This is a genomic window from Devosia crocina, from assembly GCF_900116545.1.
GTDB lineage: Bacteria > Pseudomonadota > Alphaproteobacteria > Rhizobiales > Devosiaceae > Devosia > Devosia crocina.
This window is the reverse complement of the sequence record NZ_FPCK01000001.1, coordinates 1,755,196-1,963,998: the sequence shown is the minus strand read 5'-3', so window position 1 is coordinate 1,963,998 and position 208,803 is coordinate 1,755,196. Positions and strand designations below refer to the sequence as shown.

The window sequence follows — 208,803 nt, the reverse complement described above, 5'->3', positions numbered from 1 at the left end:
AAGGGGCCGTGGCGCTGGGCCTGCTGATCCTCATGCAGTATCTGGTGACGTTCGCCTCAGTTCGTTGGCCTGGTTTCGCCCAGGCTGTTCGGTCTAAGCCGACGCTCTTGGCGCATGACGGGGCATTTTGCTACGAAGCCATGAAGCGCGAGCGCGTTACGCGTGATGAAGCCTTGAGCGCCGTACGATCCGCAGGCGGTCAAGATATCGAGCGCGTCAAGTATTTAGTTCTCGAGAGCGACGGTACCATGATCGCTGCGCTGTTTCCTGATCCCCTAGATCCAGCTTAGCGCAGCCAGCGGGAGCCAACGAGCGTGACCATGTACTAGGACCATAGGCGGAGATTTTCCTCCTCAACAGCCGTCTAAGCGCCCTCATCTCCGTCTGCCCCATCTTAATGATTGCTTATGCTTCATTGTTGGGCAAGTGCAATCTCCGCAATACAATCCGAAAGATCGCTGTCAAATATCGACCTAGGGGTAAACATTCACGGGCTTCGCTCCACATATCGCAGGAATTGAGTGCCATCGTAACCAACATAGGCTAAAGTGATTGAGCTGATGTGGACCGGCACAGAGTGATCCGGTCGGTTGGGGAGCCCCACACCCGCCGTACGTGAATGTGAACACCCACCAATGTGGGGCAGCATTACGGGACGAAGATCATGCATCCAGTTGCGGTTAAGCTCTCCTCGTTCGTTAGTCTGAGTAACGAAGAAGTCAGCGCCCTATCTGAGGCCATGGCGAACACTTTCGTGGTCCCAAGCAGGACCTCGCTTGTTTCCCAGGGCGACAGGCCCCAAGAACTCTATTTTCTGCTTGATGGCATGATGCTGCGGCACAAGGAACAAGCAGATGGAACGAGGCAGATCCTGTCGATTCTCATGCCTGGGGATTCTTGCGATATCGGGGTAACGCTGCTGGATAGGCGTGATCATTCCATCACTTCAGCCGCACCGTGCAAGGTAGCCCGCGTTTCGGACGCGTCGATCGAGGTGCTGTCATCCAATTACCCTAAAATTCGCGCTGCCTTGCGATGGGCCACGCTTTCGGACGAGTCGATAACGCGTGAGTGGCTTGTCAATGTCGGGCAGCGTGAAGCGGTTGAGAGAACGGCACATCTTTTCTGCGAACTTTTTCATCGCAATCTCGCGATTGGGAAAGTCGAAGGTCAAACCATTGCGCTGCCGTTGACGCAGAGTGAACTTGCAGATGTGCTCGGCATCAGCGCAGTACACATGAACCGGGTGCTGCAGGAAATGCGTGCTCTCAACCTGCTGCGCCTGTCGGATGGCCTTCTGACTATACCCTCGCTCCGCAAGCTGGAGGAAACGGCTGGCTTTGATCCCGATTATCTTCACCTCGATGCGCGCTTCGAAAACGCAAGGGGCACTGTGCTTCTTCGAGAAGGAGAGGCGGCCATAGACGGCCGCATCGCCGCTGCGCTGGTGGGTTCCGTACAGCAACAGCTACGACAGCCAAAAAACCCAGCCGAAGAAGACGGCCCTCTTAAGGGTCAAACTGTTCTGATCGTCGAGGACGATTTTTACGCCGCGACGGAAACTGTAGCTACTCTTAGTTCAGCCGGTGCCGCAATCATGGGGCCTTACGCCAACGAAGCTGATGCTTTCGACCGCATCTTGCATCAACTGCCGGACGTTGCGGTGCTGGACATCGGGCTCAGCGGTGAACCGGCCTTCGAACTAGCCAGGGTACTGAAGGAGGCAGGCGTACCGTTCCTTTTCGCCACCGCCTATGAGCGATCGCACCTGCCCACCGATCTATCCAGAACGCCCCACGTCCTCAAGCCGTTTGCGGGGAACGAACTAATTGAGCAGGTGCGTACCATTGCCTGACCGTCGCATGTCCACAATCGGGTATCTTTGCGGAGCTTCGCCGCATCGTCTTACCTTTACTGATCTTTGTTAGTGCGCGATCGATTTGATGCTCCTAGGCTCTTTCTTAGAGGAGAGTCACGATGATCAGCGAAAACAAGCATCTACACACGGTGATAACTACAGCAATGAATGCGGCGATTGCATTCGAACCGCACGCCAGGCACCCGCGTGTTCCAGTTAATCGGGTCACCAGCAACGTAATGCTTTCGGCTCACCTGGGCAGCGAGGACCGATCTAGCATATTAGGCGAAGTCTGCACTGCTGCCCTGCAATGCGGCTATGTCGTTGAATTTGAAGTCGAAGACGAGGCAAGGCCCAGACATGTGAGAGAACAAACGCCGGAAAGAGCCTCAACGCTCTGATCCAGACCTGAATGCGCGCTGTTTGGTCCAGGTGATTTTCTCGGTAGAGCGACAGGAGTCTATGTCGTTGGAAGAGCGGTACCGCAGTGCGGATGACGTAATTGCCACAGACCGGCTGAGCGAAAGACCTAGCCGCCCGCCGGATTATGCTGCCGAGAACCGGGTCCTGCAGGCGCTGGCAGCAGAATTGGCGGAGCGTCCGGAGAACCTGCTCCAGAAGCTCGCGGAAACACTTGTCCAACTCGGCGTGGCTGATTCCGCTGGCATCAGCATTGAAGAAACGGCCGGGGTCCGCCAATTTCGCTGGGTTGCTCTGGCTGGCGTCTGGAGCCAATTCCGATGGGGTACCATACCCTTCGACGCCAGCCCCTGTGGCATAGCGGTCGAGCGCGACAAACTCATCTTGATAGAAAGCCCTGAGCGCTTCTTCCCCGGCGCGAATGCGGAACCGCTGATCCATGAAGGCCTGCTTCTGCCGTTCCATGCGAGAGGCAGGCCGGTCGGTACCATTTGGATCAATGCCCACAACCCCACGCGCAAGTTTGACCGGGAGGATGCTCGACTGCTCGAGGGCCTCGCCCGCTTTGCCTCGGCGGGATACCAGATGTCGCTCGCCCTTCGGGCTGCAGAGGCTGGAAGGTCGGAAAGCGACGCACGTCTTCGCGCGAGCGAGAAGCAGCAGGCGTTTCTGCTCGAGCTGTCCGACTCCCTACGCGGGCTTGCAGATCCTATCGCTATCGAGGAGCAGGCAACAAGGCTTCTGGCCCGGCAACTCGATGTCAGCCGCGCTGTTTACGCTACCTTCGTCGTTGAAGGCGGCCGGGAATACGTCGTTATCGAACGCGAGCATCGCGCGCCCGGCACGCCAAGCCTTGTGGGGCGCCACCTAGCCGAAGCGACGAGTGATGACAACGAGTCGCTACGCGCCGGGAGGGCGACAGTCATTCCCGATATCGAAACAGAGCCGATGAGCGAGGCAAGGCGTGCGGGATGGCAAGCGCTCGGCGCCCGGGCGCGCATGGGTGTCCCGCTGGTTAAAGAGGGTCGCCTGGCGGTGGTGCTTGGCGTGCAAGATTCTGCTCCGAGAGCCTGGACGCCGCAGGACGTCGAACTGGTTCGAGAGGTCGGCGAACGTACATGGGCGGCGATTGAGCGCGCCCGAGCAGAGGGGGCGCTGCGGACGAGCGAGGAGAAGTATCGCACTCTATTTGAGACGATGGGTCAGGGGTTTATCGAACTGAAGGTGATCCACGATCAGAAAGGCGAGCCAGTCGACCTTCAATACATCGAGCTGAATCCGGCTTTCGAGCGGCAGTTTGGGGTTCCGGTTGGCTTAGCAAGAGGAAAGCGAGCGAGCGAGTTCTTCCCAGGCTTTGACCCCAGCTGGGCACAGGCATTCGATCGCGTTGCACAAACAGGCCAGCCGGAGCGCATTGAGCAAATCCTTGTGAACGACCGCTGGTTCGAGGTGTTTGCTCACCCTACAGCGGGGGGCCATGTGGTGGCTCTCTATGACGACGTTACGCAGCGAAAACGAGCTGAAAAGGTGCTGCGTGAGAGCGAGGAGAGACAAGCCTTCCTTCTCGAGCTGAGCGACACGCTGCGGCCACTCTCTAGCGCGCATGAGATTCGTCGAGCGGCAATGGATGTTGTTGGACAGCAACTCGGCGTGGACTGCGTGGTCTATGGTGATATTTCGCCTGACACCCGGACGGGGATCGCACCTTATGCGTACACTCGCGACGATCTCCCGCCGATCGCGGGGGCATATGACATGGACTCGTTCGGCCCGGCCGCTGCAGCCATGCGCGAGGGGACTACGTACATCCTCCGGGACGTTGAGAACGACCCGGCCTACCCTGTAGAGAAGAGAGCCCCGTATCGGGCCCTGGGGGTGCGGGCGATTGTCGCGGTGCCGCTGATCAAAAAAGGACGGTGGGTCAGCACGATCATTGCCTACCAGCGCGAGCCGCGCCGGTGGACATCCCAAGAGGTCGACTTGCTGCAGGAGACGTTAGAGCGAACCTGGGATGCGGTTGAGCGCGCCCGTACCGAGGACGCGTTACGTGAAAGCGAGGAACGCTTCCGACAGTTCGCCGACGCATCGTCCGGGGCGCTGTGGATTCGCGATGCGACGACCCTAAAGATGGAGTATGTCAGTCCTGCCATAGCCGACATCTATGGGGTCAAACCTGAGACCTTCCTGGACGGGGTAGAGGTCTGGGCTTCCTCGATCGTGCCCGAAGATCGCGATGTCGCTCTCGAGCATCTTGACCGGGCACGACAGGGTGAAGCAGTGGTGCATGAATTTCGCATCCAACGGGCCAGCGACCAGGCCTTCAGGTGGATCAGAAACACGGACTTCCCCCTTTACGACGCAAGCGAACAGATCGAGCGCATCGGCGGCATCGCCGAAGATGTGACCGAGACCAAAATCGCTATCGAGCATCAGGGCGTTCTGCTGCACGAATTACAACATCGTGTCCGCAATCTCATGGGTATAATCCGCTCGATCGGCAACCGCAGCGCGAATGGCGCAAATTCGGTCGAGGACTACAGGGTCGCTCTCGAAGGTCGAATGCTGGCGCTGGCACGCGTCCAGGCGCTACTGACCCGGGAAGCCAATGCCGGGGGTTGGCTGCGCGACATCATTGAGAGTGAGGTCAAGGTTCAAGCGAATCATCAGCATCAGTTCGAATTAGTGGGGCCCGACATCATGCTCGCACCCAAGGCTGTCGAAGTGCTGACGCTGGCGCTTCACGAACTCTCAACCAATGCGCTCAAGTATGGCGCCTTCTCCGTGCCGGAAGGACGGCTGGTGGTAAGCTGGTCGCCTTTCGAGAAACGAGGTACCCAGTGGCTCGGCCTTGATTGGGTTGAAACTGGTGCGCCGCAACGGGCGCCCTCTACACGCCGCGGCTTCGGCAGCGAGTTGATCGAAGCGCGCATCCCTTATGAACTTGGTGGCACGAGCAAGGTCAGCATTGAGCCTTCCGGCGCTCGCTGCCGAATGGAGTTTCCGCTCAAGGACGCAGAAAGCATTCTGGAGACAGACAGCCCTGTTCCGACGTCTACCTTTGGAGGAACCATCGACATGACCGGAGCGCCAGACCTGAGCGGAAGAACAATCCTCGTCGTCGAGGACGATTATTACCTGGCATCGGATACCGCCGCCGCCCTGCGCGGCGCAGGCGCCACTGTGTTGGGGCCATACTCGAGCGAGGAGTCGGCACTCGCCATGCTGGATGAAGCAACGCCCAGCCACGCAGTGCTCGACCTTAATTTGGGAGGTGGGGGACCGCGGTTTGAGGTTGCTAAGTCACTTAGGCACAGGGGAGTCCCCTTCGTCTTTCTCACTGGCTACGATCCAGAGGTGATCCCTACCGATCTCGTTGATGTCACACGGCTCCAGAAACCGGTGCCATTCAAATCAATTGTTGAAGCGGTGAGTCAGCTATGAGCTGCCAGTAACCTAGAGCGGACAGTCCCCTTTTCACCCGGACGCCGCCGGTCTCCAGACAACGGCGATCTGACGCCGAAGAGGCCGTCAGCGGCATGCGCCAGGTCATCGACAGCGCGACACTGGAGATGAGCGGTGTCCACTGGGGCTATGACGGCAAAGTCGTGTCTTGGTGACCTGAGAGGGAATTGATTCGCCGGTCTGCTGGCACAGGGTTGACTGTGGGTGGGGCAACTAAGATAGGCTGCAAGCATCCGTTCTTGAGACTTCGCAGCCGAAAGCTGCCTGTCCGCAAGCCACCCCTAATCTGCCTGATCTGCCCACAGCAATCTGCGCACATCCTATTGGAGCGTGCACAGACCTAGACGGTTTTCCGAACGCCTTAACCCATAACGGCTCAAGGCTGCTCGCCCACGTGCAGAGTTCCCAACAGGCTGTTCGGTCTCACCAGCGACACTAACGAGAGATGGAGCAGGTAGATGGCTCACCAAATCGTGGAGTTCACGTCCACGCAATAATACCAAAATCGCCGTTCTGGTCCAAACCATTAGAAAGGGTCCGAAGTACCCGCAAAACTGAGATAAACCCAATCGATTTGGGCGGCAAAAGTGCCTTCTGGTCAAAACCAATCGCAATTCAACACAGGAGGAGTGGCGATCCCGACAGACATTGACCTTTTTAGTCAAATCAGTGGGTTAGGCATCGAGTGAGACCATTTCGGCTTGTTGAAATCATTAGCTTTTCGGAATGGGGTGTCTCACTTCACGTTTTTATTTTGCGTTGCGCTTCTCGGCTAATCGCTACCCATTCACCCGCGATTCGCATTGCAATCATGCCGCTGACCGATTGATATCCGCCGTGGAAAGTCAGGGTCGATACCCCTATACCCACGGCAGCAGCCGCAGCGCGAAGCTTTTTGACGTGCTCCATTTGTGCGGTCTCTACGTGGATCTTGTGAGCATAATCGTTACGGATGTGCGCCATCCATTTGCTGGCTTGGGCCAGTTTCTCAGGAATCAGTCCAAGAGAGACGCACATATCAACGCGCGGTGCAAAGCTGCCGAGTGCGCCGTTCTTGAGCGGGTTCAGGAGTGTATCGGTAGCAGGGCAAGGCGCTAGAAACAGTCTGAGAGTGTGCTCGATTGCGGTTTCGATCATTGCCATTGAGAGCATAATCGTTGCTCTAGGGCTTGCGGTCTTTTGCTCACTCATCACAGTTTCTATGCTGGCGCCGAAAGCGCGGAACAGCGCATGCAGTTCCTCAGATGTGTCAGCATTTTCTGTCATGAACGCCGAACCTTCATTTCGGTTAGCGTGATCAGCTTGGCCCCATCGGTCGCCAGCTTTTTGCGAGAGGCGGCGCGGGTGTAGTGGTCGGCTTGGGCCGATGTGGTCCATCCGAAGATGGCTTGAAGCTGCTGCGAAGTCGCGCCAGATTCGGCGGCAATCACGGCTCCGGCCTTGCGCAGGCCGTGAGCGCTGCAATGGCGCAGGCCTGCCTGGTCGCACCAGTCGCGCATCGCGTTTCCCAAACCGTTTGCGGTATAGGGGCGATCGTGTTCCGTCTGCAGAATCGTTAGCTGCGTTTTCGGTAGATTGTCGATCGCGTCGGCTAAAGGGCCGAGCAGGGGAATGTCGACGGTGACGCCGCTCGAGCCTTTGGTCTTGTTCGGTGTCAAGCGGATGCGCCGCTCGCCCTCAGCCTCGTAGACATGGCGGCGGTTGAAGATCGCAGCATCGCCCTTGCGGAAGCCGGTGAAGAGGAAGATGCGCAGCGCGAGGTCGGCTTTTGTGCCGGGTGCATGCCGCTCCTGATATTTTCTGATCTCGTCAATCGTCCAAGTGTGGAAGCCTTCGCTCTTCACTTTGAGCTTGGGGCACTTGTCGGCCGGATTGTTTGTCGCGATGCCGGCGCCGATGGCCCAATTATACATGGCGCTGATCGTCTTAACGCGGCGGTTGGCGGCGTTGGGGAGTGCCGACTTCTCGTCGCGCAGCTGGGCGACGTGCTTGAGCTGCATGCCAGCATAGGTCAGATCGCCATTGCGCGTTCCATTGGCCGAGAGGGTCGCGCTGTCGCAGATCTCGGTGAGAACGCCCTCGATGGTGTTGCCGTAGGCTTCGCTCCAGCTATCCCGGTTGCGGCGCAGGAACTCCAGCGCCAGCCACTTGAGCGAGCCGGGCTTGGCTTTGATGCTTGGCTTTATCGCGGGCTTGGGCGCATCGCCCGAAAACGGAATGCCCAGCTCGGCGCAGCGGACTTCCTCGCGGAAGGCCTCGGTGTTGGGGGCAGAGTGGATGCGGATCTTCTTCTGGCCCTTGCGCCGGAAGTAGTAACGGTCGTTGCCGCGATGATCAGGGTCATAGACCAGACCTTTGATATTGAATTCGAGCTTCACGGAGGGGCCCACGGTCAGTTCCAATCGCTGACCGCGGACCCTGCCTGATTAGCCGCCATGAGGGAAGCGCCTTCGTGCGGCAACTCGTCAAAGGCGCGGTCGATTTCGTGAATGTCCCAGATCTTGCGCGTCTCGGCCATGCGTGGGCGCGGCATGGCGCCAGCCTCGACCAGCTTGTCGAAGGTGCTGGCGCTGATGCCGATATAGGCTGCAGCCTGCTCCCGGTTAAGCCCACGTGGCGCCAAGCGCTGATCTCGGGCGCGAAGCGGTTCGCTCATGATCAAGGCCGTTTATTGATGGCAAAGCCAACAGCGGCGCCGGCAATGCAGATGAAGGCGAAGATCAGAGACGGGTCCATCACGCCACCTTGCCGAATGGGCGCAGGGCGCCTTCGAGGGCGAGGCGGAATTGCTCCTCGATCTTGATGGCTGGCGTGAATTTCAGCCGTGTTTTGAGCGGCTGGGCGTTGGGGTGCCAGGCGGGCGGCTTGCCTGCCACCATGTCGCGCAGTTCGGTGGCGGCGGCGATCTGGGCCGCTTTGTCGACAGCCAGAGCGATTGCGTCCGTTGGCGGCGCGAGGCCGAAGGCGGGCAAGATCGCGGTATAGAGGATGCGCTTTTCAAGGGCGGTGAAATCAGCGCCCTTGTCGACAGCCCAAAGTTTAACAGCAGTGCGCAGCTCGCCGGTATAGGCGGCGGGGGCGTTGTGCAGCAGGCAATAGGGGCGGGCCTCGATCAAGGTGCAGGCCTGCGCCGTTGCCAGGCTATGCTGGGCAATGGTGTAGCTGACCGGCTCGATATTGCCGTTCCAGCGATTGAGCCGGACCAGGTGGTGCACGATATCGCTAAGCCGGACCATTTCGGGGCGCGGATCTTCAAGGTCAAACAGGACGCCTGACGGCATGGGTTGAGTGAACGCGGTCATGATGCTGCACCTGGGCGGCTTAGCTGAAAGTGTGTGGCGTAGGGGCGGCGCAAAGGCATCAACAGGCCGATGCCGCCCTCAAATGCGAAATGAACTCGCTGTTGCGGGCGCTCGGGGTCATGGCGCCCCGGCCAGAAGCCATAGGCAAGTTTGGGAAACGGCAGCGCGCGGATCTGCTGGAGGTAGCGTGCGGCCATGATCGTCTCGTTGATCTCGATCGATGTGACGTGGAGAAGCGGTATCTTGCCGGTGCCCTCGCAGATATCGCAGGTCGACTTTGTAACACCCCCATAATCGTCGTCTTCATCGATTCCTGTGCCGCCGCACCGGGTGCAGTCACACTCGCCGATAGGCGGCGTAAACAGGGGAAGTTCTCCCGCGTCCTCGGTGCTGTGGTCGTCGAAGATGCTCAAGACACTTTGCGGAACATCCGGCGTGACATCGCTGCCCGCAGCGCGGGGTACACGGACAGCAATGTGGCCGTTGGAGGCCAACGACCAGTCGCCCACGTGTATCGGGCGGAGCAAGTAATCTCGTCCGAAGCAGGCCTGATCATTGTTGGCGCAGAATTGCTGGAGATCGATGGCCATCAGAAGAACCCCAAAACGACAATGGCGATGATGGGCGGGACAAAGAGCAGCGTCACCGCAAAGAGGATTTCAGAGACCGGCATGGCAGATGGCCTCCATTGCAGGCACGAAGCGATAGTGCGTAACGATGCCGAGGAAGCCATCGGTGCGGGTTTCGAGGGTGAAGCCGGCCGGAGCCGGCGGCGGGTCGGCAAAGGGGCCGCAATAGCTCCAGCCGTCCACGAGGATCAGGGCGCGGATCAGGTCGAGGATGGGCATCACTCGCCCTCCTTCCATGCCGACGATAGAACACGCGCATCATCAGTGTGGATGAAGAGGCCCGTACCAGCGAGCATCTCCTGATTGTTGGCGCTGTTCAGTGCGCCGGCAATAGCGTCAGAAAGGTCTGATGCGCCGACCTCTTGCAGCGTGTCTTGCGGACCTGGACCATCGATCTTTTGTTCGTCGTGCCCGCATTCTTCCCAGGCGTATTCCCACTCCTCATCAGTCATGGCGCGGACGGGAAGCTCCAGCACGACGAGCAGCGTTCTTGTTTTCTCTTTGGCCATCACGCGCGCTCCACCAATTTGGCCTTAGGCGCTTCGATGTCGAAGAAGCCGGCGATATCGGTGAGAGCTTCGCGACCTTCAGCGAGCTTGACGCGGTTGGTCAGGGAGTCGATGCAGCTGCACTCTGCGAGGTCGAGGACGCGCGCGATGCGGGCGACGAGTTCGACAACCATGGTCTCATTGGTCGGAGCGGCCATTACTGCAGCCCTCCGGCGGCGCGTTGGGCGAACTGGGTGGCGGCGATGGCTTTGGCGCGGGGCAGGCAGAAGTCGATGTTTCGCGTGGAGTGGCCGCGGCCCTGCAGGTCGGAGACCAGGAGGATGTCAGGCGGCATGTTGGCGAGGATCGCCTCGGCCATTTCGGCGGTGATTTCCTCGATGCTCTTTTGCCGGGCGGTGTTTACATCGCGGGTGGATGCGTTCCGCTGCCGGCGCCCGGCGATCTGGACAGCCTCGGCCTGGTGAGCATCGATCTCCTCATCGGAGAAACCGGCGCGGTAGAGATCGGGGCGAACGGTGACGCGGCCTTCCTGGTCATTGCTGACAAAGACATCGGCCAGGCTTTCAGCAATGGAGCGGGGCGGCTCGGCCGAGAGCAGGGATAGGGTTGCGAGCGCATCGGCGCGGCTGAGTGGGGTAGCAGGCATTGTGCCCTCCAGTAGTAAAACTAGAAGGCAATATTCCCCAATATGGGTAACAAATCAACCCCAAACTGGGGAAGCTACCAGGCGCAAGTGGCGCGCAGTTCTTCCACGGCCGCCTCAACGCCCGAGATATCGAACTCAAGCACGATTGGATTCTCGTTGAATGGTGTGGCTCGGACTATCATCTTCTGCCCGCCAAAAAGCGACTTGATGAAAGGGATAGATGCTCCTCCACTCCACAATCCCAAGTGCTGATTGCTGGTCGATGCAACCCAAGTTCGCTCAGTCGCAGGTTGCCTATCAATGCGGTAGGTAATGCGTCCGTAGTCGCCAGAGTCGGCTACAAAGGCGCCGCCGAAATAGATTACCGCGGCAGTGGTATTTTCCTGACAACGCAAGATCAGGCTGGCGCGATCGTGGTCTCGATATCGTCCCGAGACGGGCTCCGAAGACTTAACCGTGAGTTGCACTTCCTTACTGTCGTCTATGGGTGAAGTGCTGGTCCGGTGCGACCATGCGTTGTTTACTGACGGCTCCGATACCTTTGCGGGCATATAGATGCTGTCGTAACAAGCGAGGCGGGTAAGGGGCTCACGTTCGAGTGTGCAAGCGCGAGCGGTGTCAATCGGCTGGGCGCTCGTTGGCGCTGTCATCGCTACTGCTGAGGCGATATAGACGCATCTAAGCAAGTGCCGCTTTGAATGTACGGCGCAGCTGCGCGGCCCGAATAGTGACATAGATCTCCCCAATCCATTCAATTTCTACGTTCTCGATCAGTCGGGCATTCCACGATGCAAGATTGTAGCCCCGTGCTCCGGCCCGCTGGAGTGTTTTGAGGTATCGGTTGCCAGAGCGTGTCCGCACTGCAACTTCCTCCCCAAGGAAGCTGCTTGTCGCTCGGCGCTGCTCACGCCAGACGACGATCACGTCGCCTTCGTCGTATCGCGGCAACATGGAATCCCCTTTGACACGAAAGGCCACCATGTCATCGGGCAAATAGAACGGCACCTCGATCTGCTCTAGGCCCCCCTCTGGCACCTGCTCATAATCTGGCGAGATTTCCGCGCCCGCTCCGATCTCACCCATGAGCGGTACAATCCTGTGCTCCGTCTGGTCTTCGATGATCTCCGCCGGCGGCACAGCGAAGGCGCTGCTTGCCTGATCGATATACTGCTCGGTCAGTCGCCGCTCGCCGCGCTCTAGCTTGATGAATTGGCTTCGTGAAACGCCCATGTGGTCGGCGGCTTGCTGGTGTGTCCAGCCGCGGGCCTCGCGGAGTTGCTTTAGTCGGTTTGCCATGTGGGGAACCTTCCACAACTCAGTCGAGACAAGTTTCCCCAATGTGGGGTTGCCAATGTTACCCAGATTGGGTAACTGTTCTGGTATGAAGCTAATTTCGTACCTTAAGAGCGAAGCTCTCGATCTCGACGATTTCGCCACGCAAGTGGGCGGGGTCACCGCGTCTGGCGTCCGGAAATGGCTTCGCGATGAGCGCGTGCCCAGGCCGGATCAGATGAGGCGCATCTTCGAAGTGACCGGTGGTCAAGTTACACCCAACGATTTTGTGCTGCGTCCTGACGAGGTGTCGGCATGAAGCGCTTTGCCAATCATTCGGCGCGGCGCGCCCTGACCGATTCATTGCGGCACCAGCTGCAGGATGGCGAGAGCGCCCGCCTGTTGCTGCTCGACCGGCCCGGCGTGAGCCCCAAGACCCTCCGCCAGCTGCGCACCACGATCCGCGTGACGCCGCGCCAGAACCAGCAGGTGAAGCCATGACTTCACGCATCATCATCACGCCCGGACGCGAGGGCATCGGAACCGGAAAAGTCGGGACGTCCCCCCCGATCGTGGCAGCTGCCCTTGCTTGCCGCGCCGGTTTCGGTGCCTTCACGCCCCGGCGTTTCGGTGAGGGCGTCGGGGCCTCCCAACTGGCCGGGCATGCTGATCGCATCCTCTCCCGCGATCACTGCCCGGTCCCTTTTTGCCGGATCGCTCTGGCCCAGGCCAACCGCTCTTGCGGCGCGCGCTTGCCTGTATGCCGCGATCGCCTCGCGCAGGGCCGTGCTCGGCTCGTAGTTGGGAAATCTCGTCATCGCTTTGCCCCCAGCAGCCGAGCCCTGGCTTTGGCCAAGGCCGGCCGATGGGCCAGTTCTCGCGCTCTGCGCGAAATGTGTCACCACGTAAGTGCCGAGGGCTTTACGCATGGATAGCCGACGCCTGCGCGCCGATGTGTATCTGGCGCTGAAAACCGAATTTCGCGAACTGCGCAAGGAAGTGGGCAGCCAGGAGCGGGCGGCCGAGCTGACGCGCGTCGATCAGCAGACCATCTCCCTTTACGAAAACCGCAACCGGCCCGAATTCGCCCCGCTCGACGTGGTGGCGGACCTGCTCGATGTAACCGGCTCGACGGCCTTGTTGCAGCAGCTAGCCGATGTTGTCGGCGCCGTCGTGATCAAGCTGCCCGAAGGGGTGGGCCCGGCCTGCGTGATCGAAAGCTCGGGCAAGATGGCCGTGCAGCTGGGGAAGGTGATGGTCGCAATCGGGCAGGCTCTCGCCGACGGACAGATCTCGGAAGAAGAGAGCGAGCGGATCGTCGGCAAGTTGCAGGGCGTGATCGTGAGTGCGCATGCGCTGTCCGAGCAGATCAAGGCGGAGGCGGCGAAATGAGCAACTGGGCGAAGCCGGGGGCGAAGTGTGTTTGTATCGCGAGCAATGGCAGCTGGCGCCCATCAGGGCATGACACGCAGCCAGGTCTCGATTTCCCGGCCTATGGCGATGTGCTGGTGATCAGCGACACCTTTGTCCGCTGTGGCAATCTTTACCTCGAGTTTCCCGGCATTCTCGACGCGGGCTTCAATGTCGAATGCTTCAAGCCCGTCATTGAGCAGGCCGACGATCTCGCCCTCTTCGCGCATCATCTCAACTTTGTCGGTGAGCCAGCATGAGCCAGCTCGCCCTCTATGAAAGCGCCAAGGAAGCGCTGGCCGCAGCGGTGCGGGTCGACGAAGTGGTCGATATCCGCAACATGGCCGAGCAGGCCAAGGCCTATGCCAAGATCGCCCGGGACCGGCGCCTCCAGGCCGACGCGCAGGAGCTGGGTGCGCGGGCAGAGCGCAAGCTTGGCATTTTGCTGCGCAAGGCAAAAGCCAATGGCGAAATGAGCCTTGGCGGGCGCCCGGCGCAGAACTCCAATCTGGATGACGAAACCGGTGCCGCAGAGGAACCGGTTTTCGACAATACCACCTTCACGCTGGCCGAAATCGGGATCAGCAAGAAGCTGTCGAGCCGGGCGCAGCACCTGGCGGAGCTGGCAGACGACGATTTCGAGCGAGTGATCAGCGACAAGCGGGAAAAGACGCTTGCGGCCGATGCGCCGATCGTCAGCCCGCCAAAGAAGAAGCCGGTCAAGGCCGACAAGCCTGCGCCTGTGCAGCCGCTGGAACCGCGCCGCTGGCATCAGTTTGCCTTTTCGGTGCTGACGCTCAGCATGGCCAGCGATCGGGTGAGCAGCGAGGCGGTGCTCAAGCTCGCCGAGTTCTGCGGCATTGCCGCGCTCGATGGCGACACGGTGGATTTTACGCCCGAGGCCATCAAGGCCATGGGCTCGCTGGCTGACGTGGCGCTGCGCGCGCTCGACGGCGAAACGGAATTGCCGGGAACGGCGAACGATTGCCCGCAGCCTCTGGATACCGACCAGCGGCTGAGCGCTGCGGGGCCAAAGGATGCCGCTGGGAGGCAGTCGGTCGATACCCTCAGAGCCGAACGTGGACGCCCAGGTGATGGCGTGACAGCCGGACAGACGGCACCTGATTTCCTTGAGCGCGCCCGGTTGCGTGAGGCCTATGAGGGCGAGATTGCGCTCCTCCTGCCGCACAAGGGCAAGCTGACCAAGCAGACGGCCGAGGCCGCAATGCGCGCCGGCTATGCCGCCGAAGTGCCGCTCGCCATCATGTGCCAGGATCTCGGCCATCCCTATGGCACCGTTGCGACCTGGGCCAACCGGCTGGGTTTGACCAGCAGGAACCGCATGCTCGCCCATCAGTATCGGGCAGGAGGCGAGGCATGAGACGCGCGCCGCAATATCATTCGCCCTCGATCCATCCCCGCGCCCAGCTCGAGCCTTCGGGCGATCATCGGCTGCTGGTCGAGAACCAAGGCGGGCTGGTGCTGGCTGATTATGACCTCGCCCAGGTCGAGCAGCTGGAAGAGGCCATCGAACAGTTCAAGCGGCTCGTCGTCGTGACCGATGGTGGCCGGGATTTTCACAATCGCAGGATCGTGTCCATCGAGGTGGGTAGATGAACGCGCATGGGAAATTCGCCTCGGCAAAAGCTGTTCGAGCGGCTTCACCGCAGTTCGGGCTCGACGATCGCATTACGGTCGTGCTTTTCGCCGGCATGGGTGGTGCCTGCGACGGGTATGAGGCTGCTGGCTTCCACGTCAACGTCGCGATCAATCACGACAAGTTTGCCGTCGCCGTACATGAATCGCGCCATCCGCACACGCGGCATATGCGCTGCGACGTGTTCGAGGCGGCGCCCCGCGATGTCACTCAAGGGCGCGGCGTTCGTGCCCTCCATGCCTCTCCGGACTGCACGCATTTCTCGGTGGCCAAGGGGAGCAAGCCTGTCAGCAAGCGGCGCCGGTCGCTGGCGTGGGTCATCTGCCGCTGGCTCGGCCAAGCCGATGTCGAAGTGGTGACGCTGGAGAACGTTCGGGAAATCCAGACTTGGGGACCGTTGATCGCGAAGCGCGACCCGGTGACAGGGCGGGTGCTGCGGCTGGACGGCTCAGTCGCCGCCAAGGGCGAGCGGGTTCCCGTTCAAGAGCAATGGCTGATTCCGGACCCAAAATTCAAAGGCCGTATCTGGAAGGCTTTCTGCAAGCACATCCACGCCTTGGGCTATGACTTCGAATTTCGCGTGGTTAATTTCGCCGATTGGGGCGTGGCGACGATCCGGACTCGCCTCCTCGGCGTGATGAAGCGCAAAGGCGAGCCTATCCATTGGCCAGAGCGCACGCATGCGCCACGAAAAGATGCCAAGCGGCTGGGGCTCAAGCCCTGGGTCGGTGCGCATACCATTATCGACTATTCGCTGCCTGTGCGGTCGATCTTCGGACGCAAGAAGGATCTGGCACCGGCCTCGCATCGGCGGATAGCGCGCGGGGTGGTCCGGCACGTCATCGAGGCCAAGCGTCCTTTCATCATGCCGATCACGCATGCCGGAGAGCGCGCGAACCACGATATTCGCGACCCGCTGCGGACGCTGACAACGGCGCACCGGGGCGAACTGTCGCTGGTGGCTGCGACCATGGTGCAATCGGGCTATGGTGAGCGCGAAGGCCAGGCTCCGCGCATTCTGGATATGGCGGAGCCTGCTGGAACGCAGGTAGGTGGCAGCAAGGCGCAACTCGTCGCGACATTTCTGGCGCAGCACAATACCGATGTTCGGCGCGAGGGCGGGGTGAACCCCGGGCGTGATGCCAAAGAGCCTGCGGGCACCTTCACGGTTCAGCCCCAAATCGGGCTCGTTTCGGTGTGTCTCGATCGACAGTTCGGCAATAGCCTTCCTGCGGACGTTGGTGAACCGCTGCCCGCCGCAACCTGTGGCGGCAGTGGCAAAACGGCGCTTGTGGCTGCGGCACTCGGAGACATGCATGGCACGAGCGTTGCCGGGCGGCCGATGGGCGAGCCACTCGCCGCCATCTCGGCCGGAGGTAATCATGCGCACCTCATCCTTGCGTTCCTGCAGCGCTATTACGGGCAGGGTGGACAGGATCAGGACATGGCCGACCCGCTTACTGCGCTGACCGCCAAGGCACGTCATGGGCTCGTGACGGTGAATGTAAATGGCCAAGAGATGATCATCACCGATATCGGCACGCGAATGCTCGAGCCGGAGGAAGGTGCCGCGGCCCATGGGTTCGCGAAAGGCGCGCTGCCCGACGAAGTCACCATTGACGGCAAAGTCAGGAAGCTGACCAAGACGCACAAGTATCACCTGGTCGGCAACTCGGTGCCGCCCTATCCGATCGAACTGCTCGCGCGCCTAAATGTGACCCCGGCCATGGCTTTGGTGGCGGCGGAATGACGAATATCGCTCGCACCTTTGCCGAAATGCGACCGCTCGGCGGCTATCGCGTCATTCTGGCTGATCCGCCGTGGCTATTCGGTGTCCGCTCCGCCAAGGGCGAGGCCAAGGCGCCGCAGGCGCACTATGATTGCATGCCGACAGACGAGATCTGCGCGCTTCCTGTCGATGTGCTGGCGGCTGATGATTGCGCGCTCTTCATGTGGGTCACCTGGCCGCTGATGCCGGACTGGATGCGGGTCATCGAAGCCTGGGGTTTTAGCTTTTCGGGGCTTGCCTGGGAGTGGATCAAGTTCAATCCCGCGACCGGCAAATATGCCTTTGGCCCCGGCTATGGCACGCGGAAGAACCTTGAGCCCTGTCTGCTCTGCACGCGCGGCGAGCCTTCGCTGCGCCAGGAGGTGCCGGCCGATCTTTTCGCCGGGGTGACGGCGGCGGGAACGCGCAGCGTGCGTGACTTCATCGAATGCGCTCCGTTCGAAGCGATCCGCGCTCCGCGGCGTGAGCATAGCCGCAAGCCAGACGAACAATATTCCCGGATCGAGACGCTGTTCGACGGGCCCTATGTCGAGCTGTTTGCCCGGCAGAAGCGCCCCGGCTGGGCGAGCTGGGGGAACCAGACCGAGAAATTCGAAGCGGAGGAAGTGGCATGAGCCTGCCGCGCGAACTCGAAGCGCTCAAACTCGACGCGCTTGCTGTCACCTGCTGGAGTTGGGCCAACTTCAAGGGTTGGAAGCTCGGGCCGGGTGCCGACAAAGCTGGGCCATGCCCCAATTGCGGCGGCACAGATCGTTTCGCCATCCACACGACGAAAAACACCTTCAACTGTCGGCGCTGCGGTATTTCCGGGCATGGCGTGATCGACCTCGTCATGGCGACCGAGAACGTCAAATTCGTGCGGGCCTGCGAGCTGATCACCGGCCGCACTGTCGCTGACCCTATCTCGGCCGAGGAAGCGGCGCGTATTCACCAAGAGGCCGAGCGGCGGGAACGCGAGCGCGCGGCCGAGGAAGAAAAGCGTCGGCTGCGGGCCATCAATGAAGGCAAGTCGGTTTGGAATCGGTCGAGCTTGCCGATGCCGGCAGGCCGTGGCGGTGTCGCCGATTATCTGGCACTGCGCGGAATCGCGGTAAAGCTCGATAAGGTCTTGCTGCGCGAGGTTCCCGCGCTGCCCTATGTCACCGAAGTAACCGGTGCAGATGGGCGCAAGACTTATCCGACGCTGCACACCGGCCCAGCCATGGTGGCGGCCGTGGTGTTGCCCGATGGCTCATTCGGCGCCGTGCACCAGACATGGATCGACCTTGGCCAGCCCAATGGCAAGGTCGTGCTCTTTCACCCCAGCAAGACCGAGGCGGACGGCTCGCCGCAGACGATGCCGGCTAAGAAGGTGCGCGGCAGCAAGAAGGGCGGGGCGATCAAGCTTTACACGCCCAAATCGGTGCGCCGGATTGTCATGGGCGAGGGGATCGAAACGACGCTCACCATGCTGCGGCACAATTTCGAGCCGGGCACGGCCTATTGGGCGGGCGTCGACCTCGGCAACATGGCCGGCAAGGCCTATCGCGATTTCGATAACAAGCGCCAGGAAGACGAGCCCGACCTCGACGATTGGGACTGCTTCGTGCCGCCCGATTGGTGCGAAGAGCTGGTCTTTCTCTGCGACAGCGACGAGGCCGAAACCAAGACGGTCGAGAAGCTGACCCGCGGGCTCAAACGCGCCCTGGCGGCACGTCTTGCCAAGCGCACCCTCGACCCCTCCCTTCCCTCTCTCGACGTCAATTTCGTCAACCCTCTGGGTGACGGAAAGGACTTGAACGACCTCGTGCGGGTGAGCCTGTGACCGATACGCCCGACGACGACAACCCTGTCAAGAAAGCAGCCCAGAAGCGCACAAAGGTGACGCTCACTGTTGTCGATGGTGGCAAGGGTGCGACTGACAAGCCAAAGCGTGGCGGGCGCAAGACGAAGGCAGAGGCTGAGCCGCTGGCAGCGGACCCGAACGATCCCGGCCACGATGGCGAGGATTTGCCCGACCTCGATGCCGATTTCGGTAATAATGACAATGCCAGCGAGAACGAGCGGATTATCATCCGTTTTTGCAAGGGGCTCGACCAGAACGACCGCGACAATGGCCGGCGCCTGGTGGCGTGGTTCGGCGACAGCCTGCTCTATGTAACTGGCCTCGGCTGGCTCGTGTGGCGCGGCTCGCACTGGCTGCGGGACGAAGCCGATCTCGAGGTGCGGCTTCTGGCCCAGTTCATCGTCGACAAGATCAAGCTCGAAGCCATCGAGCTCGAAGCAACGGACGCCGAAAAGAAGTGGATTGAGCGGGCCGACGCGGCCATGCGCAAGAAGGGCACGCTGACCTCGGCAGATGAAAACGCGATCAAGCGTGGTGTCGAGATTCGCACGGCGTTGAGCAAGCGCCGCTCGTCGCGGCGGGCTTTTGCCATCAGCTCGGGCAATGCCAGTAAGACCAAGGCGATGATCGAACAGGCACAATCGCTCAAGGCCATGCCGATCGAGCGGCTCGATGCCGATGACATGCTGTTCAACATTGCCAATGGCACGCTGCGCTTCTGGCGCGAGCTCGACCCGGACCAACCGGAAGGCGGCGCGCGCAAGATCGGTCGCTTCGAATTCCGGCCGCATGATCGCGATGACCTCATCACCAAAATGGCCGATGTCGAATATCATGCCGAGGCCGAGTGCGAGTTCTTTCGCGACGGTTTCCTTGGCAAGGTGCAGCCGGAGGCTCGGTGGCGAACCTTCATCCAGGTGTCGACGGCCGTGGCGCTGCTGTTCGGTGGCAATGATGAGCAGAAGCTCTTTTATCACTATGGTACCGGCGCCAATGGCAAGTCAGCCTTCTTCGAGCTGATCGGGCGTCTGGCCGGCTCCTATCGGCAGATTGCCTCGCCCGAAACCATCACGGGCGACGGGCAGCGTGCCGGCCAGCAGGCCAACCCCGATATTGCGCGCCTTCACAATGCGCGCCTCGTGACCATCGAAGAGCTACCGAAGAACACGCCGCTCAAGGAAGAGCTGATCAAGGCGTTGACGGGCGGCACGAAGATCCTCGCCCGCTTCCTCAACAAAGACTTCTTCGAGTTCATGCCGAAGTTCACGCCCATGCTCTCGGGCAATAACAAGCCGGCAATTTCGGGCACGGATGAAGGTATCTGGCGACGGTTCCTGTTCGTCATCTGGGGCGTGAAAATCCCCGAGGGCGAGCGTATGGCCCCGACCTTGCTGGCGGCCAAGCTCGATGCCGAGCGATCAGGTGTGCTCAACTGGCTGATCGAGGGCGCGCTGCTCTACCTCACCCATGGCCTCGACCATTTCACGCCGCCAGAGGCCAAGGCATTTGCCCAGGACTATCGCGAGGAACGCGACAATGTCGGCGTTTTTGCCGAGGCCTGCATCGAACGGGTCGAGGGTAAGAAGGTTCGCGCCGGCGCATTGTTCGAAGCCTATGAAGCCTGGTGCAAGGCCAATGGCCTGCGCGCCGCCAGCCAGCGCAGCTTCGGGGATCGGCTTAATGACCTCGGCTACAAGAAGGAACGCGGCGCCTATTACGTCTATCTCGACGTGCAACTGAAAGCCGAGCCTCCCCAGACCAGCGATGCCGGCGGTCCGCCGCCGCGCGACCCAGACGATCCGGGTTTCTAGCTCGCCAAAAGCGTGCGCGCGCAGAGGGTTGCGGCCCCGCGGCGCACGCCCCGCACCCCCTCATCAGAGAAGAAAAACGGAAGTCTCAACCCTCTCGCCGCTTGCGCGGCGCGACAGAGGGTTGAGAGGTTTTCGAGAGGGTGAAATGCAACCCTCTGCGTCTGAAATCAACAGCAAAATCAGTCACTTGCGAGAAATCTGAGAGGGTCAAGAGGGTTGTCTCTCGTGTATCCTATGGAAGGGGTGAGGGGTGCGGGTTTTGGGTGATGCGGCGAGCGGCGAAATCGGCCTCATGAGCGTGCGGCGATCCTCTCAACCCTCACACCCTCTTTATCTCCCTCTATTTGCTTCGCAATTTCCGAAAGAGGTTTGAGAAGAAACCTCTTAGACCCTCTAAGAGTGAGGAATAGGACCATGGCCCAGACGATTGATGTGGAAGAGCTGGTTGTCTGGGCCTTTCGGGATCAGAAAATCGAGGCTGTGGCCCGTGGCATGATGCCGAGCATGCCAACGTGGTCCTCTGACAGCTCCATGGCCGAGGTTCTGGCACTGGGAACGCGGGTTGATACGTCCTCGGCTGGCTCGCGGTTCGTCGCCATCCACTGCAAGGAAGATGCGGCCGTGGTGTTCGATGCGGTGATGCGGCTGCCTGCCGAGGCCAAGATGCTGGTGGTCAAGCATGCGCGCTCGGCCACGCGGCCAGAATGGCACGAGGAAGGGCCGGGCGAGTGGGTGCAGCCGCTCGACAAGAAGGGCAGGCCGAAGAAGCTCTGGCGCGACCCGGCAACGCAGCGCGGCTATCTGGGCCTCGCGCCGAAGGAACTGGTGGGCACCCATCCTCTGATCGTCGAAGAGGCGCGGCGGGCCTATTGCGTCTGGTGGCTGGGGCTGTGTGATCTCGTCGAGATGCTCAACGTGCCGTTCGTGTTGAGCGACTTCGTGGTGCGCCGGCCCAATGATGCAACGCCGCCCTGGTTCGATCCCGAGGCGAAGGGCAGGGCCGAGCGGGTGATCTTGGGTATTGTCGGATAGGGTATTGACGTGTGGGTAAAGTTTGACATAGCTTCACCACAACAAAACAGGTCTGAAGCTAGGCGCACCGGGAAACCGAGGCGCCTTTCGTGTTTCTGGGGTGTGGCGCATGGCGAAGGTTCCGGCGCTCAAGCCTGCCGTTGCCAAGATGGCACCTCGTATCGCCTCGATGCGCGAGACGCGCGACACGGCTCAGTCGTTCAACATCAATGAGGTTCGCCGGTGGTATCGGTCGGCTCGCTGGGCGCAGCTGCGGCAGGATGTGCTTGTCCGCGATCTCTGCCGCTGCCAGCGCACGGGCGTGTTGCTGGCTGGAAAGGCACCTGCGCCGAATAGCGCGGTCGTCCACCACAAGGTGCCGCACAAGGGCGATGAGCAACTGTTCTGGGACATCAACAACCTCGAAGCCGTTTCGAAGGCATGGCACGACAGCGAGGCGCAGAGGGAAGAGCGGCGCGGCGGCTGACCCGGCGGGCACACCAGGGGGGGCGTCCAAAAGTCTGGAAGGCCTCGCTTTCCCGCACCCGCGTCCCCCTCATGTAGAGGTTTTTTTTCGATGAGTGAGGATTTTGACCTCTTCGGTTTGCCGGTTCCAGAGGGGCGGGGCAAGCGGGGGCGGCCGGCGCATTTGGTGACTAAAGAAAATATCAGCAAGGTCAACATGTTGCTGGCGTTCGGGCGGACCAATGAGGAGATTGCGCTCGCTCTGGGCATTTCGGAGCCGACTTTGCGCAAGAATTATTTTCACCTGCTGTCCCGGCGTCTGGGGGCGAGGCTGCAGGCTGAGGCATGGTTGCTCGGCAAGTTGGCGAGCGAGGTTGATGCAGGGAATGTCGCGGCCATGAAAGAAGTCGGGCGGCGTCTAGAGAAGCATGATCTTGCTGCCTCACACCCCCGGGCGCCGAAAGCCGAGAAGCTGGGCAAGAAGGAGCAGGCGTTGCGCGATGCACATACGCCAGACGCCGATACGCCGCTCGGCCGGTTGATGGCGCGCCGTCAGGGGTCGATTAACTGACATGTGGGATCTGAGTTGCCTGGACTGGCGCGAGCGGATGGCTGAGGGCCGCTCCCTGGTTCCCGACCTGCCGCTCAACGAAGCCGAAGCCCGTATGGGCCTTGATATCTTCAACGAGCTACAGTTGCCCGACGTGCCGGGGAAGCCGAAGCTCGAAAATGCGGCAGGGCAGTGGTTCAAAGACCTGGTGGCCGCCGTATTCGGGTCCTGGAACCCGGCGACGAATGAACGCTATATCCGCGATATCTTCGCGCTCGCACCGAAAGGGTCATCAAAGACCAGTTACTCGGCCGGACTAATGCTGACGGCGATGGCGATGAACCAGCGGCCACGGGCGGAGGCGCTGTTTATCGGGCCAACGCAGGCGGTGTCAGATCGCGCCTATGAGCAGACGGTCGGGATGATCGAGGAATCGAAGGATCTGATGAAGCGGTTCCGGCCACGGGATCACATCAAGACCATCGAGGACCTGTCGAACGGTTCGGAGATGAAGGTCAAAACTTTCGATCTCAATATCCTGACGGGGTCAATCCTGATCTTCGCGCTGCTCGACGAACTGCATCTGCTCGGGCGAAACGTGCACACAACGAAGGTGCTGAGGCAGATCCGTGGTGGTCTCGACAAAACGCCGGAAGGTGTTCTGCTCATCACCACGACGCAAAGCGATGATGCGCCGGCTGGAGCTTTCAAGGAAGAGCTCAAAATGGCGCGGCAGATCCGCGACGGCAAATTTCGTGGCAAGGTCATTCGCCCGACATTGCCGCTGCTCTACGAGTTTCCAGAGGCGATTGCCAAAGATCAGGCGCAGTGGTCAGACCCGGAAAACTGGCCGATGGTCATGCCGAATTTAGGCCGGTCGGTTCATCTGGGTACACTGGTGCCAGACTGGGAAACGGAGAAGCTCAAAGGCGAACACGCGGTTCGGATCTGGGCCAGCCAGCATCTCAATATTGAGATAGGCGTCGGGCTCAAACATGAAGCCTGGGCTGGGGTGCAGTATTGGGAGAAGGCTGCAGATCCGAGGTTGGCGCAGCTCAGTCGGCGAGATGCACTTGCCGCCCTGGTCGAACGAAGCGAGTGTGTCGTCGTCGGCCTCGACGGCGGCGGGCTGGATGACCTCTTCGGCCTCACTGCACTTGGGCGTGAGCCAGCTGAATTGGAAGTCGAGATCGTCGCTAACGGCGAAAGACGCCTCGCTTACATGAAGCGCTGGGGAGCCTGGAGCCGCGCCTGGTGCGATCGTGGCGTGCTCGAGCTGCGACAGAGCATTGCGCCGCGTCTGCTTGAATACTCGAAGGCCGGAGAGCTGACGATCGTCGATGACGCTCTGTCCGATATCGGCGAGATCGTCGACCTGATCGACCAGATCAATCAGGTGGGCAAGCTTGGCGGCGTATCTGTCGATCCAGCTGGGCTCGGTGAGTTGGTCGATGCGCTGGCCGAGATTGGCGTCACCGTCGAAAATGGACTTCTGGTCGGCGCTCCTCAAGGCATCGGCATGATGAATGCCATCAAGACCAGTGAACGCCGACTGAAGAACGGAATGCTGGTGCATGCCGGAGGCGAGATGATGAACTGGTGTGTCGGCAATCTCAAGATTGAGCCAACGGCAACGGCCATTCGGGCGACAAAGCAATCGGCCGGTGACGCGAAGATCGACCCGGCAATGTCTCTGTTCAATGCTGTGACGCTGATGAGCCGCAATCCCGTTGCTCAAAGCTCGGGCCTAGACGACTACATCAATCGTCTCACGGGGGCGGCATGAACTGGTTGCAGAAGACAATTGCTCCCTTCTTGGGGATCGAAAGCAAGGCTGCTGCGCCGGTCGAGCGCATAGAGCCATTGTCGGTCGTTAATACGCAGAACTGGGCCTACGAGCGGACGTGGTCAGGCGAGCGGATGGCAACGCCAGACGTTCTCGCCATTGCTGCGGCCTGGGCGTGCGTTAACCTGATCGCTGGCACGATCGGCACGCTGCCGCTGATGGTGTACCGGACCAAGGCAGACGGAAGCCGGGATCTCGCCCGCGATCACCGTCTCTGGCGCGTGCTGCATGACAGCCCGAACGCCGATCAGACGGCGGTCGACTTCCTCGAGTTCATCTCGGCCAACCTAGAGTTGCAGGGCAACGGGATTGCCCGGAAGAACCGCAACACACAACGAGAGATCGTCGGTCTGACTCCGGCTCGCGCCGACATCGTAGCCGTCAAGCGCAAGGCTAATGGCGAGCTGCGATACAGCTGGAGCGAGAACGGCGTCTCCTATGACCTGCCGCAGGATGAGGTGCTCCATATCCGAGGATTCGGCGGCGGCCCAGAAGGTGGTCTTTCGACCTTAACCTATGGTCGCCACGCCTTCGGTCTGGCCCAAGCGCAGGATCGAACCGCGGGGGGCATGTTTGCCAACGGCTTGCGTCCCAGCGTGGTGCTGTCGTTCAAGGAGTTTCTTACGAAGGAACAATATGAGCAGGTGGAGGCTCGACTGCAGCAGAAGTTTCTCGGCGCCATGAACGCAGGTCGCCCGTTCATCGCCGAAGGCGGTCAAGAGGTCAAAACCCTTTCGCTGACACCCGAAGATGCGCAGATGCTCGAATCTCGTGCCTTTTCCGTTAATCAGGTCTGCATGATGTTTGGTGTTCCTCCGCACATGATTGGGCACACCGAGAAAGCGACCAGCTGGGGCACTGGGCTTGAGCAGCAGACGCTTGGATTTCAGAAGTTCACGCTGCGCCGCCGCCTCGGTCGCATTGAAAAGGCCATGCAGAAGCAGTTGCTGACGCCTCAGGATCGTGTCGAGGGCATCACCATTGAGTTCAGCCTCGAGGGGCTTCTCCGCGGCGATAGCAAGGCCCGCGCTGAGTTCTACGCCCGCATGACGCAGATGGGCGCCATGACCATCAACGAAGTTCGGCAGCTCGAAAATTTGCCGCCAATCGACGGCGGCGATGTGCCGCGCATGCAGATGCAGAACGTGCCAATCACAGAGGCCGGTAAAGAGGAGAATTCCGATGTTCCTGCGCAAGGATAGCGGGCTGCAGTTCGCCCAAGCCGCGCCAGTGCTCGAAATCAAGGCGCTGAAGGACAGCGGCGAGTTTGAGGGCTATGGCAGCACGTTTGGTGGCGAGCCTGACAGCTATGGGGACATCATCGCCGCTGGGGCCTATGCCGATAGCCTCGCAGAGCACGCAGCGAACGGCACGATGCCCAAGATGTTCTGGCAGCATGATCCTTCTCAGCCGATCGGCAAGTGGCTCGATGCCAAAGAAGACAGCACCGGCCTCTTCCTGCGCGGGAAGCTCAACATGGGCGTTCAGCGGGCTCGCGAGGCATACGAGCTGCTCAAGGAAGGCGATATCGACGGTCTTTCGATCGGCTATCGCATTCGGGAGTACAAGGTCGACGCCGACACGGGCGTTTGGACCCTAGAGAAGCTCGATCTCAAGGAAGTTTCGGTGGTCTCGATCGGCGCGAACAGCAGCGCGACGGTATCGAGCGTCAAGGCCATGAAGGCCGCTACCGAGTTGACGGACAAGCTCAAGGCCGGGGACCGGCTTTCCGAGCGGGAATTCGAGACGTGGCTCAAGGGATTGGGCTTCTCGAATTCGCAGGCGGAGCGTGCCGCGCGCGTCCACCTGAAGGGGCAGGGGGATCCTGCCGAAGCGGACCAGTCGCTTGCATTCTTGCAGGCTCTCCGGGGCTGATCCCCACAATTCGAGGAAAACATCATGAAGACCTCTACCGTGGCCATTATGGCCGGCGGCCGCTTTACTGCGCCCGCAATGAACTATTTCGGTGCTCCACAGATCGCGTTCGAAGCCCCCAACGACCAGGGCATTAAGGCGCTCGCGCAGGAGATTAAGGACGAACACAAGAAGGCGGTCGATGCCGTTAAGGCTATCGCTGAGGACGCACTCGGCAAGGCCAAGTCCGGCGAAGATTTGACCAAGTCTTTGAAGGAGCAGGCCGACGAGGCGCTGCTCAAGATGAACGGACTGGCCGAGCAGGTTGCCGACATCGAACAGAAGATTGCCCGGGTTAACGGCGGCGACGGCGATGACGAGAAGTCTTACGGTTCGCAGTTCGTTGAAACTGACGAATTCAAGGCACTCTCATCCGCTCCCCGCGCCGGCGCGGCGGCCAATCTGCATATCAAGGCTGACATCACGACGGCCACCACCGACACGGCTGGCGCCGTCGGTGCCGGGATCACCCCGAACAGGGTTCCGGGCGTCCTTGGGCTGCCGCGGATGCGTCTGACCGTTCGCGCGCTGCTCTCTCCGGGTCGCACCGATGGCCCGCTGATCCAGTACCTGCAGGAAACCGGCTTCAACAACAATGCCGCCATGGTGGCTGAAGGCGCCCTGAAGCCGCAGTCCGACATTAAGCTGACGGACAAGGACGTGTCGACCAAGGTCATCGCGCACTGGTTCCGTGCGTCCAAGCAGATCCTCTCGGACTTCTCGCAGGTCCGGTCGATGATCGACGAGCGCCTGCTTTACGGCCTTGCCCTCAAGGAAGAGCAGCAGCTCCTGAACGGCGACGGCACTGGCGAAAACCTTCACGGCATCATGCCCCAGGCAACGGAATTCGAAATCCCTGAGGGTTTCGTTTCTCCTACGCCGCTGACCGCTATCGATATCCTGCGCATTGCCATGCTGCAGGCCGCCTTGGCTGAATTCCCGGCCACCGGCCACGTGCTCAACCCAATCGACTGGGCGGGTATCGAGACGCTGAAGGATGGCGACGGTCGCTACATCATCGGCAATCCGCAGGGCACGGCGCAACCGACCCTTTGGGGCCTGCCGGTGGTCGACACTCAGGCAATGGCCGTTGGTCAGTTCCTGACTGGCGCGTTCCGTCTGGGTGCTCAGATCTTTGACCAGTGGGATAGCCGCATCGAAGTCGGCTTCCAGAACGATGACTTCGTTCGCAACAAGGTGACGATCCTGGCCGAAGAGCGTCTCGCGCTCGCGGTATACCGTCCGGAAGCCTTCATCACCGGCGACATCAACCCACCCACCACACCCTAAGGCCGGTCAGCTGATCAAGGAGGAGGGCTGAAGTTTCAGCCCTCCTCTCTATGAGCCGAAGGAGAAGAACCATGAAGTTCGATGTTCTGCGCCAGCATTACGGAGACAAACAGTACTGGCCCGGCGATGTCCGTGACGCCTCAGAAGCCGACGTGAAGCACCTGCTCGAAAGCGGCGTCCTGAAGCGCCAGAAGGCTGAGCCAAAAACACAGAACAAGGTCGAGCCGCCCATCGAGACGAAGCGCATGACGAAGAAGGCAGATTGAACATGGCCGATATCGTTATCAAGGAACTTGGTCCGCTCTGGACCATCGATGAGGTCAAGGCGGCCATTCACGTCGACCATGATGACGATGATGCCGTGATCCAGTCCTACATGGACGCCGCCGAAAAGGCTCTGTTGCGGTTCTGCAACTTGTCTCTGGTGCCGTTTGGCCAGGAGGCGGTGTTCAAGGTCGCAGGCTTCCTTGTCGTCGGCGCCTTCTACGACGATCGAAGCGCCGAGACAGAGGACGGCATTCCTGCTGCCGCTCGTCGCCTTGTTTATCCCTATCGCTGGCTGCCACTCTAAGGAGCACCGACATGACCGAACGCACCGTTCCCCGCCTGAAGTTCAAGAAGGACTTCGATTTCAAACCGTCCAGCCAATCCACCGTCGGCTATAAGGCCGGATGGGAAGGCCCGGTGACGCAGGCTTGTGCGGATGCTGCTGTCAAAGCTGGCGTTGCCGAGCTGGTGACCGGTTCGACGAAGAAGGCCGATGCCTGACAATCGGCGCGCAGGGGCGCTGCGCGAGCGCGTCCATTGCCAGTTCGCTCCGCCGCTTGATGATGGCTGGGGAAATCCGTTGCCAGGCGTCGGTGACTTCGCCACCCAGTTCACCATCAGCGCTGCCATGACACCCCGCACCGGCGGCGAGGGCGTCGATGCTGCCCGACTGGGTGGCTCTCAGCCGTTTGTGGTCACCGTGCGCAACACTTCCCAGACGCGGCAGATCACAACAGCCTGGCGGCTCTTGGATGCCCGCAATGACAAGCGGGTGTTTGCCATCACCTCTCCTCCGGCTGATCCGGATGGAAAGAACCAGTGGCTGGAGTTTCTGGCGGTGGAGGGCAGGCAGTAAGTGGCGACAAAGATCATCGGTCTCGACCGGCTGAAGAAGAAGCTGCGTCGCCTTCCTGGGGCGGTCGAGGCTGAGATCCGCAAGGCTATGGAGCAGACAGCAAACGAAGTGGTTGCGATGGCAAAATCGCTTGTTCCTGTCTCTCCGGGGGGCGGAACGCTGCGCGACAGCATCGGATGGACCTATGGCGATGCGCCTGTCGGCGCGATGACATTGGGCAAGGTTAAGTCCGGCCGCGCTTCCGGCGATCTTGTCATCACTGTTTATGCTGGTGGAGGCGATGCGTTTTACGCACGGTTCGTGGAGTTCGGTACTGCTCCTCATCTGAACAAGGGTAGGTTCGCCGGCTCTGAGCATCCTGGCACAGCCGCTCAACCATTCTTTTACCCGAGCTGGCGGGCAAATCGCCGCAAGGGAAGGGGCCGCGTCAGCCGGGCCATCACCAAAGCCGCCAAGCGGGTAGCAGCCGGGAACTGACATGGAACCGACCTATGAACTGCAGCTTGCGGCGCTGAACAAGCTCCGCGAGACACCGGCGCTTGTTGCGATTGTCGAGAACAAGATCTTCGACCGGGTGCCGGAGCGGAATGCTGGTGGCGTGCTCGTGCCGGACGTGAGCAGCCCATATATTAGCTTTGGCCCGGTCATCGTCGACACGGAGGATGCCGACTGTATCGACGGTCTCAGCATCACCTTTCAGATCGATGTTTGGTCTTGGGGCTCCGGCGAGGCTTACGGCAGCGTGCAGACGCGGAAGATCGTCGGCGAAGTCCGCAAGGCCTTGCACCGCGCCAACCTGCCCATGAGCAGCAATGCGCTCGTCTCTATCGAGGCGGGCATTACCCGGATCCTTCGCGAAAGCGACGGCGTCACCAACCATGGCGTGATCCAGTTCACTGCCCTGGTCGAAACTCACTGAAACAGGAGGGCCGCATGGCCAAACCAGTCACCACCAAAGGCGGCCTGCTGCGCATTCTGCTAGGCAATAGCGCCGACCCCATCGTCTACACCGCCCCCTGCGGGCTTACCTCGAAATCGCTGACGATCAGCAAGAACCTCGAAGAGGTCAACATTCCCGACTGCGATGACCCGACTGCTATCGACTGGCTGGGGCGGGACGCAACCAGCCTCTCCATGGCGGTATCGGGCGAGGGCGTATTGGCCCAGGCGGCGGTCGAGGCTTGGCTCGATGCCGTCGAGAACCCTAATAGCGTTCCCGTCAAGCTCGAGCTTGAGTTTCCGACGACGACTTGGAGCTGGACTGGCTTCATGCATGTCGAAAGCGCCGAGCTGGGCGCCCCGAGCAATACCGGCCGCGTGACCGGCAATTTCTCGCTCCAGTCTGACGGCGAGATGGTCCGCACGTCGGCGGCCACCTGATGAGCCGATCGGGAAAGACGCCGCCGCTTGATTGGGCGGATGGCACGTATGAGTTCGCCCTGGCCTGGGGCGAGCTCGCAGAGCTGCAGGATATCTGCAATGCGGGACCGTTTGTGGTCGTGGCGCGCCTGGCATCGAACCAGTGGCGTATCGAGGATGTCTCGGGAGTGATCCGCCTGGGGCTGATTGGTGGCGGCGCTGAACCGGCAAAGGCGCTCAAGCTGGTGCAGACCTATGTCGAGGCGCGGCCGCAAGACCTGGTGCTCAATGCATCCTTTGCGCGCGGCATTCTCGAAACCGCGATCATGGGGGCGCCTGATGAGCCCCCGGGGGAGCCAGAGGCGGCGCGGGAGACGGTGAGCGACTAGACGATCTGCCGAATGGCAGGTTTCGCATGTCGCGCATCTATGCTGCCGGCGCCGCAATGGGCTGGACAGTGGCCGAAGTCAAACGCACCAGCATGTGGGAATTCTGGGCGGCGTGGCACGGCTATGTGAACGCCAATTCGCCGAAAGAGGGCAATAAGCTCTCCGAAAGCGAGAAGGACTATATCTGGGAGCGGCTGCAGGAGGTGGATGGGTCAGGAGGTGATCTCGTCACCCAAACCTACCTCTGGGATGGCGCCTTCATTCCCCAAGGTAAGGTTAGCTTTCGTCTCTAGCTTCGATGGCGTCCCTTACCTCGATCAAAATGCGAGCTACCGCGAGCAGGCCTGCCAACAAGAAAGCTCCTACGACAAACACGGCCGCGGTTGTTTCAGTCATCGCGGACTTGCCCGAAACGGTGAAGAAAACGGCAGCGGCCGTCATCGCGAGAACGCCAAGAATACCGGCGGCGAAGGGCTTGTAGAAGGTCGCGAGCGGCAGTGCGATCACCAGAACAACCGCAACCAAAGCTAGAATTCCTGTCCCTGACATGGCTTTCGCTCCATAGGTAAACATGGCCACCGATATCGAACGATTGATCGTGTCGCTAGAGGCGAGCACGACGAAATACGAGCGCGCTTTGGCGAAAGCCAATGGGGAAACCGACAAGCGCGTGCGATCCATTCAGCGTCAGTTCAACAGCCTGAGTGCCTCGGCTAAGAGCATGGAAAGCCGCATGGTCGGCTCATTTGGTGTCGTTGGCCGTGCATTTGGCGTGTTGGGCATCGCGCTCACCACTACGTCCATCATTCAGATGACATCGGCCTGGACGGACCTAAATTCCCGCGTGAACAACGCCGCCGGCAGCTTAGAGCGAGGGGCCGCAGTGTTGGGTCGCCTCTCAGATATGGCGAGGCGGACTTACTCCAGCCTCGAGCAAACGGCCGAAGGCTATCTTCAGAACCAACAGGCACTGTCGGCTCTGGGGTATAGCACCCAACAGCAACTCGATCTTGTCGAAACGTTGAACAACTCGCTCGTGATATCCGCCGTGCGTGGCGACCGTGCACGGAGTGTCATGGATGCTTGGTCAAAAGCCATGGCAGGCGGCAAGTTGTCTGGTGATGACCTCAATACCATCATCCAGTCGGGCGGCCGTCTGTCGAAAGCTCTGGCTGACAGCATGGGCGTTTCGGTGAATGAGCTGCGGCGCCTCGGTTCAGAGGGCAAGATCACCACCGACGTGATGTTTGGTGTCACGAGCCAGCTCGAGCAATTGCGCATTGAAGCTGACAATATGCCGGCTACTGTGAGCGACGGTTTTGTGCTGCTACGAGATGCAGTCTTCAATTTCATCGGTCAGGCAGACGCCGCAGTTGGCTCCAGCAATAGGCTTGCCGAGGCGATTATCCGCATCGCTGATGCAATCAACAACCTGCCAGAAAGCAAGGGCTGGGATCGATTCTGGGGCTTTATGGGCGATAGCCTGGCGCAGTTCGTCGAAGAGGGCGAACGAGAGATCGGCTTCATTTCCAACGTCATCGATGCGCTCTCTCAGAAAGATCCCGCCGAAGTTTTCGTAAAGCTTAATGCAGCGTTAGGCGGCAACGTGCGAACGGCCCAAGATTTCGAGCTGGCGCTTGCCGATGCTGAGCAGGCAGTTGCTAATCTCGCAGCTAACACTGCCGGACGCTTTGGAACTGCTGTCGCCGAGACCGAGAATGGGGTGGTCACGCTCGGAGAGGCTGTGCAGGATCTGTTTCAGCAGGCGCTTGAAGGCAAGGGCTCTGCCGAGGCGGCAGAAGAGGCGATACGAGCGCTCGGATCGGTGGGAGATCCCGAGTTCGCTGATCTTCAGGCGGTCATTTCATCGGTCATCGGCAACCTCTATGCGATGCGCGATGCTGCAACTGCAGCGCGGGCCGCTGTCGCCAATGCCACAACCGATCTTGGCGCGATGCCCAGCTGGCGTCAGTTCAACAAAGATCTCGGGCCCGATCTGTCTACCGACGGGCGGCCCGGTGGGCCGATCAGGCCGCCAACGCAAGGTGGCGGCGGCTCACGTGGAGGCGGAGGTGGCAGGTCGTCAGCGGATCGTTACGGTGATGAGCTGTCGCGTTGGCGCGATCGTACGGCTGAACTCGAAAAGATGACGGCGGTCCAGCGCGCCTTGAACCCGCTCGTCAATGACTATGGGTATGCCCTTGAGAAGGCCAAGGCCCAGCTAGAGCTTGAGAACGCTGCCACCAAGGCCGGGATCGCCCTCAGTCCGGAGCGCCGCGCGGAGATTGAAGGCCTGGCGGAAGCCTATGCAGTGGCAACGGCCGAAGCGGCCAAGCTAGCCGAGGCGCAGGGCGCCAATGTCAAGCAGATGGAGGCCCTGCGCGATGCCGCGCAGAACGCCTTGCAGACGATGATCGACGGTTTCCTCGAAGGAAAGAGTGCCGGAGAGATCTTCGCCAACGTCCTTTCCGATATCGGCAAAGAGCTGATTTCGATGGGTATGAACAATATCTTCGGCAGTGGAAGCGGCGGTTTCGGCATCTTTGGCCAGTTGTTCGGTAAGGGCTTCTCCAAGGGCGGCTATACCGGTGCCGGCGGCGTTCGTCAGCCTGCCGGCGTCGTGCACAAGGGGGAAGTTGTCTGGTCGCAACGGGACATCGCGCGGGCGGGCGGGGTGGGTGTTGTCGAGGCCATGCGGCGTGGCGCGCGCGGTTATGCTGATGGTGGTATCGTCTCGATGCCGCCCATGCCCGCAATGCCGTCAAGCAGCCGGGGCGATAGCGGCCCCAGCTTCACCTTTGCGCCGACGATCGATGCGCGGGGCGCCGATGTCGCTGCGGTTGCGCGGCTTGAGCGGGTGGTTGCAAAGCAGCAGGCGGAGTTTACTGGGCGGGTTAAGGAGATCGTGAGAACACGCGGCCACAAATGGTGACCGCGCTTCAAAAAGCATCAATTGGCAACGGTGCGGAAAATGGGCTCCTTGTCCGCAGCCGCCGTGAAGGTTTCGGGCGTTTCTCGAGCAAGCCGTTGGATCATCTCGTAAGCGAGTTTAGTCGACATGGCCTTTGCAGTTGCGAAGGAGGTGGTTTCATCTGCCTCGAAAGCCAAATTGATCTGGATGCCTGGACCTGCGCCTTTTCCATCGGCGGAAGACAGAGTGACGTAGACGGTTGTGGACACCAGTTTCTCGCCATCTGCCTCGATGGTTTCGAATAGCCCAAGGGCCACTGAGTGCAGCGAGCGATCATTGTAGCGCATCGTTTAAGTCTCCTGATTCTGAGATCGAAAGTCTTCCACATTGCCCCTCGTTGAACCACTCGATTTGCTCGCCGGCTTCCCAGGCTGGTCGACTGACTTCTCCCTATTTGCCCGGCAAGAGCAGTCCCGCCATGCGTCGGGCCGTACCCGGGTGAAGGATTTCGGATCGCCGCTTTGGCAGGCATCGTGGACTTCGCGGCCACTGAGCGCCAATCTGCTCGACCAGTGGCGGACGCGGATTGAGCAGGCCATGATCAGTCAGATGACGTTCACGGCCTGGCAGTCGAGCCGTTGCCGGCCGATGCGCCATCCTGGCAAGGCGGCTTTGCCCAACGGCTCGCTGACTACGATCGGCGCCGATAACAAGTCGGTGCGGGTTTCCGGCCTTGCCGGGATGCAGCTCTCGATCGGCGATATGATCCGCATCGGCTCCGGGCTCTATCGGCTGCAAGAGTTGGCGAGCGGTAGCCCGACAGCGCTGTTCGAGATCATGCCGCACCTGTGGCCCGGTACGGCAGCGGGGCAGGCTGTTTCCATCTCCAAGCCATGGTGCCTGATGACCATCGATCCGGGGTCGCTCTCCGCGTCGGCAGACGCACGCACCGGTCGGGGCAGCGTTTCGTTTTCCGCGACTGAGGCGAGATGATATCATGGCGCAGGCGACAAGTGATCCGGCCTGTATAATGCGTGCCCCATATCCGGGAAACCTTGCCGCATTTCTTCGCCGTCGAACAAGAGCCACACACTGTCCTCGTATTGGGCTCCTGTTATTCCTTCGTACCAAACCAGTATGCCGACAGAGAACCAGCTATATTTATATTCTTTGTCGGCGGTGATGCCCTGTATCTCAAACGACTGTGTGTTGTTTTGACCGATAGTGGAACGAAGTTGCTGCCATGATGTGCCTTTGTTTGTCCAGCCGGCATCGCTTGGCCCATAAACTGAATAGCTAAACGAAGTGACTTTGGCAGGGCTTATGCCAGCATTTCGGAAGCGAGCCTTGACCTTCACGTGCGGAGGGACGGAGTGTGTTCCGTCGTCGAAATGAAAGCTTGCGCCGTCATAAACGATGTAGGGCCGGAGTTGCCGTTCACCAATCTCTCGGCTCACCGCGACGGCATCCAGCGCGGCGGATGATGCATCTCTACTTGTTTTTAGCGTCTCATTGACGAGCCTGACTGCTATCGCGCTGATCAGCGTTGCGACACCTGTCAACACCACAGTAAGCCAATCGGTCATGGAGTCGGTTTGAACATTTTGGGTTCCGCCACCGTCCCTTTCCTCGTTTTGCTGTATTCCGGCTGCGTCGTTCTGGGATGGTGGATAGGAGGGCGCATGTCGGGAGCTGATCTCGAACGCCGCAAGCAGCAGAATAGCGGTCAGCAGAAGCGCAAGCGCGATTAGCGCGGGCTTGTCGTCACGGTGCATGGGCCCCTCCACGTTTTCATAAAATCATTCGCGCTGCGAAGAGTCACCCCGAACAAAGACGGATAGGCCAGCCGCTTGCGAGCGGACGGCTCAGCAAGCAGGTCAAATGAAATCCTATTCTCCGAACACCGTCGCGGCCTTGGCTGCGCGGCGATTGCTGCCGCGTGACTTTCTGACGTTGACGGCCCGCGATCGGGCGACAGGTGCGCCTGTCACGGTTGGGTTCTGGTCCGATCTCGCCAATATCTCGGCGCCGGTCATCAATCCCGAAACACGTGGCAGCGAAACGCGCGCGTTCTATGGCGCGGGTTCGCTGATCCAGATCGGCGACATTCCCGCCATTGTCGGTGTGAGCGTCGAGACTGTCGCGGTCACCATGTCGCAACTGCACGATCAAGTGGAAGCGGCAGTCCGGCTCTATGACTGCAAACAGGCTCGGGTGGAGATCCATACCGGCTTGCTGGACCCAGAGACGCGGCAGCTCGTCGATGCGGCCGAGCCAGTGTTCGTTGGCTTCGTCGATCGGGTCGAGATCCGCACGCCGACAGAGAACGAGGCGGGCGGGGCGGTTCTGACCTGCACCAGCGGCACTCAGGAGCTGTTGCGGTTCAACCCGGCGACCCGGAGCCATGAGGATCAGCAGGTGCGCGCGCCCGGCGATAGTTTTTTTAGGGATGCCGCCGTGTGCGGTGACTGGGATCACTATTGGGGCGCCGTGGGCGACAACACTGCCGGGGCGTCGAAGCGCGGCACTGTCAATGACAATGAAGGGCGCGGCGGCCGTGGCTGATATTCGGCTGGCGACGATCGCTGACCGTGTGCCCATGGTCATGCTGCTGCGCGATGCCCATGCCGCTGGCGGATTGCCCTTCGCCTTCAGCGCTGCACACGCCATGGCGCTCGTCGATCGGCACTTAGCCGAACCCTCGCTGCTCGCGCTCGTCTGTGATGGGGCAGGGGTCTTGCTCGCCAGTGCCCAGGAACATCCCTTTGCCGCGGTGCGCTATGCCATGGAAACGGTGTGGTGGATTGCGCCAGAGGCGCGAGGCAGGTTCGCGGTCCAGATGCTTGCCGCCTATGAGTCCTGGGCCACAGAGCAAGGCTGCGCCTTCGCCGGCATGGCTGCGCTCGCCAGCTTCCCGCGGGCCGGGATCATCTACCGCCGCGCGGGCTTCCGCGAAGCTGAAACCCATTTTCTGAAGCCGCTGGGCTGAGGGCTCCTAACCATGACCGTTTTCACCGCTATCGGCGCCGCGATCTTCGGCGCCGGTACGTTTCTGGCTGGTCTTACGGCGGCAGGGCTGCAAATCGCGGCCGGTCTCGCCGTCAGCCTCATCGCCAAGGCAATTCAGGGCCAGCCCGAGCCACCGAAGTTCGGTGTGCAAGGCAAGCTGCAGGCTGGCGACAACGTGCCCCGCTCGATCAATTTCGGGTTCAACTGCACGGCCGGTTCGCTGGTCTGGCACGGCACCTTCGGCCAGGGCGGCACGATGTCGGCCCGCGTCATCGCCATTGGCGATTTGCCCATTAGGGAACTGCTCTACCCGATCGTGGAAGGCATCGATTGCACGCTGCTCAAGAGCGAGGCTCATGGCGAATATGGCTGGCCGGTCGAGCAGTATCGAAAGGATGGCCGGGACCATCTCTGGGTCAGGTTCTATGACGGTACGCAGACGACTGCCGATCCGCATCTGGTTGCCGCCTTCAGTGGCAATGCGGAGCGCCCCTATGGAGCGGATCGCGTAGGGCGGGGCATTCCCTATGTCATCGTCTATGCCCGGGCGCCGGAGCGCAATGACGAGGGCGACAAGCCGCTCTTCCAAGGTGTGCCAAACCTCAAGTTCGTGTCTATCGGAACCCGGCTCTACAATCCGGCCGAAGACAGCAGCGTCGGCGGCAACGGGCCGCACCGGTGGAACGAGCCGGCGACCTGGGGCGGCAATGGCGATTTCAGTCCGGTCGTGCAGCTCTATAATCTCTTGCGGGGCGTTCGCGACAGCGTCTCGGGGCAGTGGCTCTACGGCATGCAGAACGTCTCGGCGGCGCGCCTGCCGGTGCAGAACTGGATCGCGGCCATCGGTGCGGCCCAGGCGTCCATTCCCGGCATTGCCGGGCCGGAGCCGACCTATCGTTCGGGTGGCGAGATGCAGGTCGGCGCGCAGGTGGCGACGGCTGTCGAAGCGCTGCTGACCGCGGCCAATGCGCGGCTCGTCGAGAATGGCGGGGTCTATACCGTCTTTGTCGGCCCGCCCGGTGAGCCGGTCATGGCCTTCACCGATGGCGACGTGCTGTCGAGCGAAGAGCAGAGCTTTACGCCCTTCTTTGCGCTTGCCGATACGATCAACGGGCTTGACGCGACCTACCCCAATCCGGGCGAGGGGTGGAACGCCAAGAAGGCGCCCCCCATTCTGCGACCCGATCTCGAGGCGCGGGACGGCAATCGCAGGCTGATGACTTCCGTGTCGTTCGACATGGTGCCTTATCCCGGCCAGGTGCAGCGCCTGATGAACTGGGCCTTTGCCGAAGCGCTGCGCGCACGCCGCCACACTCTGGTGATGGGGCCGGAGTTTCGGCGTGTCGAGCCGGGCGACGTACTCGCCTGGACCTCTTCGCGCAATGGCTATATCGGCAAGCTCTTCCGTGTCGATGGGGCGGTTTATAAGTCCAACCTCGATGTGATCCTCGACCTCACCGAAGTCGACCCTTCTGATTACGATTGGGGCGCTGGCGACTATCGTCCGGTGATCGACGGCCCGCTGGTCGTTGTCGGCCCGCTGCCCATGCTGATGACGGGCTGGGAGGTGTTTCCGGCCGTGCTCTATGACGATCAGGGTCGGCCCCGCCGACCGGCAATCGAGGTGCGCTATGCGCGGAACCTGCCCGATGTGCGGGCGGTGCGGGTGCAGGTCTTTCTGGCCGGCGGCGTTCTGCCAATCTTTGATGGCGAGGCCCCCTATGGCGCTCCGTTTTCGGCCATCCTCAACGGACAGTTCCTGCCGAATACCTCTTATGAGGTACGTGGTATATTCGTTCGCATGGGTGAGGGTAGTGGCCAGTGGTCTGATCTGCTGCCGGTCACAACGCCCGATATCCGGCTCTCCGATTTCGATCTCTATGGCGAAGTGATCGGTTTCGATCAGCTCAAGCCCGATATCCTTGAGTATCATGACTGGGTCGATGAGGGCGTCGAGTTCGCGCTGACCTCGGCGCGCGACCTGCTCGACAAGGTGCGGCAGATCGAACGCCTGACGACTGGCCTCGACTTGAGCAGCTATGATCGCATCCAGACGACCAAGCAGGAGATCAGGCTTGGCGATGGTCGCGTCACGGCGGCGTTCCAGAGTGCCATCACGGTTGCGACTGGCCCTGACAGCGCGCTTGCCCAGCAGATCGTCAGCGTGTCGACGGAGTTGGCCGGAAAGGCGAGTTCATCTGCCGTCGATGCCCTGATATCGACGGTGAGCCAGCAAGGCGACACGATCAATGCGCAGGGGCAGCGCGTGTCATCGGTCGAAGCCGCATTGCCGGGAAAGGCAAACCAATCGGCGCTTAATGCGCTGACCTCGACTGTCACGCAGCAGGGGAGCACGCTGACCGCGCAGGGTCAGGCCATCACGTCGGTCCAGTCGAGCCTTGGCAGCAAGGCCGATGCCTCTGCGGTACAGGCCCTCACCACGCGCGTTTCAAACGCCGAAGGCACGATATCGAGCCAGGCCGACCTGGTCACGGATCTGGCGAGCACCGTCAATGGCGCGACGGCCAATGCTCGCATGCGCGTGGGGGTCTATAACGGGCCACTTGGGATCAATTCGCGCCTCGCATTCGAGGCGCGGGTCAACACCACATCAAGCGCCGTCTGGCGCGTGGCGGGCTTTTACCTTGATGTGAATGCCAGCCTTGCCCGTGCCGTGCTGGCGGTTGACCAGTTTGCCGTGACGCCGAGCATTGGCAGCACTGCTGCGTTCGCGCCCTTCATCGTCCAGGGCGGTGCCGTCTATATGAACCGGGCGCTGATCCGCGATCTGACGGCGGAGAATATCACAGCTGACAAGCTCGATGCGCGGCAAGTCATCATCAACGGGACAGCGGTCACCGAAATTCTCGGTCAGAGCGCCGTCACGCGCGGCTCCATCGGCTTGCAGGATGGCCAGCATATCCCGGGCTCAAACTATCAGCTCACGGTCTCTGCCTGGGCGGAAAACCGCAGCACCGACAATGACCGTTACAATGCCGTGTGGATGAACATGGACATTGTGAACACTGCCGGCTCAAGCGCCGATATCGAGGTCAAGATTTTCGGCAGCTTCGGGGTTGTCGCGGAGCGTCGGTGGCTGGTGCCGCCCGGGACAAACAACACTTCCTTCCTCGCCATTGATCGCCGGCCGAACGCCACCGTCGAGTATCGGGTCGAGGTGGTTATCTTCCGCGGTCAAAGCCAGGTGATCCTCGAAAAGCGCCGTATCCTCATCATGGCAATGCAGAAGTAGGTCCCATGTTTTTCACCATCTATGAGCCCAGTATGGGGCCGAAAACCGGTCCCATCGTTGCAGCTTATGAGAGCGAGGAAGGCCATGATGTTGAGGCTGTCTTGAAGCCGGGTCAGGTCGTGCTCCGCGGCGTCCAGTCCGACCCGAGCCTTCATTCCGTCCGCTATGGCAAAGTCACCGACCGTCCGAAGGTGGCAGAGGATCGATACGAGGTGCCGGCCGATGGTAATTCTGAAGTGAGCTTCGATCTGCCGCAAGGAACAGAGATCTGGCACGAGGGCGAGCAGTTGACCGGGGAGGGGCCTTTCGTGTTCCGCGTGGCAGTTCCGGGCACTTATGGCTTCGCGATCCTGCCGCCCTTTCCCTATCGGCAGCAATTCGTGGAGATCGTCGCCCATGCTGTTTGAACGAGCCGTCACGCCCGACCACGTCAAAGCCGAGTGCGAGCGACGGATCACCGAGCGCTACCCGCTGGGCAAGCAGAACACCATCACCCTGCGGGGCGGTCCGGAGCGCGACGACATGCTCGCCTTCATCGAGGCGATGATTGCAGCTTCGCACCGACTGGAGGCGCAGGTGCCGATCCCCGCCGACTACCGACACGACGAACACTGGTCCTGATGCCCGCTTCGAGCGGGCTTTTTCTTGCCTGAGGCATCCATGACACTTCCTACCGAAATCAAAGGCGGCACGGCGACCATTGCGCAGGGCGAGCGCGCCGTAACTGGCCAGAACACGCGGTTTACCCTTTCGCGGCCAGGCGACGTGTTCTGGACGCCCTATGGCAATATGCGCATCGCTTCGGTGCAAAGCGATACGGCGCTGACCCTGGCCTATGATTGGGTGCAACAGGGGCAGGCAGGCGGTCCATACGAGATCCGTATCGTCACCGATGGGCTGCAGGCCGGTGTGCGCGAACTGCTCGAGCTGCTGGCGGCCGGCAACTATGCCACGCCCGATGCCAAGGGCACGCTGGCGCAACGCGCGGCCTTTGATGGTGAACCGCAGGGCTTTATCTTTTGGCAGATCGATGTCGATCCGTTCCTGATCTATGTGAAGCTCTCGGCAGCATTGGGCGACTGGACGGAAGGGGTTTCACTCCAGGGCGCTACGGGCGGGCCGGGACAGCCTGGACCTTCCGGTCGCAATGTCGAGCTCAGATCTTCGGGCACGCATGTGCAATGGCGTCTTGTCGGTGATCCGATCTGGTCTGACCTTGTGGCGCTGGAATTGCTGCGGGGTGCAGACGGGCGTGAGGTGCAGTTCCAGACCAGCGAGACACATATCCAATGGCGGTATGCTGGGGCCAGTGAATGGAGCGACCTTATCGCGCTCTCATTGCTTAAAGGGGAACAGGGCGATCAAGGCGACCCCGGCAATCCGGGGGCTGATGGCCGCGAAATCGAATTGTCCGCTTCTGAAAGCCACGTGCAGTGGCGCTATGTGGGCGAAACTGACTGGAAAGAAGTCGTTCCACTCATCGCCCTGAAGGGTGACGTTGGTGACAAGGGTGATGATGCCTATGCGGTTGCGGTTGCTGAAGGCTTCGTTGGCAGTCGGGCGGAATGGCTGGCGTCTCTGAAGGGCGAACAGGGCGACAGCTTCAATGTCGATGCCACTGGCACCTTTGCGGAGCGCGCTGCTTATGATGGCGAGGCGGAAGGGTTTGCTTATCTTTCCACGGACACGGGCGAACTCTTCATCCGGCAGGGCAGTGGCTGGTCTGATGGCATTCCCTTCGGCAAAGGAGCGGACGGTGCTCCTGGTCAGGACGGAAGCCCCGGTGCAGACGGCGAGGATGGCGATGATGGCGAACCCGGTGCTGACGGCGCCGATGGTCGCGAGGTCGAGCTTCAGAAATCTCCGACGCATGTGCAGTGGCGCTATGCGGGAGAGGATGGGTGGACCGATCTGATCGCGCTGGTCGATCTCAAGGGCGAGCCAGGCTCGCCCGGTAGGGATGGGACGGATGGCGATCCAGGAGCGCCCGGTTCACCAGGAAATCCGGGTGCTGACGGTCGCGAAATCGAGCTTCAGGTCTCTCAAACGCATGTCCAGTGGCGCTTGGCGGGCGGTGCATGGGCAAACCTGATTGCCCTCGCCGAGCTGCAGGGGCCGCCGGGCGCGACGACGATCGGCGGCATCGATGGCTTGCAAGAGGCGCTAGATGGCAAAGCCACGGCGGCTCAAGGCGCAAAGGCCGACACAGCAGTTCAGCCGGCAGCTCTCGGTGCTGCCGCTGCCATGAACGAGGCGACTGCGGCGCAGTTGCTGGCTCGTACCGCGGACGTTCTGGTTGCTCCCGATACGATTGGCGCGGCCAAAGCCTGGGTCACACTGGCCTATGCCGCGACCCGGTCGCTGGTCTGGACGGATGCATGGGCTCGGGTCTGCATCCTGAGCGGGAATATGGCGGTATCGAACCCCACGAATATCGAGGCCGGTGACACTATCATGCTGCTGCTAAAGGGCGGCACGACGACTGAGCGCACGGTGAGTTGGGGCACCTACTTCAGAGGCAATCTGCCGACCGAGACGGTGACGAGCGCTCGTTGGCTTCTGGTGACGCTTACAGCTCTTTCGACCACCGAAATCGCGACCAGCTATGTGGTGATCGAATGATTTTGCCGGGTTTTCCAAAACCGCTGATTGGCAGAAAAGGTTACTCCGGACCGGAATTTGTTGGCGCTTTCATAACCAACGTTGCATCTGGAAGCCCGACACTGCAAATCCCTCAAGGATATTCTGAAGGCGATCTACTGATTGCAATTGTCCTTTCGGGAGGTTCCAACTTTGGCGCGCCCACGCCTGAAGGTTGGGAAATGAAACTTTTTGGTGTTTCCGGTTCATCGTTGTTTTCGCGAATTGCAACCAATAATGAACCGCCGTCATACCTTTTCACATCCACCGGAACCTCCCGAAAAACAGGCATCATGCTTGCATATAGAGGCGCAAGTATGATTGACGTTGTGGGTGAAGATACGGTGAGCACTCCCGCATTGTCGGTTGCGAAAAGCATAAACTTGACCGAACCGGGGGCAATCATCGGGTTTTGGGCGTGGGCTAGTACGGGGCAACCTGTCGCCTTGCCGCCTGAAATGACATTGCGAACGTCTTGGGCGGGCGGCTTGGGGCCACGTGCTGCTGTTTTGGACGAACCGAGAGCGCAGGCAGGCCCGACAGGTGATCGAACTTTCCAGTGGGCAACAACGGGCGGAAACAAAACAGCAAGATTGATTTCAATCAGGTGAACACATGAATGCGCTTTATTTCGAAGAAACACCGAACCAGTTCGTCCGATATGCTGGTCAAAATATCGACGGGCAGCAACATCCCGGCTGGCAAAATTACGCCCGGCTTTGGATGGTGGAAGAACTGGCAGCGATCCGTCTGTTCATCCCTGAACCTGCCGATCCTATCCCTGAAGGCAAGATCAGCACCGGCCAGTCCGTGCAACGGATCGATGGAGAGGTGAAGTTCGTCCACACGCTGGTCAACAAGCCCCAGCCGACATTGGCAGAGCGGCGGGAGGAACTGATGCCTCGTCTCGGCCAGCGCTGGGATGCTGCGGAGAAGGGTGGCACTTCCGCCATGGGCTGGAATGTCCGCACCGACGCGGAAGGGCAGGCGAAGATCACCGGCGGCGTCGTCGCCTTCACCAACGATCCGACGCTGGGCACTGTGCCCTATGAGATCCAGCCCGGCGTCTGGGTCGACCTCGACGAACCAACCATGTGCGCTTTGGGCGTGATCGTGACCCAGCACGTCAAGGCTTGCGCCTCTCGCGCCCGGGCCATCAGCGAGGCCATCCAGTCGGCAAACAGCCATGCCGCAATGGATGATGCAGAGGCAGCGATCGGGGAGGGGTGGCCGGGGTGATCAGGCTTCCGGCTTGGTTTTAGCCCGCGCCTCAAGCTCGGCTTCTTTCGCTGCAAACCAGAGGCTCACAAGACGAAATACCCTGTTGTTGCCCGCCGTCTGGCTGATCACCAACAGATTGAGAACGATGAATGCCACGATGGCCGCGGCAATCATCCAATCGAGTTGCCCAACTGCAGAACGCGGAGCCATCACCCAGCCTACGAAGGCGACGAGAAAAATCACAAGGGCGGCAACATTGGCCAGCAAGGCGGTCCATCTAAGCAAGGGGCAGAACTCCGAACGTCGACCGCCCTTACCGGCCCGGAACCGGGCAGGCAAGCCATCTATTCGGTTTCCAAGCGTGCGCCTCAGTCATAAAAGAAAAGGTTTCCGACGCGATTGCCAACGATGTCGAGTTGTTCGTATCCGGTGATCTCGATCAGAAGATCGGTCGTCAGATTGAGGGAGGCGCTTCCAGGCCCATTGGCGCCAAGACCGGTCCCGTCATCAACGAATATGAAGGTGCGCTCACCAATCTTTTCGTCCACGTACGAGAACACTGCAACGCCGTTGCCGGGTAGTGGTTTGCCATCACCGGCCTTCCACTGATTGAGCAAGACTGCTCGCCACATCGCGTCATCGCCCGTCATCAAGCCATAAGAAGAGTAAAATACCTCTTCCGGGTGCACGAAGGTGGCGTCGTTCATTGTGTTAATCCGAATGCCGTGCTCATGCGCATTGAAGTTCGGGATCTCGACGAGGTTGTACTTGCCGCCCAAGAAGAGCTGCCAGTTTCCGAGATCAAAAGTGTACTTGGCTGGCGGCGGGGGCACGTCGGGGAAGACAACGACGTCATCATCATTCGGAGGCATGCCGAACATGTCCTCGATTTGCTTCTCCAGGTCGAGAGGGTCGTACGGCTTGTCGTCGATGGTCTTCAGCCATTCGCGAGCGGCAACCAAGGCATCGCCGTCATACATTCCTGAGCCGGCCGGCATTTCGGCTGTGAAGGCGGCGGCAGCGTTGGTCTTGTTCTCAACGATCACGCGGTCTGCCGGGCCAGCGCCCATGAGCACTTCGTAGGCAAGCATGCCAGCATCGATCTGCCCGCGATCGAGCACGCCTTCCCAGTAGGCCAGTCCCTCGGCATCAGGCTCACGGCCAAAGAGATTGCGATACACAGAGGTGATGATCTCGGCATTGGTGCTGCCGGCATAGAGCGCCTTGAACTCGGGCGAGTCGACAAAGGAGCTAGCCACTGCTCCCAGGGAAACGCCGGCTTCGATGCGGGCTGCCCAGTATTCAACGCCTTCGGCATCGGCTGGTCGGTTGAAAAAGGCGATGTAGATTTTCTGAACGTTGAGCGCTGCTGACACGCGGATTACCCCCAAGCTGTCCCGTAAGACTATGTGCGATCCATAACAGTGGTCTGGATGACGCCGGGTTAATCTGAACCGTCAGTCTCGAGGCATCAACTTAGCAATGCTTCTACCTTTTCATCACCGATAGGAGGCCTGACATGGCCAAGACCAAAGAACTCGACATGAGCCGCTTTTCCAACTTCGGCATTCACGAACTGTCCGAGCAGGACGGCAAGGTGAAGATCCAGGTGGGCATCACGATCACGCTCTCACCGGCCGCTGCCGCAACCGTGTCCTTTCAGGACGAATATGACGACGAAGAAGCCCGCGGCGCGCTGCGGCAGCGCCTGGCACGGCGGGCCTTGCAGATCCTTGCCGCTGATGTAGCGGCGCTCTAGGTGGGGCTGCTGCTCTACTGGTTCGGGCCGAAGCGGCGTTAATCTGTGTATGCTGCCGCCGCTGCTTCAAGATTAGCGGGGTGGATCTTCACTAGCTCGGCTAGATTGTTCAGAACATGAGCAATTGAGAAGAGTTTGGCGATGCTGTCGAACGCAACGTCTGTAGTCAGAATGAGGTTTTTGTCCTCCAGTCTTCCTTGAGCGCGCCACGTTGCGATGATGGCGCCGCCGTGATCATCGCCATGTCCGAAGATGTGCCCGTGAGCGATCATGTTGCGCTCTTTGGCAACTTTGTTGAGCAAGTCATTTAGCGCACTGTGACCCGCGTCTTGTTGCTCTCGCGATAGCTGGGTCTCTCGCAGCAGTGCCCTCGCAGTATGCACCTTCTGCGCTAGATCCATGTTCGCCACGACGATGCGCTGTTGTGGCCACGTGATGCGCATGAGTTGGCCAAGCAGTTCGTTCAGTGACATTTCCATTGCTGCGAACATCGACATGTAGAAGCCTACCAAAGCGAACGCTTGATAGGGCTGCTCTATTACGCCAATGGCGTCCAGTTCAGCCCGCAGTTCCGAGTGTTCGTCCATCTCTTCATCCCCGACGCATGACGATGCCAGAACGGCTCTTAGAGCCGTCGGGCGCAACGTTTCGCTAATTCTTATCACAGGAGGCCGATATGGCCGATGCTAAGTTCGCCCGGTGTCATGCCGTCACCGCGAAATGGGAAGGAGGCTGGTCGAACCATGCTGCTGACCCTGGCGGCAAGACGATGTACGGCATCACCGAGGCCGTCTATCACGCCTGGCTCCGCAGCAAGGGGCAGGGCGCCAAGCCAGTCCGCAACATCAGCCGGGCCGAAGCGGAAGAGATCTACTTCGACCAGTACTGGAAGCCGGCGGGCGGCCCTACGCTGGCCGTGGGCGTCGATCTCGCGACCTATGACGCCGCGGTCAACTCCGGCGTCTCGCGCGGCCGCAAATGGCTGATGGCCGGGCTCGACCCGAAAGACGACCACGCCCAGACCGTGAAGAATATCTGCCGACAGCGCCTTGGCTTTGTGCAGTCGCTCAACACATGGAAGGTGTTCGGCAAAGGCTGGGGCAATCGCATTGCCGATATTCAGGCCAAGGGCGTTGCCTGGGCGCTAGCCGCGACGAGCGATCCGCACGTGGTCAAGCAGCAGCTCGAGGACGAGGCCGACAAGTCCAAGGCTACGGCTGGGAAACAGACTGGCGCGGCCGGCGCTGCTGGCGCTGGCGGGGCAGGGGCGGTTGGCACCGATCAGGTTTTCGCCAATGGCTGGATCGTTGTCGGTCTGGTGATCATCGCCGTTGCTGTCGTCTTCGTCCTCGCCTCGCGCGCCAAGGTCAACCAGCAGCAGGCCGAGGCCTACAGGCGCGAAGCCGCAGCGCTCTGACCGCTCCGATCATCACTGTTCGTCATCCGCCGCCAAAGGGCGGCTTTTTTGTGCCCGGAGGCACCATGTCCCAGCAACTGATCAACGTCCTTATCGAGCACCTTCTGGTGCCATTTGTCATCGCGCCTTTCGCCCTCTGGATCGCTGCCCGGTATCAGCAGTGGACCGGGCGGCAGATCGAGGCGAAGCACCGCGAAGCGCTCCAATCGGCGCTTGAGAATGGTGTGCGTTTCGCCATCCAGGAAGTCTTGCGCCAGCGGCCCCAAGCGACTGCTGCGGATATCACCACCACCTATCGCGAAGTCATCACGGAAACTGCTGGTCAGTACGTGCGGGATTCCGTGCCCGAGGCGCTGCGCCATTTTGGCCTCGACCGCATGTCTGATCGGCTCCGCGACCTGGTTGTGCCCAAACTGCCGCTTCCGATCGGCACGGTTCTGCCGAACGGTGACACGCTCATCGGCCGCGCGCCGCAAGGAAGCTGACGCATGTTTATCCGCGTCGTCACCGGCATCCAAAAGCACTTCGACGAGCGCGTCGTTGAATGGGCTATGGCAGCGACAGGTATGTATTGGGGCTGGACCTTGGCCCAGCCTGGTAAGGCTTGGACAAATGAGGCCGCTTGGGCGGGGATGCTTAGGATCACCACAGAAGACACTTGGGGCGTCCTCTGCATGCTTGCTGGCGGCTTCTGGCTCGTGGCCTTGACTGTCAATGGCACGTTCTCTGAAACCGCCTATTCGCGGTATTCGCCTCTGGTTCGGGGGCTTGCTGCCCTCGGCGCCGTCTTCGTTTGGTGGCAAGTCGTGATGTCGGTTTCGGCGGTGCAAACCTCCGGCTCCGGCATTTACCCATTGCCGCTCTTCCTAAGTATTTGGTGCGTCAGGAACGCCTGGCGGGACATCGGCGAAGAAAGGCGATCCGCACGTGCCAGTGATCGAAGGGCTTGACCCCAATCTACAGGCTATCGGCACGTTCCTCTTCATGACGGCCGTCGCAATCTTCACAGCCTATCATTATGTGTTCGGCAAGAAGCCAAAGCCTGAAACCAAGGAGTTCGCTGTTGCCGGTCAGCTCGCCGACATGGGGCCGGTCAAAGAGCTAATCGAGCAGGCTGGGTTGCAGATACAGCAGCAGATTCGCACGAACCTGCACCTCGAGGCCACGGCCAAGGAAATCAGCAGGCTGGCTGACATCCTCGAGCAGCAGATTGAGGAGGCGCGCCGGGAAAAGGAGATTGCCGAAGAGGTGCAGCGGCAACTGAAGGATCGGGGGTGAGGCGATCACATTCGGAAAACCCCGATTGACTCTCTGGGCCTGTTTGTTCTTTGTCTGTTCTCATTGCTTCGCGTAGGAGAACAGGCCCATGAGCATCGCAATCAAGGTATCGCCGGCAGTCCAGGTGCGCCGTCTCAAGGCCACGCACGCCTATCTGTCCGAAAAGGACATTGCCACTCTGACCGGCATCGATCTCAACAAGGTCAAGGCGGCTCTCGCTTCGGAAGCTGCGGGCAAGCGCATCAAGAAATGAGCATGACGCCCAGCCGGCGCCGGTTGGACGCCGTGCGCCTCAAGCACCTGGCCGAAGATGGCTGGGTGCTCATCTACCGGTGCAACTATTGCCGAAACGAGACCGCGTTCCTCGCCAGCGATGTGGTCGATATCTGGGGGCCGGAGATGAAGGCTTTTGAGCCGCCGCAGCGGTGCGGACGCTGCCGGGTCAGCGGCTATATGCGCGTGCAGCACTATTTCCCAACCAGCATCGACGTAGGCAAGCTGCGGTTGCGCCGTCCGGCAGGCAAGCGATCGGTGCAGGTTTGGAAGTGGGAGATGTATGGTGGGCCGGGCGCGCGGTAGAACGTGCGCCGAACAAAAGTGTCTCACTTTCGATGGGGTTGAAGAAAGTGAGACAAAAACCCTGAAAAAGAACAGCAAAATCAGCGGCGCAAAGAGAGGGTGGCGATCCCGACAGGATTCGAACCTGTGACCAACAGCTTAGAAGGCTGCTGCTCTATCCAGCTGAGCTACGGGACCGTCAGCGCTTTCCTAATTCCATTCCGCGCAAAATGGAATGGCCTGCGCTCAGGAAGTCGCGATCCCCCGTACCGGTACCGATACCGGCTCCGGCTGCGCTATTCTCGCGGTGCTTTCCCGCACCACCAGTTCCGAGCGCAGAACGATTCGCAGCGGCGTGGGCAGCGCATCGGGCTCTTCGATGGTGTCGATCAGAGTTTCCGCGGCCATGCGCCCCAGGGCTTCGCGCGGCTGGCGCATGGTTGTCAGGGGCGGCACGTAATGTGGCGCAAAGCCGAGATCGTCGAACCCCACCACCGAGATATCCCGCGGACAAATAACGCCGTGCTGGCGAAGGCCTGACAGAAACCCGATTGCCGATTCGTCATTGGCCGCGAACACGGCCGTGGGCCGGGCGCCCATCGAAACGAACCGCGCAGCGGCAGCAAACCCGCTCTCCGTGTCGAAATTGCCGCGCAATTGCCATTCAGTGGGCGCCGGCAAACCATGCTTGTCGAGTGCGCGCAAAAAACCTGCCTGACGATCCCGCGCGATCACATTGTGCTCGGGGCCGAGCAGATGTCCGATCTGGCGGTGACCGGAATTGATCAGGTGCTCGGTGGCCCGTTCGGCAGCATCAATATTGTCGGTCACGACGGTATGAAACCCGGACTGGCGGATATCTTCGCAAGCGATCACGATGGGGATGTCCCCCGCCTGCGCCGAGAGCGTGCGCAAGGTGTGGGTATCAAGCGATCCATCAAGCAGCAGAAGCCCGTCTGCCCGGTTTGAAAGAAGAAAATTCTCCAGCCGCCGCACTGTTTCGTGGCCGAAGTAAAGGTTGAGAACGAGCACGCCGTAATCGCGCGACGCCGCCTCACGCTCGATCGCGTCAAGAATTGTGGAAAAGAACGAATTGCGGATGTCAGGTAGCGCCACGAGAATGGTCCGCGCGGTGCGCTGACGCAGCGATCGGCCAGCCTGATTGAGTGTGTAACCCGTTACACGCACGGCTTCCGACACCCGTGCGCGCGTTGCCTCGCTCACCTTCTCCGGAACAGAAAGAGCCCGGCTGACTGTGGCGGTGGAAACATTTGCGTGTCGCGCAACGTCTTGTATCGTCGGCGTTTTCTTTGTCATGATCACGTCTGGCAGCGCCCCCTCTCGCTGTCAGGATTTCGATCTGTCTAAAACGATCTTGACAGGTCTGCAAGGCTCGTATGAAACTCCTGAAATCGATTGCAATTGGTGTTTAAGCCTCTTTGCAATCGATTACACGCGGCCGGCCGGGGTCCCTATGAGGAGGGCACCCAGCGGCTGGCGGCATGATTGGGACGAAGGTCCCTCGTGTTCGTTGGGAGGACATATCTATGAAGAAATTCACGGTGGTTGCCGCAATGGCAACCGCACTGCTCGGCTCGACCTCTGCCTTTGCAGCCGAGCTGGAAGTGACGCACTGGTGGACATCGGCTGGTGAAGCTGCTGCCATCGCCGAATTCGCCAAGGTCTTCGAAGAAGAAACCGGCAATACCTGGGTCGATAGCGCGCTCGCCGGCTCGGGCACTGGCGCCAACCCGGTGATCATCAGCCGCATCATCGGCGGCAATCCGATGGGTGCCACCCAGATGAACACCGGCCGCGACGCCGAGGAGCTCATCCAGGCCGGTCTCATGCGCGACCTGACCGACATCGTCGCCGACCTGGACATCGACAGTTTCTATGTCGACCAGTCGCTGCTCGAGCCGTGCCGCTACGAAGGCGGTCTCTACTGTCTGCCGATCAATATCCACTCTTGGGACTGGCTGTGGCTCTCCACCGCCGCCTATGAAAAGATCGGTCAGCCGGTTCCCACCAATTGGAATGAGTACGTTGCCTCCTGGCCGGCTCTTCAGGAAGCGGACATCCTGCCCTTCGCCCTGGGCTCCGGTTGGCCGATCAACGGCATTCCGGGCGTGCTCATGGCCGGCATCGGTGGCACCGATCTCGTCCTCCAGGTCAATCGCGACAAGAGCGGCGATGCCGTTCGCGGTCCCGAATTCCGCAAGGTTGCGGAAGCCATGGACCAGCTGCGCAGCGTCGTTTCGCCCGAAACCATGGTTCCCTCGTTCGGCGATGCTGGCAACCAGCTCCTGACCGGTGAAGCCGCAGGCAATATTCACGGCGACTGGCTCCAGGGCGACTTGCAGATCGCAGGCGGCGTGCCTGGCGAGGACTACGAATGTCTTCCCGCACTCGGTCTTGGCACCCAGCTGACCGGCGGCGGCGACAGCTTCTACTTCCCGGTTCTTCCCGAAGGGACCGATCCTGCCGTGATCGAAGCTCAGGAGCAGCTCGCTCGCATCCTGATCTCGCCTGATGCCCAGCTCAAGTTCAACCTGGTCAAGGGATCCATGCCGATCCGCACCGACATCGATCTGTCGGGTGCCAATGCCTGCATGACCAAGGCTCTGGGCCTGCTGGAAAATGGCCTTCTGCCCTCGGGTGACTTCTCGCTCTCGAGCGACACGCAGAAGCAGCTTGAAGACCTCAACCTCGAGTTCATCGCCGACGACAACATCACCGTCGATGACTATGTCGAGCGCTACGCCTCGATCATCGAGCAGGCTGACTAAGTCTGCCGTCACGCGCCGCCTTCTGGCGCAGTAGCGTAATATGTGGCCGGCCTTGGTTGCCAAGGTCGGCCACTTCCACATGGAGAGGCATAATGGCGGATGTCGCCACGCAGCCGGGGCAGGGGGCCGAGACGTCGACACGTCCCGGTTTTGTCCAGAGGCTGTTCCTGCACAACATAACGGCCAAGGTGGCCGCACTGCCCATGATTGCGACCGTGCTCGTGATCTTTGTCGGCTGCACCGCCTGGACGATTTATTACTCGTTCACCAATTCGCGCCTTCTGCCGCGCAACGATTTCGTCGGCTTCGACCAGTATGTTCGCCTCTTCGGCACGAACAGGTGGAACATTTCCATCACCAATCTGCTGATGTACGGCTCGATGTCGCTGGTCCTGACCCTGACGCTGGGCTTTCTGCTGGCGGTGCTGATGGATCAAAAGATCCGCTTCGAAAGCGCCTTCCGCACCATCATGCTCTATCCTTTCGCCCTTTCGTTCATCGTGACGGGCCTTGTCTGGCAGTGGATCATGAACCCCACGCTCGGCCTTCAGGGCACGATGCGGAACCTGGGCTGGACCGGTTTCACCTTCGACTGGATCTCCAATCCGCGCATGGTTCTTTTCGCGCTGCTGATCGCGGGCCTTTGGCAGGGCGTCGGCTTCTGCATGGTGCTGATGCTTGCGGGTCTGCGCGGCGTGGACGAGGAAATCTGGAAGGCCGCGCGCGTTGACGGCATTCCCACCTGGCGTACCTATATCTCGGTTGTTCTGCCCATGATGCGTGGCGTGCTCGTCACCTCGGTGGTCATCATCGGTTCGGGCATCGTCCGGCTTTACGATCTTGTCGTGGCGCTCACCAATGGCGGCCCCGGCATTTCCTCCGAAGTCCCTGCCAAATACGTCTATGACTACATGTTCGGCGGCGGCAATATCGGCCAGGGTCTGGCGGCATCCACCATGATGCTCGTGACCGTGATGATCATCATGGTTCCGTGGGCCTATCTTGAATTCGGCGGAAAGGGGCGACGCTGATGAGCCAGACCGCAACCATGACGGGCACCGCGCCCGCATCCAGCAAATCGCTTGAAGACGGTCCGCGCGGCGAACGACCGAAACCCTTCTTCACGCCCAAGAAGATCATCATCTATACGACGCTGGTCTTCTTCTCGCTCTACTTCCTGTTTCCGCTCTATGTGATGCTGGTAACCTCGTTCAAGACGATGCCGGAAATCCGTTTCGGCAACATCTTCGCGCTGCCCAACCAGATCAATTTCGATGCCTGGCACCGCGCCTGGACATCGGCCTGTACGGGTCTGACCTGCAATGGTCTGTCGCCCGGGTTCTGGAACTCGGTCAAGATCACCATCCCCTCCACCATCGTGTCGATCTTCATCGCTGCGGTGAATGGCTACGCGCTTGTCAACTGGCGCTTCCGGGGCTCGGAGATCTTCTTCTCGATCCTGATCTTCGGCTCGTTCATCCCATATCAGGTCATGCTCTATCCGCTCGTGATGATCACGCGCGAATTGGGAATCTTTGGCACCCTGCCGGGGATCATCGTCATCCACACCATCTTCGGCATGCCGATCCTGACGCTTCTGTTCCGCAATTACTTCGCGTCTCTGCCACAGGAATTGTTCAAGGCCGCGCGCGTCGACGGGGCAGGCTTCTGGCGCATTTTCTTCGAGATCATGCTCCCCATGTCGCTGCCGATCTTCGTCGTGGCACTGATCCTGCAGATCACCGGCATATGGAACGACTTCCTGTTCGGCGTTGTCTTCGCCGGCACTCAGAACCTGCCGATGACCGTGCAGCTCAACAACATCGTCAACTCCGCCCAGGGTACACCGGAATACAATGTCAACATGGCAGCCACCGTGCTGACCGGCCTTGTTCCGCTCATCATCTACTTCGTATCCGGCAAGCTGTTCGTCCGCGGTGTCGCCGCCGGCGCCGTGAAGGGATAATTCCAGATGCAACACAGCGTTTCCATTCGCGACCTCTCGCTCAATTTCGGTAGCGTCAAGGTGCTCGAGCACCTCAACCTCGATATCGCGCAGGGCGAGTTCATCGTGCTGCTCGGGCCCTCGGGCTGCGGCAAGTCCACCTTGCTCAACTGCATTGCGGGCCTGCTCGACGTATCCGACGGGCAGATCTTCATTTCCGGCAAGAACGTCACTTGGGAAGAGCCCAAGGACCGCGGCATCGGCATGGTGTTCCAGTCCTACGCGCTTTATCCGCAGATGTCGGTGGAGCGGAACCTCTCCTTTGGTCTCCGGGTCGCCGGCATGCCGAAGGACGAGATCAATCGCCGCGTCGCTCGTGCTGCCGAGATCCTGCAGATTCAGCCCTTGCTCAATCGCAAGCCTGCCAATCTGTCGGGTGGCCAGCGCCAGCGCGTCGCCATCGGCCGGGCCCTCGTGCGCGATGTCGATGTCTTCCTTTTCGACGAGCCTTTGTCCAACCTCGACGCAAAGCTGCGTTCGGACCTGCGCGTCGAGATCAAGCGCCTCCATCAGCGTCTCAAGAACACCATGATCTACGTCACCCACGATCAGATCGAGGCTCTGACTTTGGCCGATCGCATCGCCATCATGAAAAGTGGCGTTATCCAGCAGCTTGCCGATCCGCACACCATCTACAACAAGCCGGTCAATCTCTACGTCGCCGGCTTCATCGGCTCGCCTTCGATGAACTTTCTCAACGGCACGATAGACGGCACGACGTTCACCGCCGACGATGGCACAGTCATGCCCATCAATGCCTATGAGTTCAGCAGCCCCGTAACCGGCTCGCGCAAGGCCGTTCTTGGCGTGCGCCCCGAACACATTCTTCTGGGTGAAGCTGCCCAGGCGATGCCGTTCAAGACCGAAGCCGAGATCGAGATCGTCGAGCCGATGGGGTCCGAAACGCTCGCCTGGACCAAGGTTGCAGGCGTCCCCGTCACCTTCCGCTGCTCGAGCGATATTCCGCTGGCAGCCGGAGACAAGGTCACGGTCGGCTTCGACATCGCCCGCGGCTCGCTCTTCGACGCCCAAACGGAAAACCGCCTTTAGGGCCGGACAACAGGGCGACACCCGCGCTGGGTGTCGCAACGCCCGGGCACGCCAGGGCTGACCTTACTTCTGCGGCAATCGATTTGTCCTGACGCCGAGCCACGGTCTTTGCATGGTCTTAGTGTCCGTTCACGCGATGCCCACAACTTCAGAGGCTGATATGGACTATTCCTTCCAGATGTATAGCGCGCGCAACGAGGCGTCGCTGGATGAAACCCTCAAGACCCTAGCAAGTCTTGGCTACAAGCAGGTCGAAGGCTGGGGCGGTCAGTTCGCCGATCCCGCCGCGCTCGCCCAGAGCCTCAAGAGCGCCGGCCTGATCATGCCCACGGCCCATATGGGCTATGCCCAGCTCGAAGACACCGATGCTGCGCTCAAGATCGTTGATCAAGTCGGCATCGAGACTGTTTACTGCCCCGCACCCCCCTCTGAAGAATTCCGCACCGGTTCCGGCGACTGGGCTGGTTTTGCTCAGGGCCTCGCCAGGATCGCAGCGGCCTTCAAGGCCGCTGGTAAGGGCTTTGGCTATCACAATCACCATTGGGAATTTTCTAAGGACGCCGATGGCAAGACGCCCATGGAGCTGATCCTCGATGCGTCTCCGGACATGCAGTGGGAAATGGACCTGGCCTGGGTGGTCAAGGCCGATGAAGATCCGGTCGCCTGGATGGACAAGCTCGGCAGCCGCATCACCTCCGTTCACGTCAAGGATATCGCGGCCGCAGGCGAAAATGCCGATGAAGACGGCTGGGCCGACGTTGGCCACGGTACGCTCGATTGGAAGAAGCTGATCGCCGACGCTCAGTCCAAGACCAAGGCGCGCTATTTCGTGCTCGAGCATGACAAGCCCAGCGACGCGATCCGCTTCGCCCGCCGGTCGATGGATACGCTCAAGAGCTTCGGAGCCTGAGACAGATGACCAAGACATTCGGCGTCGGCATCATGGGTGCCGGCAATATATCAGCGGCCTATCTTGGCCTGGCTCCGCTCTTCAAGGGCCTTGAAGTGCGCGCCGTTGCGGACATCGTTCCCGAGGCGGCCAAACGCCGCGCCGAAGAGTTCAACGTCGCAGCGCAAACGCCCGACGAACTCCTCAAGAACAGCGAGATCGACGTGATCGTCAATCTCACGGTTCCGGCAGCGCATTATCGCGTTTCCATGGATATCGTCTCGGCGGGCAAGCACTCCTATTCGGAAAAGCCCTTCGTGCTTTCCGTCGACGAGGGCCTCTCACTCAAGAAGGCGGCCGACGAACGTGGTCTCAAGGTCGGTTCGGCTCCAGACACCTTCCTTGGCGGCGCGCACCAGCAGGCCCGCGAGATCATCGATTCGGGCAAGCTGGGCAAGATCATGAGCGGCACGACCCACGTGATGAGCCGCGGCATGGAGCACTGGCATCCCAATCCGGACTTCTTTTTCCAGCCCGGTGGCGGCCCAATCCTTGATCTCGGCCCCTATTACATCACCGATCTCGTGCACCTGCTCGGTCCGGTCAAAAAACTCTCCGCCTTCACCAACATGGCGCGCGAAGAACGCATCGTAACGGCCGAAGGCCCTAATCAGGGCAGCAAGATCAAGGTCGGAACCCCGACCACGATCCATGGGATCCTCGAATTCCACAACGGCGCCATCGTTACCATCGGCGCCAGTTGGGACGTTGCCGCTCACGGCCACCACAATATCGAGCTCTATGGCACCGATGGCTCGATCTTTGTGCCCGATCCCAACTTCTTCGGTGGCGATCTCGTCACCGCTGCGCTCGATGGCACGCGCACGCCGGTCACCCCGTGGGATCATCCGTTCGGCAAGCCGAACCAGGGCCTCGACCAGGACAAGCCCCGCGCCAACTATCGTTGCGCTGGTCTTGCCGACATGATGCTCTCGCATGAAGCCGGCCAGGCCGCCCGCTGCGGGCTCGACGTCGCTCTACACGTGGTGGAGGTAATGACCGGTCTGCTCGAAGCCGGCGAAACCGGCCAGGTCCTTACCCTGCGCACCACCTGCGAGCGCCCCCGTGCCCTCGGTGTCGAAGAAGCCAAGGCCCTGCTCAAGGCGTGATGGACGTACTTCATTGACAGGCGATGCGCGTCAGTCAAGATTACTGCCAGCCTTTAAGTAGACCTCATGGTGAGGCGCGCAGCGGAGCGTAGCCTCGAACCACGAGGGCGTGGCACAGAACATCAAAGGGCGGCGAGCGATCGCCGCCTTGTTTCATCAAAGGCCCGGTCAACGGGACATCAGAGGAGAACTCCATGGCCACCACCATCAAGGGCCCAGCCATCTTTCTCGCCCAGTTTGCGGGCGACGCAGCCCCGTTCGATACGCTCGACAACATCTGCAAATGGGCCGCCGATCTCGGCTATAAGGGCGTGCAGATCCCAACCTGGGTCTCGAGCTTCATCGATCTCGAAAAGGCGGCGACGTCCAAGACATACGCCGATGAGATCAAGGGCACGGTCGATAGCCATGGCCTCGAGATCACCGAGCTTTCGACGCACCTTCAGGGCCAGCTCGTTGCCGTCCACCCCGCCTATGACGCAGCGTTCGACGGCTTCGCCCCGGCCTCGGTTCACGGCAATCCCAAGGCGCGTCAGGAATGGGCTGTCCAGACCTTGCTGAACGCTGCAAAGGCCTCGAAGAACCTTGGCCTCAATGCGCACGCGACCTTCTCGGGCTCGCTCGCCTGGCCCTATATCTACCCCTGGCCACAGCGCCCCGCTGGCCTTGTCGAAGAGGCCTTCGACGAGCTCGCCCGCCGCTGGACCCCGATCCTCAACGCCTTCGATGAAGCCGGCGTCGATGTCTGCTACGAGATCCACCCCGGCGAAGATCTGCACGACGGCATTTCCTACGAGATGTTCCTTGACCGCGTGAAGAACCACCCGCGCGCCAACCTGCTCTACGATCCGAGCCACTTCGTCCTGCAGCAGCTCGACTATCTCGACTACATCGACATCTACAAGGATCGCATCAAGGCCTTCCACGTCAAGGATGCCGAGTTTAACCCCACCGGCCGTCAGGGCGTTTACGGCGGCTTCCAGTCCTGGGTAAACCGGGCAGGGCGGTTCCGCTCCATCGGCGATGGTCAGGTCGATTTCCCCTCCATCTTTGCCAAGATGGCGGCGAACGACTTCCAGGGCTGGGCCGTTCTGGAATGGGAATGCGCGCTCAAGCATCCCGAAGACGGTGCCCGCGAAGGCGCCGAGTTGATCCAGAGCTACATCATCCGGGTCACCGAAAAGGCCTTCGATGATTTCGCCTCGGGCGGCACCGACCAGGCTGCAAATCGCAAGATGCTGGGCCTCGGCTGAGCTGATAGCAGGTCATTGCCCAAAAGGGGGCAGTGACTCTTCATGTGCTAACCAAATGCTAACAAAAGGGACCCGAAACAATGGCTGAAAACGGCGCAAAGCGCATCCGTTTGGGCATGGTCGGCGGCGGCACCGGAGCCTTTATCGGCTACGTGCATCGCATCGCCGCTCGCCTCGATGGCGACTATGATCTGGTTGCCGGCGCACTCTCCTCCCGGCCCGAAGTAGCCAAGGAATCCGGCAAAAATCTCGGCCTGGCCGAAGACCGGATCTACACCTCCTACGAAGAAATGGCCAAGGCCGAAGCCGCCCGCCCGGATGGCATCGAAGCCGTTTCCATCGTCACGCCCAACCACATGCACTTCGGACCCACCAAGGCCTTCCTCGAAGCCGGCATTCACGTCATCTGCGACAAGCCGATTACCTCCACCCTGGAGGATGCACGTAAGTTGCTGGAAATTCAGCCGAAAAACGGCGCGAAGTTCCTGCTGACGCACAACTATACCGGCTATCCGCTGATCCGCCAGGCCCGCGAACTCGTCGCCTCGGGCGCTCTCGGCACGCTCCGCGTCGTTCAGGCCGAATACGCCCAGGATTGGCTTACCGAAGCGGTTGAGCAATCCGGAACGGCCAAGGGTGCCGAATGGCGCACCGATCCCGCCCGTTCCGGCGCCGGCGGCGCCATCGGCGATATCGGCACGCACGCCTATAACCTCCTGCGCTTCGTCACCGGCCTTAAAACCGAAGCCGTCTCCGCGGACCTGACCGCTTTTGTCCCCGGCCGCCAGCTTGATGATAATGTGCACATCATGTTGCGCTTCCAGGGCGGCGCAAAAGGCATGCTGTGGGCCAGTCAGGTAGCCGTGGGCAAGGAGAATGGCCTCCAACTGCGCATTTATGGCGACAAAGGTGGCCTGGAATGGAGCCAGGAGAATCCGAACTACATGTGGTTCACCGAATTCGGCAAGCCGCGGCAGCTGCTGACCCGCGGCGGCTCGATCTCGGTGCCACCCGCTGCTTCCATGAATGTCCGCATTCCCTCAGGTCACCCCGAAGGCTATCTCGAAGCCTTTGCAACGCTTTACAGTCAGTTTGCCTCGGTCATCCGCGGAGAGGGCGGGGATGCCGAAGGGCTCCTCCCCACCATTGCGGACGGGATCGAAGGCATGCAGTTCATCACCGCTTCTGTCCAATCGAGCAAGAATGACAGCAAGTGGACTCGCTTCAGCGACGTCTGAAAACAATGGTCGCCCGGTGCGCCGGGCGACCCGCTTACTGGACGCGTTCGCTTGAATACCCGGCCTCTTCGAGCATGGTCACGACGCTATACTCACCCACAAGGTGCCCCGCGCCAACGACCAGAACAGCCGACTCGTTGTTGTCGAGCATGACCTCGATCTGTTCGACCCAGTTCCGGTTTCGCTGCACGATCAGCCGATCCATGAAGCCCTCGCCGTAAGCTCCCATCTCGGCAATGAACAGATCCGCCAATTCCTCCGGCGTGCCGTCGAGCCAGGCCGTTTTCATCTCGTCGATCATCTCCACAATCGTGTCCAGCTCACGCAGCGTCGCTTCGAGCATCACCACCTGATCTTGGTCTGTTCCCCCGGCAATCGCATCGATCTGCTGCTCGGCTGTTTCGAGAAAGCCTTGACGATCCACGTCGATTTCCTTGGCCAGTTCCATTTCCACACCGGCATTGGGATCGTAGCCCGCCCGGACCAGTGCTGAAACCGATATGGTGCTGGCAGCAAGCCAGGGTTGCATGGCGAGGAGCGTAGGAACAGGTACGGCAAACTCGGCCGCCGCGCTTCGGACCTTGCCCATGAGCTTGCTGTCGATTCGCTGGTTCAGCAGCCGTCCGTCCATCGCAAAGCCGCGCTGCATGGTCAGCGCAACGATTTCAGCCTGCGCCTGCGGACCCAGATCGGTTTCGAAGTAAACCTTATCCGCAGCGGCAAGGAGATCGTCCAGCACCTCGGTGCGCCAATCGGTGCCTGCGGGGAGAAGGTGAATCGAACCGAAAAGCCAGATGGAACTATCTTCGTCGGTGACTTTCCAGATGGCCGGAGCGGCGAGAACCGGCTGAGCCAGAAGCAGGGCGAAAACGGTTGTGGTGATCTTTCTGCGGATTCCCATGCGGCGCTCCTTGGTTTTCAGGTGCTCACGATCCTAAAGCGCCCGCATGGCAATTTCGAGAAAAACAAAGCGCCGCAATCTCTTGCAGCGCTTGGCAGATTCATCCGTGGAGTGACGCGTTCAATGCGTCCAGGGTGTCTTCCGGTCGGCCCGGAAATTGTCGGGATAGCTCACGCGCTTGGGCGTAGGCTCATGCGCCGGCTGCACCGTATATTCGATGCCATTGCGCTGCGCATAGGCTTCCGCTTCTTCCAGTGTGGGGAAGGAAAGTTTGACCTGCTGGCGCGTGTCGGTGCTGCTGGTATAGCCCATCAGCGGCTCGATGCGGCGGGCATTGGCCGGCTCGTGCACCAGAACCCACTGCTTTGACTTGCCCCGGCCAGACTGCATGGCGTTACGGGCAGGGCGGTAGATGCGGGCGGTCATGCAGGGTCCTCAACACGATGCGCAAATGGTCGGAGTACAAAGATTCGAACTTTGGACCCCCGGTTCCCAAAACCGGTGCTCTACCAGGCTGAGCTACACTCCGACGTTGCGCCTCTCCGTTAGCCTGTTCCGCGGCAAAGGGCAAGACCGCCAATGCGTCGATCCTGCTATTGACGTTGAAAGATCCTCCGACCACAAAGGCAGCATGAGTGACCTGACCAAACGCTGGCCATTTGGGCTCAATCGTCGAAACTGGCCAGATTATCTGGCCTTTTTCATCTTTGCGCTCTTCGTTCTGCTGTTTTTTGATGTCTACGCGTCGCGCAGCGCCACCGCCTGGGCTGTCGAGTGGCGCCAGCCATTCCAGTTCGTCACCCATTTTGGCCTCTCTGAATGGGTGCTTGTGCCCAGCGGGCTTGTCTTTCTCGTCAGCTTTCTTATGTTTCGATTCTGGGGAAAGACCTCGCATTGGCGGCGCGCGATTTTTGAACTGTCGCTGCTTTCCGGCTTCATTTTCGCGGCGGTCGCCGGAACAGGCCTGATCACGGCCTTTGCCAAGCGCATCCTGGGCCGGGGACGCCCGACGGTCTATGACGATTTCGGCGCGTTTGATTTCCAGTACATCTTCAATGACTGGACCTTTCAGAGCTTCCCATCGGGACATTCGACAACCGCGATGGCGACCGCGATCGTCGTCGGCTTTCTCGCTCCACGCTTCTTCCGCCTGTTCTTGATCATCGCACTGGTGACGGGCGTATCGCGCGTCGTCACGGGCGATCATTATCCCACCGACGTTCTTGCCGGCTTTGCCGTGGGCGCGCTGGGCACCTATGCCATTCGCAATCTCTTTGCCCGCCGGCGCTGGCTGTTCAGGCCAACGCCAGGGGGAAAGATCAGGTTTACCGGGGTCCCGGCCCTGCGGCGCCTGCTTCAGCGCGCTCTGGCATAGCGCTCGAGCGCTGCAGCCAGATCGGCCTTGATATCCTCCATGCCTTCAAATCCCACATGGACGCGGAAAAGATTGCCGCGCTCCTGCCGGGGCACGGCCGTCCGCGCTTTCGTGATGTTGACGGGCAGGCAAAGGCTCTCGTAGCCACCCCATGAATAGCCCATGGAGAAGATCTGCATGTGGTCCACAAAGGCGGCCACCGCATCTCTAGAAGCAGGCTTGAGCACGAAACCGAAAAGGCTTCCCGATCCGGTGAAATCCCGCTTCCACAGCGCATGATCGGGATGGCTCGGCAGTGCAGGGTGCAACACCTCCACCACTTCGCCTTGCCCACTCAGCCATTCGGCAAGCTCGAGCGCGCGCTTCTGGTGCTCGGCCATCCGAATGGCGAGCGTCTTCAATCCCCGCGCCACAAGATAAGCGTCGTCGCCTGAGGTGAAGAACCCCAGCAGCGTTCGGACCCGCTCGACGTTCTCCCACGCCGCCTCTGTTGTGGAGATCGTGCCGGCAAAAGCATCGGAGTGCCCCACGAACATCTTGGTTCCGGCATGGACGACAATGTCTGCGCCCAGGGCAAGCGGCTTGTGATAAAGGGGGCTCGCCCAGCTATTGTCCACGATCAGCCTTGCGCCATGCGCATGGGCCGCCTGTGCCAAAGCAGGGATGTCCTGGACTTCAAAGGTCAACGACCCCGGGCTTTCTGCGAGCACTGCCCGCGTATTGGGCAGCATCAAGTCCGCAATGCCCGCGCCGATTCGTGGATCGTAGTAGCGCGCCGAAATGCCCATCTGGCTCAAATAGCCATCGGCGAACTTGCGTCCCGGCTCATAGGCACTGTCGCTGATCAGGATGTCGTCGCCCGCTTTGAGACAGGCAAGCATGGCAATGGTGATCGCAGCCAACCCCGAGGGCACAAGCTTGGTTTTGTAGGCGCCTTCAAGCAGCGTCACCACCTCCTCGACCCCTTCGGTGGTTGGGTTGCCTGCGCGGCCATACAGAAATCGCTGCGACTGAGCCTCGAGATCGGCGAGCTTTTTGAACAGCACGGTCGAGCCGCGATAGACCGGTGTGTTGACAAAACCGAACTGGCTGTCGGGGTCGCGCCCTTCATGGGTCAGGATGGTCTCGACTGATATGCCGAGCTTGGATGAAGTACTCATTTGTGCACGATGCTCAAAATCAGGTCAGATTTACTATTTGGCTAAACAAGAGACAGAAGCGCTGTCCCAATCCACCTTCGACGCTTGACGTTTTCATCTTTAGGCGCTTGCATGCTTAACAGCATCGTAACCGCCATACAAAGGGCGGCGATGCGCCGGAGCGGCCCGACATGGAGAATAGGGCCTGGCTTCGGCACATGAGGGTCAGGAAACAAAAGGCAAAAAAATGCAAAAACAACTCGTAACGCTTGCAGCATCAGCGGTACTGAGTCTCTCGGCGGTTTCGGCACAGGCCGCAATCCTCGATGACGTGAAGGCAAAGGGGTATCTTCAGTGTGGTGTGACGGGGGGTGTGCCCGGGTTTTCTGCACCTGATTCGAACAATGTCTGGGCCGGGCTTGAGGTCGATTTTTGCCGCGCCATGGCCGCAGCCATCTTCAACGACGCCGATGCGGTGCGCTTCACCTCGCTGACAAGCCAGGAACGCTTCACAGCTTTGTCCGCAGGCGAAGTGGACGTCCTTTCGCGCACCACCACATGGACCATGAGCCGTGACACACAGCTGGGCATCAGCTTTGTTGGCACCATGTTCTATGATGGTCAGGGCTTCATGGTGCGCGTGGAAGACGGCATCGAGTCCGCCCTCGATCTGAGCGGCGCCGCCATTTGCATCGAATCCGGCACCACCACGGAGCTGAATGCAGCTGACTACTTCGCTGCCAATGGCATGGATTTCAACACCGTCGTGTTCGTCGACCAGGACGAAGTGGTCAAGGCCTATGAAGATGGCCGCTGCGACGTCTACACCACCGACTCTTCGGCCCTCGCTGCCGAGCGGTCCAAATTCGCCAATCCGGATGATCACGAGATCCTGCCCGAAATCATCTCCAAGGAGCCGCTTGGCCCGGTGGTGCGCGCTGGCGACACCCAGTGGTTCAACCTGGCACGCTGGACCTATTTCGCTCTGCTCGAAGCCGAAGAACTCGGCGTTAGCTCCGCCAATGTCGATGAGATGCTTGGCTCCGACAATCCGGCCATCAAGCGCCTCCTAGGCGTTGAAGGCGATTTTGGCACTCCCCTCGGTGTAACCAAGGATTGGGCCTACCAGATCGTCAAGACTGTCGGAAACTATGCTGAGATCTACAACAAGCATGTCGGTCCGGACACCCCGATTGGTCTTGAGCGCGGTCTTAACGCCCTCTGGAGAGACGGCGGCATCCAGTACTCCGCCCCGATCCGCTAACTGAACGAATAGACCCGGCGCCCCTCTGTGGGCGCCGAACTTTTTGTTCTGTCACTTCTGGTGCGCCTCGGCACACCGGCAGGTATGTTGCGGCCAAGGGACAGTCTTCATGACCACACAGGAAATGGGGCACCACTCTGCCCCAAGAATGAGTTTCTTAAACGATCCGGTGATCCGCGGGATCATCTACCAGGTAGTGGTCGCCGCCATCCTGGTCGGCTTTATCGCCTGGATCATCGGCAACACCGCCGCTAACCTTGCGGCCCAAAACAAGTCGACCGGCTTTGACTTTCTCTGGAGAACGGCCGGCTTCGACATCAGCTTCTCGCTGCTGCCATGGTCGCGCGGCTCCTATTATTGGGAAGCGTTTCTGGTCGGGCTGATCAACACACTGCTTGTCGCTGTGATCGGCATCGTCTTCGCAACGATCCTTGGCTTCACCATCGGCATCGCGCGTCTGAGCACCAACTTCATCATCTCCAGCCTCGCCACCGTCTATATCGAAGTGATCCGCAACATCCCTTTGTTGCTGCAGCTCTTTTTCTGGTATTTCGCCGTGCTCAAGGCGATGCCGGCGGTGCGAAACTCGATCGAGCTACCGTTCGAATCCTACATCAACCAGCGCGGCATCTTCGTGCCCAAACCGCTGCCGGACGAACAGTTCGGCTTTGTGTGGGTCGGTCTGCTGCTGGCGCTCGTGGCGATCTATTTCTTGCGCCGCTGGGCCAAGACACGCCTCGAAGCCACCGGTCAACGCTTTCCCGTCTTCCTGACATCGCTGGTTCTGCTTGTCGGCGTCACGGCTCTGGTCTGGTTCGTCTCCGGCGCCAGCGTCGCTTTCGATCCGCCGGTTCTTGAACGCTTCAATTTCCGTGGTGGGCTCGCCTTGCCGCCGGAGTTCGTAGCGCTGGCCTTCGGCCTGACCATTTATACGGCGGCCTTCATCGCCGAGACGGTGCGCGCCGGTGTGCTCGCGGTCAGCCATGGGCAAACCGAGGCTGCCCAGTCTCTGGGGCTTAAGGAGGGTGATCGTCTCCGCCTCGTCATCGTGCCTCAGGCCATGCGGGTCATCGTCCCACCGCTCACGAGCCAATATCTAAACCTGACCAAGAACTCGTCCCTGGGTGCCGCCATCGGCTATCCCGAACTGGTCAATGTGTTTGCTGGGACCTCACTGAACCAAACAGGTCGCGCGATCGAATGCATTGCCATCACCATGATGGTGTATCTCAGCTTTTCCCTGCTCACCTCGGCGATCATGAATTGGTACAATGCCCGGGTCCGGCTGGTTGAACGGTAGGAGCGCGCCATGACAGATATTGGTTTCGTCCGTTCCGAAATAGTTTCCGCCCGGCCCGCACCAAACCGCAGTAGCGGTGCGATTGCCTGGGTCAGAAAGAACCTGTTCTCGACGCCCCTCGACACGGCGCTGACGATCCTGGGCGTGGTGTTTCTCGCCTGGATCATCCCGCCGCTTTACGGCTTCTTTTTCGGCAATGCCGTCCCGCCGGGGGGCACCGTTGAGCAGTGCCGGCTTGAAAATGCCGGCGCCTGCTGGGCCTATATCGCTGCCGAGATGGAGTTCTTTATCTACGGCTTTTATCCGGCTCAGGAGTTCTGGCGGCCCAATCTCGTATTTGCGCTGGGCGCCTTGTTGCTTGCTCCGCTTCTGATCCCCAAGGTGCCATACAAGCGAACGAACGCTGTGCTGCTGTTCGTCGTCTATCCGGTGGTCAGCTACATCCTGCTCGCCGGCGGCCTGTTTGGCCTGCGCGTCGTGCCCACCGAACAATGGGGCGGGCTGCTCGTCACCCTGATCATCTCGGTGGTCGGTATCACCCTTTCATTTCCGATCGGCGTGGTGCTGGCACTCGGCCGTCAGTCGCAACTGCCGATCATCAAGACGGTCTGCGTCATGTTCATCGAGCTGATCCGGGCGGTGCCGCTGATCACCATCCTGTTCATGGCTTCGGTCATGCTGCCGCTCTTCATGCCGCAGGGCACGACCGTAGACAAATTCCTTCGCGCACTGGTCGGGGTAACTCTGTTCACATCCGCCTATGTGGCGGAGGTTGTGCGCGGTGGTCTACAGGCCATTCCACGAGGGCAGTACGAGGCGGCAGCCGCGCTCGGGCTCGGTTACTGGAAACGGATGGGGTTCATCATCCTCCCCCAGGCGCTCAAACACGTCATCCCGGGTATCGTGAACAACTTCATTGCTTTGTTCAAAGACACCTCGCTCGTTTACATCGTCGGCATGCGTGACCTGCTTGAAGCAGTAAAAACCAAGAACGACTCCGCCATCGAGTGGCAGTCGGCCAACACGGCGACCACCGGCTACATCTTCGCAGCAATGGTCTTCTGGGTCTTCTGCTTCGGCATGTCCCGCTACTCCATCTTCATGGAGCACCGTCTCAACACTGGCTACAAGAGGTAGCTCCATGTCTCAGGTTTCCGAAACCACCGTCGATCGCGATATCGACACTAGTCACATGCAGGTCAGCAAGACCGAGGTGGCCATCGACGTCGTCAACATGCACAAGTGGTATGGCGACTTCCACGTCCTGCGCGACATCAACCTGCGGGTGATGAAAGGCGAGCGCATCGTCATCGCCGGGCCCTCGGGTTCCGGCAAGTCGACGCTCATTCGCTGCATCAACCGGCTCGAAGAGCACCAGGAAGGCCAGATCATCGTCAACGGCACGGAACTGACTGCCGATCTCAAGCGCATCGACGAGGTGCGCCGGGAGGTGGGCATGGTGTTCCAGCACTTCAACCTTTTCCCCCATCTGACCATCCTCCAAAACCTGACTCTCGCTCCCATTTGGGTGCGCGGCATCCCGAAGGCTGAAGCCGAAGCGACCGCCATGCACTATCTTGAGCGCGTCAAGATCCCGGAACAGGCCAACAAGTTCCCCGGCCAGCTCTCGGGCGGCCAGCAGCAGCGTGTCGCCATCGCCCGTTCGCTTTGCATGCAGCCCGAGATCATGCTGTTCGACGAGCCGACTTCTGCACTGGATCCGGAGATGGTCAAGGAAGTGCTCGAAGTCATGATCAGCCTTGCCGAAGACGGCATGACCATGATCTGCGTCACCCACGAAATGGGCTTTGCCCGTCAGGTGGCGAACCGGGTGATCTTCATGGATCAGGGACAGATCATCGAGGAAAACGAGCCCGAAGCCTTCTTCTCCAATCCACAGCACGAACGCACAAAGCTCTTCCTCAGCCAGATCCTGCATTAGCCGATTAGCGCTGATATCCACGGGTCGAGCCAATCTGCGGCTTGACCCGTGGCCTTGGCCTGCCAAAATGCGGCTTCATCGAAGCAGGGCCGGCCAGTTGATCTCACGCATGAAGCCATTTTTGCTTGTTCTGGCGCTGGTCCTTCTTGGCCTTGTGGCGCCAGCCCAGGCACAAACACTTGATGCGATCCGTGCGCGGGGCTTTTTGGTCTGCGGATCGAGCAATCCGCTGGCCGGTTTCGCCCAGCAGGATGTGGAAGGCCGATGGCAGGGATTCGATGTCGATCTCTGCCGGGCGCTCGCCGCCGCCATTTTCGGCAATCCGGACCTGATCGAGTTTCGTTCCTTCCGTGGCGAAGCGCGCTTCGCTCCGCTTCAGACCGGGGCAGTCGATGTGCTGATGCGCAACGGCGCCTGGACCGCGGGCCGCGATCTGCGTTACGGCGCGCGCTATGTGACACCCAGCTTTTTCGATGGACAGGGCTTTCTCGTGCCCCAGTCGCTCAGCGTCGTCTCGGCCTATGAGTTGAACGATGTTCGCGTCTGCGTGGTGGATGGGGCCGGCGCCTTGCAGGCGCTCGACGAGTTCTTTTTTTCCAACCAGACCAGCTATACCGATGTCGTTTATGAGGATGTGGCGGACCTTCTTGTCGCCTATCGTGCCAATATGTGCGACGTCGTCTCCGCGTCCGGCCGCCAGCTCCAGGCAATGCGGCGGGAACTCGCCGACCCATCCCAGCACCGCATCCTGCCCGAGCGCATTTCCAAGGAAGCGATCGGTCCGGTCGTGCCGGGCGGCGACGATCAATGGTTCGAAATTGTGCGCTGGACCATCTTTGCGCTCATCGCAGCCGAGGAAGTCGGGGTAACGGGTCTCAATATTGATTCTCTCTCAGCCGCACGCTCTCCCGATGTGAGGCGTCTCCTCGGCATTGACGGGGATGTAGGCGCCTCGCTTGGTCTGCGGGCCAGCTTCATGACCGATGCCATCCGCGCCATCGGCAATTATGGCGAGCTTTTCGACCGCCATTTCGGCCCCCAGACAGGCGCCGCCATGGTACGGGGGCAAAACGCTCTCTGGGGCAATGGCGGGCTGCTATACGCACCTCCCATTCGCTGAGCTAGAGCACAGGCGACATGAGGCGTGCAGCCTGAGTCAGGAAGTAGAGCGTCACCGGCCGGGTCGAGACTTCGGCCACGCTGACCTGACGGCAGGCTTTGAAATCTTCCTCGAGCATCTCCTCCACCGCCTTGATCGCCTTCTCGTCGGTAAACCAGAGGGTGATCTCGAAATTGATGGCAAAGGAGCGATTGTCAAAATTGACGCTGCCGACCGTTGCGATCTCATTGTCCATCAGCACCACTTTCTGGTGCAGGAACCCGTCGGTATAGCGGTAAATCGAGATGTCGTGTTCGACCATGGCATCGGCATGCGCCATGCTGGCGAGCCAGACAATCAGGTGATCGGGATTGTCGGGCAGCATGATGCGCACATCGACACCACGCAGACGCGCGGCAAAAAGCGCAGTACGGATATCGGTGTCCGGCACGAAATAGGGGCTGACGATCCACAGGCGTTCTCGCGCCCGGCCGATAAGATCGACATAGGCGATCGCACATTCCTCGAGCTGGTCGGCGGGGCCGCTGCCCATCACCAGCACGGATTGGTCTCCAGGCGTTTCCAGCTCCGCAGGCGGGGTCGAGGGAAGACGTTCCCCGGTTGCCCATTCCCAGTCTTCCCTGAACAACAGGGCGCAGCCGAGCGCAGCAGGCCCCGACACACGCACATGCGTGTCGCGCCAATGACCGAACTTGGGGTTCTCGCCCAGATATTCGACACCCACATTGTGGCCACCGACCCAGGCATGCTTGCCATCCACCACTACGATCTTGCGGTGGTTGCGATAGTTGATCCGGGTTGGACCGTAAAAGCGCAGAAACTTGTGCTGCTGGTTGAAGCCAGCCACCTTGATCCCGGCATCTCGCATTTGGGTGCGGAAACGCTTGGGCATGCCGGTGCTGCCAATGTCATCATAGAGCAGGCGCACTTCCACGCCGGCCTTGGCCTTGGCGATCAAGCGCTCTGCCAGTTGCTGGCCCAACGCGTCATCCCGCACGATGTAGAATTGAACGAGAAGGTACTCTTCAGCCGCGTCGATCCCAGCGAAAATCGATTCGAACGTCGCATGTCCATCGATCAGCAGCTCGACCTCATTGCCTTTGAGAAACGGCAATTCCGAAACCTGCACCTGTACCGGCCATTTGGCGTCGGTTTCCCGATCGATCAGCGCCAGATCCTTGGCCCGGAGCGGACGATCCGCGCGGCCGTTTTTGATCCTGTCGGTGGCGTAGTCGTCGAAAAACTTCCACCCGAAGATCAGATAAAGGAAGACCGTGGGAAACGGCAGCAGCGCCAAGGACAATAGCCAGGCGATGGAGCCTTGCGAGGTGCGAGAGTTGAAAATCTCACGGACGGCACAAACAAAGGCCAAAAGGTAGATGGCTGCCATGATCGCCGCCACGATGTGCAAATCGGCGACTATGGCTCGTAAGATATCGTCTATGCCAAACACGCATTGTTCTCCTGATCGCCCACAATCTATCAGTCGGACACGGTTCGACAATCCGCGTTGACATGAACCGGCAAGACGCTAGCATCGCCTTGGGCTTGTGCAGCCTGCCGCTCGCATCCTCCGGGAAGGGTGAATGCACGACGCGAAAAATGGTTTGACCCACGGAGCGGGCAAATCGTCAGCAATGCGATCACTGATCTGTTGCGCCCGCCAGAGAGGATCAGACCATGCATACGTTCATGGACGCAAAACTCATGGCCAAACTGCTGCGGCAGGCACTGGCAGAGCGCGGCATCGATGTGTCGCATGCAGGATGTCTCGAGCTTGTCGCCCGGCAGTTCGGGTTGGCCAATTGGAACATCTTAAGCGCCAGGATCGAGGCGAATGCCCAGCCAGACAGTGTTCCTCGACACTGGACGCGGGCCGGCCGCTCGCTTGAAAAATACCGTACAGGCGTGGACCAGGCACAGTCAGCCGCATGGATCCAAAGCCAACCCCAAACGAACCAGCAGACGACAGAGTCCGACTTCTGCACCCTGATGCAAAGCTTCGGCGCCGCTTCGTATCGTGGCAAAAAGTTACGTTTGTCCGCCGAGCTGAAGTCGGTCGATGTAGCGGGCGGCCTGACAATCTGGCTTCGCGTCGACGGCCCGGCAGGATCGATCCGTTTTGAGAATCTGGAGAGTTTCAGTCAGGACGGTCCGATTTCATCCAACACGGATTGGGTCGGCAGAGAGATCGTTCTTGAAGTCCCCGAGGAGGCACTATCCGTTCACTACGGATTCTATCTCAAGGGACGAGGTAAGGGGCTGGCTCGCGCCATGGTGCTAGAGGAAGTCCCGTCGACGACACCCCTCAGCGCCGGCAAGGGGCGTCGACTCGATGGTCCTACCAATCTCCGTTTCGATCTCTGAAAGCAGATTTGGCGCGAGCCCCTTGACCAATCCTGCCAAGGGGCTCCCATCCGTCAGGCGGGCTCCGCCTCGATGATTCCGGAGATATCGATCTGGTGCTGGTTCGCCAGCCAGTTCGGCACCGGCAGGTTCTTCTCGCGCAGGAACTCCGGGTTGAAAATCTTGCTGGCATAGCGATTGCCGTAGTCGCACAGTACGGTCACGATGGTCTTGCCCGGCCCCAGATCGCGCGCCATTCGCACCGCCCCCGCGATGTTGATGGCGCTCGAGCCACCGAGGCAAAGGCCCTCGTGCTCCAGAAGATCAAAGATATAGGGCAGGGCCTCGGCGTCCGAGATCTGGTAAGGCAAGTCAACCCTGAGATCCTCAAGATTGGCCGTGATGCGGCCCTGGCCGATTCCCTCGGTGATCGAATTGCCCGACGATTTCAGTGCGCCATTGGCGTAATATTCGTAAAGCGCAGCGCCTTCCGGATCGGCTAGGCCGATCTTGACGTCGGGATTGCGTGCGCGCAGCGCTTCGGCGACGCCCGCCAGCGTTCCACCAGAGCCGACGGCGCAGATAAACCCATCGATGCGGCCATTGGTCTGCTGCCAGATTTCGGGACCCGTGGTCTCGATATGGGCGCGCTTGTTGGACACATTGTCAAACTGATTGGCCCAGACCGCACCCTCCGGCAACTCGCGATTGAGCTTTTCGGCGAGGCGCCCTGAAAGCTTGATGTAGTTGTTTGAATTTTTGTAAGGCTTGGCCGGCACTTCGATGAGCTGAGCGCCATAAAGGCGAAGCGCATCTTTCTTTTCCTGGCTCTGTGTCTCAGGGATCACGATCACCGACTTGAACCCGAGTGAATTGGCGACCAGGGTCAAGCCGATGCCTGTGTTTCCGGCCGTCCCTTCGACGATCGTGCCCCCCGGCTTGAGCGCGCCCGACTTGACGAGGTCGTGGATAATGAACAGCGCAGCGCGGTCCTTGACCGACTGGCCCGGATTGAGGAATTCCGCCTTACCCCAGATTTCGCAGCCCGTGAGTGCCGACACCCGGTTGAGGCGGATGAGCGGGGTGTTGCCGATGGCGGAAATAAGGTCTTCGTGCTTGGCCATGATCTTTTCGAGCTGTTGTTTGCTGGAAGGTAAGGTCCGCTTCTGTCACGAACAAGGTTGAAACGTCGGCTGCGGCACGACTTTTCGTCAGCAGGCATGTCACTGCAAGCTCCGCCCAAAAGACGGGCCGAACGCAGCTGGATTTTCTAGAGACTGCCTTGCCGTTCAAGCGCTCGTTCGCGCGACTGTTTGAGATCTGCGATGGGCAGCGGATAATCCTTGCCGAGCTCAATGCCTGCCTTCTTCAGCACGTCCTTGGGCGCATTGGCAGGGTCCTGGATGTGCTTGTCCGGCAGTTTCGCCAATTCTGGGACCCAGCGCCGGACATAGTCGCCGCCCTTGTCGAAGCGCGTCCCCTGGGTCACAGGGTTGAAGATACGGAAGTACGGGGCGGCGTCGAGCCCGCTGCCGGCGACCCACTGCCAGTTCGCCGGGTTGTTGGCGACGTCGCCGTCGCACAGGCAATCCCAGAACCATCGCTCCCCGATGCGCCAGTCGATCAGCAGGTTCTTGACCAGAAACGAGGCAGTCAACATCCGCACCCGATTCTGCATGAACCCGGTAGCCCATAACTCGCGCATACCGGCATCGACCATGGGGATTCCGGTGCGGCCCTCCTGCCAGGCAACAAGGCCCTGTTGGTCATGCTCCCATTTCATTCCCGCATACTTTTCCTGCATCGGGACGTTCGCGATGTCCTCGCGATGGTAAAGCTGATGGTAGTTGAAATCGCGCCAGGAGATTTCAGAGAGGAATTTCTCGCCCGCCTCATGCGATCCACGCTCGGCATGCATATGGGCCAATGTGGCGTGCCAGACCTGGCGAGGCGAGATTTCGCCATGCCGGAGATGCGGCGATAGCCGCGACGTTGCCTCTTCAGCCGGGAAGTCGCGCCCTTGCGGATAATCATCGAGAAGAGAATCGAGAAAAGTCTCGAGCGCTTTGTGCGCGCCGGCCTCTCCGATTACCCATATCCCGTCGAACTTCTTGGCCCAGAAAGGTCGCTGGTAGTCGCCATCCACCTTTTTGGATTTGATCGGCGATGCGAGCTTGTCCGGCGCAGGCAGCGGCTGGTCGATATGCATTTGGCGCAGGTTTTTGCGGAAGGGCGTAAAGACCGAATAGGGCTTCCCCTGGCCGGTCGCGACGGTCCAGGGCTCGGCAAGCACATTGCCCATGTGTGACGCCACGGCAAAACCACGCTGCTGCAGGTCGTCCTTGATGGCGCTGTCGAGGGCGCGTTCGCCCGGTGCGTAGCGGCGGTTCCAATGGATCGCTTGCACACCTTCTTCCGAGATCATCTGGTCGATCACGGTGCCAGCCTTTCCCTCGCGAACAACAAGGGGGATGCCGATTGCGCCAAGCGCTTCCGAGAGGTGTTCGAGGCTCTGGTTCAGCCACCAGCGCGCCGCGGCACCGGGCTGACGCACGTCTTCGTCGGTTTCGTGGATAAAGAGCGCCACGACTCGCATGCCCGAATCGCAGGCAGCGGCCAAGGCGGGATTATCGGCCAGGCGCAGGTCGTTGCGCAGCCAAACGAGGCAGGTGGGTCGGTCCAAGGCGTAGCTCCGTGCTTTGTGTTACTACGCCTTAGAGGGGACTGTGGTTCAGTCCAGAACTTCTTCCATGACCTCGGCGAGTTGCTCGAGCGCCGAACTCCAGGCTTCCATCGAAAAGATCCGCGTCTGGGGATCGGTATGAGGCAAGCCGCGCTCGACCAGCGTGATCTCGGTATTGTCGTCGTCGAGGGCGCGGAAGCTAATATCGAGAACGAAGATCAGCTCTTCGTCGCTCTCCGCGTCGCGGTGCACCCACGACATGACCAGCTTTTCGTCCTCGACATAGTCGAGAATCTCGCCCGTTACTTCGTGGTCGGCCTCTTCGTCCTCTTCGGCATAGGTGACATAGCGATATTCGCCGCCCTTGACGGGCTCGAACTCGGCTTCGTCCACCTGCCATTGCTCGATCAGAGCAGGGTCCGTCCAGGCAGAAAAGACGTCACTCACATTGGCGCCGATCTTGCGAGTGAGCGTGATCTGGCTCTCGTTGTCGATGTCTGTTTCCGAGCTCATGCGCGCTTCTCCTTCAGTTCGGGATGGAGTTCTGCCGTGCGGGGCAGGAAAATGGTCAAAATACCCAGAACCGGCAAGAACGCGCAGATCTGGAACACTTCGATGATGCCGATCTCGTCAGCAAGGGCGCCCATGCCCGCGGCTCCCAGAGCGCCAATGCCGAACGCGAAGCCGAAGACGAAGCCGGCGATCATGCCAACTTTGCCCGGAACCAGCTCCTGAGCATAGACAACCATCGCCGAAAACGCGGAAGACAGGATCAGCCCGGTCAGGATGCTCATGGCTGCTGTGCCGTAGAGATCGAGATAGGGCATGGCCAGGGTAAAAGGCAGGGAGCCTAGGATCGAAACCCAGATCACCGCAAGCCGCCCATAGCGGTCGCCGATCGGGCCGCCGATAAACGTGCCTGCCGCCACAGCTCCAAGAAACAGGAAGAGGTAGATCTGGGCCTCTTCCGCCGATAGGGCGAATTTTTCCATGAGAAAGAAGGCGTAGTAGCTTTTGAGGCCCTCGATATAGATGAACTTGCTGAGCAGAAGGGCGCCGATCACCACAAATGCGAGAATCAGCCGATTGCGGGAAAGAGCCGGCTTGCGAATGGCGACAGCGGGGCGTGATGCCGCCTGACGCTGATGCTCGACGAACCAGCGTCCGACATGGGTCAGCACCAGAATACCCAGGAGTCCCAGCACCAGGAACCACATTGTCGTCGACTGTCCCAGCGGCAGGAGAATAAGCGCCGCTGCGAGCGGCCCGAGTGCCGTACCGAGATTGCCGCCAACCTGAAACAGCGATTGCGCAAAGCCGAGTCGTCCGCCCGATGCCATGCGCGAAACGCGAGACGCCTCGGGGTGAAAAAGCGCCGAACCGGTGCCCATGACGACGGCAGCCAGGAACAGCCAGAAGAAACTGTTGGCGAGCGCCAGACCGAGTATGCCGACGGTCACGATGATCAGCGACAGCGCAAGGCTGTAAGGGTGCGGCTTGAGATCTCCGCGCAGGCCGAAGATCGGCTGCAGGAAACAGGCAGTGATCTGCTGGCCCAGGGTCAGCAGGCCGATCTGGAGATAGCTGAGACCATAGGTGTCCTTGAGCAACGGATAAAGCGCTGGCAGGAGGAATTGCAGCAGGTCGTTGAGAAGATGCGCGCCGCTGACGGCAAGAATGATGCTCAAGGCTGTTTGCTGGCCGGCCGATGGCGCGGCAGTGCGGGTCTCTGTGCTCATGTCGGACAATCCAGAAAGGAAGCCTCTCCCTACGCCTCTGCCGGCAGGGCGGCAACCGTCTCAATCGCTGGATGCGCAAAAAATGTGCAGCGTGAGAGCGTAATGGGTGAACGCGAGACCATCTCCAAACAACTTCGGCGCCGAACGAGAAACGTTCAGCGCAACTCAAGCGGAGAATGTCAGGGGGAAATCCGAATGGCTCCGCGAGTAGGACTCGAACCTACGACCCAGCGATTAACAGTCGCTTGCTCTACCAACTGAGCTATCGCGGAACACTTCGGTGTTGCCTTCGCGTTGAAGGCGAGGTCCGTGTACCCAAACTGATTTGGTTTGCCAAGCCCCTCGGTGAAATGCCTGTGAATAAATCTGTCACAAGGTCCAAAGCGCAAGGCATTCACGCAGATACGGCGCGACGGTGTAGCGCCAGCAGTTCGGCAAGGGTGTTGGCGCCGGCGAATGGATTGGCCGCAGATTCGTCCTTCCAATCGATCCTTTCGGCCCCAGCGAGGGTCAAGGCTGCCCTCGGCCCAGCAGATTGTGGCAGGGCAGCCAATGCATCATCCAAACTGGCCAGCCTCCAGGCGCAGTGCGTCGGATAGAAATCGTCGCCCCATGCCGCAAAGGCTGCGCCGCAGATTTCAGCCGCGCCGGCGAGTCTCGATACATAATTGCTCGGCAGAAACGGTGTGTCGGCCGCAGCAGAAACGAGGATGTCATCGGGCGCGGCGGCCGTGATCAGAAAATCCTTTGCCGCAGCCAGCCCCCCCAGGGGGCCCGCGGCAAAGGCTTGCCTGTCGGGCACAGCGACTGCTGGCGGGGGCAGGGGGCAATCGGTGCGCTGGCCTGTGGCAACCACGATCATCGGCTCTACCCCGGCAAGGCCGCGTGCAACGCGATCAATCATTCGTTCGCCACTCACCCGCAATTCGCCCTTGCGCACGCCACCAAGGCGAGACGCCTCCCCGCCCGCAAGAATCATCCCGAAGATCCGGCTCATGATTTCGGCGGACGCAGAAGGAACAGGAGGGCGATGCCGCCAACCAGACCCCAAAAGGGCGCGCCGACTCCGGCAATGGTTATTCCCGATGCCGTTGCCACAAAGGTCAGGATGGCGGGAAGGCGAGTGTCTTCCTCGGCAAGCGCGGCCGACAAAGCCGAAGCGAGACTGGAGAGAAGCGCAAGACCCGCGACCGCCTGGATCAGGATCGGCGGCGAAGCGGCAATGAACGCTGCAGCCAGGCTCGCCGCGAGCCCGAGAAGAAGGTAAGTCGCACCGGCCGCAATGGGCGCAGGCCAGCGTTTGCCCGGGTCGGGATGAGCCTCCGGCCCTGCGCAGATAGCCGCCGTGATGGCCGCAAGGTTGGTCGTTTGCCCGCCGAAGAAGGCGGTTACGGCGCTGCTGATCCCTGTCGTGATAAAGAGCGGCGGGGCGGAAAGGGCATAGCCATTGGCCCTCATCACGGCGATGCCAGGCAGATTTTGCGATGCCATGGTGACGATATAAAGGGGCAAGCCGATCCGCACCACCGCGTCCCAGGTGAATACCGGCACGACGGGAACAAGAATGGGCCAAGTGCCATCGAGCGCTCCTTGTGGCAGGTGTGTCGTGAATGCAAGCACGAGCCCGGTTGCGACCACTGCGATCGGCACGGCATAGCGCCTCGCGAATCGCAGACCCAGCATCCAGGCGAGCAGAATCGGCGCAACAAGCATGGGCACTTCGGCAAGTGCGCTAACGGGGGCAAGGCAAAGCGTGAGCAACATGCCGGCCAGCATGGCATTGGCGATGGCAGCTGGAATGGCGGCAATGACGCGTGCCAAGGGCCGGAAGAGACCAGTCAGGACGATCAGCGCGGCGCAGACCAGAAACGCGCCCGCGACAGCCGGAAAACCGCCAACCGGCTCTCCCACCGTGAGCAGAAAAGCCACACCAGGCGTCGTCCAGGCAAAGCTGACCGGCTTTCTCGAGCGCCAGGACACAGCGACGTTGAGAACAGCCAGCGCCAGACAGACGGAAAAGAGGCCGGAACCCGCCTGTTGAGGGGAGGCGCCGGCGGCAGTCAATGCCGCGAGCACCAAGGTAAACGTGCTTGCATAGCCGACAACGGCAGCGAGCGCTCCCGCCATAATGGGCTGAACAAGATCCCGGCGGCCGGTTTTTGTTTCCGCACTGACCTCCATGCCTGCCTCTCTGCTATTGTGTTGCAGCGTCAGCTTTATTGTAGCGCATCAGTATTCGTAAGCCATCGACAGGTAATATCTCCTTAAAGTTTCACGAGGAGAAAATTAACCATAATCGCAAATTGTCGGCGCAGTTTCTCCTGCCGTCGAGTGTGCGTCGTGTCGCCCTGCCGTTTGCTGTTTGGTTTGCTGGTTCTGGGCGTCATCATGGGTGGTTGCGCCAAACCCGTTGATCCCTCTGCGCGCCTCAGTGCAACGCCGGCAGTCGACCAGGTCCGCACCGCATCCATCGCTGCGAAACCCGCCGTTCTGGTCACCCAGCCCATGCCCTCCGAAATTTTTGCTCCCCGCGATATCGCCGGGCGTACGCTATCAGTTGGAACGACCGCAGACATCGTGCTCAAGCGGGGCGAAGTGGTGCTGACATTCGACGATGGACCGCGCCCGGGCAAGACCACCGCCATTCTCGACACCCTGGCCGAGTATGGGGTCAAGGCTACATTTCTGATGCTCGGTTCGGCGGCCGAGGCCAATCCGCGGCTCGCTCAATCCGTTGCCAGAGCCGGCCATACGGTTGGCAGTCACACCTATGGACATGTGGATCTTGCGGATCTCACCCGGCAGGAAGCAATCGCCGAAATCGCACGAGGCGAAGACGCGGTATCCGCGGCGCTTGCCGGTGGTGGGCAGGTGCTGTCGCCTTTCTTTCGCTTTCCCTATTTGTCGCAGACCGGATTTCTGCGTACCGGCCTTTTGCAGAGCGGCGCCGTGATTCTGGACGTCGACATCGACAGCAAGGATTACTATCGCGAAACACCGCAGCAGGTGGTCGACCGCACGCTGGCGCGGCTCGACATGCGCGGCAGCGGCGTCATCCTGTTCCACGATATCCACCAGCGCACGGTCGACATGCTGCCGGCGTTTCTCGATGCACTGGCCAAACGCGGATATAGCGTGGTGCGGCTCGTGCCGCGGGACAATTCCGTGTTCGGCCGTGATCTAATCACCGCTGGGATGCGGGATACACCGTCAGCCCTCTGAGAGCTCAGTCGTCCTCATCTTCCTCGACATCGGTGAGATAGACCGAGAATTCGATATCGACACCATGGTGGGCGATTGCCGCTGCAGCATGGGCCGGCAGTCGCGCCGACATGGCCTCGCCCTCAGCGGGATAATCGAAAGCAATGTCGAGTACGGCGCGGCCCAGCCGTCGATCGCCCAGCATTGCCGCAATGGTCGGGCCAGATCGATCGGCCAGTTCGAGGATCGCCCGAACCGCGTTGCCGACAGGCACTTCGACCTGGCCATAAAAGCTGCCATCGGCGTCTTCGGGCTCGTAACGCACCAGCAACTGCTTGAGCGCGGTCTCGGCCTCGTTCTGCGGCACAGTTAGCCCCGAAAGGCGCAAAGCGATGGCAAAGGGCGAGAAGCTGCTCATGATGCCCGCCCTGCCGTGGCCGCAAACAGCGCAATGGCTGCGGCATTGGACACGTTGAGCGATTTGATCGGCCCCGGCATGTCGAGCCGGACCATTTCGTCGCATAGCTCGCGGGTGCGCAGGCGCAGGCCCTTGCCTTCCGCACCCAGCACGACGGCCATGGGCTTGTCCTCTGTGCGCGGGCGCAATGGGGCAGGGGCCTCGGAATCAAAGCCAAGAACCGTCAGGCCACGCTCCTTCAGAGTTTCAATTGCATCGCCCAGATTACGCACCTCGATCATCGGCACGAGGTCGAGCGCTCCCGAGGCCGACTTTGCCATGACGCCGGTTTCGCGCGGAGAATGTCGCGCTGTGGTGATTACCGCATCGGCGCCAAAGGCACAGGCAGTGCGCAAGATCGCGCCCACATTGTGCGGATCGGTCAGTTGATCGAGCACCACGACGAGCCGGAGATTGGCAATGTCCTTGAGGCCAAAGCGGCCCACCGGATCGACCTCGAGGGCAAGGCCCTGGTGCACCGCTTCGCCACCGAGGATGCGATCGAGCTCCTTGGGCGTGGTTTCGGTGACGCTAACCTTGCCGATATCGCCCAACTCCTTGAGCCGGTTCAGCGCGTTTGGCGTTGCCAGAAGCGTTTTCTTTATGCGCTGCGGATTGTCGAGCGCCGCACGCACGGTATGCAGGCCATAAAGATAGACCGGCCCCTTATCGGGATCGTATTTCGGCTTGGGGGGGAACTTGTTTCGGCTCATGACGGGTGCCTATTGGCTTTTAGCGGCCTCGGCAAGCGGAGCTTGGAGCGGGTAGCGGGAATCGAACCCGCGTATTCAGCTTGGAAGGCTGCTGCTCTACCATTGAGCTATACCCGCATGTGACCCGAAGGCCGGCAATGGCTTATCGCGAAGATCGGCTCTCATGCAAGAGGCAGGCGAACCGCTCCGGAAATTTTTCCACCACCGCACGATTTCTTTTCCACACCCCGCGGGAAGGAGTTGACACTCTTGCGGCAGGACACCATAAACCGCCCACGAAACGCAGCGCGGTTCGCTTCTCACCCGAGAATGTGGAGGGGTGGGAGAGTGGTTAAATCCATCAGACTGTAAATCTGACGCCTTAGGCTACACTGGTTCGAATCCAGTCCCCTCCACCACCGGCCCCAGCAAGGGCCCTTTCCCCCTCAGTGATACAAATGCCGCCGCATGCGCAGGGCCGCTCGGCGCAGCATCGCGTTCCATGCGGGAACTTTGATCCTGCCACCTCCGTTCAGCTTCGGTTCAGGGCTGAAGGGGCATCGTGATTCCGGCATCGAACGAGGCGATCTGCGCTGAAGATCTCAGCTCCAGGCTCTTCTCGTGCCGGCGTTTCCATAGGCTGCCTTCAGCGCGCCCTATTCGTCCCTTGTCCTTGAGCTCTCGCAAAGGAGCGTCCAATTGGCCCGCATCACCGCCTCATCCTCTTTCAACAATGTCGACCCAAGTTCGCATTACGGCTATATCAGCCGAGCGACCGACAATCAGTATGTGGTCTACGATAATACCGGCACCGGCGCCTATGGTGGGTATGGGCTCGGTTATGACGGCGTGCTCAACGTTACGCGTGGGACTTTCACGAGCTACAGTGACTATCGCGCGAATGGTTCTCTCGCTGGCACGGTTGACGGGTTTGCGATTTCGGCATCCCAGGCCCAGTTCTACGCAAGCCGTAATGATATGGCTGGATTCTACCGTGATATCATGCGCGGAAACGACACGATCTACGGCTCGCCCTATGACGATCGTCTCGCCGGATACGATGGCAACGACATCATCTATGGCGGTGGCGGGAACGACTATATCGATGGTGGCGCCGGTAACGACATCATCTATGTCGGCCGCGGCACGGCTTATGTCACCGGTGGTCCCGGCTTTGACTATGTCGTCCTTCCTGGGGCGGGTGGCTCCTACGGAAAATCGGCGGTTCCTGAAGGCTGGCAATTTTCGAGTTCGTTCAACGGCGTCACCGCGCGTTTGAACAGCGTTGAACGCGTGCAGTTCGACGATGGCGTGCTCGCCTTCGACACTGCAGGAAATGCAGGGCAGATGTACCGGCTCTACCAGGCGACTTACGGTCGTGAACCTGATCCGGAAGGACTGGGTTACTGGATCGAACGTATGGATGCCGGTGTTTCCCTGACGGCCATTGCCGACAGCTTTGTGTATGGTGCTCCCGAGTTTGCGCAGCGATACGGCAATCCCTATACGGTCAGCAACGCCACCTATGTTGACCTGCTCTACATCAATACGCTCGGCCGCGGCTACGATATTAATGGCTTTAACTACTGGGTCAACAAGCTCAATACGAACCAGACAAATCGCTCGGATCTTCTGGCGTTCTTCTCTGAGAGCGACGAGAACAAGGCTCAGGTCGCAGGTGAGATCTATGACGGTATCTGGTACACCTGATCTCTAAGCACATATTTTCTTCACCCGCCGCCGATAGCGGCGGGTGTTGTTTTCTGAAGTGGCCAGCGTCACCTTTTGTGTGTGATGTCGCATGCACCCACTTGCACAAGGTGCTCTTTGCCATTAGACAGACCTCGCCTGAAGGGGTTTAGCTCAGTTGGTAGAGCATCGGTCTCCAAAACCGAGGGTCGTGGGTTCGAGTCCCCCAGCCCCTGCCAGGCGATTTTCCGACATCATCCGTTTTGCCTGACACCAGCGTTTGGATCGCTGGATAGCCTAGTCAGTTCCAGCCGTCACCGAGAGGGAGCGACTATCGAGGATGTGTCGTAGATCCAGGCGTCGCTGCTGCCACATCTGATGATCGTGTGCGGTTGAGCGAATTGGGCGAGATGCTCAGGCGCCAACTTATCCGTCAGCACAAAGTTCGGCTGGAAGGAACCGCCATCAATGCGCTCTCCTCGCCATCGATTGCTGAAGTTTGTATTTCCGCCATGGCCGACCTGAGCAAGGTGAACGACGTCATCAGTCAAAAAAATGAGAGGCTTGGCAAAATCGTGATCGGCATAGCCGTCCGTTAGACTATGCGCCTCAAGGCACGTGATCAGTTCGTTGTAAGGTCGTACTCTGAACGTCTCAAAAAGGCTTGGCGCCAGCGGCACTGCAAGGATAGCGATCAGCGCTGGAGCCCATCTCGAAAGTCGCTCGAGACGGGGGGCAGTAGTTGGACGAGCGATAACTCGCACCAGCAGCACGGGCACCAAGTAGACAAGCGCTATGACGTAGCGAAGTTTAGAAGCATGGTCGATGACGCCGAACACCACTGGGAGTGAGATGACAGAGAGGGTCGCCAGCCCAAGGATCATATCTTGCGCCACATGGGGTGCTATTCTCCCGCTCATCTTCAAACTGACACATGAGACGACAAGAAGTGCAACGGACAGCGGGAGGGCAGTTGCGTACAGTACCATGGTTAAGTCGAGAAGTGTCACTCCCTCTACCACGGCCTCTCCTATGAACCTGGCGGCGGTCAGGCTATCTACAGTGAAGAGTTCCGACGCATGACTTGGAAAGGGCTTAATCCGTTCCAGAATGAAAACTGCACCATGGATGGCGGCGATGCATAGAGGCGCCAGCAAGGGAGCCACTTTTCTGCTGAGGGTCGCCACTATGATGGCCGTCGCAAGAAGTGGAGCGGTGAACCAGGGGAAATACAGCGGATCGGAATAAATCGCAGCCCCGCCGATGATCGAGATGGCCACGGCGTAGCGCCCAGGTCTGCGCCCGCCGAAGATACCTCTTGCAAGAATGATGCTGGCCATAACGCACAGTGTAGCACCCGTATGAATGTAGACGGATGCTCCGTACTCCAACAGCCACACTATCACGCGGCTAGCCGTCGTCCTTAAAGCAATCAGCATGAGCGCGTAGACAGCTATTGCTTGGGGAAGCGTCAAGGCCAGGTATTGGTTGATCAGCATGCCGCCGGTCAAAGCAAGGCCCGTCGTCAACAAAATCGAGCTGACTAACGCGGCTGCGTGACTGTCGAGCGGTAACAGGGCCGTTAACGCGAAAAGCCAATCAGGGAAGGCGTAAAGCGCTGCAGAATTGCTCCATTGGAAGAGATTTCCACCGTGGGCCAGATCACGGACGATCAGGTGCGGATGAATGAAATCAGCATCGAAAAGCCTTGTCGGGAAGGGGCCCCACTGCGCTAGCAAGGCGAAGTAGACTGCGCCACAGAGCAACGCCATAAACACCGCAGCTGGCCATGATCTTAGAGAGTGCAAATAATTGCCTCGAGAGAGTTGGGACTGGGTCGGACATGGGTCGGCAGTTGCTGACTAGCTGTGCGATCATCATATTTCGGGAGCTAAAGGCAAGCGCCATTCTGGATCGAATTGCCAAGCGGCGCTCTTAAGGGAAGCGCTTGGCTCGAGACTGCTGAGCGTGCTGATCTTGGCAACGATCGAAGAAACTTACTCCGCCGCGGCGGGTAGGCGCTGTTCGTGCCGAGCTTTGAGTTTGTTCAGCTGGCGGGCGGCATGGGCGAGCAGAGCGTGGCGGATGGCTTCGGAATGGGCCTGCCCGATGTCTGACCTGACCTTGAGGTCCAATGTGTAGTCGGTGCGGGTGCCCAGGAAATCCTCGCCGATGCGCACGCGGACGACGCCGGTAATCCGGCCCTTTATGGCCTTGTGCGGACCGAAATGCATGAGCTGGCACGACTTGATGTCAAACGACATTGAAAAGCCCCCCGCGGCCGTGCCTCCGTTTGGCCGCAATTCGATCCAAATCCAATGCGAGCCGGCGCGCAAGCGCTATCCACAAGTTTTTGCAACTATGATTTACGGATGTTGCACAAATGCGCGTGCTCCGCGGCGTCGCTAGCGCAATTGTCGGTTGCAATTGCCCATCAGATTGAATAGATACCCGCAATCCGGCCGTGCGGGAGTCCTGCGCGGCCTTTGGTTTTGCACCAAGACAACCGGAGTCGACTATGGCCCGTACCAACCCGATCACCTTCCTGCAGCAGGTTCGCTCGGAAGTTTCCAAGGTTACCTGGCCGGGCCGGAACGAGGTTGTCATCTCGACCATCATGGTGCTGGTCCTGGTGATCTTCGCGAGCTTGTTTTTTCTGCTCGCCGATCAGGTCATCTCGTGGCTGGTGTCATTGATGCTTTCGATCCGCTAAGCGGATCCGGCGACTAACGGGGAGCGGCGAGGCGGCATGGCCAAGCGCTGGTACATTGTTCAGGCGTACTCGAACTTCGAGCGCAAGGTAGCGGACGCGATCAAGGAAAAGGTCGCCCAAACCAAGCTCGAACATCTGTTCGACGACGTCATCGTGCCGACCGAGAAGGTCGTGGAAGTCCGTCGCGGCCGCAAGGTCGATACGGAACGCAAGTTCTTCCCCGGCTATGTGCTGGTGAAGATGGATCTGACCGATCAGACATTCCATCTGATCAAGAATACGCCGAAGGTGACCGGCTTCCTGGGTGCTGATAACAAGCCCATGCCGATCTCCGAGAAGGAAGCTATGTCGATTCTGCAGCAGGTGCAGGAAGGCGTCGAGCATCCCAAGCCGTCCATCAGCTTCGAGGTTGGTGAAAGCGTTCGCGTTTCCGATGGTCCCTTCGCCAGCTTCAGCGGCGTCGTGGAAGAGGTTGACGAAGAGCGCTCCCGCCTCAAGGTGGAAGTTTCGATTTTCGGGCGCCCCACTCCGGTGGAGCTCGAATATGGTCAGGTCGAAAAGGTCTGATACTCTAGAATTCCGGCGCTAGCCGGTATTCAGGCTGCGCAAGCGGCCTAAATCCGTGGAAGGGGATGGCGCTTTGCCGGCGTCAGGAAACCGCACCACGGCTCACATGCCTTCGGGCAAGCCAGAGGATAGAACATGGCAAAGAAAATCACCGGCTACGTCAAGCTGCAGGTTCCTGCAGGCTCGGCTACTCCGTCGCCCCCGATCGGCCCGGCTCTGGGTCAGCGTGGCCTAAACATCATGGAATTCTGCAAGGCCTTCAATGCGGCCACGCAGGAAATGGAAAAGGGTTCGCCCATTCCAGTCGTGATCACCGCTTATGCCGACAAGAGCTTCACCTTCGAGATGAAGCAGCCGCCGGTCACCTACTTCATCAAGAAGGCTGTCAATCTCAAGTCCGGCTCCAAGCTTCCGGGCAAGGAATCGGCTGGCACCATCACCGTGGCTCAGCTGCGTGAGATTGCCGAAAAGAAGATGAAGGATCTCAACGCTGACGACGTCGACGCTGCTGTGTCGATGATCGCAGGTTCCGCCCGTTCCATGGGCATTCAGGTCGAGGGCTGATCGATATGGCAAAGATTGCAAAGAAGGTCGCCAAGGCCCGCGAAGGTCTTGATCGCACCAAGCTCTATGGTCTTGAAGAAGCACTGAAGCTGGTCAAGTCCAAGGCTTCTGCGAAGTTCGATGAAACCATCGAGATCGCGATGAACCTGGGCGTCGATCCCCGTCACGCCGACCAGATGGTCCGTGGTGTGGTCAGCCTGCCCAACGGCACCGGCAAGACCGTTCGCGTCGCCGTGTTCGCTCGTGGCGCCAAGGCTGACGAGGCCAAGGCTGCCGGTGCAGATATCGTCGGTGCCGAAGACCTGCTCGAAACCATCCAGGGCGGCAAGATCGACTTCGATCGTTGCATCGCGACCCCGGACATGATGCCGCTCGTCGGCCGTCTCGGTAAGATCCTCGGGCCGCGCAACCTGATGCCGAACCCCAAGGTCGGCACCGTGACCATGGACGTCAAGGGCGCTGTCGGCGCTGCCAAGGGCGGCGCTGTCGAGTATCGCGTTGAAAAGGCCGGCATCATCCACGCTGGCGTTGGCAAGGTCTCGTTCTCGGAAGAAGCGCTTCTGCAGAACATCAAGGCTTTCACCGATGCTGTCGTGAAGTCCAAGCCAGCAGGCGCCAAGGGCACCTATGTCAAGAAGGTTGCCGTCTCTTCAACCATGGGCCCTGGCGTCCATGTCGAGCCGGGTACGGCTCTCTAAGAACTGGCACCCAGCCGCCGTCATTGCCCGGCTTGTCCGGGCAATCCATCTCTGCGGATGCATGGTCCACCCGGACAAGCCGGGTGGTGACGGAGAACGAGGAATGGTATCGCCTTTCCTCGATGAAAATTCCGGGCGGTTTCGGCCGCCCGGTGTCGCCTCTCGATAAGAGGGGCAAAAGTCCTGTCCGAGACTGCCGGTCGGCTGCAAGGCCATTAATTCCCGTCCGGGAGCCAGCAATAGACGGGGTGAGACACCGAAATCTCGGTTTCGGTTCGAACCTAGACCAGCGCCCTCGGGATGCTTGGTCGGCAGGCACCTAACCGTTGCTCTCCGAACCCAAGGGGGAGGGGGCAGCAATTGGCAATGGTCCCTGCATGCCCTCGGGCATACCGGGCCTAGTCTAGTGGAGACTAGCATGGAAAAAGCGGAAAAGCGCGAAGTCGTCGCCTCGCTCCAGGAAGCCCTCGCCGGCGCTGGATCGATCGTCGTCGCGCAGAACGTTGGTCTTTCCGTTGCTGCGTTCACTGATCTGCGCGTGCAGGTCAAGAAGGCAGGCGGCAAGGTCAAAGTCGCCAAGAACCGCCTTGCCAAGCTCGCTCTTAAGGAAACCGATGTCGCGGACATCTCGGGCCTGTTCTCTGGTCCGACCGTGATTGCCTATGCGGATGATCCCATCGTTGCGCCCAAGATCGCAGCGGCTTTCGCCGACAAGAATCAGAAGTTTGTGATTCTCGGCGGTGCAATGGGTGCCACCGCGCTTGACGTCGAAGGCGTCAAGACCCTGGCAACTCTGCCCTCGCTCGACGAACTGCGCGCCAAGCTCGCAGGTCTGGTCAAGCAGCCGGCAACCAACATCGCTTCCATTCTCGTGCAGCCGGGTGCGGGCATTGCTCGCGTCCTCAAGGCTCACGCCGAAAAGAGCGAAGCGGCATAAGCCGTTCCGACCAAACAAACCTGTTCGAACTGAAACACAATCTGAAAAGAGTATAAAATGGCTGATCTCGCCAAGCTCGTTGATGACCTCTCTGCCCTGACCGTTCTGGAAGCTTCCGAACTGTCCAAGATGCTGGAAGAAAAGTGGGGCGTTTCTGCCGCCGCTCCGGTTGCTGTTGCTGCTGCTGGTGGCGCTGCCCCGGCTGCTGCTGCTGAAGAAAAGACTGAATTCGACGTGATCCTCGCCTCCTTCGGCGACAACAAGATCAACGTCATCAAGGAAGTCCGTGCCATCACCGGTCTCGGCCTCGGCGAAGCCAAGGCTCTCGTTGAAGGCGCTCCGAAGGCCATCAAGGAAGGCGCTTCCAAGGCTGAAGCTGAAGACATGAAGAAGAAGCTGGAAGACGCTGGCGCCAAGGTCGAACTCAAGTAAGTTCGCTTTAGCACTTGAATTATGCGGGATGGCGCTATATGTGCCATCTCGCTTTCTCGTTTTTACGAGACGATCCGCCGGGCCGATTGGATGGGTTCTGGCGCCAATTTGCGGAAATATATGACGATTTTGGATGTCGCGGGCACGTCGAAGCCTTTGATGACCTCGCTTTGGGTTTGCTCCCAAACGGGGCTTTAGCTGTTTTTCACGGATCTGTGATCCTGCCCTTGGGTCCGGGGTGGGGTTGGATGCGACATCGCTTGGACCGCTAGAAGTGCCTAAAGGGCAAATATCCCGAGCGCCGACGGCTGATAGTCGGGTCTTTGGATATCTGCCTCCGAGATACGCAAAAATGGAGCGCCCGGTCTGGCTGGAACGGTGCGCGACAACCAGAAACAGGAGCTTTCATGGCTACCACGTTCAACGGCCGCCGCAAGGTACGCAAATCCTTCGGTTCCATCCGCGAAGTCACGGATATGCCCAACCTGATCGAAGTCCAAAAGGCTTCCTACGATCAGTTCCTCATGGTCGACGAGCCTAAGGGCGGTCGGGCCGATGAAGGGCTGCAGTCCGTTTTCCGTTCGGTTTTCCCGATCACCGACTTCTCGAACACCGCTTCGCTCGAATTCGTGCGCTACGAATTCGAACAGCCCAAGTATGACATCGACGAGTGCCGTGCGCGCGACATCACTTTCGCTGCCCCGCTCAAGGTCACGCTGCGGCTGATCGTGTTCGAAGTGGACGAGGAAACCGGCGCTCGTTCGGTCAAGGACATCAAGGAGCAGGACGTCTATATGGGCGACATGCCCTTCATGACGTCGAACGGCACCTTCATCGTCAACGGCACCGAACGCGTCATCGTTTCCCAGATGCACCGTTCGCCTGGCGTGTTCTTTGATCACGACAAGGGCAAGACCCACTCTTCGGGTAAGCTCCTGTTCGCTGGGCGCATCATCCCCTATCGTGGTTCCTGGCTCGATATTGAATTCGACGCCAAGGACATCGTCTATGCGCGCATCGACCGTCGCCGCAAGATTCCGGTCACCTCGCTGCTCAAGGCGCTTGGCATGGATGCCGAGGAAATCCTCGACACTTATTACAACACGCTGAATTACGAAAAGACCGATAGCGGCTGGCGCGTGCCCTACGATGCGGAAAAGTGGAAGGGTGCAAAGCCGAGCCACGATCTCATCGATGCCAAGACTGGTGACGTCGTCCATGAAGGTGGCAAGAAGCTTTCGGCCCGCCAGGCCAAGAAGCTGGCTGAAAACGGTCTGACCCACCTTTTGGCAACCGATGCAGATCTTTTCGGCGCCTACATTGCCGAGGACATCGTCAACCTCAAGACCGGCGAGATCTATGCCGAAGCCGGCGACGAGCTCGACGAAAAGCTGCTGACCAAGCTGGTCGAACTCGGCTTTGACGAGCTGCCGATCCTCGACATCGATCACATCACCATCGGGCCCTATATCCGTAACACGCTTGCCGTGGACAAGAACGAGAGCCGTGAAGACGCGCTCTTCGACATCTATCGCGTAATGCGTCCGGGTGAACCCCCGACCGTCGACACCGCCGAAGCCATGTTCCAGTCGCTGTTCTTCGACAGCGAGCGCTATGACCTCAGCGCCGTTGGCCGCGTCAAGATGAACATGCGTCTCGAGCTCGATGCGCCAGACACCATGCGGACCCTCCGCAAGGAAGACATCGTCGAAGTCGTCCGCACCCTGGTCGACCTTCGCGACGGCCGTGGCGAGATCGACGACATCGACAATCTTGGCAACCGCCGCGTTCGCTCCGTCGGCGAACTCATGGAAAACTCCTACCGTCTTGGCCTGCTCCGCATGGAACGCGCCATCAAGGAGCGCATGAGCTCGGTCGAAATCGACACGGTCATGCCGCAGGATCTGATCAACGCCAAGCCGGCTGCTGCCGCTGTGCGCGAGTTCTTCGGCTCGTCCCAGCTGTCGCAGTTCATGGACCAGACCAATCCGCTCTCCGAAATCACCCACAAGCGCCGTCTCTCGGCTCTTGGACCGGGCGGTCTCACCCGTGAGCGTGCTGGCTTTGAAGTTCGCGACGTGCATCCGACGCACTACGGCCGTATCTGCCCGATCGAAACGCCGGAAGGCCCGAATATCGGTCTGATCAACTCGCTCTCGACCTTTGCCCGCGTCAACAAGTACGGTTTCATTGAAACCCCGTACCGCAAGATCGTCGATGGCAGGGTGACCGATGAAGTAGTTTATCTGTCGGCCATGGAAGAAGCCAAGCACTACGTGGCTCAGGCTAACGTCAAGGTGAATGCGGACGGTACGCTGTCCGATGACCTGGTCGTTGCCCGTCACGCAGGTGATAACGGCCTGACGCCCAAGGAAAATGTCGACTTGATGGACGTTTCCCCCAAGCAGATGGTGTCGGTCGCCGCTTCGCTGATCCCGTTCCTTGAAAACGACGACGCCAACCGTGCTCTCATGGGCTCGAACATGCAGCGTCAGGCTGTGCCGCTGCTGCGCGCCGAGGCTCCTTTCGTGGGCACCGGCATGGAGCCGATCGTGGCCCGTGACTCGGGCGCTGCCATCGTTGCAAAGCGCAAGGGCGTTGTCGACCAGGTGGACGCGATGCGTATCGTTATTCGGGCAACCGAAGAAACCGATGCATCCAAGTCCGGCGTCGACATTTACAACCTGATGAAGTTCCAGCGATCGAACCAGTCGACCTGTATCAATCAGCGACCGCTGGTTGTCGTGGGCGACCATATCAACGCCGGCGACATCATCGCTGACGGCCCCTCGACCGAACTGGGCGATCTCGCTCTCGGCCGCAACGTGCTCGTCGCCTTCATGCCCTGGAACGGCTACAACTTCGAAGACTCCATCCTTCTGAGCGAGAAGATCGCGATGCAGGACGTCTTCACCTCGATCCACATCGAGGAATATGAAGTCATGGCCCGCGACACCAAGCTTGGTCCGGAAGAAATCACGCGCGACATTCCGAACGTTTCGGAAGAAGCGCTGAAGAACCTCGACGAAGCCGGCATCGTGCACATCGGTGCCGAAGTGCAGCCGGGCGACATCCTCGTTGGCAAGATCACCCCCAAGGGTGAATCGCCGATGACGCCGGAAGAAAAGCTCCTCCGCGCCATCTTCGGTGAAAAGGCTTCCGACGTTCGCGATACCTCGCTCCGCGTTCCGCCGGGCGATGCCGGTACTGTTGTTGAAGTGCGCGTGTTCAATCGCCACGGCATCGACAAGGACGAGCGCGCCATGGCCATCGAGCGCGAGGAAATCGAACGCCTCGCCAAGGACCGTGACGACGAACAGTCGATCCTCGACCGCAACGTCTATGCCCGTCTCAAGGAAATGCTGTTCGGCAAGGCCGCGACCGCAGGTCCGAAGGGTTACGTCGTCGGCACCAAGCTCAATGATTCCATCTTCGAGGCGCAGCCGCGTTCGAAGTGGTGGCAGTTTGCGATCGAAGACGACAAGGTCATGACCGAGATGGAAGCTCTTCATGCTCAGTATGAAGAGAGCCGTCGTCTGCTCGAGCAGCGTTTCATCGATAAGGTCGACAAGCTCCAGCGCGGTGATGAACTTCCGCCGGGCGTGATGAAGATGGTCAAGGTCTTTATCGCGACCAAGCGCAAGATCCAGCCGGGCGACAAGATGGCCGGCCGTCACGGCAACAAGGGTGTGGTTTCCCGCATCGTGCCTGTCGAGGACATGCCGTATCTTGAAGACGGCACTTCCGTTGACATCGTGCTGAACCCGCTCGGCGTGCCTTCGCGCATGAACGTTGGCCAGATTCTTGAAACCCACCTGGGTTGGGCCTGTGCCGGCATGGGCAAGAAGATCGACCAGATGGTCCGTGCCTATCAGCGCAATGGTGACTTGAAGCCGCTACGGTCCGAAGTCCAGGAGCTCTTTGCTGGCGACACCGCCATCACCGATCTCGACGACGATGGCATGATCCGTCTTGGCGAGCACCTGTCCAAGGGTGTTCCGATCGCGACCCCGGTGTTCGATGGCGCCAAGGAAGCCGACATTGTGGTTCTGCTCGAAAAGGCAGGCCTCAAGGCTTCGGGTCAGTCGACCGTCTTCGATGGCCGTAGCGGTGAGCAGTTCGATCGTCAGGTGACGGTTGGCTACATCTATATGCTCAAGCTCGACCACCTCGTGGACAACAAGATCCACGCGCGTTCGATCGGTCCTTACTCGCTCGTTACCCAGCAGCCGCTGGGCGGCAAGGCGCAGTTCGGCGGTCAGCGTTTCGGCGAGATGGAAGTGTGGGCCCTCGAAGCGTATGGCGCTGCTTATACGCTGCAGGAAATGCTCACCATCAAGTCGGACGACGTTGCTGGTCGTACCAAGGTCTACGAAGCGATCGTCCGTGGCGACGACACCTTCGAAGCGGGCATCCCGGAAAGCTTCAACGTCCTGGTCAAGGAAATCCGTTCGCTCGGTCTCAATGTCGAACTCGACATGCGCGAACAGGACGAACAGGGCCGGGCCGAAGAGCTCGCACCTCCTCAGGAAGCGGCGGAATAATCCGGCACTTCCAACCCCATTCACCTTCCTTGCCGACCGTCAGCCTGGCTGCGGTCCGGCAGGGATAGAGGAGAGAACTGATGAATCATCATTCCCACGTCATGGACCCGTTCAACCCGTCCGTCCCGGTGCAGACCTTCGATCAGATGAAGATCTCCATCGCGTCGCCGGAAAAGATCCTTTCCTGGTCCTATGGCGAAATCAAAAAGCCCGAGACCATCAACTACCGTACGTTCAAGCCTGAGCGTGACGGCCTCTTCTGCGCGCGTATCTTTGGCCCCGTGAAGGACTATGAATGTCTTTGCGGCAAGTACAAGCGCATGAAGTTCAAGGGCGTCATCTGCGAAAAGTGCGGCGTTGAAGTTACCCTCAGCCGCGTTCGCCGCGAGCGCATGGGCCATATCGAATTGGCCGCGCCCGTCGCCCACATCTGGTTCCTCAAGTCCCTGCCGTCGCGTATCGCGCTTCTGCTCGATATGACGCTCAAGGATATCGAGCGCATCCTCTATTTCGAGAACTATGTGGTTCTCGATCCCGGTCTGACCCCGTTCACTCAGAACGAGCTTCTGACTGAAGAGCAGTACCTCGACGCCCAGGACGAATACGGTGCCGACAGCTTCACCGCCAAGATCGGCGCTGAAGCCATTCGCGATATCCTCCTGAATCTCGATCTCGAAAAGATCGCGGCTGACCTGCGCGTCGAAATCGCCGAAGCGACCACCGAACTCAAGCCCAAGAAGCTCGCCAAGCGCCTCAAGATCGTCGAGCAGTTCATCGTTTCGGGCAACAAGCCCGAATGGATGATCATGACCGTCATTCCGGTCATCCCGCCTGAACTCCGCCCGCTCGTCCCGCTGGACGGCGGCCGCTTCGCCACGTCCGATCTCAACGACCTCTATCGTCGTGTGATCAACCGCAACAACCGCTTGAAGCGCCTGATCGAGCTCCGTGCCCCGGACATCATCATCCGCAACGAAAAGCGCATGCTGCAGGAAGCTGTGGACGCGCTGTTCGACAACGGCCGCCGTGGCCGGACCATCACGGGTGCCAACAAGCGACCGCTCAAGTCGCTGTCCGATATGCTCAAGGGCAAGCAGGGCCGCTTCCGCCAGAACCTGCTCGGCAAGCGCGTCGACTATTCCGGCCGTTCGGTCATCACCGTGGGTCCTTACCTGAAGCTCCATCAGTGCGGTCTTCCCAAGAAGATGGCCCTCGAGCTCTTCAAGCCGTTCATCTACTCGCGTCTTGAAGCCAAGGGCCTCTCCTCGACCGTCAAGCAGGCCAAGAAGCTTGTTGAAAAGGAAAAGCCAGAAGTCTGGGATATCCTTGACGAAGTGATCCGCGAGCACCCGGTTCTCCTGAACCGCGCGCCGACGCTTCACCGTCTTGGCATTCAGGCATTCGAGCCGATCCTGATCGAAGGCAAGGCCATCCGTCTGCACCCGCTCGTCTGCTCGGCCTTCAACGCCGACTTCGACGGCGACCAGATGGCCGTGCACGTCCCGCTCTCGCTGGAAGCCCAGCTCGAAGCGCGCGTGCTGATGATGTCGACCAACAACATCCTGCATCCCGCGAACGGTCAGCCAATCATCGTGCCGAGCCAGGACATCGTTCTCGGTCTTTATTATCTCTCGCTGATGAATGATGGCGAGCCGGGTGAAGGCATGGCGTTCGCGTCCTATGCCGAGCTCGAGCACGCGCTCGACACCAAGGTCGTCACGCTCCACACCAAGATCAAGGCACGCGTGCCGGCTTGGGACGAGAATGGCAAGCAGACCACCGAGATCGTGGAAACGACCCCGGGCCGCATGCTGATCGGTCAGATCCTGCCGACCAACCCGGCTGTGCCGTTCGCAACGGCCAACCAGCTGATGACCAAGAAGATGATCTCCAAGATGATCGACACCGTTTATCGCGGTTGCGGTCAGAAGGAGACGGTCATTTTCTGTGACCGCGTCATGCAGCTCGGCTTCAAGAATGCTTGCGATGCTGGCATTTCGTTCGGCAAGGACGACATGGTCATCCCGCAGAGCAAGTACACCATCGTCGAAGAGACCCGTAAGCTGGTCGAGGAATTCGAACAGCAGTACAATGACGGCCTGATTACCCAGGGCGAAAAGTACAACAAGGTCGTCGACGCCTGGGCCAAGTGCGGTGACAAGGTTGCCGAGGAGATGATGAAGGGCATTGCTGCCGTTCAGATCGACGCGGAATCCAAGCGCCAGAAGCCGATCAACTCGGTCTACATGATGAGCCACTCCGGTGCGCGTGGTTCACCGGCCCAGATGAAGCAGCTCGCCGGCATGCGTGGCCTCATGGCCCGTCCCGACGGCTCGATCATCGAAACGCCGATCACCGCAAACTTCAAGGAAGGTCTCAACGTTCTCGAGTACTTCAACTCGACGCACGGTGCCCGTAAGGGTCTGGCCGATACCGCGCTCAAGACGGCGAACTCTGGTTACTTGACCCGTCGTCTCGTCGACGTGGCGCAGGACGCGATCATCGTTTCCGAGGACTGCGGCACCGAACGCGGCCTCACCATGGAGCCGATCGTTGATGCCGGCCAGATCGTGGCTTCGCTCGGTCAGCGCATCCTCGGCCGCACCACGGCTGACGATGTGTTCCACCCGCTGACGGGTGATCTCATCGCTCCCAAGGGCACGCTGCTCGAGGAAAAGCATGTCGACGTGATCGAAGAGGCTCGTATTCAGTCGGTCCGCATCCGCTCCCCGCTGGTCTGTGACCTGCGTCAGGGCTGCTGCGCCGCCTGCTATGGCCGCGACCTTGCTCGTGGTACTCCGGTCAATATCGGTGAAGCTGTCGGCGTCATCGCCGCCCAGTCCATTGGTGAACCCGGCACTCAGCTCACCATGCGTACGTTCCACATCGGTGGTACGGCCCAGGTGGTCGACTCGTCGTTCCTTGAATCCGGCGCCGAAGGCAAGATCGAGATCCGCAACGCCAACCTCGCAAACGTCGAGGGCGGCAAGCAGGTCGTCATGGCTCGTAACGTGGCGCTCGCCATTGTCGACAACGAAGGCAAGGAACGCGCCACCCACAAGGTGACCTACGGCTCCAAGCTTCTCGTCAAGGAAGGCGATACCGTTCGTCGTGGTCAGCGTCTGGCCGAATGGGATCCGTACACCCGTCCGATCCTGGCCGAAGTGGAAGGCGAGGTTCTGTTCGAGGATCTGGTCGATGGTGCTTCCGTTGCGGAAAACACCGACGAAGCTACCGGCTTCACCAAGCGCGTGGTTATCGACTGGCGCGGCAATCAGCGCGGTGAAGGCCTCAAGCCCGCACTCGCCATTGCCCGCGGCGGCTCGGTTGCCAAGGTGGATCGTGGCGGCGACGCCAGGTACCTGCTCTCCGTCGACGCCGTTATCGCGGTCGAGCCGGGTGAAAAGGTTGCCCCGGGTGACGTTCTCGCACGTATTCCGCTTGAAAGCGCCAAGACCAAGGACATCACCGGCGGTCTGCCGCGTGTGGCCGAACTGTTCGAAGCCCGCCGTCCGAAGGATCACGCTATCATCGCCGAGATCGATGGCACCATCCGCTTCGGCCGCGACTACAAGAACAAGCGTCGCGTCATCATCGAGCCGACCGAAGCTGGTGCAGATCCGGTTGAATACCTGATCCCGAAGGGTAAGCCGTTCCACCTCCAGGAAGGCGACACCATCGAAAAGGGCGAATACATCCTAGACGGCAACCCCGCTCCGCATGACATCCTTGCCATCAAGGGCGTCGAGGAATTGGCGCGCTACCTCGTCAACGAGATCCAGGAAGTTTACCGCCTGCAGGGCGTGTTGATTAACGACAAGCACATCGAAGTGATCGTTCGCCAGATGCTGCAGAAGGTCGAGATCGTTGAACCGGGTGACTCTGGCCTGCTCAAGGACGAGCAGCTCGACAAGCTCGACTTCGATGAACTCAACGACGCGCTCGTGGCCGAAGGCAAGAAGCCGGCAACCGCAAACCCGGTCCTGCTCGGCATCACCAAGGCGTCGCTGCAGACCCGCTCCTTCGTGTCGGCGGCCTCCTTCCAGGAAACCACCCGCGTGCTCACCGAAGCTGCCGTCTCCGGCAAGGCCGACCTTCTCGAAGGCCTCAAGGAAAACGTCATCGTCGGCCGCCTTATCCCGGCCGGTACCGGTGCTGGCCAGTCCAAGGCCAAGCAGATCGCTGCCAAGCGCGACGACCTCATCCTCGAGGAACGCCGCCGTCAGGCCGAAACCGTCCAGATCGCAGCACCTGCTGCCGAGTAAGGTCGGAAATCCAATCAAGGAAAAGGGGCCCGCATGGGCCCCTTTTTATTTGCTCCGGCTTTTGGTGCGTTTCACCCCAACGGTATGCCATCCGCTCCTTTTGGTAACACCGTTGAGCCGCCGGCAGATCCCTAACCCTTTGGAGAGGGGCAGGCCGTGAGGAGACCCTGGGAGCCACAGTGCCCATGGCGTACCCTGACCGTCCCGATCCCTCAAAACAGCTCGTTATTATCTTCCGGCTGGGGCAGGGTCTTGCCGTCAGGCCGATCGAGCGCATCGATCCGTCTGACCTCTTCACCGGACAAAACGAAATTCCAGACATCGAAGTTGTCCTTGGCGCGTTCGGGCTTGCTGCTCTTGGGCAGCACGATCAGGTTCTGCTGCAGGTGCCAGCGGATGATCACCTGCGCTGGCGACTTCCCGTGCGTTTCGGCGATCCTTCCGATGACCTCGTTGTCGAGCAGCTTGCTGTCCTTGCCCCCAAGAGGGCTATAGCACTCGATCTGAATATCGTGGCTGCGATGCCACTCGCGGATGTCGCGCTGCTGATAGGCGGGATGCAGTTCCAGCTGATTGACCGCAGGCGTCACTCCGGTCTCATCGATGATGCGCTGGATATGCTGGGGCAGGAAATTGGAAACCCCGATCGAGCGCACCTTGCCGGCCTTTTGCGCTTCCACAAAGGCCCGCCAGGTATCGGCATAGCGATCGTGCTGGGGCGCTGGCCAGTGGATCAGAAAGAGATCGAGATAATCGAGCTGCAGCCGGGCCAGCGATTCATCGAGCGAACGCAAGGCGCTATCATAGCCTTGGTGTCCGTTGCGCAGCTTGGAGGTGATGAACAGCTCTTCGCGGCCCACCGACGCTTCCGCGATGGCCCGGCCGACGCCGGCCTCGTTGTCATAACCCTGCGCGGTGTCGATATGCCGGTAGCCTGCATCGATCGCGGCGCCGACCACCTTGGGGGCATCGTCCTCTTCAAGCCTCCAAACGCCAAAGCCGAGCTGCGGAATGGACTTGCCGTCGTTAAGGGGCAGGGTAGGGTTCTCTTGCATACGGAATTCTCCTTTGTCCGACCTGCCTAACGGCTGGGTCGGAGAGAAGCTCCCTTGCGCGCCACCGGTTAAGCCCCTGGGGACCTCGCCAGCCCAAGGAAAGTGGTGAGCTCACGCGCTGCAGCGCCGCCGGCCCTATTTGCTCCGATGGTAGAGGCGGAGGGGCCGTATCCCACCAGATGCACCCGAGCATCCCGGGCGACCTGTGTGGCGAGCCGCCCAATCATGGTGATGCCGCCGCTGTCTTCGCGCAGCTGTAAGGGCGCCAGATGGTCGAGCGCGCTGCGAAATCCCGTACACCAGAGGATCACGTCGACCTCAAGCTCGGTGCCATCAGGCCAGCGAACGCCATGAGGCAGGATTTCTGCGAACATCGGCTTGCGCTCGAGCGCACCGCGCTGCCGCATTGCCTCAATCGCCGGCGTCACCGGCAACCCTGTGACCGAAACGACGGCCATGGGCGGCAAACCAGCGCGCACCCGCTCCTCTACCATCGCCACGGCCTTTCGTCCGGCCTCCTCGGTGAACGGCCCCTCGCGCCAGCGGGGCGGCGTCCGGGTCACCCATGTCGTCCGTGTCACCTGAGAAATCTGATCGAGCAGCTGGATCGCCGAAATACCCCCGCCCACGACCAGCACATGTTTGCCAGCGAAAACTTCAGCTGTGCGATAGTCCCGCGTATGAAGCTGCTGCCCCTGAAATGTCGCGGCGCCTGGATACTCCGGAATATAGGGATTCTCCCAGGTGCCGGTTGCGTTGATCAATCCCCGCGCCGAAAACACCGCCCGGTCGCTTTCGACGCGCAGGCGATCCCCGCGGTCGCAAACCACGCTTACCCGCGCGGGTCGCAAGACCCTCAGGCCGAAATGCTCTTCATAAGCTGCGAAGTAGTGCGGCACGGCCACCGATGCCTTCACCGTGCCGTCTCCTCCAGCGAATTCTGCAAAGCCGAGGCCCGGCAGGTCATGAACACGATTGACGGTGTTGAGCGTCAGGGAAGGCCAGCGATACTGCCACGCGCCGCCCGGTTGCGGCGCCTCGTCAAGCACCACGAAATCTTTTCCTGGCTGAAGTCCCAACCTTTGCAGATGATAAGCCGAGCTCAATCCAGCCTGACCGGCCCCGATCACTGCGATATCCACTTTGATGGCGAGGCGCGTCTTGTTTTCGGTCACGCTGCAGGCTCCGTCTGACCCGCCTCATCTATGTCGATCCCAAAGACGGGGCAAGGGCAGGGCGGAGGTGTCCCGCAAAGAGACTCTGTTAACCTTTGCCGAACGGTATTGATTGGATCCGTCCACTTCCCCATAACCGCTCGAGAGGGCCAAACATGCCGAAATGCATAGCTCTCCCGCGGATTATTTAGCGAAAGAATCCTTGACGGAGCGAGTCAACGGTTCTAAACAGCGCCTACCTTAGCGGTCGGTCGTGGTCGTCACACCGGGTCCCTGCCACCTAGCGCGGGAATCCAGGACGATCAAACACACTGTCGGGTGACTAGACGAAGCAAATCCTTGTGCGCATGACTGCCCATCTTATGTGGGGTGGTCCGCTGCAATTGGGGCGCCGCCGATTCCCGGAAGGGTTCGGATGAGCGCCACTTTGGTTTGTGTGTTTAGACCGAACTAGAATTTTTGGACGATGGAAAGAGCGCAATGCCCACCATTAATCAGCTGATCCGCAAGCCACGCGCCAGCAAGCCAAAGCGGAACAAGGTTCCGGCCATGGAAGCAAACCCGCAAAAGCGTGGTGTGTGTTCCCGTGTGTACACGACGACCCCGAAGAAGCCGAACTCGGCTCTGCGTAAGGTCGCCAAGGTTCGCCTGACCAATCAGCGCGAAGTGATCTCCTACATCCCGGGTGAGGGTCACAATCTGCAGGAGCACTCCGTTGTGCTCATTCGCGGCGGTCGTGTTCGCGACTTGCCGGGCGTTCGCTATCACGTGCTCCGCGGCGTTCTCGACACGCAGAGCGTGAAGGACCGCAAGCAACGCCGGTCCAAGTACGGCGCGAAGCGTCCGAAGTAAGGAGAATTTGAGTCATGTCCCGTCGCCACCGCGCCGAAAAGCGAGAAGTTATTCCGGATCCCAAGTTCGGTGACCTCGTCGTTTCCAAGTTCATGAACTCCCTGATGCTGGACGGCAAGAAGTCTGCCGCCGAGTCGATTGTCTATGGCGCATTCGACATTGTCGAAGCCAAGACCAAGCAGGATCCGATCACCGTGTTCCACAACGCCCTGGACAATATCCGTCCGGCCGTTGAAGTGCGTTCGCGCCGCGTTGGTGGTGCAACCTACCAGGTTCCGGTTGAAGTCCGCACCGACCGTCAGCAGGCTCTGGCCATCCGCTGGCTCATCGAATCCGCACGTAAGCGCGGCGAAAACACCATGCGCGAACGCCTCTCGGGCGAACTCATGGATGCGATGAATGGCCGTGGTCAGGCCGTCAAGAAGCGCGAAGACACGCACCGTATGGCTGACGCCAACCGTGCATTCTCGCACTACCGCTGGTAGTAGGAGCGCCCAATGGCACGCGAATACCCAATTAATCTGTATCGTAACTTCGGCATCATGGCGCACATCGATGCTGGCAAGACGACCACGACCGAACGCATCCTCTACTACACCGGCAAGTCCCATAAGATCGGCGAAGTCCACGACGGCGCTGCGACCATGGACTGGATGGAGCAGGAGCAGGAACGCGGCATCACCATCACCTCCGCTGCCACCACGACCTTCTGGAAGGATCGTAATGGCACGATGCACCGCTTCAACATCATCGACACGCCCGGCCACGTCGACTTCACCATCGAAGTCGAGCGCTCGCTCCGCGTGCTCGACGGTGCCGTCGCTCTGCTCGACGCCAATGCCGGCGTTGAACCGCAGACCGAAACCGTCTGGCGTCAGGCTGACAAGTACCATGTTCCCCGTCTCATCTTCGTCAACAAGATGGACAAGACCGGTGCTGACTTCTACCGCTGCGTCGAGATGATCGGTTCGCGCCTTGGTGCGCGTGGCGTTCCCGTCCAGCTTCCGATCGGTGCCGAGAACGAGTTCAAGGGCGTTGTCGACCTGATCGAGATGAACGCTCTGGTCTGGCGCAACGAAGAGCTCGGTGCACAGTGGGACGTCGTGGAAATCCCGGCCGACCTCAAGGACAAGGCCGAGAAGTATCGCGAAGCCATGATCGAAGCCGCCGTCGAAATGGACGATGCGGCCATGGAAGCCTACCTCGAAGGCGAAGTGCCGAACAACGACACCATCCGTCGTCTTCTGCGCAAGGGCGTCATCGACACCAAGTTCTTCCTGGTGTTCGCGGGTTCTGCCTTCAAGAACAAGGGCGTCCAGCCCCTGCTCAACGGCGTCATCGACTTCCTGCCGTCCCCGATCGACGTCCCTGCTATCCAGGGCATCGATGCCAAGACCGAAGCGCCGATCGAGCGTCATGCTGACGACAGCGAGCCGCTCTCGATGCTAGCCTTCAAGATCGCCAACGACCCGCACATGGGCTCGCTGACCTTCTGCCGCATCTATTCGGGTCACCTCGAAGCCGGCGTCAGCCTGGAAAATACCGTCAAGGGCAAGCGCGAGCGCGTCGGCCGTATGTTCCAGATGCACGCCAACAGCCGTGAGCAGATCACTGAAGCCTTCGCCGGCGACATCGTCGCTATCGTTGGTCTCAAGGATACCACCACGGGTGATACCCTGGCTCCGTCCAACTCGCAGGTTATCCTCGAGCGCATGATCTTCCCGGATCCGGTGATCGACATCTCCGTCGAGCCCAAGTCCAAGGCTGACCAGGAAAAGATGGGCCTTGCCCTCAACCGCCTGGCTGCTGAAGATCCGTCTTTCCGCGTCAAGACCGACGAGGAATCGGGCCAGACCATCATCTCGGGTATGGGCGAACTTCACCTCGACATTCTCGTCGATCGCATGAAGCGTGAGTTCAAGGTCGAAGCCAATATCGGTCAGCCCCAGGTGGCTTACCGTGAGACGATCACGCGCAAGACCGACAAGGACTACACCCACAAGAAGCAGTCGGGTGGTTCGGGTCAGTTCGCACGTATCAAGATCACGGTCGAACCGGGCGAAGTGGGCAAGGGCCTCGAATTCGTCAACGCCATCGTCGGCGGCGCTGTTCCTCGCGAATACGTCCCGGGCGTCCAGAAGGGTATCGAATCGGTCATGGGCGCAGGCCCGCTGATCGGCTTCCCCGTAGTCGACGTGAAGGTCACCCTCACCGATGGTGCCTACCACGACGTCGACTCCTCGGTCCTGGCCTTCGAAATCGCCGGCCGTGCAGGCTTCCGTGAAGCCCTGCGTGAAGCTGGCCCGAAGATCCTTGAACCGATCATGAAGGTTGAAGTTACGACGCCGGATGAGTACATGGGCGATGTCATCGGCGACCTCAACTCTCGTCGTGGGCAGATCCAGGGCACTGAAAGCCGTGGCGTTGTCCAGGTCGTGAATGCGTTTGTGCCGCTTGCAAACATGTTCGGATACGTGAACTCGCTGCGCTCCATGAGCCAGGGTCGTGCACAGTATTCCATGGTGTTCGATCACTACGAACAGGTTCCGCAGGCTGTCGCCGACGAAGTCCAGGCCAAGTACGCCTAAACCAGCGCAAGCTAGTCAAAAACTCAACTGAATGTCGGCCTTTGCGCTGACGAATTTGGAGAAAAGCGATGGCGAAGGAAAAGTTTTCCCGCTCCAAGCCGCACTGCAACATCGGCACCATCGGTCACGTTGACCATGGCAAGACCTCGCTGACCGCGGCCATCACGAAGGTGCTGGCTGAAACCGGCGGCGCGACCTTCAAGGCGTACGACCAGATCGACGCGGCCCCCGAAGAAAAGGCCCGCGGCATCACCATCAACACCGCCCACGTCGAGTACGAGACGCAGAACCGTCACTACGCTCACGTCGACTGCCCCGGCCACGCTGACTATGTGAAGAACATGATCACCGGTGCTGCCCAGATGGACGGCGCGATCCTCGTCGTGTCGGCTGCTGACGGCCCGATGCCGCAGACCCGCGAGCACATCCTGCTCGCCCGTCAGGTCGGTGTTCCGGCTCTGGTCGTGTTCCTGAACAAGTGCGACATGGTCGACGATCCGGAACTGCTCGAACTCGTTGAGCTCGAAGTGCGCGAACTGCTGTCCTCGTACGAGTTCCCCGGCGACGATATCCCGATCACCAAGGGTTCGGCCCTGGTTGCTCTGGAAAACGGCGACCCGAAGCTCGGCCACGACGCCGTGCTCGAACTGATGCGCACCGTTGACGAGTACATCCCGCAGCCGGAACGCCCGATCGACCAGCCCTTCCTGATGCCGATCGAAGACGTGTTCTCGATCTCGGGTCGTGGTACCGTCGTGACCGGCCGTGTCGAACGCGGCATCGTCAAGGTTGGCGAAGAAGTCGAGATCGTCGGCATCAAGGCAACCCAGAAGACCACCGTGACCGGTGTCGAAATGTTCCGCAAGCTGCTCGATTCGGGTGAAGCTGGCGACAACATCGGCGCACTGATCCGCGGTATCGACCGCACCCAGGTGGAGCGCGGCCAGGTTCTCTGCAAGCCCGGTTCCGTGACCCCGCACACCGACTTCACGGCTGAGGTTTACATCCTCACCAAGGAAGAAGGTGGCCGTCACACTCCGTTCTTCGGCAACTACCGTCCGCAGTTCTACTTCCGTACCACGGACGTGACCGGTATCGTGACCCTTCCCGAAGGCACCGAAATGGTGATGCCGGGCGACAACCTGAACATCAACGTTCAGCTGATCGTGCCGATCGCCATGGAAGAGAAGCTCCGCTTCGCTATCCGTGAAGGTGGCCGTACCGTTGGTTCTGGCGTCGTCGCCACGATCCTGAAGTAAGCCTTGCTAAGTTAGTCGCGGCGCGCGATGAAGCGCGCCGCGATCCTTTTTCGTCAGGATTTGAGAAGATGAACGGTCAGAATATCCGCATCCGCCTCAAGGCGTTTGACCATCGCGTGCTCGATACGTCGACCCGCGAGATCGTCAACACCGCCAAGCGCACGGGTGCCCAGGTTCGCGGTCCGATTCCGCTGCCGACCCGCATCGACAAGTTCACCGTCAACCGCTCGCCGCACATCGACAAGAAGGCGCGTGAGCAGTTCGAGATCCGGACCCACAAGCGTCTGCTTGACATTGTGGACCCGACTCCCCAGACGGTCGATGCCCTCATGAAGCTCGATCTCGCCGCCGGCGTCGACGTCGAAATCAAGCTCTAAGCCCGGTCCAGATGGTGCAACGCCGGTCGGAATAACCGCGCTGCCCAGGACCAGACTACCGACTACAAAGATATTCCGCGCCTGCCGCTAAAGGGGTCCTCTGAAACCATGACCCGGCAGAGCGCCAACAAGAAGGTAAAACCGATGCGTTCTGGATTGATCGCACAGAAGCTGGGGATGACCCGCATCTTCGCCGAGGACGGCTCGCACGTTCCGGTCACGGTGCTGGCTCTGCAGAACTGCCAGGTGGTTGGACAGCGTACCGTCGAAAAGGACGGCTATGTTGCACTCCAGCTCGGCGCAGGCCAGGCCAAGGCCAAGAATGTCTCGAAAGCTGAGCGCGGCCAGTACGCCGTCGCTAAGGTCGAGCCGAAGCGTCATGTCGCCGAATTCCGCGTCGACGCTGAAAACCTCATCGAGGTTGGTGCCACCCTGAAGGCGGATCACTTCGCCGAGGGCCAGCTTGTCGACGTCACGGGTACGTCGATCGGTAAGGGTTTTGCCGGTGGTATGAAGCGCTGGAACTTCGGTGGTCTGCGTGCTTCCCACGGTGTGTCCGTTTCCCACCGTTCCATCGGTTCGACCGGTGGCCGTCAGGACCCGGGCAAGACCTTCAAGAACAAGAAGATGCCGGGCCACATGGGTGACCGCCGCATCACCACGCAGAACGTCAAGGTCGTCAAGACCGATGTTGAGCGTGGTCTGATCCTCATCCAGGGCTCGGTCCCGGGTGCCAAGGGCGCCTGGATCATGGTCAAGGACGCCGTCAAGAAGCCGGCTCCCGCCAACGTTGTCCTGCCCGGCTCGTTCGAGGCCGCTGCTGCGGGAGAAGCGAAGTAAATGGAACTCAAGGTAACCACACTCGACGGTAAGTCCGCCGGTACGGTCGATCTCAAGGACGACGTCTTCGGTCTCGAAGTTCGTCCCGATATCCTCCACCGCATGGTTCGCTACCAGCAGCTCAAGGCCATGGCCGGCACGCATGACGTGAAGAACCGGTCGGAAGGCGCGCGCACGGGCAAGAAGTTCGTGAAGCAGAAGGGCTCGGGCGGCGCTCGTCACGGCGATCGCAAGGCTCCCCAGTTCCGTGGTGGTGGCCGTGCATTCGGTCCGACCCCGCGCAGCCATGCCATCGACCTTCCCAAGAAGGTTCGCGTCCTGGCGCTCAAGCATGCTCTCTCGTCCAAGGCCAAGAATGGTTCGCTGATCGTCGTCGACAGCGTCGCACAGCAGGAAGCCAAGACGGCTGCACTGCGCACCACTTTCGGCAAGCTCGAATGGGCAAGCGCACTGATCATCGATGGTGCAGCAGTTGACCAGAACTTTGCTCTGGCCGCTCGCAACATCCCGAACATCGACGTGCTGCCGATCCAGGGGATCAACGTTGTTTCGATCCTGAAGCGCGACAAGCTCGTCCTGACCAAGGCAGCGCTCGAAGCGCTCGAAGCGAGGTTCGCATGAACAAGCTTGCCGCTTACGATATCGTCCGTAACCCCGTCGTGACCGAAAAGTCGACGATGGCTTCGGAATACAACCAGGTCGTCTTCGACGTGGCGATCGATGCCAGCAAGACCGAGATCAAGGCCGCTGTCGAGCAGCTCTTCTCGGTCAAGGTCAAGGCAGTGAACACCCTGGTCCGCAAGGGCAAGGTGAAGCGCTTCCGCGGCAAGATTGGTGTCCGCAACGACGTCAAGAAGGCCATCGTGACCCTCGTCGACGGCCAGTCGATCGATATTTCGACCGGCCTCTAAGGGACAAGAGACAGCAAAATGGCTCTAAAGACTTATAATCCCACCTCCGAAGGCCGTCGTACCCTGATCACGACCGACCGTTCGGAACTCTGGAAGGGCGCTCCGGTCAAGGCTTTGACCGAAGGCCTGAGCAAGAAGGGTGGCCGCAACAATACCGGTCGCATCACCGCGTTCCATCGTGGTGGCGGTCACAAGCGCAGCTACCGCATGATCGACTTCAAGCGCGTGAAGTTCGACGCAGTCGGGACGATCGAACGTCTCGAATACGATCCGAACCGCACCGCCTGGATCGCTCTGGTGAAGTACGAAGATGGCGAACTCGCCTATATCGTGGCTCCCCAGCGTCTGGCTGCCGGCGACAAGGTCATCTCTTCGATGAACGGCGCGGACGTGAAGCCGGGCAATGCCATGCCGCTCGAGCGCATGCCGGTCGGCACCATCGTGCACAACGTCGAACTCAAGCCCCGCAAAGGTGGCCAGATCGCTCGTTCTGCCGGTGCCTATGCTCAGTATGTCGGCCGTGACCAGGGTTGGGCGATCCTTCGCCTCAATTCGGGCGAGCAGCGCCGCGTCCATGGTTCGTGCCTCGCCACCGTTGGTGCGGTGTCCAACCAGGACCACGCCAACACTTCGCTCGGCAAGGCTGGTCGCAACCGTTGGCTCGGCCGCAAGCCGGTCAACCGCGGCGTGACCATGAACCCGGTCGACCACCCGCATGGTGGTGGTGAAGGCCGTACCTCTGGTGGCCGTCACCCGGTTTCTCCGTGGGGCAAGCCGACCAAGGGCAAGCGCACACGTTCTAACAAGGCAACGGACAAGTTCATCGTTCGCAGCCGTCACGTGAAGAAGGGCAGGTAAGTCATGACCCGTTCAGTTTGGAAGGGGCCGTTCGTCGACGGCTATCTGCTCAAGAAGGCCGAGAAGGCCCAGACCTCTGGCCGCAACGATGTGGTCAAGATCTGGTCGCGCCGCTCGACCATTCTGCCGCAGTTTGTCGGCATCACGTTCGGCGTGCACAACGGTCAGAAGCATGTTCCGGTGAACGTCACCGAAGACATGATCGGCCACAAGTTTGGCGAGTTTGCCCCGACCCGTACCTATTACGGTCACGCGGCCGACAAGAAGGCCAAGAGGAAGTAAGATGAGCAAGCCAAAGACTGAGCGCGCTCTCAAGGATAACGAGGCCAAGGCTGTTCTGCGCATGCTGCGCATCAGCCCTCAGAAGCTGAACCTCGTCGCGCAGTTGATCCGTGGCAAGAAAGTCGAGCGTGCCCTGGCCGATCTCGAATTCAGCCACAAGCGCATCTCCGGCCAGGTCAAGAAGGTGCTCGAGAGCGCCATCGCCAATGCCGAGAACAACCATGGCCTCGATACCGACGCTCTCGTCGTTGCCGAAGCCTATGTTGGCAATTCGCTTGTCATGAAGCGCTTCACCGCTCGTGGCCGCGGCCGTTCGTCCCGGATCGAGAAGCCCTTCTCGCATCTGACGATCGTCGTCCGGCAAGTTGAGGAGGCCGCATAATGGGCCAGAAGATCAATCCCATCGGCTTCCGCCTGGGCATCAACCGCACCTGGGACAGCCGCTGGTTCGCCAACAAGGGCGAATACGGCACGCTGCTTCAGGAAGACCTCAAGATCCGCACCATGCTGATGAAGGATCTCAAGGCCGCTGCGGTCTCCAAGATCGTCATCGAGCGTCCGCACCGCAAGTGCCGCGTGTCGATCCACACCGCCCGTCCGGGCATCGTGATCGGCAAGAAGGGCGCGGACATCGACAAGATCCGCGCCAAGGTCAAGAAGTTCACCGACTCGGAAGTGCACATCAACATCGTTGAAGTGCGCAAGCCCGAGACCGATGCGACCCTCGTTGCCCAGGGCATTGCCCAGCAGCTGGAGCGCCGCGTGGCCTTCCGTCGTGCCATGAAGCGCGCCGTGCAGACCGCAATCCGCATGGGTGCCGGTGGTATCCGTGTCAACGTTGGTGGCCGTCTTGGCGGCGCCGATATCGCTCGTACCGAATGGTACCGCGAAGGCCGTGTGCCGCTGCACACCCTGCGCGCCGATATCGACTACGGTACGGCAGAAGCTGAAACCACCTACGGGATCATCGGTATCAAGGTTTGGGTCTTCAAAGGCGAAGTCCTTGAGCACGATCCTTCCGCTCACGAGCGCCGCGCCACCGAAGGTGGTGAAGGTGGCCAGCGTAGCGAACGCGAACCGCGCCGTGAGCGTGGCGATCGCGACCGCGAACGCGCATAAGAAGGTTGAACCACTATGCTGCAACCGAAACGTACTAAGTTCCGCAAGGCCCATAAGGGCCGCATCCATGGCCTGGCCAAGGGTGGCACGGATCTGGCATTCGGCTCCTACGCACTCAAGGCCACCGAGCCAGAGCGCGTTACCGCCCGCCAGATCGAAGCGGCCCGTCGCGCGATCACTCGTGAGATGAAGCGTCAGGGCCGTGTCTGGATCCGGATTTTCCCGGATGTGCCGGTCTCCAAGAAGCCGACCGAAGTCCGTATGGGTAAGGGTAAGGGCTCCGTGGAATACTGGGCAGCGCGCGTAAAGCCGGGGCGCATCGTTTTTGAGATTGACGGAGTGCCCGAAGACGTTGCAAAGGAGGCGCTTCGCCTCGGAGCAATGAAGTTGCCGATCACCACGCGCATCGTTACGCGCATTGTCGACTAAGGAACACGAGCATGAAAGCCAGTGATGTGCGGAGCAAAACCGCAGACGAACTGAAAGATCAGCTCGTCGACCTCAAGAAAGAACAGTTCAACCTGCGTTTCCAGCGTGCTACCCAGCAGCTGGAAAAGCCGGCCCGGGTCAAGGAAGTCCGTCGCGATATCGCGCGGATCAAGACCATCCTCGGCCAAAAGAACGCAGCTAAGTAAGGAATCGATCCCATGCCAAAGCGCGTTCTGCAGGGGACTGTAGTCTCCGACGCTAACGAAAAGACGATCGTCGTTCGTGTCGAGCGCCGTTTCACGCACCCGCTTCTCAAGAAGACGGTGCGCCGGTCCAAGAAGTATCACGCTCACGATGAAGCTAATGTGGCAAAAGTCGGTGACGTGGTGTGGATCGAAGAGACCGCACCGATCAGCAAGAACAAGCGTTGGACGCTCGTTCCGTCTGCGTAAGAGAATTTTTTGAATTAGGTCGGCGAGCCGGATGACGGTGAAGCCGGTTCAACTAGAAGGCATCCAGTTATGATCCAGATGCAGTCCAATCTCGACGTCGCGGATAATTCCGGCGCCAAGCGAGTTATGTGCATCAAGGTGCTGGGCGGCTCACATCGCAAATACGCCTCGGTCGGCGACATCATTGTCGTTTCGGTCAAGGACGCTATTCCGCGTGGCCGCGTTAAGAAGGGCCAGGTGATGAAGGCTGTTGTGGTTCGCACCGCAACCGACATCCGCCGCCCCGATGGCACCGTCATCCGTTTTGACAAGAACGCCGCGGTTCTGATCAACAATCAGAAAGAACCCGTCGGCACCCGTATCTTCGGACCGGTTCCGCGTGAACTTCGCGCTCGCAACCACATGAAGATCATCTCGCTCGCCCCAGAGGTGCTATAATGGCCTCCAAGATCAAGAAGGGCGACAAGGTCGTCGTCCTGGCTGGTAAGGACAAGGGCAAGACCGGTCAGGTCCTCTCTGTCATCCCATCCGAAACCAAGGCGCTCGTCCAGGGTATCAACCTTGTGCGCAAGCACCAGAAGCAGACTGCCTCGCAGGATTCCGGCATCTTCACCAAGGAAGCGCCGATCCACCTGTCGAACCTGGCCGTCGCCGATGCCAACGGCAAGCCCACCCGCGTCGGTTTCCAGATTAAGGACGGCGTGAAGACTCGCGTCGCCAAGACGACGGGAGGCCAGATCGATGGCTGAGACCGCTTACGTTCCGCGTCTGCGCACTGTCTATGACGAGACGATCAAGGCTGAACTGACCAAGCAGTTCAACTACACCAACGTCATGCAGCTGCCCAAGATCGACAAGATCGTTCTGAACATGGGCGTTGGCGAAGCCGTCAACGACTCCAAGAAGGTCAAGTCGGCCGCTGCCGAGCTCGAAAAGATTGCTGGCCAGAAGCCGGTCATCACCCATGCTCGCAAGTCCATCGCAGGCTTCAAGGTCCGCGAAGACATGCCGCTCGGTGTGAAGGTGACGCTGCGCAAGACCCGCATGTACGAATTCCTGGACCGCCTGGTGACTATCGCCCTGCCGCGCGTCCGCGACTTCCGTGGCCTCAATCCGAACGCCTTCGATGGCCGTGGCAACTATGCCATGGGCATCAAGGAACACATCATTTTCCCCGAGATCAACTACGATCAGATCGATCAGGTCTGGGGTATGGATATCGTGATTGCCACGACGGCCAAGACGGACGATGAAGCCCGCGCTCTGCTGCGCGCTTTCAACTTCCCGTTCCGCCAGTAAGCAGGCAGGACAGGGAAAGAGGACCAGAACATGGCAAAGACCAGTTCCATCGAGAAGAACAACAAGCGCGCCGCCCTGGCGAAGCAGTATGCCGCAAAGCGTGCCGCTCTCAAGGCAACCGTCAAGGATCAGAGCGCGTCGATCGAAGAACGCTTCAAGGCCAGCCTCAAGCTGGCCGAGCTGCCGCGCAACTCCGCAAAGGTTCGCATTCGCAACCGTTGCGAAGTGTCCGGTCGCCCGCGTGGTTACTATCGCAAGCTCAAGATGAGCCGTATCGCCCTGCGTCAGCTGGGCAACCTGGGTCAGATCCCGGGTCTGGTGAAGTCGAGCTGGTAAGGAAGGACATAAAATGAGCTTTTCCGATCCCATCGGCGATATGCTGACCCGCATCCGCAACGCTCAGGAGCGTCGCCGGAATACCGTTTCGACCCCAGCCTCGACCCTTCGCGGTCGCGTGCTCGACGTTCTTCAGTCCGAGGGTTTCATCCGCGGCTACTCGGAGACCAAGTTCGAGAACGGTGCTGCCGAATACGAAATTGAACTCAAGTATTCGGACAATGAAGGCGTGATCCGCACCATCGAGCGCGTTTCCCGCCCCGGCCGCCGCGTTTATGCGTCGGTCAAGAATATTCCACAGGTGGCGAATGGCCTCGGCGTGTCGATCCTCTCCACCCCCAAGGGTGTGATGGCCGACCACGAAGCCAAGGCTGCCAATGTTGGTGGCGAGGTACTCTGCCGCGTCTTCTGATGCGTGTGGGCCCGAAGCTCAGTGAAGCACTTCAGGGATGAGTGGTATCCACTTTTCCGGTTGAATGTGCTGAGAAAACTGATAGGAGCGCGATCAACGTTTCTCGGAAACGCTGATCGGCTCTGTTTTCGGGCACCTTCACGCGCATCGGCTGCGCGGCAAGACGATTACTCAAGGATATAGAATGTCACGTACTGGCAAGAAACCGGTGGCCCCGGTTAATGGCGTTACGGTTACGATCAATGGTCGCACCGTCTCCGCCAAGGGCCCGAAGGGCGAACTGAGCCTGCAGCTCATGGATGTCGTCAATGTGGAGCAGGGCACCGACGGTCTCGTCGTTGTTCCGGCAAACGATACTCGTGAGGCTCGCGCCGCCTGGGGCACCACCCGCGCGCTGATCCAGAACATGGTCACCGGGGTGAGCGCTGGTTTCGAAAAGAAGCTGGCAATCCAGGGCGTTGGTTATCGCGCCGCCATGCAGGGCAAGGACGTCAAGCTCTCGCTCGGTTTCAGCCACGAAGTGATCTACAACGCGCCCCAGGGCATCACCCTGGCGGTTCCGGCTCCGACTGAGATCGTCATCACCGGCATCGACAAGCAGCAGGTCGGTCAGGTTGCGGCAGAGATCCGCGGCTGGCGTCCCCCCGAGCCCTACAAGGGCAAGGGCGTGCGTTACGCCGGCGAGCAGATCTTCCGCAAAGAAGGCAAGAAGAAGTAAGGAGCGCCACCTATGGCAATTTCTGCAAAAGGTGCGGACCGCCGCAAGGCTCGTGTCCGCAAGGCGCTCAAGGCTCGTGCCTTTGGTCGCCCCCGTCTCAGCGTTTTCCGCTCGGACAAGAACATCTACGCCCAGATCATCGACGACGCGAACGGTCGGACGCTGGCTGCAGCCTCCACTCTCGAGAAGGATGTGCGCGGCTCGCTCAAGAGCGGCGGCACTGCCGAGGCAGCAGCCGTTGTCGGCAAGCTGATCGCAGAGCGCGGTGTCAAGGCTGGCGTGGGCGAGGTCGTGTTCGACCGTGGCGCCTATATCTATCACGGCCGTGTTAAGGCCCTTGCAGATGCTGCCCGTGAGGGCGGTCTGCAGTTCTAACAACGGCGAGGAAGAAAAATTATGAGCAGAGACGTTCAGGAACGCGAAAGCGAGTTCGTCGATCGCCTGGTCCACATCAATCGTGTGGCCAAGGTTGTGAAGGGCGGCAAGCGCTTCGGCTTCGCAGCTCTCGTCGTTGTCGGTGACCAAAAGGGTCGCGTCGGTTTCGGTCACGGCAAGGCCCGTGAAGTTCCCGAGGCCATCCGCAAGGCAACCGAGCAGGCCAAGCGCCAGATGATCCGTGTGCCGCTGCGCGACGCACGCACGCTTCACCACGATATCACCGGCCGCCATGGCGCTGGCAAGGTGATCCTGCGTGCAGCCGTGCCGGGTACCGGTATCATCGCCGGTGGTCCGATGCGCGCCGTTTTCGAAACCCTTGGCATCAACGACATCGTTGCCAAGTCGACCGGCACCTCGAACCCCTACAACATGATCCGTGCGACTTTCGATGCGCTCAAGCGTGTCGACAGCCCGCGCGCCGTGGCTTCCCGCCGCGGTCTCAAGGTTTCCGAACTGCAGGCTCGCCGCGGCGAAGCTGCTGTCGAAGCCTGATCCGTAGGAACGGAGAAGCACAATGGCTGACAAGAAAACCATCACCGTCAAGCAGGTCGGTTCCCCGATCCGCCGCGAAAAGAGCCAGCGCGCGACCCTGATCGGTCTCGGGCTGAACAAGATGAACAAAGAGCGCGAGCTCGTTGATACGCCAGAAGTTCGCGGCATGATCAACAAGGTCCCGCATCTCGTTCGCGTCATCAGCGAATAAGAGGGAAGGCTCGACAAATGACTCGTTTGAACGATCTTCGCGATAATCCCGGCGCCAACAAGGTTCGCGTCCGCATCGGCCGTGGTATCGGCTCGGGCGTCGGCAAGACCGGTGGCCGTGGTGGCAAGGGCCAGACGGCCCGTGCCGGTGTTGCGATCAACGGCTTCGAAGGCGGCCAGATGCCCCTTCACATGCGTATGCCAAAGCGTGGCTTCAATGCTTGGAACCCCAAGGATTGGAACCAGGTCCGCATCGACCGCATCCAGGCCTATATCGACTCGGGCAAGCTGGACGCCAAGGGCGTCATCGATGCAGCGGCTCTGGTTGCTGCCGGCGTGATCCGCCGCGCCAAGGACGGCGTCCGTCTGATCGGCGCGGAAGGCTTCACCGCCAGCAAGGTGACCTTCAAGGTTGATTACGCAACCAAGGGTGCAGCGGCTGCCATCGAGGCTGCCGGTGGCAAGGTCGATCTGATCCCTGCCAAGGAAACCTGGAAGAAAACTCCTTACGCTGCCAAATAATTTGGCATGGCGCACCCGGCCTTTGGTCGGGTGTGCTTTTTTGGTTTGTTGCGCCAGGGCTGCACTCCTATATGCTCCCTGCGCGCTCCGAGCGCGCCTGGCCTAAAAAAGCCCTGGGGAGCGACATATGGCGTCCGCAGCCGAGCAACTTGCTCGCAATCTATCTTTTTCGACCTTTTCCAAGGCGAAAGCCCTGCAGCAGCGCATCTGGTTCACGCTAGGCGCGCTGCTTGTTTATCGTTTGGGCACCTTCATCCCGGTACCGGGCATCGATCCCGATGCGTTCCGGGCCACTTTCGAGCAGAGCCAGCAAGGCATCATCGGCATGTTCAACATGTTCTCCGGTGGCGCCGTGGAACGCATGGCGATCTTTGCTCTCAATCTCATTCCCTACATCACGGCCTCGATCGTCGTGCAGGTTGTCGCAACTGCGTCGCCCAAGCTTGAAGCCCTCAAGAAAGAGGGTGAGGCAGGGCGCCGCAAGATGAACCAGTACACGCGCTATCTGGCGGTCGTGTTCTGCGCCGTTCAGGCCTATGGCATTGCTGTTGGTCTTGAGGGCAGCCAGGGCGTCGTGCTTAATCCGGGCTGGTTCTTCCGTCTTTCGACCGTGATCACGCTGGTCGGCGGCACCATGTTCCTGATGTGGCTGGGTGAACAGATCACCTCGCGTGGCGTCGGCAATGGTATTTCGCTGATCATCTTCGCCGGCATCGTAGCGAACCTGCCGGCAACCATCGCCCAGACCCTGGAACTGAGCCGCACCGGCGCAATCCCTGGCTTTGCCGCGATTGGCATGATCTTCCTGGCTCTCATCGTGATTGCCGCGATCGTCTTCTTCGAGCGCGCCCAGCGCCGGCTGCTGATTCAGTATCCGAAGCGTCAGGTGGGCAATAAGATGTTCCAGGGCGACACTTCGCATCTGCCGCTTAAGCTCAATACATCAGGCGTTATTCCGGTGATTTTCGGCTCCTCGCTTCTCCTGCTGCCGGCGACCATCGCGTCCTTTGCAGCCCAGGGCGATGCACCCGGCTGGCTTACCACGGTAACGGCGCTTCTGGGCCGCGGGCAGCCGCTTTACCTGGCGCTCTTTGCCTTCTTCATCATCTTCTTCGCCTTCTTCTATACGGCGATCGTCTTCAATCCGACCGAGACTGCCGACAATCTGAAGCGCTCAGGCGGCTTCATTCCGGGCATTCGCCCGGGTGAACGGACTGCGCAGCACATCGACTATGTGTTGACGCGCATCACCGCTGTCGGTGCACTCTACCTCACGGTCGTGGCACTGATTCCGGAAGTGATGTTCTCTCAGCTTGCTGTCAGCCAGTTCATTGGTGGTACGTCTCTTTTGATCATGGTGACCGTTACTCTCGATACGGTCAGTCAGATCCAGAGCCACCTGGTGGCCCAGCAATATGAGGGGCTACTGAAGAAATCTCGCCTGGGAGGAGGCAAGCGTCGATGAGGTTGATCCTGTTGGGACCGCCAGGGGCGGGTAAGGGCACGCAGGCAAAGATTTTGGTTGAAGCCTTCGGCATACCGCAATTGTCCACTGGCGACATCCTGCGGGCAGCCATTGCCGCCCAGACACCCCTTGGCATTGAGGCCAAGGCCATAATGGACCGGGGAGATCTCGTGTCCGATTCCATCGTGAACGGCATTGTTTCCGAGCGAATCGATGCCGAAGATTGTAAGCCCGGTTTCATCCTCGATGGGTTTCCGCGCACCATTGCCCAGGCTCAGGCGCTCGATGGCATGCTGGCAGACAAGGGCCTCAAGCTCGATGCCGTCATCGAACTGACTGCCGATGCCGACGAACTGGTGCGCCGCGTGATCCAGCGGTCCAAGGACAGCAACCGTCCGGACGACAATCCGGAAGTGATCCGCAAGCGCCTCGATGTCTATCAGACAAGCACGGCGCCGCTGGTCGACTATTACAGCCAGCAGGGTCTGGTGAAGACAGTCGACGGCATGGAGCCGGTTGAATCGGTAACGACCGCGATCCGGTCTGCACTGGGTAAATGATTTTCGGGGAGGCGAGTGTTGACTTCGCCTTTTCGAATCCTTAAAGAACCGCACCAGTCTCATGGATTATTGGGCTGGGTTCGGTTCTCCACATTGGTTGGGGGCTGAAATCCGGTCCCTTGTTGTTTGAAAGACACCCGCCGTGATGGCGCGTGTTGAATGAAGGAGAGCAGACGTGGCTCGTATTGCTGGCGTCAATATCCCGACGAACAAGCGCGTGGTGATCGCGCTGCAGTACATTCACGGGATCGGCGAGAAGTTCGCCAAAGATATCACTACTCAGGTCGGTATTCCGGCCGAGCGCCGTGTCAATGAACTGACCGACGCCGAAGTGATCCAGATCCGTGAAGCGATCGACCGCGACTACGTCGTGGAAGGCGATCTTCGCCGTAGCGTTGCCATGAACATCAAGCGCCTGATGGATCTTGGTAACTACCGTGGCCTGCGCCACCGTCGTGGCCTGCCGGTCCGCGGTCAGCGGACCCACACCAATGCCCGCACCCGCAAGGGCCCGGCTAAGCCGATCGCTGGCAAGAAGAAGTAATTCCACGCCTGCGTTCTGCAGGCTGGCAAAATGAATTGGAAGCGGCGGATCCTGGTTTGGCCGAGCCCCGAAAGGGCAGGGGCCAGAACCTGATCCGCTTCTTCCGTGGTGGAGCTGCTGGAGCTACGGCAGCGCCGATACCCTCAGAGGACCTGAATGGCTAAGACTGATACCACGCGCATCCGCCGCAAGGAGCGCAAGAACATCACATCGGGCGTCGCACACGTGAACGCCTCCTTCAACAACACCATGATCACCATCGCCGACATGCAGGGCAACACGATTTCGTGGTCCTCTTCGGGCGTGATGGGTTTCAAGGGTTCGCGCAAGTCGACCCCTTATGCCGCTCAGGTTGCTGCGGAAGACGCTGCTAAGAAGGCTCAGGAACACGGCATGAAGACCCTCGAGGTCGAAGTGCGTGGTCCCGGTTCAGGCCGTGAATCTGCGCTGCGCGCTCTCCAGGCTGCCGGCTTCAACGTCACCTCGATCCGCGACGTGACCTCGATCCCGCACAACGGTTGCCGTCCGCGCAAGCGGCGCCGCGTCTAAAGACTAGACCACTTGGTAAACTCCTGGCCGCGCGGCCAGGGGTTCTATTGTGTTTGCGGCGGTGCGGTCCTCGGGGCCGCGAATTTGAAAGGACAAAAACCGTGACGATCCAGAGGAACTGGCAGGAACTGATCAAGCCGACCAAGCTGGAGATTGTTTCGGATGGCGCCGACTCGCGTCAGGCTTCGGTTGTTGCCGAACCGCTTGAGCGTGGCTATGGCCTTACCCTGGGCAATGCCCTGCGTCGCGTCTTGCTGTCGTCGCTTCAGGGCGCCGCAGTGACCGCTATCCAGATCGATGGCATTCTGCACGAATTCTCGTCCCTGCCGGGCGTGCGTGAAGACATCACCGACCTGGTGCTCAACGTCAAGGAAATCGCCATCAAGATGGGTGGCGAGGGCCCCAAGCGCCTCACTCTCTCCAAGCAGGGTCCGGGCTCCGTGACCGCTGGTGACATCAAGGTCTCCGGCGATATCGAAGTGCTGAACCCCGAACTCGTGATCTGCCATCTCGACGATGGTGCCGAGATCAACATCGAGTTCACAGTCAATACCGGCAAGGGCTATGTCCCGGCCGACAAGAACCGTCCGGAAGATGCGCCAATTGGCTATATTCCGGTCGACGCTCTGTTCTCGCCTGTGCGCCGCGTCAGCTACAAGGTTGATGCGACCCGTGCCGGTGAAAGCCTCGACAAGGACAAGCTGACGCTGTCGGTCGAAACCAATGGCGGCATTTCGCCTGAAGATGCCGTGGCTTATGCCGCGCGTATCCTTCAGGATCAGCTGTCGGTTTTCGTCAATTTCGAAGAGCCCACCAAGGAAAAGGCCCAGGACGCTGTCCCGGAACTCGCCTTCAACCCGGCGCTGCTCAAGAAGGTCGACGAGCTCGAGCTGTCGGTCCGTTCGGCCAACTGCCTCAAGAACGACAACATCGTCTATATCGGCGACCTCATCCAGAAGACGGAAGCCGAGATGCTGCGGACGCCGAACTTCGGCCGCAAGTCGCTCAATGAAATCAAGGAAGTCCTGGCACAGATGGGGCTTCATCTCGGGATGGACGTGGCCAACTGGCCGCCCGAGAACATCGATGACCTCGCCAAGCGCTACGAAGATCATTATTGATCCGGCGCCGCCAAGACTTTTAGGAGATACCCATGCGACACGGTAATCGCGGCCGCAAACTCAGCCGTACCGCTTCCCACCGCAAGGCCATGTTCGCCAACATGTCCGCTGCCCTGATCAAGCACGAGCAGATCGTTACCACGCTTCCCAAGGCCAAGGACCTGCGTCCGATCGTCGAAAAACTGATCACCCTCGGCAAGCGCGGCGACCTGCATGCTCGCCGCCAGGCCATCGCTCAGATCCGCGACGAAGCCCAGGTGGCAAAGCTCTTTGCCGTTCTCGGGCCCCGCTACGCCGAACGCCAGGGCGGTTACATCCGCATCCTCAAGGCCGGCTTCCGCTACGGCGACAACGCCCCGATGGCCGTGATTGAGTTCGTCGACCGCGACGTCGATGCCAAGGGCCAGGACTCCGGTCCGGTCCAGTACGATGAGAACGAAGCCGAAGCCGCGTAAGCGAAGCTTCAGCCAATCCGAATGGGCAGCCCCAGTGGCTGCCCTTTTTCTTTGCGCGTGTTTGTCAGATGGAAGCGACCCCTCACCCTGACCCGCTCCCCAAAGGGGCGAGGGGACGCAGGAAACGAAAGGCCTGTTTTCGTTCTAGCACCGATCGTTCGCCCATCGTCCCCTCGCCCCTCTGGGGAGAGGGTCAGGGTGAGGGGCCTGTCGGTCCGATCACATCTACCCATCATTTCCACCTTCCGGTTGCATCCGCCAGCGTGTAGGTGAAGGCTGGGAATGTGGGGGCACATCATGGACCGAATTCTCGTCACCGGCGCATCCGGCTTCGTGGCCAAGCACGTCATCGGCCAGCTCCTGAGCCTTGGCTACAAAGTACGCGGCACCGTGCGAGATCGCGCCAAGCTGCACAACATCCTCGCCGCCATGGATGAATTGGCGCCCGGTGCCGAGGATCGCCTCGAAATCGTCGGAGCCGACCTTCTCGACGACGCGGGTTGGCTAGAGGCCATGGAAGACGTTGCCGCCGTCATGCATGTCGCCACCGTCATCGTGGGCGAAGAACCAAAAGATCCCGCAGTCGTCATTCGCCCCGCCGTCGAGGGCACCGAACGCGTGCTGCGCTCGGCTCATGCCGCTGGCGTAACGCGCGTCATCATGACCTCTTCGATCGCCACGGTCGGCTATGGCCATGGCCACGAAAAGGGCAAGCGCACCTATAGCGAACTCGATTTCACCAATCTGAGCCAGATGCGTCGGCCCTGGGCCTATTGCACCGGCAAGACGCGCGCCGAGCAGGCGGCCTGGGCCTTTGCCAGCGGCAACAACATGGCCCTGACCACCATTCATCCCGGCGCTATTCTCGGCCCTGCCACCGATCCGCAAACCAGCATCTCGCTGCAAATGGTCGGGGGCCTACTCGATGGTTCCACCCCGGCCATGCCGCGCATTGGCTTTGCGATATCAGACGTGCGCGATGTGGCCGCCATGCATGTCGCTGCCTTGCGCAATCCGGAAAGCGCCGGTCACCGCTACCTCTGCACGGGTCCTTACCAAAGCTTTGAGGATGTCGCGACGATCCTGCGCAAGGCCTATCCCGATCATCCGATTACGGTGAAGACCGTGCCCGACTGGATCATGCGCGTCCTCGCGCGCCTTGGCGGCCCGGTCAGCCAGATCATCAACGATATCGGCAACGAAAAACACTACGACGCCACGAAAGGCGAACGCCTGCTCGGCCGCCCCCTACATACCCCGGAGCAAGCCATCCTCAGCGCCGCCGAAAGCCTGATCCGTTTCGATCTGATCAAGCTGAAAAAGGCAAGGTGAGGCCCCAGGCGCGATAGAGTTGGTCGAGCTCGCGCTGACCTCTGACGCAGACGAACGGCAAACCAGATGCGCTTGCTCTTTCACGCAGTTTGTCGCCAGACCGGCGCGTATGCCACAGCCAGTGGATCATCGTCCACTTGATGGAATCGCGATTTCCCTCGAGGGCACCTGCGCGATTGCGCCCGATCGTTCTGGTGAAATAACGCCAGTAACGCCGGGCCAGGCGGTCATCCAGAGCGATGATCCCCGTAGCGCGAGCTATACGAGCGGGCAGAACATCAGAATAATTGCCATCCATCACCCACTCTGGTGCCGCGATGGCTGCAGCATGAAGCGCGTGGAACTGTTCTTTCGTCCGAGCGACCCAATCCGTATGGGGAATATGATGCAGCAGGTCAACATGCACCACCGGCAGATCAAGTCTCTGACCAATCGCAACGGCCAGTGTCGATTTTCCCGAATTGGTCGGCCCGACGATCATGATCCGTCGGCCGAACCCCACCAGTGCCGGGACTTCTGTCATGCTGACCTCCGATTCAGGGTGTGAAGTACGAGTGCCAAGCCGTTGGAATGACTCACCCTTAGCGAAATACGTCGATCCCACACGCTACGCTTGTCAAAAGTTCGCCGACAAACGCGATATCAAACCCTCCCTTTGCGGGGAGGGGTGGATCTTCGGTTCGTAGCTCGCATACCCCACCTTAGCTTCCCCCTCTATAAGGGGGAGGGATCTGCCGGTTGCTCGCGAATATCAAGGCAAGAACCGCTCTGTCCCTCCCCCTTCTAGAGGGGGAGGCTAGGAGGGGGTTCTGCCACTCCCCACCTACGAAAAAGCCCGCTCCGAAACTAACCAGAGCGGGCTCCAAAAATGCCAAGAACCTTATTCCGCCGGTGCCATATCCTTGCCGGTATAAACGTCTTCCACCCAGAACTGGTCCCGACGGTCAAAGCCGTTGAACGGGGTCAACGAGGCCTGCGTATAAGCGCCCATCAGGCCGAATTCGATCCAGTCGTCCTCATCGATATCGGCCGGCAGGGTGAACACTTGCGGCAAGACGTCGTAGCTGTCGCAGGTCGGGCCCCAGATGGTGAATTCGCTGAACTCGGCATCGTTGTCGTGGATGCGCGGCCCGCGCCAGACGCGAACCGGCGGCGTGAAATGCATGAACTTGACTTCCATCAGCGAGCCATAGGCGCCATCGTTCACATAGACCGACTGTCCCCCGCGCTGATGCTTGACGCGCAGCAGCAGCGAAGTCGACGAGGTCACCAGCGCACGACCCGGCTCGATGATCAGCTCCGGCTTGTTCTTGTCACCAAAGTGGTCGGAAACGGCCTGGCTGATGGTCTCGAAATAATAGTCCATCGGCGGCGCTTCGCTGGTCGGGTAGGGGGCCGGATAGCCGCCTCCGATATTGAGGCGCTTGAGCTCGATCCCGCTTTCCTCGACAATCCGCGCCGCTGCCGCGATGTGCCGCTCATAGGCATAGGCATCTTCGCACTGCGAGCCGACATGGAAGCAAAGGCTTGGGGTATAGCCCATCTTCTCGACAGCGCTGACGATTTCGGCCGCGCCCTGTTCCATCACGCCGAACTTGATCCCGAAATCATAGGATTTCAGCGCCTTGCCCGCCTTGAACCGCGTCGTCACTTCCACGTCGCGGGAAGGCGAAACCACTGCGGCCAGCTGATCGAGCTGCTGGGGATGGTCGATGGTGAACGAGCGAACACCGAACTCTTCATAGGCGCGCTCGATTTCCCGCTTGTTCTTGATCGGATTGTTGTAGTGCATCACGGCGCCGGGCGCATGGTCGCGCACCAGTTCCATCTCGGTGTTCGAGGCAACGTCGAACGCCTTGAGACCCTCGCGGTGCAGCTGCGCGATGATGTGGGGCGAGGGGTTGCACTTGACCGCATAGGTCAGGAGCCCGTCAAAACCCTTCCGGAACACCTTTACCGCCCGATGCAGCTCCCTTTCGGAAAACAAAAAGGATGGAAAGTCCGGCGCCTCGGCCGCGATCAACGCGGAAGTGTTGGCGTAAACGGTCTTCGGCTCGTCAGTCATTGGACAACAGGCCTTTCGGGGCTGGAGAGGGAAGGGGGTTCGCGGCGCAGAGATCTTTCCAGTTCGTAAACGTCGCGAAATCGAGCGCTGCATATAGGGCCGTGCGACCCCTCGCGCAAACGTTTATTTGCCTTGGGAAACAACAATGTTCGAGCGTCATTTTCATGACAGAATCCGGGCGTTCTGCTCGGGCTGCGTCCGGATGGTCGATCGACCGTGAATCCGTAATCGAAGGTTTACCCATGTCTCTGCGAACGCTCGTCTTTTCGGGTCTTGCCGTTGGGCTCATCGCCATTGGCGGCACACTGGCTTTCTCTCCTTGGAACGCTCCGGGCGTCGCTCAGGTTCAACAGGTTGAGACACCCCTCCAAACGTCACCTTCCGCAGAGCCGCGCGCGGTGCCCCAAACCCAGGCGCAGGTGCAGTTGAGTTTTGCGCCGATCGTTCAGGCTGTCTCGCCTTCGGTGGTCAATGTCTATGCAACCCGTATCGAGGCGCAGTCGGCATCGCCCTTTGCCAGCGATCCCTTCTTTTCCCGCTTTTTCGGCGATCAGTATTTCCAGTCGCGCCCGCGCGAATCCCGCTCCCTTGGCTCAGGGGTCGTCGTTGATGGTTCGGGCGTCATCCTGACCAATTCGCACGTCATCAATGGCGCGACAGACGTACGCATCGCGCTGAGCGACGGACGTGAATTCGCCGTCGATACCGTAGTCGAAGATCAGCAAACCGACCTTGCTGTCCTGCGCGTGCGCGATACGCGCGGCGTGTCCTTCCCGGCCATCAGTTTTGCCAACAGCGACGATCTCCTGGTTGGCGACCTGGTCTTGGCCATCGGCAATCCCTTCGGTGTCGGGCAGACCGTCACGAGCGGCATCGTTTCCGCATTAGCGCGCACCGGCGTTGAAAGCTCCGACTACGAGTTCTTCATTCAGACCGACGCAGCCATCAATCCCGGCAATTCCGGCGGCGCCCTGGTCGACATGCAGGGGCGCCTGGTTGGCATAAATACCGCCATCTATTCCCAGAGCGGAGGGTCCGTCGGCATCGGTTTCGCCATTCCCGCCAACATGGCCAAGCTCGTTGCCGATGCCGGTGTCACGGGCGGCCAGATCGTCCGGCCCTGGTTCGGCGCCAAGATGCAGGCTGTCGATTCGGGCATAGCCGCCAGTCTTGGCATGGACGCACCTCATGGCGCCCTTATCACCGAGGTCGCCCCCGATGGTCCCGCCGCGCGCGCCGGTTTGCAGTCAGGGGACGTTATCCTGTCGGTCGACGGTCAGCGCGTCGATGATCCGAGCGCCTTCAACTTCCGCCTTGCCACCAAGCCGATCGGTCAGACCACCACGCTCGAGCGGCTGCGCGGCACATCTACCGATACCATCGACTTTCTCGTGGAAGCTGCACCTGCTCCTGCCGGCGATGCCATTGCCACCGTGTCGTCCGGTTCCCGTTTTTCGGGAGTCACCATCCGCCAGCTCGATCCTGCCCTGGCCGAGGCGCAGAACCTGCCCTACGACGCAACCGGCGTGCTGATCACTGCCATCGAGCCCAACTCGCCAGCAGACGCCATGGGCCTCCGCGTCAACGATGTGATCCTGGCTCTCAACAATGTCACCATCACCGATGCAAATACCTTCGCCGAAACCGCCACCCAGCGCGTCCGCACCTGGCAGATCATTTTCCAGCGTGACGGACGCGTAAGCCGCGCGATCGTGAGTGGCTGACGGCCGCTGAAACACGACTGTTCCCTCGTCCCTCTTGGGCGAGGGGACTATGCTAACGATCGACAGCAGAACCCAACCCGAACTCGATGCCATCCCCTCGTCCCTTTGGGGAGAGGGTTAGAGTGAGGGGCCTTACCCCCGATATCGACACTGACCTCCCCCAAAGCCGGATGCCATGACAACCGCACTCTGCTAATCATCTCCCATGTCCGACCTCTTTGCTGCCAACCCTTCCGAAACCGATAAGGCCCGCCCGCTGGCCGACCAGTTGCGCCCCCGCACCCTCGATGAGGTCATCGGCCAGACGCATTTGCTCGGCTCCGATGGCACATTGACCCGCATGCTGTCCTCTGGCCGCCTCGGTTCGCTCATCCTCTGGGGACCTCCGGGCACTGGCAAGACCACGGTTGCGCGTTTGCTCGCCGACCGCATCGGCTACCGGTTCGAGCAGATCTCGGCCATCTTCTCCGGAGTTGCCGATCTCAAGAAGGTGTTTGAAAAAGCTCGCTTCGAGCGTCTCTCCGGTCACCGCACGCTGCTCTTTGTTGATGAGATCCACCGGTTCAACCGGGCCCAGCAGGATAGCTTTCTGCCGGTCATGGAAGACGGCACGGTGGTCCTCGTCGGCGCGACCACGGAAAACCCTTCCTTTGAACTCAATGCCGCGCTTTTGTCGCGCAGTCAGGTTCTGCGGTTCGAATCGCTGGCGCAGCCCGATCTCGAACTTCTCCTCGAGCGCGCCGAAACTCTTCTCGGCTCGGCCCTGCCACTGACTTCGGAGGCGCGTCAGACTCTCCTGAGTCTCGCCGATGGGGATGGTCGCGCACTTCTGGGGCTCGTGGAGGAAGTCGTGACAACGGTTCGCGAAAACGAGACGCTTGATGCTAGCAATTTGCTAACAGTTGTGCAGCGTCGAGCGCCAATTTACGACAAAGCGCAGGACGGTCATTACAACCTGATTTCGGCCCTCCACAAGACCATCCGCGGTTCCGATCCAGACGCTGCGCTCTACTATTTCGCCCGCATGATCGATGCGGGCGAGGATCCGCTTTTCCTGGCTAGACGCTTGATTCGTATGGCTTCTGAGGACATCGGCAATGCCGATCCGCAGGCGCTTCCCCTCGCCATTGCAGGCCGCGATGCCTATCAGATGCTCGGTTCCCCCGAGGGCGAACTCTCCCTTGCGCAGGTCGTCGTTTATCTCGCCCTCGCGCCCAAGTCGAATGCCGTCTATACCGCCTTCAAAGCCGCGATTTCTCTCGCGAAATCAACCGGTTCGCCCATGCCGCCCAAGGTTATCCTCAACGCCCCCACCAAGATGATGAAGGGCGAAGGCTACGGAAGCGGCTACATCTATGATCACGATACACCAGAAGCTTTTTCCGGCCAGGAATACTTCCCGGAAAAGCTCGGTCGACAGGATTTCTACCATCCCGTCGAGCGGGGTTTCGAACGCGATCTGCGCAAGCGAATGGACTATTTCGCGCGCCTCCGCGCCGAAAAGGCGAGTTCTGCCAAGGATCTGGAGGAGTAATCCTCAAGCACCCACTGGTTTGCTATTCTGTTGAGAGGGCGTCGACAGCATGAACAGCTTCCTTCTTGTCGGCGCTGGCGGCGCGATCGGCGCCATCGCGCGCTATGGTCTCGCCCTGCTGGTCGGCCGCTTCTGGTCTGGGGATTTTCCTCTCGCAACGCTGCTGGCCAACGTCATCGGTTCATTCGCCATGGGCGTCTTCGTCGGTCTTATGGCAAAACTTATCCCCGCCGCACAAAACGAGCTGCGGCTCCTGGTGGCCGTGGGTCTGCTGGGCGGCTTCACCACCTTTTCCGCCTTCTCGCTCGACACGATCGTTCTTCTCCAGCGAGGCCAACTGCTTTCGGCCATCGCCTATGTCGCCTTGTCGGTTGTAGTTTGCCTCGTAGGCCTATATCTCGGCCTTTTGATAACCAGAGGCAGCCCCGCATGAGTGGCGTTCAACATCGGGAAGTCAGCGCAGACGAGGACGGCATCCGCCTCGATCGCTGGTTTGCCCGGCATTTTCCGCAGCTCGGCTTCGGCCGTCTGCAAAAGCTGATCCGCAATGGCGAGGTCCGCGTCGATAAGGCCAAGGTGGAAACCAGCACGCGCCTGGCCCAGGGCCAGACCGTCCGCATTCCGCCGATCGATGACCCCGGCACCGTGCGACCGGTTAAGGTCAACCAGGAGGATGTGAGATTTCTCAAGGACATAATCCTCTATGAGGATGATGATCTCTATGTCTTCAACAAGCCCCATGGCCTCGCCGTACAGGGCGGCAGCGGCACCACGCGCCACCTCGACGGTCTCCTGAAAAGCCTGCCGAACAAGCAGGGCGAAGCGCCGCGCCTGGTCCATCGTCTCGATCGCGACACCTCCGGCTGTCTCGTCGTCGCCAAGACCGCCGCTGCTGCGACCCATTTCGGCAAGATCTTCATGTCCCGCTCCGCGCGCAAGATCTACTGGGCTCTCGTTGCCGGCAATCCCACGCCTCGCCAAGGCGAGATTTCCTGCTTCCTTGCCAAGCGTGCCACCGAAGACGGCGAGCAGATGGTAGTGGTAAAAAACGGCACCCCCGGCGCTGTTCACTCGTCCAGTTATTATTCGACCACCGAGACAGCCAGCCGGCGCTTTGCCTGGGTCACGCTCAAACCCGTCACCGGCCGCACGCACCAGCTTCGAGTCCACATGGCGCAGCTCGGGACGCCCATCATCGGAGATCCGCGCTATTTCAACATCGAGAACTGGATGGCGGCGCCGGGCCTTGGCGAGGGATTGCACCTGCATGCCCGCCGCATTGCCTTGCCGCTGCGCAACGGCAAGCGACTCGATATCTCCGCGCCCCTGCCGCCGCATATGCGGGAAAGCTGGGATGCGCTTGGCTTTGATGCCGATCGCTACGACGTGCAGAACGCCGATCCGGAAGACGACGCATGAAGCTGATCATGTTCGACATGGATGGCACGCTGATCGACACCGAGGCGCTCATCACCGAACATATGACTTCAACTTTTGCGGGAGCAGGTCTTGAACCGCCGACCCCGGCAGAGGCGCGCCGCGTCATAGGCCTGTCCTTGCCTGTCGCGATAGCGCGTTTGCTCGGGGACAGCGAAGTGAGTTTGCAGGCCGAGAAGCTGGCGGACGACTATCGCAAACACTATCGTGCCTCGCTTGTGTCCGCCGAAGGCCGCGAGGGGCTGTTCCCCGGGGCTCGGGACGCGCTCGACATCCTTGCAGCCTGGCCCGACGTCATCCTCGGCATTGCGACCGGCAAAGGACTGCACGGCGTTCATCGCCTTACGAAACTGCACGGCATCGCCGGCCATTTCACCACGCTGCAGACGCCCGACCACAATCCCTCCAAGCCGCATCCGGGCATGATCGACCGTGCCATGCGCGAAACTGGCGCGGAAAAGCTCGAGACGGTCATGATCGGGGACACCACCTTCGATATCGAGATGGGCAAGGCGGCAGGCGTCAAAGCGATCGGGGTGACCTGGGGTTATCATGAGCCCGAAGAATTGGCCGCCGCTGGTGCCGACCTGCTGATCGACAGTTATGCCGATCTCCCCGCAGCCATCAAACAGCTACTGGAATCATAACATGCGCGATCAGCTTGAAGACGCTCTGAACAATCAGCAATTCGGCTTCGGCCAAGCGCAGCACATCAATCAGACCGAGCTGCCGAAACGCTTTTACAGCAGTGTCGATGTCGCACGCACCGATCAGGGTTTCACGGTCACGCTCGATGGTCGGCCCGTTCGCACGCCCGGCCGGAAGCTGCCCGTATTCGTGCCTGCTCTGCCCATTGCCCAGGCCATGGCGACCGAGTGGGCGGCGCAGGACAAACACATCGATCCCACAACCATGCCCATGGTGCGGCTGATTAACTCGGCAGTGGAAAGCGGCGAAGAAAACATCCCGGCCTTCCGCGCCGAGATCGGCAAGTTCGCCGCCAACGACCTACTGCTCTATCGCGCCGATGCCCCGCAGGAGCTGGTCGATGACCAGGAGCGGCATTGGGATGGCGCGCTCGTCTTGCTGGCACGGCAATTCGACGTGGCGTTCCAGCCCACCATAGGCATCATCCACCAGCCGCAGCCGGCTGCGACGCTCACCAAGCTCGATGCCGCACTGGAAGGGCAGGGGCTTTTTTCGCTCACTGCGCTCGTCTCCATTACGGGTCTCACGGGCTCTGGCCTTCTCGCCCTCGCTTTGCTGCACAAGCTCATGACACCAGATGAGGTCTGGACAGCCGCTCACGTGGACGAGGATCACCAGATACGGCTTTGGGGGGAAGACGAGGAAGCCATGGAGCGTCGAGCGAAGCGACGTGTGGAATTCGATACTGCAATTGCGGTCGTAGAGGCTTTGAGGACCTAGGCAGCCGCGGCGCCTAGAACCACGGCTATTTGTATAGACCGCGCGCTCCACCAACGATCCACTCCGCCACCTCGGGTGCTATCTCCCGCAACGGCACAAGCACGAAGTCACGTTCATGAGCATGAGGATGCGGCAAGGTCAGGCGGCCGGTCTGCATTTCGATCCGCTCGAAGGCGATGATATCGATGTCGATCACCCGGGGGCCCCAAACCTCATGTCGGACACGACCCATCTCGCGCTCCGTATCGAGCGCCACATGAAGGAGGTCAATGGGGCCGAGACTGGTCTCGATCTCTGCTGCCATGTTGGCGAAGTCCGGCTGGTCGGTTTTGCCCCAAGCCTTTGTCAGGATGACGCGCGACTGCCTCGTTACGCTAATCGCAGGCTGTGTATCGAGCCGGAGGATCGCGTCGGCGAGCTGCGCCGGCGGATCGCCGATATTGGCGCCAAGGCTAAGCCATGCCCGCGCCATCACAAGGGCCTGGCCCGGTGCAGTTCGATAGCCGCCTCGCCACGAACCATGGCAATGGGCGCTTCCGGCTTGCGAATGCGGATGACGATCCAGGATATTTCGGAGAATTGCTCGAAGAGCGCAGCCACGATATTATGACCTAAGGCTTCGATGAGCTTGCAACGCTTGGCTTCGAAGCTCGCTTTCACGACATCGTAGATATCGGCATATGACACAGTGTGACCAATCGCGTCGGTCTCGCCTGATGCCGTAAGGTCCACACCGCATTCGAGATCAATGAAAAATCGCTGTCCGAGCTTGGCTTCTTCGGCAAACAGGCCGTGAAAGCCGTAAAAACCGAGATCGCGAAGGATAATCCTGTCGCCCGAGAAGGGTGCGGTCATGACTGGTTCTCGCTGTTAGGCCCGTAAAGGGTTGCTTGGGCAACGCGTAGCGCATCCTGATTAGCGGCGACATCGTGGACCCGAAAGATGTGTCCGCCACGCTCATAACCTTGCACAGTGGTAGCCAAGGTGCCGGCAAGCCGCTCTTCAGGCAGGTTGTCGAGCAGCTTGCCGATCATGGATTTGCGAGACGTGCCGACAAGAAGCGGCTGTTCGGAGAAAGCGGACTTGAGGTCGGCAAGCTGCCGCAGGATCTGGTAATTTTGCGAAAGCCTCTTCTTGAACCCAAAGCCTGGATCGAGAATGATTTGGCTGCGCTGCAGCCCTGCAGCTTCGGCCGTCGCCAGCGTTCTCTCGAAATACGAGATCATCGCCGGGATTGGCGCCGTGTCGGCCACCCAGTCCCCGTCCCAGTGCATGGCGATGACCGGAACGCCATAAAGCGCAGCGATTTCGGCCATTTCCGGAGCGCCGTGAAGACCGTTGACATCGTTGATGATGTCGGCGCCAGCCTGGATGGCCTGATCGGCCACGAGGGGCTTGTAGGTATCGACGGAAATCGGCACTTCTATGCCAGAAGCGCGAATTGCATCGATCGCCGGAATCACGCGGTCAAGCTCGTCCTGCACGCTGACGAGCTGTGATCCGGGCCGGGTGCTCTCGCCACCGATATCGATGATATCAGCGCCGTCCTGCACCATTTTCAGGGCATGAGCGACCGCAGCATCGATGCTGTTGTGTCGCCCGCCATCGGAGAAACTGTCGGGGGTAACATTGAGAATACCCATGACGCGCGCTCGCCCCCCAAGAACGAGAGGCGCCCGCTTGGGCAGGGTGATCGTGTGAGTTGTGTGCATGAGCGATGTCCTGGCTATCGCTCTAGGCGTGTCGGTTGCCAGGCTCAAGCTTTTTTCGCCTTCGAGTCTAGCGACGCTCCCAAGCCTCGAGCAGGGATTTGAGCAGCAGGGTCAGCACAGCGATCAGGGCAAGTGTCGACGCGGCGGCAAAGGCGCCGGCGATATTGAAGTCGTTGAACAGGAGATTGATCTGCAGGGGCAGTGTGTTGGTCTGACCTCTGATCGAGCCCGAAACGACCGAGACGGCCCCGAATTCGCCCATCACCCGGGCATTGGTGAGCACTGCGCCATAAACCAGGCCCCAGCGGATATTGGGAAGCGTTACATGCCAGAACATCTGCCAGCCCGTGGCCCCGAGCGAGAGGGCTGCTTCTTCGTCTTCGGTGCCCTGCTGCTGCATCAGCGGGATGAGCTCGCGCGCCACGTAAGGAGCGGTCACGAAAAGGCTGACGAGAACGATGGCAAGGGGCGTGAACATCACCTGCACCCCGGCCCACTGCAACAAAGGACCGAGCAGGCCCTGATTGCCGTAGAGGAAAAGATAGACCACACCGGCAACGATCGGGCTGACCGCGGCTGGCAGTTCAATGAACGAGACAAGCAGGTTTCGTCCACGGAACCGAAAACGCGTCACGAGCCAGGCAAGGGCGGCGCCCACAACCATGTTGATCGGTACAACGATGATCGCAGTGGTGACCGTGAGAAACACAGCATGAAGCGTGGCAGGCTCCAGTATCGCGTTGAGATAGGCGCCGACGCCATCGCGCAAAGCGATCGAAAAGATCAGAACCAGCGGTACCACGAGCAACATACCGGCAAAAAGGAAGGCAAGTGCAATCAGCAGATTCGCGCCAACGCTCCGGGGTGTCTGAGCATCCATCAGCTTTTCCGATCCACATAGCGTACCTGCCAGGCCGCAAGGGCATTGCTGGCTAACAGGGTGAGCAGGGCGACCACCAAGAGCACAAAGGCGAGGGCCGCAGCCGCTTCATAATTGTACTCGTCGAGGCGAATGAAGATCAGCAGCGAAACGATTTCGGTGACGCCCGGCAAATTGCCGGCGATGAACACGACTGCGCCGAACTCACCCAGCGACCGCGCGAACGAGATCACGCACCCGCCGATGAAAGCCGGAAGAATGGCGGGCCAGATTATGCGGGTAAAAACCTGCCAGCGCGAGGCGCCCAATGTCATGGCCGCGCTTTCGAGGTCCGTCTCAACCTCTTCGAGCACCGGCTGTACAGAGCGCACGACGAAGGGAACGGAGGTGAAGGCCATGGCGGCGATGATGCCGAGCTGGGTGTAGCTGACCCTGATGCCCGCGGGCTCGAGCAACTGACCATACCAGCCACTGGCATCGAACAGCGTGACGAGCACGAGACCCGCAACGGCTGTGGGAAGCGCAAAAGGCAGATCGACGAGGGCATCCAGCAGGCGCCTTCCAGGGAAGCGATAGCGTGTCAGAACCCAGGCGAGTAGCAGCCCGATAACGCCGTTTATCGCTGTTGCGAAAAGCGCGGAGGAAAAGGTAACGCGGTAGGCGCTTAAGGCGCGGTTGGAACTGATGATGCGCCAGAACTCGGGCCAACCCATTCCGGCGACCTTGAGCAGCATGGCGGCAATGGGCAGAAGCACGATCAGTGTGAGATAGAAAAGCGACAGGCCCATCGACAGCCCGAAACCGGGCAGCAGATGCTTGCTGCGATGTTGTGCCATAGGTCCCCCGAAATAGAAGGCGGCGCGATGGAGATCGCGCCGCTTTAGTCGACTGTGTCCGGAACCTACTGGTTGACGAAGACCCGATCGAGCAACCCGCCATCGGCGAAGTGCTCGCTTCCGACCTGATCCCAGCCGCCAAAGGCGTCATCGACGGTCACAAGGCGGATTTCGGGGAAGGTGCCGGCATGAGCCGCGGCCACTGTTTCGTCCTGCGGGCGATGGAAGTTGGCTGCAGCCACTTCCTGGCCTTCGGGGGAAAAGAGGAAATCAAGATAGGCTTTTGCGATTTCACGGCTACCGCGGGCATCGACCACGCGGTCTACGATCGCGACCGGAAACTCGGAGAGGAAGCTGACGGATGGGACGATGGCTTCGTAATTGTCCGGGCCCATCAACTCGACGACGGCAAGCGTCTCGGCTTCGAATGTCACAAGCACGTCGCCCAACTGGCGTTCGGTGAAGGCGGTGGTGGCGGCGCGGCCGCCGGTTTCGAACACCGGCACATTGGCGAAAAGCTTGGTGAGGAATTCTTCGATCTGGGCTTCGTCGCCTGCATACTCCTCCGTCGCCCAGGCGCGTGCCGCAAGATAGGTATAGCGGCCATTCCCCGAAGTCTTGGGATTTGGGAAGATCACCTGCACGCCCTCTTGGGCAAGATCACCCCAATCGGAAATGCCCTTGGGATTTCCGGCGCGCACAAGGAAGGAGGGGAAGGAATAGAAGGGTGCCGCATTGTGCGGGAAGTCGCTGGACCAATCTTCGGACACATAGCCGCCTTCGACGAGGCGCTGCACATCAGTCACCTGGTTGAACGTCACCACATCTGCCTGAAGGCCTTCCAGAATCGCGCGGGCCTGGGCGGAAGATCCGGCATGGGATTGGTTGATGGTCACCGTGGCGCCGGTGGCGGCATAGGCGGCGTTTTCCGCTTCGAACAGCTCGCGAGCGATGTCGTAGGACGCGTTGAGAATGTCGGTAGGCTGTGCGAGGACAGGCGTGCTGGCAAGGGCAAGCGCTGCCGCAGCCGAAATGAGAAGCTTGTTCATGTGACGCTGTATCCCGTGAAAGCGAGGCGGTGTGACACGGTGATGCGACGCGCCGGACGCTGCGGTAAAGCACTAAATGCTTCTGCGGGATGACTAATTCATCCCAATCGAGGGAGGCGCAACGCAATTGCGCCGGGGACGATCACGGCGCGATTTTGTTTCGAAAGTAGGCTGATGCCTTCTGTGGCAACTGCAGCCTGTCGCCATACTTGGCGATGGCTATGCCGAAAACGACAAGGGTAAGCGAGAAGAAGAGATAAGGCGTCAACTCGGCCATTCCCAACGCGACCAAGTAGACTGCCGTCAGGACTGGCGTGAGAAAGCTGACGACGCCGACGAGCTGGGCATTGCCCTGCTTCATGCCGAAATCCCACATCGCATAGGCGAGTGCAAACACGACCGACGAGATGCCGACGATCAGCAGGCTCGTTGTGGGGGCAGGGGGCGCACCGATCATCAGCCAGATCGAGCCATTGATCAGTGCACTCATGAAGAAGATGACGCCAAGAAAATTGCTGCTGGAGGAGGGGTAACGCGCGGCCATGGCAGAAAAGACGGCCCAAGTGACAGCCGAGATCACCGCCCAAAAATGTCCCCGCATCAGTTCGAAAGTGCCAACGCTCAGCCCCTTGCCGAGCAGTAGTGCTACGATACCCGCTAGGCCCAGAACGCCCGCAACGGCGTGGAACCAGCGAAATCTCTGGCCCAGGGTTATCGTGGTCAGAACCACCACGAGAAGCGGCCAGGTGTAGATGATAAGGGTTGCCTCGAGCGGCGGAGCCTGCTGCAAGGCCGCAACCCAGGTCAAGTTGTGTCCGCCGATGCCGATGACGCCAAGGGCGTAAAGCCACAAAGGCACACGCCTCAACTCCGGCAAGGGATTATGTCTGCGCACAACCCACAAGAGGAGGAAAACGAGCGCGCCAACGCCATCTCCAAGACCGACATAAAGAAATGGATTGACGCCAACTGCCGAGGCAACGATCGGGGCGGTCAGCGACCAGATACAAACAGCAGTCACGCCACCTGCCGTGCCCAGGCCGGACCTTTGCCGGCCAAGCTGTTTATTGCCGTGGTTCATTCTGCCGCCGCCAAAATGATCCCCGCAATGCGCGGGGATCCAGTCGATGCGCCGTTCTCAGTTCGCGGCCGGAACGGCGAAAAGGTCGTACTCGTCGTTGTCGGTGACAACAACCGGAACGATGTCGCCGATCTTGATACCGGCGGCATTGTCGACGATCACCTGCCCATCTATCTCGGGCGCATCCCACTTCGAGCGCGCGATAACCCGATTTTCTTCTGGGCGAACGTCATCAACGATGACGTCGATAGTGCGGCCGACCTTCTTCTGCAGCTGATGGAAGGAGACGTTCTGGGCCACCTCCATAAGCTGGGCGAAGCGCTCTTCCTTGACTTCATCGGGCACCACACCGTCGAGTTCGTTAGCGGTGGCGCCAGTCACGGGCTCATACTTGAAGCAGCCAGCACGATCGATCTCGGCTTCCTCGATGAAGTCGAGAAGCATCTCGAAATCTTCTTCGGTCTCGCCCGGGAAGCCGACGATGAAGTTCGAGCGGACGGTCAGGTCAGGGACCTGGCGCTTCCAGTCGAGAATGCGATTGAGCGTTTTTTCCTGATGGGCCGGGCGGCGCATGGCCTTGAGCACGTTGGGCGAGGCGTGCTGGAAAGGAATGTCAAGATAGGGCAGCACCAGGCCTTCCGCCATCAGTTCCATAACTGGGTCGACATGGGGGTAGGGATAGACGTAGTGAAGGCGCACCCAGGCGCCGAGTTCGCCCAGTTCCTTGGCGAGGTCGTAGAACTTGGCCTTTACCTCGCGGCCGCGATACTTCGAGGTGGCATATTTCAGGTCGAGGCCGTAGGCGCTCGTATCCTGGGAAATGACCAGCAGTTCCTTGACCCCGGAACGGATCAAACCTTCAGCCTCCGATAGAATGCCGGCGGCCGGGCGCGAGGCAAGATCGCCGCGGATTTGCGGGATGATGCAGAAGGAGCAGCGATTGTTGCAGCCTTCGGAAATCTTCAGATAGGCGTAATGCCGCGGCGTCAGCTTGAGGCCGCTTTCCGGCACCAGATCCATGAACCTGTTCGGAACTGGCGGCAGGTGGTCGTGCACAGCTGTCACGACGCTCTCATATTGATGCGGGCCAGTGATCGCGAGCACATTGGGATGCGTTTCGCGGATCAGGCTCTCCTCCACGCCGAGGCAACCGGTAACGATCACGCGACCATTCTCGTTGAGCGCTTCTCCGATGGCCTCAAGGCTTTCCTGCTTGGCACTGTCCAGAAAGCCGCACGTGTTGACCAGGACAATATCGGCGCCTGCATAGTCGCGACTGAACGAATAGCCCTGCGCGCGCAGCGTCGTCATGATGCGCTCGCTGTCAACGAGCGCCTTGGGGCAGCCGAGGCTGACTAAACCGATTTTAGGCGCCTGAGTCATGCGCGTGCAAAATTCCGGAAGTGGGAAGGATGGCGCGTCATACAGAAACTTGGACGGTTACGCAATGTGACTGCCCCTCACATGATTGGTAGCAGACCTTCGCAAAATGGGAAGCAGGGCAGGGTGTAGAGCGGGTTCAGCGAACAGTGTGTTCCTAAATGTTCGTTTTGAGCTGCTTATAACCTGGGTTAGGCGTCTTGCTCCCGCGCCAAGATGGCGCAGCACTCCGGAGTTCAAAATGTTCGATCGTCTCTCCGCCTATGCGCCGCAGGCCCTCGCCGTGCTGCGTATCATCACGGCGCTCCTGTTTCTCGCCCATGGCACCCAGAAGCTGCTTGGATTCCCCGCAGCTGAGTGGGCTCCGGAAGCCTTCTCGATGCCGTGGATCGCAGGCGTCATTGAAATTATCACCGGCGTGCTGATCGCTATCGGCTTTTTCACCCGCCCGGCGGCATTTGTCGCCTCTGGCACCATGGCAGTGGCCTATTGGATGGCGCATGCTCCGTCCAATTTCTTCCCGGTCAACAATGGCGGTGACGCTGCAGTGCTCTTCTGCTTTGTGTTCCTCTACCTCGTCTTCGCTGGCCCAGGCGCCTGGAGCGTCAACAAGCAGTAAGCCTTGCCGCAGTGAAATGAGAGAAGGGCCGCCGGAGAAATCTCCGGCGGCCTTTTCATGTGATTGACGAAGGTGGAGTACGCTTGGCGGTGCGCCGCGGCTTGAACGGCTCGCCAGCGCTTGTCGAGGGTTCTCGCCGGACCTCCTCTGCCATATCGGGTGGAAGATCGGTTGCCGGAGAATAGTAGTTATCTGCTTCGGCATAATCGGTTTCATCATCGCGCTCGGCGAGGTCGCGAATGGCATCGCGCACTTCATCGAGCAGCGAAGCAGAGTAGCGGGGCCGGGTAACCGTGGCTCCCGTCGCCTCATTTGCCCGAAACCATACAAGCAGGGCTTCGCACCCGATGCGCAGGGCAAAGAAAGCCGTGAGCCCGAAGACCACGATTTCCAACAAGCCCCATAGCCCATTGCCGAAGCCCATGCCGAAGCGGAAGAAGAAGTGGTTTATGGCCCATAGCAGGATCGCCGCTAAACCAAGGGCATAGAGAATCGGCACCAGCCTCGGTGACAGAACAGCGTCGAGCCGGAACAGCGTCTGGCGGGTGAGTAGGCGTTTCAGGTCATCCGTGGTCATGCCGGGATCCTCGATTCGATCATGCTGCCAAATTATGGGCTCAGATGGGTGTGGCAAGAGCGCTGGAAACGGTTTGGGTGGGTCCGAAGATGATTTCGAATCGGGACCGCAAAACAGAATCGACCTCTTCCATGAGAACGAGCTGGCCCAGATCCTCGAAACTCGTCACCCCCTGATCGGTAATGCCGCAGGGCACGATGCCGTCGTAATGGGTCAGATCTGGCGCGATATTGAGCGAGATGCCGTGGAAGGTCACCCATTTTCGCACGCGAACGCCGATCGCCGCGATCTTGTCTTCGCGCCCCGTTCCCTTCTCCGGCCGCCTGACCCAGACGCCGACTCGGCCTTCACGGCGCTCACCAACGATGTTGTGGGCTTCGAGCGTATCGATCACCCATTGTTCCAGTCCTTTTACGAGGCAGCGAATGTCGCGCCCGCGCTTCGTCAGATCCAGCATGACATAGGCTATGCGCTGTCCCGGGCCATGATAGGTGTACTGACCACCCCGGCCAGCCGGGAACACAGGGAACCGGGCTTTGATCAGGTCCTGAGGCTGCGCCGAGGTGCCTCCGGTATAGAGCGGGGGGTGTTCGAGTAACCAGACCGCTTCCGGTGCCTCGCCTGCCGCGACAAGTGCTGCCTGCCGCTCCATGGCACTCAGCATCGCCGGATAATCCTGCTTGCCTTCAAACTGAACCCAATCGACCGCTTCGCCATCCTCGCGATGCAACTTCGATCGAATTTGGCACGCCTCGTCCGCTCTCGTTAAGACTTCCATAACCAAGCCTGAGCAATCCTTAACCCTGTGAAGCCCGCCGGCATCCTGCGCAGCGGTCCGTCTAAGAACTTATCTATGAGCACGCTGGACAATATTGAAGTCGATATCACCGTCGAACTGGGTGCGACCGTCATGCCCATCCATCATTTGCTGCGCATGGGCCGCGGAGCCGTGATCGAGCTCGAACAGACCGAGAGCGATCCGCTTTCCATCTATGCCAACCATACACTGATTGCCCGTGGCGAGGTGAATGTGGAAGACGGGCAGCTTCGCGTGCTTGTCACCGAGAAAGTGTACAAGCAGGGCTGAGCGCTTGCGCCGTCCAAGAGCGCGAAAGGTTTCCATTCTCCACAGGCCTCTGAAGAAATCTCCATTTAGGTGCTTGTGGTCCGCCAACTCCTTTGCTACATCCCCGCTCGCTTCGCCGCTTCGGCGCGAAGCTTCTACCACACAGTGCGGTCGTGGCGGAATTGGTAGACGCGCAGCGTTGAGGTCGCTGTGCCGCAAGGCGTGGAAGTTCGAGTCTTCTCGACCGCACCAGTCATCTAGTGGATGACACACAAAAAGCTGCCTTCGGGCAGCTTTTTTGTTTTCGCTTCAGAGTGGCGTTTGCTGGTGCGCCAGTATTTTCCAGCCTCCACCGTCCTGCACATAGGTCGAGCAGCAAAGCGCGCTATATTCCTTTGCGCCATACCGCGACGCGGTAGTCCGATAGGCAAGCACCGCCGTTTTGATGTTCGACGCTATGGTTTCTTCATGGAACGACACTGTGGTCCAGCGCGGAGCCTGCTGCAAGCTTTCGAGAATCGCCGCGCGCTGCATGATTCCCATCGGTCCGAAGATCATCACGCATGCATCGGCCATGAGGTCCGAATAGGCATCCGCGCCTTCAAGCCATAGCCGGCGTTCGAGAGCCCACAGGTCGTCCATTCTCGCCTCCGTTGCTCATGGCGTAACACCGGCGAGCGGGGATGAGTTTCACTCGGCAACTTCTTCAGCGATTTGGATCTTGGGGCTCTTAAAGCCCATGGCGATCCAGGCGCCGAGCAATCTGACGTAGAAGCCTAAGGTGGTCCGTCGACCGGCAGGCAAACTATCGTCCAACTCCGTGCCGGGAGGAAGGTCGCTCGTCATTGTTCTGATCTCAACAGCGGGACGGGTGTCCGCTGGCCAAAAGCTGGCATATAGGCTCAACCAGTGCGCTCCGGCGAACTCCAATAATACCGGACTATTGCAGCAGCTTGTAACAACGCGGCGCGTCGGCGCCGTTTCGCTGAGACGGTAGCCGCGTAGAAGAGACAATCCGTCCGGAAACCGGACGCGGTCCTTGCGATAGAGTACAAAGGGCGTGCCGCCATTTGTACTGACCATGGTGGGAGTCGTGCGCATCCGTGTCGCCGCTTGTCGGCAGGAATTGCAGTGGCACTCCGTCGTGATAAACGGGGCGCCGAGCACTTCGAGATGAAACTTGCCGCAGGAGCAAGCTAGTCGAGCGGTATCGAGCAATGTTGCCTCCGGTAGCGTGTTCGCCTCTTTGACGTATCGGAATGCGCCCCGTCGACACACGTCCTAAGTTTTTTCTTCCGCCAAGTTGCCGGGCCCTTTGAAGCGCCAGGCATCCTCGAGCCTGAGGCTCAACTCTTCATCGGAAACCGCGGACAACCGCATCAGCAAGGCTTCATGACCTATATAGTGATCGGTTTCGTAGTAAATGTCGGGCGAAATTTCCATAAGGAGGACCTTCTGTTCAAGAGGACACTGAAGCACTAGCGTGTCGCTATCGAGCAATCGAACGAATGCTCGATCCCCCACCTTGAGAGCAGGCGTTCCATAGCTGGTTGATCGTGCAACGCTCTCGAGTCTCCTAGTATCGGCCAGAGCCTCTATCCGCTTGAAGACTCCGTCGAGATCCTCAGTTTTCGACATGTGCACCTCCTCAGATGGCTCGGGACTAACATAAAGCATAAAATCGCAGAAACTTCAGGTCCACGGTCTGGCGTCAGCGCCGCCGATTGGCTACTGCTTGCCTTGCCCCTGAAACCCCCAGGATACGCAAAGGGCTCCCGATGAGCAGCGATTTCGAAACCGAACCCGGCAATCAGCCCGGGATGGAAGCCGGCGCGTTCCGCGATGCGGACGATCGTATCAGTCCGCTTTGGCTCGAGCGGTTGCGCGCCTTTCTGGGAGCGCGCCGTGCTGAAGATGTTGCGCTCGTCATGGAGCCCCTGCACATCTCCGATGTCGGCGACGTTCTCGAATATCTCGATCACGATGAGCGCGTGGCGCTGGTGCGCCTGCTCGGTGACCAGTTTGATTACTCGGCGCTGACCGAAGTCGACGAGAGCATCCGTCTGGAGCTGATGGAAGCGCTGCCCAACGCCGAAATCGCGCGCGGCGTGGCAGCGCTGGACAGCGATGACGCGGTAGCGATTCTCGAGGACCTTGAAGAAGCCGATCAGAACGAGATCCTGTCGGCCTTGCCGACATTCGAACGCCTGAGCCTCAAGCGCAGCCTCGATTTTCCCGAGGACTCCGCCGGAAGGCGCATGCAGACCGACTTCATCGCCATTCCGCCCTTCTGGACGGTGGGGCAGATGATCGACTACATGCGGTCTCAGCGCGATCTGCCGGACGAATTCTACCAGATTTATGTGGTCGATGCCGGCTACACCGTGCTTGGCACTCTGCCGCTCGATCGGGTGCTGCGCTCGCAGCGCGCCACTCGTATCGAAGCGATCATGAATACCAATCTGGTTCTGGTCGATGCTTCTGAGGATCAGGAAGAAGCTGCCCGCACCTTCGAGCGCTATGACCTTGTGGAGGTTGGCGTCGTCGATGAAAGTGGCCGGCTCGTGGGCGTCTTGACCATCGACGACATGGTGGACGTCATCACCGAAGAGGCTGACGAGGATATCAAGTTGCTCGCAGGCGTGGGCGATGAGGACCTGTCCGACACCACGGTCGACACAGTGCGCAGTCGCGTGCCCTGGCTGGTGGTGAACCTTGTTGCCGCTGTGCTGGTGTCTCTGGTGATCGGGCTTTTTGGCGCGACCATAGACCAGATGGTCGAGCTTGCTGTCCTGATGCCCATCGTCGCCTCGATGGGGGGCAATGCTGGCGCTCAGACTATGACGGTTACGGTGCGAGCCATTGCCATGCGTGAGCTCGAAGGCAGTCGCCTGAAACGGCTTATTCGTCGAGAGATGATAGTCGGCTTCATTAATGGCGTGATCTTCGCCATCTTGATCGGAATCGTGACCTGGCTTCGCTACAGCGATCCGCAGCTCGGCATCGTCATCGCTTTGGCCATGATAACCAACATGATCGTTGCCGGCACGACCGGAATTTTGATCCCGCTGACACTCAACAAGTTCAAGGCGGATCCTGCTATCGCCTCGGCAGTGTTCGTGACGACCATCACCGATGTCGTTGGTTTCTTCGCCTTTTTGGGTATCGCAGGCCTTTGGTTCGGCCTGTTCTAGCCTCCGTTACGGCGCGATTTCGCCCGATTGGGTGTTGCAAAAAGGTCGCTTGCTAACCACATGGCGCACCGTTAACGCTCTATGACCGGCCTGTGACAGGGCCGGAGTGAACGGCTGACAGGGAGCAACACATATGCGCAGTCAACCGAAGACCATGGCTTGGCGATCGATGAGCTGGGCAATTATCTGCCTCGCTTCGATGGGGCTTATTATCTCGGTCGTAGCCAGCGTCTAGCGCGCTGGCATTCTTCACTGAAAGGAATTAGGAGAGGGCGCCCCGCCAACAGGGCGCCCTTCTTCTTGAAGCAAGGCTATTGGCATGAAGCTGCTGATCGGAAACCGCAACTATTCTACCTGGTCGCTGCGTCCCTGGCTGGTGCTGCGTCATTTTGAAATCCCGTTCGAGGACGAGGTACTAATGCTCTCGGGCGAGAGCTGGCGCGAGACGCTGGCCGAGCGATCTCCGACGGGCAAGGTACCAGTCCTTATTGACGGTGATCTGGTCGTTCCAGAAACGCTGGCGATCATCGAATATCTGGCGGACCTTCATCCGGAAAAGCAGATCTGGCCGGCGAATCGGGATGATCGAGCGCTGGCACGCGCGGCAGCTTCGGAAATGCATGCCGGCTTCCAGGGGCTTCGAAGCCACGCGCCCATGAATCTGCGAGCCTCTCATTCCGGCAAGGTGGATGTTGAGCTGGTCCGCAAGGACCTTCATCGGGTAGAGCAGCTCTGGGGACAACTGCTGAGCCGTTCGGGCGGACCGTTTCTGTTCGGCGCTTTCACTGCTGCCGATGCCATGTTCGCCCCGCTGGCAACGCGCCTTCGCACATACGCTCTGCCTGTTTCCGACACGGCCAGCGCCTATGTGGAAGCCATCTACAGCCTGCCCGCCTTCCAGGACTGGCTCACCCTGGCATTGCACGAGCCCTGGATCGTGGATGACGATGAGATCGACGTCATCCAGGGACGGGTGGCCGCCGGGACTCTGGCATGATCCATATGGTCAAGCTTTGCGTCGGCATTTCAAGCTTCGAGGAGCTGGAAAGCTACCGCAACGAACGTGCCCATTGGTGGGGTGCAGACTATGGCGAAGACGTGCATGTTCACCGCACGCGCATGATGCCGAAGCGGGCTGAGGAGATGGAGGGCGTGAGCTCGATCTATTGGGTGATCGCTGGCGCCATTACCTGCCGGCAGCACATCCTCCGGCTCGCGCCCTACACGGACGCGGAGGGCAAGGACTATTGCGACATCATCATGTCACCCGAGCTCCTGCGTACGCTTCCTTACCCGAAGCGGCCATTCCAGGGCTGGCGCTATCTCCAGCCCAAGGACGCACCTCCCGACATGGCAGCCAATGACACGGAAAACTCGGCTGAGATCGCCGCAGAACTGGCTCGGCTAGGGCTTTTGTGATCCGATCCTGAGCCGCGTTAATCGTTTAACGATTGTTAAGCATGGGCCCCCTTGTGCATAAGCTCCGCACAGCCGAGATTCGAGCTATGATTTGGGGGCAAGATGGTCCGTCAGGCGGGGCATGTCATCGTTGTAGGAAATGAGAAGGGCGGGTCGGGCAAATCGACCACGGCTTTTCACCTTGCGGTCTACCTGCTTTACGAAGGCCACAAGGTCGCTTCCATCGATGTCGATAGTCGCCAGCAGACGCTGACCCACTATGTTCGCAATCGACGCGACTGGGCACGCCAGCATGGGCTTGGCGTGCCGCATACGACCCATTTTCATCTGCCCCTCGCGCGCGGCGACTCGCTCAGGGAAAACAACCGCCTCGAATTCGATCTCTTCCGCCAGGCTATCGCCGAAGTCGAGCAGAGTGCCGATTTCATCGTCGTCGACACACCGGGCTTCGACACCAATCTCACACGGCTGGCGCATTCGTTGGCGGACACATTGGTCTCCCCGGTCAATGACAGCCTGATCGATCTCAACGTCATGGCGCAGGTCGACCCGGTCACCGGCGAGCCGCGTGAGTTGAGCCACTATGCCCGGCTCGTGCAGCGGGCGCGCTCCGAACGCCTCTCGATCGACGGACGGACGATCGACTGGGTGTTGGTTCGCAATCGCATTGCCATGCTGTCATCGCGCAATATGCGGCAGGTGCAAACAATGCTGGACCGCATAGCGATGCGCCTGGGGTGCCGCGTGGCCGATGGCATCGCCGAACGCGTAATCTTCCGCTCGCTTTTCCCGATGGGAATGACTGTGTTCGATCCGCTGAACGAAGACATGCTGGGCGGTGTGCCCTCCATGTCGCATACGAGTGCCCGCCAGGAATATCGCACCTTGGTCGGCGCTCTCAACCTGCCGACCAGCCTTCGCGCGCAGGCGCGGCGTGAAGTGCTCGAAGCAGGCCAGGGAAAGACCAATCAGTTCGTCCACATGGCGCCGACGGAGCGATAGGAGAAGTTCTGCTTCAACTGTGGAAGTGCGGGGACCTATTGGCCCCGCGCATAGGCGATCTTCCGCGGCTCGGCGGCTTCCACAGAGGTTTGGCGCTGATCATAGATTGCGCGTGCCTCCACGATCGAGTGGTGGTGCTCGGCTGACCAATCCCAAAGCGCATTGATAGGCCCTTGCAGCGTCTTGCCCAGCTGGGTCAGGCTATATTCGACGCGCGGCGGCACTTCGGGATAAATCGTGCGCGACACGAGACCGTCGCGCTCGAGGTTGCGCAAGGTCAGTGTCAGCATGCGCTGGGACACTCCGTTGATCATGCGCTTAAGTTCATTGAAGCGCAGCGTTCCGTTGCGGCTCAACATGCCGACAACCATGACGCTCCACTTGTCGCCGATGCGACTCAGCACATCGGACATAGCGGAACAGTTCGAGTGCAGCGAGGTATCGGTCAACGACATCTCTCCATGCCTCCGTGTTGGGTTACTCAGGCACAAATATAAACACAGTTACTTGTTGTGACTAGTGCAGGGTTGCGGAACACCGTTTCCAGGCTGGGCCGTTCTGTGGCCGCACGGTAACAACCCGGACCTTGCCATTTCACAGCCGCGTCAATGAGGACTGGTTTTGTTGAGACGCGGTGGGGAGGCTGCTAAGAGGGGCCGCTTTCCAAGATTGATCCAAGAGTGTCCCGTGTTGCAATTGCGCCGCCTTTTCCTCGCCTTCGCCCTGAGCCTTGTGAGCCTGGTGCCGGCCGGAGCGATGCCGCTGCTGCTGGTCGATCGCGACACACTCGAAGTGCTTTACGCGCAGGAGGCGGGCCAGCCCTGGCATCCTGCATCCTTGACGAAATTGATGACGGCCTATGTCGCTTTCGAGGAGATTGCCAAGGGTACGGTGACCCTCGACACCCCAGTGAGGCTTTCCAAGAACGCGCTGGCGCAAGCTCCAAGCCGCTCGGGCCTCAAGGTTGATACCTCTGTGTCCCTTGAGGACGCGCTTTATATCCTGATCGTCAAATCGGCCAATGACATGGCTGTGGCGATCGCGGAAACCATCGGCGGCAACGAAGCTGCGTTTGTTGCCAAGATGAACGATGTGGCGCGCCGCATGGGGCTCTCTGTCACCCACTTCGTCAACCCGCATGGCCTTCATGATCCGCGCCAGGTCTCAAGCGCGCGCGACCTTGCGGTGCTTTCGCTCTATATCGAACAGACATTCCCCCAGTATATGCCCATGTTCCGCACCAGCACGGTGAAGGTCGGCAATCTGGTTCTCGAATCTCAAAATAAGCTGCTGACCAGTTTTGCCGGCGCAACCGGCATGAAAACCGGGTATGTCTGTGCCTCCGGTCTCAACCTCGTTGCCAATGTCGACCGCAACGGACGGCGATTGCTGGCGGTGGTCCTGGGTGGTTCATCGGGTCGGGACCGGAACGAAAGGGCTGCCGAATTGCTGCTCAAAGGCCTTTCCGGCGAAGTCCGGCCGACGGGGCAGACAGTGCTTGCCCTCGGCAACGCCGCAGGTGCGGCCCCGGTCGACATGCGGCCCAACATTTGCGGCAAGGATGCTGGCGATTATGTGAAGGCGCAGGAAGCGGCTTACCCCATGGGTCTCAAAGGCCAGCCCAGCTATCTCACTGACACTATTGCTCAGTTGCAGCATGTTGCGGTGGATCTGGGACGCATACGCGCTGGTATCGTCCTGCCACGTCCACGCCCGGCGCATACGCCCGCATTCCCGGTCCAAGCCATGGCAGAGAATACGGCAGCATCCGACGTCGCGCTGCGCCCAGGCCTCGATGTTGCGGATGATCCGAGCATACCTTTTCCGCGACCGCGTCCGGTTTTCAGGTAGCCTCGGCTGAGCCACTGACCAGAACGAAGAAACGCAGGACCTCGCCCTGCGTCTCTGTTCGGCACTCATGTCCACGCTGCCTGCAGTAAAGCGGGATATCCACCTGCGCCATCGGATCGGTGGCGAGCACGATCACGGTCTCGCCTTTCCTGAGCTGTTCCAGTCTTTTTTCCAGCTTGAGCACGGGCAGGGGGCACCTAAGCCCCCTCGCATCAATGATCTCGGGCTTAGTTGCCAAGAACCAGTACCCAGTAGACGCCATACCCCGAGGAAGCGTTGAAGGCGACGGCGATACCAGCCTTACTGGCCTGTGCGGCAAGTCCTGCTGCATCGGCAGGGCTGTTGCGCCAGCCTGAGAACGTATCTGCGATCGTTGAATAGCCTGCGCTGAGCTTCATCACTACAAGACCTTGCGGTGTGGCCGGGGCGTTTCCAGTCTGTGCGTATTGATTGGCGAGGGCCTGTGCCGTGCCGTCAAGGCCGGTATCTGAGCTGAGCGGAGCGACGCCGCGAGTGCCGCGATAGGAGTTGATAAGCTCGATCGCGGCGCGGCGGTCGAGCACGGCGCCCGGCTGATCCATCCGTGCCGTCAGCGCATTGGGCAGGCTCGCTGCAGAGCCACCGCCGCCCGCCCCCATCATCGAACAGCCGGTCATGGCGGTTGCGGCAAGGATTGCTATGCCGGCTGCGGCGGCAAGGCGAGTGAATGAAGTGGTCATGGTAATCCTTTGTCGGCTGCAGAGCCCCAGACGGGAACAATCTCACGGCGAGGCTGACGAGCGGTTAACCGGCACCGGCCAGCATTGCTCCGCTCTATCTCCGTCACTATGGTCAGCGCTCCTTGTCCGTTCAGTTTGCGGCAGGGTCTAGGCAGCGCAGGTCTTTGCGCGAGGGAGGAACAAGTGGCCGCCAGTGTCCACGAAATCATCGATCAGCGGTTTCGCGATCTTATCATCGGAAGCGCTCAACTAGAGCGCCTTTACGGCCAGTGCCGCTGGGCAGAAGGGCCTGTCTGGTTCAAGGATGGGGACTATCTGCTCTGGAGCGACATTCCGAACCGCCGGATGATGCGCTACCAGCCCGACGGTACCGTATCGGTGTTCCGCAGCGACTCCCATTTCTCCAACGGAAATACGCGAGATCGACTTGGCCGCCTCGTGACCTGCGAGCATGGCACAAGGCGCGTCACGCGCACCGAGGTAGACGGCACCATTACCGTGCTCGCTAATAGCTTTGAGGGTAAGCGTCTCAATTCGCCCAATGACGTAATTGTTCATTCAAGCGGCAGCATATGGTTCACCGATCCGACCTACGGCATCCTGAGTGACTATGAGGGCTTCAAGGCCGTACCGGAACAGCCGGCGCGCAATGTTTTTCGCCTTGACCCCGCGACAGGCGAGCTCAACGCTGTGGTCAGCGATTTCCTGCAGCCAAACGGCTTGGTCTTCTCGCCCGACGAGAAGCTGCTCTATGTGGTGGATTCAGGCGCCAGCCATAAGACTGACGCTCCAAAGCATATCCGCGTGTTCGACGTGGTAGGCGGAAAGACGCTGACGAATAACCGAGTCTTCTGCGAGGTGCCGGAAGGCATTCCCGACGGTCTGCGCGTCGATGTGCACGGCAATGTCTGGACAAGCGGCGGGCCTGCCATTCACTGCTTCGCCCCGGACGGAACCTTGCTCGGTCGTATTCATGTGCCAGAGCGCGTGGCGAACCTCACCTTCGGCGGGATCAAGGCCAATCGTTTGTTCATCGCGGCCACCACATCGATCTATTCGATCTATCTCGCGACCAACGGTGCCCAGACACCATAGCGTGGCCAAAATGGAAACCCCGGCAGAGGCCGGGGTTTCCAAGATCAGTGGATGTCCTTGCGGAACTCTTCACTACCGGACCAGTGGTCGTCGTCCGCGGGGCCGTCCTCGTCTTCTTCGTAGAAGCCGTCTTCATCGTCGTCGCTGGCTTCACCTGAAAGCTCCCGCAGCGCATCGACGTCGTCTGGCGAGAGAGCATGAGAGTGATTGGCGGGATCATCGACCATCACATCGGCCAACTCGTAGTTGTCGTCGCTGTTTTCAGCGTCTCCGCTCAATTCTTCGATTGCTCGATCGATCTCGTTGATCATGGCCGCGGGATCTTCATCACCCCAGTCGCCGCTCTCGCGCATGGCCAGCTCGTCGCGCATTTCGCGCAAGCGGGCGAGGCGTTCTTCGCTGGAGCGGTCATCACCATAGAGCAGATCCTCGATCTCGCTCTGGCTATAGGGTTGCGCAATGCCGGCTTGGTCGGCGTTGTCGAAATTGGTTTCCTGCGGGATCAGCGTTCCGCGGTTATGCGTCTGTGCCATGGCTCGTCTCCCTTTGGTTTACGAGATGGCCACACAACGCAAGGCTGCCGCCCGGAGTTCGCCCGGGCAGCGCAATTGTGAAGAGCGGTCAGTGGCCCTGACCCGCGATATTGACCATCCAGGTGATGCCAAACCTATCCGAGAGCATGCCGAACATGTCTCCCCAAGGTGCTGTTTCGAGCGGCATGCTCACCTGTCCATCTGCTACCAGCTTTTCCCAATAACTGCGCAAAAGGGACACATCGTCGCCGCTGAGAGAAATGGAAATATTGCTTCCCGCCTGCATGTCCATACCCGACGGAGTGTCGGAGATCATCAGCGTCATGCCGTTCGGAGCGTCGATCTGGCCGTGCATGATCCGGTTTTCCTCCGCCGGATCATGAGGCATGCCGCCCTCGGCGAATGTCATCATGCTCAACTCGCCGCCGAACACAGAGTGGTAAAAAGCCAAAGCTTCGCGCGCTTCATCGCGGAAGCCGATATAGGGATTGAGACGTACGTTCATGGCCCTTCTCCTCATTGCCAATGCCTGAGCTTAGACCTGTCTGATGGAAGGGAGAAGTCAGCCTGCTGGCCAGTTGTGAAGTTGAGCGGGAAGAGAAAGGGATCACCGCAAGTGACTCTGTGAGCATGGAAATGCAGCGCTCCCGCTGATCAGCGCTGCCAGCACCGCCGGCGTGGCGCGGAATTGACTACCTTTTGTCTAGGCTCCCGGCAGCGGAAGTGATAAACCGCCATTCAACTCGTTCCAGAAGAGCGGAATCGTCTCGTGTCCAAGTCTGATCGCAAACAGTTTCTCACCGAAATCTTCGCCTGGTGGCGCGGGCAGACTTGGGGAACGCGCCTCTGGATCAAACGCTTCGGCAAGTATGTCGGCTCGGATGAGTTCGGCAACCGGTACTATCAGGACAAAAAGGCCAATCGTCGCTATGTGACCTACGCGGGTTATGCCGACGCCTCAGCTATTCCGCCGGGCTGGCACGGGTGGATGCATCACCGGACCGATGTCGTGCCGACTGACGCCAAGTACACGCCGCGCGCATGGCAGAAGCCGCATCAGCCTAACCTGACGGGGACGGCCGAAGCCTATCGTCCTGAAGGCAGCTTGCTCAACAAGGGCGAACGCCCGCGCGTCACCGGCGACTACCAAGCCTGGTCGCCCGAATAAGGCGCCATGCCCCTTCGCTTCATCTCTCGCCTTCTCATTGCGTTGGCTTTGGCCGGCCTAGCCTCTTTTTCCTTGCCGGCAGCTGCACAGCCGCTCGCGCATCCGGTTGCCACGCTGGCGGGGTTGGACAAGATCACGGGCCGGATTACACGGTTCGACGTTTATATCGACGAAACGGTGTTGTTCGGCGCCCTCGAGATCACGCCGCGCGCCTGCTACAATCGCCCGGCGACTGACACGGTGCAGCGAACTTCGGTCTTTGTCGAAGTCGATCAGCGCTCGCTTGACGGCTCCACCGAACGGATTTTTACCGGCTGGATGTTTGCAGATAGTCCTGCGCTCAGCGCGGTCGATCACCCGGTGTATGACGTGTGGCTGATCGGCTGCAAGACCAGCACCAGCGTTCCTCCGCCGGACCAGAGATAATCGTCGTCCCGATGTCCAAACTGTGATCCTCCGCTCGTCGTGGAGGACAAGGCGCGTTTTGTGCCGCGGAGGAGGACAAGGATGTTGACGCTACCCAAGATCGTCGAGCGCGAGGCGCGGCCCTATATCTATCTGCCGTTCACAGTACGAATGGACGAGATGCAGCGTCCCGCGAACGAGGGCTTTCCGAGGCTCTTCGGCCATATCGCGGATCACGGGCTGGAGCCGGCGGGACCAGCTTTCTACAACTATCGCCGGATCGACATGGCCGACACCCTGGATGTCGAGGCAGGTATCGCCCTCCAAACGCCGAGCCCTTCGCCTGGTGAAATACGGACCGGCATACTACCAGCGGGCCGGTATGTGACCATGACCTGGCATGGTCACCCCGATAAGCTCATGGACGTGACGACGCTGCTGGTTGGTTGGTCGCGTCTGACCGAAACGCATTTCGATGTCGAGCAACGGGCCGACGGCGATCACTTCGCCTGCCGTCTTGAACTCTACGAAACCGATCCGCACGATGTGCCGGATATGAACGAGTGGGTGACGATTCTGGAGTTCAAGCTCAAGAGCTAGAACATCTCGTCGAGGGTGCAATAATAGGTGTAACGCTCTGCGTCGAACTCTGTGCCGTAAGCTGAGAGAAATTCACCGACGACTTCCGTGCCGCCGTTCGACTGGAGGCTGCGGCACGCCAGCGCCAGATCCTGCCACCGATCAGCAACACCAAGGCGGCCGCAGTCGACTACACCGCTGAAGCGCCCGTCCACCGACATCACATTCGGCAGGCAGGCATCGCCGTGCGTGACAACGCGCTCCTCTTCCGCTGGCCTGTTTGCCACGAGCCAATCAAACACTGCCTGGCCGGTCCAGCCTTGCCGGTCATCGTCGAAGTCGCTCTCGTCGACCAAACCTGCGGCGAGGTTGCGCTCGGCATCAGCAAGGCGTTGGTCCAGCGCGTGGTCAAAGGGGCAGTTCACGGGATCGAGTGCATGAAGCCGCCTCAGCCCTTCAGCCAGCATGCGGGCGACATCGACACGCCGTTCTAGGGTCCGCGTCAGATCCTGACCTTTGACCTCAGTCATCAACAGCCAACTGAAGTCATCTGCTTGAACGTGATCAACGACCCGTGGCGCTGGGAATCCCATTCCGGCCAGATAATCGAGCCGCAAGAGCTCACGAGGCATCTCCGCCAGCTCATGGTTGGGCTCTGCCTTGAGATAAAGCGCCGTTTTACCGATGCCAATTCGCCAGACGGCGGCCCTCGATCTGCCGATTGCTACAGGCAGCCACTCGTGACTATCCAAAGGCTTCAGGGACAGGGGAAGCCGCTCACGCACGCTCACTTTTTTCTCCCAATGCCCACCAGTCCGCCTCCAGCAGCAGAGCTTGCCGAAGCCTCTCCTCGTACTCTGCGCGGGGGATTTCGACGCCCCCAAGGGATGCGAGATGCTCGGTGATGAACTGGGTGTCGAGCAGAGCAAAGCCGCCAGCATTCAGCCGATCCACCAGATGTGCCATCGCCATCTTGCTCGCGTCCGTGCGGCGGTGGAACATGGATTCGCCAAAGAATGCTCCGCCAATGGCAAGTCCATAGAGTCCACCGACGAGATCTGAGCCATCCCAGACTTCCACAGTGTGGGCTATGCCCCGCTCAAACAACTCGCCGTAAACAGCGCGGATGGTGGCATTGATCCAGGTGGTCGATCTGTCCTCGCCCGCGGTCGCGCAGCCCTCGATTACGCCGTGCCAATCGGTGTCCACCCGAATGGTCCAGCCGGATTTCCGAATGGCTTTGCGGAGGCTGCGGGAGGCATGGAACCCATCAAGAGGCATGATCCCGCGCCACTCAGGGCTGACCCAAAACACGTCTTCGTCTGCGGCATCTTCCGCCATAGGAAAAATACCCGCGCGATAGGCGCGAACGATGAGCTCGGGCGTTATCTCGATATCGAAGGGATCGGTGCGGCGGGCCATGTCAGTCCGGCAGAAAAGAAAGGGGCGCAATGCGCCCCTTTATCAGACCTTGTTCTCGGCGAGGAATTTCTCGAGCCAGTGGATGTCATAGTTGCCGACGATGATGTCCGGCTGCTTGATCAGGCGCTGGAAGAGGGGCAGGGTGGTCTTGACGCCATCAACCACGAACTCGTCGATGGCACGGCTCAATCGCTTGAGGCACTCTTCGCGCGTGCGGCCATAAACGATCAGCTTGCCGATCAACGAGTCATAATAGGGCGGGATCTTGTAGCCCTGATAGACTGCCGAATCGACGCGAATGCCGACGCCTCCTGCCGGGTGGTAGAAGGTGATCATGCCCGGTGATGGCGCAAAGGTCTGTGGATCCTCGGCATTGATGCGCACTTCGATGGCATGCCCGTTGAACTGCACCTGTTCCTGCGACATGGAGAGCACTTCGCCCGATGCGACACGGATCTGCTCATAAACGATGTCGATGCCCGTTATGCGTTCGGTCACCGGATGCTCGACCTGCAGACGGGTGTTCATTTCAATGAAGTAGAACTCGCCGTTCTCATAGAGGAACTCGACCGTTCCGGCGCCGGAATACTTCAGCTTTCGCATGGCAGAGGCGCAGATCTCGCCGATGCGATCGCGTTCCTCGACGGTAATGGTTGGGCCACCGGCCTCTTCCCACACCTTCTGGTGGCGGCGCTGCAGCGAACAGTCGCGCACACCCAAATGCACGGCATTGCCCTGGCCATCGCCAAGCACCTGGACTTCGATATGGCGCGGCTTGCCCAGGTACTTTTCCATGTAAACGGAATCGTTGCCGAACGCAGCCTTTGCCTCCGAACGGGCTGTCGACCAGGCAACCAGAAGATCGCTTTCGGTCTGTGCAACCTTCATGCCGCGGCCACCGCCACCCGCCGTTGCCTTGATGAGCACAGGATAGCCGATACCCCGAGCAGTCGAAAGCGCCTGTTCTTCGGTTTCGACGGCGCCGTCGGATCCGGGAACCACGGGGATGCCAAGTTCCACCGCCGTTCTTTTGGCGGTGATCTTGTCACCCATGATCTCGATGTGATGCGCTGAAGGACCGATGAAGGTCACGTTGTGCTCGGTCAGGATCTTGGCGAAGCGGGCGTTTTCCGAGAGGAAGCCATAGCCCGGATGCACGGCATCGGCGCCCGTGATCTCGCATGCAGCCAAGATCGATGGGATGTTGAGATAGCTGTCCTTGGCCGAGTTAGGCCCGATGCAGACGCTCTCGTCAGCAAGCCGAACATGCATGGCATTGGCGTCGGCCGTCGAGTGAACGGCAACGGTCTGGATGCCCAGTTCCTTACAGGCACGAAGGATGCGAAGAGCAATTTCGCCACGATTGGCGATCAGGACTTTCTGGAACACGAGAAGCCCCCCTTACTCGATGACGACAAGCGGCTCGCCATATTCGACCGGCTGGGCGTCATCCACGAGAATTCGAGTGACGGTGCCTGAGCGATGCGCCGGGATCTGGTTCATGGTCTTCATCGCTTCAATGATGAGCACTGTCTGGCCCTCCGAAACCTTGCCGCCAACTTCGACGAAGGTAGGTTTGCCCGGTTCGGGCGAGCGGTAGGCCGTGCCGACCATGGGGGAGGTGAGGGTGCCCGGGTTCGAGGACAGATCCTCTTTGCCGGCCGGAGCTGCCGGGGGAACGCTGACCGAAGGAGCGGCCGGCGCTGCAGGAGCAGCCGGAGCCATATATTGCATGGGAGCGGGAGCGAATGCAGGCGCTTCAACGGGATAGGAGCGGGTGACGCGGACCCGGAAATCCTCCTGCTCGATCTCGATCTCAGCGAGATTTTCCTTGTTGAGCAGTTCGGCGATGGCGCGGATCAGGTCCTGATCCACTTGCGATGACTTGGTCATTCTTGTCGGTCTCCCGGCTTCCTGTCGAAGCGTTATGCGAGTTTGTCGGCCATGGCTTGCAGGGCCAGTCTATACCCCAGCGTACCAAAGCCGCAAATGACGCCGAAGGCCACAGCCGACACATAAGAGTGGTGCCGGAAGGCTTCGCGCTGGTGAATGTTGCTGATATGGACTTCCGCCACCGGAAGATTGACGGCCCTGAAGGCGTCATGAATGGCAACGGAGGTATGCGAATAGGCGCCGGGATTGATCAGTATGCCGTCGGCAGTGCCGAGAGCTTGCTGAATCCAGGTGACAAGTTCGCCTTCGATATTGGACTGGCGGCAATCGACGGAGAGGCCAAAATCGGCTCCCGCCTTGCGGCAAAGCTCTTCCACATCTGCCAGGGTCTGCGACCCATAGATGCCGGGTTCGCGTTTGCCGAGCATGTTGAGGTTCGGGCCGTTGAGGACGAGAACGTGCTTTGCCATGATCTCTGCGTTGTGCACCGGCTCTTTCCGGCGGTGCAAGGGCGGTTACACGAAATGCACCGAAAAGGCGAGCCTTCTCCGTATCTGCCGCGCCTTTAGCTTCAGAGTCGGGCGATATTCAGGCTCGCGAGCGTGTTATCGACGGCGTCTGCTGAGAGCAGAAGTCAGCTACACACCGTCTCCCCGCAGGCCCGCATATTGGCGATCCGGTCTCTCAGGTCATCGACGCCGATCGCACCGGGAATGATTTCATTGCCGATGATATAGGTTGGCGTACCAGAAATTCCGAGCGCCTGGGCGATCTCATAAGAGGTTTGAATGGTGCGTGAGACGCGCTGTTCACCCATCTGCAGCTCCAAATTAACCGGGCTCAGACCCAGCGCACTCGCAGCCTCGAGGGCTGCCGCTTTATCAACCTTGCCCCGGCTTGAAAACAGCGCCTCGTGGAAGCTCCAGTAATCGACATCTGCCTCACCAACGAGGACGCCGATCCGAGCGGCATCGATCGACTCATTGGAAAGAATTGGAAACTCCTTCAGGATCACCTTCAGATTGGGATCTTCCGCAAGCAGCGTAGCAAGGTCCGGCAGTGCGGAGCGGCAATAGCCGCAGTTGTAGTCGAAAAACTCGACAAGGGTCACATCGCCCTCGGGATTGCCCAGCACGATCTGGCCGGGAGCGTTGAAGATCTGATCTTCCATCTGCGCGATCGCGACCTGTGCCTTGGCCTGGTCTTCGTTGCGCAGGGTTTCTTCTAGGGCCACCGAAAGCCGCTGCAGCAGCTTGGGGTCGCTCATCAGGTAACGCTCGATCATCGGGTTCAAAACCGCAGGATCGATTTCGGCCAATGGTGCGGCAGCAGGTGCGGCGCTCGCCTGCGTCACCTCGCGTTCGGCCAGCACGGCTTCAACGATGGAGCGTACGGCGAAGGTATCGGTCTGCGGTTGTGGCTGATTGAATTGCGCATAGCCGAACGCTCCGGCGAAGATGCCGGCAGCAGCGGCTAGAACGATAGTCAAGCGGTTCATCTTACCAGCTCCCACGAATTCAGCTCCTGCCTTCTAGCAGAGCTGGTCCGACAGTGGCACGCGGCAATTGCGAGGATATCAACTCAAGCTTCAATTGTTGTTGAGCGGCGTCGGCAGAGGCTTTAACCCCAGACCACTACGTATGGAGCCCGGTTATGACCTTTCCCGCCCCTGATGGCCTGATGCCATTTTACGCTATGGATATCCTGAACCGCGCCAAAGCGCTGGAAGGGCAGGGACGCACTGTCTGCCATCTTGAGATAGGCGAGCCGGGCCGACCTCCGGCGCCAAAAGTCATCGAAGCTGTGTCCCGTGCTCTTCCCGATCCACAGGGCTATACCAATGCTAAGGGCATGACGGGTTTGCGTGAGGCACTCGCGCGATACTATGAGGAACAGCATGGTGTGCCGGTCGATCCGGAATTGATTCTGGCGACAATGGGTTCCTCGGCGGGCTTCATCCTCGCCTTTCACGCCGCATTCCGCCCCGGAGCTCGGATTGCGATCACCCGGCCCGGCTACCCCGCCTATATAAACACCCTTATCGGCCTCGGCTTTGATGTTGCGGAGATCCCCGTTTCAGCGGAGAACAACTGGCACCTGACAGGCGCCCAGATCGAGGCTGCGTATCGGCAGGCGCCCTTCGAGGGTCTGCTCTTTGCTAGTCCTGCCAATCCTACCGGTGCCGCTGTTGACCGGGGAGGGCTGGCCGATATCGTTGACACATGCAAACGCCTGGGGATCACGTTTATCTCGGATGAGATCTACCATGGCCTTGATTATCGCGGTCCATCGGTCAGCGCGCTCGAACTCACGCGCGACGCCATCGTCATCAACAGCTTCTCCAAATATTACTGCATGACTGGGTGGCGTATCGGTTGGATGGTGCTGCCCGAGGCGCTGATCCGACGCGCCGAAATCCTGCAGCAGAATCTTTTCATTTCTGCACCAACGCTCAGCCAGATTGCCGCCACGGCCGCTCTCGGCGAGCGCGAATATTCTGAACAGCAAAAAGCTGTCTATGCCGCTAATCGAATCCTGCTGACCAAGGGATTGCAGGAGATTGGCTTCGATCTCGCTGCGCCAGCAGATGGTGCCTTTTATGCCTATGCTGGAATATCGAGGTTCTCCAACGACTCCATGGCATTTTGTGAATCGATGCTGGAGAAGGCAGGCGTTGCCGCCACTCCTGGCATCGACTTCGATCGCAACGGGGGCCAGAGTTTTGTCCGCTTCAGCTATGCCGGCACACGCCAGACAGTCGAGCAGGCGCTCGATCGCTTGCGAACCTTCGTGTCAGCAGGCTCATGACTCCTCCGACCATTGAAACGCGGCGGCTCATCTTGCGTCCCATGTGCGGCGAAGACCTGGCAGCTTACGCCCACATGATGGCGTCGCCCCGCGCCATCTATATGGGTGGCCCGTTCAACGCGCTCGAAACCTGGCGTATGTTCTGCCAGGATATCGCGCTTTGGTCCGTGTACGGCCATGGTGGCCTGATGATCGACCGCAAGTCCGACCGCAGATGTGTTGGCCAGGTGGGCATCAATCACGGCCCACTCTACCCCGAAAAGGAGCTCGGCTGGCTGCTTTATGAGGGATTCGAAGGATGTGGTTACGCAACCGAGGCTGGCGCTGCGCTCCGGGACTGGGCCTTCGGCACGCTCGGCATCTCAACCCTCGTCAGCTACTTCGACCCCGCGAACCATGCCTCCATGGCTGTATCGGCGCGCTTGGGCGGGGTGATAGACAACTCGGCGCAAGGGCAGGACGAGGATGACGTGGTGTTTCGATATCCGCTCACATCTGCAAACCACGGAACTGTGTGATCCGCGAGAGTGAGGGCGGAGTTGCACCCACAGACGCTGCTGATGGTACGCAGAGTATCAAAGCAATTAGGGCGGCTCGAGAGCCGCCCTTTTTCAACTGTGCTAGCCAAGACCCAGCCGGCGCTGCCACCAGCCGACCTTCTTCTTTTTGTCCGGCTCAGCTTCGCCTTCGGCCGCTTCTGCATCGTCAGCCGGGTTCGCACTTGAAGAAACCACGACGCCTTCCGGCGGTAGCTCCTTCTTCTGCCGCTTGGGACGGATTTCAGCCGCTTCGGGTTCCACTGCCTCAGCTCCTGGAACGGCCTCCGGGGCAACTGGCTCGGCAACGGGCGCCGTCTCAAGCGGTGCTGCTTCGGCGGTTTCTTCGACCTTCTTGCGCGTTCTCGGCTTGCGCTTTGGCTTTTCAGGCGCAACTTCATCACCGGCAGTAGCCGGTGCTTCAGCGCTCACTTCCACCGGTGCTTCCGCCTCGCTCGCCTTGGTCTTGCGGGTGCGCGGCTTGCGCTTTGGCTTTTCTGGTGCAGCTTCTTCGGCTGGCGAAGCCTCTGCGCTCGCGAGTTCCGTTACCGCTTCCACTGTCTCAGCCACGGCCGCATCGGCAAGGCCATTCTGAGCCAGCAGCGTCTCGGCAATTTCGGCTTGCACTTCTGTTGGAGCGTCCGGCTGCTCAGCTTCGCTGGCTTCGGCTGCCTCGATCGGCTCTGTTCCGTTTACGGTGACTTCGCCATCCTGATCGCGACGATTGCGACGACCACCGCGGCGGCCGCGACGACGACGACGACGCGGTTCGCCATCGGCGTCGACGTCAGCGGCACTTACCGCATTGTCTTCGCCTTCGACCTCTTCGCTGGCTTCGTCTTCTGTCTCGCTTTCACCTTCGCGCGCTTGAATGGGTGCACGCTCTTCCGGGCGCTCTCCACCATTGCCACCGCCACGACGGCGACGACGCCGCCGGCGACGGCCGCTGCCTTCGCCCTCGCCATTGTCCTGGCGTGCTTCGGCGGGCGTGTCTTCGGTGTCTTCGGTTTCCTCGACCTCGACGTCTTCCTCGATATCTTCGATCACTGCGCTATCGACGCGCACATGGCTCGCTGCGCGCTGTTCGGCATAGGAGGAGACGCGGGTCTCGCCCTTTTCGATACCGAACTGGTGACCGGTTAGCTTGCTGTCAGCCGTGATGGTGATCGAGAGGGCGTTGCGCGCCTCGAGCATGCTGAGTGTGTCGCGCTTATAGTTGAGGATATAAAGCGCCACCTCGGTGGGCACGCGCACATTGATCGATTGACCCTGCTTGCGCAGCACATGGTCCTCGATATGGCGCATGATCATCAACGCCAGGCTCTCTGTCGAGCGCACGAGGCCAGTGCCTTCGCAGATCGGGCACTTGTGGGTCGAGCTTTCAACAACGCCGAAGCGAATGCGCTGGCGGCTCATTTCCATCAGGCCAAAGTGGGAAATCCGTCCCACCTGGATGCGGGCACGATCGTCCTTGAGCGCGTCCTTGAGCTTGCGCTCGACCGCACGATTTGAGCGGTTCTCCATCATGTCGATGAAGTCGATCACAATGAGCCCGGCAAGGTCGCGCAGGCGCAGCTGGCGCGCCACTTCGTCCGCAGCTTCGAGATTGGTCTGAAGTGCCGTGTCCTCGATATTGTGCTCCTTGGTGGAGCGGCCCGAGTTGACGTCGATAGAGACAAGCGCCTCGGTCGGATTGATCACCAGATACCCGCCGGAGGGCAGGGTAACGACCGGGGAGAACATCTGGTCGAGCTGAGTTTCGATGCCGTACTTGGAAAAGAGCGGCTGCTCTTCGCCATAGATGCGCACGTTCTTGGCGTGGCTCGGCATGATCATCTTCATGAAGTCCTTGGCTTCACGATAAGCCGCTTCGCCGGCAACGAGAACTTCGTCGATGTCCTTGTTGTAGAGGTCGCGGATGGTGCGCTTGATCAGCGAGCCTTCTTCATAGACGAGGCACGGGGCCTGGCTCTCGAGCGTCAGCGTACGCACGCTTTCCCAAAGGCGCATCAGATATTCGAAATCGCGCTTCACTTCGGCTTTGGTGCGGGTCGCACCAGCTGTGCGCAGGATCACGCCCATACCCTTGGGCACATCCAGGTCGGCCGTGATTTCCTTGAGCCGCTTACGGTCGGCAGCGTTGGTGATCTTGCGCGAAATTCCGCCGCCCCGAGCCGTGTTGGGCATCAGCACGGAATAGCGGCCGGCGAGCGAGAGATAAGTCGTCAGCGCAGCGCCCTTGTTGCCACGCTCCTCTTTGACCACCTGCACCAGCATCACCTGGCGGCGCTTGATCACTTCCTGGATTTTATACTGATGACGACGCTGCTGCGCGCGACGCCGCTCCGGCACTTCTTCCAGAGCGTCGGCACCGCCGATCGATTCCACAGGCTCGGAATTTGCCGGAGCCTGTTCGATATGCGTTTCTTCCTCGGCGTCCTGCTGTTCGCCTTCGCTCTCGCCTTCGGCAGCAGCCTCAGCAACAGCGGGCGTTTCTTCGGAATCTTCGTGATGCTCGTCCTCGTGCTCTTCCTCGAGCAGCAGAGCTTCGCGGTCGGCGACGGGGATCTGATAATAGTCGGGATGGATTTCGCTGAAGGCGAGGAAACCGTGGCGATTGCCGCCATATTCCACGAATGCGGCTTGGAGCGACGGCTCGACGCGCGTCACCTTGGCTAGATAGATGTTCCCGCGCAACTGACGGCGGGTCGCCGATTCAAAGTCGAATTCCTCGAGCCGGTTACCGGCGGTAACGACAATCCGTGTTTCTTCCGGGTGGATGGCATCCACCAGCATTCTCTTGGTCGCCATATTGGACTCCGCGCACCCGCGCGCCGACTGGAGCACGCCGGTATACCGGTTGCTCGGGCATGGCGCATTGCGGGGCGAATGGGTTGAGTGAAATCGGGCGCGAACCTCTCACGTTCAGCGCGCCGGCAGATCTGGTCGTGGCCGGGAGATAGGGCGAAGCAAAACGGCAATCGTCTAGTCCGATCGCGTCGCGCTTTGTCCGCCTGCGGGCCATATGACCTCTTCCTATTGGGCGGCTGGCCTCTTCCGGCTAGCCGCCGTCCGATCCCGGAGGAATCGAAATTCGTCATCGAAGGCGCTGAAAATTGCCGCTTTCAATCCGGAGCGCGTGCGTTTGTTCCACACGTTCCGACCGGGGTCCGCAGCGGCGCGAAGAGAAGTCTGACGCTCATCGCTGGCGCTCGCGAAACTCCTGCGCCTTCATATAAGCGTGTAGGGGTGTTGCGCCAGATTGGCAACAGGAAACTCTTTATCCTCCGGATAACAGGGTTTTGCCTGGCCTTGGTTTTGCCGATCCTGCCAAATCATCGCATAAGCCAACAAGCCGCAGATTCGCCCAATGGGCATGCCAGACGGTTTCCAAATACGCATAGGGCCCGGTGCACACTTGAACTTCTCATTGTTCCGAACACTTCTTGTGGGATTCCTTGCCCTGGCTGCAACGCTCTTGCCCGCTCAGGCGCAGGAGGCCCCGCCTGTCGGTCTGCCAAACGTCATTGATATCCGCGTTACGGCTACGGAGGAGCGGGCCCGTCTCGTGGTTGATCTGGCGTCGCGGACCGAGTTCGCCTTTGTGTCGCTCACCGGGCCGGATCGGCTGGCGATCGATGTCCGTGCCGGTACCTTTTCAGTGCCGGAGCCGAGCGGAGAGCCGGCAGAAAACGAGCTGATCGCATCCTATCTCGTCGAGCAGGCCGCTCCTGATCGCGTCCGTACCACTTTGACCCTTGCTGCCCCGGTTCAGGTGCAGCAAGCCTATGTGCTCGATCCGTTCGAGGATCAGCCCGCACGGTTGGTGGTCGATATCATTCCTGCCGATGCCGAAATCTTTGCTGCCAATGTCGAGCGCGACCGTGCTGCATCGAGTGCTGCTGCAGATACGGCCGCCGTTTCCACGCCGGCCGGCAGTTCCGAATTGCCGATCGCTACCAAGCCGCTCGTAGTCATCGATCCCGGGCATGGCGGCATCGATAGCGGCGCCGAGGCTCCGAACGGCGTGCGGGAAAAGGACATCGTTCTCGCCTTCTCCCTGAGGTTGCAGGAACTGTTGATCGAATCGGGCCGCTTCGACGTTGCGCTGACGCGTCAGGATGACACCTATCTGCGGCTTGAAGAGCGTGTTGAACTGGCGCGCACCAACAAGGCCGATATTTTCCTTTCCATCCACGCCGACAGCTTCCAGCAACCCGAAATCCGCGGCGCCAGCGTCTATACGCGCGACGAAAATGCGACGGATGTTCTCGATAAGGTTTTGGCGGATCGGGAAAACAAGTCCGACGTCATCGCTGGCTTTGCCATGCCGCAAATGGCGCCGGAAGTGGTGGATATCCTGCTTGATCTCATGCGCCGCGAGATGCGCGTTCAATCTTATATGGCTGCCCGCTCCATCGTTCATCAGCTTGAACCCAGTGTGGCGTTGAGGCGTTTCCCCGTGCGTCAGGCCGACTTTTTCGTGCTTCAGGCGCCCGACGTTCCCTCCGTTCTCATCGAACTCGGTTTTCTCTCCAACGAGAGCGACGTAGCCAACCTGATGCAGGGCGAGTGGCGCGACCGCACAGCCGAGGCGATTGCCCGCGGGATTTCGACCTATTTCGACAGTCTCGAGGCTGAATGATAAGCGAGGGATTCTGCGCGGCCTCGCCTTCTGCTAATCTGAGCAGGTTCGCTGCACCTCCAAGTGCGCGCCGCTCTCCGTCTTGGGATAACTGATCGTATGTTTCGTCTGCTCGGCTGGCTCTTCGGCTTCGGCATGTTTCTCGCGCTAGGCGGCGTTGCGGCGGCCGCCGTGTATCTCGCGACCGTTTCAGCGCAGTTGCCGGATTATACCGTCCTCCAGGATTATCAGCCGCCCGTGACCACGCGCGTACATGCGGCCGATGGTACGCTTCTGGCGGAGTATGCGCGCGAGCGGCGCCTCTTCCAGCCCATCGAGACGGTACCGCCCCTGGTGGTCAACGCGTTCCTCTCGGCCGAGGACAAGGACTTCTACAATCACAACGGCATCGCCATCGATGGTGTGGCGCGCGCTCTGCGCGACAACCTGATGGCGCGCATGGATGGCAATAACTCTATCCAAGGCGGCGGCTCTTCCATCACCCAGCAGGTCGCCAAAAACTTCCTGCTCACCTCCGAGCAGACCTGGGATCGAAAAATCCAGGAAGCTATCCTGGCGCTACGGATCGAGTCGACCTTCTCCAAGGACAAGATCCTCGAGCTCTATCTCAACGAGATCTTCCTTGGTCTCAACTCCTACGGGGTGGCTGCTGCTGCGCTCAACTATTTCGACAAGGCGCTTTACCAACTCACCTTGAGTGAGGCGGCCTATATCGCAGCCTTGCCCAAGGGGCCGAACAACTATCATCCCTTCCGCCGCACCGGCGCTGCGATCGAGCGTCGCAACTGGGTGATCGACCGCATGGTCGAAAACGGCTATGTTTCACCCACGGATGCAGAGGCCGCCAAGCAGGAACCGCTCAACGTGATCCCGCGTGCGTCCGGCAGCCAGGTCTATTCAGCTGAATACTTCACCGAGGATGTCAGGCGCGAACTGGCCAAGCTTTACGGTGAGGATCAGCTTTATGGCGGCGGCCTCTCGGTTCGCACGACCCTTGAGCCGCGCCTTCAGGAATATGCGCGCCGCGCCCTGATGGATGGGTTGATCGAATATGACCGCGGCAGAGGCTTCCGCGGACCCGTCGCCAGCGTCGAACTCAGTAACGACTGGGGCCTTGATGTCTCAAAGATCCGGCCACTGAGCGACGTGCCGGAATGGCAACTTGCCGTAGTTCTGGAGGTCGGCAACAACCAGGCGCGCATCGGTTTGCGGCCTGACAATGACGTCGATGGCGCTGCGAGCCCTGAGCGGGTGGAGGGTACGCTCGCCGGCTCCGAGATCCGCTGGGTCTCTCAGGCGGTTCAGAACATCCTTGATGTGGGTGACGTCGTCTATGTTTCGCCTGTGGCAGGCAAAGAAGGCATCTATACGCTCGAGCAGGTGCCGGAAGTCGAGGGCTCGCTGGTGGCTATGGATCCGCGCACCGGACGCGTTCTTGCCATGGTTGGCGGCTTCTCCTTCGCCGAGTCCGAATTCAACCGTGCAACGCAGGCGCTGCGGCAGCCAGGCTCTTCCTTCAAGCCGATCGTTTATGCGGCGGCGCTGGACAATGGCTATACGCCAGCATCCGTGGTGCTTGACGCCCCTGTCGAAATCCGCAACGGCGATGGCTCGATCTGGCGCCCGGAAAATTACGCCCAGCAGTTTTATGGTCCGCAAACGCTACGCCGCGGCATCGAGCGCTCGCGTAACGTGATGACTGTGCGGCTCGCCCGCGACATCGGCATGCCACTTATCGCGGAATATGCCCGCATGTTCGGTATTTACGATGATATGCAGCCCGTGCTGGCCATGTCGCTTGGTGCTGGTGAGACCACCAATATGCGCATGACGTCTGCCTATGCCACCATCGCTAATGGTGGCCGGAAGATCGTTCCCACACTGATCGACCGCATTCAGGATCGCTACGGCAAGACAGTTTACCGCCACGATGAACGCGTCTGCGAGGGCTGCACTGCCGACGATTGGCACGGGCAGGGTGAGCCACGCATCTTGGACAATCGTCAGCAGGTGCTCGATCCGATGACGGCGTACCAGATTACTTCGATGATGGAAGGTGTGATCCAGCGCGGTACCGGCACTGCGGCACGCGCTCTCAACCGTCCGGTTGCCGGCAAGACCGGTACTACAAACGACTACAAGGATGCCTGGTTTGTCGGCTTCACGCCCGATCTCGCCGTCGGCATATATGTCGGCTTCGATCAGCCGCGCTCCATGGGCTCTGCTTCGACCGGCGGCGGGATGTCCGTGCCGATCTTCACCAATTTCATGGCCAAGGCACTACAGGGCCGCCCAGCAACGCCTTTCAATGTGCCTTCGGGCATGACGACCGCCTGGATTAATCCCAGTACGGGCGTAAAGGCGTTCCAGGGCGAGTCCGCCATTCAGGAGGCTTTCAAGCCGGGCAGTGGCCCAAACTTGATGACCTCAGTCATTGGTCTTGACGTGCAGGGTTATGACGAAGCGGTCCGCCAGCAACAGATGCAACAGCAATATGGCGGAGGCTATGTCACACAACCGCCAAGCACAGGCTATGTAGAGCCGGGCACACCGCGCGGCACTCTCTTCTAGGGTCCGTTAGGATCCGGCAGATGATCCGGGAAGGGATCCTGGGCAGGCGGCAGGTCGGGGCCGGGTTCGGGATTGTTGTGAGGTTCGTGAGGATCTGGGACGGGAATATCCTTGCCAGGTTGCGGCATCTCGTCGGGATTCGACATTGGAGGCACCGGCCCGGGATCCGGCAACGTCGGGCTTGGCTCGAGAGGCGGAAAACTCATCTTCTGGCTCCTTTTCGGCTTTTTCCCAACAAAGTCGGGACCAAAGGGTTCACCGAAAGGACGAACTATCTCGTGATTTGCGCTGGCAAGCTTGTGGGGTCAGAATAGCGGCATGTCGCAAAGATGCATCGCTTTTGCTGTTCTGATCTATTGTGCCGCAGTGCTTCCTGCCGCCGCGGCATGTCCTGCGCCTGTGGCTGGCGATACACCGGAGGCTGTTAGGGCAAATCAGGAGCGTCTTGTCTGCCTGCAGCGGCAACTGACCGATCAAGGCGACCGCAACGCGACGAAGTTCGAGATAGATCAGCTTGGCCGAAGTATCGATCGTATCGACCTGCAGCGCCGTTTCGACACGCTGAACTTTACCCCACCCACGCCCGCGCCGTTTTAGAGGCGGTAGGGAACATGTCCTGACATTTGGGAGAAGTTGGTGCCCCCCGCCGGACTCGAACCGGCACGCCTCGCGGCGGAGGATTTTGAGTCCTCTGCGTCTACCATTCCGCCAGAGGGGCACGGGATCGGTTCCTAGCCCAGAGCTGCGCGCCTTGCAACTGCCGGGCGAGACTTTCTCCAGCTTTCGCGGACGATGCTGTTCGCAAAAACAAAAAGGGCGCTCCGTGCGCCCTTTTCTTGATCATCTTTCGCCGAACTTCATCGACAGCGCCCGTTTGCCGCCGGGGGCAAAAACATCGATATCTATTTTGACCGGTTCCTGCACCATGCGGCGCGTCCGGGCAGAAAGCGTCAGCACCACATTCATCAGGTCGCCGACGGATCGGCGTTGCTTGGGCATGATCCTTTCGGTCATGCCCGACAGGGCCTTGTTCCGCGCGCTCATGTCGGGCGAGGCGAGGGGCGAGCGGCCGATAAAGTTGGCGAGCTCGATCAAGGCATTGCGTTCGCTCATGGGGCTACTCCAAACACAGGCACCAAATTGCTTACACAGGGCAGGGCGGACGACCATCTGTCCTGCCGAATTCTCAGATTGAAGGACTCAGCCCTGCATCGCCAGACAAGCCAGATTTGCATCCTTGAGGCGATTGCACATCGCATTCGCGTCGGTTCGATCGCCGAAGCCGACGAAGCGAGCGCGGAAGAAGACCTGACCGTTCTTTTCGAAACGTTCGACATAGGAGCGGAAGTCACCCAGTCCACCGACTTTGGTGGCAGCATCGGACAACATGGCACGCGCACTGTCTTCTGATGGGCCGGCGCCGATCTGCACGATCCATGCGCCGCCTTCCAGGCCTGCGGACTGCACAGAGCCGCTGGTCAGCAGGTCCACAGGCTGGTCCCCAGCACCTTCTACGGCGGCGGGCGGAGCGAGAGGAGTGGAAGGCCGGGTGGAGCCGAGCGCGGCTGGCGGAGCGCCAAGATTGTATGTGTCGCTCAACCATGCGCCGATGATGTCCTGGCTTGGATAGGCAGGTGTCGGCGCCTGGGTTGGCGCGGCAAGCACAGCGGCTGCCTGTACGGCAGGTTCCATCCCCAGATCAGTCGGTGGGGCGACCGGGACCGGCGCGGCGCTGGCAACCACAACCTCGGGTTGAGCCTGTGCGCCATTGCGGGCGGCCAGTTCTGCAAGCCGGAAGCCAGGAAGTGGCATCGGCATGGCAAAGACCGGTGCTGCGGGTTGTGCAACGGCAACTTGTACGTTGGAATTGCCCTGGCGACCAGGGACCGGGACCATCGCAGTTTGCATGTAGTCGCCACGGCGGCCTTTCGTCAGGTAACCGGCAACGAGCTGACGGACCTTTTCGTCGCGAGAAGCGGCCGAGTTGAAGCCGAAAGCAACGATCACGATGTGGCGGTTGTCCTTGCGCGCGGCAGTCAGCAGGTTCGAGCCGGCGGCATTGATGTAGCCGGTCTTGATGCCGTCCACCGCACCCATATAGCCGAGCACGCGATTGTGGTTGCCATAGGTCTTGCCGTTGTAGCGGAAAGACGTGGTCTGAAAGAAATTGTAGTACTGCGGAAAGTGCTGGTAGATCGCGATACCCAAGATGGCCTGGTCGCGAACGGTCGTTACCTGGCCGCCATCGGGCAGGCCCGAGGCGTTGCGGTAGGTGGTGCTGCGCATGCCCATCGCGCGGGCTGTGGCAGTCATGCGCTCGGCAAACTTGGATTCGCTGCCCGAAATGTGCTCTGCAATCACGCGTGCCATGTCATTGGCCGAAAGAGTCACCAGCGACTTGATGGCGTCTTCTACCGCAATGGTGGAGCCGGCACGTAGCCCGAGCTTGGTCGGCACCGCAGAGGCCGCGTGCCGGGAAACGGTCATCTTAGTGGAAAGGGTGAGATTGCCCGCCTGCAATTCCTGAAACAGGACATAGAGCGTCATCACCTTGGCGACCGATGCCGGATAGCGGCGCGAGTCTCCATTCTCCTCGTAGAGCACCTGGCCGGATTTCGCATCGACGACAATGCCGGCATATTTGCGCAGGTTTTCGATGGCGTGAGCGGGTGCTGCCAGCTGCAGGCCCAGGCCTACAGCAACGGTAAACACGGCGACGGCGCGGAAGAAGGCTACGCGCCAGGGGGGTTTGGCCTGTGAGGTCAACCCGGAACTCCAACTTTACTCAACCGGGACGTAAACTTCGCCCGTACGCAACTGAAACTTGGCTCGCGAACCCGGCGCCCCCTGCCGTGTCCATGCCCTATGGTCAGAATAGGCGGACGCCGTTACGAATTTGTAAAATGCAATCAATTTCCCGTCTCCGAGTCGCATTCGGGCAACTCAGCGGGGCATGCCTTGCGGATGCGGCAAGCTCTTGACCACCGGCGATCAGCCTACTCAACTTTTCGGGATTGCGAGGCCCTTAACACTGGCTCGATTTTGCCTACATAATGCTTCGACCAGCTGCTTCGTTTTCTTCCTGCGATATCGCACTCAATATGATTACCTCAGTTCACCACCCTCTGCCTGACCGCCGTCCAAACGGCTCTACGTTGCCCCTCGCAAAGCTCGTGGGCGGCCCGGAGGATGATGACACGCGCAAGGGAGGCGGCGAAGGCGGTTCCGAAACGGGCACCGTCACCAAGACCCGACCCAAGACCAAGCGGCCGAACCTTTATCGGGTTCTCCTGCTCAACGACGACTACACGCCGATGGAATTCGTCGTTCTGGTGCTGCAGGACGTCTTCAACAAATCACGCGAAGACGCCATGCGCATCATGCTGCACGTTCACCAGAAGGGGGTGGGTGAGTGCGGCGTATATCCATACGAAGTGGCCGAAACCAAGGTCACGCGCGTTATGGATACGGCACGCAAGAACCAGCATCCGCTGCAATGCGTGATGGAAAAGCAATAGGAACATCATATGCCCTCATTTTCCCGCGGACTTGAAAAGGCTCTGCATCAGGCGATGAACCTGGCTCGCGAGCGCAATCATGAGTTCGCAACGCTCGAGCACCTCTTGCTGGCCCTGACCGACGACCGCGAAACGATCGCCGTGCTCAATGGCTGCGATGTCGATATCGACGCGCTCAAGAGCGACCTGGAAGATTTCATCAACGAGGAACTGGACAGCCTCGTCGTGCAGAATGGCCAGGATGCGCGCCCAACGGCCGCATTTCAGCGCGTCATTCAGCGCGCCGTCATTCACGTCCAATCATCGGGTCGCGAAGAGGTTACGGGCGCCAATGTACTCGTCGCCATCTTTGCCGAACGCGAGAGCCACGCCGCTTATTTCCTCGAACAGCAGGACATGAGCCGTCTCGACGCTGTGAATTTCATCTCCCACGGCATCACCAAGTCCGGCCCGGCTGAAGACCGCAAGGTCCGTGGCTCGGAAGAAGGTGAAGGCAATGGGGAAGGTGGCGCCGAAGGCAAAAAGAGCTCGGCTTTGGCCGATTTCTGCGTCAACCTCAACGAGAAGGCACGCCAGGGCAAGATCGACCCATTGATCGGCCGTGACTCGGAGCTGCGCCGCACCATCCAGGTGCTCTGCCGCCGTTCCAAGAACAACCCGCTCTATGTGGGTGATGCCGGCGTCGGCAAGACGGCCATCGCCGAAGGGCTTGCCCGCAAGATCATCGAAGGCGATGTGCCCGAAGTGCTCAAGGAAGCGGTGATCTATGCCCTTGACATGGGTTCGCTTCTGGCCGGCACTCGCTATCGCGGCGACTTCGAGGAACGCCTCAAGTCCGTCATGAAGGAACTCGAGAAGATGCCGCATGCGGTGCTCTTTATCGATGAGATCCACACCATGATCGGTGCTGGCGCGACTTCTGGCGGCGCGCTCGATGCATCGAACCTCCTGAAGCCCGCTTTGGCTTCTGGTGCGATCCGTTGCATCGGCTCAACCACCTACAAGGAATATCGCCAGTTCTTCGAAAAGGACCGCGCGCTGGTCCGTCGCTTCCAGAAGATCGACGTCAACGAGCCGACTGTTCCGGACGCCATCGAGATCGTGAAAGGTCTGCGGCCTTATTTCGAGGAATTCCACAAAATCAAGTACACGGACGATGCTCTCAAGGCTGCCGTGGAATTGAGCGCGCGCTATATCTCCGACCGCAAGCTGCCCGATAAGGCCATCGATGTGATCGATGAAACCGGCGCCAGCCAGATGCTTTTGCCGGAAGATCAGCGCAAGAAGGTGATCGATGTTGAAGACATCGAAACCACGATCGCCACAATTGCGCGGATTCCCCCGAAATCGGTTTCCAAGTCGGATGCCGAATTGCTCTCGGGTCTCGAACAGAGCCTCAAGACTGTCGTCTTTGGCCAGGATCAGGCGATTACAGCCCTCTCGTCGGCAATCAAGCTGGCGCGTGCGGGCCTGCGTGAGCCGGAAAAGCCCATCGGTTCTTATCTGTTCACTGGTCCTACGGGTGTCGGCAAAACCGAAGTTGCCAAACAGCTGGCCGACACGCTCGGCGTGGAACTGCTGCGCTTCGATATGTCCGAATATATGGAACGCCACACGGTCAGCCGCCTGATCGGTGCGCCTCCGGGATATGTCGGCTTCGACCAGGGTGGTCTGCTGACCGATGGCGTCGACCAGCATCCGCATTGCGTGGTCCTGCTCGACGAGATCGAGAAGGCCCACCCGGACCTCTACAACATCCTGTTGCAGGTTATGGACCACGGCAAGCTCACGGACCACAACGGCAAGTCTGTGGACTTCCGCAACGTGATCCTGATCATGACATCAAATGTGGGTGCGGCAGAGTTGGCCCGCTCGCCCATCGGTTTCGGCCGCAAGCGAGAGCAGGGGGATGATGAAGAGGCGATCAACCGCACCTTCTCGCCAGAGTTCCGCAACCGTCTTGACGCTATCATTTCCTTCGCGCCGCTGCCGCGCGAAGTGGTGCGTCGTGTGGTCGAGAAGTTCGTGCTGCAGCTCGAAGGCCAATTGGCCGAACGCGGCGTCACGATCGATCTCACGCCCGAAGCTGCCGATTGGCTGGCCGAGCACGGCTACGACGAGCGCATGGGTGCACGCCCCCTGGGCCGCGTCATCCAGGAACATGTCAAAAAGCCCTTGGCCGATCAGGTGCTGTTTGGCGAACTCGTCAATGGCGGCAACGTCACCGTTGCGGTAGTAGGCGAAGGTGCCGATGCCAAGCTGGAGTTGATCGCGGTGCCACCGCGTCCGGCTAAGCCCAAGGCATTGCCGAAGCCTAAAAAGCCTAAGGCTACGGCTGACAAGAACAGCTAAAATCAAAAGGCCGGGAGCGATCCCGGCCTTTCATGTTCGCATCTGTTTGAAGGCAGCGCCAACCTAGTAGGTTCCGCCGCCTTCTGCTTCTATATCGGCCACAAGAGCGGAGATGGGGGCGGCCACCTCATACTGAATTCCGCTTGGTGCGTATTCGATCTGCGCTTCGCCTTTAAGTTCCGCTTCGACTGTCTGGACGATGACGCGGGAGCCGAAACCCCGCCGGGTCGGTGGCGACACTGGAGGCCCGCCCAACTCGCTCCAGTGGAAGTGCAGCATCGGCTCTTCGCCCGGCTCGATGTTCCAGCTGATCGCCACTGCGCCACTTTCGGCCGAAAGCGCGCCATACTTGATCGAATTGGTTGCGAGCTCATGAAGCGCGAGTGACAAGGCCGAGACCGCTCGCGCACCCAAGGTAATCCGCGGCCCGCCAATCCTGATATTGAAAGATTTAAAAGGAGCAAGGCTGCGGTCCACTACGTCGCGGAGCGTTGCGCTACTCCATCCTTCCTGCGTCAGGAGGTCCTGCGCATTGGAAAGTGCCTGCATGCGCCCCATCACACGCTCTTCAGCGTCCTTGATCGTATCCGATGCACGCAGCGACTGCAGAAACACTGCCTGGACGGTTGCCAGCGTGTTCTTGACCCGGTGATTGAGTTCTCGCGAGAGCAGTTTGCGATGTTCCTCGGTCTCTTTACGCGTTGTAATATCAAGCGCGACGCCAGTCATTATGGCGGCGGTGTCGACCACATCGCGATTGACCTGGCCGCGTAGTTCGACCCAGCGCGTTTCCTCGGTCGGTGTCCGCAGCTGGCACTCGACCACCATTTCCTCGCCGCTAGCCTCGGCTTCCGCTACAGCGGTTTCCCACACATCTGTATCGGTGATCGCGGTGATCAGATCCGAGTGATCGAAGGTATCGCCCGGGGCCCGGCCGAAGATGGATTTAAAACGGGCCGAAGCGACCAGCCTCTGGGTCTTGAGGTCTAGGGTCCAGACGCCAAGGCCACCTGCTTCTAGGATGAAACGCAAACGCGCGTCGGCGGCGCTGATATCGAGCATGCGACGCTCGATTTCGTTTTCGAGTTCCTCATGCGATAGCTGCAGCTCCTTCACGCGGTTACGGTCGGGGCTGACGTCGAACTGCGAGGCGAAGAAGTAGATCAGGTCGCCGGAATCGTCGAACACGGGCGAGATCAGCAACCTGTTCCAGAAGCTTGTGCCGTCTTTTCGGTAGTTGATCAGGTCAGTCTCGATCGGCTCTCGCCGCGCAACTGCATTGCGCAACCGGGTTACATCGTCCGGATTGGTTGCCGCGCCTTGAAGGAAGCGGCAATTCCGTCCCAGGACCTCGGCACGCGTATAGCCGGTCAGCTTGGTGAAAGCGTCATTGATGAAGACGATAGGGTTGTCTGGCCGCCTGGGATCGGTAATCAGCATCGGCATCCGCGTAGAGCGAACCGCGGACGCAAAAGGGTCATTGGACGAGCCTTTGTTGTTCAGTTCGAACTCAATCCGATCCGTATTCCGCGACACTCAGGATCTCCTAGCATTGGTCGTCAGGCGGTGGACATCACCACATTCGCCATTACTCGCTGCACGGGTGAAAGAGCGCGGCAGGCGCCCATTCAGTTCCCCGTAAGCTGTCAGCATCAACCGATTTCTAGCGCCGAGACTACAGTCCCCGCCTCTTGGCCGGGGTCGTGCTCGGGTTGTACGATAAGCGCATCCGCCATGGCGAGCGAAGACGTATGACCGCTATCGGTCTCGGTGATCGGCAGCAAGCCTGTCGTTCCTTCACGCGCTATGACTTGCGCGCGCATAAAGTGCCTCCGCGCAGTGTTCCGCGGCGTCGGTGAAAGGAGCGGCAGTCGAAGCGGAGCCATTTGCGGCAAGCCTAGCCAGTGTCTCAGCGCCGGCTTGACAAAAACCTCCGACGTCACCATCGCTGAAACCGGATTCCCCGGCAGGCCGAAGACCAGCGTGTTGCCGAGGGATCCGAACATTAGCGGCTTACCTGGGCGCATGTTTATGCGCCAGAAGTCAAGCTCGACACCGCGATCGAGCAGGGCTGCCTGCACCAGATCGTGCTCGCCCACACTTGCGCCGCCTGTCGTCACGACGATGTCGGGTGCGTCGGCAAATATTTGGTCAAGAACTGTATCAAGTTCGTTGCGGCTATCCCGAGCGATCCCCCAGTCTCTTACGTCATGGGCAAATGGCGCCAGGGACGCCGCCAACGCGACGCTGTTTGAAGCCACGATCTGGTCGGGCCCGAGTGGCGTGCCGGGCAGAACCAATTCATCCCCTGTGGCGAGAAGCGCAAGCCGCGGCCGCCGAGCGACCGAAACAACGCCCGCATTCGCTGCTGCTGCTGCCGCAAGCTGGAAGGGACCGAGACGTGTGCCCGCTGCCAAGATCTCACGACCAGTGGCAAAATCATAGCCGCGTGGCCTGATGCTGTGACCACGGCGCGCAGGGGCCGTGAAGCGCACGAGATTGCCGGATCGCTCAGCTTCTTCCTGCATGATGACAGTGTCTGCGCCGGGTGGCACTGGAGCGCCGGTGAAAATGCGCACGGCTTCGCCTGCGCCCAATGTACCTGCAAAACCAGCGCCCGCCTGTGACATGCCCGTCACTTGGAGCCATCGATCGTCAGCAACGTCTCCCGCGCGGACGGCATAGCCGTCCATGGCGCTGGCATCAAATGGGGGCTGATCATGGGTTGCGATGATCGGGGCAGCCAACACACGCCCTGCAGAAACGGACAGAGCAAGTCGGTCCGCCGCAACGGGTGGGACCCGCCCCAGGATACGATTCAAAGCTTCATCGACTGGAAGCAAGTTCATGGTTCTCTTCGATAATCTCCCGACTTTCCGCCGGATTTTTCGAGCAGGCAGATGTCCGAAATCACCATAGACCGATCCAAAGCCTTGGCCATGTCATAGAGCGTCAATGCAGCAGTGGTTGCCGCGGTCAAGGCCTCCATTTCCACGCCAGTTTGACCCGTCGTTTCGGCTACCGTACGGACGAAGAGGGTCGTCTCGCTTTCCCCCTCTATTTCGACGCTGACTTTTGTGAGCGGGATAGGGTGGCATAGCGGAATGATGTCGCTGGTTTTCTTTGCGCCCATAATGCCGGCGACGCGCGCTACGGCCAGTGCATCGCCCTTCTTGAGCGCGCCCCCGAGTATGGCAACGATCGTATCGGCCTCGCCTCGCAAGCGGGCCTGCGCCACCGCGCGGCGCCGGGTAAATGCCTTCTCGCCGATATCCACGATATGGGCTGCGCCCTTGGCATCGAGATGGGTGAGGCGTCGCTCGGTCATCAGCGCACCGCTTCCGGCACACCCTGCAACAGCGCCCGCGTTGCAGCAACTACATCCTCCTGTCGCATCAGGCTCTCGCCAACAAGAAACGTGCCGATACGGGCGCGCTCCTCTAGCATGCGGACGTGATCATGATTGACGATGCCGCTTTCGCTGACCAGCAGGACATCGTCCGGCACACCCGCCGCCAAATGCACGGATGTCTCGAGTGTGGTTTCAAAGGTGCGCAGGTTGCGATTGTTGATGCCGATGAAAGTGCTGCCAAGAGCCAGTGCACGATCCAGTTCAAGCTGGTCATGCACCTCGACCAGGGCGTCCATGCCCCATTCTTGCGCGGCATCAAGCAGATAACGCGCTACATCGTCGCCAACTGCAGCGAGGATGATCAGGATACAGTCAGCGCCCCAGGAACGGGCCTCCGCCACCTGGTAGGTCTCGAACAGAAAATCCTTACGCAGAACCGGCAGCTTGGTCGCGGCGCGTGCTTCGATAAGATAGCTTGGGGAACCCTGAAAGCTCGGGCGGTCCGTGAGAACGGAAAGGCAGGCTGCTCCTGCGACTTCATAGTCGCGAGCGATTTGAGCCGGGTTGAAATCCGCACGGATGAGACCCTTCGAGGGGCTAGCCTTTTTGACTTCCGCGATAAGGCCGTACTGGCCTGACGCGCGCTTTTCTTTCAGCGCGCGCAGAAAGCCGCGCGGCGCGGGTTGATCATGCGCCTGCGCCACCACTTCCGCCCAAGGCCGCATGCTCTTGGCAGACGCAATTTCCTCGCGCTTATAGGCTTCGATTTGTTGGAGAATATCGGTCATGCGTCTTGTCCGTTGGAAACAGCCACAAGCCTGGCCAGTGTCTGTTTGGCTTTACCGCTATCGATGGCTTGTTTTGCCATGGCGACTCCGGTTGGGAGATCCTCGGCCTTATCGGCCACGATCAGCGCAGCAGCAGCATTAAGCAGAACAACGTCGCGATATGCGCCCGAAGCGCCGTCGAACAGCGCGCGAATGGCTTCGGCGTTTTGCTCGGGTGTTCCTCCGAGAAGTTCACTGAGATCGTAGCGCCTCAAGCCTGCTTGTTCCGGCGTCACTTCGAAGCTGCGCAGATCGCCATTGGCAATCTGTGCGACGAAACTCGGACCAGTGACCGTCAACTCGTCTAGCCCATCGCTGCCATGGATAACCCAGGCCTTGATCGCCCTGTTGGCCAGCAGCGCCGCAGCAACCGGTTCGACCCACTGTTCCGAAAAGACGCCGAGCACATAGCGGCGAACGCTTGCCGGATTCGATTGCGGACCCAGGAGGTTGAACATGGTTCGAACGCCCAGTTCGGCGCGCGCGGGCCCCACGTGCTTCATGGCCGGATGGTGGGACGGTGCAAACATGAAGCCGATGCCGGCCTGTTTGACGCAGTTGCCGATTTCGGCGGGCGTAAGGTCCAGTTTCACGCCCAGCGCTTCGAGCGCCTGCGATGAGCCGGATTTTGAGGACAGCGCCCGATTGCCGTGTTTTGCCACAGGCACCCCCGTGGCTGCCACGACAATCGCGGCCGCAGTGGAGATGTTGAGCGTGCCAACGCCGTCTCCACCGGTGCCGACGATATCAACGGCATCTTCGGGTGCTTCAACAGGGACCATCTTCTCGCGCATGATCGATACGGCAGCAGCGATCTCGCCCACCGTTTCGCCCTTGATGCGCATGCCCATCAGAAACGCACCGGTTTGAGACGGTGTGGCTTGGCCATCCATGACCAGCCGCATGACAGAGCGCATCTCCTCGCCGGTCAGGTCCCGGCCTTCCGAGATCTTGTGCAGAGCCTGCTTGATATCCATCATGCCGCCCTCTGCCCGTTGAAGTCGCGCGCGATATCGAGGAAGTTTTGCAAAAGCACGTGTCCATTCTCCGAAGCGATGCTTTCTGGGTGGAATTGCACTCCGTGCATGGGAAGCGTCTTGTGCTGCATGCCCATGATCAGTCCGTCCTCGGTCGTTGCGGTAACCTCGAGAACATCCGGCAGCGTATCCTGCTTGACGATCAGAGAGTGGTATCGCGTGGCCTCGAAGCCGGCATTGAGCCCGCGGAAGATACCCTTGCCAGTGTGATTGATCTTGCTGGTCTTGCCATGCACGAGATGCGGAGCACGGATTACGTCGCCACCCAAAGCCTGCCCCATGGCCTGATGCCCGAGACATACGCCTAGCATCGGGATCTGGTTCTGAAAGCGCTCGATCACGGCAAGGCAGATACCCGCCTCGGTCGGAGTGCAAGGCCCTGGCGAAAGCACGATCGCCTGCGGTGCCATGGCGGCGATCTCTTCGAGTGTGATCTTGTCGTTACGCTTGACGGTAATGTCGGCGCCCAGTTCGCCCAGGAAATGGACGAGGTTATAGGTGAAGCTGTCGTAATTATCGATGACGAGGGTCTTGGTCATTTCGTTCTGCCTCAAGAGTGCGGTTCTGGTGAAAGCGTTCAGAACCAACCCCGCCATCGTAGAGAGTTGTCACGCACGTTCACTGCCCTACCTTCGCTTCCCCGGCATAGCGTAGCGCTTCTTCCGCTGCGCTGAAAAGAGCGCGGGCCTTGTTCTCGCATTCGAGCTGTTCGAGTTCTCGCACGCTGTCCGCGACGATTCCGGCACCGGATTGCACGTGGAGCTTGCCGTCCTTGACGATGCCGGTGCGCAGGACGATGCAGGTATCCATCGTCCCATCCGCTCCGAAATACCCCACGCAACCGCCATAGATCCCGCGGCGGGATTTCTCGAGTTCATCGATGATCTCCATGGCCCGCACTTTTGGAGCACCAGAGACTGTGCCTGCCGGAAATCCGGCCGACAACGCGTCAACGAAGTCATATTGCGGATCGAGCTTGCCGACCACATTGGAGACGATGTGCATGACATGCGAATAGTATTCGAGAAAGAACTTGTCCGTCACGCGAACGGAACCCGTCTCGGCAACGCGTCCAACATCGTTGCGCCCCAGATCGAGCAGCATCAAATGCTCTGCCAGTTCCTTGGGATCGCTCAGAAGTTCCGCTGCCAGTTCCTGATCCCGTGCCGGGGTCGCTCCGCGCTTCCGGGTACCGGCGATGGGCCTGATTGTCACATCGCCATTCTGTACCCGCACGAGGATTTCGGGGCTCGATCCCGCCACCGCGAAGCTGCCGAAGTCGAGGAAATACATGTAAGGGCTGGGGTTTGTGCGGCGTAGCGCGCGATACAGTGCGGTCGGCGGCAGCGTGAAGTCAGCGGAAAACCGCTGGCTAAGCACGACCTGGAAGATGTCTCCGGCAGCGATATAGTCCTTGGCGCGGCGCACCATTTCGAAATAGTCGTCGCGGGATGTATTGCTCGTTACCGCGATAGCTTCAAGCTCCGGCGGGGCAGGGGTAGCCGGCAAGGCACGGCCAAGACGTTCGATAGCATCCTCGATTCTGCCGCTCGCCGCCTCAAAAGCTTGCCGGGCCGATACACCCTCCCGCACATAGGCGGGCGCGGTCAGATAGAGTTCGTCCTTGACCGTGTCGAAGATCGCCAGAAGGGAGGGTCGCATCAGAACCGCTTCAGGCATCTGCAGATCGTCAGGATTTCCGTTGGGCAGCACTTCCATATAGCGGACCATCTCGTAGCCGAGATAGCCATAGATGCCGGCCGACTGCGGTGGCAGGCCCTCGGGCATGTCGATCTGGCTCTCTGCAACCAGCTTGCGCAGCGCATCGAGCGGCATGTCGCTGAGGTTCTCGAAAGCCTCAGGATCGAGCTGCGCCTGGCGGTTGATGCGCGCCGTGCCCGCCTCGACCTTGAGGATCAGGTCTGGTAGGAGCCCGATAATCGAATATCGGCCCCGCGTCGTTCCGTCCTGCACGCTTTCGAGCAAAAACGAATGCGTCCGCTGTTCCGCCAGCTTGAGATAGGTGCCTATGGGCGTTTCGAGGTCTGCCACGATGCGACGCCAGACGATCTGCGATTTGCCGGCTTGGTATTGCTCTGCAAAGCGCGTGAAGGAGTCGTCGCCCATCGTGGTCTCTACTCTTGGTGGGGTGGCGGCCTTTACTGGCCGTAGTTGAGGGTGAGCAGTTGCGTCAGAGCCTGCTGGTTGATGCGCAAGCCCGCGTCGTCACGCACTGCGCCAATGAAGTCTGCATAGAGCCCGTTCTGAGCCTCGGTCTGGAGGCTGTCGGCCGTTGCGGTTTCGAGCGGCTCGGTGGGCACGGTATTTTCGACCACTTCGAACACGATGAACTCGCCGCTGCCACTCACCACCGAGCCTTTATGGTCAGGACCACCATTGAATGCGGCCTGCGCCGTGATCTGATCGATGGAACCATCGTCCGAGCCGAACCGGGAGAAGGGAGCTGAGATTTGCGGGAACAGATTCAGCTGCAACGCAACATCGGCCAAACTCGCACCGTCGCGCAACTGCTGTACGATTTCTTCGCTGCGCGCGAGCAGCGCATTGTTCGTCCGCTCGGTTGTCAGCGCAGCCGTCAACTCTTCCCGGACTTCGTCAAGAGTCTGATCGCGAGCCGGCAGCAGCTCGAGCAGGTCGAAAAAGATATGCGCATTGCCGGCCTGCGGAACCGAAGGCGTCAGTTGACCTTCGCGAGCATTGAAGATGGCCTGACTAAGACGGCTACGATCCTCAGGCGCGAGATTAGGCAACACATCAAGTTGGCTACCGCCCACGGTTACGTCCGCCTCATAAAGATCGAGATCGAACCGGGCTGCAATATCGGTCAGCGGCTGGAAGGCAGCGCGCAGTTCTTCGACCTGATCGAGCACTTCGTTGATTTCGGTGCGAGCTTCGGCCATGGCAAGGGAATTGGCGATCTGCTCGCGTGCTTCTTCGAGCGTCGGCTGCCGCGCAGGATTGATCGCTGAAACATGGATTGCGCGCTTGCCAGCAACACCGGGAATGATCGCTACGCCACCCTCTTGAAGCCCGAACGCTGCTTCGGCCAGGGTGGGGTCGGTCACTTGATTGCGCGCCAACGTGCCGAGCCCGGTGGGTGTGCGGCCAACCTCGGCGATCAGGGTTGCGAAGTCCCGGCCCTCGGCCAGGCCGGCATTGAAGATCGCCTCCTGGTCGCCTGTCAGAACCACTTGCTCGATGGTGCGGGTTTCAGGTGTCGTCAGAGTGTCGCGAGTACGCTCATACTCGGCCACAATGGCATCTTCGGGGATCGTCTTGCTGGCTGCAAGCGACGCCAGGGAGAGGTCGATCATCTGCACCTTGCGCGTTTCGACGGTGCGATACTCAGTCTGATGTTCAGTAAGATAAGCCGCCAGCTCTTCTTCGGTCGGTTCCGCCGGAGTGTCGATATTGAGTTCTGTCAGTGTCACATAATCGATCGTGCGCTGGGTGCCGGCATAGCCATTGATCAACTCCTCCGCCACATCCGGCAGGGTGCGGTCGGCAAAAAGAGAGCTGACGAGCTGCTCGCGCTTGGCTTCGTTGCCTCGGGTCTCGAAATACTCAGCCTCGGTCCATCCGCTCTGCTGTAGAACCTGTGAGAAGATCGACGGATCGAAATTGCCGAGGGTGCCCTGGAAGGACGGGTCCTGGCGCAGCATTTGCCCCAGCTTCTCTTCTGAAACGCCGAGCCCTAGCTGGTTGGCCAGCACGTTCATCGCTTCGCCTTCTGAAAGGTTCAGCAGCACGAATGTCGGCAGCCCCATCGATTCCGCCTCCGAAACCGTAGGGACGCGCCCGATCTGTTGGGCAAGCCTGTTCACTTGGCTCTGATAGGAACGGAGGAATTCGCGCGAGGTGATCTCCTGGTCGCCCACGCGCGCAACGGTATTGCTGCCAAGATCAGTGATCACGTTGTTGATGCCGAAGCCGGCAACACCGACCAGCAGAAATGCCCCCAGGATCTTCCCCGGCCAGGATTTTGCAAACAGACGCAAACCATCGAGCATTTCAGACGTTCCAGTTATGGGTCTGAGGGTTTACCGCTGTGGCCCCCCCGACTAATAAGACTTCCGACAGCCGGGGTTAGGGCAAAGCCCTCTTTGGCGCAAGAGGCAGGAGTAGCAAGATTGACGACCATCTCACCGCTTATTGCGGGCAACTGGAAGATGAATGGCCTGTTTCACTCCCTCGATGAGTTGACCGAGCTGGCACAATTGCTGACCACTGGCGAAGCCCCGCGGGCAGTCGTTGTCGTGTGTCCGCCTGCCACGCTGGTCGCCGCCGTTGCCAATCAGGGCGCGTCGAGCGGCATTCTGGCTGGTGGGCAGGATTGTCACGCGCAGGGTTCGGGAGCTCACACCGGCGACATCTCCGCCACTATGCTGGCCGATGCCGGTGCCCAATTTGTGATCGTTGGTCATTCCGAACGTCGCGCGGACCATGGCGAAACAGATGCGCAGGTCTGTGCGAAAGCAGAAGCTGCGATCGGGGCAGGGCTCAAACCCATAATCTGTGTTGGTGAAACCGAGGCTCAGCGAGACAGTGGCAGTGCTGAAAGCGTGGTGAATGAGCAACTCGCTGCCTCCATCCCAAACGCTGCCGAGCATCACGACGTCATTATTGCCTATGAACCCATCTGGGCGATCGGCACCGGTCGCACACCCACCAATGAAGAGATCGCCCAGATGCACGCCAATATCCGCGCGCGTCTAGTCGAGCGCTTCGGCGAGCGCGGGGAAAGCTTCCGCATCCTTTACGGTGGCTCGCTCAAGCCCCACAACGCACGGGAGATATTGGCGATCGATCATGTCAATGGCGGACTGGTTGGTGGCGCGAGCCTCTTGGCAAAAGACTTTTACACCATTATCTCGGCGGTATGACCGAGCGGCATGGGCCGTTGCCGGGAAAAACATGGCAACGGTCTGGCCTTTGCCGTTCGGGGCGTGTATGACGCCGCATCCTTTTGACTGAGACGAAGACCAAGACCTGATGGCGAACGTCCTTATTGTTGTCTATCTGCTGATCGTTGTGGCGCTTATTGCCGTCATCCTGATTCAGCGCTCCGAAGGCGGCGCGCTTGGCATCGGCGGCGGTGGCGGCGGCGGTGGCATGATGACAGCGCGTGGCTCGGCAAATCTGTTGACCCGCACCACGGCAATTCTGGCGGCGCTCTTCTTCATTACAGCCATTGGCCTAACCATTCTCAGCGAACTCGATCGCGGCACGTCGAGCATCCTCGATCGTGCCACGACCACCAACGAAGATGGCTCGGCGCCGTCGAACGTTCTGGACGCTCTCAACGCGCTCCAAGGCGACTCGACCTCCGATCTGCCGCTTGCTGCCGGCACCACGGCGCCTGCTGCGAACGAGACTGCGCCCGCCGCCGGCTCGGCTGGCGACCTGCCAGTGCCCGCTGCGCCTGCCGCTCCGGCCACCACGCCCGAGGCGCCGGCGCCTGCGACTGAACCTCAAACGCCGGCTCCGACGACCGGCAACTAGACCGCCGAAAGGCAGCAGCCGAAGGGGATGGAAACATCCCCTTCTTCTTTTGTGTGGAGTCGCGTTAGGCGGCTCTGCGAATCGTTTTTGATATGCTTATGGTGATCGCCCATGGCTCGGTACGTTTTCATCACCGGAGGCGTGGTTTCCTCCCTTGGCAAAGGTTTGGCTTCGGCAGCACTCGGCGCTGTCCTGCAGGCGCGCGGTTATAAGGTCCGCCTGAGAAAGCTCGACCCTTACCTTAATGTGGATCCTGGCACGATGTCGCCGACTCAGCACGGCGAGGTCTTCGTGACCGACGACGGTGCTGAGACCGATCTCGATCTTGGTCACTACGAGCGCTTCACCGGTCGCGCGGCCAACAAGCGTGACAACATCACCTCCGGCCGAATCTATTCCGATCTGCTTTCTAAGGAGCGCCGCGGCGAGTTCCTGGGCGCCACCGTGCAGGTCATTCCGCACGTTACCGACTCGATCAAGAATTTCGTACTCGATGGCAACGAAGAATACGATTTCGTTCTGGTCGAAATCGGCGGTACCGTTGGCGACATCGAAGGTCTGCCCTTCTTCGAGGCAATCCGTCAGCTCGGCAACGAACTACCGCGCAATCACGCCGCCTATCTGCATCTCACGCTGATGCCGTATATTCCCTCGGCCGGTGAGCTTAAGACCAAGCCGACGCAGCACTCGGTCAAGGAACTGCGCTCCATCGGCATCGCGCCGGATGTGCTTCTTGTACGCTGCGATCGCCCGATCCCCGAGGGCGAAAAGAAGAAGCTCTCGCTCTTCTGTAACGTGCGCGAATCTGCTGTCATCCAGGGGCTAGACGTAGCCTCGATCTACGATGTGCCCGTTGCCTATCACGAAGAAGGGCTCGACCGGGAAATCCTCGCCGCACTCGGGATCACCGATGCGCCTGAGCCTGATCTAACCGCCTGGAACGAAGTGTCCCGGCGCTATCATAATCCGGAAGGCGAAGTGAACATCGCCATCGTGGGCAAATATACCGGCCTTAAGGACGCTTATAAGTCCCTGTCCGAAGCGCTGACCCATGGCGGCATCGCCAACAAGGTCAAGGTCAATCTGCAGTGGATTGATTCCGAGGTCTTCGAGCGCGATGACCCTGCGCCATATCTCGAGCATGTCCACGGGATCCTCGTGCCTGGCGGTTTTGGCGAGCGTGGCTCCGCCGGCAAGATCGAGGCGGCGCGTTTTGCTCGCGTCAAGGACGTACCCTATTTCGGCATTTGCTTCGGCATGCAGATGGCCTGCATCGAGGCGGCGCGCAATACCGCCGGCATCAAGGCTGCCTCGTCCACCGAATTCGGCCCGACCAAGGAGCCGATCGTGGGCATCATGACCGAATGGGTGAAGGGCAACGAAACCGAGAAACGCGAGACCTCCGGCGACCTCGGCGGCACGTTGCGTCTTGGCGCTTATCCTGCCCAGCTGACCCGCGGCTCCCGCGTTGCCGACATTTACGGTTCGACCCGCATTTCCGAGCGCCATCGCCACCGCTATGAGGTGAACATGGATTACCGGAAGCTGCTCGAAAAGAATGGGCTGCTGTTCTCCGGCGTCTCCCCGGATGGCAAGCTGCCGGAGATCGTCGAGCGCACCGACCATCCGTGGTTCATCGGCGTCCAGTTCCATCCGGAACTGAAATCGAAGCCCTTCGAACCCCATCCGCTGTTCACGAGCTTCATCTCAGCCGCAATGGAGCAGAGCCGGCTCGTCTGATCGACACCGGCTTTCAACTCTCATCTCGCCGTCGTAAGCTATCATCACCACCGAGCACTGCCTGGTGGTGATTTTCTTTGTCGCTGTCAGTTGGGCGCTCTCGATGGCTGCCCGCAACACTCTCATGGACTCTCGCGAATGGCCGAAATCTTGTCTCTGTCCAAAGCGCGCAAAGCCAAGGCCCGCAGCGAAAAGGAAGCGACGGCGGAAGCTAACCGACGCAAGTTCGGGCAAACTAAAGCCGAAAAGCTTCTGAACGCGGCCGAGAAAGAGCGTGCTGAAAAGCAGATCGACGCGCACAGGAAGAATGACTGATTAGGCGTCGCCTTCTGCCTCGGCGGCCGGCACTTCGACTGTCCGCACAGCCTCGATGATCTCGCCCAGTAGCGCGTGCAGAGCATCACGGTGTCCATTGCGCGCCGAGGGTGCGTATTCGTCCGAGGTCATCACCACCGTCAGATCTAGGCTTGGCACGACATAGAGCATCTGCCCGCCATATCCCCAGGCGTATTTCACGTCCTCGCCCGCAATGTCGCGCAGGAACCAGCCATAGCCATAGCCGTCTCCGGTGAACCGGGAATTGGTTCGCTGCGTCCAGGATTGATCGATCCAATCTTGGCTTAGGACGCGCGTTCCATCTTGTGCAAGCCCGCCATTGCGAAACACTTCGCCGAAAGCGAGGAGGCTTTTCGGGCTCATGGCCATCTGATTGCCGCCGAGATAAACGCCCTGCGGGTCGCGCTCCCAGCCGCCGATGCGGAAATCATCGACCGCGCCGAACCAGTCACGCGCAAGCGTCAGGCTCGATCCGCCGCCAGCCTCGGTCAGGATCGCTGACAGCAAATGTGTCGATCCGGTCGAATACAGCATGGCTCCGCCCGGATCGGTTTGAAAGGGCTGGTCGAGCGCGGATCTGACCCAGTTTCGGCTTGCCACCCAGCGCCCGTAATTCGGCCCCGAGGTAGGCGCCAGCCCTGCCTGCATGGACAGCAGATTGCCCACCGTGACCGTATCGAGGCGCGGATCGGCGTCGTCGGGGAAGTCATCGGCAAGGAAGTCGCCGATTCCCTGATCGACGCTTTCGATGATCCCCTTATCGATAGCTATGCCGACAAGTGCTGCGACAACTGTTTTCGAGGCTGATTTGATGTTGGTTGGCTGATCGACGCTGTGGCCGGAATAGCCACGCTCGGCGACAATCTCGCCTTCATGAGCGATGAGGACCGTTTCCAGCGGCTCGAGATCGGCAGCCCGATCAAGGAGCGCAGCGAAATCAGCCGGCTGCGCCCATGCGGAGGTGGGCAGCAGAAAGAGGGAAGCGAGCAGGAGAACACGTTTTTTCATGGCCAAGGCTTCTCCGCGACTTGAGGCAAATTTACGGTGGTGACGCCGCCGGCTGTCAACGTCCTCGTGAACGCATCAGCAAAAAGCCTTGCGCCCAACCGTACCCTGCGGTACTCGGGCCGCATCGAGCTTGCGGGATCAGTCAGGGATGGAGGCGCGCAAGCTCAGCCACCTGAGTACATCCCGGACTATCATGACAATCGCTACAGACAGTGTCTCGGCCGCCACGCCGAGAAATTCCGCCCGCCGCGTTCTCGCGGCGAGCATGATCGGCACGACGATCGAGTTCTTCGATTTTTATATCTATGCGACGGCCGCGGTGATCGTTTTCCCGCAGCTTTTCTTTCCGGCCGCCGACGCCAATTCGGCGCTGTTGAGTTCGCTGGCGACCTTCGCCATCGCTTTCATTGCTCGGCCGATCGGCGCAGCCTTCTTCGGCCATTTCGGCGACAAGGTCGGCCGCAAGGCAACGCTTGTGGCAGCGCTGCTCACCATGGGTATTTCCACTGTTCTGATCGGCGTGCTGCCCACCTATGAGCAGATCGGCATCATTGCCCCCTTGCTGCTCGCACTGTGCCGACTGGGGCAGGGGCTTGGCCTTGGCGGCGAGTGGGGCGGTGCGGTGTTGCTGGCCACCGAGAACGCCCCAGAAGGCAAGCGCGCCTGGTACGGCATGTTCCCCCAGCTTGGGGCGCCTGTCGGCTTTTTCTTTGCCACGACCATCTTCCTCGTTCTGGCCCATTTCCTGGGCGACGAGCAGTTCATGTCCTGGGGCTGGCGCGTGCCGTTCCTTGCGAGTGCGGGCCTTGTCATCTTCGGCCTTTTCATTCGTCTCAAGATCGCCGAAACCCCCGAATTTGCCAAGGCAATCGAAAAGTCGGAGCGGGTCGAAGTGCCGTTCCTCGACGTATTCCGCTCGCACAAGCTGAGCCTTCTGCTCGGCACAATGGCAGCGCTCGCAACCTTTGTGCTGTTCTATATCATGACGGTGTTTTCCCTCAGCTACGGCACGGGCGCACTGGGCTATAGCCGCGAAGAATTCCTGATCCTGCAGATGGTCGGCGTGCTGTTCTTCGGGCTTTTCATTCCCCTGGCTGCCGTTCTTGCTGATCGCTTCGGCATGCGTCGCGTCATGATCGGGGTTTCCATCGGCATTGCGCTGTTCGGTCTCGTCCTAGCGCCGCTTCTGGGATCGGGCAATGTCGTGGGCGTCCTCGGTTTTCTCTGCATCGGCTTTGCGCTGATGGGGATGACCTATGGGCCGCTCGGCACCGCTCTCGCTGCGCCTTTTCCCACGGCAGTGCGCTACACCGGCGCCTCGCTGACGTTCAATCTGGGCGGCATCTTCGGCGCATCCTTTGCCCCCTACATCGCCACCTGGCTGGCCGGCACATTCGGACTGCACACGGTGGGCTATTACATGATCATCGCCGCTGTGATCACGCTTCTGGCTTTCGGTTTTATCCGGCAGACTTCGGAATAGTCCGCAGCGACCAAGCTTGACCCGGATCTGGGCGTCTTATTGTCGACGTCCCAGATCCGGAGTTTCCAATGCGCCTCGCCATTGCCCTTCTTGCTTCCGCCCTCGTTCAGCCCGCTTTTGCAACCGAGCAAATGGCTCAGCAACTCGATTCCGTGGCGCCGCTGATCGAAGCCGAAAATTTTGAACTACTCGGCGGACCCGATACGCATGAAGGCATCGTCGAGACGGTAGGCGGCCGCTGGTTCACCCTCAGCAATACGGCGCGCAACTGGGAAGGCGACGGCTCCGCATCTGATCGCGAAACGCTGACCTGGGCCATAGAGCGGACCTGTGCCGACGACTGGGAGATCATCATCACCCATGAGGCGACAGGCCCCAATAGTTTTTTGGTGCAACAGCTCACGCCCGATGGCGCAGACAAGGGCACTTTCGAGATGGAGCCCGTTCCCGGGTCGGAACGGCGTTTCTCGATGGAGGCAAGCGACCAATACATCCTCGAGATCTTCGACATGACCGACGCGGATGCAATGCGGCAGGACGCGGTTCTCGCCGATATGCGCGCGAGAATGGAAGAAGGCCTCGATATCTGGATGCCTTCGCCCGATCTGATGGTCAATGTATCGTCGTTCGAGGTCGAAGTCTGGGGACGGTGTCCGCCAGCTTGAAATCTACCAATCGACCTGACACACAGCTCCATCCGGCCCGAACTGCATGCTTTCCGGCGTATATTGGAAGATCTCGAGCTTCACCCCGCTCGGGTCTGCCATCCAGGCCTGCCAGGTATTGTCGGCACCCCGCTTTTTGTCGGTAATGGCGACGTTGTGCGATTTGACATGGGCGATGAACGCGTCGAGATCGTCCGTTTCCAGACAGATGTGGTTGATCTGATTGGTTTCTTCGAACCGCGACTCGCCCTTGAGGAAGACCTCGACAAAGGTGCGGTTGCCGAAGTCGAGATAGAACCCGATCCGATTTTCGCCGCGCCTGAATTCGAACTTGGGGGCGATGCCGATGACATCGCGGTAAAATGCCTCCACCGCATCGAGATCGCGAGCAAAGATGCAGGTATGGGCAACTTGTTTGACGAGTGGCACTGGTGATTCCTCCTGTTTCCGAAAACGTTACAGGTCAGACGCGAAGCGTGGAAAGGGGCAGGGGCGATAAAATTTGGCGCTCCCTCTTTCCCTTGTCACAACCAGCGTCTAGGAGAACACGAATGCCTCGAAACGCCTCAGGGAAGGGCCAGAAATGTCTTCAATCATCCACGTCCAGGGTCGCCAGGTTTACGATAGCCGCGGCAACCCCACCGTCGAAGTCGATGTGGTTCTGGATGACGGCAGCTTCGGCCGCGCCGCCGTGCCATCGGGCGCTTCCACAGGTGCCCATGAAGCCGTCGAACTGCGCGACGGCGGCAAGCTCTACAACGGTAAGGGCGTGACCCAGGCCGTCGAAAACGTCAACAACGCTATCTTTGACGAAATTCAGGGCATGGATGCGCTCGATCAGCTGGCGGTCGACAAGGCCATGATCGACCTCGACGGGACGGCCAATAAGGGCAAGCTCGGCGCCAACGCGATCCTCGGTGTTTCGCTCGCCGTCGCCAAGGCTGCCGCAGAATCGAGCGAATTGCCGCTCTACCGCTACCTCGGTGGCCCGAACGCCCACGTCCTGCCCGTGCCGATGATGAACATCATCAATGGCGGAGAGCATGCTGACAATCCGATCGACATGCAGGAATTCATGATCCTGCCGGCTGGCGCGGAAAACATCGCCGACGCCGTGCGTATTGGCTCTGAAATCTTCCACACCCTCAAGAAGGGTCTGTCTGCCGAAGGCCACAACACCAATGTTGGCGACGAAGGCGGCTTCGCCCCGAACCTCGGCTCGGCCGATGAAGCGCTCGGCTTTATCATGCGCTCGATCGAAAAGGCTGGCTATAAGCCCGGCGAGGACGTCTTCCTCGGCCTCGATTGCGCCGCGACCGAATATTACAAGAACGGCAAGTACGAGATGAAGGGTGAAGGCAAGTCGCTTTCCTCCGAAGAAAACGTTGCCTTCCTCGCCGATCTAGCAGCCCGCTACCCGATCATCACCATCGAAGATGGTATGGCCGAAGACGATTGGGATGGCTGGAAGGCCTTGACCGACGCAATCGGTAAGAAGGTACAGCTGGTCGGCGACGATCTTTTCGTCACAAACACCCAGCGCCTCGTTTCCGGCATCAAGATGGGCGTCGCCAACTCGATCCTCGTCAAGGTCAATCAGATCGGCTCGCTCTCAGAAACGCTCGACGCCGTCGACACGGCCCACCGCGCCAGCTACACCTCTGTAATGTCGCACCGCTCGGGCGAAACCGAAGATTCGACCATCGCCGATCTCGCTGTGGCGCTCAACTGCGGTCAGATCAAGACGGGGTCGCTCAGCCGCTCCGACCGCATGGCCAAGTACAATCAGTTGATCCGCATCGAGGAGCAGCTTGGTGGCTCGGCCAAGTATGCCGGCTACTCAGTGGTCAAGGGTCGCTGACTGGATCTAGATCATAAGAGGTCCGGTGGCGACACCGGGCCTTTTGTTTTCCAACACCACCCGACCTTCTTTCAGGCGAGGTACGCATCGGCTCTTGCGAGATGTTGTGCACAACCGAAGACGCTATTCTTTGGGCCGGGTAGAGTTGGCAACACCCACAAACAAAAAAGGGCCGCGTCACCGCAGCCCTCTTTGATAACAATTGGCACGACTAGTGCTTCAGCGCGTCTCGCGCGTCGTCCTTAAGCTCGCCGGCCTTCTGCTGAATTTTGCCTTCGACCTTATCGGCCTTGCCTTCGGCCTGTAGACGTTCGTTCCCGGTCAGGCCGCCAGCTGCGTCTTTCATCGCGCCTTTGACCTGCTTGCCAGCACCTTTAGCTTCGTCCTTATGCATTTTAAGCTCCTTTCGAAAGCCCTGTGCAATGAGAACGGACTAACCTGCGATATGTTCCAGCACGCGCTACACGGAGACGAGAGCAGACATACTCGCCTGAGGCGGCGCCGTTACTGGAACGCAGTTTCCGCAAAGCTTCTCAGTTTGCGCGAATGCAGCCGCTCGGCAGGCTGATCACGCAGGATTTCCATGGCGCGCAGCCCGATCTGCAGATGCCGGTTCACCTGGGTGCGGTAGAAGTCCGACGCCATGCCGGGCAGCTTCAACTCGCCATGGAGCGGCTTGTCTGAAACACAGAGAAGTGTCCCATAAGGCACGCGGAAGCGGAAGCCGTTCGCAGCGATGGTCGCACTCTCCATGTCAAGCGCCACGGCTCGCGACTGGCTCAGTTGCCGCACAATTTCAGTCTGGTCGCGCAATTCCCAATTGCGATTGTCGAAGGTGGCAACAGTGCCGGTACGCATGATCTTCTTGGTCTCGATCCCCTCGGTCTGGGTGATTTCCTCCACCGCCTGCTCAAGTGCGACCTGCACTTCCGCGAGCGCCGGCACCGGCACCGTAAGCGGCAGGTCGGCATCAAGCACATGGTCCTCGCGCACATAGGCGTGCGCCAGAACATAGTCGCCCAATTCCTGGCTGTTGCGCAGGCCCGCACAATGGCCGAGCATGATCCAGGCATGCGGCCGCAATACCGCGATATGGTCGGTAATGGTCTTGGCGTTAGAAGGTCCCACGCCGATATTGACCATTGTGATCCCGCGGCCGCGATCGCCTACCAGGTGATAGGCGGGCATTTGTGGTGAGCGGGGTGGCGGCGAGCCGGTTACAGCCCCGCCGGTCAGCATATTGTCGGTTGCAACATTGCCGGGTTCGATAAACCGCTTGTAGTGCCCGTGCCCCTCGTTCATCCACGACTTTGCCACCCGGCAGAACTCGTCGATATAGAACTGGTAGTTGGTGAAGATCACGAAATTCTGGAAGTGCTCTGCCGCGGTCCCAGTGTAATGCGCGAGGCGGAACAGCGAATAGTCGACTCTCGGCGCCGTGAATGCTGAAAGCGGATATGGTCCGCCCCGCGGTGGCACATAGGTCCCATTGGCAATTTCATCATCGGTGTTGGTCAGGTCCGGCGCGTCGAACACGTCGCGGAGCGGAATATTGAGCGCATTGAGAGCCGCGCCATCGACATGTTCGTGCGGCGGCAGCGCGAAGTGCAGCGGTATCGGGGTTTCGCTTTCGCCGACATCGATGGTTCCCCCGTGATTGCGCAGCAATACCGTGAACTGTTCCTCGAAATAGGTTTTGAAAAGATCCGGCGCTGTTACGGTCGTGCGGTAGATCCCCGGTGTATGAAGATAACCGTAGGGTAGGGTGCTTTCATGCTTGGAGTAGCTGGTGGACCGCACTTCGACCTGCGGGTAGCAAGCGCGCACGCGACCTTCCGGCACCTCACCTCGCGTCAGACCTTGCAGATGCCCACGAATGAAATCGCAATTGCGGCGGTAGATCACCGCGATCTGCTCCCAGGCCTCCTGTGGGTCAGTGAAGCTCTTGGTCTCGAGGCGCGGCGGGCTGATCATCATCGTCTAGGGTCCTCATATGCCGGCGCTTACAGGAATCGAGCCGGTTTAGCCCGTCACTATAGGCAGGCCGTGACACCTTCTCAACGGAAGCGTCTCTAGCGTGCGCGCCCTTCACAGTTCGGTGAGCCGCACTTTTCTTGCCGCAATTGCTCCCCATCTTTCACCCAGTTCATCGGACGGCAAACGACCCATGCACCGGTGAGCAGGATAGGGTTTGCCGCTTGTCCCCCAAGCCCTCAACAGTGCGGTGAGCCATGTCCCCCAAGGCCGTCCGGCAGTTCTGCCGGGCGGTCTTTTCTTTGCGAACCGATGTTCGGTTGCTAGACGACCACTCGATGAGCGATTCCGCTCCTCCGTCCCGAGGGAAAGAGCCCGGCCGTGAGTGTTGCCTTCACCAAGGAAGAATCTGCCGAAACCGCTGCCGAAGCCTTTCTGCCCGATCGGCCTATCCCGCCCGGAACTAACCTCGTGACCGAACAGGGGCTTTCGGCCCTTAACGAGCAGCTCTTGGCGGCCAAGGTAGCTTACGACGCTGCGCAGGTGATTGAGGACATCAACGAGCGCCGTCGCCAGTCCGCTGTGCCGCTGCGGGATGCTCGCTACTTCGCCGAACGTTTGCGCACGGCTCAACTCATGCCACCGCCAATTGGTACGGAAACTGTGGCTTTCGGCAGCACAGTCACCTTCAAGCGCGCAGATGGGCGTGTAGAGACATATCGCATCGTCGGCGAGGACGAGGCTGACCCCAAGGCGGGGACAATCTCGCATGCTTCGCCTATCGCTCGCGCTTTGCTGGGCAAGACCGTAGGCGATGAAGCTTCCCTGGGCCCGCGGGACATCGAGATCACAGATATCGGGTAGAGCGCTCGATGGCGCTGCCGCCCGGCGCTCTATCCCTCTGAGGCCATGGACGCACCGATCTTCATCCCTTATGTCGAGGGCCGGAATGCTGGGCTTCGTCCGGCCGCTAGTTCAAGAGGTTCATCATGACCGCACACATCATCGACGGAAAACTCTTTGCAGAGAATCTGCGCGGTCGCATTGCCGGTCACGTCGAGCGTCTCAAGACCGAACATGGCATCACCCCTGGCCTTGCTGTGGTGATTGTCGGTACTGATCCTGCAAGCCAGGTCTATGTCACCAACAAGGCCAAGCAGACTGCCGAAGTGGGCATGAACTCCTTCAAGCACGAGTTGCCAGGAGACGTGCCTGAGGCGGAACTGCTCGCGCTGGTGCATCAGCTCAACGCCGATCCCGCAGTTCACGGGATTCTGGTGCAGATGCCGGTGCCCAAGCATATCGACCCGAATAAGGTCATCGAGGCCATCGACCCGATGAAAGATGTCGATAGTTTCACGCCCGCCAATGTCGGCAAGGTGCAGATCGGCTTGCCAGGCCCCGTCTCTTGCACCCCCCTGGGTTGTCTCATGCTGCTGCGCGATCATCTCGGTAAGCTCGAGGGCAAGAATGCCGTCATCATCGGCCGCTCCAATCTTGTGGGCAAACCGATGATGCAATTGCTGCTGCGCGACAACTGCACGGTTACGGTCGCCCATTCGCGAACAGAAAACCTTCCCGAAGTGGTGCGTCAGGCCGACATTGTCGTTGCCGCCGTTGGCCGCCCGCAAATGGTGAAGGGCGACTGGCTGAAGGCCGGAGCGGTGGTCATTGATGTCGGCATCAACCGTGTTCCGGCTCCAGAAAAGGGTGAAGGCAAGACCAGACTGGTTGGTGATGTCGATTTCGCGTCCGCAGCCGAGGTTGCCGGAGCCATCACGCCGGTTCCCGGCGGCGTTGGCCCGATGACCATCGCTTGCCTTCTCGCCAATACCATCACCACCGCCTCGCTCATCAACGGTCTCGTGCCCCCAAGCGATCTGACCGCATGAACCAGACGGAATCGACTTCAACGCCGCCGGAGCACGATCCCGGCGGCAAGGTTCGCCTGCGTCTTGCCCACGGCGTTCATGGCGATGTGGTGATGAGCGAAGATACCCGCTATCGCCAGATCATGCGCCGCTGGATGGGTGAAAGCTTCCCCGACCGCTATATCCTTTTTATCGGTATGAATCCCTCTACAGCCGACGCGACGGTTGATGACCCCACCTGCGCGCGGGAGTGGACCTTCGCCCGCCGCGAAGGCTTTTCGGCGATGGTCAAATGCAATGTGGGAGATTATCGCGCGACCGATCCCAAGGCTTTGGTTCAGCCTGGCATCGTGGCCGTTTCGCCGGCCAACATTCCGGCCATCCGCAAAGCTGCCAGCGGTGCTGGGCGCGTTGTGCTTTGCCATGGCAAACTCAACAAGGCGCTCGCACCCGCCGGGCGCGAACTTGTCGAGGCGTTGCGCCGGGATCAGGTAGAACTCTGGTGTTTTGGCACCAATGCCGATGGTTCACCAAAGCACCCTCTTTACCTGCGTGCCGACACACCGCTCGTGCCGTTTTCCACCCCCTTTTAAGGTAAAACTCGGTATCGGATCTGCGCTTCAAGGGTGTGTTTCGTTAGCATCTTGTTAACGATAAGTGACCTCATAGGGGCGGTATTGCTAACGGATTGCTACGCTTAACCTCTCCTCAACCAGCTGGATGACAATTTGCATAAAGTTGCCCGTATGCATCTTCGGATGTGTGCGCCCTGATCCAAAGCGTGTTGAGTAAAGAGTACCGTGACGACCACTTGGCGCCACCTTATCCGCACCGCCGCCCTTTGTGCGCTCATTGCCCCCGCCCTTGCCGCATGTCTTGGTAGTAGCGGCGGGGTAGGGCCGACCGTGAAACGGGGGGCATTCACCTCCAGCGAATTCGGTGTTTCAGTTTCCCCAAGAGTCACCAATCATCCCAACCCGCCGCGCGGGGGTGGCCGCTATCAGGTTGGCCAGCCCTACACCGTGCGCGGCAAGACGTATGTTCCCCAGCACGATCCCAATTACCAGGCCGCGGGCGAAGCGTCGTGGTACGGCTCCGATTTCCACGGCCGCCGCACGGCCAATGGCGAGATCTTTTCCGCCAATGCCATCACGGCGGCGCATCCGACCCTTCCGCTCCCCTCCTATGTCCGCGTGACGAACAAGGATAACGGCCGGTCACTCGTCGTGCGCGTCAACGATCGCGGACCCTATATGCCGGGGCGTATCATCGATCTGTCTTACCGGGCGGCCTCGATGCTAGGCTATGTCAATAATGGTTCGGCCAATGTTTCGGTCCAGTATGTGGGGCAGGCGCCGCTCGAAGGCGACGACACCCGCACGCTGATGGCGAGCTATTCCGGCCCCAACGACTTCGACAGCGGCAACATCCGCGTGGCAAGCGCCGAGAGCAACCGCAGCCTGGTCGGCATGACGACCAATTTCATCAACGGCCTCTTTTCCTATACGGACACGACGCCCGAGGCAGTGGACGCCAATATCGGATCGGCACACGCGGCTGTGAACGCCATGGCCTCCGGTTCTCCGGAGCTCCAGGCCTGGGCCACGAGCATCGATGCAGGCCGCCGGGCCATCAGAATGGACCTGGGGGTATTCTCCAATCAGAACAACGCGATAACCCTGGCTGAGCATTTTGCCGTTCTGGGTGCTGTCGACGAAGAAGAGGTTCTGGTGGATGGCAGGCGGTCAACGCGCCTGACGCTGACCTATCTCAAGCCGGGCGCCACCAAACAGGACGCTCTCGATCTCGCCCGCAAACTTGGCCTGGGCGACATAATTCTCTATTAGTTTGCTATCGAGCGCCGCGCCGACATCGGATCAGAACGGCCGCAACGCAAGGTATCGCCCGTGAGACTGCTCTTCGTCCTGCTTTTTGCAATCGCCAGCGCCTTCCCGGCCATGGCCCAGGCCAATTTCGAAACCAATGCGCGTTTCGCCGTTTTGATGGACTACGAGTCCGGGACGGTCATCTTCCAGAAGGATGCCGACGCGCGGCTCGAGCCCGCCAGCATGACCAAGCTCATGACGCTGGCCGTCGTCTTCAACGAGCTTCGCAACGGCCGCATCACGCTGGACGACGAGTTCTTCGTTTCCGAAAACGCCTGGCGCACCGGTGGCGCAGCCTCGGGCGGCTCGACCATGTTTGCAGAGCTCAATTCCCGCATCCGCGTCGAAGACCTGATCCGCTCGGTCATCATCCAGTCCGGGAATGACGCGGCCATTGTTCTGGCCGAGGGCATTGCCGGCACCGAAGCGACCTTTGCTTCCATGATGAACCAACTGGCCCGGCAGATCGGACTCGATGGCTCCAACTTCACAAATTCGACCGGTTTGCCGGACCCAGATGAATATTCGACGGCGCGGGACCTTGCCGATCTTGGTCGCTACCTGATCCGTGAGTTCCCCGAATTCTACCACTACTTCTCCGAGCCGGAGATGGAGTGGAATGGCATCAATCAGGCAAACCGTAATTCGCTGATCGAAGTCGGCATCGGTGTCGATGGGCTCAAGACCGGCCATACCAATGCTGCAGGCTATGGTGCCGTCATCTCGACAGCGCAGGGCGATCGCCGCCTCGTTGCAGTGGTGCACGGCTTGGGCTCCATGCGCGAGCGCGCCGAAGAAGGACGCAAGCTCCTGACCTGGGGCACACGTGCATTCGAGCGGTTCGAAGCCTATGCAGAGGGCGCGGTTGTTGCCTATGCTGATGTCTATGGTGGCGAGAGCAGCAGCGTTGGGCTGGTGGGGCAGGGGGATATAGCGCTTTATCTGCCGCGAGGTTCCCGCGATTGCCTCTCGGCGAGCGTGCATTATGTCGCCCCGCTTATGCCCCCCGTTGCCGCCGGTCAACAGATTGCCGAATTGCGGGTGTTCTGCAACGATCAGCTGGTTCAAAGCGCACCGCTTTATGCTGCCCAGGACGTGCCACAAGGCGATCTCGTTCGACGCGCCACCGACGCACTCAAGCAACTGGCTTTGGGGTGGCTGTAGGGCCGGACATAGTGGCTCTCGTGACCCCCACCTAGCCTCCTCGTCCAAAGAGGGAGGGATCTGCTGGTGGCTCACGTGTGCTGCGGCAAGAACCGATATGTTGCTCCCCCTGCTGAAGGGGGGCTGGGCGGGGGTGTTCTCTGGCCCAACTCCGCCCTAACCTTTCCCCTCTCCGTGAGTTAACCTAAAAGAACGTGCATCAAGGACCTGCCTCGCCCATGCTCGAAGCGCAAAATCGTCGGCCGGCTCGCTTCATCACCTTCGAAGGCGGGGAAGGCGTGGGCAAGTCTACCCAGGTCAAGCGCCTGCTCTCCCACCTCGCCGAGATTTCAGTCGATGCCGTGCGGACCCGCGAACCAGGAGGAACGCCCAAGGCCGAGGCTGTCCGGTCCTTCATTCTCCAGGGGCGCAGCGAGACCTGGGGCGCTGGCGCCGAAGCTGTGCTGTTTGCCGCCGCGCGCCTCGACCACGTCAATGAGTTGATCGCTCCCAACCTCGCCAAGGGCACCTGGGTCATCTCAGACCGCTTCTCCGACTCCACTCGTGCCTACCAGGGTCTGACCGGAGGCGTCGATGCCAAGCTTATCGACGCTCTTGAGTCCCTGGCGCTCGATGGTCACACCCCGGACCTGACGATTGTTCTCGATATGGATCCGGAAACAGCGTTTCAGCGTGTTGCCCAGCGCGCAATCGAGGACGGATTGACCCTGACTGGCGACCGCTTCGAAAAGGAAGAACTCGACTGGCACCGGCGACTGCGCGACGGCTTTCTCGATATCGCGCGCACGAATGCCGATCGATGTGTGGTTCTGTCAGCCGATCAGGCCGAGGACAGTCTTGAAAACGAGATCTGGTCTCTTGTGCAGTCTCGCTTTCCTGAACTGCAGACCGGAACAGACGCTTGACCGACCCTGCAGCACTTGATGGACTTCCGCTGCCCGAGCAGCGGCACGCAGCCATCGGGCACGACGCCGCCCGCGCCGCCATCCTGCAGCAACTCGCCGAGCACCGGCTGCCCGGGGCCTTTCTGGTTCATGGTCCGCAGGGGATCGGCAAGGCTACCTTCGCCTTCGAGATGGCTGCAGCCATTCTCCTGGCGACCGGCGACGAAACGCCCGAGCGGGTGCTCGAGCAGGTGGTCGCGCTCTCGCACCCCAACCTCTTCGTCCTTCGCCGCCGCGCGAAGGACGCGAAAAGTTACTACACGGCCATTCGTGTCGAAGACGTGCGCGAGCTGCGGGACGCATTGCACCATACACGCGGTCGCGCCGGGCACCGCATCGCCATCCTCGACTCCATCGATGACTGCAATCCCTCTGCTGCCAATGCGCTGCTGAAAACGCTCGAAGAGCCTCCGGCCGACACCACCTTCTTTCTGATCTCCCATCGCCCTGGACAGCTTCTGCCCACCATCAAATCCCGCTGTCATATCATCGCCTTGCGGCCGCTTGCGGAATCAGAAGTTGCACGAGTGGTCTCCACCGACCTGCCTGAATTGACCGGCGAATCCCTCGACCGGGCACTCGCTCTTGCCGGTGGACGTCCCCGCCGAGCCTTCGAAACTCTGGCCCTCGGCGAAGATACGGCTCTAGGCGCCTTGATATCATGGCTGCGCGACCCTCTCGCTGTGCCTCCAGGCGCCATGCTGCCTCTCGCCGAAACGATCGGCGCGGATCCTCAGGGGCCCGACATGTCCTTCGCGCGCGAGATCCTGCTCGACTGGCTGGCGGACGAGGCGCGCAACGCGGCTATCGACCAGACCAGCCGCTTGCGGCTTGCCTCCGCCACTGAGCTATGGGACAAGGCAAACGCGCTGCTCGGGGAAGCCGACAGCGTCAATCTCGACATGAAGCAGACCCTGGTCGTGCTCTTCGACGCGATACGCAAGCACCGTCAGGCAACTGCCCTTCCCATTGAGCCAGAATGACCCCCAAGCCCTTCTACGTCACGACCGCGATTTCCTATCCCAACGGCGCTCCACATATCGGCCACGCCTATGAGATGATCGCCACCGACGCCATCGCCCGCTGGAAGCGGCTCGAAGGCAGGGACGTCTATTTTCTGACGGGTACGGACGAACACGGCATCAAGATGGTGCAGACGGCAGCCAAGGAAGGCATTCCGGTCCGCGACCTCGCCGATCGAAACGCGGCCGAGTTCCAGCGCCTGGCCGAGGGGCTGAACCTTTCCAACGACGACTTCATCCGCACCACCGAAAAGCGCCACCATGAAGCCTCGCAGGCGATCTGGCGAAAGATGGAAGCAAGCCACAACGGCGACATCTTCCAATCCACCTATAAGGGTTGGTACTCTGTCCGCGACGAGGCTTATTTCGATGAAGCCGAGTTGACCGAAAAGGACGGCAAGCGCTTTGCTCCGTCCGGCGCCGAGGTCGAATGGGTCGAAGAGCCGACCTATTTCTTCCGCCTTTCCGCTTATCAGGAAAAGTTGCTGGCGCTCTACGAAGAGAACCCCGATTTCATTGCGCCCAAGGAGCGCCGCAACGAAATCATCTCTTTTGTCAAAGGCGGCTTGCAGGACCTTTCGGTCTCCCGCACGACCTTTGATTGGGGCATTCCCGTGCCGGGCGCCGAAGGCCATGTCATGTATGTCTGGGTCGACGCCCTGACCAATTACATCACGGGCCTTGGCTATCCCGACGAAGCCAATGAGCTTTTCCAGAAATTCTGGCCGGCAGACCTCCATGTCATCGGCAAAGACATTATCCGGTTCCATACGGTGTATTGGCCCGCATTTTTGATGAGCGCCGGCCTGCCTGTGCAGCACCGGGTCTTTGCCCACGGTTTCCTGACCGTCGATGGGCAGAAGATGAGCAAGTCGCTGGGCAATGTCATCGATCCGTTCCACCTGATCGAGACGTTCGGCACCGATGCCGTTCGTTATTTCTTCCTGCGCGAAGTCTCGTTCGGCAATGACGGCGATTATTCCAACGAGAAGCTCGTCAACCGGGTCAATGCCGATCTTGCTAACAATCTGGGCAATCTGGCGCAGCGCTCGCTCTCGATGATCAACAAGAACTGCGACGCCAAGGTGCCCGCTGTCGGTCACGCGACGGCAGCCGACGAAGCGCTGGAAAAAGAAGTCGGTGAGGCCATTCAGGCCGCGCAAAAGGCGATGGACGAGCAGCTGGTGCACGAAGCGACCGGCGCGCTGATCGCGGCGCTGAGCTCGGCCAACAACTACTTCGCGGCACAGGAGCCCTGGGCGCTCAAGAAGACCGATCCCGAGCGCATGGCCTCGGTGCTCTATCGCACGGCAGATACGGTTCGCCGCATTGCCATTCCGATGCTCGCCTTCGTGCCCGCTTCGGCCGCGCGCCTCCTCGATCAGCTGGCGGTGCCCGAAGAAGATCGCTTGCTGCCGCTGGCGCTCGTCAAGGATCGGCTCGTGACCGGCACCGAATTGCCTGTTCCGCACGGCGTCTTTGCGCGCCTCGAAAAGCCGGCCGAATAGACCATGCTGATCGATAGTCATTGCCATCTCGACTTCGAGGCGCTGTCGGCCGACATCGACGGCGTGCTGGAGCGCGCCGCCGCTGCCGGGGTCACTGGCATGGTGACGATTTCCACACGTGTGGAGAACTTTTCCACATACACGGCCCTCGCGGAACGTTACCCGAACGTCTGGTGCTCGGTCGGAACGCACCCGCACAATGCCGACCAGGAACTGCATATCGAAACGGATGATCTTGTTCGGCTAAGTGCCCATCCGCGCTGTATTGCGATCGGCGAGGCGGGGCTCGACTATTTTTACGACAACGCGCCGCGCGAGGCTCAGGCGACGGGCCTGCGCCGTCATATCGGCGCGGCCCGAATGACTGGTCTTCCACTGGTTATCCACAGCCGGGCTGCGGATGGGGATATGGCCAGCATTCTCGAAGAAGAAAGCCGGGCAGGGACGTTCCCTTTTGTGCTCCATTGCTTCACTGCAGGGCGGGAACTGGCCGATTGCGCATTGGCGCTCGGCGGCTATATCTCTTTTTCCGGCATCGTGACCTTCCGCAATGCGCAGGAAATCCAGGAGGTCGCCAAAATCGTGCCGGCGGATCGATACATCGTGGAAACCGATGCGCCCTATCTGGCGCCGATCCCGCATCGCGGCCAGTCCAACGAACCGAGCTTTGTGCGCCATACGGCCGAAAAAGTTGCCGAGCTGCGAGGCATCTCGCTTGAGCAACTGGGTCGCGAAACCACTGCGAATTTCGCGCGCCTGTTCTCCAAGTCCGGCATAAGCTGATGGCTGCGCCCGATCGGATCATCGCGACCATTCTCGGCTGCGGTTCATCCGGTGGCGTGCCGCGCGTGGGCAATGTCTGGGGCGCCTGCGATCCGGGCGACCCGCGCAATCGCCGCCGGCGCTGTTCCCTGCTGATCGAAGCCTGGCGCGATGGTGTTGACGAACCAACGCGGGTTCTGGTCGACACGGGCGCCGATATCCGCGAGCAGCTTCTTGACGCTCGGGTCGATCGCGTTGAGGCCGTCCTCTACACGCATGAACATGCCGATCACACCCATGGCATCGACGACCTGCGCGTCCTTGCACTTCATAATCGCCGCCGCGTGGACGTTTATTTCACTGCTCATTGCGGCGAGCGAATCAAGGAAGCCTTCGGCTATTGCTTCACGACGCCTCCAGGCAGCAGCTACCCCCCCATACTGAACGAGCATGTCATCGCGCCGGGCGATGTGCTGACAGTGGACGGGCCGGGTGGCGAACTTGATGTCACTGCCTTTCTCCAGAACCATGGAGATATAGATTCGCTCGGCTTCCGGATCCTCGATTTCGCCTATAGCTGCGATCTCTCCGGCATCCCTGCCGCATCCGAACACGCATTGGCCGGTCTCGACCTCTGGGTCGTGGATGCCTTGCGCCCTACGCCGCACCCGAGCCACTTGAGCCTTCCTGAAACGCTCGGCTTGATCGAGCGCTTTAAACCCCGCCACGCCGTGCTCACCGACATGCATATCGATCTCGACTATGCCGAGACGGAAGCGGGGACGCCCGATCATGTAACGCCGGCATTCGACGGCATGCAGATCGATGTGCTGGCGGGGCGGGTCCTGAATCGGTAAGCCGCCGCGCGGGCTAGCGTTAAGAGGCAGATCTGAACCCCTCATCCGGTCCTTCGGACCACCTTCTCCCCTCAGGGGAGAAGGGAAGGCGTTCTAGATATCCAGATCCGTCACGAACTCAGCATTTTCCTGGATGAACTCGAACCGCGCTTCAGGCTTGGTTCCCATCAGGCGGTCGACGGTGGTCTTGGTTGCCTGATGGTCGTCGAGCACCTTTACCTGCAGAAGAGTGCGGGACTTTGGTGACATGGTGGTTTCGCGCAGGTGGGCGTAAGGCATTTCGCCGAGGCCTTTAAAGCGGGTGATATCCACCTTGCTCTTGCCGTTGAACTCGCTCTTCATCAGCTCGTTCTTGTGCGCGTCGTCGCGGGCATAAAGCGTCTTGCCGCCTTGGCTGATGCGATAGAGCGGCGGCATGGCAAGGTAGAGATGCCCGTTTTCGATCAGTCGCGGCATTTCCTGGAAGAAGAAGGTGATCAGGAGCGAAGCGATGTGGGCGCCGTCGACGTCAGCGTCGGTCATGATGATGATCTTGTCGTAGCGCAGATCATCCTCGGTATATCGGTCGCGTGTGCCGCAGCCGAGGGCCTGGATCATGTCCGCGATCAGCTGGTTCGCTGCCAGCTTGTCTCGGCTGGCGCCGGCCACGTTGAGGATTTTGCCGCGCAAGGGGAGAACGGCCTGGTTCGACCGATTGCGTGCCTGCTTGGCAGAGCCGCCCGCCGAGTCGCCTTCGACAATGAACAGCTCCGCGCCCTGCGCCGCATTCTGGGTGCAGTCGGCGAGCTTGCCCGGCAAGCGCAGCTTGCGCGTGGCGCTGGCCCGGTCGATCTCTTTTTCCTTGCGGCGGCGCAGCCGCTCTTCGGCGCGCTCGACCGCCCAGTCCAGCAATTTGCCGGCTTGCTGAGGCGAGGAGCCAAGCCAATGATCGAACGCATCGCGCAAGGCATTATCGACGATCCGTGTTGCTTCGGTCGAAGCCAGCTTGTCCTTGGTCTGCCCGACGAATTCAGGCTCGCGCACGAAGACCGACAGCATGGCGTTACAGTGGCTGAGCACGTCTTCCGCCGTCAGGATCGCGGCGGCCTTGTTTTTGGTCAGTTCGGCGTAGCCCTTGAGGCCGCGCAGAAGCACGGTCCTGAGGCCCGCTTCGTGCGTGCCGCCATCGGGGGTCGGTACCGTATTGCAATAAGACGAGGTGCCGCCATCCTCAATCGTCCAGGCGATCGCCCACTCGACTGAACCATGGCTGCCCGGACGTCCGGTGCGACCGGCAAAAATCTCGTCGACGATCCGCGTCTCGCCTTCGATCCGCGCCGCCATGAAGTCTCTGAGACCATCTGGATAATGGAACACGGCCTTGGCCGGCACCTCATCGCTCGCCAGGCTCTCGTCGCAGCTCCAGCGCAGTTCAACGCCGCCGAAGAGATAGGCCTTGGCCCGCGTCATGCGGAAAATGCGGCCGGGAGAAAAATGCGCAGTGGCCCCGAAAATTTCTGGATCGGGATGGAAACGCGTCGTCGTACCGCGCCGGTTCTGCACGCGGCCGACAGTTTCGACGTCCTGCACGACCTTGCCGCGCGAAAAGATGATGCGGTGCAGCTGCTGGTCGCGCGCCACTTCGACGATCATGTCGTCCGAAAGCGCATTGACGACGGAGACACCTACACCGTGCAAGCCCCCAGAGGTTTCATAAGCTTTGGAATCGAACTTGCCGCCAGCGTGAAGAACAGTGTGAACGATCTCGAGCGTCGAGCGGCCAGGAAACTTTGGGTGTTTCTCGACCGGGATGCCACGGCCGTTATCCGTAACGGTGAGGTAGCCATCAGCCCCCAGATGCACCTCGATGCGTGTGGCATGCCCAGCGATGGCTTCGTCCATCGAGTTGTCGATCACCTCGGCGAAAAGGTGATGATAGGCATTCGCATCGGTGCCGCCGATATACATGCCCGGCCGGCGTCGCACCGGCTCGAGGCCTTCCAGCACTTCGATGTCTGCTGCACCATAGCTGTCCGGCGTTGCGGAAAGGGCAGGGCGGTTGGATTTCTCCTTGGCGGGCGTGGGCTCCACCGGCCTCGGCTCGGGAGCGCCCCCAAAAAGATCGTCTGGTTGCGACATGCAATGTTCCAGCGGTCAGTTCGAATCAGCTTGGCGAGCTTGTACTATATATGTTCACGTCGACCATGCGCGCCTGCCTCCTTACTTTTCCCCTGAAAGCCGCGCAAATTCACGGAAAATGCGGAGGTATCACCGGTCTGTTGAGGAGCTTTCCCGCACCGATCGGAGTTAATCGGGTGGCATGGTCGAGGAGTGTGAAAATGGTCAAGTGCCTTTCCGTCGCGGCGTTATGTGCGGTATTTGCTCTCGGAGCCGCACCAGCCGGTGCTCAGGGCTTCAACTTCGGTCTCCACTTCGGCGACGAGGCTGACGATCTCGTGCCTCTACTGCCCATGTGCCTGACGGATCGGCAGATTCGCGATGCGATCGCCCGCCGAGGCTATACGGATATTTCGCTCAATGTTCCCGATGACAAGCGTGTCCGGGTGCGGGCCACGCAGGGCGGGGTGGTTTATCTGATCGACTACAACTATTGCGCCGACTACATCCGCGGCCGTCAGGCGCTTCGCCCGGCCGGGTGAACGACGGCAAAGCTCGTTTCAACTTGAGCCGCTGCGTTTACTCCTCGTTTGCTTCTTGAAAGCACTTTCTTAAGTGCGTCCTGATAAACCTAGGGGCATACGGTTTTTGTATGGAGTTGCCGTATGCGAACCCGAAATGGGCCCAGTACTGCGTATCCAGAGTCCCATTTCGGTTCATTCCGTGGCGTTTGGCCAATAGCCGGATTTTTTAGTATTGCGTACCGGCTGGCCAACCTTCGCGCGCCGCGCGTGGCAACGATCCTCGCTGTGGCTTCAGTTTTCTACCTCGCCTGACCCCTTGCGCAGCGCACCGCTCTCGATTACCACTTGAGCGTTAGAGCTCGAACCGGGGAGGGATGCATGACAAGCTATATTCATCATCGCCAACGTGGCCCCGTTTTCGCCCTGTGGCTTGTGCTGCAGGGCTGACCAGCGCGGTTCGGTCGAAAGTTCTCGAAGATCCTTCTGGTTTGCCCGTCCTGGCACTCTCATTGAGTGCTGTTGATGGTTTCGGCGCGCACACTTCGCAGCGCCAGCTCCCGAAAGATCTTTCGTTATGGCCACGATCAGCCTTCGTAATGCCGGCCTGCGTTCCGGCACCATGCTTTTCTCCAATCTGACCTTTTCTCTTGCTGACGGAGACCGTGTCGGTCTCGTCGCGCCCAATGGCCGCGGCAAATCCACTCTGCTTCGTGCCCTCTTGGGCAATGCCGAACTTTCCGAAGGCGAGGTCACCCGCTCGCGGGGCCTGACAGTTGGTTATGTGCCGCAGGATGTGCCCGATGACGTCCTCGCCGTGCCGCTGCGGGACTTCGTCGAAGCCGGCTTGCCTCCCGCCCTTCGGGAGACCGAAGGCTGGCGCGCCGATGTCGCGCTCGACAGCCTCGGTTTCCCGATCGACCTTGTTTCCCGTCCAATGGGAGAACTGAGCGGCGGTTGGCAGCGGTTGGCCTTGATCGCGCGGGGCTGGGTGAACGAGCCGGACCTCCTGCTTCTTGACGAGCCGACCAATCACCTCGATCTCGGCCGTATCATCGAACTGGAAGCTTGGCTGTCTGCGCTGCCGCGTCAGACCATGGTCGTCATGGCCAGTCACGACCGAGAGTTCCTCGATGCGACCACCAACAGAACGCTGTTTCTGCGAGCGGAAACATCCCACCTCTTTCCTCTCGCCTATAGTTCAGCGCGCGTCGCGCTCGATGAAGCGGATCAAGCCGCAGAGCAGCAGCGTCAGCGCGACCTCAAGGAGGTGGTTCAGCTGCGAAAGCAGGCGGCCAAGCTGACCAATATCGGCATCAATTCAGGTTCTGACCTTCTCACCGTCAAATCAAAACAGTTGCGGGACCGGGCCGAGCGTATCGAAAGTCAGGTCGTGGCCGTGCACCGGGAGAAGACGGGAAAGGTCATGCTGGGCAATAGCGGTGCCGATGCGCGGGTCATGCTTGCCTTCGAAAACGTCGTGGTGGACACCCCCGATGGCCTTCCCCTTTTCAGCATCGAAAAATTGCACATCTTTCAAGGCGAGCGCGTCGTGTTGCTCGGTCGCAATGGAGCCGGCAAATCACAGTTCATGCGCATACTGACAGCGGCACTTGCGGGTGATGGTCCTGCCGGCCTGCGTCTCAGTCCGCAGATCGCTGCGGGATATCTCGATCAGGCGCTCGCCTGGCTGCCGCTGAACAAAACTCCGCTGGATTACATAGTCTCCAACTTCGATGAAGGCGACCGCCGCAGCATCGCACTTCTCGCCGGCGCCGGGTTCGATCCGGATCGGCAGGAAAAGCCCATTCGCCTCCTGTCGCTTGGCCAGCGCGCACGGCTTGCCCTATTGGCGCTGCGCCTCCAGAAACCAAATTTTTATCTGCTGGATGAACCCACCAATCACCTCGATATTCCGGGCCAGGAACAGCTCGAGGCGGACATCGCCGAACATGGAGCCACCTGCGTGCTTGTTTCCCACGATCGGCGCTTTGTGCGCGGGGTAGGGACGCGTTTCCTGCAGATCATGGGCAGACGATTGCGCGAGGTCGATGGACCTGACGCCTTTTTCACCGAGATGGCCGAACGGCCTTAGGCGCCCAGCGCAGAGCGGCTCGCCACATGCAGTTGTACGGGGGTGATGACAGCCTTGTCCTTACCCTCGTGCTTGGCGCGATAAAGGGCCTGGTCGGCGCGGCCGAGCATGTCGATCAGGCTTTCACGATGATAGCTGACATGGATGCCCATGCTCAGGGTGACGCGATAGGTGTCGGGCAGGCCGCTGAAACCTACCGAGGTAAGCGCATCGCGCAAGCCATTGGCGATATCCTGCAGTTCCGCCCGGCTCATGTCTCTGTAGTAAAGAGCAAATTCCTCCCCACCGATGCGGGCCGCGAGATATCCGCGGCCTTGTTGGGCCAGCACCTTCGCTACGCCGGCGATCACGGCATCGCCAGCCTTGTGCCCATAGGTGTCATTGACCTTTTTGAAGTTGTCGATGTCGGCAACCATCAGGGCGGGCTGTCGGGTGTCGTTGAGATCCCGCTTCAGGACTTCGCCCGCCGCCGCTTCAAAGCCGCGCCGGTTAAGAAGGTTGGTGAGGAAATCCCGATCGGCCTGGCCTCTCAGGTGGGCAATGATATCGACGGTGATTGCCGTCAGAAACAACACCGCAACACCGAACGACAGAACGGGGGTAAAGGCGCGAATAGATGCCCAATAATCCGACTGCGGGAAACCGCCCGCGGAGGCAACATCTAGCGTGCCCATCAGAAGCAGGATCGGACGGATAATGGACACGACGAAAGCAAGAAAGATTCCCACAACGAAGAGCTTGTCGGCTGTGGTTTGGCTCGGCCGCCGCAGGAGGCGAATGGCGGTGATCGCTGTGACGACTGCAAAGACAGCCCCGAGAATGAATATGCGTGCCGTCAGCGAAGGCTGGACGTAGAGATACCACAGAAACGGCAGAAAACCGGTGACCGCGACAACGACGAGCGGCCACAAGGGGGCGGGCAGATCGGCGCGCTGCAAGGCGCTCGCGCACGCCAGCAGCACGGCCGCGACAAAGAGCAGGTTGGACCACACATTGACGTCACCCGGTCCCGTCAGGATCCGGAAATCGTGCAGCACGAAGGCATAGCCAAGACAGAGAAAAGCCAGCGAGAGCGAGGCGAGGTAGCGATATTGCGGCCACCGATGCCGCATAAAGGCGAATCCCATGGCAAACAGAAGCGCGAAGATGGGATTGACGAGGGCAAACAGAAACCTCTCGTGTTCCATGATCAGCGCTCCACCCCAACCTGCATCCGCGATCAGATTAATCAGAGCCTGACAATGGGGAGTTAATCACGCCTCGAAGTTCAAAAGAAAAAGGGCCACCCAGCGGGCGGCCCTTTCTTCAAACATATTGAAGCACTTAGTGGTGGTGCTCTTCCGGAACTTCGTTTTCGTCAGCCTGGATGAGCTTGGCCAGCTCGTCGCGCGACATCTTCTTTTCGGTCTGCTCGGCAAGGCTGCCGATATAGTCGACGACCTTGTTCTCGAACACCGGAGCGCGGAGGCTGGCGAGAGCTTGTGCGTTCTTGCGGTAGTAGTCGTAGACCTGCTGTTCCTGGCCGGGGAAGCGGCGGATTTCGGCAAGCAGAGCCTGCTGATGTTCGTCGTCGGTCACCTGGACTTCGTTCTGGTTGCCAATTTCAGCGACCACGAGACCGAGGCGCACGCGGCGCTCAGCGATTCGCTTGTACTGTTCCTTGGCTTCTTCCTCGGTCGTGCCTTCGTCTTCGAAGGAACGGCCATGGCCTTCCACTTCGTGCTGCACGCGCTGCCAGATGGTGGCGAACTCGGCATCGACGAGCTGGGCCGGAACATCGAACTTGTGGCCTTCATCGAGTGCGTCAAGGATCTGGCGCTTGACGTGCTGGCGGCTCATGGATTCGAGCGCCTGCTGCATCTGCTCGGTCACGGCCTTACGCAGAGCGGCAACGTCCTCAAGGCCAAGGCGCTTGGCAAAGTCGTCGTCGAGCTCGCCCTGGTTCGGGCCGTCGGCGTGAAGAATGGTGACGTCGAAAGTCGCTTCCTTGCCGGCCAGCTCGGCGCTGTTGTAGTCGGCGGGGAAGGTGACGTTGATCGTCTTGGTCTCGCCCTTCTTCATGCCGACCAGCTGCTCTTCGAAGCCGGGGATGAACTCGCCGGAGCCGACAGTCAGATGCGCATGGTCGGACTTGCCGCCCGGGAATTCTTCGCCATCGATCTTGCCGACGAACGAGAGACCCAGACGGTCGCCATCTTCCACAACGGCGTCATCGCCCTTGTCGGTATAGCCACGGTTCTGCGCGAAGACGCGATTGACTTCGGCGTCAACTTCCTCGTCGGTCACCTCGACTACCGGCTTGGTCAGCTTGAGGCCGTTGAGGTCCATCAGCGTGACGGGCGGCAGCACTTCGTATTCGACTTCGAAAGCGAGGTCGGACTTGCCGTCGAGCACGTCGTTGATGACCGTCTGATCCTGCGGCAGATCAACCTTGGGCTGGGAAGCCGCGCGTTCCTTGCGCTCGTCGAGCGTGTCGGACACGGTCGAGTTGATCGCATCGGTCATGACCTCGGACATGGCCGAACGGCCATAGACCTTCTTGAGATGGCTGGTCGGGACCTTGCCAGGACGGAAGCCCTTGATGTTGGCCTGCCCCTTGAGCTCTTCGAGCTTGGCATCGAGGCGCGAGTTGAGGTCCGCGGCCGGAATGGTGACGCTCAGCTTGCGCTTCAGGCCTTCGTTGAGGGTTTCAGTTACCTGCATTGGGGTTTATCCCGTATTGGTTCATCTCGTTCGGCCGAGGCCGCTATGGTGCGGGTGAGAGGACTCGAACCTCCACGCCTTGCGGCGCTGGAACCTAAATCCAGTGCGTCTACCAATTCCGCCACACCCGCACGGGTCCCCGTCGGCCGGGTTGGCGTTGCATCTATATGAAGTGTTTGGTCCAGTCAAAGCCTAGAAATGGCAATCCGCGTGCTTTGCGGTCGCATTCGTACAAATGGAAGCCGGACAACACCTCGGATCAGCCACTCGGCGTGCAAACTAGCGGTTTGCGACGCGCCGAACCTCCGGCCAGGGACGATCATAGAGAGGCAGGGTGACGGGTGCCGCTTCTTCGACGAACCTGACAGCAGTTGGATCGCCCATGCGGAAGATCTCGACGATATGATCGAGCGAGGTCGCCTGTGCTTCGGTCTGTTCGATGGCCGAATTGGTCTCATGCACGAGCGCAGCGTTCTGCTGTGTCACATCATCCATCTGCTGCACCGAGCGCGCGATCTCGGCAATTGCCTGAGACTGTGTGCGGCTGCCTTGAGCGATGGTCTCCATCATCTGGCTATTCTCGCGCACATCGCTCAGCATGGCCGCGATACGGTCCGCCGCGTCGCCAAGCAGCTTCGATCCGCTCGCCACCTCCGCTGAAGATCGCTCGATCAGCGCCTTGATATCTGCTGAAGCATTGGCAGCGGATTGCGCAAGGCGCCGAACCTCGACAGCAACTACGGCGAACCCCTTGCCGGCATCGCCCGCCCGTGCCGCCTCGACCGACGCGTTGAGCGCGAGAAGATTAGTCTGAAACGCTATGTCGTCGATCATCTCGACTATAGCCGAGATCTGCGTCGATGAGGTGAGGATGCGCTCCATGGCCTCGCGTGCCCGATCCATCACCACGCCGCTGTCGCTTGCCGCGACGGAAACTTCATTGGCTTTGCTGCTGGCCGCTTGGGCGCGATTGGCATTGCCCTGAACGGTCTGAGAGAGCTGATCCATCGCCGAACTGGTCTGCTGAATGGAAAGAGACTGCCGCGTCGTGCGCTCCGACAATTCGCCTGCGCCCGCCAAAATCTCAGATGTAGCCGAGCGCAGGCTGCCGGATGCGCGGCGGAGCTTGTGCACGATGTCGGCGAAGCGATCCACCGTGTGGTTGAGCGCCTTGCGCACCGTATCCATCTCGCCTCGGAAAGGGGTATCGATCCTTGCCTGCAGATCGTTGTCCGCCAGCTTGGCGAGCGCCGCCCCCAGCAGGTTCACTGCCCGCTTCTGCTCTGTTATGTCGGTGGCAAATTTCACGATCTTGAAGACCTTGCCATGCAGGTCGAAGATTGGATTATAGGTTGCCTGTATCCAGACTTCACGACCACCTTTGCCGACGCGCCGATATTCGGCAGCCTGGAATTGTCCCTGCGCCAACCGCTTCCAGAATTCGGCATAGCTTGGATTTTCAGACTCATCCCTGGATACGAAAAGTCTGTGGTGCTTGCCGCGAATTTCGCTCAGCGCATAACCCATTGCGCGGCAGAAATTGTCGTTGGCGGTCAGCACGTGACCATCAGTTGTGAATTCGATCACCGCCTGAGATCGCGATATCGCCTCGATCTGGCCACCGCTATCGGCAGCGGCGAGGCGCGACTGTGTCACGTCAGTGGCGAGTTTCACCACTTTGCACGGCTTGCCGTCCCGGCCGAGCACAGGATTATAAGTGGCCTGGATCCACACATCCCTGCCACCCTTGCCCACTCGGCGATATTCGCCCGCATGGAACTCGCCCCGACCTAAATGCGCCCAAAAAGTCTGGTAACTCGGATGCTTTGCGTCCGCTTCCGAAACGAAGATCCGGTGATGCTTGCCCTGAACTTCGGCGAGGCTGTAGCCCATCGCATCGAGGAATTTCTCGTTGGCCCAGATGATCGTCCCATCCAGCGAAAACTCGATCACGGCCTGGGCGCGGAACAGGGCATCGATCAGCGCCTGGTTGCTTTCCGCATGAGCACGTCGTTTAGATCCGCCAAAACGGTCGAAAACCATATGAACCTCTGAACGCAAGTTGAGCCCATCCTGAGCCAAATTGGTAAGCGCAAACTTGCGATTTAGCGCTCGGTAAAATTTTTTTACTGGCAGACGGGGTTTGTGTGGTGACTTTTTGATCAGCGGTTGAGGCGTAAAGCGCCATTCGCGACTTTGGAGAGGTCAAAAAGCAAGCGGATTGCACAATAAATCATCATTTGATCTTTGCGAGGTTGAAGTGCCTTGCCTGCACACGTCTGCCAAGCTGATGATTTCGTACCGTTTTTGCCTCGTCCGGCACGCTGGCACAGACCGTGCATAGAGGGGTGCCGTAACGGCCAAGCCGGTTAGTGGAGGCACAGTTGAAAAAAATCGAGGCTATCGTAAAGCCCTTCAAGCTCGACGAAGTCAAAGAAGCGCTGCAGGAAGTTGGCCTGCAGGGCATCACCGTGACCGAAGCCAAGGGTTTTGGTCGCCAGAAGGGACACACCGAGCTTTACCGCGGCGCGGAATATGTCGTGGATTTTCTGCCCAAGGTCAAAGTCGAGGTCGTGTGCCCCGATGAACTCGCGGAAAAGGCCATCGAAGCGATCCGCAATGCCGCCCAGACCGGACGCATTGGCGATGGTAAGATCTTCGTCTATTCGATCGAACAAGCCATCCGCATTCGTACCGGGGAATTTGGCGACGACGCGCTCTAAAAGCCCGCGCCACTCCAACAAACCTACAAGAAATTCCGTCTAAGACAGGGGAAGACCTATGACGACCGGAGCAGACATTATCCAGCGCATGAAGGACGAGAACATCAAGTATCTCGACGTGCGCTTCACCGACCTGCGCGGCAAGCTGCAGCACGTCACCATGGACGCTTCGGTCGTCGACGCGGACATGTTTGAAGACGGCGTGATGTTTGACGGCTCTTCGATCGCTGGCTGGAAGGCCATCAACGAGTCCGATATGGTGCTGATGCCCGATCCGAATTCGGCCTATATCGACCCGTTCTTTGCTGCCTCGACCCTCGCCATCAACTGCGACATTCTCGAGCCGGCAACCTACCAGCCGTATAATCGCGACCCCCGCTCGATCGCCAAGAAGGCCGAAGGTCTCGTCAAGTCGTCCGGTATCGGTGACTCCGTCGTGTTCGGTCCCGAGCCGGAATTCTTCATCTTCGACGACGTTCGCTACTCCAACACCACCTACAATGTCGGTTTCTCGCTCGACGCCAGCGAACTGCCGACCAACAACAACACTGAATATGAAGCCGGCAATAACGGCCACCATATCGGCCTCAAGAAGGGCTACTTCCCGGTTCCCCCACTCGACAGCGCCCAGGACATGCGCGGCGAGATGCTCGAAGCCATGGGCTCGATGGGCGTCATCATCGAAAAGCACCACCACGAAGTGGCCTCGGCCCAGCACGAACTCGGCCTCAAGTTCAAGCCGATGATCGCTTCGGCCGATGACGTGCTGATCTACAAGTATGCCGTGCAGCAGGTCGCCAATGCCTATGGCAAGACCGCAACCTTCATGCCGAAGCCAGTTTATGGCGACAATGGCTCGGGCATGCACTGCCACATGTCGATCTGGAAAGACGGCAAGCCGCTTTTCGCCGGCGACCAGTACGCCGGTCTTTCGCAGGAATGCCTCTGGTATATCGGCGGCGTCATCAAGCACGCCAAGGCGATCAACGCCTTCACCAACCCGACAACCAACTCCTACAAGCGTCTGGTACCTGGCTTTGAGGCGCCGGTTCTGCTGGCCTATTCGGCCCGTAACCGCTCCGCCTCCTGCCGCATCCCCTTCGGCCAGTCGCCGAAGTCCAAGCGCGTGGAAGTGCGTTTCCCCGATCCGCTGGCGAACCCCTACCTGGCGTTCACCGCGCTGCTGATGGCCGGCCTCGACGGGATCAAGAACAAGATCCACCCCGGCGATCCGATGGACAAGGACCTCTACGAGCTTCCCAAGGAAGAACTCAAGGAGATCCCGACCGTGTCCGGCTCGCTCCGCGAGGCGCTGGAACAGCTCTCGGCCGATCGCGACTTCCTCAAGGTTGGCGGCGTCATGGACGACGATTTCATCGACAGCTACATCGATCTGAAGATGCAGGAAGTGATCAAGTTCGAGCACACCCCGCACCCGGTCGAATACGAAATGTACTACTCGGCCTGATCGGCAGAGCAAGACCTGGAAAGGGCCCTTCGGGGCCCTTTTGCTTGTCTTTGAGCATGGCTGAAAGCAGGATTGCCTGTTACG

The 208,803-nt window shown here is 60.0% G+C and carries 228 protein-coding genes, 9 tRNA genes and 1 pseudogene; 152 read left to right on the top strand and 86 right to left on the bottom strand.

What is annotated here, in order from left to right; all coding sequences use genetic code 11:
• The 4 genes from BM364_RS09640 to BM364_RS09630 form a co-directional block, all read left to right on the top strand.
• Window positions 1–290: DUF421 domain-containing protein (locus BM364_RS09640; protein WP_139232560.1), on the top strand; the 290-nt coding region annotated here is incomplete at its 5' end.
• A gap of 374 nt (window positions 291–664) precedes the next feature.
• Window positions 665–1,855, top strand: coding sequence for a helix-turn-helix domain-containing protein (locus BM364_RS09635; RefSeq protein WP_092423677.1), 1,191 nt, complete (start codon window positions 665–667; stop codon window positions 1,853–1,855).
• 122 nt (window positions 1,856–1,977) lie between these two features.
• Window positions 1,978–2,259 (top strand): hypothetical protein, encoded by a 282-nt coding sequence (locus BM364_RS18595; RefSeq protein ID WP_139232559.1) that lies wholly within the window; start codon window positions 1,978–1,980, stop codon window positions 2,257–2,259.
• A 61-nt stretch (window positions 2,260–2,320) separates the two neighbouring features.
• A complete protein-coding gene (locus BM364_RS09630; RefSeq protein ID WP_092423675.1) occupies window positions 2,321–5,719 on the top strand; it encodes a GAF domain-containing protein in 3,399 nt (1,132 codons plus the stop codon).
• Window positions 5,720–6,481: 762 nt separating this feature from the next.
• On the opposite strand, the gene BM364_RS09625 is transcribed toward BM364_RS09630, so the two are convergent.
• The 11 genes from BM364_RS09625 to BM364_RS18475 all read right to left on the bottom strand — a co-directional run bounded on the left by BM364_RS09625 (window position 6,482) and on the right by BM364_RS18475 (window position 12,122).
• Window positions 6,482–7,006, bottom strand: a complete 525-nt coding sequence (locus BM364_RS09625) for a hypothetical protein (protein ID WP_092423673.1) — start codon at window positions 7,004–7,006, stop codon at window positions 6,482–6,484.
• On the bottom strand, window positions 7,003–8,118 hold the full coding sequence (locus BM364_RS09620) for a tyrosine-type recombinase/integrase (RefSeq protein WP_139232558.1): 1,116 nt from the start codon (window positions 8,116–8,118) through the stop codon (window positions 7,003–7,005). The genes BM364_RS09625 and BM364_RS09620 overlap by 4 nt, the downstream gene beginning before the upstream one ends.
• Before the next feature lie 14 nt (window positions 8,119–8,132).
• Window positions 8,133–8,396 (bottom strand): helix-turn-helix transcriptional regulator, encoded by a 264-nt coding sequence (locus tag BM364_RS09615; protein ID WP_092423669.1) that lies wholly within the window; start codon window positions 8,394–8,396, stop codon window positions 8,133–8,135.
• A 79-nt stretch (window positions 8,397–8,475) separates the two neighbouring features.
• On the bottom strand, window positions 8,476–9,042 hold the full coding sequence (locus BM364_RS09610) for a hypothetical protein (RefSeq protein ID WP_092423667.1): 567 nt from the start codon (window positions 9,040–9,042) through the stop codon (window positions 8,476–8,478).
• Window positions 9,039–9,632 carry a hypothetical protein gene (locus tag BM364_RS09605; RefSeq protein WP_092423665.1) on the bottom strand — a complete coding sequence of 198 codons (594 nt, stop codon included), beginning with the start codon at window positions 9,630–9,632 and terminating at the stop codon, window positions 9,039–9,041. The genes BM364_RS09610 and BM364_RS09605 overlap by 4 nt, the downstream gene beginning before the upstream one ends.
• A 69-nt stretch (window positions 9,633–9,701) precedes the next feature.
• Window positions 9,702–9,890: a hypothetical protein gene (locus tag BM364_RS09600; protein WP_092423663.1), complete on the bottom strand. Its 189-nt coding sequence runs from the start codon at window positions 9,888–9,890 to the stop codon at window positions 9,702–9,704.
• Window positions 9,890–10,180, bottom strand: coding sequence for a hypothetical protein (locus tag BM364_RS09595; RefSeq protein WP_092423662.1), 291 nt, complete (start codon window positions 10,178–10,180; stop codon window positions 9,890–9,892). Before BM364_RS09595 ends, BM364_RS09600 begins: the two co-directional genes overlap by 1 nt.
• Entirely contained in the window at window positions 10,180–10,377 is a 198-nt protein-coding gene (locus BM364_RS09590; protein WP_092423659.1) for a hypothetical protein, read from the bottom strand. Before BM364_RS09590 ends, BM364_RS09595 begins: the two co-directional genes overlap by 1 nt.
• Window positions 10,377–10,826 (bottom strand): hypothetical protein, encoded by a 450-nt coding sequence (locus BM364_RS09585; protein ID WP_092423657.1) that lies wholly within the window; start codon window positions 10,824–10,826, stop codon window positions 10,377–10,379. Before BM364_RS09585 ends, BM364_RS09590 begins: the two co-directional genes overlap by 1 nt.
• A 74-nt stretch (window positions 10,827–10,900) precedes the next feature.
• Window positions 10,901–11,476, bottom strand: coding sequence for a type VI secretion system-associated protein TagO (locus BM364_RS09580; protein ID WP_175528537.1), 576 nt, complete (start codon window positions 11,474–11,476; stop codon window positions 10,901–10,903).
• Window positions 11,477–11,504: 28 nt separating this feature from the next.
• Window positions 11,505–12,122 (bottom strand): XRE family transcriptional regulator, encoded by a 618-nt coding sequence (locus BM364_RS18475; RefSeq protein WP_175528536.1) that lies wholly within the window; start codon window positions 12,120–12,122, stop codon window positions 11,505–11,507.
• Between the two features lie 85 nt (window positions 12,123–12,207).
• Here BM364_RS18475 and BM364_RS09570 point away from each other — a divergent pair, with 85 nt between their 5' ends.
• A complete protein-coding gene (locus BM364_RS09570; RefSeq protein ID WP_092423653.1) occupies window positions 12,208–12,417 on the top strand; it encodes a helix-turn-helix domain-containing protein in 210 nt (69 codons plus the stop codon).
• On the top strand, window positions 12,414–12,599 hold the full coding sequence (locus BM364_RS09565) for a hypothetical protein (protein WP_092423651.1): 186 nt from the start codon (window positions 12,414–12,416) through the stop codon (window positions 12,597–12,599). Before BM364_RS09570 ends, BM364_RS09565 begins: the two co-directional genes overlap by 4 nt.
• 2 nt (window positions 12,600–12,601) lie before the next feature.
• Here the strand turns inward: BM364_RS09565 and BM364_RS09560 are convergent, their stop codons facing one another.
• Window positions 12,602–12,916, bottom strand: coding sequence for a hypothetical protein (locus BM364_RS09560; RefSeq protein WP_139232557.1), 315 nt, complete (start codon window positions 12,914–12,916; stop codon window positions 12,602–12,604).
• Between the two features lie 109 nt (window positions 12,917–13,025).
• On the opposite strand from BM364_RS09560, the gene BM364_RS09555 reads away from it, so the two are divergent.
• From BM364_RS09555 to BM364_RS09440, 24 genes are all read left to right on the top strand, one after another.
• Complete coding sequence (locus BM364_RS09555; RefSeq protein WP_092423647.1) at window positions 13,026–13,490, top strand: helix-turn-helix domain-containing protein; 465 nt, start codon at window positions 13,026–13,028, stop codon at window positions 13,488–13,490.
• A complete protein-coding gene (locus tag BM364_RS09550) occupies window positions 13,487–13,768 on the top strand; it encodes a hypothetical protein (protein WP_092423645.1) in 282 nt (93 codons plus the stop codon). The genes BM364_RS09555 and BM364_RS09550 overlap by 4 nt, the downstream gene beginning before the upstream one ends.
• Complete coding sequence (locus tag BM364_RS09545) at window positions 13,765–14,889, top strand: relaxase family protein (RefSeq protein WP_092423643.1); 1,125 nt, start codon at window positions 13,765–13,767, stop codon at window positions 14,887–14,889. Before BM364_RS09550 ends, BM364_RS09545 begins: the two co-directional genes overlap by 4 nt.
• The gene (locus BM364_RS09540) at window positions 14,886–15,125 is read left to right on the top strand and encodes a hypothetical protein (RefSeq protein WP_092423641.1); all 240 of its coding nucleotides are present in this window, start codon (window positions 14,886–14,888) and stop codon (window positions 15,123–15,125) included. Before BM364_RS09545 ends, BM364_RS09540 begins: the two co-directional genes overlap by 4 nt.
• The gene (locus tag BM364_RS09535) at window positions 15,122–16,915 is read left to right on the top strand and encodes a DNA cytosine methyltransferase (RefSeq protein WP_092423639.1); all 1,794 of its coding nucleotides are present in this window, start codon (window positions 15,122–15,124) and stop codon (window positions 16,913–16,915) included. Before BM364_RS09540 ends, BM364_RS09535 begins: the two co-directional genes overlap by 4 nt.
• Window positions 16,912–17,568, top strand: coding sequence for an MT-A70 family methyltransferase (locus BM364_RS09530; RefSeq protein WP_092423637.1), 657 nt, complete (start codon window positions 16,912–16,914; stop codon window positions 17,566–17,568). Before BM364_RS09535 ends, BM364_RS09530 begins: the two co-directional genes overlap by 4 nt.
• Entirely contained in the window at window positions 17,565–18,758 is a 1,194-nt protein-coding gene (locus BM364_RS09525) for a DUF7146 domain-containing protein (RefSeq protein WP_092423635.1), read from the top strand. The genes BM364_RS09530 and BM364_RS09525 overlap by 4 nt, the downstream gene beginning before the upstream one ends.
• Window positions 18,755–20,590: a DNA primase family protein gene (locus BM364_RS09520; RefSeq protein ID WP_092423633.1), complete on the top strand. Its 1,836-nt coding sequence runs from the start codon at window positions 18,755–18,757 to the stop codon at window positions 20,588–20,590. The genes BM364_RS09525 and BM364_RS09520 overlap by 4 nt, the downstream gene beginning before the upstream one ends.
• Before the next feature lie 414 nt (window positions 20,591–21,004).
• Window positions 21,005–21,622, top strand: coding sequence for a hypothetical protein (locus BM364_RS09515; RefSeq protein WP_092423631.1), 618 nt, complete (start codon window positions 21,005–21,007; stop codon window positions 21,620–21,622).
• Window positions 21,623–21,731: 109 nt separating this feature from the next.
• Window positions 21,732–22,088: a hypothetical protein gene (locus BM364_RS09510; protein ID WP_092423629.1), complete on the top strand. Its 357-nt coding sequence runs from the start codon at window positions 21,732–21,734 to the stop codon at window positions 22,086–22,088.
• A 90-nt stretch (window positions 22,089–22,178) separates the two neighbouring features.
• Window positions 22,179–22,637: a helix-turn-helix domain-containing protein gene (locus BM364_RS09505; RefSeq protein WP_092423627.1), complete on the top strand. Its 459-nt coding sequence runs from the start codon at window positions 22,179–22,181 to the stop codon at window positions 22,635–22,637.
• A 1-nt stretch (window position 22,638) separates the two neighbouring features.
• The gene (locus BM364_RS09500) at window positions 22,639–24,402 is read left to right on the top strand and encodes a terminase TerL endonuclease subunit (RefSeq protein ID WP_092423625.1); all 1,764 of its coding nucleotides are present in this window, start codon (window positions 22,639–22,641) and stop codon (window positions 24,400–24,402) included.
• Window positions 24,399–25,664 (top strand): phage portal protein, encoded by a 1,266-nt coding sequence (locus tag BM364_RS09495; RefSeq protein ID WP_092423623.1) that lies wholly within the window; start codon window positions 24,399–24,401, stop codon window positions 25,662–25,664. The genes BM364_RS09500 and BM364_RS09495 overlap by 4 nt, the downstream gene beginning before the upstream one ends.
• Window positions 25,645–26,337 (top strand): HK97 family phage prohead protease, encoded by a 693-nt coding sequence (locus tag BM364_RS09490; RefSeq protein ID WP_092423621.1) that lies wholly within the window; start codon window positions 25,645–25,647, stop codon window positions 26,335–26,337. Before BM364_RS09495 ends, BM364_RS09490 begins: the two co-directional genes overlap by 20 nt.
• Window positions 26,338–26,415: 78 nt before the next feature.
• Window positions 26,416–27,666 (top strand): phage major capsid protein, encoded by a 1,251-nt coding sequence (locus BM364_RS09485; protein WP_244542841.1) that lies wholly within the window; start codon window positions 26,416–26,418, stop codon window positions 27,664–27,666.
• Window positions 27,667–27,737: 71 nt separating this feature from the next.
• The gene (locus tag BM364_RS09480) at window positions 27,738–27,932 is read left to right on the top strand and encodes a hypothetical protein (RefSeq protein ID WP_092423617.1); all 195 of its coding nucleotides are present in this window, start codon (window positions 27,738–27,740) and stop codon (window positions 27,930–27,932) included.
• Window positions 27,933–27,934: 2 nt separating this feature from the next.
• Window positions 27,935–28,237, top strand: a complete 303-nt coding sequence (locus tag BM364_RS09475; RefSeq protein WP_092423615.1) for a head-tail connector protein — start codon at window positions 27,935–27,937, stop codon at window positions 28,235–28,237.
• An 11-nt stretch (window positions 28,238–28,248) separates the two neighbouring features.
• Window positions 28,249–28,434: a hypothetical protein gene (locus BM364_RS09470; RefSeq protein ID WP_092423613.1), complete on the top strand. Its 186-nt coding sequence runs from the start codon at window positions 28,249–28,251 to the stop codon at window positions 28,432–28,434.
• Window positions 28,427–28,789, top strand: coding sequence for a head-tail adaptor protein (locus tag BM364_RS09465; RefSeq protein WP_092423611.1), 363 nt, complete (start codon window positions 28,427–28,429; stop codon window positions 28,787–28,789). Before BM364_RS09470 ends, BM364_RS09465 begins: the two co-directional genes overlap by 8 nt.
• Window positions 28,790–29,266 carry an HK97-gp10 family putative phage morphogenesis protein gene (locus BM364_RS09460; RefSeq protein WP_092423609.1) on the top strand — a complete coding sequence of 159 codons (477 nt, stop codon included), beginning with the start codon at window positions 28,790–28,792 and terminating at the stop codon, window positions 29,264–29,266.
• Window position 29,267: 1 nt separating this feature from the next.
• The gene (locus tag BM364_RS09455) at window positions 29,268–29,708 is read left to right on the top strand and encodes a DUF3168 domain-containing protein (RefSeq protein ID WP_092423607.1); all 441 of its coding nucleotides are present in this window, start codon (window positions 29,268–29,270) and stop codon (window positions 29,706–29,708) included.
• Between the two features lie 14 nt (window positions 29,709–29,722).
• Window positions 29,723–30,169: a phage tail tube protein gene (locus BM364_RS09450; RefSeq protein ID WP_092423605.1), complete on the top strand. Its 447-nt coding sequence runs from the start codon at window positions 29,723–29,725 to the stop codon at window positions 30,167–30,169.
• Window positions 30,169–30,537 carry a gene transfer agent family protein gene (locus BM364_RS09445; protein ID WP_092423604.1) on the top strand — a complete coding sequence of 123 codons (369 nt, stop codon included), beginning with the start codon at window positions 30,169–30,171 and terminating at the stop codon, window positions 30,535–30,537. Before BM364_RS09450 ends, BM364_RS09445 begins: the two co-directional genes overlap by 1 nt.
• A 26-nt stretch (window positions 30,538–30,563) precedes the next feature.
• Window positions 30,564–30,830: a hypothetical protein gene (locus BM364_RS09440; RefSeq protein WP_092423602.1), complete on the top strand. Its 267-nt coding sequence runs from the start codon at window positions 30,564–30,566 to the stop codon at window positions 30,828–30,830.
• Here BM364_RS09440 and BM364_RS09435 read toward each other — a convergent pair.
• Window positions 30,814–31,188, bottom strand: a complete 375-nt coding sequence (locus BM364_RS09435) for a hypothetical protein (RefSeq protein WP_175528535.1) — start codon at window positions 31,186–31,188, stop codon at window positions 30,814–30,816. The genes BM364_RS09440 and BM364_RS09435 overlap by 17 nt on opposite strands.
• On the opposite strand from BM364_RS09435, the gene BM364_RS09430 reads away from it, so the two are divergent.
• Window positions 31,175–33,469: a tape measure protein gene (locus BM364_RS09430; RefSeq protein ID WP_175528534.1), complete on the top strand. Its 2,295-nt coding sequence runs from the start codon at window positions 31,175–31,177 to the stop codon at window positions 33,467–33,469. The two genes, BM364_RS09435 and BM364_RS09430, sit on opposite strands and share 14 nt — an antisense overlap.
• A gap of 17 nt (window positions 33,470–33,486) precedes the next feature.
• Here BM364_RS09430 and BM364_RS09425 read toward each other — a convergent pair whose 3' ends face one another.
• Window positions 33,487–33,795 carry a hypothetical protein gene (locus BM364_RS09425; RefSeq protein ID WP_092423597.1) on the bottom strand — a complete coding sequence of 103 codons (309 nt, stop codon included), beginning with the start codon at window positions 33,793–33,795 and terminating at the stop codon, window positions 33,487–33,489.
• Window positions 33,796–34,045: 250 nt separating this feature from the next.
• Here BM364_RS09425 and BM364_RS09420 point away from each other — a divergent pair, with 250 nt between their 5' ends.
• Window positions 34,046–34,441, top strand: a complete 396-nt coding sequence (locus tag BM364_RS09420; RefSeq protein ID WP_244542814.1) for a hypothetical protein — start codon at window positions 34,046–34,048, stop codon at window positions 34,439–34,441.
• Between the two features lie 2 nt (window positions 34,442–34,443).
• Here BM364_RS09420 and BM364_RS09415 read toward each other — a convergent pair whose 3' ends face one another.
• Entirely contained in the window at window positions 34,444–35,223 is a 780-nt protein-coding gene (locus tag BM364_RS09415; protein WP_092423593.1) for a hypothetical protein, read from the bottom strand.
• A 106-nt stretch (window positions 35,224–35,329) separates the two neighbouring features.
• Here BM364_RS09415 and BM364_RS09410 point away from each other — a divergent pair, with 106 nt between their 5' ends.
• Genes BM364_RS09410 through BM364_RS09380 form a run of 8 tightly spaced genes read left to right on the top strand, consistent with a single transcriptional unit; the run spans window position 35,330 to window position 43,589 of the window.
• Window positions 35,330–36,013 (top strand): hypothetical protein, encoded by a 684-nt coding sequence (locus tag BM364_RS09410; RefSeq protein ID WP_092423591.1) that lies wholly within the window; start codon window positions 35,330–35,332, stop codon window positions 36,011–36,013.
• A complete protein-coding gene (locus tag BM364_RS09405; RefSeq protein WP_244542813.1) occupies window positions 36,006–36,437 on the top strand; it encodes a GCN5 family acetyltransferase in 432 nt (143 codons plus the stop codon). The genes BM364_RS09410 and BM364_RS09405 overlap by 8 nt, the downstream gene beginning before the upstream one ends.
• Window positions 36,438–36,449: 12 nt before the next feature.
• Complete coding sequence (locus BM364_RS09400; protein ID WP_092423587.1) at window positions 36,450–39,710, top strand: phage tail protein; 3,261 nt, start codon at window positions 36,450–36,452, stop codon at window positions 39,708–39,710.
• A 5-nt stretch (window positions 39,711–39,715) separates the two neighbouring features.
• Complete coding sequence (locus tag BM364_RS09395; RefSeq protein WP_092423585.1) at window positions 39,716–40,117, top strand: hypothetical protein; 402 nt, start codon at window positions 39,716–39,718, stop codon at window positions 40,115–40,117.
• Window positions 40,107–40,331 carry a hypothetical protein gene (locus tag BM364_RS09390; protein WP_092423584.1) on the top strand — a complete coding sequence of 75 codons (225 nt, stop codon included), beginning with the start codon at window positions 40,107–40,109 and terminating at the stop codon, window positions 40,329–40,331. Before BM364_RS09395 ends, BM364_RS09390 begins: the two co-directional genes overlap by 11 nt.
• A 39-nt stretch (window positions 40,332–40,370) precedes the next feature.
• Entirely contained in the window at window positions 40,371–42,332 is a 1,962-nt protein-coding gene (locus BM364_RS18470) for a collagen-like triple helix repeat-containing protein (protein ID WP_092423582.1), read from the top strand.
• Window positions 42,329–42,961 carry a hypothetical protein gene (locus BM364_RS18205; protein WP_139232555.1) on the top strand — a complete coding sequence of 211 codons (633 nt, stop codon included), beginning with the start codon at window positions 42,329–42,331 and terminating at the stop codon, window positions 42,959–42,961. The genes BM364_RS18470 and BM364_RS18205 overlap by 4 nt, the downstream gene beginning before the upstream one ends.
• 4 nt (window positions 42,962–42,965) lie before the next feature.
• The gene (locus tag BM364_RS09380; RefSeq protein ID WP_092423580.1) at window positions 42,966–43,589 is read left to right on the top strand and encodes a DUF4376 domain-containing protein; all 624 of its coding nucleotides are present in this window, start codon (window positions 42,966–42,968) and stop codon (window positions 43,587–43,589) included.
• Here the strand turns inward: BM364_RS09380 and BM364_RS09375 are convergent, their stop codons facing one another.
• Both BM364_RS09375 and BM364_RS09370 read right to left on the bottom strand, forming a co-directional pair.
• A complete protein-coding gene (locus BM364_RS09375) occupies window positions 43,590–43,838 on the bottom strand; it encodes a hypothetical protein (protein ID WP_092423578.1) in 249 nt (82 codons plus the stop codon).
• A 101-nt stretch (window positions 43,839–43,939) separates the two neighbouring features.
• Window positions 43,940–44,947 (bottom strand): DUF4214 domain-containing protein, encoded by a 1,008-nt coding sequence (locus BM364_RS09370; RefSeq protein WP_175528533.1) that lies wholly within the window; start codon window positions 44,945–44,947, stop codon window positions 43,940–43,942.
• A 143-nt stretch (window positions 44,948–45,090) separates the two neighbouring features.
• Here BM364_RS09370 and BM364_RS09365 point away from each other — a divergent pair, with 143 nt between their 5' ends.
• Window positions 45,091–45,330, top strand: a complete 240-nt coding sequence (locus BM364_RS09365; RefSeq protein WP_092423574.1) for a hypothetical protein — start codon at window positions 45,091–45,093, stop codon at window positions 45,328–45,330.
• 38 nt (window positions 45,331–45,368) lie between these two features.
• On the opposite strand, the gene BM364_RS09360 is transcribed toward BM364_RS09365, so the two are convergent.
• The gene (locus BM364_RS09360) at window positions 45,369–45,917 is read right to left on the bottom strand and encodes a hypothetical protein (protein WP_092423572.1); all 549 of its coding nucleotides are present in this window, start codon (window positions 45,915–45,917) and stop codon (window positions 45,369–45,371) included.
• An 89-nt stretch (window positions 45,918–46,006) separates the two neighbouring features.
• Between BM364_RS09360 and BM364_RS09355 the strand changes: the two genes are divergently transcribed.
• The 6 genes from BM364_RS09355 to BM364_RS09335 all read left to right on the top strand — a co-directional run bounded on the left by BM364_RS09355 (window position 46,007) and on the right by BM364_RS09335 (window position 48,604).
• Window positions 46,007–46,747, top strand: a complete 741-nt coding sequence (locus tag BM364_RS09355) for a glycoside hydrolase family 108 protein (RefSeq protein ID WP_092423570.1) — start codon at window positions 46,007–46,009, stop codon at window positions 46,745–46,747.
• A 65-nt stretch (window positions 46,748–46,812) separates the two neighbouring features.
• Window positions 46,813–47,232, top strand: a complete 420-nt coding sequence (locus BM364_RS09350) for a hypothetical protein (RefSeq protein WP_092423568.1) — start codon at window positions 46,813–46,815, stop codon at window positions 47,230–47,232.
• A 3-nt stretch (window positions 47,233–47,235) separates the two neighbouring features.
• A complete protein-coding gene (locus BM364_RS09345; RefSeq protein WP_092423566.1) occupies window positions 47,236–47,697 on the top strand; it encodes a hypothetical protein in 462 nt (153 codons plus the stop codon).
• Window positions 47,681–48,025 carry a hypothetical protein gene (locus BM364_RS09340; protein ID WP_092423564.1) on the top strand — a complete coding sequence of 115 codons (345 nt, stop codon included), beginning with the start codon at window positions 47,681–47,683 and terminating at the stop codon, window positions 48,023–48,025. The genes BM364_RS09345 and BM364_RS09340 overlap by 17 nt, the downstream gene beginning before the upstream one ends.
• Window positions 48,026–48,113: 88 nt before the next feature.
• Entirely contained in the window at window positions 48,114–48,278 is a 165-nt protein-coding gene (locus BM364_RS18465; protein ID WP_175528532.1) for a hypothetical protein, read from the top strand.
• 2 nt (window positions 48,279–48,280) lie between these two features.
• Window positions 48,281–48,604 (top strand): hypothetical protein, encoded by a 324-nt coding sequence (locus tag BM364_RS09335; protein ID WP_092423562.1) that lies wholly within the window; start codon window positions 48,281–48,283, stop codon window positions 48,602–48,604.
• A gap of 100 nt (window positions 48,605–48,704) precedes the next feature.
• Here BM364_RS09335 and BM364_RS09330 read toward each other — a convergent pair.
• A tRNA-Arg gene (locus tag BM364_RS09330) sits at window positions 48,705–48,781 on the bottom strand.
• Window positions 48,782–48,829: 48 nt separating this feature from the next.
• A complete protein-coding gene (locus BM364_RS09325) occupies window positions 48,830–49,900 on the bottom strand; it encodes a LacI family DNA-binding transcriptional regulator (protein ID WP_139232554.1) in 1,071 nt (356 codons plus the stop codon).
• Window positions 49,901–50,130: 230 nt separating this feature from the next.
• Here BM364_RS09325 and BM364_RS09320 point away from each other — a divergent pair, with 230 nt between their 5' ends.
• The 8 genes from BM364_RS09320 (at window position 50,131) to BM364_RS09285 (ending at window position 58,976) form a co-directional block, all read left to right on the top strand.
• Entirely contained in the window at window positions 50,131–51,372 is a 1,242-nt protein-coding gene (locus BM364_RS09320; protein WP_092423559.1) for an ABC transporter substrate-binding protein, read from the top strand.
• A gap of 92 nt (window positions 51,373–51,464) precedes the next feature.
• The gene (locus BM364_RS09315; protein ID WP_092423557.1) at window positions 51,465–52,403 is read left to right on the top strand and encodes a carbohydrate ABC transporter permease; all 939 of its coding nucleotides are present in this window, start codon (window positions 51,465–51,467) and stop codon (window positions 52,401–52,403) included.
• Window positions 52,403–53,338, top strand: coding sequence for a carbohydrate ABC transporter permease (locus BM364_RS09310; RefSeq protein ID WP_092423555.1), 936 nt, complete (start codon window positions 52,403–52,405; stop codon window positions 53,336–53,338). Before BM364_RS09315 ends, BM364_RS09310 begins: the two co-directional genes overlap by 1 nt.
• Window positions 53,339–53,344: 6 nt before the next feature.
• The gene (locus tag BM364_RS09305; protein ID WP_092423553.1) at window positions 53,345–54,427 is read left to right on the top strand and encodes an ABC transporter ATP-binding protein; all 1,083 of its coding nucleotides are present in this window, start codon (window positions 53,345–53,347) and stop codon (window positions 54,425–54,427) included.
• A gap of 160 nt (window positions 54,428–54,587) precedes the next feature.
• Entirely contained in the window at window positions 54,588–55,337 is a 750-nt protein-coding gene (locus BM364_RS09300) for a sugar phosphate isomerase/epimerase family protein (protein WP_092423551.1), read from the top strand.
• 5 nt (window positions 55,338–55,342) lie between these two features.
• Window positions 55,343–56,485 carry a Gfo/Idh/MocA family protein gene (locus BM364_RS09295; RefSeq protein WP_092423549.1) on the top strand — a complete coding sequence of 381 codons (1,143 nt, stop codon included), beginning with the start codon at window positions 55,343–55,345 and terminating at the stop codon, window positions 56,483–56,485.
• A 194-nt stretch (window positions 56,486–56,679) separates the two neighbouring features.
• Window positions 56,680–57,738, top strand: coding sequence for a sugar phosphate isomerase/epimerase family protein (locus BM364_RS09290; RefSeq protein ID WP_092423547.1), 1,059 nt, complete (start codon window positions 56,680–56,682; stop codon window positions 57,736–57,738).
• An 80-nt stretch (window positions 57,739–57,818) separates the two neighbouring features.
• A complete protein-coding gene (locus tag BM364_RS09285) occupies window positions 57,819–58,976 on the top strand; it encodes a Gfo/Idh/MocA family protein (protein ID WP_092423545.1) in 1,158 nt (385 codons plus the stop codon).
• A 34-nt stretch (window positions 58,977–59,010) separates the two neighbouring features.
• Here BM364_RS09285 and BM364_RS09280 read toward each other — a convergent pair whose 3' ends face one another.
• From BM364_RS09280 to BM364_RS09270, 3 genes are all read right to left on the bottom strand, one after another.
• Window positions 59,011–59,877, bottom strand: coding sequence for a TraB/GumN family protein (locus BM364_RS09280; protein WP_092423543.1), 867 nt, complete (start codon window positions 59,875–59,877; stop codon window positions 59,011–59,013).
• Window positions 59,878–59,997: 120 nt separating this feature from the next.
• On the bottom strand, window positions 59,998–60,303 hold the full coding sequence (locus tag BM364_RS09275) for an ETC complex I subunit (protein WP_092423541.1): 306 nt from the start codon (window positions 60,301–60,303) through the stop codon (window positions 59,998–60,000).
• A 26-nt stretch (window positions 60,304–60,329) separates the two neighbouring features.
• Window positions 60,330–60,406, bottom strand: a tRNA-Pro gene (locus BM364_RS09270).
• 102 nt (window positions 60,407–60,508) lie between these two features.
• Between BM364_RS09270 and BM364_RS09265 the strand changes: the two genes are divergently transcribed.
• Window positions 60,509–61,252: a phosphatase PAP2 family protein gene (locus BM364_RS09265; protein ID WP_092423539.1), complete on the top strand. Its 744-nt coding sequence runs from the start codon at window positions 60,509–60,511 to the stop codon at window positions 61,250–61,252.
• On the opposite strand, the gene metC is transcribed toward BM364_RS09265, so the two are convergent.
• Entirely contained in the window at window positions 61,234–62,412 is a 1,179-nt protein-coding gene (gene metC, locus BM364_RS09260; RefSeq protein WP_092423537.1) for a cystathionine beta-lyase, read from the bottom strand. The two genes, BM364_RS09265 and metC, sit on opposite strands and share 19 nt — an antisense overlap.
• Before the next feature lie 226 nt (window positions 62,413–62,638).
• On the opposite strand from metC, the gene BM364_RS09255 reads away from it, so the two are divergent.
• From BM364_RS09255 to BM364_RS09235, 5 genes are all read left to right on the top strand, one after another.
• Window positions 62,639–63,655: an amino acid ABC transporter substrate-binding protein gene (locus BM364_RS09255; protein WP_092423535.1), complete on the top strand. Its 1,017-nt coding sequence runs from the start codon at window positions 62,639–62,641 to the stop codon at window positions 63,653–63,655.
• A gap of 109 nt (window positions 63,656–63,764) precedes the next feature.
• Window positions 63,765–64,955 (top strand): amino acid ABC transporter permease, encoded by a 1,191-nt coding sequence (locus BM364_RS09250; RefSeq protein WP_092423533.1) that lies wholly within the window; start codon window positions 63,765–63,767, stop codon window positions 64,953–64,955.
• 9 nt (window positions 64,956–64,964) lie between these two features.
• Window positions 64,965–66,092 (top strand): amino acid ABC transporter permease, encoded by a 1,128-nt coding sequence (locus tag BM364_RS09245; protein WP_092423531.1) that lies wholly within the window; start codon window positions 64,965–64,967, stop codon window positions 66,090–66,092.
• Between the two features lie 4 nt (window positions 66,093–66,096).
• Window positions 66,097–66,897: an amino acid ABC transporter ATP-binding protein gene (locus BM364_RS09240; protein ID WP_175528531.1), complete on the top strand. Its 801-nt coding sequence runs from the start codon at window positions 66,097–66,099 to the stop codon at window positions 66,895–66,897.
• 109 nt (window positions 66,898–67,006) lie between these two features.
• Window positions 67,007–68,017: an amino acid ABC transporter substrate-binding protein gene (locus BM364_RS09235; protein ID WP_175528530.1), complete on the top strand. Its 1,011-nt coding sequence runs from the start codon at window positions 67,007–67,009 to the stop codon at window positions 68,015–68,017.
• A gap of 1 nt (window position 68,018) precedes the next feature.
• Here the strand turns inward: BM364_RS09235 and cls are convergent, their stop codons facing one another.
• Complete coding sequence (gene cls / locus BM364_RS09230; RefSeq protein ID WP_244542812.1) at window positions 68,019–69,470, bottom strand: cardiolipin synthase; 1,452 nt, start codon at window positions 69,468–69,470, stop codon at window positions 68,019–68,021.
• 227 nt (window positions 69,471–69,697) lie between these two features.
• Between cls and BM364_RS18815 the strand changes: the two are divergent.
• Window positions 69,698–69,874, top strand: a pseudogene (locus BM364_RS18815) (glyoxalase superfamily protein); the annotation flags it as partial.
• A gap of 563 nt (window positions 69,875–70,437) precedes the next feature.
• Here the strand turns inward: BM364_RS18815 and BM364_RS09220 are convergent.
• The 7 genes from BM364_RS09220 to BM364_RS09190 all read right to left on the bottom strand — a co-directional run bounded on the left by BM364_RS09220 (window position 70,438) and on the right by BM364_RS09190 (window position 76,966).
• A complete protein-coding gene (locus BM364_RS09220) occupies window positions 70,438–71,487 on the bottom strand; it encodes a cysteine synthase A (protein WP_092423525.1) in 1,050 nt (349 codons plus the stop codon).
• A gap of 146 nt (window positions 71,488–71,633) precedes the next feature.
• Complete coding sequence (locus tag BM364_RS09215) at window positions 71,634–73,046, bottom strand: cryptochrome/photolyase family protein (RefSeq protein ID WP_244542811.1); 1,413 nt, start codon at window positions 73,044–73,046, stop codon at window positions 71,634–71,636.
• A 48-nt stretch (window positions 73,047–73,094) separates the two neighbouring features.
• On the bottom strand, window positions 73,095–73,559 hold the full coding sequence (locus BM364_RS09210) for an SRPBCC family protein (RefSeq protein WP_092423522.1): 465 nt from the start codon (window positions 73,557–73,559) through the stop codon (window positions 73,095–73,097).
• Entirely contained in the window at window positions 73,556–74,785 is a 1,230-nt protein-coding gene (locus BM364_RS09205) for an MFS transporter (RefSeq protein ID WP_092423520.1), read from the bottom strand. The genes BM364_RS09210 and BM364_RS09205 overlap by 4 nt, the downstream gene beginning before the upstream one ends.
• A 196-nt stretch (window positions 74,786–74,981) precedes the next feature.
• Window positions 74,982–75,057, bottom strand: a tRNA-Asn gene (locus BM364_RS09200).
• 122 nt (window positions 75,058–75,179) lie between these two features.
• Window positions 75,180–75,782 carry a molybdenum cofactor guanylyltransferase gene (gene mobA / locus BM364_RS09195; protein ID WP_092423519.1) on the bottom strand — a complete coding sequence of 201 codons (603 nt, stop codon included), beginning with the start codon at window positions 75,780–75,782 and terminating at the stop codon, window positions 75,180–75,182.
• Window positions 75,779–76,966 (bottom strand): benzoate/H(+) symporter BenE family transporter, encoded by a 1,188-nt coding sequence (locus BM364_RS09190; protein WP_092423517.1) that lies wholly within the window; start codon window positions 76,964–76,966, stop codon window positions 75,779–75,781. The genes mobA and BM364_RS09190 overlap by 4 nt, the downstream gene beginning before the upstream one ends.
• Before the next feature lie 159 nt (window positions 76,967–77,125).
• Between BM364_RS09190 and BM364_RS09185 the strand changes: the two genes are divergently transcribed.
• Window positions 77,126–78,007, top strand: a complete 882-nt coding sequence (locus BM364_RS09185; protein ID WP_092423515.1) for a polysaccharide deacetylase family protein — start codon at window positions 77,126–77,128, stop codon at window positions 78,005–78,007.
• 4 nt (window positions 78,008–78,011) lie between these two features.
• On the opposite strand, the gene BM364_RS09180 is transcribed toward BM364_RS09185, so the two are convergent.
• From BM364_RS09180 to BM364_RS09170, 3 genes are all read right to left on the bottom strand, one after another.
• Window positions 78,012–78,404 carry a hypothetical protein gene (locus BM364_RS09180; RefSeq protein WP_092423514.1) on the bottom strand — a complete coding sequence of 131 codons (393 nt, stop codon included), beginning with the start codon at window positions 78,402–78,404 and terminating at the stop codon, window positions 78,012–78,014.
• Window positions 78,401–79,156 carry a 23S rRNA (guanosine(2251)-2'-O)-methyltransferase RlmB gene (gene rlmB, locus BM364_RS09175; protein WP_092423512.1) on the bottom strand — a complete coding sequence of 252 codons (756 nt, stop codon included), beginning with the start codon at window positions 79,154–79,156 and terminating at the stop codon, window positions 78,401–78,403. Before rlmB ends, BM364_RS09180 begins: the two co-directional genes overlap by 4 nt.
• A gap of 43 nt (window positions 79,157–79,199) precedes the next feature.
• Window positions 79,200–79,273: transfer RNA gene (locus tag BM364_RS09170), tRNA-Gly, on the bottom strand.
• A 196-nt stretch (window positions 79,274–79,469) separates the two neighbouring features.
• Here BM364_RS09170 and BM364_RS09165 point away from each other — a divergent pair.
• The 3 genes from BM364_RS09165 (at window position 79,470) to BM364_RS09155 (ending at window position 81,063) form a co-directional block, all read left to right on the top strand.
• A tRNA-Tyr gene (locus BM364_RS09165) sits at window positions 79,470–79,554 on the top strand.
• A 280-nt stretch (window positions 79,555–79,834) separates the two neighbouring features.
• The gene (locus BM364_RS09160) at window positions 79,835–80,845 is read left to right on the top strand and encodes a DUF4214 domain-containing protein (protein WP_092423510.1); all 1,011 of its coding nucleotides are present in this window, start codon (window positions 79,835–79,837) and stop codon (window positions 80,843–80,845) included.
• A gap of 142 nt (window positions 80,846–80,987) precedes the next feature.
• Window positions 80,988–81,063, top strand: a tRNA-Trp gene (locus BM364_RS09155).
• 75 nt (window positions 81,064–81,138) lie between these two features.
• Here BM364_RS09155 and BM364_RS09150 read toward each other — a convergent pair.
• The gene (locus tag BM364_RS09150) at window positions 81,139–82,602 is read right to left on the bottom strand and encodes a hypothetical protein (RefSeq protein ID WP_139232553.1); all 1,464 of its coding nucleotides are present in this window, start codon (window positions 82,600–82,602) and stop codon (window positions 81,139–81,141) included.
• 219 nt (window positions 82,603–82,821) lie between these two features.
• Complete coding sequence (locus tag BM364_RS09145) at window positions 82,822–83,088, bottom strand: hypothetical protein (protein ID WP_092423506.1); 267 nt, start codon at window positions 83,086–83,088, stop codon at window positions 82,822–82,824.
• A 254-nt stretch (window positions 83,089–83,342) separates the two neighbouring features.
• Between BM364_RS09145 and secE the strand changes: the two genes are divergently transcribed.
• From secE to rpoC, 8 genes are all read left to right on the top strand, one after another.
• Window positions 83,343–83,537, top strand: a complete 195-nt coding sequence (gene secE, locus BM364_RS09140) for a preprotein translocase subunit SecE (RefSeq protein WP_092423504.1) — start codon at window positions 83,343–83,345, stop codon at window positions 83,535–83,537.
• Between the two features lie 36 nt (window positions 83,538–83,573).
• Entirely contained in the window at window positions 83,574–84,104 is a 531-nt protein-coding gene (gene nusG, locus BM364_RS09135) for a transcription termination/antitermination protein NusG (protein WP_092423502.1), read from the top strand.
• Window positions 84,105–84,239: 135 nt separating this feature from the next.
• A complete protein-coding gene (gene rplK, locus BM364_RS09130) occupies window positions 84,240–84,668 on the top strand; it encodes a 50S ribosomal protein L11 (protein WP_092423500.1) in 429 nt (142 codons plus the stop codon).
• Between the two features lie 5 nt (window positions 84,669–84,673).
• Entirely contained in the window at window positions 84,674–85,366 is a 693-nt protein-coding gene (gene rplA, locus BM364_RS09125; RefSeq protein ID WP_092423498.1) for a 50S ribosomal protein L1, read from the top strand.
• 418 nt (window positions 85,367–85,784) lie between these two features.
• Window positions 85,785–86,303, top strand: coding sequence for a 50S ribosomal protein L10 (gene rplJ, locus BM364_RS09120; RefSeq protein WP_092423496.1), 519 nt, complete (start codon window positions 85,785–85,787; stop codon window positions 86,301–86,303).
• 57 nt (window positions 86,304–86,360) lie between these two features.
• Entirely contained in the window at window positions 86,361–86,735 is a 375-nt protein-coding gene (gene rplL, locus BM364_RS09115; protein ID WP_092423494.1) for a 50S ribosomal protein L7/L12, read from the top strand.
• A gap of 407 nt (window positions 86,736–87,142) precedes the next feature.
• Window positions 87,143–91,279: a DNA-directed RNA polymerase subunit beta gene (gene rpoB / locus BM364_RS09110; RefSeq protein WP_092423492.1), complete on the top strand. Its 4,137-nt coding sequence runs from the start codon at window positions 87,143–87,145 to the stop codon at window positions 91,277–91,279.
• A gap of 80 nt (window positions 91,280–91,359) precedes the next feature.
• Window positions 91,360–95,544: a DNA-directed RNA polymerase subunit beta' gene (gene rpoC / locus BM364_RS09105; protein ID WP_092423490.1), complete on the top strand. Its 4,185-nt coding sequence runs from the start codon at window positions 91,360–91,362 to the stop codon at window positions 95,542–95,544.
• A gap of 212 nt (window positions 95,545–95,756) precedes the next feature.
• Here the strand turns inward: rpoC and BM364_RS09100 are convergent, their stop codons facing one another.
• Complete coding sequence (locus tag BM364_RS09100; protein WP_092423488.1) at window positions 95,757–96,599, bottom strand: aldo/keto reductase; 843 nt, start codon at window positions 96,597–96,599, stop codon at window positions 95,757–95,759.
• Between the two features lie 68 nt (window positions 96,600–96,667).
• Window positions 96,668–97,774, bottom strand: coding sequence for an NAD(P)-binding domain-containing protein (locus BM364_RS09095; RefSeq protein ID WP_092423486.1), 1,107 nt, complete (start codon window positions 97,772–97,774; stop codon window positions 96,668–96,670).
• Between the two features lie 480 nt (window positions 97,775–98,254).
• Here BM364_RS09095 and rpsL point away from each other — a divergent pair, with 480 nt between their 5' ends.
• The 32 genes from rpsL to BM364_RS08935 all read left to right on the top strand — a co-directional run bounded on the left by rpsL (window position 98,255) and on the right by BM364_RS08935 (window position 118,194).
• Window positions 98,255–98,626, top strand: a complete 372-nt coding sequence (gene rpsL, locus BM364_RS09090; protein WP_035080811.1) for a 30S ribosomal protein S12 — start codon at window positions 98,255–98,257, stop codon at window positions 98,624–98,626.
• Between the two features lie 14 nt (window positions 98,627–98,640).
• Entirely contained in the window at window positions 98,641–99,111 is a 471-nt protein-coding gene (gene rpsG, locus BM364_RS09085; protein WP_092423484.1) for a 30S ribosomal protein S7, read from the top strand.
• 12 nt (window positions 99,112–99,123) lie between these two features.
• Window positions 99,124–101,214 carry an elongation factor G gene (fusA, locus tag BM364_RS09080; RefSeq protein WP_092423482.1) on the top strand — a complete coding sequence of 697 codons (2,091 nt, stop codon included), beginning with the start codon at window positions 99,124–99,126 and terminating at the stop codon, window positions 101,212–101,214.
• 68 nt (window positions 101,215–101,282) lie between these two features.
• Window positions 101,283–102,473, top strand: a complete 1,191-nt coding sequence (gene tuf / locus BM364_RS09075; RefSeq protein ID WP_092423480.1) for an elongation factor Tu — start codon at window positions 101,283–101,285, stop codon at window positions 102,471–102,473.
• A gap of 68 nt (window positions 102,474–102,541) precedes the next feature.
• Window positions 102,542–102,850: a 30S ribosomal protein S10 gene (gene rpsJ, locus BM364_RS09070; protein WP_035080820.1), complete on the top strand. Its 309-nt coding sequence runs from the start codon at window positions 102,542–102,544 to the stop codon at window positions 102,848–102,850.
• Window positions 102,851–102,994: 144 nt separating this feature from the next.
• Window positions 102,995–103,690, top strand: coding sequence for a 50S ribosomal protein L3 (gene rplC, locus BM364_RS09065; protein WP_092424029.1), 696 nt, complete (start codon window positions 102,995–102,997; stop codon window positions 103,688–103,690).
• On the top strand, window positions 103,691–104,311 hold the full coding sequence (rplD, locus tag BM364_RS09060) for a 50S ribosomal protein L4 (protein WP_092423478.1): 621 nt from the start codon (window positions 103,691–103,693) through the stop codon (window positions 104,309–104,311). It abuts the gene before it with no gap.
• On the top strand, window positions 104,308–104,601 hold the full coding sequence (locus BM364_RS09055) for a 50S ribosomal protein L23 (protein ID WP_046141109.1): 294 nt from the start codon (window positions 104,308–104,310) through the stop codon (window positions 104,599–104,601). Before rplD ends, BM364_RS09055 begins: the two co-directional genes overlap by 4 nt.
• An 18-nt stretch (window positions 104,602–104,619) precedes the next feature.
• On the top strand, window positions 104,620–105,459 hold the full coding sequence (gene rplB, locus BM364_RS09050; protein WP_092423476.1) for a 50S ribosomal protein L2: 840 nt from the start codon (window positions 104,620–104,622) through the stop codon (window positions 105,457–105,459).
• Between the two features lie 3 nt (window positions 105,460–105,462).
• Window positions 105,463–105,741: a 30S ribosomal protein S19 gene (gene rpsS, locus BM364_RS09045; protein WP_046141107.1), complete on the top strand. Its 279-nt coding sequence runs from the start codon at window positions 105,463–105,465 to the stop codon at window positions 105,739–105,741.
• A 1-nt stretch (window position 105,742) separates the two neighbouring features.
• Window positions 105,743–106,123, top strand: a complete 381-nt coding sequence (rplV, locus tag BM364_RS09040) for a 50S ribosomal protein L22 (protein ID WP_067453330.1) — start codon at window positions 105,743–105,745, stop codon at window positions 106,121–106,123.
• A complete protein-coding gene (gene rpsC / locus BM364_RS09035; RefSeq protein WP_092423475.1) occupies window positions 106,123–106,860 on the top strand; it encodes a 30S ribosomal protein S3 in 738 nt (245 codons plus the stop codon). Before rplV ends, rpsC begins: the two co-directional genes overlap by 1 nt.
• Window positions 106,861–106,875: 15 nt before the next feature.
• Window positions 106,876–107,289 carry a 50S ribosomal protein L16 gene (gene rplP / locus BM364_RS09030; RefSeq protein ID WP_092423473.1) on the top strand — a complete coding sequence of 138 codons (414 nt, stop codon included), beginning with the start codon at window positions 106,876–106,878 and terminating at the stop codon, window positions 107,287–107,289.
• An 11-nt stretch (window positions 107,290–107,300) separates the two neighbouring features.
• Entirely contained in the window at window positions 107,301–107,495 is a 195-nt protein-coding gene (gene rpmC / locus BM364_RS09025; RefSeq protein WP_035080840.1) for a 50S ribosomal protein L29, read from the top strand.
• 12 nt (window positions 107,496–107,507) lie between these two features.
• Window positions 107,508–107,741, top strand: coding sequence for a 30S ribosomal protein S17 (gene rpsQ, locus BM364_RS09020; protein WP_035080842.1), 234 nt, complete (start codon window positions 107,508–107,510; stop codon window positions 107,739–107,741).
• A gap of 69 nt (window positions 107,742–107,810) precedes the next feature.
• Window positions 107,811–108,179 (top strand): 50S ribosomal protein L14, encoded by a 369-nt coding sequence (gene rplN / locus BM364_RS09015; RefSeq protein WP_092423471.1) that lies wholly within the window; start codon window positions 107,811–107,813, stop codon window positions 108,177–108,179.
• Complete coding sequence (gene rplX, locus BM364_RS09010) at window positions 108,179–108,490, top strand: 50S ribosomal protein L24 (RefSeq protein WP_092423469.1); 312 nt, start codon at window positions 108,179–108,181, stop codon at window positions 108,488–108,490. Before rplN ends, rplX begins: the two co-directional genes overlap by 1 nt.
• Complete coding sequence (gene rplE, locus BM364_RS09005) at window positions 108,483–109,040, top strand: 50S ribosomal protein L5 (protein ID WP_092423467.1); 558 nt, start codon at window positions 108,483–108,485, stop codon at window positions 109,038–109,040. The genes rplX and rplE overlap by 8 nt, the downstream gene beginning before the upstream one ends.
• A gap of 30 nt (window positions 109,041–109,070) precedes the next feature.
• Window positions 109,071–109,376 carry a 30S ribosomal protein S14 gene (gene rpsN / locus BM364_RS09000; RefSeq protein ID WP_092423465.1) on the top strand — a complete coding sequence of 102 codons (306 nt, stop codon included), beginning with the start codon at window positions 109,071–109,073 and terminating at the stop codon, window positions 109,374–109,376.
• Window positions 109,377–109,389: 13 nt separating this feature from the next.
• A complete protein-coding gene (gene rpsH, locus BM364_RS08995; protein WP_061906827.1) occupies window positions 109,390–109,788 on the top strand; it encodes a 30S ribosomal protein S8 in 399 nt (132 codons plus the stop codon).
• A 184-nt stretch (window positions 109,789–109,972) separates the two neighbouring features.
• Window positions 109,973–110,506 (top strand): 50S ribosomal protein L6, encoded by a 534-nt coding sequence (gene rplF / locus BM364_RS08990; protein ID WP_092423463.1) that lies wholly within the window; start codon window positions 109,973–109,975, stop codon window positions 110,504–110,506.
• Window positions 110,507–110,518: 12 nt separating this feature from the next.
• Window positions 110,519–110,881 carry a 50S ribosomal protein L18 gene (gene rplR / locus BM364_RS08985; RefSeq protein WP_092423461.1) on the top strand — a complete coding sequence of 121 codons (363 nt, stop codon included), beginning with the start codon at window positions 110,519–110,521 and terminating at the stop codon, window positions 110,879–110,881.
• 21 nt (window positions 110,882–110,902) lie between these two features.
• Window positions 110,903–111,436 (top strand): 30S ribosomal protein S5, encoded by a 534-nt coding sequence (rpsE, locus tag BM364_RS08980; RefSeq protein WP_092423459.1) that lies wholly within the window; start codon window positions 110,903–110,905, stop codon window positions 111,434–111,436.
• 22 nt (window positions 111,437–111,458) lie between these two features.
• Window positions 111,459–111,647: a 50S ribosomal protein L30 gene (rpmD, locus tag BM364_RS08975; RefSeq protein ID WP_092423457.1), complete on the top strand. Its 189-nt coding sequence runs from the start codon at window positions 111,459–111,461 to the stop codon at window positions 111,645–111,647.
• Between the two features lie 17 nt (window positions 111,648–111,664).
• Window positions 111,665–112,168 (top strand): 50S ribosomal protein L15, encoded by a 504-nt coding sequence (rplO, locus tag BM364_RS08970; RefSeq protein ID WP_092423455.1) that lies wholly within the window; start codon window positions 111,665–111,667, stop codon window positions 112,166–112,168.
• A 127-nt stretch (window positions 112,169–112,295) separates the two neighbouring features.
• The gene (gene secY / locus BM364_RS08965; protein ID WP_092423453.1) at window positions 112,296–113,633 is read left to right on the top strand and encodes a preprotein translocase subunit SecY; all 1,338 of its coding nucleotides are present in this window, start codon (window positions 112,296–112,298) and stop codon (window positions 113,631–113,633) included.
• Window positions 113,630–114,193, top strand: coding sequence for an adenylate kinase (locus tag BM364_RS08960; RefSeq protein ID WP_092423451.1), 564 nt, complete (start codon window positions 113,630–113,632; stop codon window positions 114,191–114,193). Before secY ends, BM364_RS08960 begins: the two co-directional genes overlap by 4 nt.
• A 175-nt stretch (window positions 114,194–114,368) precedes the next feature.
• Entirely contained in the window at window positions 114,369–114,737 is a 369-nt protein-coding gene (gene rpsM, locus BM364_RS08955; RefSeq protein WP_092423449.1) for a 30S ribosomal protein S13, read from the top strand.
• 156 nt (window positions 114,738–114,893) lie between these two features.
• Window positions 114,894–115,286 (top strand): 30S ribosomal protein S11, encoded by a 393-nt coding sequence (rpsK, locus tag BM364_RS08950; protein WP_035080867.1) that lies wholly within the window; start codon window positions 114,894–114,896, stop codon window positions 115,284–115,286.
• Between the two features lie 101 nt (window positions 115,287–115,387).
• A complete protein-coding gene (locus tag BM364_RS08945) occupies window positions 115,388–116,407 on the top strand; it encodes a DNA-directed RNA polymerase subunit alpha (protein ID WP_092423447.1) in 1,020 nt (339 codons plus the stop codon).
• A 32-nt stretch (window positions 116,408–116,439) separates the two neighbouring features.
• A complete protein-coding gene (gene rplQ / locus BM364_RS08940) occupies window positions 116,440–116,862 on the top strand; it encodes a 50S ribosomal protein L17 (RefSeq protein WP_092423444.1) in 423 nt (140 codons plus the stop codon).
• 297 nt (window positions 116,863–117,159) lie between these two features.
• Complete coding sequence (locus BM364_RS08935) at window positions 117,160–118,194, top strand: NAD-dependent epimerase/dehydratase family protein (RefSeq protein WP_175528529.1); 1,035 nt, start codon at window positions 117,160–117,162, stop codon at window positions 118,192–118,194.
• Here the strand turns inward: BM364_RS08935 and BM364_RS08930 are convergent.
• Window positions 118,172–118,717, bottom strand: coding sequence for a P-loop NTPase family protein (locus BM364_RS08930; RefSeq protein WP_092423440.1), 546 nt, complete (start codon window positions 118,715–118,717; stop codon window positions 118,172–118,174). The two genes, BM364_RS08935 and BM364_RS08930, sit on opposite strands and share 23 nt — an antisense overlap.
• A 357-nt stretch (window positions 118,718–119,074) precedes the next feature.
• On the bottom strand, window positions 119,075–120,259 hold the full coding sequence (locus BM364_RS08925; protein WP_175528528.1) for a type III PLP-dependent enzyme domain-containing protein: 1,185 nt from the start codon (window positions 120,257–120,259) through the stop codon (window positions 119,075–119,077).
• 242 nt (window positions 120,260–120,501) lie between these two features.
• On the opposite strand from BM364_RS08925, the gene BM364_RS08920 reads away from it, so the two are divergent.
• From BM364_RS08920 to BM364_RS08895, 6 genes are all read left to right on the top strand, one after another.
• Window positions 120,502–121,983, top strand: a complete 1,482-nt coding sequence (locus tag BM364_RS08920) for a Do family serine endopeptidase (RefSeq protein WP_092423434.1) — start codon at window positions 120,502–120,504, stop codon at window positions 121,981–121,983.
• A 205-nt stretch (window positions 121,984–122,188) separates the two neighbouring features.
• Window positions 122,189–123,517 carry a replication-associated recombination protein A gene (locus BM364_RS08915; protein WP_092423433.1) on the top strand — a complete coding sequence of 443 codons (1,329 nt, stop codon included), beginning with the start codon at window positions 122,189–122,191 and terminating at the stop codon, window positions 123,515–123,517.
• Between the two features lie 49 nt (window positions 123,518–123,566).
• Window positions 123,567–123,950, top strand: a complete 384-nt coding sequence (gene crcB / locus BM364_RS08910; protein WP_092423431.1) for a fluoride efflux transporter CrcB — start codon at window positions 123,567–123,569, stop codon at window positions 123,948–123,950.
• Window positions 123,947–124,936, top strand: a complete 990-nt coding sequence (locus tag BM364_RS08905) for an RluA family pseudouridine synthase (RefSeq protein ID WP_092423429.1) — start codon at window positions 123,947–123,949, stop codon at window positions 124,934–124,936. The genes crcB and BM364_RS08905 overlap by 4 nt, the downstream gene beginning before the upstream one ends.
• Window positions 124,933–125,601 (top strand): HAD-IA family hydrolase, encoded by a 669-nt coding sequence (locus BM364_RS08900; RefSeq protein ID WP_092423427.1) that lies wholly within the window; start codon window positions 124,933–124,935, stop codon window positions 125,599–125,601. The genes BM364_RS08905 and BM364_RS08900 overlap by 4 nt, the downstream gene beginning before the upstream one ends.
• A 1-nt stretch (window position 125,602) precedes the next feature.
• A complete protein-coding gene (locus tag BM364_RS08895) occupies window positions 125,603–126,382 on the top strand; it encodes an ATP12 family chaperone protein (RefSeq protein ID WP_175528527.1) in 780 nt (259 codons plus the stop codon).
• 25 nt (window positions 126,383–126,407) lie between these two features.
• Here the strand turns inward: BM364_RS08895 and folK are convergent, their stop codons facing one another.
• The 8 genes from folK to rimO all read right to left on the bottom strand — a co-directional run bounded on the left by folK (window position 126,408) and on the right by rimO (window position 133,323).
• The gene (folK, locus tag BM364_RS08890) at window positions 126,408–126,854 is read right to left on the bottom strand and encodes a 2-amino-4-hydroxy-6-hydroxymethyldihydropteridine diphosphokinase (protein ID WP_092423423.1); all 447 of its coding nucleotides are present in this window, start codon (window positions 126,852–126,854) and stop codon (window positions 126,408–126,410) included.
• Window positions 126,854–127,237, bottom strand: coding sequence for a dihydroneopterin aldolase (gene folB / locus BM364_RS08885; protein ID WP_092423422.1), 384 nt, complete (start codon window positions 127,235–127,237; stop codon window positions 126,854–126,856). The genes folK and folB overlap by 1 nt, the downstream gene beginning before the upstream one ends.
• Entirely contained in the window at window positions 127,234–128,094 is an 861-nt protein-coding gene (gene folP, locus BM364_RS08880; protein WP_092423420.1) for a dihydropteroate synthase, read from the bottom strand. The genes folB and folP overlap by 4 nt, the downstream gene beginning before the upstream one ends.
• A 67-nt stretch (window positions 128,095–128,161) precedes the next feature.
• Window positions 128,162–128,974: a sulfate ABC transporter permease subunit CysW gene (gene cysW, locus BM364_RS08875; protein ID WP_092423418.1), complete on the bottom strand. Its 813-nt coding sequence runs from the start codon at window positions 128,972–128,974 to the stop codon at window positions 128,162–128,164.
• The gene (gene cysT, locus BM364_RS08870) at window positions 128,974–129,810 is read right to left on the bottom strand and encodes a sulfate ABC transporter permease subunit CysT (protein WP_092423417.1); all 837 of its coding nucleotides are present in this window, start codon (window positions 129,808–129,810) and stop codon (window positions 128,974–128,976) included. Before cysT ends, cysW begins: the two co-directional genes overlap by 1 nt.
• 65 nt (window positions 129,811–129,875) lie before the next feature.
• Window positions 129,876–130,859, bottom strand: a complete 984-nt coding sequence (locus tag BM364_RS08865) for a sulfate ABC transporter substrate-binding protein (RefSeq protein WP_092423415.1) — start codon at window positions 130,857–130,859, stop codon at window positions 129,876–129,878.
• Between the two features lie 142 nt (window positions 130,860–131,001).
• Window positions 131,002–131,940: a DMT family transporter gene (locus BM364_RS08860; protein WP_092423413.1), complete on the bottom strand. Its 939-nt coding sequence runs from the start codon at window positions 131,938–131,940 to the stop codon at window positions 131,002–131,004.
• A 57-nt stretch (window positions 131,941–131,997) separates the two neighbouring features.
• Window positions 131,998–133,323, bottom strand: coding sequence for a 30S ribosomal protein S12 methylthiotransferase RimO (gene rimO / locus BM364_RS08855; protein ID WP_092423411.1), 1,326 nt, complete (start codon window positions 133,321–133,323; stop codon window positions 131,998–132,000).
• Between the two features lie 238 nt (window positions 133,324–133,561).
• Between rimO and BM364_RS08850 the strand changes: the two genes are divergently transcribed.
• Window positions 133,562–133,939, top strand: coding sequence for a DoxX family protein (locus BM364_RS08850; RefSeq protein WP_092423409.1), 378 nt, complete (start codon window positions 133,562–133,564; stop codon window positions 133,937–133,939).
• A 55-nt stretch (window positions 133,940–133,994) separates the two neighbouring features.
• Here BM364_RS08850 and BM364_RS08845 read toward each other — a convergent pair whose 3' ends face one another.
• Together BM364_RS08845 and lipB are read right to left on the bottom strand one after the other, a co-directional pair.
• Window positions 133,995–134,516: a DUF4282 domain-containing protein gene (locus BM364_RS08845; protein ID WP_092423407.1), complete on the bottom strand. Its 522-nt coding sequence runs from the start codon at window positions 134,514–134,516 to the stop codon at window positions 133,995–133,997.
• A gap of 40 nt (window positions 134,517–134,556) precedes the next feature.
• Window positions 134,557–135,294: a lipoyl(octanoyl) transferase LipB gene (gene lipB / locus BM364_RS08840; RefSeq protein ID WP_092423405.1), complete on the bottom strand. Its 738-nt coding sequence runs from the start codon at window positions 135,292–135,294 to the stop codon at window positions 134,557–134,559.
• A 75-nt stretch (window positions 135,295–135,369) separates the two neighbouring features.
• Between lipB and BM364_RS08835 the strand changes: the two genes are divergently transcribed.
• Window positions 135,370–135,603: a FliM/FliN family flagellar motor switch protein gene (locus BM364_RS08835; protein WP_092423403.1), complete on the top strand. Its 234-nt coding sequence runs from the start codon at window positions 135,370–135,372 to the stop codon at window positions 135,601–135,603.
• A 146-nt stretch (window positions 135,604–135,749) separates the two neighbouring features.
• Window positions 135,750–135,834, top strand: a tRNA-Leu gene (locus tag BM364_RS08830).
• Window positions 135,835–135,891: 57 nt separating this feature from the next.
• On the opposite strand, the gene BM364_RS08825 is transcribed toward BM364_RS08830, so the two are convergent.
• From BM364_RS08825 to BM364_RS08815, 3 genes are all read right to left on the bottom strand, one after another.
• Window positions 135,892–136,224, bottom strand: a complete 333-nt coding sequence (locus tag BM364_RS08825; protein ID WP_092423401.1) for a nuclear transport factor 2 family protein — start codon at window positions 136,222–136,224, stop codon at window positions 135,892–135,894.
• 48 nt (window positions 136,225–136,272) lie between these two features.
• Complete coding sequence (locus BM364_RS08820) at window positions 136,273–136,800, bottom strand: GFA family protein (RefSeq protein WP_092424027.1); 528 nt, start codon at window positions 136,798–136,800, stop codon at window positions 136,273–136,275.
• 63 nt (window positions 136,801–136,863) lie between these two features.
• On the bottom strand, window positions 136,864–137,220 hold the full coding sequence (locus BM364_RS08815) for an MmcQ/YjbR family DNA-binding protein (protein ID WP_139232552.1): 357 nt from the start codon (window positions 137,218–137,220) through the stop codon (window positions 136,864–136,866).
• A 140-nt stretch (window positions 137,221–137,360) separates the two neighbouring features.
• Between BM364_RS08815 and mgtE the strand changes: the two genes are divergently transcribed.
• The 4 genes from mgtE (at window position 137,361) to BM364_RS08795 (ending at window position 141,197) form a co-directional block, all read left to right on the top strand.
• Window positions 137,361–138,776, top strand: coding sequence for a magnesium transporter (gene mgtE, locus BM364_RS08810; RefSeq protein WP_092423397.1), 1,416 nt, complete (start codon window positions 137,361–137,363; stop codon window positions 138,774–138,776).
• A 319-nt stretch (window positions 138,777–139,095) separates the two neighbouring features.
• Window positions 139,096–139,773: a glutathione S-transferase family protein gene (locus BM364_RS08805; RefSeq protein ID WP_092423395.1), complete on the top strand. Its 678-nt coding sequence runs from the start codon at window positions 139,096–139,098 to the stop codon at window positions 139,771–139,773.
• Window positions 139,770–140,195 carry a DUF1489 family protein gene (locus tag BM364_RS08800; RefSeq protein WP_244542809.1) on the top strand — a complete coding sequence of 142 codons (426 nt, stop codon included), beginning with the start codon at window positions 139,770–139,772 and terminating at the stop codon, window positions 140,193–140,195. The genes BM364_RS08805 and BM364_RS08800 overlap by 4 nt, the downstream gene beginning before the upstream one ends.
• A gap of 102 nt (window positions 140,196–140,297) precedes the next feature.
• Window positions 140,298–141,197, top strand: coding sequence for a division plane positioning ATPase MipZ (locus BM364_RS08795; RefSeq protein WP_092423393.1), 900 nt, complete (start codon window positions 140,298–140,300; stop codon window positions 141,195–141,197).
• Between the two features lie 35 nt (window positions 141,198–141,232).
• Here the strand turns inward: BM364_RS08795 and BM364_RS08790 are convergent, their stop codons facing one another.
• Window positions 141,233–141,652, bottom strand: a complete 420-nt coding sequence (locus BM364_RS08790) for a winged helix-turn-helix transcriptional regulator (RefSeq protein WP_092423391.1) — start codon at window positions 141,650–141,652, stop codon at window positions 141,233–141,235.
• Window positions 141,653–141,884: 232 nt separating this feature from the next.
• Between BM364_RS08790 and BM364_RS08785 the strand changes: the two genes are divergently transcribed.
• Window positions 141,885–143,048, top strand: coding sequence for a D-alanyl-D-alanine carboxypeptidase family protein (locus BM364_RS08785; protein WP_139232551.1), 1,164 nt, complete (start codon window positions 141,885–141,887; stop codon window positions 143,046–143,048).
• On the opposite strand, the gene BM364_RS08780 is transcribed toward BM364_RS08785, so the two are convergent.
• The gene (locus BM364_RS08780) at window positions 143,041–143,232 is read right to left on the bottom strand and encodes a sulfurtransferase TusA family protein (protein WP_244542808.1); all 192 of its coding nucleotides are present in this window, start codon (window positions 143,230–143,232) and stop codon (window positions 143,041–143,043) included. The two genes, BM364_RS08785 and BM364_RS08780, sit on opposite strands and share 8 nt — an antisense overlap.
• A gap of 43 nt (window positions 143,233–143,275) precedes the next feature.
• Entirely contained in the window at window positions 143,276–143,767 is a 492-nt protein-coding gene (locus BM364_RS08775) for a CAP domain-containing protein (RefSeq protein WP_092423385.1), read from the bottom strand.
• A 183-nt stretch (window positions 143,768–143,950) separates the two neighbouring features.
• Between BM364_RS08775 and BM364_RS08770 the strand changes: the two genes are divergently transcribed.
• Window positions 143,951–144,862, top strand: coding sequence for an SMP-30/gluconolactonase/LRE family protein (locus BM364_RS08770; RefSeq protein ID WP_244542807.1), 912 nt, complete (start codon window positions 143,951–143,953; stop codon window positions 144,860–144,862).
• A gap of 44 nt (window positions 144,863–144,906) precedes the next feature.
• On the opposite strand, the gene BM364_RS08765 is transcribed toward BM364_RS08770, so the two are convergent.
• Window positions 144,907–145,395, bottom strand: coding sequence for a hypothetical protein (locus BM364_RS08765; RefSeq protein ID WP_092423381.1), 489 nt, complete (start codon window positions 145,393–145,395; stop codon window positions 144,907–144,909).
• Between the two features lie 88 nt (window positions 145,396–145,483).
• A complete protein-coding gene (locus BM364_RS08760; RefSeq protein WP_092423379.1) occupies window positions 145,484–145,900 on the bottom strand; it encodes a VOC family protein in 417 nt (138 codons plus the stop codon).
• Between the two features lie 264 nt (window positions 145,901–146,164).
• On the opposite strand from BM364_RS08760, the gene BM364_RS08755 reads away from it, so the two are divergent.
• The 3 genes from BM364_RS08755 (at window position 146,165) to BM364_RS08745 (ending at window position 147,568) form a co-directional block, all read left to right on the top strand.
• Window positions 146,165–146,563 (top strand): NADH:ubiquinone oxidoreductase subunit NDUFA12, encoded by a 399-nt coding sequence (locus tag BM364_RS08755; protein WP_092423377.1) that lies wholly within the window; start codon window positions 146,165–146,167, stop codon window positions 146,561–146,563.
• Between the two features lie 6 nt (window positions 146,564–146,569).
• Complete coding sequence (locus BM364_RS08750) at window positions 146,570–146,989, top strand: DUF2155 domain-containing protein (protein ID WP_092423375.1); 420 nt, start codon at window positions 146,570–146,572, stop codon at window positions 146,987–146,989.
• 81 nt (window positions 146,990–147,070) lie between these two features.
• Entirely contained in the window at window positions 147,071–147,568 is a 498-nt protein-coding gene (locus tag BM364_RS08745; protein ID WP_092423372.1) for a GyrI-like domain-containing protein, read from the top strand.
• Here BM364_RS08745 and BM364_RS08740 read toward each other — a convergent pair.
• The 6 genes from BM364_RS08740 to BM364_RS08715 form a co-directional block, all read right to left on the bottom strand.
• Window positions 147,565–148,338: an APH(3') family aminoglycoside O-phosphotransferase gene (locus BM364_RS08740; protein ID WP_210186401.1), complete on the bottom strand. Its 774-nt coding sequence runs from the start codon at window positions 148,336–148,338 to the stop codon at window positions 147,565–147,567. The two genes, BM364_RS08745 and BM364_RS08740, sit on opposite strands and share 4 nt — an antisense overlap.
• Window positions 148,325–148,969, bottom strand: coding sequence for a leucyl/phenylalanyl-tRNA--protein transferase (gene aat, locus BM364_RS08735; protein WP_092423370.1), 645 nt, complete (start codon window positions 148,967–148,969; stop codon window positions 148,325–148,327). The genes BM364_RS08740 and aat overlap by 14 nt, the downstream gene beginning before the upstream one ends.
• Before the next feature lie 42 nt (window positions 148,970–149,011).
• Window positions 149,012–150,358 (bottom strand): acetyl-CoA carboxylase biotin carboxylase subunit, encoded by a 1,347-nt coding sequence (accC, locus tag BM364_RS08730; protein WP_092423368.1) that lies wholly within the window; start codon window positions 150,356–150,358, stop codon window positions 149,012–149,014.
• Window positions 150,359–150,370: 12 nt separating this feature from the next.
• Window positions 150,371–150,862, bottom strand: coding sequence for an acetyl-CoA carboxylase biotin carboxyl carrier protein (gene accB, locus BM364_RS08725; RefSeq protein ID WP_092423366.1), 492 nt, complete (start codon window positions 150,860–150,862; stop codon window positions 150,371–150,373).
• Window positions 150,863–150,894: 32 nt separating this feature from the next.
• Window positions 150,895–151,332, bottom strand: a complete 438-nt coding sequence (gene aroQ, locus BM364_RS08720; RefSeq protein ID WP_092424021.1) for a type II 3-dehydroquinate dehydratase — start codon at window positions 151,330–151,332, stop codon at window positions 150,895–150,897.
• Window positions 151,333–151,496: 164 nt separating this feature from the next.
• On the bottom strand, window positions 151,497–152,360 hold the full coding sequence (locus BM364_RS08715) for a DsbA family protein (RefSeq protein WP_092423364.1): 864 nt from the start codon (window positions 152,358–152,360) through the stop codon (window positions 151,497–151,499).
• 155 nt (window positions 152,361–152,515) lie between these two features.
• Between BM364_RS08715 and BM364_RS08710 the strand changes: the two genes are divergently transcribed.
• The gene (locus tag BM364_RS08710) at window positions 152,516–153,670 is read left to right on the top strand and encodes a pyridoxal phosphate-dependent aminotransferase (protein WP_210186400.1); all 1,155 of its coding nucleotides are present in this window, start codon (window positions 152,516–152,518) and stop codon (window positions 153,668–153,670) included.
• Window positions 153,667–154,188, top strand: coding sequence for a GNAT family N-acetyltransferase (locus tag BM364_RS08705; RefSeq protein WP_092423359.1), 522 nt, complete (start codon window positions 153,667–153,669; stop codon window positions 154,186–154,188). The genes BM364_RS08710 and BM364_RS08705 overlap by 4 nt, the downstream gene beginning before the upstream one ends.
• A gap of 102 nt (window positions 154,189–154,290) precedes the next feature.
• Here the strand turns inward: BM364_RS08705 and BM364_RS08700 are convergent, their stop codons facing one another.
• Entirely contained in the window at window positions 154,291–157,017 is a 2,727-nt protein-coding gene (locus BM364_RS08700; RefSeq protein ID WP_092423357.1) for an Rne/Rng family ribonuclease, read from the bottom strand.
• Window positions 157,018–157,636: 619 nt separating this feature from the next.
• On the opposite strand from BM364_RS08700, the gene BM364_RS08695 reads away from it, so the two are divergent.
• The 3 genes from BM364_RS08695 (at window position 157,637) to BM364_RS08680 (ending at window position 162,019) form a co-directional block, all read left to right on the top strand.
• Complete coding sequence (locus tag BM364_RS08695) at window positions 157,637–158,851, top strand: N-acetylmuramoyl-L-alanine amidase (protein WP_175528526.1); 1,215 nt, start codon at window positions 157,637–157,639, stop codon at window positions 158,849–158,851.
• A 99-nt stretch (window positions 158,852–158,950) separates the two neighbouring features.
• Window positions 158,951–161,422, top strand: a complete 2,472-nt coding sequence (locus BM364_RS08690) for a penicillin-binding protein 1A (RefSeq protein WP_092423353.1) — start codon at window positions 158,951–158,953, stop codon at window positions 161,420–161,422.
• Window positions 161,423–161,740: 318 nt separating this feature from the next.
• Window positions 161,741–162,019, top strand: coding sequence for a hypothetical protein (locus BM364_RS08680; RefSeq protein WP_092423349.1), 279 nt, complete (start codon window positions 161,741–161,743; stop codon window positions 162,017–162,019).
• 37 nt (window positions 162,020–162,056) lie between these two features.
• Here BM364_RS08680 and BM364_RS08675 read toward each other — a convergent pair.
• The 3 genes from BM364_RS08675 to BM364_RS08665 all read right to left on the bottom strand — a co-directional run bounded on the left by BM364_RS08675 (window position 162,057) and on the right by BM364_RS08665 (window position 164,188).
• A tRNA-Leu gene (locus tag BM364_RS08675) sits at window positions 162,057–162,140 on the bottom strand.
• A gap of 122 nt (window positions 162,141–162,262) precedes the next feature.
• Window positions 162,263–162,535 carry a hypothetical protein gene (locus BM364_RS08670; protein ID WP_092423347.1) on the bottom strand — a complete coding sequence of 91 codons (273 nt, stop codon included), beginning with the start codon at window positions 162,533–162,535 and terminating at the stop codon, window positions 162,263–162,265.
• Between the two features lie 87 nt (window positions 162,536–162,622).
• The gene (locus tag BM364_RS08665; protein WP_092423345.1) at window positions 162,623–164,188 is read right to left on the bottom strand and encodes a serine hydrolase; all 1,566 of its coding nucleotides are present in this window, start codon (window positions 164,186–164,188) and stop codon (window positions 162,623–162,625) included.
• Between the two features lie 389 nt (window positions 164,189–164,577).
• Here BM364_RS08665 and clpS point away from each other — a divergent pair, with 389 nt between their 5' ends.
• Together clpS and clpA are read left to right on the top strand one after the other, a co-directional pair.
• A complete protein-coding gene (clpS, locus tag BM364_RS08660; protein ID WP_244542806.1) occupies window positions 164,578–164,940 on the top strand; it encodes an ATP-dependent Clp protease adapter ClpS in 363 nt (120 codons plus the stop codon).
• Between the two features lie 9 nt (window positions 164,941–164,949).
• Window positions 164,950–167,292 carry an ATP-dependent Clp protease ATP-binding subunit ClpA gene (gene clpA, locus BM364_RS08655; protein WP_092423343.1) on the top strand — a complete coding sequence of 781 codons (2,343 nt, stop codon included), beginning with the start codon at window positions 164,950–164,952 and terminating at the stop codon, window positions 167,290–167,292.
• A 63-nt stretch (window positions 167,293–167,355) separates the two neighbouring features.
• Here the strand turns inward: clpA and BM364_RS08650 are convergent, their stop codons facing one another.
• From BM364_RS08650 to BM364_RS08615, 8 genes are all read right to left on the bottom strand, one after another.
• Window positions 167,356–168,828, bottom strand: a complete 1,473-nt coding sequence (locus tag BM364_RS08650) for a PAS domain-containing protein (RefSeq protein WP_092423341.1) — start codon at window positions 168,826–168,828, stop codon at window positions 167,356–167,358.
• Between the two features lie 116 nt (window positions 168,829–168,944).
• Window positions 168,945–170,141 carry a molybdopterin molybdotransferase MoeA gene (locus BM364_RS08645; RefSeq protein WP_092423339.1) on the bottom strand — a complete coding sequence of 399 codons (1,197 nt, stop codon included), beginning with the start codon at window positions 170,139–170,141 and terminating at the stop codon, window positions 168,945–168,947.
• Window positions 170,138–170,620, bottom strand: coding sequence for a cyclic pyranopterin monophosphate synthase MoaC (gene moaC, locus BM364_RS08640; RefSeq protein ID WP_092423337.1), 483 nt, complete (start codon window positions 170,618–170,620; stop codon window positions 170,138–170,140). The genes BM364_RS08645 and moaC overlap by 4 nt, the downstream gene beginning before the upstream one ends.
• Complete coding sequence (trpC, locus tag BM364_RS08635; RefSeq protein ID WP_092423335.1) at window positions 170,620–171,432, bottom strand: indole-3-glycerol phosphate synthase TrpC; 813 nt, start codon at window positions 171,430–171,432, stop codon at window positions 170,620–170,622. The genes moaC and trpC overlap by 1 nt, the downstream gene beginning before the upstream one ends.
• Window positions 171,429–172,451, bottom strand: coding sequence for an anthranilate phosphoribosyltransferase (gene trpD / locus BM364_RS08630; protein ID WP_092423333.1), 1,023 nt, complete (start codon window positions 172,449–172,451; stop codon window positions 171,429–171,431). Before trpD ends, trpC begins: the two co-directional genes overlap by 4 nt.
• Window positions 172,448–173,047 carry an anthranilate synthase component II gene (locus BM364_RS08625; protein WP_092423331.1) on the bottom strand — a complete coding sequence of 200 codons (600 nt, stop codon included), beginning with the start codon at window positions 173,045–173,047 and terminating at the stop codon, window positions 172,448–172,450. Before BM364_RS08625 ends, trpD begins: the two co-directional genes overlap by 4 nt.
• Before the next feature lie 79 nt (window positions 173,048–173,126).
• Window positions 173,127–174,635, bottom strand: a complete 1,509-nt coding sequence (gene trpE, locus BM364_RS08620) for an anthranilate synthase component I (RefSeq protein WP_092423329.1) — start codon at window positions 174,633–174,635, stop codon at window positions 173,127–173,129.
• Between the two features lie 32 nt (window positions 174,636–174,667).
• On the bottom strand, window positions 174,668–176,539 hold the full coding sequence (locus BM364_RS08615; RefSeq protein WP_092423327.1) for a peptidylprolyl isomerase: 1,872 nt from the start codon (window positions 176,537–176,539) through the stop codon (window positions 174,668–174,670).
• A gap of 120 nt (window positions 176,540–176,659) precedes the next feature.
• On the opposite strand from BM364_RS08615, the gene tpiA reads away from it, so the two are divergent.
• The 4 genes from tpiA (at window position 176,660) to BM364_RS08595 (ending at window position 180,086) form a co-directional block, all read left to right on the top strand.
• Complete coding sequence (gene tpiA, locus BM364_RS08610) at window positions 176,660–177,412, top strand: triose-phosphate isomerase (protein WP_280140638.1); 753 nt, start codon at window positions 176,660–176,662, stop codon at window positions 177,410–177,412.
• 109 nt (window positions 177,413–177,521) lie between these two features.
• A complete protein-coding gene (gene secG, locus BM364_RS08605) occupies window positions 177,522–178,031 on the top strand; it encodes a preprotein translocase subunit SecG (RefSeq protein WP_092423325.1) in 510 nt (169 codons plus the stop codon).
• A gap of 111 nt (window positions 178,032–178,142) precedes the next feature.
• Complete coding sequence (locus BM364_RS08600; RefSeq protein ID WP_092423322.1) at window positions 178,143–179,771, top strand: CTP synthase; 1,629 nt, start codon at window positions 178,143–178,145, stop codon at window positions 179,769–179,771.
• Between the two features lie 138 nt (window positions 179,772–179,909).
• Window positions 179,910–180,086 (top strand): DUF4169 family protein, encoded by a 177-nt coding sequence (locus tag BM364_RS08595; protein ID WP_092423320.1) that lies wholly within the window; start codon window positions 179,910–179,912, stop codon window positions 180,084–180,086.
• Here the strand turns inward: BM364_RS08595 and BM364_RS08590 are convergent, their stop codons facing one another.
• Complete coding sequence (locus BM364_RS08590; protein WP_092423318.1) at window positions 180,087–181,115, bottom strand: serine hydrolase domain-containing protein; 1,029 nt, start codon at window positions 181,113–181,115, stop codon at window positions 180,087–180,089.
• A gap of 193 nt (window positions 181,116–181,308) precedes the next feature.
• Between BM364_RS08590 and BM364_RS08585 the strand changes: the two genes are divergently transcribed.
• Window positions 181,309–182,598 (top strand): MFS transporter, encoded by a 1,290-nt coding sequence (locus tag BM364_RS08585; protein WP_092424015.1) that lies wholly within the window; start codon window positions 181,309–181,311, stop codon window positions 182,596–182,598.
• A gap of 68 nt (window positions 182,599–182,666) precedes the next feature.
• Entirely contained in the window at window positions 182,667–183,263 is a 597-nt protein-coding gene (locus tag BM364_RS08580; protein WP_092423316.1) for a hypothetical protein, read from the top strand.
• A 3-nt stretch (window positions 183,264–183,266) separates the two neighbouring features.
• On the opposite strand, the gene BM364_RS08575 is transcribed toward BM364_RS08580, so the two are convergent.
• Window positions 183,267–183,692, bottom strand: a complete 426-nt coding sequence (locus tag BM364_RS08575) for a VOC family protein (RefSeq protein ID WP_092423314.1) — start codon at window positions 183,690–183,692, stop codon at window positions 183,267–183,269.
• Window positions 183,693–183,846: 154 nt separating this feature from the next.
• Between BM364_RS08575 and eno the strand changes: the two genes are divergently transcribed.
• Complete coding sequence (gene eno, locus BM364_RS08570; RefSeq protein WP_092423312.1) at window positions 183,847–185,124, top strand: phosphopyruvate hydratase; 1,278 nt, start codon at window positions 183,847–183,849, stop codon at window positions 185,122–185,124.
• Between the two features lie 211 nt (window positions 185,125–185,335).
• Here eno and BM364_RS08565 read toward each other — a convergent pair whose 3' ends face one another.
• Window positions 185,336–185,518 carry a CsbD family protein gene (locus BM364_RS08565; protein WP_092423310.1) on the bottom strand — a complete coding sequence of 61 codons (183 nt, stop codon included), beginning with the start codon at window positions 185,516–185,518 and terminating at the stop codon, window positions 185,336–185,338.
• 110 nt (window positions 185,519–185,628) lie between these two features.
• The gene (locus BM364_RS08560) at window positions 185,629–187,101 is read right to left on the bottom strand and encodes an AMP nucleosidase (RefSeq protein WP_092423308.1); all 1,473 of its coding nucleotides are present in this window, start codon (window positions 187,099–187,101) and stop codon (window positions 185,629–185,631) included.
• 378 nt (window positions 187,102–187,479) lie between these two features.
• Here BM364_RS08560 and greA point away from each other — a divergent pair, with 378 nt between their 5' ends.
• From greA to BM364_RS08510, 10 genes are all read left to right on the top strand, one after another.
• Window positions 187,480–187,962 carry a transcription elongation factor GreA gene (greA, locus tag BM364_RS08555; protein ID WP_092423306.1) on the top strand — a complete coding sequence of 161 codons (483 nt, stop codon included), beginning with the start codon at window positions 187,480–187,482 and terminating at the stop codon, window positions 187,960–187,962.
• Between the two features lie 125 nt (window positions 187,963–188,087).
• Window positions 188,088–188,990, top strand: a complete 903-nt coding sequence (folD, locus tag BM364_RS08550) for a bifunctional methylenetetrahydrofolate dehydrogenase/methenyltetrahydrofolate cyclohydrolase FolD (RefSeq protein WP_092423304.1) — start codon at window positions 188,088–188,090, stop codon at window positions 188,988–188,990.
• Complete coding sequence (locus tag BM364_RS08545; protein ID WP_092423303.1) at window positions 188,987–189,562, top strand: DUF1643 domain-containing protein; 576 nt, start codon at window positions 188,987–188,989, stop codon at window positions 189,560–189,562. The genes folD and BM364_RS08545 overlap by 4 nt, the downstream gene beginning before the upstream one ends.
• 312 nt (window positions 189,563–189,874) lie before the next feature.
• On the top strand, window positions 189,875–190,816 hold the full coding sequence (locus BM364_RS08540; protein WP_280140637.1) for a septal ring lytic transglycosylase RlpA family protein: 942 nt from the start codon (window positions 189,875–189,877) through the stop codon (window positions 190,814–190,816).
• 60 nt (window positions 190,817–190,876) lie between these two features.
• Window positions 190,877–192,019: a D-alanyl-D-alanine carboxypeptidase family protein gene (locus BM364_RS08535; RefSeq protein WP_244542805.1), complete on the top strand. Its 1,143-nt coding sequence runs from the start codon at window positions 190,877–190,879 to the stop codon at window positions 192,017–192,019.
• 218 nt (window positions 192,020–192,237) lie between these two features.
• Complete coding sequence (gene tmk / locus BM364_RS08530) at window positions 192,238–192,924, top strand: dTMP kinase (protein ID WP_092424009.1); 687 nt, start codon at window positions 192,238–192,240, stop codon at window positions 192,922–192,924.
• Window positions 192,921–193,946, top strand: coding sequence for an AAA family ATPase (locus BM364_RS08525; protein WP_092423302.1), 1,026 nt, complete (start codon window positions 192,921–192,923; stop codon window positions 193,944–193,946). Before tmk ends, BM364_RS08525 begins: the two co-directional genes overlap by 4 nt.
• Entirely contained in the window at window positions 193,943–195,493 is a 1,551-nt protein-coding gene (metG, locus tag BM364_RS08520) for a methionine--tRNA ligase (protein ID WP_092423301.1), read from the top strand. The genes BM364_RS08525 and metG overlap by 4 nt, the downstream gene beginning before the upstream one ends.
• Window positions 195,494–195,496: 3 nt before the next feature.
• On the top strand, window positions 195,497–196,276 hold the full coding sequence (locus BM364_RS08515; RefSeq protein WP_092423300.1) for a TatD family hydrolase: 780 nt from the start codon (window positions 195,497–195,499) through the stop codon (window positions 196,274–196,276).
• A complete protein-coding gene (locus BM364_RS08510) occupies window positions 196,276–197,112 on the top strand; it encodes an MBL fold metallo-hydrolase (RefSeq protein WP_092423298.1) in 837 nt (278 codons plus the stop codon). Before BM364_RS08515 ends, BM364_RS08510 begins: the two co-directional genes overlap by 1 nt.
• A gap of 93 nt (window positions 197,113–197,205) precedes the next feature.
• Here BM364_RS08510 and parE read toward each other — a convergent pair whose 3' ends face one another.
• A complete protein-coding gene (parE, locus tag BM364_RS08505) occupies window positions 197,206–199,230 on the bottom strand; it encodes a DNA topoisomerase IV subunit B (protein ID WP_092423296.1) in 2,025 nt (674 codons plus the stop codon).
• A 200-nt stretch (window positions 199,231–199,430) separates the two neighbouring features.
• Here parE and BM364_RS08500 point away from each other — a divergent pair, with 200 nt between their 5' ends.
• Together BM364_RS08500 and BM364_RS08495 are read left to right on the top strand one after the other, a co-directional pair.
• Window positions 199,431–199,751: a hypothetical protein gene (locus BM364_RS08500; RefSeq protein ID WP_092423294.1), complete on the top strand. Its 321-nt coding sequence runs from the start codon at window positions 199,431–199,433 to the stop codon at window positions 199,749–199,751.
• A gap of 556 nt (window positions 199,752–200,307) precedes the next feature.
• Complete coding sequence (locus BM364_RS08495) at window positions 200,308–201,825, top strand: ABC-F family ATP-binding cassette domain-containing protein (RefSeq protein WP_092423292.1); 1,518 nt, start codon at window positions 200,308–200,310, stop codon at window positions 201,823–201,825.
• On the opposite strand, the gene BM364_RS08490 is transcribed toward BM364_RS08495, so the two are convergent.
• The 4 genes from BM364_RS08490 to BM364_RS08475 all read right to left on the bottom strand — a co-directional run bounded on the left by BM364_RS08490 (window position 201,822) and on the right by BM364_RS08475 (window position 206,571).
• Window positions 201,822–203,012, bottom strand: coding sequence for a GGDEF domain-containing protein (locus tag BM364_RS08490; protein WP_092423290.1), 1,191 nt, complete (start codon window positions 203,010–203,012; stop codon window positions 201,822–201,824). The two genes, BM364_RS08495 and BM364_RS08490, sit on opposite strands and share 4 nt — an antisense overlap.
• 136 nt (window positions 203,013–203,148) lie before the next feature.
• On the bottom strand, window positions 203,149–204,528 hold the full coding sequence (tig, locus tag BM364_RS08485) for a trigger factor (RefSeq protein ID WP_092423288.1): 1,380 nt from the start codon (window positions 204,526–204,528) through the stop codon (window positions 203,149–203,151).
• A 46-nt stretch (window positions 204,529–204,574) separates the two neighbouring features.
• A tRNA-Leu gene (locus BM364_RS08480) sits at window positions 204,575–204,659 on the bottom strand.
• Window positions 204,660–204,807: 148 nt separating this feature from the next.
• Complete coding sequence (locus BM364_RS08475) at window positions 204,808–206,571, bottom strand: methyl-accepting chemotaxis protein (RefSeq protein ID WP_092423286.1); 1,764 nt, start codon at window positions 206,569–206,571, stop codon at window positions 204,808–204,810.
• A 341-nt stretch (window positions 206,572–206,912) separates the two neighbouring features.
• Between BM364_RS08475 and BM364_RS08470 the strand changes: the two genes are divergently transcribed.
• Together BM364_RS08470 and glnA are read left to right on the top strand one after the other, a co-directional pair.
• Window positions 206,913–207,251, top strand: a complete 339-nt coding sequence (locus tag BM364_RS08470; protein WP_035079039.1) for a P-II family nitrogen regulator — start codon at window positions 206,913–206,915, stop codon at window positions 207,249–207,251.
• 58 nt (window positions 207,252–207,309) lie between these two features.
• A complete protein-coding gene (gene glnA, locus BM364_RS08465) occupies window positions 207,310–208,719 on the top strand; it encodes a type I glutamate--ammonia ligase (protein ID WP_092423284.1) in 1,410 nt (469 codons plus the stop codon).
• Window positions 208,720–208,803 lie beyond the last annotated feature (84 nt).

Excerpts from the sequence above, each read along its gene's own strand:
- BM364_RS09635 (WP_092423677.1), top strand. The coding sequence starts at position 665 with ATGCATCCAGTTGCGGTTAAGCTCTCCTCGTTCGTTAGTCTGAGTAAC.
- BM364_RS18595 (WP_139232559.1), top strand. The coding sequence starts at position 1,978 with ATGATCAGCGAAAACAAGCATCTACACACGGTGATAACTACAGCAATG.
- BM364_RS09630 (WP_092423675.1), top strand. The coding sequence starts at position 2,321 with ATGTCGTTGGAAGAGCGGTACCGCAGTGCGGATGACGTAATTGCCACA.
- BM364_RS09625 (WP_092423673.1), bottom strand. The coding sequence starts at position 7,006 with ATGACAGAAAATGCTGACACATCTGAGGAACTGCATGCGCTGTTCCGC.
- BM364_RS09615 (WP_092423669.1), bottom strand. The coding sequence starts at position 8,396 with ATGAGCGAACCGCTTCGCGCCCGAGATCAGCGCTTGGCGCCACGTGGG.
- BM364_RS09610 (WP_092423667.1), bottom strand. The coding sequence starts at position 9,042 with ATGACCGCGTTCACTCAACCCATGCCGTCAGGCGTCCTGTTTGACCTT.
- BM364_RS09605 (WP_092423665.1), bottom strand. The coding sequence starts at position 9,632 with ATGGCCATCGATCTCCAGCAATTCTGCGCCAACAATGATCAGGCCTGC.
- BM364_RS09600 (WP_092423663.1), bottom strand. The coding sequence starts at position 9,890 with ATGCCCATCCTCGACCTGATCCGCGCCCTGATCCTCGTGGACGGCTGG.
- BM364_RS09595 (WP_092423662.1), bottom strand. The coding sequence starts at position 10,180 with ATGGCCAAAGAGAAAACAAGAACGCTGCTCGTCGTGCTGGAGCTTCCC.
- BM364_RS09590 (WP_092423659.1), bottom strand. The coding sequence starts at position 10,377 with ATGGCCGCTCCGACCAATGAGACCATGGTTGTCGAACTCGTCGCCCGC.
- BM364_RS09585 (WP_092423657.1), bottom strand. The coding sequence starts at position 10,826 with ATGCCTGCTACCCCACTCAGCCGCGCCGATGCGCTCGCAACCCTATCC.
- BM364_RS09580 (WP_175528537.1), bottom strand. The coding sequence starts at position 11,476 with ATGACAGCGCCAACGAGCGCCCAGCCGATTGACACCGCTCGCGCTTGC.
- BM364_RS18475 (WP_175528536.1), bottom strand. The coding sequence starts at position 12,122 with ATGGCAAACCGACTAAAGCAACTCCGCGAGGCCCGCGGCTGGACACAC.
- BM364_RS09570 (WP_092423653.1), top strand. The coding sequence starts at position 12,208 with ATGAAGCTAATTTCGTACCTTAAGAGCGAAGCTCTCGATCTCGACGAT.
- BM364_RS09565 (WP_092423651.1), top strand. The coding sequence starts at position 12,414 with ATGAAGCGCTTTGCCAATCATTCGGCGCGGCGCGCCCTGACCGATTCA.
- BM364_RS09560 (WP_139232557.1), bottom strand. The coding sequence starts at position 12,916 with ATGACGAGATTTCCCAACTACGAGCCGAGCACGGCCCTGCGCGAGGCG.
- BM364_RS09555 (WP_092423647.1), top strand. The coding sequence starts at position 13,026 with ATGGATAGCCGACGCCTGCGCGCCGATGTGTATCTGGCGCTGAAAACC.
- BM364_RS09550 (WP_092423645.1), top strand. The coding sequence starts at position 13,487 with ATGAGCAACTGGGCGAAGCCGGGGGCGAAGTGTGTTTGTATCGCGAGC.
- BM364_RS09545 (WP_092423643.1), top strand. The coding sequence starts at position 13,765 with ATGAGCCAGCTCGCCCTCTATGAAAGCGCCAAGGAAGCGCTGGCCGCA.
- BM364_RS09540 (WP_092423641.1), top strand. The coding sequence starts at position 14,886 with ATGAGACGCGCGCCGCAATATCATTCGCCCTCGATCCATCCCCGCGCC.
- BM364_RS09535 (WP_092423639.1), top strand. The coding sequence starts at position 15,122 with ATGAACGCGCATGGGAAATTCGCCTCGGCAAAAGCTGTTCGAGCGGCT.
- BM364_RS09530 (WP_092423637.1), top strand. The coding sequence starts at position 16,912 with ATGACGAATATCGCTCGCACCTTTGCCGAAATGCGACCGCTCGGCGGC.
- BM364_RS09525 (WP_092423635.1), top strand. The coding sequence starts at position 17,565 with ATGAGCCTGCCGCGCGAACTCGAAGCGCTCAAACTCGACGCGCTTGCT.
- BM364_RS09515 (WP_092423631.1), top strand. The coding sequence starts at position 21,005 with ATGGCCCAGACGATTGATGTGGAAGAGCTGGTTGTCTGGGCCTTTCGG.
- BM364_RS09510 (WP_092423629.1), top strand. The coding sequence starts at position 21,732 with ATGGCGAAGGTTCCGGCGCTCAAGCCTGCCGTTGCCAAGATGGCACCT.
- BM364_RS09505 (WP_092423627.1), top strand. The coding sequence starts at position 22,179 with ATGAGTGAGGATTTTGACCTCTTCGGTTTGCCGGTTCCAGAGGGGCGG.
- BM364_RS09500 (WP_092423625.1), top strand. The coding sequence starts at position 22,639 with ATGTGGGATCTGAGTTGCCTGGACTGGCGCGAGCGGATGGCTGAGGGC.
- BM364_RS09495 (WP_092423623.1), top strand. The coding sequence starts at position 24,399 with ATGAACTGGTTGCAGAAGACAATTGCTCCCTTCTTGGGGATCGAAAGC.
- BM364_RS09490 (WP_092423621.1), top strand. The coding sequence starts at position 25,645 with ATGTTCCTGCGCAAGGATAGCGGGCTGCAGTTCGCCCAAGCCGCGCCA.
- BM364_RS09485 (WP_244542841.1), top strand. The coding sequence starts at position 26,416 with ATGAACTATTTCGGTGCTCCACAGATCGCGTTCGAAGCCCCCAACGAC.
- BM364_RS09480 (WP_092423617.1), top strand. The coding sequence starts at position 27,738 with ATGAAGTTCGATGTTCTGCGCCAGCATTACGGAGACAAACAGTACTGG.
- BM364_RS09475 (WP_092423615.1), top strand. The coding sequence starts at position 27,935 with ATGGCCGATATCGTTATCAAGGAACTTGGTCCGCTCTGGACCATCGAT.
- BM364_RS09470 (WP_092423613.1), top strand. The coding sequence starts at position 28,249 with ATGACCGAACGCACCGTTCCCCGCCTGAAGTTCAAGAAGGACTTCGAT.
- BM364_RS09465 (WP_092423611.1), top strand. The coding sequence starts at position 28,427 with ATGCCTGACAATCGGCGCGCAGGGGCGCTGCGCGAGCGCGTCCATTGC.
- BM364_RS09455 (WP_092423607.1), top strand. The coding sequence starts at position 29,268 with ATGGAACCGACCTATGAACTGCAGCTTGCGGCGCTGAACAAGCTCCGC.
- BM364_RS09450 (WP_092423605.1), top strand. The coding sequence starts at position 29,723 with ATGGCCAAACCAGTCACCACCAAAGGCGGCCTGCTGCGCATTCTGCTA.
- BM364_RS09445 (WP_092423604.1), top strand. The coding sequence starts at position 30,169 with ATGAGCCGATCGGGAAAGACGCCGCCGCTTGATTGGGCGGATGGCACG.
- BM364_RS09440 (WP_092423602.1), top strand. The coding sequence starts at position 30,564 with ATGTCGCGCATCTATGCTGCCGGCGCCGCAATGGGCTGGACAGTGGCC.
- BM364_RS09425 (WP_092423597.1), bottom strand. The coding sequence starts at position 33,795 with ATGCGCTACAATGATCGCTCGCTGCACTCAGTGGCCCTTGGGCTATTC.
- BM364_RS09420 (WP_244542814.1), top strand. The coding sequence starts at position 34,046 with ATGATCAGTCAGATGACGTTCACGGCCTGGCAGTCGAGCCGTTGCCGG.
- BM364_RS09415 (WP_092423593.1), bottom strand. The coding sequence starts at position 35,223 with ATGCACCGTGACGACAAGCCCGCGCTAATCGCGCTTGCGCTTCTGCTG.
- BM364_RS09410 (WP_092423591.1), top strand. The coding sequence starts at position 35,330 with ATGAAATCCTATTCTCCGAACACCGTCGCGGCCTTGGCTGCGCGGCGA.
- BM364_RS09400 (WP_092423587.1), top strand. The coding sequence starts at position 36,450 with ATGACCGTTTTCACCGCTATCGGCGCCGCGATCTTCGGCGCCGGTACG.
- BM364_RS09395 (WP_092423585.1), top strand. The coding sequence starts at position 39,716 with ATGTTTTTCACCATCTATGAGCCCAGTATGGGGCCGAAAACCGGTCCC.
- BM364_RS09390 (WP_092423584.1), top strand. The coding sequence starts at position 40,107 with ATGCTGTTTGAACGAGCCGTCACGCCCGACCACGTCAAAGCCGAGTGC.
- BM364_RS18470 (WP_092423582.1), top strand. The coding sequence starts at position 40,371 with ATGACACTTCCTACCGAAATCAAAGGCGGCACGGCGACCATTGCGCAG.
- BM364_RS18205 (WP_139232555.1), top strand. The coding sequence starts at position 42,329 with ATGATTTTGCCGGGTTTTCCAAAACCGCTGATTGGCAGAAAAGGTTAC.
- BM364_RS09380 (WP_092423580.1), top strand. The coding sequence starts at position 42,966 with ATGAATGCGCTTTATTTCGAAGAAACACCGAACCAGTTCGTCCGATAT.
- BM364_RS09365 (WP_092423574.1), top strand. The coding sequence starts at position 45,091 with ATGGCCAAGACCAAAGAACTCGACATGAGCCGCTTTTCCAACTTCGGC.
- BM364_RS09360 (WP_092423572.1), bottom strand. The coding sequence starts at position 45,917 with ATGGACGAACACTCGGAACTGCGGGCTGAACTGGACGCCATTGGCGTA.
- BM364_RS09355 (WP_092423570.1), top strand. The coding sequence starts at position 46,007 with ATGGCCGATGCTAAGTTCGCCCGGTGTCATGCCGTCACCGCGAAATGG.
- BM364_RS09350 (WP_092423568.1), top strand. The coding sequence starts at position 46,813 with ATGTCCCAGCAACTGATCAACGTCCTTATCGAGCACCTTCTGGTGCCA.
- BM364_RS09345 (WP_092423566.1), top strand. The coding sequence starts at position 47,236 with ATGTTTATCCGCGTCGTCACCGGCATCCAAAAGCACTTCGACGAGCGC.
- BM364_RS18465 (WP_175528532.1), top strand. The coding sequence starts at position 48,114 with ATGAGCATCGCAATCAAGGTATCGCCGGCAGTCCAGGTGCGCCGTCTC.
- BM364_RS09335 (WP_092423562.1), top strand. The coding sequence starts at position 48,281 with ATGACGCCCAGCCGGCGCCGGTTGGACGCCGTGCGCCTCAAGCACCTG.
- BM364_RS09325 (WP_139232554.1), bottom strand. The coding sequence starts at position 49,900 with ATGACAAAGAAAACGCCGACGATACAAGACGTTGCGCGACACGCAAAT.
- BM364_RS09320 (WP_092423559.1), top strand. The coding sequence starts at position 50,131 with ATGAAGAAATTCACGGTGGTTGCCGCAATGGCAACCGCACTGCTCGGC.
- BM364_RS09315 (WP_092423557.1), top strand. The coding sequence starts at position 51,465 with ATGGCGGATGTCGCCACGCAGCCGGGGCAGGGGGCCGAGACGTCGACA.
- BM364_RS09310 (WP_092423555.1), top strand. The coding sequence starts at position 52,403 with ATGAGCCAGACCGCAACCATGACGGGCACCGCGCCCGCATCCAGCAAA.
- BM364_RS09305 (WP_092423553.1), top strand. The coding sequence starts at position 53,345 with ATGCAACACAGCGTTTCCATTCGCGACCTCTCGCTCAATTTCGGTAGC.
- BM364_RS09300 (WP_092423551.1), top strand. The coding sequence starts at position 54,588 with ATGGACTATTCCTTCCAGATGTATAGCGCGCGCAACGAGGCGTCGCTG.
- BM364_RS09295 (WP_092423549.1), top strand. The coding sequence starts at position 55,343 with ATGACCAAGACATTCGGCGTCGGCATCATGGGTGCCGGCAATATATCA.
- BM364_RS09290 (WP_092423547.1), top strand. The coding sequence starts at position 56,680 with ATGGCCACCACCATCAAGGGCCCAGCCATCTTTCTCGCCCAGTTTGCG.
- BM364_RS09285 (WP_092423545.1), top strand. The coding sequence starts at position 57,819 with ATGGCTGAAAACGGCGCAAAGCGCATCCGTTTGGGCATGGTCGGCGGC.
- BM364_RS09280 (WP_092423543.1), bottom strand. The coding sequence starts at position 59,877 with ATGGGAATCCGCAGAAAGATCACCACAACCGTTTTCGCCCTGCTTCTG.
- BM364_RS09275 (WP_092423541.1), bottom strand. The coding sequence starts at position 60,303 with ATGACCGCCCGCATCTACCGCCCTGCCCGTAACGCCATGCAGTCTGGC.
- BM364_RS09265 (WP_092423539.1), top strand. The coding sequence starts at position 60,509 with ATGAGTGACCTGACCAAACGCTGGCCATTTGGGCTCAATCGTCGAAAC.
- metC (WP_092423537.1), bottom strand. The coding sequence starts at position 62,412 with ATGAGTACTTCATCCAAGCTCGGCATATCAGTCGAGACCATCCTGACC.
- BM364_RS09255 (WP_092423535.1), top strand. The coding sequence starts at position 62,639 with ATGCAAAAACAACTCGTAACGCTTGCAGCATCAGCGGTACTGAGTCTC.
- BM364_RS09250 (WP_092423533.1), top strand. The coding sequence starts at position 63,765 with ATGACCACACAGGAAATGGGGCACCACTCTGCCCCAAGAATGAGTTTC.
- BM364_RS09245 (WP_092423531.1), top strand. The coding sequence starts at position 64,965 with ATGACAGATATTGGTTTCGTCCGTTCCGAAATAGTTTCCGCCCGGCCC.
- BM364_RS09240 (WP_175528531.1), top strand. The coding sequence starts at position 66,097 with ATGTCTCAGGTTTCCGAAACCACCGTCGATCGCGATATCGACACTAGT.
- BM364_RS09235 (WP_175528530.1), top strand. The coding sequence starts at position 67,007 with ATGAAGCCATTTTTGCTTGTTCTGGCGCTGGTCCTTCTTGGCCTTGTG.
- BM364_RS09220 (WP_092423525.1), bottom strand. The coding sequence starts at position 71,487 with ATGGCCAAGCACGAAGACCTTATTTCCGCCATCGGCAACACCCCGCTC.
- BM364_RS09210 (WP_092423522.1), bottom strand. The coding sequence starts at position 73,559 with ATGAGCTCGGAAACAGACATCGACAACGAGAGCCAGATCACGCTCACT.
- BM364_RS09205 (WP_092423520.1), bottom strand. The coding sequence starts at position 74,785 with ATGAGCACAGAGACCCGCACTGCCGCGCCATCGGCCGGCCAGCAAACA.
- mobA (WP_092423519.1), bottom strand. The coding sequence starts at position 75,782 with ATGAGCCGGATCTTCGGGATGATTCTTGCGGGCGGGGAGGCGTCTCGC.
- BM364_RS09190 (WP_092423517.1), bottom strand. The coding sequence starts at position 76,966 with ATGGAGGTCAGTGCGGAAACAAAAACCGGCCGCCGGGATCTTGTTCAG.
- BM364_RS09180 (WP_092423514.1), bottom strand. The coding sequence starts at position 78,404 with ATGAGCAGCTTCTCGCCCTTTGCCATCGCTTTGCGCCTTTCGGGGCTA.
- rlmB (WP_092423512.1), bottom strand. The coding sequence starts at position 79,156 with ATGAGCCGAAACAAGTTCCCCCCCAAGCCGAAATACGATCCCGATAAG.
- BM364_RS09145 (WP_092423506.1), bottom strand. The coding sequence starts at position 83,088 with ATGTCGTTTGACATCAAGTCGTGCCAGCTCATGCATTTCGGTCCGCAC.
- secE (WP_092423504.1), top strand. The coding sequence starts at position 83,343 with ATGGCCCGTACCAACCCGATCACCTTCCTGCAGCAGGTTCGCTCGGAA.
- nusG (WP_092423502.1), top strand. The coding sequence starts at position 83,574 with ATGGCCAAGCGCTGGTACATTGTTCAGGCGTACTCGAACTTCGAGCGC.
- rplK (WP_092423500.1), top strand. The coding sequence starts at position 84,240 with ATGGCAAAGAAAATCACCGGCTACGTCAAGCTGCAGGTTCCTGCAGGC.
- rplA (WP_092423498.1), top strand. The coding sequence starts at position 84,674 with ATGGCAAAGATTGCAAAGAAGGTCGCCAAGGCCCGCGAAGGTCTTGAT.
- rplJ (WP_092423496.1), top strand. The coding sequence starts at position 85,785 with ATGGAAAAAGCGGAAAAGCGCGAAGTCGTCGCCTCGCTCCAGGAAGCC.
- rplL (WP_092423494.1), top strand. The coding sequence starts at position 86,361 with ATGGCTGATCTCGCCAAGCTCGTTGATGACCTCTCTGCCCTGACCGTT.
- rpoB (WP_092423492.1), top strand. The coding sequence starts at position 87,143 with ATGGCTACCACGTTCAACGGCCGCCGCAAGGTACGCAAATCCTTCGGT.
- rpoC (WP_092423490.1), top strand. The coding sequence starts at position 91,360 with ATGAATCATCATTCCCACGTCATGGACCCGTTCAACCCGTCCGTCCCG.
- BM364_RS09100 (WP_092423488.1), bottom strand. The coding sequence starts at position 96,599 with ATGCAAGAGAACCCTACCCTGCCCCTTAACGACGGCAAGTCCATTCCG.
- rpsL (WP_035080811.1), top strand. The coding sequence starts at position 98,255 with ATGCCCACCATTAATCAGCTGATCCGCAAGCCACGCGCCAGCAAGCCA.
- rpsG (WP_092423484.1), top strand. The coding sequence starts at position 98,641 with ATGTCCCGTCGCCACCGCGCCGAAAAGCGAGAAGTTATTCCGGATCCC.
- fusA (WP_092423482.1), top strand. The coding sequence starts at position 99,124 with ATGGCACGCGAATACCCAATTAATCTGTATCGTAACTTCGGCATCATG.
- tuf (WP_092423480.1), top strand. The coding sequence starts at position 101,283 with ATGGCGAAGGAAAAGTTTTCCCGCTCCAAGCCGCACTGCAACATCGGC.
- rpsJ (WP_035080820.1), top strand. The coding sequence starts at position 102,542 with ATGAACGGTCAGAATATCCGCATCCGCCTCAAGGCGTTTGACCATCGC.
- rplC (WP_092424029.1), top strand. The coding sequence starts at position 102,995 with ATGCGTTCTGGATTGATCGCACAGAAGCTGGGGATGACCCGCATCTTC.
- rplD (WP_092423478.1), top strand. The coding sequence starts at position 103,691 with ATGGAACTCAAGGTAACCACACTCGACGGTAAGTCCGCCGGTACGGTC.
- BM364_RS09055 (WP_046141109.1), top strand. The coding sequence starts at position 104,308 with ATGAACAAGCTTGCCGCTTACGATATCGTCCGTAACCCCGTCGTGACC.
- rplB (WP_092423476.1), top strand. The coding sequence starts at position 104,620 with ATGGCTCTAAAGACTTATAATCCCACCTCCGAAGGCCGTCGTACCCTG.
- rpsS (WP_046141107.1), top strand. The coding sequence starts at position 105,463 with ATGACCCGTTCAGTTTGGAAGGGGCCGTTCGTCGACGGCTATCTGCTC.
- rplV (WP_067453330.1), top strand. The coding sequence starts at position 105,743 with ATGAGCAAGCCAAAGACTGAGCGCGCTCTCAAGGATAACGAGGCCAAG.
- rpsC (WP_092423475.1), top strand. The coding sequence starts at position 106,123 with ATGGGCCAGAAGATCAATCCCATCGGCTTCCGCCTGGGCATCAACCGC.
- rplP (WP_092423473.1), top strand. The coding sequence starts at position 106,876 with ATGCTGCAACCGAAACGTACTAAGTTCCGCAAGGCCCATAAGGGCCGC.
- rpmC (WP_035080840.1), top strand. The coding sequence starts at position 107,301 with ATGAAAGCCAGTGATGTGCGGAGCAAAACCGCAGACGAACTGAAAGAT.
- rpsQ (WP_035080842.1), top strand. The coding sequence starts at position 107,508 with ATGCCAAAGCGCGTTCTGCAGGGGACTGTAGTCTCCGACGCTAACGAA.
- rplN (WP_092423471.1), top strand. The coding sequence starts at position 107,811 with ATGATCCAGATGCAGTCCAATCTCGACGTCGCGGATAATTCCGGCGCC.
- rplX (WP_092423469.1), top strand. The coding sequence starts at position 108,179 with ATGGCCTCCAAGATCAAGAAGGGCGACAAGGTCGTCGTCCTGGCTGGT.
- rplE (WP_092423467.1), top strand. The coding sequence starts at position 108,483 with ATGGCTGAGACCGCTTACGTTCCGCGTCTGCGCACTGTCTATGACGAG.
- rpsN (WP_092423465.1), top strand. The coding sequence starts at position 109,071 with ATGGCAAAGACCAGTTCCATCGAGAAGAACAACAAGCGCGCCGCCCTG.
- rpsH (WP_061906827.1), top strand. The coding sequence starts at position 109,390 with ATGAGCTTTTCCGATCCCATCGGCGATATGCTGACCCGCATCCGCAAC.
- rplF (WP_092423463.1), top strand. The coding sequence starts at position 109,973 with ATGTCACGTACTGGCAAGAAACCGGTGGCCCCGGTTAATGGCGTTACG.
- rplR (WP_092423461.1), top strand. The coding sequence starts at position 110,519 with ATGGCAATTTCTGCAAAAGGTGCGGACCGCCGCAAGGCTCGTGTCCGC.
- rpsE (WP_092423459.1), top strand. The coding sequence starts at position 110,903 with ATGAGCAGAGACGTTCAGGAACGCGAAAGCGAGTTCGTCGATCGCCTG.
- rpmD (WP_092423457.1), top strand. The coding sequence starts at position 111,459 with ATGGCTGACAAGAAAACCATCACCGTCAAGCAGGTCGGTTCCCCGATC.
- rplO (WP_092423455.1), top strand. The coding sequence starts at position 111,665 with ATGACTCGTTTGAACGATCTTCGCGATAATCCCGGCGCCAACAAGGTT.
- secY (WP_092423453.1), top strand. The coding sequence starts at position 112,296 with ATGGCGTCCGCAGCCGAGCAACTTGCTCGCAATCTATCTTTTTCGACC.
- BM364_RS08960 (WP_092423451.1), top strand. The coding sequence starts at position 113,630 with ATGAGGTTGATCCTGTTGGGACCGCCAGGGGCGGGTAAGGGCACGCAG.
- rpsK (WP_035080867.1), top strand. The coding sequence starts at position 114,894 with ATGGCTAAGACTGATACCACGCGCATCCGCCGCAAGGAGCGCAAGAAC.
- rplQ (WP_092423444.1), top strand. The coding sequence starts at position 116,440 with ATGCGACACGGTAATCGCGGCCGCAAACTCAGCCGTACCGCTTCCCAC.
- BM364_RS08935 (WP_175528529.1), top strand. The coding sequence starts at position 117,160 with ATGGACCGAATTCTCGTCACCGGCGCATCCGGCTTCGTGGCCAAGCAC.
- BM364_RS08930 (WP_092423440.1), bottom strand. The coding sequence starts at position 118,717 with ATGACAGAAGTCCCGGCACTGGTGGGGTTCGGCCGACGGATCATGATC.
- BM364_RS08925 (WP_175528528.1), bottom strand. The coding sequence starts at position 120,259 with ATGACTGACGAGCCGAAGACCGTTTACGCCAACACTTCCGCGTTGATC.
- BM364_RS08920 (WP_092423434.1), top strand. The coding sequence starts at position 120,502 with ATGTCTCTGCGAACGCTCGTCTTTTCGGGTCTTGCCGTTGGGCTCATC.
- BM364_RS08915 (WP_092423433.1), top strand. The coding sequence starts at position 122,189 with ATGTCCGACCTCTTTGCTGCCAACCCTTCCGAAACCGATAAGGCCCGC.
- crcB (WP_092423431.1), top strand. The coding sequence starts at position 123,567 with ATGAACAGCTTCCTTCTTGTCGGCGCTGGCGGCGCGATCGGCGCCATC.
- BM364_RS08905 (WP_092423429.1), top strand. The coding sequence starts at position 123,947 with ATGAGTGGCGTTCAACATCGGGAAGTCAGCGCAGACGAGGACGGCATC.
- BM364_RS08900 (WP_092423427.1), top strand. The coding sequence starts at position 124,933 with ATGAAGCTGATCATGTTCGACATGGATGGCACGCTGATCGACACCGAG.
- BM364_RS08895 (WP_175528527.1), top strand. The coding sequence starts at position 125,603 with ATGCGCGATCAGCTTGAAGACGCTCTGAACAATCAGCAATTCGGCTTC.
- folK (WP_092423423.1), bottom strand. The coding sequence starts at position 126,854 with ATGGCGCGGGCATGGCTTAGCCTTGGCGCCAATATCGGCGATCCGCCG.
- folB (WP_092423422.1), bottom strand. The coding sequence starts at position 127,237 with ATGACCGCACCCTTCTCGGGCGACAGGATTATCCTTCGCGATCTCGGT.
- folP (WP_092423420.1), bottom strand. The coding sequence starts at position 128,094 with ATGCACACAACTCACACGATCACCCTGCCCAAGCGGGCGCCTCTCGTT.
- cysW (WP_092423418.1), bottom strand. The coding sequence starts at position 128,974 with ATGGATGCTCAGACACCCCGGAGCGTTGGCGCGAATCTGCTGATTGCA.
- cysT (WP_092423417.1), bottom strand. The coding sequence starts at position 129,810 with ATGGCACAACATCGCAGCAAGCATCTGCTGCCCGGTTTCGGGCTGTCG.
- BM364_RS08865 (WP_092423415.1), bottom strand. The coding sequence starts at position 130,859 with ATGAACAAGCTTCTCATTTCGGCTGCGGCAGCGCTTGCCCTTGCCAGC.
- BM364_RS08860 (WP_092423413.1), bottom strand. The coding sequence starts at position 131,940 with ATGAACCACGGCAATAAACAGCTTGGCCGGCAAAGGTCCGGCCTGGGC.
- rimO (WP_092423411.1), bottom strand. The coding sequence starts at position 133,323 with ATGACTCAGGCGCCTAAAATCGGTTTAGTCAGCCTCGGCTGCCCCAAG.
- BM364_RS08850 (WP_092423409.1), top strand. The coding sequence starts at position 133,562 with ATGTTCGATCGTCTCTCCGCCTATGCGCCGCAGGCCCTCGCCGTGCTG.
- BM364_RS08845 (WP_092423407.1), bottom strand. The coding sequence starts at position 134,516 with ATGACCACGGATGACCTGAAACGCCTACTCACCCGCCAGACGCTGTTC.
- lipB (WP_092423405.1), bottom strand. The coding sequence starts at position 135,294 with ATGGAAGTCTTAACGAGAGCGGACGAGGCGTGCCAAATTCGATCGAAG.
- BM364_RS08835 (WP_092423403.1), top strand. The coding sequence starts at position 135,370 with ATGAGCACGCTGGACAATATTGAAGTCGATATCACCGTCGAACTGGGT.
- BM364_RS08825 (WP_092423401.1), bottom strand. The coding sequence starts at position 136,224 with ATGGACGACCTGTGGGCTCTCGAACGCCGGCTATGGCTTGAAGGCGCG.
- BM364_RS08815 (WP_139232552.1), bottom strand. The coding sequence starts at position 137,220 with ATGTCGAAAACTGAGGATCTCGACGGAGTCTTCAAGCGGATAGAGGCT.
- mgtE (WP_092423397.1), top strand. The coding sequence starts at position 137,361 with ATGAGCAGCGATTTCGAAACCGAACCCGGCAATCAGCCCGGGATGGAA.
- BM364_RS08805 (WP_092423395.1), top strand. The coding sequence starts at position 139,096 with ATGAAGCTGCTGATCGGAAACCGCAACTATTCTACCTGGTCGCTGCGT.
- BM364_RS08800 (WP_244542809.1), top strand. The coding sequence starts at position 139,770 with ATGATCCATATGGTCAAGCTTTGCGTCGGCATTTCAAGCTTCGAGGAG.
- BM364_RS08795 (WP_092423393.1), top strand. The coding sequence starts at position 140,298 with ATGGTCCGTCAGGCGGGGCATGTCATCGTTGTAGGAAATGAGAAGGGC.
- BM364_RS08790 (WP_092423391.1), bottom strand. The coding sequence starts at position 141,652 with ATGTCGTTGACCGATACCTCGCTGCACTCGAACTGTTCCGCTATGTCC.
- BM364_RS08775 (WP_092423385.1), bottom strand. The coding sequence starts at position 143,767 with ATGACCACTTCATTCACTCGCCTTGCCGCCGCAGCCGGCATAGCAATC.
- BM364_RS08765 (WP_092423381.1), bottom strand. The coding sequence starts at position 145,395 with ATGGCACAGACGCATAACCGCGGAACGCTGATCCCGCAGGAAACCAAT.
- BM364_RS08760 (WP_092423379.1), bottom strand. The coding sequence starts at position 145,900 with ATGAACGTACGTCTCAATCCCTATATCGGCTTCCGCGATGAAGCGCGC.
- BM364_RS08750 (WP_092423375.1), top strand. The coding sequence starts at position 146,570 with ATGCCCCTTCGCTTCATCTCTCGCCTTCTCATTGCGTTGGCTTTGGCC.
- BM364_RS08745 (WP_092423372.1), top strand. The coding sequence starts at position 147,071 with ATGTTGACGCTACCCAAGATCGTCGAGCGCGAGGCGCGGCCCTATATC.
- aat (WP_092423370.1), bottom strand. The coding sequence starts at position 148,969 with ATGGCCCGCCGCACCGATCCCTTCGATATCGAGATAACGCCCGAGCTC.
- accB (WP_092423366.1), bottom strand. The coding sequence starts at position 150,862 with ATGACCAAGTCATCGCAAGTGGATCAGGACCTGATCCGCGCCATCGCC.
- aroQ (WP_092424021.1), bottom strand. The coding sequence starts at position 151,332 with ATGGCAAAGCACGTTCTCGTCCTCAACGGCCCGAACCTCAACATGCTC.
- BM364_RS08715 (WP_092423364.1), bottom strand. The coding sequence starts at position 152,360 with ATGAACCGCTTGACTATCGTTCTAGCCGCTGCTGCCGGCATCTTCGCC.
- BM364_RS08710 (WP_210186400.1), top strand. The coding sequence starts at position 152,516 with ATGACCTTTCCCGCCCCTGATGGCCTGATGCCATTTTACGCTATGGAT.
- BM364_RS08705 (WP_092423359.1), top strand. The coding sequence starts at position 153,667 with ATGACTCCTCCGACCATTGAAACGCGGCGGCTCATCTTGCGTCCCATG.
- BM364_RS08700 (WP_092423357.1), bottom strand. The coding sequence starts at position 157,017 with ATGGCGACCAAGAGAATGCTGGTGGATGCCATCCACCCGGAAGAAACA.
- BM364_RS08690 (WP_092423353.1), top strand. The coding sequence starts at position 158,951 with ATGTTTCGTCTGCTCGGCTGGCTCTTCGGCTTCGGCATGTTTCTCGCG.
- BM364_RS08680 (WP_092423349.1), top strand. The coding sequence starts at position 161,741 with ATGTCGCAAAGATGCATCGCTTTTGCTGTTCTGATCTATTGTGCCGCA.
- BM364_RS08670 (WP_092423347.1), bottom strand. The coding sequence starts at position 162,535 with ATGAGCGAACGCAATGCCTTGATCGAGCTCGCCAACTTTATCGGCCGC.
- clpA (WP_092423343.1), top strand. The coding sequence starts at position 164,950 with ATGCCCTCATTTTCCCGCGGACTTGAAAAGGCTCTGCATCAGGCGATG.
- BM364_RS08645 (WP_092423339.1), bottom strand. The coding sequence starts at position 170,141 with ATGAACTTGCTTCCAGTCGATGAAGCTTTGAATCGTATCCTGGGGCGG.
- moaC (WP_092423337.1), bottom strand. The coding sequence starts at position 170,620 with ATGACCGAGCGACGCCTCACCCATCTCGATGCCAAGGGCGCAGCCCAT.
- trpC (WP_092423335.1), bottom strand. The coding sequence starts at position 171,432 with ATGACCGATATTCTCCAACAAATCGAAGCCTATAAGCGCGAGGAAATT.
- trpD (WP_092423333.1), bottom strand. The coding sequence starts at position 172,451 with ATGATGGATATCAAGCAGGCTCTGCACAAGATCTCGGAAGGCCGGGAC.
- BM364_RS08625 (WP_092423331.1), bottom strand. The coding sequence starts at position 173,047 with ATGACCAAGACCCTCGTCATCGATAATTACGACAGCTTCACCTATAAC.
- trpE (WP_092423329.1), bottom strand. The coding sequence starts at position 174,635 with ATGGGCGACGACTCCTTCACGCGCTTTGCAGAGCAATACCAAGCCGGC.
- BM364_RS08615 (WP_092423327.1), bottom strand. The coding sequence starts at position 176,539 with ATGCTCGATGGTTTGCGTCTGTTTGCAAAATCCTGGCCGGGGAAGATC.
- secG (WP_092423325.1), top strand. The coding sequence starts at position 177,522 with ATGGCGAACGTCCTTATTGTTGTCTATCTGCTGATCGTTGTGGCGCTT.
- BM364_RS08600 (WP_092423322.1), top strand. The coding sequence starts at position 178,143 with ATGGCTCGGTACGTTTTCATCACCGGAGGCGTGGTTTCCTCCCTTGGC.
- BM364_RS08595 (WP_092423320.1), top strand. The coding sequence starts at position 179,910 with ATGGCCGAAATCTTGTCTCTGTCCAAAGCGCGCAAAGCCAAGGCCCGC.
- BM364_RS08590 (WP_092423318.1), bottom strand. The coding sequence starts at position 181,115 with ATGAAAAAACGTGTTCTCCTGCTCGCTTCCCTCTTTCTGCTGCCCACC.
- BM364_RS08585 (WP_092424015.1), top strand. The coding sequence starts at position 181,309 with ATGACAATCGCTACAGACAGTGTCTCGGCCGCCACGCCGAGAAATTCC.
- BM364_RS08580 (WP_092423316.1), top strand. The coding sequence starts at position 182,667 with ATGCGCCTCGCCATTGCCCTTCTTGCTTCCGCCCTCGTTCAGCCCGCT.
- eno (WP_092423312.1), top strand. The coding sequence starts at position 183,847 with ATGTCTTCAATCATCCACGTCCAGGGTCGCCAGGTTTACGATAGCCGC.
- BM364_RS08565 (WP_092423310.1), bottom strand. The coding sequence starts at position 185,518 with ATGCATAAGGACGAAGCTAAAGGTGCTGGCAAGCAGGTCAAAGGCGCG.
- BM364_RS08560 (WP_092423308.1), bottom strand. The coding sequence starts at position 187,101 with ATGATGATCAGCCCGCCGCGCCTCGAGACCAAGAGCTTCACTGACCCA.
- folD (WP_092423304.1), top strand. The coding sequence starts at position 188,088 with ATGACCGCACACATCATCGACGGAAAACTCTTTGCAGAGAATCTGCGC.
- BM364_RS08545 (WP_092423303.1), top strand. The coding sequence starts at position 188,987 with ATGAACCAGACGGAATCGACTTCAACGCCGCCGGAGCACGATCCCGGC.
- tmk (WP_092424009.1), top strand. The coding sequence starts at position 192,238 with ATGCTCGAAGCGCAAAATCGTCGGCCGGCTCGCTTCATCACCTTCGAA.
- metG (WP_092423301.1), top strand. The coding sequence starts at position 193,943 with ATGACCCCCAAGCCCTTCTACGTCACGACCGCGATTTCCTATCCCAAC.
- BM364_RS08515 (WP_092423300.1), top strand. The coding sequence starts at position 195,497 with ATGCTGATCGATAGTCATTGCCATCTCGACTTCGAGGCGCTGTCGGCC.
- BM364_RS08510 (WP_092423298.1), top strand. The coding sequence starts at position 196,276 with ATGGCTGCGCCCGATCGGATCATCGCGACCATTCTCGGCTGCGGTTCA.
- parE (WP_092423296.1), bottom strand. The coding sequence starts at position 199,230 with ATGTCGCAACCAGACGATCTTTTTGGGGGCGCTCCCGAGCCGAGGCCG.
- BM364_RS08500 (WP_092423294.1), top strand. The coding sequence starts at position 199,431 with ATGGTCAAGTGCCTTTCCGTCGCGGCGTTATGTGCGGTATTTGCTCTC.
- BM364_RS08495 (WP_092423292.1), top strand. The coding sequence starts at position 200,308 with ATGGCCACGATCAGCCTTCGTAATGCCGGCCTGCGTTCCGGCACCATG.
- BM364_RS08490 (WP_092423290.1), bottom strand. The coding sequence starts at position 203,012 with ATGGAACACGAGAGGTTTCTGTTTGCCCTCGTCAATCCCATCTTCGCG.
- tig (WP_092423288.1), bottom strand. The coding sequence starts at position 204,528 with ATGCAGGTAACTGAAACCCTCAACGAAGGCCTGAAGCGCAAGCTGAGC.
- BM364_RS08475 (WP_092423286.1), bottom strand. The coding sequence starts at position 206,571 with ATGGTTTTCGACCGTTTTGGCGGATCTAAACGACGTGCTCATGCGGAA.
- glnA (WP_092423284.1), top strand. The coding sequence starts at position 207,310 with ATGACGACCGGAGCAGACATTATCCAGCGCATGAAGGACGAGAACATC.